Here is a 229534-nt window from a genome sequence, read left to right as displayed (position 1 = left end):
GGCAGGGGCCGGCCACGCCCAGCAAGCTAGCCCCGCGTAGGCAACAGCACCACCTCGTAGCCCTGTAAGAGAAACATCGGGTCGAGGTAGGCATCTCCCCGTTTTGCGCCAAGGTGCAGGCAAGTCCCGATCGCGCAGTGGTCCATCCCTTCAACCAGATGCCCGATAGGCTCACCCCGCGCCACGCGATCGCCCTTCGAGACTGAGGCGTTGATGGGTTGGTAGGTGCTGTTGATGCCGCCTTCGTGGGCAATGGACAGAATGCCGATGCCCGCAATCGAGCCGCTAAAGGCGACCACACCCTCGTCCACTGCATAGAGCTGGTCCCCATCGACTCCAGACAAGTCGACTCCGCGGTGGCCAGGCAGCCAACGTTGAGCCGGCGGATCGAACGCCTCTCTCACCGCCACCTCCCGCCCCTGTGGCCATTCCCAGATCGGCTCCGACTCAACAAAGGGCGGCAGCACAAGCGCCACCACAGCAATCAACATCGGCAGCCTCTTTACTAGACCCGTTGCCATCGAAGCCCCTCCCTACGAACCCGCCGACTCGCTTCAAGTTGGCCTAGCGCTGACAACGCCTCCAGCGCGCTGAGCCCCGCGACGCGGGTGACTTCTTCAACGTCCATTCCGCGCCGGCCAGGTGGCCTCAGACATTCCCACACCCTCAACTCAAGCCCTTCTAAGCCGTCATGCGAGCGATGGGGACCGCTTTGAGCGGTGCCATGTCCTCGCCTAACGCGCCACACAGATCACGCACCTCGGCTGCGTCGGTGACCAGCACGGCCCGACCTGCTCGAATCTCTTCATGGCAGCCAGCGGAGACCATCGAGGTCACCGGCCCCGGTAGCGCCCCCACCGGCCTATTCAGGGCGACCGCTTCCGACACCGTGCTCCTGGCTCCAGAGCGCAGACCCGCTTCCACCATCACCGTGCCACCGCTGGCCGCGGCAATCAGGCGGTTCCTGGCCAAGAATCGAGTCCGCAGAGGCGCTGCACCCGGTGGGACTTCGCTGAGGACCGCGCCGCTCTCGGCGATTTGAGCCAGCAATTGCTATGCCGGGCCGGATAGGCCCGATCAACACCGCAGGCCAACAACGCGAGCGTGCAGCCACCCGCGGCGAGCGCTCCACGGTGGGCGGCGGCGTCGATCCCGTAGGCCGCACCGGAGACGATGCTGAAACCCTGGTCGCACAATTCACCAGCCAGGGTGGACGCCTCTCGGTCTCCATAGTGAGTGCTGGCGCGAGCGCCCACTATCGAGATCGATCGATGACAGGCAACGGCTGGGGACTGCTCACCTCGAGACCACAGCGCCCAGGGTGGGTGCTCTAACTCATCAAGTCGGGATGGCCATCCCGGCTGGCCGGGTAACAGAATGACGGCACCCACTTTGGCGGCCATTTCTAACTCGCGGTCGACGTCCACATGGGCCAACCGGGCAGCAAATCTTGCTCCGATGTCGACTTCGACGTCGCGTTCCTTGCCGCCTCCGCGCGAGATGCTGGTCTGCACGCGCTCCAGAGCTTCAGGTAAACCCCATTGCTCGATGAGTCTGCGTGCCAGCTTGTCTTGTGGCTCGGCGATTCTTGCCCAGGTGATCCTGACCCGCAGATCGTCTACATCCGGGCCTCTTGTGGCTTCCGTCCCCGTCGCTGGCTCACTCATGCCGCTCGCACTCCCCCGTGATTTCGTAGGCTCAAAGCCACGCCCAGATCATCAGCCGTCGGGGTCTCGTGGCCTTGCAGATCGGCAACGGTCCAGGCGACCCGCAGGCATCGGTCATATCCGCGCAGCGTGAGATCACCGCGATCAAGCGCCCGATCGATGGTTGATCGCACCCTCGCGGGCAGTCGAAATCGGCCATCACGCAATTCGCGGCCCGGTGCCTGAGCATTCACTTGCCAGCCTTTGGCGCTCCACCGTGCCCTTGCTTTTCACGGGCTTGCAACACTCGTGCGCTGATGTCGGCAGACGTCTCGCCCGCCGGCGCCATCAGATCTACCCGAGCGACGGGCAGCACGTTCAGGCGCACATCCATGCGATCCAGTAGTGGCCCGGATAATTTGGCGAGATAGGCCCTGCGGGCGGCGGGTGTGCAAGTGCACTTTGCGCCCTTGCCGTAGCCGTGGCCACACGGACACGGGTTGGCTGCCAGCACCAGTTGAAAGCTAGCCGGCAGATGCACGTGGCGCTCTGCTCGCGCAATCACCACTCGGCCAGACTCCAGCGGTTGGCGCAGTCCGTCGAGGACATCTCGCCGGAACTCGGGGCCTCATCCAAGAAAAGAACACCTTGGTGGGCCCGGGACACCGCGCCTGGCCGCACCCGGCCCGATCCGCCACCGATCACTGCAGACATCGAGGCCCCATGATGCGGCGCCACGAACGGCGCCCGCTCGATCAGATCTTCGCTGCCCGGCAACTCACCCAGAACCGAATGAATGCTCGTGACTTCGATCGCTTGGTCATAAGGCAGGGGTGGGAGCACCGATGGCATCCGCTCTGCCAACATTGTCTTTCCTGCACCGGGTGGCCCGATGAGCAACATGTGATGACGCCCAGCAGCCGCGACCTCCAGGCCGAGCCTGGCTTCGGGCTGTCCCACGACGTCGGACATGTCAGGGTGCTCGATTGGGCCCCGTTTTGAGAGCGGGATACCCAACAATGGCGGCTCGTCGCCTTGCGCCAATCCCTCGTAGAAGGCCAACACGTCAGCCAAGTCCCGCACGGCAATGACCTGAACCCCAGTCACTAGAGCCGCCTCACGAGCGCTACCCAACGGGACCATCACATTGCTAACCCCCGCCTCAGAGAGAGCCAAAACCATCGGCAGCACCCCGGCGACGGGTCGAACCGTGCCGTCCAACCCCAATTCACCGATGTGTCCAAAATCCGCAGACTGCCGAGCAGTGATCTTTCGGTCAGCAGCAAGCAGAGCAACGGCCAGGGCCAAGTCAAAGCCGCTGCCGTTTTTGGGCACACTGGCTGGCGAGAGGTTGAGGGTCCACCTCTGCGCCGTCAGCGCGACCCCGGTGATCGAGGTGGCTGCCCGGACCCGGTCGGGGGCTTGAGCACAGGCTGCGTCCGCGAGCCCAGTGACGACGTAGGCGGGCAACCCCGAGTGACCGTAGGCTTCAACGCGCACCACAGCGCCTCGGACACCGTTGAGTCCAACCGCGAAGGTTGAGGCAAACCCCATCACGCCACCCCACGCAGGTGCTGCACCAACGGCTCTGCTCCAGGCCGGAGCATGATTCCGATGACGTCAACCCGGATCAAACTCGCCTGCACCTTGTGCTCGCGAGCGTAGGCCCACGCCAACCGGCGCAACCGCCCCAGCTTTGCCCTCGTGACAGCTTCGACCGGGGCACCAAAGCGAGCCGATCTTCTGGTCTTCACCTCGACAACGACCAGGGTCGAGCCATCGCGGGCTACTAGGTCGATCTCGCCCCATTGGCAGCGCCAGTTGCGCTCAATGATCTGCCAGCCCCACTCCGAGGCCAGATTTGCTGCGATCTCCTCGCCGTGGTCCCCCACTGCGCGAGCAAGTTTGTGCGACATTCCCGTGTTGGGCATCTCCCCCACCTCCAGCACTCACTCTCGCTGGTGAGCATGGAGCGCAGGGGCATAAGCCGGTCGAGGTGGACAACCTCAAGCTCACAGCAGGGGTGTGGAAATGACCACCGAGCTACTTTTCGTTTCGCTCGTCGAGTCTGCAGCTCGATTAAGACGGAACCTCAAGATCTGACTTGGAGATTTCTTCGACGTTGACGTCTTTAAAGGTGATGACTCGCACCTTCTTAACGAATCGGGCCGGCCGATACACATCCCACACCCAGGCGTCGGTCATCGTGACCTCAAACCACGTTTCGGATCCAGCGTTCCGGACCTGCACATCGACGTCGTTGGCCAAATAGAAGCGTCGCTCAGTCTCTACGACATGGCTAAAAGCCCGACGACATCGCGATATTCGCGATACAACTGCAATTCCATGTCGGACTCATAGCGCTCGAGATCTTCGGTGCTCATACCTGACGTCCCTTCTCGTGTGCGCCGGTGAGGTTCCAGCTCCGCCGGTGATGCTCGCAGGGCCATGCTCGCGCAAAGCCTCTTGGTGACCCGGCGCAGCGTACCCCTTGTTGAGGTCCCACTCGAAGGGCGGATACGACGTCGCTAGGTCAACCATCATGCTGTCTCGAGTCACCTTAGCCAGAACACTGGCTGCCGCTACGGACGAACACGACATATCTGCCTTGATCAGCGTCTGCACGGGTGGAGCCGGCGCAGACTGCGGGTCGGCAAAGCCAAAGAGGCCAACCTGCTCAGGCACCGTGAGCCAATCGTGATTGCCGTCGAGGATGATGATGTCGGGCACCAGATCCAGTTGCGCCAAGGCACGCTGACCAGCGATCCGAAGACCAGCCATGATCCCGTGGGCGTCAATCTCTTCTGGGTATGCGTGGCCCACCCCCCAACTCAAGGCCCACCGCTGCAGTTGGGGAACCATCCGCTCTCGCGCTGCTGCGCTGAGCAATTTGGAGTCTTTGACCCCCGCTGGAGCCGATTTGGTTGCGGTGTTGATCGCTACCACCCCCACGCTGACCGGCCCAGCCAATGCTCCCCGGCCCACTTCATCCATGCCCACGACCACGTCATACCCCTGACGTTGCAGTGTCCGTTCGTGGCGCAGGGAGGGCTTGCCGCTGGGGATCTTCTTAACGCGCGTCACGCTCATGGCGCGGGATTGGCTCAGCGTGTCCGGCGGCGAGAGCCAATCGAGGTGGTTGAGTGGCCAAACCAGCACGAAAGCCTGTCCCACAACGTTGTCCATCGGCACCGAGCCAACAGCCCCGGTGCCATCATCGTGCACTCGCGAGTCAGCGGAGTTGGAACGGTGGTCACCCATCACCCAGAGGCTGTCTTGTGGCACCGTGATGTCGAATTCGATGGTGCTCGGCGCATCGCCCGGATAAAGGTAAGCCTCATCCAGTGGCTGGTCGTTCACCGTAATGCGGCCACCAGCATCACAACAGACGACATGATCGCCGCTGACACCGATCACTCGCTTGATCAGGTGATTGCCCTCGCCCGTGGGCGCCAATCCGACAAACTCCATGACATCGACTGCACCGTTTAAGAACGGGCCACGGTCAACGGGGGTGATTGCGGGGAGCCACTCGTTGGGGTCTTCGAAAACGACAACATCACCGCGGTCGATGTCAGCAGGCCCGGCCTGAATCTTGCTGACCAACACCCGGTCCCCTACCTGCAAGGTGTTCTCCATCGATCCGGACGGGATCCAGAAGGCCTGCACCAGGAACGTCTTGATCAAGAACGACACGACCAAGGCGATGACCGCCACCATGGCGATTTCTTTGATCAGAGCACCAAAGCGCCCTAGAGACGACGATGCCGCCGCGCCGGAGTCTTGTCGACTCCTGCGCGACGGCATGTCAGGATCGAAACCAGTTGAGGATTCGTCCGTCACAAAGTGTCCTTAGGTTGCCTAGTAGTGATGCCTGCTAAATCTAGAAGCACCGTAAGCCAGGCACCTGAGGGGTTGCTGCGATTTACTTCGCGGCGCTCGGGGTTTCGCGCTTCTCGCGGATGCGAGCGGCCTTACCGCGCAGGTTACGGAGGTAGTACAGCTTGGCGCGACGAACGTCACCGCGGCTGACCAACTCGATCTTCTCGACCTGGGGGTGTGCACCGGGAAAGTACGCTCCACGCCGGTGCCGAAGGAGACCTTGCGGACCGTGTAGGTCTCGCCAACGCCACCACCGTGACGACGGATAACAACGCCCTGGAAAACCTGGACACGCTGACGGTTACCTTCAATAACCTTCACGTGCACCTTGATGTTGTCACCGGCGCGGAAGTCCGGGATGTCGTCGCGGAGGCTGGCTGCATCAACAGCGTCAAGCTTGTGCATGAGTGTCTCTTTCTCGCCAATGCCACAGGTCATCAACGCGGTTCAGGTGCACCATCGAGTGGTGCGAATGGAAGTCAAAGTTGCGCTGCAAACTGGTGCACTCACCCCCTGTGGCAGGGGCACACCTCTGCGTCAGCAGACGCAACTCTTGAGTTTGCCACATGAAGCACAACGGCCAAAATCGCCGATCAGCGGGAAATCCGCTTGGCTAAATGCTTCGTCGGCACGCCCAAGTGTTCGCTTGCCCCCGTCACACGGTAGCCAGCCTTGCGATACATGGTCAGGTTTCGCTTGGACTTCGCACCGGTGAAGAGGACAACTGACCTGGCCTCCTCTGGCGCCTGCGACTCAGCCAACTCCAAGAGCCAACGACCAATCCCTTGGCTCTGCAGGTCAGGAGCAACAATCAGGCGGCCAATCTCCCAGTCATGACCGCTCATGCGGGCGCGCACCGATCCGATCATCCGCCCCTGCGAACGTAGGACCCAGGTCGTCCATTCGGCCAGCGCCTCGCGAACTGACTCTGTCGTTTCGTTCAGGGCTGGCAGGCCAAACGAATTATGGTCCCGCCCTCTGCCACGTAGCAAGCGACCGTCAGCGTTAAGAGTTCACCTGCATCTGCCGGCAGCGCCGTCTGCACGTCGCTGCTCTCTATGCTCTGCGGGCGCAGGCTTTGAGTGGCAGACAATAGGTCGGGACGCCGTGCGGCCGTCCGCTCAAGTCGCTGCTCGTGACGCCAGGTGCGGATTGCTGCGTGATTGCCTGACAAGAGAATCTCTGGGACACCACGGTCTCGCCAGACTGCGGGTTTGGTGTAGACCGGATACTCCAACAAACCATCCTCGTGGGATTCTTCTACGAGGGATTCTTGATTGCCGATGACGCCTGGCACCAGCCGCACGATGGCTTCGACCATGGCCAGCACGGCTACCTCTCCCCGTTCAGCACATAGTCACCCAGCGACACGATTCGCACGTCATATCGCTGCGTAGCGAAGTCGTAGACACGCTCGTCGATGCCCTCATAGCGCCCACAGGCGAAGACCAGATTTGGTGCCTGAGCCAATTCTGCGGCCATCTTTGCGTGAACCGCTGCCCCGAGGGGCCCGGCACAATCAGAATCGGCCGCTCAAGGTCACCCTGATGATTGCCCGCAATGTCATCCGCCACGGCATCAAGGCCTTGGGCCCACGGCTCGGGCTTCATCACCATGCCGGCGCCGCCGCCATACGGAGTGTCGTCAACTCTGTTGTGCCGGTCGGTCGTCCAGTCGCGCAAGTTATGGGCGCGGACATCGAGCAGGCCACGTTCGCGGGATTTGCCGATGAGCGACAGGTCTAGCGGGACAAGGTATTCAGGGAAGATGCTGAGAACATCGATGCGCATTTACTGGTTGCTCTCGTTAAGTTCTAGCAGCCCGGCAGGTGGGTCGATGACCACGCGTCGGGCGTCAACGTCAATCTCAGGGACAAGCTCATCGACAAACGGGATCAGTGCGTTCGGCCCCTGGGTGCGGGTCACTTCAAGCAGGTCCTGAACCTCCCGGGTATGCAGGTCAGCCACCTCACCGACGACCTCACCGTTGGTGGTGACGACGGCAAAGCCCATGAGGTCCTCGGCGAACCAGGCGTCTTCCTCATCATCTAACTCTTCATGCGCACCCACCAGGGTGGTGTTGCGGAGCGACTCAGCAGCGTTTCGGTCCGCGACACCATCGAGCCTCAGCAGATACGTGCCCTGGTGAACCCGCACCCCAACGATCGTGAGCGGACCACGGCTAGCCGGGTCGGTCGCATACTCAGCACCGGGCACGAGTCTCGTCTCGGGGCTATCGGTGTGCACCTGGACGGTCACCTCGCCCTTGATTCCGTGCGGCTTTCCAATGCGCGCGATGACGAAATCTGCGTCCGCTGCGTTCTGATTCATGGTGATGTCACTCCTGTGACTGTTAATAGCAATGGCCCCCATAGTGTCGAGCACTACGGGGGCCAAAGCGATGCTATGAACTAGCGAAGCCGGTCTGTATCAACAATGTCGATGCGGACCTTTGAGTTGTCGGACAAGGCGCCTAGCACGGTGCGGAGTGCACCCGCAGTGCGACCCCGGCGGCCAATGACGCGTCCCAAGTCGTCCGGGTGAACCCGAACTTCGAGGACATCGCCATGCCTCACGGTCTTTTGCCGAACCACGACGTCTCCATCGTGATCAACAATGCCCTTCACCAAGTGTTCTAGCGCTTCTTCCAACATGCTCAGGCCTCGGTTGAAGCAGCCTCGTCGGCGGCCGGCTCGTCAGTCGAGGCAGCCTCGGCCTTGGGCTCTTCAGCCTTCTTGGCCTTCTTCTTCGTGGGAGCAGTCGTAGCGTCGGCGCCATCGGCGGCGGCTAGAGCGGCTTCGTAGAGAGCCTTGCGGTCTGGGCGGGGCTCCTTGCTTCAAGGAACCTGCCGGGTCGCCAACACCAGTGTGCTTGGCCCAGTCACCGGTCACCTCGAGGAGCGCGCGCACCTGCTCGGTCGGCTGTGCGCCAACTCCGAGCCAGTACTGAGCACGCTCAGTGTCGATGTCGATGAGCGAAGGCTCCTCGGTCGGATGGTACTTGCCGATCTCCTCGATGGCGCGACCATCCCGCTTTGCGCGAGAGTCCATCACGACAACACGGTAGAAAGGTGCACGGATCTTACCCATGCGCTTCAGACGAATCTTGACAGCCACGTTTGCGGTGTCTCCTCATTCTTGTTCTGGGGCGAACGCTAAGCCGTCCACGTGGGGAAACACGCGTGGGGCTAGCAATCTATGGACACGTCCTAGCCCGGTGAGAGGGGCCGGGCTGGATGAGTACCCCGCCATTGTGCCAGACAACGACCGAATCTCGTGAACCTGACCGAACTCTGCCTGCGTCACAGGGGCCGGATACAAAGAATGCCCGGCCACAGGGGCCGGGCATTCTCAGAGTTAAGACTGAATCAGAGCTTCAGTTCTTGCTCAATGCGGTTCAAGCGGAAGCGAGCCATCGCCAGGTTGGCGCGGGACTTGTCCAGAACCAGGTAAAGGAACATACCGCCCTCTTTACCGAAGGTACGGATGATGTGGTACTGGCTGCCGAGGATGATCAAGATGTCCTCGATCTCCTCATCGATGCCCAGGTCAGCCATCGTGCGCATCTTGGCGGAGACAACGTTGCTGTTACCGGCAGCGGCCACGTTGAGGTCCAACCCGTTCGGGTTGCCTGCGGTAGCCAGAGCCATGCCACTTTGACGGTCGACCAAAGCAATGCCCATGGCGCCCTCGATCTGCATTGCGTCGTTCAGTGCAGTTGTGTGGTCACTCACGGGAGGTGCTTCTTTCGTTTGGGGTTCGCCTTCGCCAACTTCGGGCGTTGGCGCTTCGTTCATTCCACTACCAAAAACAGAATTTCGACCTTGGGACATGCCAGTTGAAGAGCAGCTTCAATGGTGTCGCGAACGACTTGGTTTTGAAGCAATGGGCATCATCGCCCTGGACTCCTCGCTGCTGAATGTCCGCGGCGTGGCGTTTGTGTTGCCCTATACCGCGCAGCCAGGCCACCGCACCGGTGACCGCATCTACTCGAACGGGATGCTCGTCGCAGACTCTGATGACCAGTTAGTCCCGTCTTGGGCGTTCTTCTGCCGGGCTGTTGTTGACTCCGGCGACCTCCCGCTGACGGCCTCCCGCGAGGCCCTCCTCGAGTCCAACTCGAAGTCTTTTGTCAGCGAACGCCTGGGTGCTCGTCTGCTGAGCGAGCTCATCATGGTGCAAGGAATGGCCCCCGATGTGTACCAAGACATCATCCGGTTGCACTCCGCTGGCCTGAAGTCGCTCGCGGTTCAAGGCCCTGACATGCTCAGCCTGTTGCGGACGAGCCTGCCGTTGACGACCACCATGGGCAAGTTCACCCTGGATGACTTGATCCGCCAGGGCGATGACCTCGCTTACGTCAGCGATGCCGGTGCCTATGCCGCGCTTGAGGAAGTCGCAGTGCACGCCGACGCTTTGGTGATCGACGCTGGTGGTCCGCACGACCAAGCCCTGCTAGAGCGGATCAACAAAACCGAGCAACAGCGCTTCCGTGAAGTCGACGCTGATCACATCGTCCACTTGGCCAAGCCGGAGAACCACCCCGATTCCGCCGCTGCGGACCGCGTGGCGTGGCTGGGCGCTGAGGCACTCGCCGAGCACCGCATCAATGTCCAGGTAGCGCTCTTTGCCGGACACCCGACCGGCCATGTGGTGGTCCGCCGCCGAAGCGCGTGGCATGGACAATGCGTCGGCCACTCTGATCCTCAATGGCAATCACCCAGTGGTTGCCCGCCTGATGAAAGACGAGACGGCGCCGGTCGCGGAGACTGTTCACGCCTTGTATGTCGTGGGTCTGCTGATGGCCGGACACTCCGTGACGCAGGATCAGACTCGCATCCTGAGCTAGGCCGTCAGCACGCTGAGCCTGCGCGCCTTAGCGAATAGCGAATAGCAACCTAGCTCACCCGGTCACCGGGCGCCCACGCAGCACAATGCTGCTGGGTGCCCGCAGCACCTGAACATCCTGGGCTGGGTCAGAGTCATAGAGCACGAAATCTGCGCTAGCACCTTCGCTCAAGGCGTCGCGGCCTAGCCACTCGCGAGCACTCCAGCACGCCGTGTTGATCGCCTCCAGGGGCGCCATCCCGATCTTGACCATCTCGGCGACTTCGCTGCCAATGAGTCCGTGTGGCAGTTGGCCCCCTGCATCAGTGCCGGCAAAGATCGCAATTCCGGCGTCGCGCGCCGCAGCCATCGTTTCGTAGCGGCGCCGATAGAGATCGCGCATGTGCTCGGCGTAGGTAGGAAATTTCGATTCGCCCGCAGCGGCAAAGTCGGGAAAGTTCTCGATGTTCACGAGCGTCGGCACGATAGCGACGCCAGCTTTGCGAAAGAGTCGATTGTGTCGCTGCGCAAACCTGTGGCGTGCTCAATGCAGTCCGTGCCGGCGGCCACGAAGTCTCGCAGAGACTCCTCGCCAAAGCAGTGCGCTGTGACCCTGGCACCTTCGTCGTGTGCTGCGGCAATCGCCAGGGTAAGCACGTCGCGGGGCCAACAGGTGTTGAGATCACCCGTCTCGCGGTCAATCCAGTCCCCCACCAGCTTGACCCAGCCGTCGCCACGCTTGGCTTGGACTCGGACGTATTCGACGAGCAATTCTGGCTCGATCTCGTGCGCAAAATTGCGGATGTAGCGCTTGGTTCGAGCAATGTGCCGGCCAGCACGGATCAGCCGCGGCAGATCGACCTCATCGTTGATCCATGACGTGTCGACCGGGCTACCCGCATCGCGCAGCAGCAATGCTCCGGCATCGCGGTCTCGTTCTGCATGCTCTCGAGCACGCTCGTTGTCGACGCCGCCAGTCGCTTCTAGGCCAACGTGACAATGCGCATCCACCAGGCCGGGCAGGACAAAACCGTTGAGCCGGTGATCGACGGACGAGGGCCGATCAAAGGTCACCCGTCCATCAACCACCCACATGGCACCGACGACTTCCTCAGGGCTCACCTGATTTGCCCAGTGACCTCGATGGTGCCAGTGCTCATGTCGTCGCCCTTCGCCGGTGAAGCGTTGCCCTGTCTTACTTTGAGTCGTTCCCCAAGAACTTCTCGAAGCCCTTCGGCAACTGCAAGTCAGACATGTCATCACCTTGCGCGGCACCGGCCCCGAACGCATTGCCCAGTGCCTTTTGTGCGCCTTCTTCTTGGCGCTGGGCGGCTGCCTTCTCCTCGGCGGCCCGCTTGGCCGGGTTGCCGCTCTTGGACTTCTTGCGCTGAGGTTGTTGCTTGCCCTTGGCCTTGCCAGCGCCGCCTCCGGGCATACCTGGCATACCGGGCATCCCGCCGCCCTTGCGCATCTGCCGCATCATCTTTTGAGCTTGGCCGAACCGTTCCAACAACTGGTTGACGTCGGAGGGCGTCACACCGGAACCGCGTGCGATGCGGGCCCGCCGAGACCCGTTGATCTGCTTGGGGTGGGTGCGCTCAAACGGAGTCATGGACCTGACCATGGCTTCAACACGATCAAATTCGCGCTCATCCAAGGAGTCCAACTGCGCCCGCATCTGCTGCATACCGGGCATCATGCCCAGCATCTGCTTCAGTGAGCCCATCTTTTTGATGGCCTGCATTTGCTCCAGGAAGTCATCAAAGGTGAAGTCCTCCTCGGCCATGAACTTGCGGGCCATTTCCCGCTGCTGAGCTGCGTCAAACGCCTTTTCAGCCTGTTCAATCAGCGTAAGGACGTCACCCATGTCCAAGATGCGGCTTGCCATCCGGTCAGGGTGGAAAGTCTCAAGGTCCTTGTATCCCTCACCGGTCGAGGCAAAGAGGATGGGCTCACCCGTGACGGTGGCCACAGACAGGGCAGCACCACCGCGAGCATCACCATCAAGCTTGGTCAGCACCGAACCCGTGATTCCGACGCCATCGGCGAAGGCCTTGGCGGTCTCGACGGCCGCCTGCCCGATCATCGCGTCAATGACAAAGAGAACCTCGTCAGCCTGCGTTTCCAGGCGGATGTCATGGGCTTGGCGCATCAGGTCAACGTCGACGGCCAACCGACCGGCGGTGTCAATGATGACGACGTCGTGGCCCTTAGTGCGTGCGTTCTCCACACCGTCGACAGCAACATCGACCGGATCCCCGAAGGACTTGGTGCCCTCGCCGGAGTCCATTGCAGCATCGTGGCCGAAGACGTTTCCTCGCTCCGGCGCGAACACCGGAATGCCCGCCCGCTCACCGACGACTTGCAACTGGTTGACGGCGTTGGGCCGCTGCAGGTCAGCTGCCACCAAGATCGGGGTATGCCCCGCTTCCTCAGCCAGTGGCCCAGTTTGCCCGCGAAGGTCGTCTTACCTGAACCCTGCAAGCCGGCCAACATGATGACAGTTGGCGGTTGCTTGGCCAGGTTGAGGCGCCGAGTCTGGCCACCCAGGATCGACACGAGTTCTTCGTTGACGATCTTGACGACTTGCTGGCCCGGGTTAAGCGACTTGGAGACCTCGGCACCCAAGGCCCGCTCACGCACGGCCCCAGTGAAGGACTTCACGACCGGCAAGGCCACATCGGCGTCCAGCAAGGCCAGGCGAATGTCACGAATCGTGGCGTTGACGTCGGACTCAGTCAGGCTTCCCTTCCGCTTGAGGTTGCGGAAGGTATCTGTCAGGCGATCGGAGAGACTGTTAAACACCTCCCCAGGTTAACGAATAGTTCAGCCAACTATTGCGTCGACAAAGGCCTCAGGGTCAAATGGCGCCAAATCGTCAGGCCCTTCGCCCAATCCGATGAGCTTGACCGGCACTCCGAGACGGCGCTGGACGTTGACCACGATGCCGCCCTTAGCCGTGCCATCGAGCTTGGTGAGCACAATGCCGGTGATGTTGACGGCTTGCGCAAACACCTCAGCCTGACGCATCCCGTTTTGCCCGGTAGTCGCATCGAGCACCAGCAGCACTTCATCAATTTGGCTGCGCTTTTCAACGACACGCTTAATTTTGGACAGCTCGTCCATCAGACCGACCTTGTTGTGCAGCCGCCCGGCTGTGTCGAGCAACACGACGTCTGCCTCGTATTCGATGCCGGCAGCAACCGCGTCAAAGGCCACCGAAGCAGGATCCGCGCCATCGACATCTGATCGCACGGTGGGGACACCCACTCGCTCACCCCACGTCTGGAGTTGGTCGGCGGCGGCGGCTCGGAAGGTATCTGCCGCACCCAACAGCACATCCTTGTCTTCGGCAACCAAGACCCGGGCAAGTTTGCCCACTGTGGTCGTCTTTCCCGTGCCATTGACCCCCACGACCATAACCACGGCGGGTCGGTCACCAACGCGACTAGCCGCGATCGTGCGGTCCATCGATGGGTTGACCAGAGCCAAAGGTCTTCACGCAGCCACTGCCGGACTTCAGCGGCGTCCTTGCTGCCGTCAACCTGGACGCGCTTGCGCAGGAGGCCACCAACTCTTCGGTTGCTTCCACGCCTAAGTCAGCCTGCAAGAGGGTGTCTTCGACGTCTTCCCAGGCTTGCTCATCCAGGCCGCCTCGCGAAAGAAGGGCCAGCAGCGCATTGCCGATGGCGCTATTGGAACCGGCCAGGCGCGCTCTCAGCCGAGCGAGCCGCCCTCGGGCGCTCTCGGGCGTCTCAATCTGGGAGGTGGGCTCAGCTACTACTTCGGCTTCACCATCACCTGGCGTCGTGGTGACGCCGTCCGAGTCAAGATCCGCACTCCCCCGCTGCCCATCGGGTGAAAGGTCAGTGCCGGCCGCCTCGCCAAATTCACCCTCTAACTCGGCTTCTTCGGCTTCCCGACGACTTCGCAGGCGCGAACGAGTCAGGCCCACCACCACGGACAAAAGCACCAGCAAGAAGATGCTGGCAAAGATTATGTACTCCCAGTAGTTTTCCATCGCGCCTTATTGTTCCACTTCTTCGACTCGGTCAGTTCGTCGGCAAACAAAAAACAACGACCACCCGATCAAATCGGAGGCCGTTGTGATGTCTGCTGTCGTGCTAGTTGTCGTCGCTGCTCTCGCCGGAGGACTTGGGGCCCCGCTGCGACGCTCGCCCCACCTGTTGCTTGGTGCGCTGCGCAAATGCGTCGCCCCGGTCTCGCATGCCTTCGCCGCGGCGACGGGCCTCGGCAATCAGCCGCTCGCCCTCAGGCGTCCAGAACTGACGCTCTTCCTTGCGCGCCTCGACGGCGACATACCCCATGACGACAGCGCTGATGATCAGAACGAGCAGGATGCTGACGACAAGAAAAGGCATATCTCTAGAGTGCGCTCGCCCGCGCTACAGGACCAACTCATCCCTCGGCGTGTCCGCATAGAAACGCCGAGGGGTGAGGTGATTCACATGCTCAGCGGCCAGACAGCGAGTTGATGAGGCCGTTATCAAGCGGGTCACGCAGCGAGCGCTTGAGCTCGGCGAAGCCATTGAAGGTCGTCATCGTCTCGACTGCATCCCACAACTTCACAGCGTCTTCGTCGGAAGGCGTCGAGGAGATGACCGGGCCAAAGAAGGCCGGGCCGTTGGGGTCATCGCCGAAAGCCAGGATGGGCGTGCCAACGTTGCCGCCGGTGCGGCGCATGGCCTCGTCCGTGGACTCTTGCAACTCGGCGTCGTACTGGGTGTCTTCGGCTGCAGCAGCCAAGTCGGCGGGCAGGTTCACTGCCTCGAGGATCTCTGGCAATTGAGCCAGGATGGCCAGGTGGTGTGGGCCAATGGCGGCGTACAAGTCCTTGCCTTCAAGCGGGCCGTCGATCTCCGGCGCGGTCTCCCACAGACGGTTGCCCATCTCTTCGTACAACGCACCAATGACGTCAGCGCCATGCGCCTTCTTGGCGGCAGCGGCAACTCGCAACATCTTGTGGCCGACCTGGTGGCCAGTTGCGCTGTCCAAGTCATCCATTTCGTTGTTCAGCATGGCGAGGGAAATGAAGCGCCAGGTGGGCTTGATCTCGACCTGACGCGCAACCTGCCGGAACCACCTGGCGGTCTGCCAGCAAAAGGGCAGGCGGGGTCGAAGAAGAACTCAACGGTGCGGGGCTGTGTTTCGGTCATGTGCGGTTCAACCAGTTGACTCCGCGAGTTGTTCCGACTGTGGTTCAACATTGTGGTTTTCGCGCAGGCGCTGAGAAATGACGGTGGTCACCCCATCGCCCTGCATCGTCACGCCATACAGTGCATCGGCGATCTCCATCGTCCGCTTTTGGTGAGTGATAACAATCAACTGGCTTGAGTCGCGCAACTCTTCAAACAGTGTGATGAGCCTGCCCAAGTTGGTGTCATCGAGCGCCGCCTCGACCTCGTCCATGATGTAGAACGGGCTGGGCCTGGCCTTGAAGATCGCGACCAGCAGGGCCACCGCCGTCAACGAGCGCTCACCACCAGAGAGCAACGAAAGGCGCTTGATCTTTTTGCCCGGCGGTCGAGCCTCCACTTCAATGCCAGTCGTCAGCATATTGTCGGGATCGGTCAGGACTAGCCGACCCGCGCCGCCCGGGAAGAGTCGCGAGAAGACACCCTCAAACTGCTCGGCGGTGTCGGCGAAGGCCTCGGTAAGACTCGCTCCACTCGGTCATCAACCTCGCGCACGATCTCGAGAAGGTCCGCCTTGGACTGTCGCAGGTCTTCCACCTGGGCATTCAGGAAGTTGTAGCGCTCCTCCAGTGCCGTGAACTCCTCTAGCGCCAGCGGGTTGACCTTGCCCAGAGCGTTGAGCTGCCGTTCGGCTTTGCGCAGTCGCTTCTCCTGCTCTGCACGGACAAAGTGCTCTGGCTCCGCTTCACCCTCAGGGTCCTGCGGGCTGGGGATAGCCGGAATCGGCAGATGCGGGCCAAACTCGTCAATAAGTTGCTCGGCGTTCATCCCCCACTCGTCAACCGCCTTCTGCTGCAAACTCTCGATCCGTAGCCGCTGCTCAGCCCGGGCCACCTCATCCTGATGCACCGCGTCCGTGAGTTGCCGCAGCCGATCTTCAAGACCGCGCAGTCCCGCGCGTCGCTCGGTGAGCTCGTGATGGCGCTGAGCCTGTTCACCAGACAGTCCGTCGCGTCGGCGCACGGCTGCTTCAACCAACACCTCGGTCTGCTCAGCGACATACTTAGCACCTCGCGTCACGGCGATGGCTGCGGCGACAGACGCTTCCCGGCGTTGGCGCTTAGCTGCAGCGCGCTCTTGGCTGACCTGCTCATGTTTGGCGGCCGCCTCCAGCCCATCTGCCCGCCCAGAGATCGCACGCACTCGCTCTTCTTGGGTGCGCAGCGCCAATCTGGCTTCAGTTTCCTGAGTCCTCGCCAGCGCCGCTAGCTCAGCCAACTCATCCTTGCGGCTGGCATCCGACTCCTCATCTGGTGCGGGCTCTTCGGTGGCGTTCGCGAGCCGCTGCTCTAGCTCAGCCAGGGTCTGCAACTTGTCCTCCAACGCGGACTGCGCGACACCGACCGTGGCCTGGTTGCGATCCCGGTCGGCCGCCGCGTCTCGCATCGCTGAACCCCACTGGCCCAACTGTTCGGCAATGGCCGTCATTTTGGCATCGGAGTTGTGCAGTTGATCTAGGGCTCGGTCTTCGGACTCCGCCAAGTCACGCAACGTGTCAGTCGCCTTTGCAACTCAAAGCCAAGGCGTTCGACCTCCCCCGTGATGCGGTCCAACTCATCCTTGGCGGCGTCCAGGGAGGCTTGCACCTCGATCGTGCTGGGTGCCGTGCTGCTGCCACCACGTGCCCAGCCACGCCCATACACATCTCCCTGTGGGGTCACGACGCGAACGTGTGGTGAGTCCAGGTCATCCACCAAGCCCTGAGCCAAGGAGTCATCAGTTTGTAGCACCGTTTGAGCAAGCAGAGTCTCGAGCACAGGCGCGAGCTCCGGCTCCAGGGAGACGACATCTAGCGCCCACCGTGCCCCTCGGGAAGGCTGGGGCGCGGGTCGTTCGGACCCCCAAACCCTCCGGTATGCGGGTAGCACCGTCTGCGAACACGACGCCGGCTTGCCCGGCGTCAGCTGAACGTAGCCAACTCAGGGCACTCGCAGCGCCGCCTGCCTCCTTGACCAAGACAGCCTCAGCGGCCCAGTCCAGCGCCGCCGCCACCTGAGCTTCAAAGCCTGGCTCCACCTTGAGCGCCCTGGCCAACTTGCCCTTGACTGTGTCCAGACCTGATGTGGCCAAGGCTTCAGTGCCGTCTTTACGTTGCAGGTTGAGGGCCAATGCTTCACACCGCGACCTGAGTCCGGTCTGCTTATCTAGAGCCGCCCTACGCTGCCCTTTTAACTGCTCAACTGCAGCTTCAGCCGCTTCACGAGCCGCCTGCGCTTTCTCAAATGCTGCGTCGAGGCCCCCTTCGCCCTGCTCCACGTCCAGGATCGTTGCCTCAAGCGCGGCGAATTCGCGCTCTGCTTTGCTGGCACGTTCGCTCGCCGCGGCCACAGCTTGACCCAACCTGCCAACTTCAGCATCGCCAGCTTCGACCCGGCTGCGACTAGCCGCGACTTGACCGGCCAACTTTGCCAGCCCTCACGGCGATCGGCAGCAGCCCTGGCGAGTTGGGCCAACCGATTCTGCTCAGCTTGAAGGCTTTCTCCGCTTCGGCCCGCCTGAGTCCAGCGCCGCCAAGATCGCCCTGCAACCGCTCGATCCGTTGGTGAATCTCGGCCTCTTGATCACGCATGTTGGCTGCCTGGTCCCGCAACTCTTCTGGGTCGCGACCACGCTTGGTGTTGGATGCCTCTTCGTCCGCTTCGGCATTGTGCAGTCGCACTCGCTCTGCCGCGAGGTCAGCTGTTGAGCGCACCCGTTCCACCAGGGAAGACAGCGCATACCAGCGTTGTTGTGCGTCATCGAGATCTGGCGCGGCGGCAGCGTTGAGGTCTTCAAGCTCGCTGAGGCTGAGACGGCCGGCATCCAGTTGCTGGCGGGCCGCCGTCTGCTTCGTCAGCATCGCCTTTTCATCCGCCAACTCTGCGGCCAAAGCAGAGGTCATCTGCACAAGATCATCAGCAAGCAGGCGCAGCCGAGCATCGCGGACGGTCGCTTGAATCGAGCCAGCTCGCCGGGCGGTTTCTGCCTGCCTGCCCAGGGCCCCAATTGGCGTCGGATCTCGGTGGTCAGATCGGCCAGCCGCGTCAGGTTCGACTCCATTGCGTCGAGTTGCGCAGCGCCCGCTCTTTTCGTTTGCGGTGCTTGAGCACGCCAGAGGCTTCCTCGATGAAGCCGCGACGCTCCTCGGGGGTGGCGCGCAGCACCTGGTCTAGTTGTCCCTGCCCAACAATGACGTGCATCTCGCGCCCGATGCCAGAGTCAGCAAGCAACTCCTGCACGTCGAGCAGTCGGGCCGAGGTTCCGTTGATGGCGTAGTCCGAGCCACCACTACGGAACATGGTGCGGGTGATGGTGACTTCGAGTAGTCGATCGGCAATGCACCATCGGTGTTGTCGATGGTGAGCGACACTTCAGCTCGGCCCAGCGGAGGGCGTCCGGTCGTGCCAGCAAAAATGACATCTTCCATCTTGCCGCCACGCAGGCTCTTAGCCCCTGCTCCCCCATCACCCATGCGAGTGCGTCAACGACGTTCGACTTGCCAGATCCGTTGGGCCCGACGATGCAGGTGATGCCTGGTTCGAGTCGCATCGTCGTTGCCGAGGCGAACGACTTAAACCCCTTGAGGGTCAGACTCTTGACATACATCGGACGGTCGCTCCTGGGTGCTGGTCTCTTGGCGCAGGTTTTGCCACTTTACTCGCGGCTGCGCCACGACGAGCGGTTATCCACTGACGCAGAACTCATTGCCTTCCGGATCGGCCATCACGTGCCAGTGGTGTGGTCCCTGCGAACCACTCTCTAGGTATGTCGCGCCTCGGGCTAGCAGGGCATCTCGCGCCTGACCCAAAGGGACCTCGGGCATTCGAACGTCGATGTGGAGGCGGTTCTTAACATTCTTGGCCTCCGGCACATCCTGAAACAGGATCCGCTGTCGGCTGGGCCCATCCCCGAGGTCGCCAGGAGTGATGGCCGCAGCTCCTCGCCAGACAATCTGACCGCGATGCTCTTCGGTGTCTGAGTCAGAGGCGAAGCCCTCGTCGAGCATCCTTCGAATGAAGGCTTCATCCGTGGGCTCAACCACCCAGTTAAGAGTTTCAGCCCACCAATCAGCCAACTCATGAGCTGCCTGGGTGTCCACCACAATCTGAATGCTGCGCGCCACGATCTACCTCTCTCGAAAGCCGCTCAACTCCGGTCGAGCCGCATGCCACTGCCTCACGAGGCCAACCACCCGGCCCGGGCGACCCGCCGGCTCAGCGTCAGGTTCCAACATACTCAGCAAGACTTCGATCTGCTCTTCACCGCCCTGAGCGCACACCTCAACCCGGCCATCACGCAGGTTGCGGGCATAACCCACCAATCCCAACTCGAGTGCCCTGGCCCGAGTCCACCAGCGGAACCCCACACCTTGGACATTTCCCCGGACAAACGCCAGGGCCCGTGTCGATGACTGCTCGCTCATCGTGAGCCTCGGGGTGCTGGCTGGCACTTTGGGCAGAAGTGGCTGGACCTGTTCATAAACACCTCACGTTGGATCAGCGTGCCGCAGCGCGAGCACGGTTGCCCAGTTGCCCGTAGGCATCAAGGGAGCGGTCAAAATAGCCGCTCTGTCCGTTGATGTTGACGTAGAGGGCATCAAACTTGTCCCGCCGACGTCGAGGGCGGCGGTCATCACATCGGTGGCGTGCTCCAGCAATCGGGTCAGCGCTGGCTTGGTCAGCGAAGAGGCCGGACGTGCCCCATGAATCTTGGCTCGCCAAAGGGCCTCGTCAGCATAGATGTTGCCAATTCCGCTGACCACGTTTTGATCCAACAAGAGACGTTTGATCGCGGTGTCTTTGGTCTTGAGCACCCTGACAACAGCCGGCAGGTCAAAGGCTGCCTCAAGAGGATCGGCGGCGATATGCGTGACCGATGCCGGTATGCCGTGCGGGTGTTCACCCTGAGCGGCACCACCGCGATGATCTGGGACCAGGTCGGTCAAGGCGAGACCACCGAAAGTGCGCTGGTCGACAAACCGCAACTGCGGATCGCCATCGGTAAAGGTGAAGACGGCATGCGCATGCTTTTGCCGGGGCGCCTGGGCAGGATCAACCAGCAGTTGACCGCTCATCCCGAGGTGAACAACAAGCGCTTGCGGGTCCTCATCAGGCGTCTGCACGACCAGCCAGAGATACTTCCCCGCCGGTCAGCAGCCAATAGTTGCCCGCCAGCTAAGCGATCAGCCAGGTCCAGCGGCCCGGCTACGTGGCGCCGAGCCACCCGATCACCGCGGATATCAACATGGGCGATGGTCCGGCCAATCGCATGCTGCGCAGCGCCACGGCGGACGACTTCTACTTCAGGTAACTCCGGCACGACACCTGCTGGTCACAATCGGGGCCGACAGCGCCCAGGGTTGCGTCATCGGCTGCACCAGCCATGGCGGCCACTCGTTCCGACAGCACTTGGTAGGCAGCTTCCGCGGCCTGTTGCTCGGCGGCCTTCTTGGAGCGGCCAGTGCCGAGCCCGATGGCATCGGCGCCTAAGCAGGCCGAAGCGGTGAAGAGTTTGTCGTGGTCTGGCCCGTCGAACTCGACGTCATACGTGACCACGTCATTGCCCAACTCTGCGGCGATCTCTTGCAGGAGGTCTTCCAGTCCAGTGCAGCACCGAGAGAAGCGCTTTCGCGCATCAGCGGGTCGAGCAGGTGGTGGACCAACGCGTCTGCGGCGGGCATCCCCAATTCGAGATAGACGCACCCGATCACGGCTTCGGTGGTGTCAGCCAGAATGCTGTCCTTGTCCCGCCCGCCGGTGGCAAGTTCACCCTTGCCCAGAAGCACGTAGTCGCCGAGCCCAATCGTCCGAGCCACAGACGCCAGGGCACGGGTGTTGACCACCGCGGCGCGCAACTTCGCGAGTTGCCCTTCCGGGAGGTCTTCGTGCTTTCGATAGAGAGCGTCAGTCACCACAATGCCGAGCACCGAGTCGCCCAAAACTCCAGGCGCTCATTGTGCGGGATCCCGCCATTTTCGTACGCGTACGACCGGTGGGTCACGGCACGCCGAAGCAGCGCCTCGCCGCTCAACCCGCCAACAACTCCACGAAGATATTCGTTGAAGTCATCGAGCGGATGAGCGTCGGACGCTGCTGACGATGCAGGTGATGCGCTAGTCGAGGAGTTCACGACTGCGTATCGGATCTACTCAGTTCTGGTGCTCGGTGCGCTCGGCGACGTCGTAGTGACGCTCGCCGTAGTTGCCGCACGAGGGGCAGGCGCGGTGGGCCTGTGCCGGGGACTGGCACCAGGGGCACACGGTCAATGCGACCGGGGCTGCCTTCCAGTTCGCACGGCGGCTCCGGGTGTTGGAGCGAGACATCTTGCGCTTCGGGACGGCCACGTCAGGTCCTCTTCTCGTCGTCGGTGGGGGCTGTGTGGGTCAAATCTGCCAACACAGACCACCGTGGGTCTAAAACTTCATGGTAATGATCGGGGTCATCGCTCAAGTGAGCACCGCATTCGAGCACAAACCTGGGCAGTCCTCCCGGCACACGGGCTGGAACGGAAAAGTGGTGACCACCGCATCCGTTACCAACTCTTCCAGGTCCATCATGTCCTGGACGAGCTCGCGTTGTTCATCTTGCTCATCGTCTGCCCCCACCTCGCGGTGGTGTGCAGCCCGGTCCGGATAAGCGAACAGTTCCTGAAAGAAGACATCCACGTTGGTGGATATCGGATCCAGGCACCGCACGCATTCGCCGGTAGCGGTTGCTTTGACCGACCCCGTTGCCAGGACACCTTCGACAACCGATTCCATGCGCAAATCCAACTTGACCTGCTGGCCAGGTTGGATGCCCATGACGTCAGTGCCGATGAGGTCCTTGAGAGTGACGACATGCTGAGCCGTTTGCATCGTGCCCGGTCGTCGGACCAGTTCCCGGGTATCGAAGACCCAGGGGCCTTCTTCTTCCTGGTGCACCATGCTGAAACACTGCCTGTCGTTGTCTGTTGGGTCAGCCTCACGGGTTAAGGCAGGCCGACGTGCAAGATTACCTGCAGGAGTGGCTCTACTCCAACTCTGCTGTTCCGTGCGGGCTCGGCGATCTATTTCAGAGCGTCCCAGACAGCCCGGGGAACAAGGTGGGAGACGTCTCCCCCGTATGACGCCACTTCCGTCACCAACGAACTGGAGACGTGGTCCCACTCTGGGTCAGACGGCAAAAAGAAGGTCTCTACACCGGCTAGTTGCCGATTCATCCGAGCCATCGGGAGTTCGTATTCATAGTCAGCCGGCCCGCGAATGCCCTTAACGATTACCCCGGCTCCAAGGTCAGCGCAGACATCAACAAGCAAGACGTCCGAGAAGGTCTCTACACGAACTCCGCGATCGTCCTTGAGCGAATCCCGCATCAACGCAACTCGCTCCGCCACAGGAAAGCGACCGGCCTTGGCCGGGTTGTGCATGATCACGACAATCAGCTCATCAAAGTGCTGACGGGCTCTCTCGATGATGTCGACATGGCCGTTGGTCACTGGGTCAAACGATCCTGGCAAAACCGCGCGCCTCGTCATGGTGCGACCTCTCCGTCGGATTCTCGCTGCGCAAAATGCAATGTGGTCTCACCATAGGCGGGGCTCGCGACCGCTGCCCAGCCCTCTGGCCATTGGGGCGCCGGGCTGCGCGTTGATCGCTCCAAGACAAAGACACCGTCGGGTGCGAGCCAGCCGCCCGCCGCAATAGCAGCAATCACGTCAGCAACCTCAGCCTCGCTGAGCGGGTAGGGCGGGTCCGCCAAATTATGTCTGCCCCCGGCCGCTCCGGGTGGTCAAACCCACCCTCGGCTGGTCCCCGTTCAAGCACCCGCAGCACCTTTTCCGCGGCAACTTTGACCATCGGCAACTCCAAGTCGCGGGCGTTGCGCTGAATCACCTGGCTCGCCACACGATTACTCTCCACGCACAGCACGCGGGTCGCTCCTCGCGAGGCCAACTCCAGGCCAAAGGCCCCCGACCCGGCATACAAATCCAGCGCCCACGCCTCGTCAATTTCGGTCATCGCCGCAAGGCGAGAGAACAGCGCTTCGCGGGCTCGATCAGTCGTTGGCCTGGTGCCGTCGCCACGGGGCGTTGCTAAACGGCGCCCGCCAGCGGAGCCAGAAATGATCCGTGTCACCCCGACATGGTGGCAGATCTTGGCTTTCAGATCGCTCTAGCCACGCTCCAAGAATTCGGCACGCTCAGCGTCCAGTCGCGCCAAGTCCTGACGCAGCAGGGGTGTTTGTCCAGGTCAGGATCGTCATTCACCACTTGCCAGGCGTCTTCGTGCGCCTCAACAATCAGCGCTTCGTCCTTGACGAGTCGCAGGAAGCGAATCGCGCTCCGCCCGCCGCTCTGTGACGCGCCAAGCACGTCCCCCTCGCGGCGCTGCTCAACGTCGACCCGAGCTAACTCGAATCCATCGTTGGTAGCAGCGACCGCATCCAGCCGCTCTTGAGCGGGCCCATCAGGCTGCTGGCTGACGAGCAGGCACAACCCAGCCTTGCCGCCACGTCCGACGCGACCCCTCAGTTGGTGCAGTTGAGAGATACCAAAACGGTCGGCATCCAAGATCACCATCACGGTTGCATTGGGCACGTCCACGCCAACTTCGATCACCGTGGTTGAGACCAAGACATCAATGTCGCCGGCGGCAAATGACGTCATGACTGCTTCTTTGTCGGCTGGCACCATGCGCCCGTGCAAGGAGTCGATCCGCAGATTGCGAGTGGCTGGCAGCGCCTTCAGACTGCGGCTCACTTGATCGACCGAGTGCAGGGCGCGCTCTCGTCGGGACCTACGGCGATCGGCTCCCCGGGGCCGCCTGGCGCCTCCAAGTCAGGGTCATCTTCGCTGCCGATCCGGGGGCACACGACATACACCTGGTTGCCTTGGGCTGCTTCCTCGGCGACGCGCTCCCACATCCGGGCAATCCAGTGCGTCTTCTCGCCGCTGACGACATGGGAACTGATGGGTTTGCGCCCGCCGGGCAACTCCCGCAGCGTCGACACCTCCATGTCGCCGTACACCGTCATGGCCACGGTGCGTGGGATCGGCGTTGCCGTCATCACCAAAACGTGCGGCGCAGATGACGCCTTTTGGCGCAGTGCATCGCGTTGCTCAACGCCAAACCGGTGCTGCTCATCGACGACGACCAGGCCCAGGTCGGCAAACTGCACTTTGTCCTGGATGAGGGCGTGTGTGCCGATCACAATGCCTGCCTCTCCACTGGCAGCGAGCAGCATATTTTCCTTGCGGCCAGCAGTGTTTTGGCTGCCGGTGAGTAGCGCCACGCGGGTGCTGCCCACCGTGTCCGCAAAGAGTCCACCGTGAGCGAGCGAACCCAACATCGAGACGATAGAGCGGTGATGCTGCGCGGCAAGCACCTCCGTGGGAGCCAAAAGCGCGGCCTGCCCCCAGCATCAATCACCTGCAACATCGCCAACAGCGCCACGATCGTTTTGCCCGAGCCAACCTCACCTTGGAGCAGCCGATTCATCGGCAACTCCTTCGACAGATCCGCGCTGAGTTCCTCGCCGACCGCGCTCTGCCCTTGCGTCAACTCAAAGGGCAAAGACCCACGAAACGCCTCTGCCAAACCACCTTCGCGAGGCGGGCGGGCCACTGCTGGTTGTCGGTAACTCGCTTGCCTGCGGTGGGCCAATGTCGCCTGGATGGTGAAGGCCTCTTGGTACTTCAACCTCTTCAGACCTAAACGATGCTCGGTCGCAGTTTGTGGCTGATGCACCATTCGGTATGCCTGGGCGAGGGTGGGCAGTTTGCGTGCGTCCAGGACCTCGGGCGGCAACGGGTCTTGGAGGTCCTGGGCTGCATGCAGTGCCAGGTCCATCGAAGCCAGCACTTTGATCGCGCTCATACCCTTGACTCCCGGATAGACCGGGATGAGGCCATCGCGCAGGACCACGGAGGTGGATTGGGCGTCCCCAGCATTGCCGAGAACCTGATAGTCGGGGTGGGTCAGTTGCCGACGTCTCCCAAAGCTGCTGACGGTGCCCGAGCAGACCACGCGGCGCCCCGGAGTCAGCTGGCGTTCGTGCCCATACGGGCTAAAAAGGTGAGGTCGAGCTCGCCACCCTGTTCATCCTGAATCGTGGCGACAAACATGCTGCCTCGGCGTTGGCGCATGGGGCGGGTTTTGGCATTCATTACGGTGGCCACCACCACGACGTCCTCACCCTCATCCACCTCATCAAAATTCGATGGTCGGGTTGGATCAAGGTATGTCCGCGGCAAATAGTCCAACAGTTGGCCAACCGTAGAAATCTCTTTGGCCTTGGCCCAGGTAGCGGCAGAACGCCCCAAATGCTCCGCAGCCCCGAATCCCGAGTCAGGGCTGGATCTGGAGCGTCTGGGTCGTTGGGGACCGAATGCAGGTGTCGCGTCATTCCATCCCCACCAGCCACGCAAAGGTTGGCTGTCCCCCGGTAAGCCATTCAATCGAGACCTCCGAATGGGCCTTGCCCCACTTAGTCACTCGCGGTTCGGCTACGTCGAACTCAGCCGGCTGGCCAGCGATCACCGTCAAGATCTCCACGGGTCCGGCGTGCGCTGCTTCAGCGGCGCGCAGGACCTTCTTCAGCGCCTGCCCTGACCCTTGCTGACAGCGACGACCTCCCCGCTGACGAAGGCGAGCCATTGTCCGCGTTGCACCCGACCAGCCGGAGTTTCCCCATTTTCGCCGGCCTGAACGACCGAGCCGTAGGTGACCTCACCAGCAGCTTCAGCCATTCCCTCCAAGGCTGATTCAACGGGTGCTTGCGGATCCCACACCGCGAGCGCGGCCAAGCCCTGCACTGCGGCCCGGGTCGGCAAAACACGCACCGACAGCCCTTCGTTGCGGGCCGCCCGCGCTGCGGCCTGCGCCACCAGGATGGTGTCCGGGTCATTCGGCAGCACCAACACATCGGTGGCCCGCACGGCCCGGATCGCGCTGAGCAGTTGCCCAGTCGAGGCCCGCGCGCCCACGTGTGACTTGACGGTTTCAGCCCCTGCACGCGAAAACGCCGACTCAAGGCCTGCACCAGCCGCGCAGGCTACGACTCCGACGCTGGGCTGGGCGGCGGTCTCGATGGCTTCGTAGGTCTCGGCACCACCCGACGGAGTCAAGCACTGGTTGTCACGTTGGTGACCCTGCCAGCCAGGGCCCCCGCTTCTAACGCTTGCCGAGGGTCGTCCAGGTGAACGTGCACGCGCCATTGGGTGGGTCCACCGACCACGAGCACCGAGGCACCAACTCGCACCAGGTGCTGCCGCAGCCGATGGGCGCTTTCTGGGTCGGAGCCTTCGAGTAGATACATCACCTCGAACGCCCCATCACTGTGATCGCAGTGCGAGTCACCATCGACAGTGATGGCGACGTTCGCCTCTGGCGGTCGATGGGCAATTTCTTCGGTCCACCACGTCGGCACCCGCCGCGCATCTTGAGCAGATCTGCCGGCCAAGACGCCCTCAAGAGCCTCGATGACCAGCAACAACCCGGCACCGCCGGCATCCACGACGCCAGCCCTGGCCAGGTTAGGCAACTGCTCGGGAGTATGCGACAGAGCATCCGAGCCGGCCCGCAATGCGGCTTCGGCGATCTGGTGCAGGTCCTGACCTTCATCGGCAGCCGCCGGGATCCCTGTGCGGCCGCCCTCGCCACACTTAAGATCGTGCCTTCAACGGGGCGGGCCACTCCGGCCCAGGCCAAGTCGGCAGCGCGCTCAAACGAGGCGGCCAGCATTGGGGCATCCAATTCGGTCACGATGCTGCCAGAGGCCTCTTGACTAAGCACCACCTCCTCGGACATACCCGCCGCTAGTTGGCTCAGGATCACCCCGAGTTACCGCGGGCAGAGAGCAGCATGCCTCGGGCAAGCAACTCCAAGCCCTGGGCCAGCGTCAACGGCTCGCTCATCAGCGAGTCGTGACTACGGACATACTGAAGGGCGCCATCGAAGGTGAGGAAGAGATTGGTGCCGGTGTCGGCATCGGGCACCGGGAACACGTTCAACTCATTGATCCTGGCGCAAGCCTCATCGAGCAGGGCATGCGCGCTCAGGGCCCACCGGTGGGCGGCCGCGAGGTCGAGTTGAGTTTCTGACATGGTGCTAGGAGATTATCCGGCGCTGAGCATCATCGACAGGTGGACTTCCCGAACGGGGTTATCCACGTTGAGATCTACCAAGCAAATGCTTTGCCACGTGCCCAACAGCAACTGCCCGTCAACCACCGGGACGGTCATCGATGGCGCAATGATCGCTGGCATGACGTGCGAGCGGCCGTGCCCGTCCGACCCGTGACGGTGTAGCCATCGGTCGTCGCGAGGCAGCAACTCCTCCAGCGCGGCGAGCAGATCGTCATCGCTGCGGGCTCCCACCTCGAGAATGGCAACGCCAGCTGTCGCATGTGGGACGAAGATTTGGAGGAGGCCATCGCCGCGGGCATCGCCGGCGAACTGGGCACACTCACGGGTGAGGTCTTGCACAACCTCGGTTGACCCGGTGTGCACTCGTAGAGTCGTGGTCTGCATGCTCATATGGTGTCAGGGATGGTCAATTTGGGGGGTCACCACCTTCTCGGCTACGATCGACCGGTTCCCCGGATGCCGTTCGCGGCCTGGGGTTGCCCGAAAACAACAACTACTTCAGGAGACACCGTGGCTGCCACTTGCGACGTCTGCGGCAAGGGACCGAGCTTCGGTCACAGCATCTCGCACTCTCACCGCCGCACTAAGCGTCGTTGGAACCCGAACATCCAGCGCGTTCGCGCAATGGTCGGAAGCGGATCGACCCCGAAGCGCATCAACGCGTGCACTTCCTGCCTCAAGGCAGGCAAAGTTACTCGCTGACAACTTGCAACGAAAAGGCCGACGTCATCTGACGTCGGTCTTTTTGTGCCTCCGGCCCTGCCCACTACACAGTTGAGCCTTCAAAATGGTCCCAGCCCAGATTTTCTAGCGGCTTCCCGCCCAATACACCGCGGGTATGCGCTGGTCGCCATCGCTGACTTCCTGGACCGAGCGAACTGCACCGATCACCGTCCAGCCCGATGGCACGGTGGCTGCATTGGCAAAAGTGGCCAGGAGTTCATGCTCTTCGCCACCACCGAGCACATGGCTCAATGCCGCCTGGCTGCCTAACACGCCAGCGAAGCGCGAAGCCATCGCTTGGATTGCAGACTCCTCGAGGTCAATGTCCACCTGGCTTGCTTCGGCAATTCGCCGCGCGTCTCGCCCCAACCCATCCGAGACATCAAGCATGGACGTTGCCCCATGTTTGGCTGCCAGACTTCCCTGAGTGAAATCGACACTGGGCGCGCAGTGGAAGCCCACCCAGTCGGCTGCAGTAGCCCCTTCGGACTCTGGTGGCCACCACCCGGTGTCAGAACGCTGCAGGAGGTCCCAGCCGGCAGCCGAACGGCCTAGCGGCCCCGAGACTGCTAGGACATCTCCGGCTTGCGCCCCAGAGCGCAGAACAGTCCCGTGCTCGGTCAACACACCCAAAGCGGTCACGCTCACCACAACTTCGCCAAGCGACGATGACAGGTCTCCGCCTAAGACAGCCACTCCGGCCGCCTGGCACGCCTGCGAAAGCCCCTCGGTGAAGTCCATCGCCCACGAGACGCTGAGGTCAGCCGGGGCGATCAGAGTCACCAGAATCCCGGTGGGCACTCCACCCATCGCCGATATGTCGGCAAGGTTCTGGGTGACCACTTGACCCCTACGTCGTGGCCAGTCGACCACTGATCCAGCCAATCACGACCCCGAACCATTGCGTCGGTCGTGGCGATCACCGGCCCCGAGATGTCGTGGACCGCGGCGTCGTCTCCTGGCCCAACTTCGGCAGATGTTGCCTCGCGGCCCGGCCCTAGCCGCGCAAAACCTCGCGGAGGATCCCCGACTCCCCCAACTCGCCCAAGGTGACCACTTGTCCCCGCGCTTGAGCATCGTCCTGCTCTGGCATTCCTACTCCTCATCCGCGATAGCGTGATTGCCATCGTCCACTATGGGCGACGATGGACCGAAACGAACCAGGAGCCTGTCATGGTCGAGGCCTACATTTTGATTCAGACCGAAGTCGGCAAGTCATCTTCGGTGGCGAGGGCGATCTCCGGCGTTGATGGCGTGCTGAGCGCCCAGGATGTCACGGGCCCTACGATGTTATTGCTCACGTGCAGGCCCCCACGGTGGACGACCTAGGCCGACTGGTGATCGCCAAGATCCAGGATGTGCCCCACATGACAAGGACCACCACGTGCACCGTCGTTCACGACTCGGGGCGCTAACCTGCCTCGCTCTGGTGCTCACCGGCTGCACTAGCGCCATCAAGGTTGCTCCCTATGAGGGTGCTGACGATGGCAGTTGTGACTTTGTCGCCGATGCCTGGCCAGCCAGAGTCGCCGGTCAAGAACCCGTGGTCACTGCGGTGGAGTCCACCTCAGTGGCGGCCTGGGGCGAGCCAGCCATCATTGCCCGATGCGGAGGCCCATTCCCGGCCCGACCACCGATCAGTGCCTCGATATCGACGGCGTTGACTGGGTCGCGACGGAACTTGAGGACGGCGTGCAGTTCACGACCTACGGCCGTAGCCCTGCCCTAGAGGTGCTGGTGCCAGATGACTACGAGCCACAGGCACTACTTATGCCCGCCTTTACGGACGTGGCGATGATGGTCGACCAGGGCGATCGCCGCTGCAGTTAGCGGCTTAGCGCAAGCCCAGGGGCGCTCAAGAGCCAGGGTGATCAACTCATCGATCAGGTCTGGATAGGGCAGGCCACTCGCCGCCCACACTGCTGGATACATTGACCAAGGGGTAAAGCCGGGCATGGTGTTGATCTCGTTGATCAGCACCTCGCCGTCCTCGGTGTAAAAGCAGTCCACTCGGGCCAAGCCCTCACAGCCAGCCACGTCAAAGGCAATCGACGCAATTCGCTGCATTTCCTCGCGAGCCTTTTCAGGCAATTCGGTGGGGCACGCTAGCTCCACGTTGGCCGAGTCGAGATACTTTGCCTCAAAGTCATAGAACTCATGGCCCGAGACCACGTTGATCTCACCGATTTGGCTCACCCGAGGCGCAGCATTGCCGTGCGCCTGCAGCACGCCGCACTCGACCTCACGCCCGTCGATGCCGGCTTCGACGACAACCTTTGGTCGTGCTGGTGTGCAGCCTCGATCGCCGCCTGCAGCTCGCTTGCGTCGGCCACCCGCGAAATTCCGACCGACGAGCCAGCCCGGGCCGGCTTCACGAACACGGGGAACCCCAACTCGTTCACTCGCTCCATTGCCGCCGGAGCGTCCCGCTGCCACTGAGCCGCTGTGATGACTTCGAATGGCCCCATCGGCAGGCCAGCAGAGGCAAACAACACCTTCATCACGTGCTTGTCCATCATGGCCGCCGAGGCCAACACGCCACAGCCGACATACTTCACGTCGGCGACTTCAAGAAGCCCCTGGACTGTGCCGTCTTCGCCGAAGGGTCCATGCAGGAGCGGGAAGACGACATCAATTTCGCCCAGGCCTTCCCACTGGCCATCGCGGCGAATGCGCCAGTGCCGATCGGCACCACCCATTGGCACAAACACGTGAGCGCCAGTATCAGCGACCTGCGGCAACTGCCGTTCACGAATCTCTAGCGCACTGGGGTCGTCATCAACGAGCACCCATTGGCCCTGCGGCGTGATGCCAATAGGCACCACGTCATACCGGGTGCGGTCGATGGCCGTCAGCACGCTGGCCGCTGTCGCACAAGAGACCGAATGCTCCGTTGAGCGCCCACCAAAAATGAGGGCAACCCGCACCCGTGAGCCGGTCGAGGTGTTTTGATCCGAGTGACTAGTCATCAAGATTGAGCCTATCGGGAGATCAGGGGCAGACGCAGCACCCAGGGTCAGGCTTGCTCGTGTTTGCGCGCGCGGGCCATCAGCCCATCAGCCAGCGCTGAGGGGGCCATGCCTTCTTCGACGACCGCGGTCACTCCAGCGCAAATCGGCACTTCGACACCATGCCTCGTTGCCAAGTCCAGCACGGAGCGACACGACTTAACCCCTTCGGCCGTCTGGTGCTTGCGAGCGCTTAACTCGGCGAGACTGAGGCCTTGCCCGAGTCCCACACCAACGGTGTGGTTGCGCGATAGCGGCGACATGCACGTCGCAATCAGGTCGCCGACGCCCGCGAGGCCCATCAAGGTCGCTGGGTCTGCTCCCAGTGCCGCTCCGAGACGCGCTGTCTCAGCCAACCCTCGAGTGATGATGCTGGACTTCGTGTTGTCCCCGTAGCCAAGGCCCTCGGCCATGCCGACTGCAAGAGCGATCACGTTCTTCACCGCTCCCCGATTTCGGTGCCGATCACATCGGTTTGGGTGTACGGGCGAAAGTAGGGTGCTGCACTAATCGCGGCGATGGCTTCCGCGGCTTCAATGTCTGACGCAGCAACGACCGACGCAGCCGGTTGTTTGGCCGCAATCTCCTTGAACAGGTTCGGGCCCGAGACAACCACGATGCGGCTTTGATCCACGGCACCCGACTCTTGGATGACCTCACTCATCCGCATTCCGGTGCCCAGTTCAATGCCCTTCATCAGCGAGACAACCAGGGCACCTGATGGCAGGCAATCACCCCACGCTTCGAGGTTGCCACGCAGGGACTGGGAGGGCACAGCCAAGATCACTGCATCGGCTTCACTGGCCGCCTCGCGCGGGTCGCTGGTGGCCCGAATAGTGGGGGCAGCACCAAGTCAGGCAGGTAGTCCGGATTTCGATGCTGCTTGTTGATCCTGTCGGCCACTTCTGGTCGTCGGGCATAGATGGTGACCTCATGGCCTACATCCGCCACGATCGCCGCATAGGCAGTGCCCCATGAGCCAGCACCCATGACCGCAACTCGCTTAGTCATTAGATTCCGTCGCGTCATTGTTGGTGGAGTCCTGCGCGAACCGATCAAACGGCGCACTCGGCGGCTCTTCGGACCTAAACCGGGCTACTTGCGCGGTGACGCCAGCCATAATTCGCCCAGTTGCCGTAGAAATGGCGCTGCTGCGATGGGCTTGACCGGCCAGGTCACTGAGATCAACGGCCGGACCGGCCGAAACATGGATCACTGGACGCTTAAGGAGGTTGGTGGGCCGGCGGGCATAGGGAGCGAGCAATTCGTGGGCACCCCACTGCCCAATGGGTATGACGGGAGCTCCGGTCCGCAGGGCGAGGCGCCCCACTCCCGTGTGCGCCTTCATCGGCCACAGGTCGGGATCACGAGTGAGCGTGCCTTCAGGCATGATCACCACGCAATGACCGGTTCGGATCGCTTCTTCCGCAGCCGCGAGCGAGTTCGCAGCCTTGCGAGTGCCTCGATAGACCGGCACCTGCCCTAGGTGACTCAGCGCCTTACCTGCCACGGGGATCTCAAAGAGCGACGATTTTGCCAAGAACATCGGCGGACAGCCATGGTCCACCAGGAAGTGAGCCACCGTGAAGGGGTCAATCTCGGACACATGGTTGGCTGCCACGATGAAGCCGCCTGAAGCAGGCAAGTTTTCGCCTCCATGCCAATCGCGCCGGGTGATCCCCTGCAGGAGAGGGCGCACTCCCGCGACGACAAACTTGTAAGGCTTCGGGGCTGCTGTCCGGGCGGGCTGCTTCTTCACGCCTGCCATCTTGTCATCACAGGCGGCGAAACATCAGACTTTCTCGGGCCATAGGCCAGAATGATGCCGTGATGATGCCGATTCCCTGGTCGCTCGTGATCCCGGTCAAAGAGGCCGACGCCGCGAAGTCTCGACTTATCACGCCACTCTCGCTCGACAAGCCCGCTTTTGTCCGAGCAATGGCGATGGACGTGCTGAGCGTGGCACTCGAACTTGTCCCGGCTCCCCGCATATTTCTCGTCTCCAACGACAGCTATCTCACCAAGTTCGCTGACGAACATCGCATCCGCACGGTCGCGGACCCGCAGGCCGGCCTGAACGAAGCCATCATCGCCGGGTTGGCAAACGTGCCAGCAGGCCCAGTAGCCGTTCTCTTGGCAGATGTGCCGGCGCTTCGGCCGGAAGACTTAACGAAAGCCCTGGCCGCTGCGCGTCACCATTCGGCGTCTCTCTTGGCTGACGCCGAGGGCACCGGGACGGTGCTCCTCACGAGCCAGGACCCGATGATCAGCCCCAGCTTCGGGCCAGGTTCAGCGGCGAAGCATGCGACCTGGGCTACCCCACTGCAACTTGAGTTGCCCCACCTTCAGCGTGATGTCGATCGCGCCGAAGACTTGGTCCAAGCCCGAGCGCTTGAGTGGGGCCAAGAACTGCTGCCGCTTGGCCGGCCGCACTGTAGACCTGCCTGTCCTAGGGTGTGGCGTATGCAGGCAAGCGTGCACACCTACGAACCTCAGTCAGGCATGGGCTCGGTCATCTTGGACACCGGGAAGGTTCTCGCATGGACGCGGGATGCGTTACCGCAAGTGGCCTGCGGCATCTCCGTGTCGGACAGCGCGTTCAGATCACTGTGAACGTCGCCGACACCGAAGACCCGCAGGCCACTGTGGTAAGGTGTGGGTCAGCGGAATATCCGCTTGACTGTCTTAACCCCGATTTTGCGCTGGTGGAAGTTGCCCACCTGGCGCGCCACGCTGCCACCCTTGGCTTCGATGGCTAGACCATCGGCGCCAGCGGTGACGTGGGTGCTGACGCGTGCGCCCGCCAATCGGTCATCCGGCAGGGACTGCGGCTCGCACACAACCGTCTTGAAATACGTGCCTGGGCGGAAGCGGGGTGTGCATGTCCCCGCGATCGGCACGGCAGCCCCGGTGCGGGGGTTGCGGCCCGTGCGCGGTGCCCTATCGACCTTCTCGAAGGTACCGAAACCGGTGATGCCAACGGTCCCGCCGTTGGACACTTCGCGAATGATCGTGTCGAGAATCAACTCTAACGCGGCAGTTGCTTCAACCTTGCCACCGAGTTGGTCAGCAACGTGTTCAATGAGATCTGCTTTGTTCACGGAATAGCCTCCGATTATTCAAGCCCAAGCCAGCCACTTCTTGACTGGCATCCTATGAGCCACACCAACATTAACCCGATCTGAGCGATGTTCCCACCGGAACGAGGCCTCATCCACATGAACGTCATTTCATCTTCGGACAGACGCGAAATTGGCGGACAATATATCGCACGATCTTTTGCCCACCTATTGACTATCCATAGAGAAACTGCGCACAACCCGCTGCGCCCTGAAGCCCCCTAAAACGCAAAAGCGGCCTTCACTCACATGAGTGAAGGCCGCCAACTTGTAGCCCCGACGGGATTCGAACCCGCGCTACCGCCTTGAGAGGGCGACGTGCTAGGCCGCTACACAACGGGGCCAAGTGCGCTGACTGCTGAGCAGCCGAGGCAAAACACTACCTCACGTAGATGCTCTGCCTGAACCTCGCCGAAACGGCGAAATTCGTGCTGGGGTACCAGGACTCGAACCTAGAACAACTGAACCAGAATCAGCCGTGTTGCCAATTACACCATACCCCAAGGGGTTTCACACGGACCTTTTCAGATCCCTCCGAACCGAGAAGCAACGATACCTGGCCTCGACCCTCACCCCAAATCGGCCTCTGATGAGGCGTCCGACCTACAGCGACCTGGCCTTAGACTTCGGCGCGCAACCTACGCAACCGGGCCATCGTTGAGTCCTTGCCCAGGATCTCCATGGACTCAAAGAGCGGCGGCGAGATGCGTTGTCCGGAAACAGCAGTGCGCAGTGGCCCAAAAGCCAACCGAGGCTTCATTTCGAGGCCATCAACGATTGCTTCACGCAGGCCGGCTTCAATACGCTCCGCCGTCCACTCAACGCCACCGCCCAGTGGATCGCCCACCGTCCCAGAAATCTGCTCCAACGCCTGAATACCAGCGTCAAGCACCTGACCAGCCGACTCCTTCAACTGCTTGCGGGCGTCATCGGCAATCGGCAGTTCTTCATCGGCCACGAAGAACGGCGAGACCAGGTCGACAGCCTCGGCCAGCACTTGGACACGCGTCTGCACCAGTGGAGCCACCTGAGCCAACCGAGCCAGCTGGGCCATCGTGGTCGGCACCGGGATCGCCTCCGCGTCCTGCAGCACTGGAAGCAACTGGGAAGCGAAGTCCCCGGTGTCCATCAATCGAAGATGCTCGGCGTTGGTCGCCTCTGCCTTTTTGATCCCAGCGGGCTGGGTTTGGGTTGACAGACTCGACATCGAAAGCCGCAATAAGTTCGGCGGGGGTAAAAACATCTCGGTCGCCGCCAATCGACCAACCCAAAAGCGCCAAATAGTTAATCATTCCGTCGGCAACAAATCCGCGATCACGATGCAAGAACAAATTGGATTGCGGATCACGTTTGGAAAGTTTCTTTGACCCTTCGCCCAAAACGAGCGGGAGGTGACCGAACACCGGCACTCGCTCGGCTTCGCCGATCGCGATCAATGCCCGGTAGAGCGCGATCTGGCGAGGCGTTGAAGAGAGCAAGTCCTCGCCGCGGATCACGTGCGTGATGCCCATCGCAGCATCATCGGCTGGGTTGACCAACGTGTAGAGGGGCGCTCCGTTGCCTCGAACAATGACGAAGTCAGGCACCGAGCCAGCCTTGAAAGTGACTTCACCGCGGACCAAGTCCTGGAAGGTGATGTCCTCATCGGGCATCCGCAGCCGCAAAACCGGCTCCCGGCCTTCGCTGCGGAACTCATCGCGCTGCGACTGCGTCAGCTCGCGATCAAAGTTGTCGTAGCCCAGTTTCAGGTCCTTACCAGCCGCGCGGTGCCGCTCCTCAACCTCCTCGGGCGTGGAGAACGACTCATAGGCGTAGCCAGATTCGAGCAACTTCGCAGCCACTCGTCGGTGCTCTTCGTGCCGTTGGCTCTGACGATATGGCTCATGCGGGCCCCCGATGTCGGGACCCTCGTCATACTCCAACTCCAACCATTGCAGCGCCTCAATAATCTGCGCGTAGGAGTCTTCTGAGTCCCGAGCGGCGTCTGTGTCCTCAATGCGGAAGACAAACGTGCCGCCGTGGTGGCGTGCATAAGCCCAGTTGAAGAGGGCCGTGCGCGCCATGCCGACGTGCGGTGTCCCCGTCGGCGACGGGCAGAACCGGACTCGGATATCGCTGCCAGTGACGGCGGCGTTTTCGGTCGTGGAAACAGGAGCAGAGTGCGTCGTCATGATGCCTTCACACTACTGGGTCGATTCCTGCGTTCGTCACCTATCTCTGCATGAGCGCCATCGTGAGGGACTCTTGCAGCCAGGAGAGGAAGTCGTAATAGGCCATCTGCTGGGCCTTGGCCGGATCCATTTCGGCTTCACCCGACAGCGACGCCTCAAGCTGGGCCCGAAGTCGCTCGGAATCTTCATCGGTGCGCAGGTCTAGCCGCTCCCCCAAAATCAGCCGAATATCAGTGAGCGCGACCATGATTGCTTGGCCTGCCCGTCGTCCAGCTCCAGCTTTGAGCTGGGCGCCCCCTCCAGCACCTCAATCGCACGCTTGGCGTTTGCCGCCTTGCGGGTGCGCAGCGAGTGCTCTGTCAACCGCCGAAACTCACTGGCCTGTTCTGAGTCTGTGCGATGCGCCGGCGGCAACAACCGCAACAGTGCCGGATCGGAAGGCTCACTGGGGTCAGGGTCTGTTTCGCCCATACCTGCGACGAGATCCAGGAACGGGTCGCCGGTCTCGGCGCGCTCGGGCGCGACAAAGTCCCGCGTCAGTTTCAGCAGGTGCACGACGATGCCGAGTTCGTCTTGATCCAGGGTGCCGACGATGCGACCGCGTTTGCGCCGGAATGCTGTTGCCATCAGTCGTCCTTTTGAAAGGTCGCCCATAAGCCATACCCGTGCATGGCTTCAGTGTCGGCTTCCATCTTTTCGCGGGCCCCAATGGCAACCACGGCCCGGCCCTCTTGGTGGACGTCCATCATCAACTTGGTGGCTTTCGCCTCGCTGTAGCCAAAATGGTGCTGGAGCACCCACGTCACATAGGACATGAGGTTGACGGGGTCATTCCAGACCAGTGTTACCCAGGGGTGTCGGCAAGCGGGCGTTCAAGCAGGCCCACATCACCTTGCTCTTCGGGCGATTCGGCTGGCCGGTCAACGGCAGATGCGGCAACAAACACATACCCACTCTAAAGTGCTCAGGTATGACCAGCACCGCGTTGCTCACTGACCACTACGAACTTACGATGTTGCAGGCCTCTCTGGCCAGCGGCCACGCGCACCGCAAGTGCGTCTTTGAGAGTTTGCCCGAGGATTGCCCGGCGGTCGCCGCTACGGCGTGCTGGCCGGCACCGGACGCGTGCTGGAGGCCCTCAAAGACTTTCGCTTTGGCGATGACGAGTTGTCCTTCCTTTCGCGCACCAAGGTCGTCAACGGGGAAACGCTGGACTACCTGGCTAACTATCGATTCAGCGGCAACATCAGTGGGTATGCCGAGGGCGAGTGCTACTTCCCCGGCTCGCCGTTGATGGTCGTCGAGTCCACGTTTGCCGAAGGCGTCATCCTTGAGACCTTGGTGCTGTCGATCCTGAACTACGACTCTGCTGTCGCGACCGCGGCCTCGCGCATGACTGCCACAGCCGACGGTCGCCCTGTCTCGAAATGGGCTCGCGCCGGACCAACGAGCAATCGGCCGTTGCCGCCGCCCGCGCCGCTTACATCGCCGGCTTTGAGGCCACCTCAAACCTTGAGGCAGGCAGGAGCCACGGCGTGCCGACCGTTGGCACCGCTGCTCACTCCTTCACCTTGCTGCACGACACCGAAGAAGAAGCGTTCGCGTCACAGATCGCTTCCCTGGGTGCCAACACTGCCTTGCTGGTGGACACCTATGACGTCACCAACGCAGTGAAGATTGCCGTTGACCTCGCTGGCAGCGAAGTGGGAGGTGTGCGCCTCGACTCAGGCGACCTGGTCTCGCAGGCCCGTGAGGTGCGCGCTCAACTCGACTCTCTCGGCGCCAAAGACACCCGGATCGTGGTGACCTCTGACTTGGATGAGTATGCGATTGCTGGGCTGCAGGCAGCGCCCGTGGACGCCTATGGCGTGGGGACCAGGGTCGTCACCGGGTCCGGATCACCGGCCGCTGGCATGGTGTTCAAACTGGTGAGCCGCGAAAGCCAATCGGGCGAGATGGAGGGGTTGCCAAGGCCAGCAAGAACAAGGCCTCTGTCGGTGGGCGCAAATACGCGCTACGCCGCCGCAATGCCGTCGGTGTGGCGCAGGAAGAACTCATTGGCATTCAACGCGAACCCCAAGACGATGGGGATGACCGGCTATTGCTGACCGAGTTGGTCCGGGACGGCGAAGTTGTTGCCGCGACCGACGCCCAAACCGCGCGCGCCCATCACCAAAAATCCAGGGCCGAGTTGCCGACTCGCGCGCTGCGACTGTCTGCTGGCGACCCAGCAATCCCGACGACCTATCTCGACGACTGGTCCTGATCTAGGCTGGGGCCATGAGGCCGAGCCCTCGTCATCGTTGATGTCCAGAACGACTTTTGCGAAGGAGGGTCGCTGCCCGTGACCGGCGGCATTGCCGTAGCCGAAGCTATCTCGCACTATGTGCGGGACCACCACCAGGAGTACGCCTCGATTGCTGCGACGGCAGATTGGCATATCGACCCCGGGCAGCACTGGTCAAAAACACCTGACTTTGCGCAGTCCTGGCCGGTGCACTGCGAAGTGGGCACCGCGGGTGCTGACTTCCGCGTCGAGTTGGAGCCTGCCCTTCAGCGCGTCGACGCAGTCTTTCGCAAAGGTGAGCACACGGCGGCTTACAGCGGCTTCGAAGCCAGCGCCGAAACCCCTGACGGCACTTTCGGGCTAGCCGATTGGCTTCGCAATCGCGGCATCACTGATGTTGATGTTGTTGGCATCGCGACTGACTACTGCGTTCGAGCCACCGCCCTGGATGCTGCCACAGCGGGCTTTACGACTCGGGCTTTGCTACCACTGATGGCCGGGGTAGCCCCGGACTCGACTCAGGCAGCGGTCGCTGCGTTTAACGACGCCGGCGTCACTGTCGTGAACGAGGTTTGAGCTAAGTTCAGCTGCTGAAGACGACCTGCGTCCCGGCCGCCTTGTCATTGAGCGACTGGTTTTTGCCATCCCACAGTGGCCACAGACCATTGAGGAGGAGAAAGAGCAGGAAGGCGTAGCCAACGATCGGCACATTGCTCAGCAGACTCGCGCCGTGCCACGTTGCCGAGCGAATGGCTGCGGTGACCCACGACAGCGGTGCTTCGTCAGCCAACTTGTGAACCCTCAGGCCCATGGCAAGTTTGCCCAGTGTTGCCGACATGGTCTTTAGCAACACTGTCTCGTAGATGAAGCCCACGAGGCCCGTCGCGACGCCCAGCCAGAGCGAGAAGGCATCAATACCTTGACCCCACAAGACGAACATCATTGGCACACCGACCACCAGGCCGATCAGAAGCCCGTCGAGAATACGAGCGACCAGGCGGCGCCACCACGGTGCGGGACTACCCACCGGTGCCATATCTGCGGAGTTCCATTGCTGGGCATTGGGGTCATGTGACCCGCCGCCTTGTGCTGCTGCCGGGTACGTCTGCTGGTAAGACTGCTGACCGTACGACTGGCCATAATCCCCCTGCGCCTGCTGCTCTTGCTGGTAAGACTGCTGACCGTACGGCTGCTCGCTGCCCGTCGATTGCCACTCCTCACCCTGCTGATCCCCGACGGGGAAAACATCGGTCTCAGCAGTCTGCCATTGAGTTGGGGCAGTTTGCTCCGGCGGTGCCTTCGTGTGCGTATGCGGAGTCCACTGGGCACCGTCCCAATACCGCAGCTGATCGCTATCGCGTGGATCGTCGTACCATCCGGCAGGCTGTTGGCTCATGCGTTAACTCTGCCACGTCAACCGGCAAAGTCGTAGCTATTTTCGCCCGACAAACCACCGGCGCAGAGTTTCCACCCGCTCCAGGACTTGCTCAGTCGATGCTGTTGCCAATTCAGGGGCCGCCGCACGTGCGGCGCAATTCTGCGTGCACAATGGCGTGCGGCTGGTCGGTCTTTCGGGCATAGCCAGACACCAACTTGTTGAGTTCCTTACGGTGTTCAGCGAGCGCGCGGTGTGCTGCGACTCGCTCGGCCACCTCTTTGCCGCCGCCGTTGCGCTGCTGCTTTTTCTGGCGATCCCGCAGCAGGTGAGCAACTTGATCAGGCTCTAGCAGGCCAGGCAGGCCGAGGTAGTCCTGCTCATCATCGCTACCCGACAACGCACCCATGCCAAATTGCTGGGCATCAAAGAGCACGTGGTCAAACTCTGCCTCGGACTCAAGCGCCTCAAAGGTGCCCGATGAGTCAATCGCGGCCTCGCCCTCCTGAGCGGCCTTGATCAGACCTTCCTCCGGTGACCACAAATCATCTTCATCGCCATTGGCATTCTCAGCTCGGTCAAGCGCGTGATCACGCTCAATCTCAAGGTTGCCAGCGTGCTCCAAAATCAGCGGGACGCTGGGCAAAAAGATTGACGCAGTCTCCCCGCGTCGGCGAGCACGGACAAAGCGCCCAATCGCTTGGGCGAAGAACAATGGGGTCGACGTCGAGGTGGCATAGACACCCACACAGAGACGGGGGACGTCAACGCCTTCAGACACCATTCGCACCGCCACCATCCACCGAGAGGTGGAGTCGGCAAAATCTTCAATGCGCTTCGATGAGCCTTTGTCGTCGGAGAGCACAACGGTCACAGGTTCGCCACTGATGGCCTCAAGTTGCTTGGCATACGCCCGGGCATTGCGCTGATCCGTCGCAATCACCAGCCCGCCAGCATCAGGAACGTGGCGACGGACTTCGCTGAGCCGCTTGTCAGCCGACTGCAAGACGGAGGGCACCCACTCCCCCGCAGGGTCAAGGGCGGTTCGCCAAGCTTGCGCGGTGACGTCCTTGGTCAATGGCTCACCCAAGCGAGCGGCGACCTCGTCGCCAGCGCGAGTGCGCCACCGCATACTCCCGCTGTAGGCCATGAACAAGACCGGACGCACGACATGATCACGCAATGCCTCGGCATAGCCGTAGGTGTAGTCAGCGCTGGAGCGCAATATGCCGCGCTCATCCATTTCGTAGCGAACAAACGGGATAGCGGCCGTGTCCGAGCGGAAGGGCGTGCCAGTGAGCGCGAGTCGATGCACAGCCGGCTCAAAGGCTTCGCGCACCGCCTCACCCCAGGACAGCGCGTCGCCGCCGTGGTGCACCTCATCGAGGATCACCAAAGTTGGTTCGTTCTCGGCACGCGCTCGGTGCAGCAGTGGCTTGCTGGCCACCCCAGCGTAGGTGACGGCGATGCCCTGGAAGTCAGCCCCGTGCTTGCCCTGCGCGTTGGTGAACTTGGGGTCAATGCGGATGCCTACCTTGGCCGCTGCATCAGCCCACTGGGTGCGCAAGTGCTCCGTGGGCGCAACGACCGTGATGCGCTTGATGACACCGCGGTTTAACAACTCAGTAGCGATGAGCAGCGCGAAGGTAGTTTTACCTGCGCCTGGTGTGGCCACCGTGAGAAAGTCACGCGGCAACGACTCTAGATAGGTCTCAAGAGCTTTCGCCTGCCAGGCGCGGAGTTTGCGTGCAGTGCCCCAGGCCGCCTTGTCAGGGTATGCGGGGGAAAGGTGCGAAGCGGCTGTAGTGCTCATCGCATCCGAGGATAAGCCCGGTCCCTGAAGACCCGGGCAAAGAGGTCAGCGCTTGGCGCGCCGATCACTCCCCACCATCTTGCGGAGCCTTCAGACCCTGGTAGATCTCTTTGCAGGTCGGGCATACCGGGAACTTGTTGGGGTCGCGACCCGGGATCCAGGTTTTGCCGCACAAGGCAATCACTGGCTCGCCGGTGACTGCGCTCTCGGTGATCTTTTCTTTGCGGACGTAGTGGGCGAAGCGCTCGTGATCGCCCGGCTCACTCAGTTGGGGATCCACGCGAGTGTCTTCGCGTTCCAGCAGACCAGTCTGGGTCGAGGGTCCGCCCGGCTCAGTCGGAGCGTCCAAAGGCTGGCTCATCACGGGGGTGAATTTCTGACTCATCAGGCTCATACCTCTCACTGTAGAACGCTCAGTTGGCTTCTGGGGTGTCGGTGTAAGTGGTGACAAGGGACATGGAGTTGCGTTGGCGGGCTAAGACGTCGCGCCACAGTGCAGTGCTGTCACTGCGAAAAACATCGGCTGGCTCTAAGTCAACAACGAACCAGGCACCTTCAGCGATCTCATCCTCTAGTTGGCCATCGGACCATCCCGCATATCCAACAAAGAGGCGTATTGCTTCGGCTCCGCCAGCAACAATCTCCACTGGCGCGTCGAGGTCAACAAGGCATATTTGAGGCAAGGCGGGGTGCAGGCCGATCAGGTCGTCGTCATCGGTCGCCTCAGGCACCCAGGCAAGGCCCATTGCGGCGTCGGTGCCCACCGGACCGCCGTGGTAGAGCAGTGGCGGTTGGACCACGACTGAGTGCCAATGCGGCAAGACAGCGTCAACCTCGGCACCCGAAGGGTCATTGAGCACGACCCCTTGGCTGCCATCGCCGCTGTGCGCCAGGATCACCACGACGCAACGCTCAAAGTCGCCTCCAGTGATGGGGGTGGCCACCAGCAACTTGCCGATCAGCGGGTCATCCGCAGTCATCGCTGTCCCACCTTTACCCGCGCGCGAATCAGCGCTATCGCGGCGACGCCAAGCGCGACTCCCAGCAGATCGGCTACGGCATCCCAAACGTCCATCTGGCGCCCGCTCGTCAAAACTCGCTGGGCCGGTTCACTGATCACCGCATGCACTATCAGAACCACGATCATGGCGCGCGAACGGACCACGGCCGCGACAGCCGCTGGCAACGCAAACATCAGGAAGTGAACAACCTTGTCAGCGTGCGCAAACGGCGGCGGGCCAGTGCCGGTGGCGAGGTAGAGCAACTGCACCTGCAGAAGCAGCAATGCACCAAAGCAGACGTACCCAACAGCCGCGCGCTGCGAGCTATCCAGCAGGTGCCGCTGCGTCACCAGATGCTTCCTGAGTTGTCCGAGCGCGAGCAGCCTCTTCAACTGCTTTGGCCACGGCTTTGGTCGCCTTGGGGTTAAAGACGCTGGGGATGATGTAGGTCGGGTTGAGCTCGTCAGGGCCGACTACATCAGCCAGCGCCATTGCCGCAGCCAGCAACGTGTCGTCACTGACCATGTCGGTGCCCGCATCCAGCAGACCGCGGAAGACGCCGGGGAAGACCAAAACGTTGTTGATCTGGTTGGCGAAGTCGCTTCGACCGGTTGCAACGACGGTGGCGTGCTGCCCAGCCGCCGCGGGGTCCACCTCGGGCACCGGGTTGGCCATAGCGAAAACGATTGCGTCGTCATTCATTGTGGCGATGTGGTCGCCAGTCAGCAGGTTGCCAGCCGAGACGCCGATAAAGACATCGCTGCCCACGACGGCTTCAATGAGCGAGCCCTGGAACCCGTCCTGGTTGGTGTGACCAGCGACCCATGCCAACTGCGAATCTGGATCGGCCGCGATGTCCGCGCGTTCGGGATGCACGACGCCATGAACGTCGGAGACCACAAGGTTCGCCGCCCCAGCCTTGATCAGCAACCTGATGATGGCCGTACCTGCCGCGCCAGCCCCGGACATAACAATGCGAACATCTTTGAGTTCTTTGTGGACCACACGCAGGGCGTTTCGTAGGGCGGCCAACGCAACGATGGCCGTACCGTGCTGGTCGTCGTGGAAGACCGGAATATCTAGCTCTTCGCGGAGTCGCTCCTCGATGTAGAAGCAGCGTGGAGCAGAGATGTCCTCCAGGTTGATGCCAGCAAAACCGGGCGCGATTGCCTTAACGATCGCAACGATCTCATCGGCGTCCTTGGTATCTAGACAAATCGGAAAGGCGTCGACGTTGGCGAACCGCTTGAACAGCGCTGCCTTGCCCTCCATGACCGGCATCGCTGCCAGTGGCCCGATGTCACCCATACCGAGGACAGCTGTGCCATCCGTGACCACCGCGACAGTGTTGCGCTTAATCGTTAATCGGCGCGCGTCCTCTGGGTTGTCATAAATCGCCTGGCAGATCTTTGCCACACCTGGGGTGTAAACCAGCGACAGGTCATCGCGGTTGCGGATCGGGAGCTTGGACTCAACGCTGAGCTTTCCGCCAAGGTGCACCAGGAAAGTGCGGTCGCTGACCTTGTCGATCTCGACACCGTGGACGGTGCGCATTGCCTCGACAACCTCATCCGCGTGATCGCTGCCATAGGTCGCGATCGTCAGGTCGGCCTGGAGCCGCTCTGTGCCTGACTCAGTGATGTCTCTGCGGTAACCATGCCGGACGCTCGCTCAACGGCGCCGGAGATTTCGCTAACTGCCGTGACCCGCGCAGGCAAGCGCAAGCGGACAGTGATGGAGTTGGACACGGAAGGAACAGGGCTCATGCGCTTCATTGTGACCTATGCCGCCCCCAGGTGCCGGGAATCTCTGGGCGCGTTCGCCTGTTGGCCCCAATATGAGCACTGTTGAACTGACTACAGAGACCTTCGAGCAGACCCTCACCGACAACGACATTGTGTTGGTTGACTGGTGGGCAGAGTGGTGTGGCCCGTGCAAGCAGTTCGGACCCATCTTCGAGGAAGCCTCCAACGAGCACTCCGACATTGTCTTCGGCAAGGTTGACACCGAAGCGCAGGGCGAATTGGCCGGTAGCGCCAACATCACCTCGATCCCGACCGTTATGGCCTTCCGCGAGGGCATTCTCGTCTTCGCACAGCCAGGCGCACTCCCCGCGAACGCACTTGACTCGCTGATCTCGCAGGTTAAGGAGCTGGACATGGATGACGTCCGCGCCAAGATCGCAGAGCAGAGCGAAACCGCAGCGCAGGGCGCTGATTCGTGAGGCGTGACCTCACTTGGTTAGTGGCTCTCGGGGCAAGTCTGTGGGGAACCTCAGCGCTGCTCCGGGAGCCACTTTCGCGTGGGCTCTCTGCTCCCACCGTCGTCTTCTTTGAGCACCTGGCTTTGGTGCTCTTTGTCTCGCCGTTCCTGCCAGCAGCCCTGCGCGCCTGGGCTTCATCGTCCGCGCGGACTCGGGCCGCCACCGTCATCATCGGGGCAGGTTCTTCAGCACTCGCCACGACCCTCTTCACCGCAGCTTTCCAGTTTGGCGACCCGATCACGCCACAGGTGCTGCAAAAGTTGCAACCGCTGCTGGCTATCTTGTTGGCGGTTGTCATCCTCGGCGAGCGGCTGCGACCGAAGTTTGCGTTCTTCGCGATTCCAGCGCTGATTGGTGCTTGGCTGCTGACCTTCGCGGAGCCCTTCAACGTCGGCATCTCCGATGCTCAAGCGGCGCTGTTTGCTTTGGGAGCGGCTGCGCTGTGGGCAGCAGGGACTGTTTTGGGGCGACTCGTAGATCAAGAACTGGGCGCACGCAACACTCTGGTGCTGCGCTTTGCCTTTGGGCTGCCGGCAACGTTGCTGATCGTTTTGGTGACCGGGTCCGGTTGGACAATGCCGATCTCGTTGGCGCCAACGCTGATCGGCCTCGCCTTGATCCCGGGGTTGTTAGCTCTGACCTTCTACTACATCGGCTTGCGGCGCACCCCGGCCTCGCGGGCGACGTTTGCAGAGTTGTTCTTCCCGGTGACAGCAGCGATTGTTGGCGTCACTCTGCTGGATGCCTCAATGACACCGAGCCGCTGGATGGGCATGTTCATCGTGGTCGCCAGCGTGACGGCTTTGGCATGGCACGAGCAAAGAGTGACAAGCCTGCCGTCATTGCGCCAAAGGCGCCAACAGAGTTGAGCAACGCGTAGGCGTTCAAGAGCAGGCATGACTAAGGGCGGCGATCACCGAAATGATCGCCGCCCTTAGACGTTGCAGAACAATGGACTGAACAGTGTGATGTGGTCGAAATGGTGGAGGTGGCGGGAATCGAACCCGCGTCCGCTGCCGGGGAACTAGAGCTTCTCCGGGCGCAGTGCGCTATGGATTTTCTCGGCCCCAGAGCTCGCACGCACACGTCCTCTGACAGGCCCAGTTGAGTAAGAGTCCCGCGTCATCCCCCAACATGATGACGCAGCAAGTTTCCTAGCTGATGCCAGACACTGAGTCGGAAACTACCTCAGGCTGACAGACTTCAGGCTCGCTTAGGCAGCGAGGGCGAAGTCGGTGCGCTTGGAATCGGCACCTGTGGTTTTGCAAGGAACATTAACGAGTTGACCTTGCATTCTCGGCCCGCTTCCTCTAATTGGCCGCACAACGTCGAAACCGATCACCCCCATGAGGTGACCACATCACACTGTCCAGTTTTCAATGTTCCAGAGATGTAGTCTACCCGTGTTTCTTCAGATGGTTGGACATGGCCCGCTGGGCTTCCATCTGATCTTGACGCTCTCGCATCGTCTGTCGCTTATCGTGCAGTTTCTTACCCTTGCCCAAGGCGATCTCGACTTTGGCTCGGCCATCCACGAAGTACAGCGAGAGTGGCACGATCGTGTAGCCAGCCTGGCCAGCCTTCATGATCATTTTGTCGATCTGATCGCGGTGCATCAACAACTTGCGACGCCGCCGGGCGCTGTGGTTGGTCCAATTGCCCTGGGAGTACTCGGGGATATGAGCATTCTCGAGGTACAACTCGCCGCGGTAGTCCGTGACATAGCCATCGACCAGAGCAGCGCGTCCCATCCGCAAAGACTTAACTTCTGTCCCCGTCAGGACCAGGCCTGCTTCGACCGTGTCCTCAAGGTGGAACTCGTGGCGCGCCTTCTTGTTGTTGGCAACAAGCTTGCGACCCTTCTCCTTCACCATCTGCTCTTTCCCTCGCCGTGGCCTGCGGGCAGGCCCAATAGTGCAACGCGAACGCGACGCAACGTCCGAGTTTACAGCCAATTCATCGGGTTAACCGTGATGCCGTTTTCTCGCGTCTCGAAGTGCAGGTGGCACGCTGTTGAGCTGCCCGTCGTTCCGGCGTAGGCAACAACTTGCCCGCTGCTCACTGAGCCCGACTTCACCGCATACGACTGCAGGTGCAGGTATGTCGTGGTCAAGTTCACGCCGTTCACCACACCATGGTCAATGATGATCTTGTTGCCACCACCCGCGGTGAACGGGGTGTCGATGACGGTGCCGTCAGCGCCCGCATACACCGGAGTGCCGCAGTTGGAGGCGAAGTCGAGTGCCAGCGTGTAAGCGCTGGTCGCCGAAGATGGGGTGGGTCCGGTAGCCGTAGCTGCTGGTAACGGCAGCTGGGGTTGGCCGGGAGAGATACCCGCCGCTTGGGGCTGGCGCAGGTGCCGGTGCGGGTTCAGGGGCTGGCGCGGGAGCAGGGGCTGGCGCGGGAGCAGGGGCTGGCGCGGGAGCAGGGCTGGCGCCGGCGATGAAGACGACTGCTGCTGACGCTCTGCTTCGGCTTGGCGTTCTGCTTCAGCCTGACGCGCAGCCTCAGCCTGACGCGCAGCCTCGGCTTCGGCTGCGCGTTGCGCCTCGGCCTCAGCGATGCGCTTGGCCTCTTCGTCCGCGAGCCGTTGGACCTCAGCCTGCTCGGCAATGTCGAGGTCGTACTTCTCGGCCGCCAATTCAGCCAACTGCGCTTCCAGGTCGTCGTTCTCCTGTTGCGCTGCCTCCAAGTCCTTTGAGACCTTGGCCTTCTCCTCTTCAAGCTCGCTTGGTCTGCTTCCTGCTGAGCTTGCAAGTCTTCCAAGTCAGTCTTCGCCTCGTCGGCAGCCGTGACCGCGTCTTCCTTTCGGATGACGTTGGCCTCGGCTTCAGCCAGCAGGTCCGCGATATCGGCCCGGACGCCCGCAAGCCGATCTTGCTCGGCTACTTCGACTGCTTTCTGGTTGCTCAACTCTTGAATGCTCTGGTCTTGGACGCGCAGAACTGTTCGCGACATCTCGAGCTCTTGCACTGCGTCGCCATCGCCAGCCAAGACGTCAAGGGTCGCCTCTAGCTCGCCAACCCCACCATTCTTGTAGGACTCGCGGGCGATGGCTCCGACAGCGGCTTCTGTTTCTTCTTGCGCCTGCGCATTGTCATCAAGCGAGGTTTGAATCTTTTCTTCATTGGCGTAGGCAACATCCAACTCACCCTGAATGCGGTCTGCCTCCACTTCGGCAGCATCCAACTCATCCTGAGCTCCGGCCAGGGCTATTTCAGCCGCCGCAACATCGGCGTTGGTTTTCTCAAGCTTGGCGTTGGCCGCTTCTAGCTCAAGTGATGTGTCCTCCAGGTGCTCGCCCAGGTCTTCAATGGACCCCTCGACCTCAGACTTGTCGTTCTGAGTGCCTTGCTGCTCCTGTTGGACCCGCTCTTGCTGGTCTTGAATATCATCGAGCTCGTCTGCCAGTGCGGGCGTGCCCATAATCATTCCGGCACTCAGCGCAATGATCAGCGATGCCTTAATCCCCCGGTGACGGTGGGGTCGGGCCAGAGTGGTGCGGGAAAGAACATTCATCAGGGGCCTCACTAAACGCGAACGTAACGACGCAGGGCGAACCAGGAGGTGATGACCGCCAGCAAGACGGCCCCACCGACCAGGAAGGGGCTAAAAAGAAGAGTTCTGAGCTGCCGATCAAGCTGACCAAGCCACTCTGTCCGGCTAGGAGATCGGATAGGTAGCCGGTGATGCCGTACTCAACGACGCCATACAACAGGGCTAGAGCCAGCAGACTTCCAAGCAGAGTGGCCAGGACTGTCTCGATAATGAACGGCACGTACAGAGTGAAAGCGCTGGCGCCCACCATCCGCATGATGTTGGTTTCTCGGCGGCGTGACCAGGCTGTCAGCCTGATAGTGGTGCCGATCAGCAGCAGAGCACAGATCAGCATGGCCAGGGCCAGCGAAACCGCGCCGAAAGTCACGACATTGAGGAACGCTGCCAGACGCTGGACCAGGTCACGCTGGTCCACAACGTCGTCGACGCCGGGCGTGCCCTGGAAGGCACCGGCGATGACGTCGTACTTGCTGGGGTCGAACAATTGCACCCGGAAACTCTCCGGGATGGCCTCTTGCGGAATGGTGTCCAGGGCTGGGGAGTTGCGGAACTGCTCCCGGAATCGATCGTATGCCTCGCCATTTGACTCATAGAAGTAGTCCTCGACCAACGGGCTGAGGCTCTCTAGGTCACTCTCGATCTGGTCACGCTGCTCTTGCGTGGCAGCTCCCCCGACACAGGCAGCGACGTCGGTCGCGTTTGGAGTGCACAGGAAGATCGTGACCTGGACCCGGTCATACCAATAGCCCTTGGACAGCGACGCTTGCTGTTGCGCGAGCAAGCCGCCACCCATGAAAAACACCGAAACCATGGTGACGAGCACGACAGAGACAAACATTGCGGTGTTGCGGCGCAGACCGTTGGCCACCTCGCCGAAGAGGAACCCTAATCTCACGAGCCCTCCCCCACCTGTGTGTCGACATACTGGCCATCGGCTTGGTCTCGGATGATCACGCCATCGCTGAGTTGAACGACCCGCTTGCGGAAGGTGTCGACAATCGTGGTGTCGTGCGTGGCCATCACCACGGTGGTGCCAGAACGATTGATCCGGTCCAGAATGGCCACGATCTCTTGGCTAGTTTCTGGGTCCAGGTTTCCGGTGGGCTCATCGGCCAGCAGGATCGGTGGTTTGTTCACCATGGCTCTGGCAATCGCTACTCGCTGCTGCTCGCCACCAGAGAGTTCGTGCGGCAATCGCTTGCCTTTGCCTTCGAGTCCGACCAGTTCCAGCGTCTCGGGGACTAGCTGCTTGATCATGTGTGGCTTTGTCCCCAAGACCTGCAACACATAGGCGACGTTTTGATAGACGGTCTTGCCAGAAAGCAGACGGAAGTCTTGAAAGACCGTTCCCACTCCCCTGCGCAGCCGTGGCACGTGCCGTCGGGGCATCTTGTTGAGGTCATTGCCTGCAACCAGGACCCGCCCCTTGGTGACCGTACGCTCCAAAATAATTAGCCGAATCAAAGAGGACTTACCCGACCCAGAGGCTCCCACCACGAAGACGAACTCTCCGCGCTGGATGTCGACCGAGACGTCATCGAGCGCCCAAGGATCGCCCTTGGCGTACCGCACGCTGACATTTTCCAGAGTAATCATGAGCTATCGAAAACTGCCTGACAGATCGGGGGCATCGGTCGGCCCGCTCACCAGGCACAAGCCAGACGAGAGTGAACCACACACGATGTTACGTGTGGGACCTATGTGACTGCAGCAACCTCACGTGACCGGCGTTGCGGAAACGTGACCCCTGAAGGGTTGTTTTTGCTCGACCTACTCGGCGTCGCGCTCTTGTGAGCGCTTCCACCGAATGCCAGCTTCGATGAAACTGTCAATCTCGCCATCGAGAATGACCGACGCGTTGCCCGACTCCTGTGCCGTGCGCAGGTCCTTGACCATTTGGTATGGGTGCAAGACGTAGGACCGCATCTGGTCACCCCATGAGGCCTTGATGTCTCCAGCCATCTCCTTCTTGGTCGCGTGCTCCTCGGCCTTCTTCAACAACAAAAGCCGAGACTGCATGACACGAAGTGCTGCCGCGCGGTTCTGGATCTGGGACTTCTCATTTTGCATCGACACGACGGTGCCAGTGGGGATGTGCGTCATTCGGACGGCAGAGTCGGTGGTGTTGACCGACTGCCCGCCAGGGCCGGATGAGCGGAACACGTCGATCTTGAGGTCGTTGTCCGGAATTTCGATGCTGTCGGTGGTCTCGATCAGTGGGATGACCTCCACCGCAGCAAACGAGGTCTGACGGCGCCCCTGGTTATCGAATGGGCTGATCCGAACGAGGCGGTGAGTGCCCGCTTCAACGGACAACGTGCCGAACGCGTATGGAACCTTGACCTCAAACGTCGCGGACTTCAGCCCGGCCTCTTCGGCATACGAGGTGTCGAGCACGGTCGTGGGATAGTCGTGCCGCTCGGCCCAACGCAGGTACATCCGCAAGAGCATCTCGGCCCAGTCGGCCGCATCGACGCCACCGGCACCCGAACGAATCGTCACGACCGCTTCGCGCTCGTCGAACTCACCGTTCAACAGGGTGCGGACCTCCAGTTGATCCACGTCTTTACGCAGCGAAGCCAACTCAGTCTCGGCTTCAGCCAGGGCTGCGGGATCTGACTCTTCTGTGGCGAGCTCGACTAGGACTTCCAACTCGTCAATGCGGTCACCCATCCCGACAATGCGGTCGCGCTCGCTGTTTGCCCGGGAGAGTTGAGAGGTCACCTTTTGGGCGTGATCGACGTTGTCCCAAAGGTCGGGAGCGGACGCCTGCTCTTCGAGGTCAGCGATACTGGCCGCCAGACGATCCAGGTCGGTCACCTGGGAGACCGTCAGCATGGTCGCGCGCAGGTTCTTTAGTTCGGTCTCAAAGTCAACAGCCACGAGCCAACAGCCTACGCGCTCCCTATACCTGGCAGGTCCGCCTCAACTAGCTAGCGACGGCAGACTTGTCGGCAGAAACCGACGAACTCACCTGAGTCATCAACCACTCGACAGCAACTCCGGCCTTCCAACCTTGCGGATACTGACCCATGAGGTGACGGGCACCGTCGAGATCCTGCCCGAGAGTCACCAAGCGCGTCTCCGAGTAGCCGTCCTTGCGGGTCTGGCCCAGCCCGATGTTGGCCATCAAGCCATTGCACAAGCACTTGCGGCCCTCGGTGGCTGGCTTTTCGCCACCCTTCTTGAGGTACATGTCGATGGGCTCCGCGGGGCAGCGAAAGCCTACGTCGCCGTTTTCTTTCTCGTATGCGGTACGCAGGTAGGACAGGTCGCACAGCCGAGGACGCTCTTGATAGACCTCTTCCTCGCTGGCCGTGTCCTTGAGTGTCGCCACCTTGAAGGGGAAGCCAGTCGGGCTGGCACGCGGGTCGTTGCGGACTTTGATGTCGCCGTTATCGCGCAATTGCTCAAGCAACTGCTCACGCGTTTCTTCGGTGACGCCGCTGTCGTTGCTCAGCGCAAACAGAGTTCCGACCTGAACGCCAGCTGCCCCTGCCTCGAGCGCTTCGGCGACCTTTTCCGGCGTGCCGTAGGCACCGGCCACCCAGAAGGGCAGACCGATCTCAGCCATCTTGAGCAAGTTAGCCAAGTCGCGGGGGCCGTAGATGGGCTCGCCGTCATCGTCCAACTTCATCTTGCCGCGCGGTGGCGCGCTGTGGCCGCCTGCGCTGGGGCCCTCGACGATAAACCCATCAGGGCGAATCTCGGGGTCGCGGTAAAGGTAGTTTGCGAGCACCTCAGCCGACACGATCGCCAGGAACTGAGGACGCTTGATGGTCTCGGGGGTGTCGTCGCCAAGAATGTCGACGGGGTCTGCGCTGATATAGCGGGTGATTGACCCACCAGCCACGTCGGCCGTGATCTTGCCCTCGCGCTTAGCGGCGAAGTCGTTCAACAGGGCGGGGATTTCGCGCGGGATCCCAGCACCCATCAGCACGTAGTCCACACCCGCCAGTGCCGCACCCAGCAATGCCGTGGGGGTCGCAACCTGCAACTTTTCCAAGCAGTTGATGCCTACGACGCCGTCGTGGCCCTCTTGGCACACCACACTTCCGCGAAGTTGCCGACAACGGCTAACTCGGCGGCCGCGCGGGAGGTGTCCAAGGTCAACTTGGGCAATGGCCGGTAGGGCGCGTCCTCAGCCTTGCCGCCTTCAATAAAGAACTTATCCAGGATCCGAGCAGCCATTTCTGGCGAAGGGAACGCGGCAAGCGCCCGGCGCATGTGACCGCCTGGGTCGCCCTGCTGTAAGCGCCGCGCCAACACAGCATCCATCGCGGTTCCCGAGATCACACCCATTTGTCCGGCCATCGACACTTCACGTGCGAGTTGCCAGGACGAAACGGCTACGCCCATTCCACCTTGAATGATGATGGGCTGCGTGCTTGGGGCCACAGGAGCCTCCTTGGTACGTCAGGAAATCGATACCACGACACCGTAAGTTTCGCTTGCGTAACCTACGGTAACGTAACTAAGCCGTGATGTCGCTTCCCGGCGACGATTCACCGGCGGCGATTCACCGGCGGCGCAAGCGAATACCCTGCTCATCGATATCAAACTCGATCTGCGAAAGATTGGCAATGACTAAGTCTGCGGTGAGCTCTGCAGCGTCGTGAGTGGTGGCCAGACCAAGGGTCGCGCAGCCTGCGGCACGACCAGAGGCCAGACCGCTATGGGCGTCCTCGACGACCAAGCACTTTGATGGGTCCACGCCAAGCCCTTGAGCTCCCAAGACGTATGGCTGTGGGTCGGGCTTGCCGCGAGTGATGTCATCAGCGGTAATCATCACCGGTGGCTGCACTAGTCCGGCCGCGGCCACTCGCACGCCAGCCAATTCCGCTGTTGCTGAGGTGACGATTGCAGCGTGGCCAATTAGGGCTGACAGGCCCGCGCAGCGCCGGGCAGCGCCACCACACCTTCTGTGTCGGCAACCTCGAGCTCAACGATGCGCTGGAGCCCGGCGACAGGGTCAATATCGGGTGCCACGGCGGCAATGATTGCGGCAGCGGGCATGCCGTGATAATTCTCCAGCGAAAACTCCGGCACCTCATATTCGGTGGCCCACCGTCGCCAGGACCTTTCCACTGCTGCGGTTGAGTCAGTGAGCGTTCCGTCGTTGTCAAAAAGGACAGCGTGGAACGTGCGCCCTGCAGCGCACCGAGAGTGCCGTGTGTGTCGGTGTCTTCAGCGTGAGTCATAGCGCTATCGTCACCTACGCATTCGCGCTCTTGGCCATCGCCACTAGGTCACATGTAGACCGCCGCCACGCCGAAGGTTAGATTTACGCCTACGTGCTGTTAAACCTGATGACGTCCTTCACGCTGACCTTCGGCGTTTCCTGACAATTGTCGCGTTGTTGATGCGGGGAAACCAAAGACCAGGATTTCGAAAACAATGTCAGCTGAATTTCGCGATCGTTGGTTTCTACTCATCGAGATCTGAGCGGGCCCGGCTCTCCACCGTCACACTCACTCCAGAGCCAAATTGGTCCAATACTGAAGTGATAATCGGCAGGTGCGCGACCCCTTGCACCCGCACCACCGCCGTGCGTCCATCCGGTGAACCTGTCCCCGGCGCAACACCCCAGCTCGAGACTTGCGGCGGGAGCGGCACGCTCGAAAGATGCTCAGCAGCAGCCACCCGGACGGCAGAGTCGGTCAGCGGAACGCCGCTGCCTAACCCGCTCTCGTAGAGCTGCTCTTGGGCGATGGAGTCTGCGGCGTCCAAGGCTGCCGCATCCGCAGCATCGAGCAGGTGGATCCGACTCAATTGCACGGAGGTCACGGAGACAACCGACAAGATGAGGGTCAATGAGATGGCAGCCATGCCAAGGATCAGAACACCTATTTGCCCATCCTCCCGCCCGGCCCGCAGGAGGGCGAGGCGGGCATCGAGCCCCTGGCGCGTCACTTGCTCTCCTGGAAGAAATCAACGACTTCGGTATGTTCCGCGGCGAGACTAACCGTGGTGGGCACGATGCCCTCCATAAAGTCGGGAATCAGTGGCAACTCGACGGCAATCCGCGAGTTCGCCACCACCCGGCTGCCTGGCTGCAAACACTCGGCATCAGGACAAGACACATCGACCGAACCATCCTGGGCTTCAAATCCATGACTCATCAAGACGAGTTGGCCTCCCCCGGCTGCCCTACCTGGTGCTTGAGAAACATCAGGGGCAGTGACGTAGGCCCGGGCTGATTCTCGCGCCATCGCCGACGCCGCATAAGCACCGGCCTGGACCCGACCTAGAGTCCCGACGAGATAGAGCAGAGGCAGCATCACCAAGACCATCAGAACTGTCACCTCGATCAGCATTGAGCCACGATCCGGCTGCCCGATGAGTGATCTGCCCCGATTGGCCGTCATCCCTGATCCTCGGCGTAGGCCAAGCCAGTCACGGTCATCGTCCCGGAAAGCCTAAGGGTCCGAGCACTGGCAGAGGTAAGTCAACGGTCACTCGGCTGACAACGACACCGTTGATCACGGTCTCATCAGACGTGACCTCCGTGCCGTACCTCCCCGGCGCAGTTGACCTCAGCAAGGACTCGGTGCGGATCGCGCCTTCGAGCGGCGAGGTATCGGCACGGGCAGCGACCCGAGCGCCCTCGATGGCATGCGCTGTCGCCGTGTTGCGGATGTGCAATGAATACCCCACCTGCAGGACAGCAGCGAATATCAGCGACACCAACCCAGACAGCAGGACGAAGTCGGTGACTGCAGCGCCCGATTCTCGGCGTTGACACCACTTCGCCAACTCGCCCCAGCCGCACACCCTACGGGCCGGTCACACCAGAGATGGCTGTGCTGAAGAGATTGGCCAGCAATGGCTCCGCGATCAGCCAAAGCGCCGCTACTAGGCCGGCAGTCATGACCGTGATTAAGACCCATCCGGGGACGTCGCCCCGCTCGGGTTGGTTGAGCCAGTTGTTCAACTGGCTCGCCATGCGACCGCGGATGCGTCCCGTGACCCGGCGAACTCCGATAACTCGCTTCATCTTGTATCTCCTTCGTTGTTTCTGAACATTGCTAAGTCGTTGGCGAAGACCGCTAAACCGTGATCTGCAAGAGCGACAGACCGGGATAGACGGCAAAAAGCACGGTCACAGGCAAGACGAGGAAGACGACCGGCACCATCATGTAGATCTCACGCTTACCGCCTTCCTCAATCAAGGCTTGGCGAGCAGCTGCACGGGCATCGGCAGCCTGGGCTCGCAAGACCTCGCCCAGCGGTGTCCCGCGTTGCATCGCGACCACGAGCCCATCCACAAATCTGCTGAGCGCGGTGAGACCCGTGCGCTGGCCCATCCCTTCTAGGGCCTGGGGCAAAGGCATTCCCGTTCGAGCTTGACCGAGGGCAAGCTCAAGCTCGCCTGCCAACTCACCGGTCGAGAGGCGCGAAACTCGCTCCAACGCCTGCATGGTCCCCTCCCCAGCAGTCACTGCCAGCGCCAAGAGCTCCGCCATCGCTGGGAATTCCGCCATCAGACGCTTCTCGCGTCGGTTCGCCATCGAGGTCAGCACTGAGTCTCGGGCAATCACCCCGCCGAGGCCAGCACAGCAGACCAGGACGAACAGCGCCCAAGGAGATGCCCCGCGAAGCCACCACACGAGCGAGCCTCCTGCCGCCGCCAGCACCATGCCGGAAACACCCCATAGGACCTGCTGCAGCCGGAATCCGTCGACATCGTCGGTTAGCCCAGCCCTGGTGAGGCGCAGGCTGACAGAATCACGGCCGCCAAAAAGCCGATCGATCCAGCCGGCCGCACGGTGGCCGAGAGGACGGCCGATATCCGACCAGCGCAACGGGACTGTCGGGTCCTGAAGAAGCCGCGAGCGCCGCGGAGCACGATCGAGGTATGGCTCGATTCGCTGCACCAAGTCGGTGCCGCGAGTGGCCGGCAGCCCTCGCCAAACAAGCAGAATGCCCAGTGCAAATATTGCTCCCAGCAACGCGCCCAGCCAGACCGGATTCATACTCATCGCAAGACCCGCTCATCCTGCGGCAGCCGGCCAATACGGACCATGGCCCAGTAGGCCAGAGCAGACATTGCGCCACCTAGTGCCAGCACGACAATGCCTGTTGGCTCGCTGTAGGCAACGAGTGCGGTGCTTCGAGTGGCCATCAACAGCAACACAACCCACGGCGCCGCCATCGCCAGTCGAGCGGCGTTGACCGTCCAACTCTGCCGGGCTTCCATTTCGGCCCGCGAGTGCGCGTCCTCGCGAAGAAACGCGGAAAGAGTGCGCAAGACGCGGCCAAGGTCACTTCCACCAACATCTCGGGCGATTCGGAGCGCTTCAATCAACCGGTCCGCGACTGGATCGGACAAGAGGTCTTTAGCCGGTCAAGACTGTCAGAGAAGCGACCAGTAGCCCGGTAATCGGCCGCGAACGCGGCGAACGGTTCACGCAGATCCTCTGGGCCACGGTCGGCAAGTTGGACCAGAGCCTCAGGCAAAGCCAGACCTGCTCGCACGGCTGACGACACGTGATCGACAACGTCAGGCCACACTTCGCGTAGCGCTGTCCGCCGTTGGCGGGCTCGGCTACGCACCCAGCCGATCGGAGCCCATGCGCTCATCGCGGCAAAAGCCAAGGCGATGGCCAGCACACTCGTTAGGGTGTACCCGATCAGCAGGACGATCAGGAATGTCGCAAGGCAAAAGCCAAGAGTCCAGGGCCGGACAGCCCGCGGACACCGGCAAGTGCGATCTCGTCGCTCAGTCGGAGCATCCATGCGCGGGCCGCACTGTGCCTTCTCCGGGGCTCGCGCGGCCAGAAGGACCACCACACGCAGGCCAGTCCAATGCCAAGTGTGAGCCCCCAAAACGCCCCGCTCACGAGCCGTCCCCCAGCAATTCGGCCAAGTTGAAGCCAGCGTTTTCGAATCGTTCTGAGCGCGGTGGGAAACCATCAGCCCGGCGCAATTTGCCGTCCTGGCGGTGGAAGATATCGGCAACCTCAACAACGTCGCCTTCGACCCTGCCGGGTAACCCGACGATTTCTTGGACGCGGCGGTGACCATCGGCTTGCAACGCGACGTGCACGACCAGATCCAGCGACGAGGCCACCGTGGGGACAACAAAACTACTGCTGACGTTGGCACCGGCCAGCAGGGGCAAGGTGCACATCTTCGTCACAGCTTCACGGGCGCTATTGGCGTGGACCGTGCACATCCCAGGAAGGCCACTATTCAGCGCAATCAGCAGGTCCAGGCTCTCTGCTTGCCGGACTTCGCCCACCACGATCCGGCTGGGGCGCATGCGCAAGGCCTCTTTCACCAACCGCCGTAGCGGGATCTCCCCTGTGCCCTCAAGGCTGGGCTGACGGCATTGCAAGGCCGCGACGTCTCGTAGCGGAAGTTTCAGTTCAAAGACTTCCTCACGTGATGACGCGTTCTTGTTGAGGAATCGCAGCAGCGAGGCAGTTGAGCATGGTCGTCTTGCCTGCCTGAGTGCCCCCGGCGACCAAGATATTGAGTCCACTGGCAACTGCTGCGCTCAAGAATCTTGCAGCGCCCGGAGTCATCGACCCCAACCTGACTAAGTCCTCTAGGTCATCAGCGGCGACAACGAACTTGCGAATGTTGACGGCCCAGTGGCGCCGCGTCACATCCGGGATCGCGACATGCAATCTTGAACCATCGGGCAAGGCCGCATCGACAAAGGGCGAACTCAGATCAACCCGGCGCCCCGAAGACCTCAACATCCGCTCCACCAAATCCTGCACTTGGTGCTCGGTGAGCAAAGTTGGCGTTAACTCGGCACGACCATGCCGGGCTACGAAAACCCGGCTTGGTTCGTTAATCCAAATCTCTTCGATAGACGGATCATCAAAATAGGCCTGAAGTGGGCCATACCCTGACACCGAGTCGACGAGTAGGCGCTCAGTCTCGTTGGCGTCCGCGATGGGCGGCAGGCCTTCGATGAGGACACGCTCTTCATAGTCCGCCAGCACTTCGCGCACCAAAGACAAGACAGCTGCCGCATCCCGATGCGGGTCCAAACGCCGGCGTCGAATCAGTTCGCGCACGTCGTCTTCCAGCAAGAAACTAGCGCCTGTTGCCACCCGAATACCCCCTAGCCTTACGTATGAGGCGTGTGGTGGCCCCCTGCAGCCACCACACGCCTATGAAAAGAGAATCATGCTCCGGAAGCCAAAGTAAGCGATTTGGCGAAGTCTTTACTTTGCCAAAACCAAAACTTGTGGATAACTCGACAGTAACCACACCTGGGGATAACTAAATGCTGAAGCCGGTCTCTCTTGGCACTGTTGTCGGATGCAACTGCGCCTGGTGATGGTTCATCATTCCGACCGCTATGCCGTGGAGGTCACCTCCGAGGGTCCGGTCACCTTCAACGACTTAATGAACCACTTTCCCTTACCTGGCCACGCGATCCGCGCTGCTATCGAGCCTCGATACACCGAAAGACTCAAGCCCTCGTTGCCACCGACGTGGTTGGCCAATTTCCGTTGAGCCACGGAGCGACTCTGGCCATCTCAACCCTCCTTGGCCCGAGAGTCCAGAGGCTCCTTCCCGTACGCCGGCGCTAGTCACCGTCAGCACGGGGCCAGATGCCGGACAAGCCCGATCTCTGAAGCCTGGCCAATCCATCAGCATTGGACGCGACTCCGCCTGCGGTCTATCGCTACAGGACCCATCGTTGTCGCGTCGTCACGCCCTGGTCCGAGCCAGCCGCGGAGGCATCGAGGTCGACGATCTTGGGTCAACCAATGGGATCTACCTCAACGAGGTCCTTGTCGTGAGCGAAGCCGCCTGGAAGCCGGGCCAAGTCCTCAGGCTGGGCGCCAATCAACTTCAACTGGTCCCACAGCAACGACTGCCGCTGGCCACCATGGCTACCGGCACAGGGCACCTCGAGGTCGCCATTCCCCTGCGCCCGTCCCCACCGCCATCCCCCATCGAGCTCGAGGCTCCAGCACGTCCAACACCGCTCACCGCCCGGCCTATGCCAATCCTTAGTTGGGCCATTCCATTGGTTGTCGCGACCGGACTCGCGGCCGTGTTTCGGATGCCCATGTTGATGCTCTTCGGCCTTTGGCACCGGCGATGATGCTGGGCACATGGGCCTCCGAGCGCATTTCCGCTAAGAGGCAAAGCCGGACAGACATTGCGGAGCACCGCTCCCATTGCGCGTCTCTCGCGCACAAGTTACAGACAATGTCGCGGGTCACCGTCGAGCAGATGAACGCCGCCGACCCTCCGGTCGGGGAACTCTGCCTAGCCATCGAGACTGGACCACGTGAGGGCTTGTGGTCTGGTCAGGCGAGGCCGCTGACGCTACGGGTAGGACGCGGCAATCTCACCACCGGGGTCAACCTCGACGGTCTTCCCTGGAAAGGGACGGATGTCCCCATTTTGGTTCGCGGCCGCGTCGTTTGTGTCGTTGGCCCACCGGAGTTGGTGCGCCGCGTTGGGCGCGCCATGCTGCTGCAAAGTTGCTGCACTTCAGCCCGGCGCAGATGAGTATCGAGGTAGAGGGCGAACACCCCGCTTGGGACTGGGTGGCCTGGTGTCCACATCGCAACTCACGCGCGTCCGAGATCTCGCACGTCACCCTCGTTGACCGACTCGACCTTCGCACTAACCACCCTGGGTTCGTCCCGAATCCGCCGAGATGGTCGTCGTTCTTGCTCCTGAGCCGGATGCGATCTTCGGTGCTGATGAGGTAGTCACGGTGCAGGACTCACACCAAATCTGCGTGTCCACCCCGACCCATGTCGTCACTGGTGTGCCTGATGAATTGAGCTTGCCGCAGGCCCATCAGTGGGGACAGGCGCTGGCGTGCCTTCGTCTCTCGGAGGCGCCCTCGGGCGACAAAGGCCTCCCCGATCGCGTCGCGCTTGAAGACATCGTCCATCACGCGACAAGCGGGCCGGAAACGGCCGCTCGCTGGCAAGATCGCCAATCCAAGGCGTCCGCGCCGATTGGCAGCACGTCGGAGGGTGTCTGCACGCTCGACCTTGCCAAGGATGGTCCGCACGCTCTGGTCGCAGGCACGACGGGGTCAGGCAAGTCCGAACTGTTGCGCTCCTGGGCGCTATCGATGGCGTTGTCGCATAGCCCTGACGACCTGGTCATGGTCCTCGTGGACTACAAAGGGGATCAGCCTTTGGCGACTGCGCAGCCCTGCCGCACTGCGTCGGCCTGGTCACCGACCTTGATGAACATTTGGCCGAACGAGCGTTGACCTCACTCATGGCCGAGATCAAGCGGCGCGAAAGGCTCCTCGCCAACTACTCCGCACGTGATCTGGACGCCTACCTGTCAGCAGGGAAGGGGCCATCCATTCCGCGCCTTGTCATCATGATCGACGAGTTCCGCGTGCTCGCCGAGGAAGTGCCACAGTTTGTCGATGGGTTAGTGCGGCTCGCAGCCCTCGGTCGTTCATTGGGCTTGCACGTCATCCTGGCTACGCAGCGCCCAGCAGGTGTTGTCACAGCCGATATCCGCGCCAACATGAATCTGCGGATCGCGTTGCGGTTGCGCGATGCGACCGACTCGTACGACGTGATCGAGTCGCCCGAGGCGGCTGCACTTCCCGAAGGCACACCCGGTCGCGCCTTGATTCGAACAGGCGCGGAGGCGGCCAGGACTGTCCAGGTGGCACACAGCGGAAGCCGACGTCAGTCAGCGGAGGCCAAATCACGGACCGTTTTCTTGGACTCGTTGTGGCAGCGACCGGGCTGCAATGACGGGGTTGAGGCACGTGGAGCCACCGGACGAGGGCAATGATCTCGTCCATGCCTGCCAGGACGCCGCCAAGTTGCTGCATTGTGAAATGCCCCAGAGGCCATGGCTTGCGCCACTCCCGGACCTCATTTCGGTCGGGACGTTGCCTGAACGTGGAGAGACTGCAGACCTTCCGTGGGGACTGGTCGACATGCCGTGGGAGCAGTCGCAGGTGAGCGGGATGTGGAACCCGATTAGCCAGGGCCATCTGGGCATTGTCGGTGGGCCGCGCACCGGGCGCACGACCTGGGTCCGGACCATCTTGGGGCAAATGGCGATCGGGTCGAGGGCCTGGGGTGTTTATTGCTTTGACTACCCAGGCGGGCTCGCAAGCCTGGATGAGGCGATCCCGTGCGGAGCCCGCGTAACCGGCGGCGAGACGTTGCGTGGCAGCCGAGTCATCAAGCAACTCGAGAGCATGCTCGTGGGGCGACAGACACTTCTGGCTTCTTGTGGCGCCACCACACTTGCTGAGTGGGAGTCGCGGTCGCGAAACCAGTTGCCACTGGTCTTATGGATCATTGAGGGGTGGTCACAATTCGTCGAGGAGTATTCGTCCTATGACCGTGGGGCGGTGTACGCGGCAGCGCTGCGCGTCATCCGAGAGGGCGCTTCGCTCGGCATCGTCGTGATCGTGACCGGAGATCGATCGCTGCTCAGTGGCACGATTGCCGGGCTTCTCACCAGCACCTGGTCCCTCCGGCTCAGCGATCCGATGGATCTGCTGATGACCGGACTAACCCGGACCAAGTGCCAGCACGAATGCCACCCGGTCGGGCCATACAGATTTCTACTGGTTCGGTTGCTCAAGTAGCGGTACTGGGCGCTTCAGCGGACGGAGCTGATCAGGTCGCCGCGCTGAGGACACTGCTGAGCAAAGCCAACCCTGGCAACCCGGGTCGCTGATTCCATCCGTGATCCGGCTTCCTCACTTGGTCCACCCCTAGAACCTCGAATCGACCACCTCGTCGTAGGGGTCGGCAATGACGAAGGTGAAACCGTGGCCATACCATTGCCTCGCGAAGGCCTGAGAATAGCCGTAGCCGGGCCGCCGAGATCCGGACGCACCTCGACGCTGCGTGCACTCGAAGCTAGCGCACGTGCCAATGGCCTTGAGGTGGTCCGTATCTCTGGCTCAGCGCGTGACCAGTGGAGCCACTATGAGGACGTCATCGGGCAGCAAGGCGATGGCCTCGTTCTTGTCGATGACGCAGAGATGCTCCTGGACTCATCGCTGGAGGAGGCCACCCTGCGTTGGGCAGCGGACGGGAACATGCACCGCCATTTGGTGGTCGCCGCTGATGTCAGCGACACAGGCACGATTTATCGCGGTCTCATCCCGGCTGCGCTGCGGCAAAAATGTGGGGTCCTCCTGAACGCCGCAACTGCCCAGGAGGGCTCGCCGTGGGGAGTTGCCGCCCCGGTCGGTGACTTACGTTGCCCTGGCCGCGGGTCAATGATTTTGGGCGGAACCTGCACGCGCGTGCAGGTGTACGCAGCCTCTTAGTCCAGTGAACCCATGGCCAGGGTTGAAACCACGACAGTAAGGCCAGCCACGAGGACGCCACCAGCCACCAAGGCCGGAGCGAATTGGAACATCGCGATGCCAAGGGGGACGAGCAGGCCATTCGCTGCGATAGCGGGAGCTTGAGCCCGGGGTTGCGATGCCAAAGTCCGTAGGCGACGTAGCCAAACCCCACGATGAAGACGACAAACAGCACGATCGACATCAACACAATGATGGGGTCGCTCCCCTGCCCGGTCAGCAGCTCCCAGGCATAAAGAGCGCAAAGCCAGTCAGGGCGATCGTCTCGACACCGACGAGAGTGGCGGCGATGCGACCGGCCTGGAGGTTAAGCGGCGTTGGCTGGACAGGGCTAGTCATGGAATCCGAGGGTAGTCGCAGCGGGCCACGTCGCTATCACTACGCTGATGCCAGCACCTACCTACACCTCAGGAGTCTCGATGGATTGGTCAAACTTCGCCTTGGTCGCGCTGATGAGCGCGCTAGGCCTTATTTTCTTGCAATTCCTCACATGGGTCTGGTCGCAACGTGCGGGAAAACTCTCCGTGGCCGACTCGGTTTGGGGGGCTGGCTTTGTCGTCGTTGGCTTGATGTCTTTGCTCTTCGGCTCTGGCGATGGCCAGCGCAGGTTGCTTCTTTTCGTCCTCGTCGCGTTGTGGGGCCTGCGCCTCTCGTGGCACATCTATGTGCGCTCGCGGGACAAAGGTGAAGACCCGCGCTACGCCGAGCTTTATGGCGATATGGACCCCAAGGCCGCGGCCTTGCGCGTCTTCGGCTTTCAGGGGTTGTTGCAGTTCGGCGTCTCGCTTCCGCTGCAGGGCTCGGCTGCCGCTGGCGCAACCACTGGATTCGGGTGGGTGCTCTTAGTGCTTGGCATCATTGCCTATGCCATTGGCTTGACCTTTGAGGTCGTTGGTGATGCTCAGCTGAAGGCCTACATGAAGAAGAAGGACGCCAACAAGAGCAAGGTGATGGATGAGGGACTGTGGGCCTGGACCCGTCACCCCAACTACTTCGGTGACGCCTGCCTATGGTGGGGTTTCTTCCTGATCGCACTATCGGGCAGTTGGGCCTTGTGGTGGACCCTGGTGGGCCCGGCCATCATGACATTCCTGTTGCGAAATGGTTCCGGCGCAAAAACCTTGGAAAAGTCAATGAAAGAACGACCCGGCTATCGCGAGTACATGAAACGCACTGCCTACTTTTTCCTCGTCCTCCGAAGAAATAATCTTCAGGATCGCCAGGGTACGAGGGCTAGGAGTTTGCTAGTCCCCGCACTTGTGCGTCTGCGCCCGTCAGGACTGGGTCTCCGTGGCCCACGTAGGCGCTAGCGAAGGTCAGCTGCGCCATCGCTTCGACAGATTTCAGCGCTTCGTCATAGTCAGGCGTGAAGTCCGGGTTGGGCAAGGCCAGGGCGCCATCGTCGCTGATCAGGGCGTCACCCGCGAGCAATACGCTTCGCTCAGTGTCCAGCGCCGCAATATGTCCCGGGGTGTGGCCAGGCGTCGCGATAATCGTCAGGTTGGCCACCTTTTGTTGGTCATCCACCCCGATCACCTCACGACCGATGTCGATGGCAGCCAGATCGGGCTTACCGGCATAAAAGGCTGCCTCGGGGGCGGCTTGCGCGATGGCCGCCGCTGACCCCACGTGGTCACCGTGTGAATGCGTCAAGATGACGGTGCTGAGGCCGCCCCACCCCAAACCTGCTGAGGTCAGCATCGCCTCAATATCGCCTTCGTCGCCTTGATTCCCGGTATCGAGCAGAGTCGCTTCACCGCCGCGAACTAACAGGTATGCCGAGACGAAACCGAGATTGATGCGTTCCCAACTCGCTTCGGCCGCCTCAGACGTGGTTGCCGCAGCATCCGAGTCGGCCGTTGCCTGGGCCCCCTCGCTAACTTGTTCATCGCTAGAGCAAGCAGCAAGCAGCGCGAACAGGCTCGTGCCTGCTCCGATTTCGAGGACACGGCGGCGCGAGAAGGTCGTCATCACGCCAGTATGCGCGCGCTAGCTTAAATGCCGCAGGCTGGGGCGACGTTGGTCGGCGTGGCGGGCTTACCGATGGTGGGAATGCCCAAGCTGACCGCGGGTCGTCCCGCATCGGGCTGGTCCTGCAAGGCAGCCCAGGCGTCGCCACCACGCGTGCGGCGGACGCTAAACAGTCCACCCTCAACCCCAGAATCAGCGACGAGGTGGTGCGGCGCAGCATGGGTTATCTGCACTGAAACCATGTCACCAGGGCGTGGTCGCTCTGCATCTTCGGGGATGCTGAAGTGAATCAAACGGTTATCTTGCGAGCGACCCGACATCCGCCCACTCGCGGCGTCTTTGCGGCCTTCCACCGGAGCCACCAAGACCTCGACTTCTTGGCCCATGAGCGCCTGATTCTCCTCATGAGAGATTTCCTTTGCAAGGCTACGAGTCGCACAAATCGCTCTTGGACGATCTCCTTGGGCAACTGATCAGGCATCTCAGCGGCGGGAGTGCCAGGACGGATGGAGTATTGGAAAGTGTAGGCACTGGCGAACTTGCTGGCCCGGACGACATCCATGGTCCTCTGGAAGTCCTCTTCGGTCTCCCCGGGAATCCAACAATGATGTCGGTGGTCAACGCGGCGTGCGGGATCGCTTCGCGAACCTCTTCGATGATCCGCAAGAACTTGGCGCTTCGGTAAGAGCGCCGCATGTCTTCGAGCACCTTGTCAGAGCCGGATTGCAAAGGCATATGCAAGGTGGGCATGACGTTGGGCGTCTCAGCCATCGCATCAATAACGTCGCTGGTGAACGCGGCCGGGTGTGGGCTGGTGAACCGAACACGCTCTAGACCCTTGATCTCCCCGCAGGCACGCAGCAACTTGCCAAGGCCAAACGGTCACCGAACTCAACGCCGTAGGTGTTGACGTTCTGACCCAGCAGCGTGATCTCGACCACGCCATCAGCAACGAGGGCTTCGATCTCAGCCAAGATCTCGCCCGGCCTGCGATCGCGCTCTTTACCTCGCAGAGCTGGCACGATGCAGAACGTGCAGGTGTTGTTGCAGCCGACACTGATTGACACCCAGGCGCTGTAGGCGGAGTCGCGTCGAGTAGGCAACGTGGAGGGAAGGTATCGAGCGCCTCAAGGATCTCGACTTCGGCCTCTTTGTTGTGCCGAGCGCGATCCAACAACGCTGGCAGCGAGCCAATGTTGTGGGTGCCGAAAACAACATCAACCCAGGGCGCCTTTTCGACAATGGTCGCCCGGTCCTTCTGCGCTAAACAGCCACCCACGGCAATCTGCATGTCAGGGTTTGCCGCCTTGGCCGGGGCCAACTGTCCCAAGTTGCCGTACAACTTGTTACCGGCGTTTTCACGGACAGCGCAGGTGTTGAACACCACGACGTCTGCTGTCTCGGGACGCTCAGCCGATGGCACACTCCCGACATCGACATAGCCTGCCGTCTCAAGCAGCCCGGAAAGGCGCTCTGAGTCGTGGACATTCATCTGGCAGCCGTGAGTCCGCACGTCATAAGTCTTGTTGCGGGCGGTGGGGCTCTCGGCCTGGGGCTCAGTATTGGTGGCGGTGCTCATATCGCCTTCCAGGATAGACGCACAGATGAGGCCTTCTGAGCCATGCCGCCAATCAGAGGGACGCCCCAGGAGGCAAAGCATCAATTGCCTCGCGGATTACTTCATAGGAAAGACCCGCAGGATAGCCCTTGCGCGCCAAGAGACCAGCCAAGCGGCGTGTTTGCACAACCCTTTCCAGCCCGTGCATCGTGCGCAGCTTTTTGTCCACTAATGCTTGGGCTGTGGCGCGCTGGTCGTCTGGCTCCACCTCGCCCACCGCAAGGGAGATCAAGTCATCACTGACGCCCTTCTTGCGCAATTCGTGCCGCAGAGCCATGGGAGCGAGTCCGCGGCTATCAACCTGAGAGCGCACAAACATGTGAGCGAAGGCTTCATCATCGATCAGGCCAACCTCGGTCATGCGATCGAGCACACTCTTTGCGGCATCGTTGGGGATGTCTTTGTCCGCCAACTTGGTGGCCAGTTGGTGGCGGGTGCGTGGCCCCACCGCCAACTGGCGCAACACAATTTGGCGGGCTTGTTGCCCTGGCGACAATCCCTCGGACGCATTGCCCTGTCGCCCTCGGCCTGCACGGCGGTCCGACGATCCGGATGAGCTGGGCTCGTGACTCTCCGGTCTGGGTTGATCGGCGCGAGCGACTTGCTCTGCTTGCGCCAGAGCCTGCCGAGCAGCCTCAAGCCTGTCTGGGTTTGGATTCGACACGCTCTTCACCAACCTCAGAAGCTGACTGCAACCTCACCAGTGACCGGATCCACGCCCTCTGGGACGTCCTCGGCGCTACGTGGACCGATGCCTAGCTTTTCCTTGATACGGCGCTCAATCTCATCAGCAGTATCAGGGTTGTCGATGAGGAAGGCGCGAGCATTTTCTTTGCCTTGACCCAACTGGTCGCCCTCATAGGTGTACCAAGCGCCGGCCTTGCGGACGAACCCTTGCTCCACGCCCATGTCGATCAAGCCACCCTCGCGCGAAATCCCGTGGCCATACAAGATGTCGAACTCTGCCTGCTTGAACGGCGGCGACACCTTGTTTTTAACGATCTTGGCGCGCGTCCGGTTGCCGACTGCGTCAGTGCCATCCTTCAGCGTCTCGATACGACGCACGTCGATGCGAACCGAGGCGTAGAACTTCAAAGCCTCACCAGTGGTGGTCTCCGGGGACCCAAACATCACACCGATTTTTTCGCGGAGCTGGTTGATGAAGATGGCTGTGGTGCCGGTGCTGTTCATGGCACCCGTGATCTTGCGCAGCGCCTGTGACATGAGTCGTGCTTGCAGACCCACGTGGCTGTCGCCCATCTCGCCTTCAATCTCTGCCCGCGGCACCAGGGCCGCGACTGAGTCGATCACGATGATGTCGAGCGCTCCGGAGCGGATCAGCATGTCGGCGATCTCGAGGGCCTGCTCACCCGTGTCGGGCTGGCTCACCAGCAAGGCGTCAGTGTCGACGCCCAACTTCTTGGCGTACTCCGGGTCAAGCGCGTGCTCGGCGTCGATGAAGGCAGCGATCCCGCCAGCCTTTTGCGCATTGGCCACTGCGTGCAGGGCGACCGTGGTCTTACCGCTGCTCTCTGGGCCGTAGACCTCAACAACTCGACCACGAGGAAGCCCGCCAATCCCGAGCGCAATATCCAACGCGATGGACCCGGTGGGGATAACGGCGATCGGCGGACGAGTGTCATCGCCCAAGCGCATGACGGAGCCCTTGCCGTAGGACTTCTCGATCTGGGCCATCACCGTGTCGAGGGCCTTGAACTTGTCGTTGCCGGCCCCCAATCCTGCTGCGGGCTTGCCCGGGGACTTGGTCCTGCTTGCTGCTGCCATGTGCTGCTCCTTCGCCTCGTGGATGAGCGCGTCTACCTTCAACGGAACCGAAGGCGATCTTGCTCGCTCCGGACACGTCAGACGCTAGAACGCAGGTCTGACATACCCATGAAAACCACTCAAGATGTGGATAGCAGAGACGTCAGTTGCGGCCTGGGGACAACACTAGATCGAAAGTGTGTACGAACCTACTCGCCACGCGCGGCGCGTCTGTTTGTGTCGTTAGGCAGCGCATTTATGCGGAGCCCCACGCGCAGTCAGACCGCGGTCACACGCGAAATCACACCGCCGTCACACGCGCAGTCACAACGGAGTCAGACGGTATTCGTCATTCGTCTCGCTCCACTCAACGTCCACGCGGCCTTGCTCTTGCGCGGCCTTGCAGAACTGCAGAAAGGAGCCGTAGCCCAACTTCTTTTCGCTGAACCCGGGCTGGCGGCGTTGCAGCCGATTCTTTAGACCTGACATACCGGTGTCCCCCAACTCAGCAACCACATCCCCGAGCAGGGCAAATGCATCCGAATCACCGCCAGCCTCGGGCAGCAGGATTTCTGGGTCTCCTTGGCCGGGCCGGTCGCCAATTCGATCACGCCGCGGTTGGAAAGGTGCTCAAGTAGGTCGCCAAACGCGCGGAAGCCGTGGTCAGACTCGCTAAACGTAGGGTCCTTGCGCAGCAGTGTGCGCTTCAGGACGGAAGCGGTGACCGCTCCCCGGTCGATTGCTGCAGGCCCGAGACCGTTTGCACCACGAATACGGCTACGTCGACCTTGGTTGCCTCGGGCTCGGTGACTTCAGTTTCATTCGGGACGTCACGAGGCTCCGACTCCGGCTCGGATGCTGGCGCGGACTTGGGGTGCGCCCTGAGTCGATGCTGCAGACTTGGGTGCCTGCGATCGCCCGCGCTTGCTGTTTCGGCCCCTGTTTGGCGCTTCCACCGGCATCGGCTCAACACCCTCGAGGTTGTCGTAAAACAAGAACTCATCGCAGGCTGGGGGCAGCATCGCCGAGGTCGAGTCTCGGACCCCAAAGCCGATGACTCGCTTGTTGAGTTCACGCAATTTGTGCACAAGCGGCGTGAAGTCGCTGTCTCCGGTGCATACGACAAAAGTGGAGATGTAGTCCCGGACGAAAGCCAACTCAATGGCATCGACAGCCATTTTGATGTCAGCAGCATTCTTGCGAGAAGCCCCCATGCGCTGCGGCATCTCAATGAGCTCGACGTGCGAACGCGTCAGCATGCGGCGATCTTCGTCAAAATAGGACCAGTCCGCGTAGGCGCGACGCACCACCACCCGGCCACGCTCTGCCAACGCATCGCTGATCGGCTTGAGATCGAAGTTGACCCCTGGTGAGTCTCGGGCTCCGAGGGCCAGGTTCTCGTAGTCAATGAATAGGGCGATCCGGTCTTCGTGGTCCACACCTGGCAGCCTACGCGTCCAAAACAACGCCGGGGCGGCGACAACCTGTCTCCGAAACCTGTGCCTGACGACTTTCAACGGCATACTTGCCGCTACGTCAGGAATTCCCCCGTAGACTGGGCGAGCCTGGTCAACACCGTGGTTGAGTTGCAGGCTCTTTTCTCTGCCCTTCTCCCACAGGATCCCACCCTTATGGCACTGCTTGTCCAAAAGTTTGGCGGCTCTTCCGTCGCTGATGTCGAGGCGATGAAGCGCGTGGCCCGCCGCATCGTGGAAACGCGCAAAGCTGGCAACGACGTCGCCGTCGTTGTTTCGGCCATGGGCGATACGACCGATGACCTCTTGGATCTGGCCAAGGCCATTGGCCCCGGCCCTCCCCAGAGCGTGAGATGGACATGCTGCTCACCGCTGGCGAGCGGATCTCGATGGCTCTGCTGGCCATGGCCATCGAGGACCTCGGCGTACGCGCCCGTTCGTTCACCGGTGAACAGGCCGGTATGCGGACCGACAAGTCGCACGGTCGGGCGCGCCTCCTCGACGTCACGCCAGACCGCGTCAAGGCCGCACTGGCTCAGGGGTACGTCTCTATCGTTGCTGGGTTCCAGGAGTCTCCGAAGACGAGGACGTGACGACGCTGGGTCGTGGCGGGTCCGACACCACTGCAGTTGCGTTGGCTGCTGCCTTGGATGCGGACGTCTGCGAGATCTACACCGACGTGGATGGCCTTTACACCGCAGATCCACGCATCGTGCCTTCAGCGAGCCGAGTTACCCGCATCACCATCGAAGAAACACTGGAGATGGCCGCCCAAGGCGCCAAGATCCTCCACCTGCGGGCCGTCGAGTATGCCCGTCGATTTAACGTGCCACTGCACGTTCGCTCCTCATTTTCAGACCAAGAAGGCACCTGGATCTTGGTCGGTCGCCCCCTCACCTCGGATCAGGAAGAAACCATGGAAGAGCCCCTCATCTCCGGCATTGCCCACGACAAGTCACTGGGCAAGGTGACGGCCGTTGGCATTCCCGACCAACCCGGCGCTGCCCCAAGGTTGTTGGCGCCGTGGCCGCCCAGGGCGTCTCCATCGACATGATCGTGCAGAACGTCTCCACCTCCAGCGCATCAACCTCCGACATCTCATTCACTCTCCCGGAGAGCGAAGGGGCCGCCGCTGTCGCTGCCGTCCGTGAGTTGCAGCACGAGATGGGCTTCGCGGATGTCCTTTACACCAGCCACGTAGGCAAGTTGTCGCTCGTCGGCGCTGGCTTGCGGTCCAATCCGAATGTTGCCCACCGGTTGTTTGGCGCCCTGGCGGACGCTGGCATCAACATCGAAATGATCTCCACCAGCGAGATCCGCATTTCGGTCATCACCGACCAAACAGATTTAGCCGATGCAGTGCGCTCCGTGCACACCGCTTTTGCTCTCGATGCAGACACCGAAGCCGTGGTCTACGGCGGAACCGGAAGGTGACCGATATGAAGAACATGAACATCGCCGTTGTCGGCGCAACCGGCCAAGTGGGAGCCGTCGTTCGGCGCCTCCTGCTGGAGCGCAACGTGCCAGTTGCCTCGCTGCGTTTCTTTGCCTCGGCTCGCTCTGCAGGCAAAACCCTGCCCTGGGCGGGTATGTGGGATGGCCAGTTGCAGGATGCGCCCCGCGAGATCACGGTCGAGGATGTCGCCACCGCTGATCTGAGCGGTTTGGACGTCGCTATCTTTTCCGCTGGCGGCAGCACCTCCCTGGAGCACGCCCCGCGCTTTGTTGAGGCCGGCGCAGTTGTCATCGACAACTCTTCCGCCTGGCGGATGGACCCACAGGTCCCGTTGGTCGTCAGTGAGGTCAACCCCGAGGCCATGTCCAAGGCACTGGGCCGAGGCGGCAAGGGCATCGTCGCCAACCCCAACTGCACGACGATGGCTGCCATGCCGGTCTTGAAGGCATTACACGATGAGGCTGGCCTCCAGCGCTTGATCGTTTCGACCTACCAGGCTGTGTCCGGTTCAGGCTTGGCCGGGGTCGAGGAGTTGGCAAGCCAAGCAACAACGGCCATCAACAACGACGCGGCGGCCCTGACGCATCACGGCAGCGCAATAGACCTAGGCGAGCCTCAGGTTTACACCGAACCCATCGCTTTCAACGTGATCCCGGTCGCAGGCGACATTGTCGATGACGGCTCCGAGGAGACCAACGAGGAGCAGAAGCTGCGCAACGAGTCGCGCAAGATCCTGGGTCTCCCGCGCTTGGCCGTTGCCGGAACGTGCGTTCGGGTGCCGGTTTTCTCTGGGCACTCGCTGGCTATCCACGCTGAGTTTGCGGATGCCATAAGCCCAGACCGTGCGCGTGAGGTGCTGCGTGAGGCCCCCGGGGTTGCCCTGGAGTCGACTCCAACGCCGCTCAAGGCGGCCGGCCAAGACCCGGCATACGTCGGACGCATCCGCACCGACCAATCCGTTCCGGATGGTCGTGGGCTGGTGTTCTTCATTAGTAACGACAACTTGCGTAAGGGCGCAGCACCTAACGCAGTGCAGATCGTTGAGGTGCTGGGAGCCAGCGTGCCCGTGTAACCCACAACCACGAAATGAGCCCGGTCTCCCGTCACGGGAGACCGGGCTCATAGTTTCCTACCGGAACAGTGAAACTTTCTTCACAAAAGATGAAGGGTTCCGCCTGAGTAGGACAATCAGGAATCTCCGAACAGTGAGGTTTCTGACATGAACAACCTCGAGGGATCCGCGGCAAACGTACGCAACGAAGCCCGGCTTTTGAATTGCTCGACCGGCTGGGCATGTCCGGTAGAGACTTCAGCGTCAATGAGGCTTTTCCGCACGACCGGTATCGTCGCAGCGTCGAGATCCCGCCGCCCCCACCTTCCTCTACCAGCAACCGCGAGTCGTTCGGGATCGCTGTGGACCACGAACGCTGGTACGCCGCCCTGATCTCTAGCGACCTGGGGGTCTGGGACTGGAATATGGTCGACAGCTTTTGTTACATGAGTGACCAATACATCAAAATGCTCGGCTACAAACCGGAGGACTGGACGTCGAACGTTGTCGAGTGGACCGACCGCTTGCACCCAGACGACGTTGACCATACGACCAGGGCCCTGCAGGCTCACCTGGATGGATATGCGGATTTCTATGCCGCAGACATTCGCCTGTTAACCAGCGCCGGCACCTACAAGTGGGTCCACACTCGTGGCCGGATGGTCGAGTGGGACGAGAGGGGCCAGCCCACTCGGATGATCGGCACCCACACCGACATCGACCAACAAAAGCGAGCGGTGGAGCAGCTGCAGCAACAGGCCGTGCTGGTGGATAAGGCACATGACGCGATCTTTGTCGTTGACCTCAGCTGGATCGTGACCACATGGAACAAGAGCAGCGAACGTCTCTTCGGTTGGGATCGGAATCGGGCGATTGGGGCGAAACTCGACGCAGTGCTCGCGGCTGACCAACAAAAGCTGAGAGAAGGGTTTGAGCACACGCTCGTAGCAGGTGAATGGACTGGGGAGTTGGAGTTTTCGCGCTTGGGGGCGAAGACGCTGTTGGTGATTGCCGCTTGACTTTGGTGGCAGACAGCCAAGGCGAACCCAGCGCGATCATGGCCATCATCACCGACATCACTGAACGGAAGGAGATTGAACGGCAGTTCTTCCGCGCCCAACGCATGGAGAGCATTGGCACCATGGCCGGTGGCATCGCCCACGACCTCAACAACGTGCTCGCCCCCACCCTGCTCTACAGCGACATGCTGAAACAGGATCTGGCCGACGACCCCGCCAAGCTTGACCAAGTCGCTGGCATTGCAACGAGTGCTCAGCGGGCTGCTGACTTGGTGAGCCAACTGCTGAATTTTGCGAAAGGGACTCAAGGCAATCAACTGGTGCTGCGGCTCGATCGGCTCATCCTCGAGACGGTAAAAATTGCCAGCGAGACCTTCGATCCAGGCATCGAAATACGCACCGAGATCGCTGATGAAGTTTGCGTCGTTGAGGAGACCCAACACAACTGCATCAGGTCCTCCTCAATCTCTGCGTCAACGCTAGAGACGCCATGCCTGACGGCGGCACACTCACCATCAAGGCCCGCGAAGAGTTAGTCAGCGGAGCTCACCCGGCCCGGGCCCCAAAGCGAAGCAAGGACTATTTGCCTTGATCGAAGTAATTGACTCCGGCGTCGGCATTGAACCAGATGTCCTGCCGAGGATCTTTGACCCATTCTTCACTCAAAAACCCAGCGGCACCGGGATCGGACTGTCATCGGCCCAGACGATCGTGCATAGCCACGGTGGTTTCATCGATGTCCTGAGCGAGCCTGGGCAGGGCAGTCAGTTTCAGGTCTATCTACCAGCCAGCGCAAAAGCGGGTAGCGAGGTGATCGATCTGCTCGGCGCTACAGAATTTCGCGGGGACGGGCACCTCGTTCTCGTCGTTGATGATGAGCCCATCGTTCGTCACGTCCTGGCTCAAATGTTGACCGAGTGTGAATACGAGGTTCTGCTCGCGAGCGGGGGGATGAAGCCCTTGAGTTGTTCAACCAACACGATGAGGACATCAAGACCGTCCTGACGGACATGAAGATGCCTGGCATGAATGGCACCACATTGCTCCGCACCCTGCGGGCCACCAACCCGAACGTTCGGTTGGTAGCAACGAGTGGGGTCAACACAGCGGGATTGGCGCAGGAAGCCCTGGCAGCCGGGGCGACTGAGTTTGTTGCCAAGCCCTATACAACTCTGGACTTACTCAGGGCCTTGTCGAATTCCTGAGAAAGTGCTCACAAATAGGACTGCGTTCCGCGTGCACGCAACAATGGGGAACCGTCAAAAGTGAGGTCTGACATGGAATCTGCGAATGTGACCGAACCTGGCCCGGGCAACGAAGCCCGGCTTATCGCGATGTTCGCCAATCTCAAAGCCAGGGCTCAAGAAGTTGACCATGAAGGTGCCAGCCGCCCCCATTTCGACCTTGGCTCCCGGGACATTGCCGACCTACCTCGTACACCAGCAGCCACCCGGGAACGCGAAGCCGAGGCCCTGCTCCACAGTGACCGTTGGTACTTCGCCCTCGTGTCGAGTGATCTCGGGGTGTGGGACTGGAACCTCCTGGACGGTTATCACTACATGAGTGACCAGTACATCCACATGCTCGGTTTCGAGGTCGAAGAGTGGTCCGACAGCGTGACTGAGTGGTCCGACCGGATACACCCAGACGACGTGGTCGCTACCTCGCACGCTTTGCAGGCACACCTTGATGGTCAGAGCAGTATCTACAGCGCTGATTTCCGCATCCGCACCAAGTCTGGCCACTACAAGTGGGTCCAAACCCGGGGTCGCGCCGTGCGATGGGATCAGCAGGGCAGGCTTACCCGGATGATTGGCACTCATACCGACATTGACGAGCGCAAACGCGGAGAGGAACAACTCCAGCAGCAGGCCATGCTGGTTGAGAATGCTCACGATGCAATCTTTGTCGTGGACCTCAACCGCTTGGTTACGACCTGGAATGACAGCGCCGATCGGCTCTTTGGCTGGCCGAGGAGCGAAGCGATCGGCACTCCGCTTGAAGAAGTTGTGACCGCTGACCACGAGCGACTCTGCGATGGATTTGAACGCACACTGGCTGACGGCGAGTGGAGCGGCGAGTTGGAGTTCTCTCGGGTTGGAGGTGAGGCCGCGGTCGGCGACTGCCGTTTAAGCCTGATCGGTGACAGTCGAGGCAAACCTAACGCCATCATGGCGATCATCACCGACATCACTGAACGCAAGCGGATGGAGCGGCACTTCTTCCGAGCACAACGGATGGAGAGCATCGGGACGCTAGCAGGCGGGATTGCTCACGACCTCAACAATGTTTTGTCGCCGATCTTGTTGTATTGCGACATGCTCACCGAAGAGCATGCTGGCGATTCGGCCACCCTGGGTCAGCTTTCGGGGATTGAGTCGAGTGCCAAGCGGGCTGCGGACTTGGTCGGTCAACTCCTGGGCTTTGCCCGGGGCACCGAAGGCAACCGACTAGCCCTGCGCCTCGACCAGATTGTGCAGGAGACCGCCAAGATTGCTCGAGACCTTCCATCCCCACATCCAGGTCACCACCAACATTTCGGATGACTTATCGCTCGTCGAAGGCGACCCGACGCAACTCCATCAGGTGCTCGTCAATCTCTGTGTGAACGCACGGGACGCGATGTCTGAAGGTGGCATCCTCAATATCGCGGCACCTGACTCAGTCGTTGAGGGCATGCACCCGGACCGGGCTCCCGGCGCAAGCGAAGAACACTATTGCTTGGTTGAGATCACCGACACTGGTCATGGCATCGAGCCCGACATCTTGCCGCAGATTTTCGACCCATTTTTTACCCAGAAGCCAACAGGCACGGGCATTGGGCTTTCTTCAGCGCAGTCCATCGTGACGACCCACGGTGGATTCATCGACGTGCAGACCGAACCGGGTCAGGGCAGCACATTCAGGGTCTTCCTGCCCGCCCACGGCAAGGCTGGTGACGAAGTCATCGATGCCACTGGTGCCGTCGACTATCGCGGCAATGGCGAGAAAATCCTGGTTGTTGACGACGGGCAGATTGTCCGCAAAGCGTTGTCGCAAATGCTCGGAGAGTGTGGGTATGACGTGCTGCTAGCGGCCGATGGGCAAGAGGCCATCGATCTTTTTCACGAACAACGAGACGCTATCGCCATGGTCTTGACCGACATCAAGATGCCCGTCATGGATGGCCCCGAGCTCTTGCGCCAGCTCAAGAGCATCGACCCCTGTGTTCGCGTCGTGGCCACCAGTGGGGTTAACTCCCCGGACTCCAAAGACGCTGCTATGTCCGCCGGGGCAGCCGCCTTCATCCCCAAGCCCTACACAACGATTGAACTGCTGCGCACACTTTGGACAGGAGACACTCCCTCCCACCACGAGAGTTAGGACTACTTGGACTTGCCGAGATCTGCCAGGAAGCGCCGCTCATCGGGAATTTGCAGGTCATCGCACAGAGCTGTCCACACCCGACGCACCGGCACAGCAGCCTCAATCGCTTCGACCGCTGTCCGGTCTTGAAGGGCGTGAATGACATGGGTCATCGCAACTGAGCGGCCATAGGCTCCACCAAACTCTTGCTCCATCAGGGCCCAAAACTCACTCAATCGCATGCCGCACACGCTACCCCGCTCGGTTGCGCACAAATTCACTGCCGGCGACGAGCACTAGGCCCGGACATACAAAGAGTGCTCCTGTAGAACCCTGCCGAGGTGGTCTCTGCCCACGCGAGAGATGGCCCCCGCCTCCAGGGACCGAGCCGACAACGATCCGTGCTGAGTTTTGGCCCGGCGGATTGCCTGCATGCCGGCCTCGCTGAGCCCCGTCGTGAGGAATGAGCCGAAGGGCGACGTGCGGCCCTTGCGCCACAAGACGACGCTGCGTTGCGTGCCGATAGGGCTTGTGCTGCTGAATTGGGTCACCAAGACAATGTCCTGCACAGGGAAGCGCTTCAGCGCGAAGGTAAGCGGAGCGCGATAGCCCACGGCCCCGTCGTCACTCACCAGCACAGCTCTGTAGCGCAGGGCAAGAATGAACCACGCACCAAAGGCAAGCGCGAGTAGACAACCTGCCACCAGGTATGCGGCGCCTTGCCAATCGTCAGCCTGCAGCAGCGGTGGCAGCGCGCCCACCAGTACCAACGATGCGATTCCAATAACGAGCCAAGCGAAGGCTCGACCGACTCGCCCAGCGACGTCGCTGACTGGGTAGATGAGCTCGCCTGGCCGGGAGCCTCGTTGCGCCCACGCAGGTGGGCCTTCCTCGACCACCGGGATTGCATAGCGCTGCATTTGCCCCAGGACGTCACGGCTCGAGTCATCATTCAGCGCGATCACCGATATCCGGGTCCCCGCCAAGGGCCGGTTTCTCCTACCCAGTTGTCCACTGGGTGTTCGCCCCGAGTGTCGATCAGGTTTTTACGTGCCTGAGCACAGGTTCGTCGCTGCAACCAGCCCAAGGTCTCACCCTTCGCGAGGCTCGACCACAAAGTCAGGTGGGCACGGCTCGGCTGGTGCTGTCCACGCGATCTTTGGCAGTGGCACCCACCACGCTGGAAAGGTCAGTCCAGCGTCGAGGGTTGGGATGGGTCGGGCCAGCGTATAAGTCGCGATCCGGCTGCCCTCGATGATCACCCCTGCAGGGATCCACCACAATAGCCACGCAACCAGCGCCAGCAAGGCCAGCGCAAACGAGATCCAAAACCCTGGTGAGGTCAGCACGCCATTGGCAGTTGGCCCAGAGACCGGCACCAACAGGGCCAAGATCAATAGCCGTCGTCCCCAATACGACCAGAGGTCCGGCCTGGGATAGCGCCGCTGATCTGGAGCCGAGGTCATGGTCTGACCCTACCGAGCGTCAGCGGCGACTAGGACGTCCAGGCTCGCCACAGCGCCGCATACTCACCGTCGTGGGCCAACAACTCCTCGTGGCTGCCCAACTCAATGATCCGGCCATCATCAACGACAGCAATTCGGTCAGCGTCACGTGCCGTGTGCAAGCGGTGCGCGATCGCCACCACGGTGCGACCAGTGAGCAGCGCGTTGAGGGAGCCCTCGAGGTGTCGGGCAGTCCGTGGGTCGATGAGCGAGGTGGCCTCGTCCAACACCAGAGTATGCGGGTTGGCCAGGATGAGCCTGGCCAAGGCAATCTGTTGGGCCTGAGCCGGGGTGGGCACCAGGTGGCCTGGCCCAACCTGCGTCAACAACCCCTTGTCGACATCGCGCACCCACTGCTGGGCGCCCACAGTTTCAAGCGCAGTCATCACGGCGGCGTCATCGGCATCTTCACGCGCCAAAACCACGTTGTCGCGGATCGTGCCACGAAAGATGTGGTGCTCTTGAGTCACCAACGCAACCTGCGCCCGCAAATCGTTGAGCGGAATCGCGGTGAGATCGACTTCGCCAACAGTGGCTCGGCCTTGCGTCGGCGCGTGAATGCCCGCCAAGAGCCGACCCAATGTCGACTTGCCTGACCCCGAAGGCCCCACGATGGCCAACCGCTCCCCCGCCGCCAACTCGACGTCGATGCCGTGCAGAACGTTCACTCCAGGGCGGTAGGCATAGTGCAAGTCCTCGCCCTTGACTCGGTCATGCTCAGGGCGTTCATCACCGACCATGCGATCATCAGGCACTTCGGCGATACCCAACAGGCGGGTGCTCGAGGCCACTGCAACCTGCAGGTGATCGGCTGTCATGACGAGACGATCAAAGGGCAGGTAGAGCGTCTCGACATACAAGACGCCAGTGGTGACTTGGCCCAACGTGAGCCATCCCCCCGAGATCCCCCACGCCCCGATCGCCAAGGTAAACACCCTGGGCAGGCTGAAGGCCATATCCATCACGACGAACAGTTGGTTGCGCAGCGTCATCGTGTAGCGCTCGCACTGGCCAGAATGGGCGATATCACGCTCAATCGCGCGCAGCCTGACCCGGCGCATGCGCAGTGACTCAACGGTGCGCGAGCCCTCAACCGCTTCGGTCAGCGATGAATTGATGCGGCTATAGCTGGCGCCTTCAGCCAGGTATCCAGCAGGGGCATGCCTGAGGTAGTAACGAATCATCGGCCAAGCGAGGATGATCAGGATGACCACGGGCACGGTGAGTTGCCAACTATTGAACCCCATCGCCGCGATCGTCAGGATGGCGGTGATAGCGGCGATGAGCACCTCGGGAGTGCCCACCGAACCCCCCCTCACATCGAGCTGACATCTCTGGTGACTCGGGTGATCAAGTCACCAGTGCTCGCCGATTCCACACGGCCTAGCGGCAGTCGCAGAATGGTCCGAACGACATACTCACGGGCTTGGGCGAGCACCCCATGGCCCAGACTCGCCGCCGCCCACTTGGACAAGAACGTAAAGACGGTTTGGAACACGAGGGCTATCACCACCAGCCAAAACATTGTGGTGACGCTCCAGCCAAAGGGCACGCTACCGCCGGTAACCGAGTCGACAATGTCGCCCAGCAAGAGCGGGACCACCAGGCCGGCAATCGCCGCGACTGCATTGACTACCACCACGGCAATCAGCAAGCCGCGGTGCTGGGCCAACAACCCACGAATGTAGGCGAGCACAACAGAGGCCGACGCAACGGGGAGCCCACGTTCAGGGTTCATCGCCGTGGAGGCATACTTCTGTGCCCAGGCACGACGGATAGCGTTTCGCTGCCAGAGATGACGCCAACGTTCGGACAAGTTGCCTTCGGCGGGTTGCATAAGTTCAGGAGCGACATCCGGACCGTTGACGGTCTCTTCACGCCAGGTCTTCGCCGAATCGCCGAGCCAGTCACTATTCGACATGCGATTCCTCCCGCAAGACAACAGCGCGGTACTCCGGTGATGCCGCGACCAACTCGTCATGGCTGCCCTGGCCAACGACGCGGCCATCGCGCAGCAACACGACATCTTCTGCGTGGTGCAACAGCAGCGGAGACGTCGTCATGACGACGGTGGTTTGACCGGCTCTGCTGGCTGGGAGCCTGCTGGCAATCAAGGCCTCGGTATGCGCGTCAACGGCAGACGTCGGCTCGACCAGGATCAGGACGGGCGGGTTGCTGGCCAACGCCCGGGCCAACGCGAGTCGCTGTCGCTGGCCGCCCGACAGCCCCCGCCCACGCTCGTCCAAGATGCCAGCCCATCCGCCGGGAACGGCCTCGTAGACATCGTGGGCCCCGGCGGACTGCATCGCCTCTTCAGCTTGGGCTCGCGTGCAGACACCCTGCGGATCGATGGCCTCCTGCAGCGTGCCCGCAAACAAGAAGGGCTCCGTGTCGCCGACCAAATGTGATCGCGCAAGGTGTCGATTGGCACGTGTGACAGGTCAACGTCGCCGAGGGTCACTTCCGCTGGAGCGCCTGCAAACTCAAGTCGCGCTTGATGATCTCGGCCCGTTGTTGCTCGGCTTCTCTGCGTGCTTTCTTGGCAGCCGCGCCGCTCAGGTCATCAACCTTCATCGAGGGCGCGTCGGTGCCGCGTGGCAGATAGCGGCCAAGCCGATCCGCCAAGGCTGCGGTGGCGCTGGGGTCTGCGCTCACCACCATGGTCAGCACTCCGTCGCGAGCCCGCAAGCCGCTGCGTTCGTCGACGAGGTCGCCCTGCAGCGGCGGGGACTGCTCAATCTGTGGCCACGGGTTTGGTTGTCCGAGCACCCCCACTGACTTGCGTGCCGCCACCAATGACTTCGTGACCTTCTGAGCAAACTCAAAGAACGTGCGAATCGGCTGCACCAAAAGAGTGCGTAGCCCAGAAAGGCGATCAACTCGCCAATCTCAATGCGCTCGGCACGCAACTCTTCGACGCCTTGCACCATCAGCGCCACCAGAAAGAGGCCGGAGAGCAAAACGCCGATGGCATCGACCAAGCCCGCCCAGACGCCTGCCCGCACCCCAGCCACCCGAACCCGCTGAGATTGCCGGGCATAGTTGTCGCCGAAGGTGGTTTCTCCGCCGATCCTCGCAACACTCGCAGGCCCGCGACGATATCGGTGGCTTGCGACGTTAACTCCGAGTCACGAGACCGCTCTTTGCCTTGTGCCCTAGTGAGAGGTCGCATCAAGGGTGCTGTCGTGATCACGAGCAATGGGGTAACCAGCAACATAATCAGGCCGAGTCGCAGGGATGTGCTCAAAACAATGGCCGCGACGATGGCATAGGCAAAGAGGTTGCCGATCACTCGCGCCGTGATTTCCACAAAGGCGCCGAACTGGTTGCCATCGCTCTCGGCAACACTGAGCACTTCACCGGTGGGGGTGCGTCGCGGCAGCACATGGCCCAACTGCAGGCCTTTTCGCGCTACCAACAGGGCAGTGCCATAGAGCGCAACCAACCAGGCTCGCACCACAATCGTGTGGCCCATGGCTCCGGTGATTGCGGCCACCAAGGTGATCGCCAACAGCAGGCCAACCCAGCCCACCAGAGCAGTCGTTTCTCCGCCGGCAATGCCATCGTCGATCGCGTGCCCGACAATCCAGGGAGTCAGCGCAGAGGGCAGGATCCAGAGCATGCTGAAGGCCGAGGCCAACACGACCAAGCCCCACTGATCTCTCAGCACCCAGCGCAAATAGCGCCAAGCTGAGTGAGTGTCTGGTTCGTTGTCCCCGGAGCCTTCAAATGCCGTTACCCGCGGCGGAAAGTCCTTCATCTCACCAACAGACTAAACTCACTGTGACAAGAAATGTGTATGCGTTGTGCCCGGCGACTGCCTAACTACGGCAGAATGCCAGCAGGACGTGTCGCAGCGCGACGCTCGGTAAGACGTATTCGACAACGAAGGGCCTGGTGGCAAGCGTGAGCAACTCGGATAACCGTGAATTTGCCTGGTGGCAGAAGGCGCTTATCGCCTTGAAAATTTGGACGCCCCCGCACATCACCAACCATCACCATGCCAAGGAGATGGAGCGCCCGACGCCTCCCCGGTGACCGGCGCATACGGCAACGAAGTTGTCACCGAGCAGCGCCCCCGCCTCGTGCCGCAGCGCAAGGACCAGCAGAACTGAGCGATGTGCTCGGCCGCTTCACTGCGGCGACTCAGGCGTGGTTTGAGTCCTCGTTCGGACAAGCCACGCCCGCTCAGGCTGGCGCCTGGGAGTCGATCTCGGCTGGCAACCACACCCTGGTGGTTGCGCCTACCGGCTCAGGAAAGACCCTGGCCGCGTTTCTCTGGTCGTTAGACCGCCTGTGGGCCGATCCGCGCCCAGCCGACCAAGCACGGTGCCGCGTCATCTACGTCAGCCCTCTCAAAGCCCTGGCAGTCGATGTCGAACGCAACTTGCGCTCTCCCTTGGTCGGTATTCAGCACGCCGCACGTCGGGCCGGGCACGAGCTCCCCGGCGTATCGGTGGCTATGCGCTCCGGAGACACCCCGGCCGCCGAGCGACGCGCCTTTGCCAAGAACGGCGCCGATGTCCTCATCACCACCCCTGAGTCGCTCTTCCTGCTGCTGACTTCGGCGGCCCGTGAAGCACTCAGCGGCGTTGAAACGGTGATCGTGGATGAAGTTCACGCCGTTGCTGGCACCAAACGAGGTGCTCACTTAGCTGTCACTCTTGATCGCCTCGACGCCCTCCTCGACAAGCCGACCCAGCGCATCGGCCTATCGGCGACAGTTCGCCCGGTCGAAGAGGTGGCCCGCTATCTGACGGGTTCCAGCCCGGCCACCATCGTTTCGCCGCCGACGACGAAGTCCTGGGATCTACAGGTCCGGGTGCCGGTGCCTGACATGACGGATCCCGGTCTCGCCGCCCCCACTCAGCCTCTACCCAGCGCGGCTGCTCGCGACGAGTCCGCCGAAAACGAGGCTGCAGCCGCGCTTGACGGCCCAGTCCTGCCAGATCTGCCTGGCCTGCCGCCGATCGACGACTGGGCCCCCAGCAGCGACCCGATCGAGCGAGCCTCCATCTGGCCGCACGTCGAACGTGAAGTGGTGGACTTGGTCGACCAAGCATCATCCACGCTCGTTTTTGCCAACTCACGCCGGCTGGCCGAGCGGCTAACAAACCACATGAATGACTTGTGGGAGAGCGCACACCCCAGCAAGGCTCCCTCCGACGAGGGCAACAACAGTCCTGCCCAAGTCATGGGGGCTGCGGGTATCGCCACCGCCGCACCACCGGTCCTCGCTCGCGCCCACCATGGATCAGTCAGCAAAGAGCACCGCGCCGATATTGAAAACGCGCTAAAACTGGCTCCCTGCCAGCCGTGGTCGCCACCAGTTCGCTGGAATTGGGCATCGACATGGGCGCAGTAGACCTCGTTGTCCAGATCGAGTCACCACCGAGCGTGGCCAGTGGGTTGCAACGCGTGGGTCGAGCCGGCCACCAAGTCGGCGCCACCTCACGCGGAGTGTTCTTTCCCAAGCACCGGGGCGACCTGCTGCAAACCGCCGTTGTCGTTGAGCGGATGCGCAGTGGCGGGATCGAAGCCATGCGAGTGCCGACGAACCCGCTGGATGTGTTGGCTCAGCAGATGGTCGCGATGGTTGCCCTGGATGAGTGGGCGGTCGATGACATGTTCGACCTGTTCCGCCGCTCGGCAGGCTTTGCCTCCTCCCCCGCAGCATCTTCGAGGCGACCTTGGACATGCTGGCTGGCCGCTATCCCAGTGAGGACTTCGCGGACCTCAAACCGCGAATCACGTGGGACCGTTTGACCAACACCGTGTCAGCCCGGCGCGGGGCTCAACTCCTCGCCGTTACCTCCGGCGGCACCATCCCGGATCGTGGCTTGTATGCGGTGATGCTCGCTACCGGCGATGGACCCGGACGTCGTGTCGGTGAGCTCGATGAAGAAATGGTCTATGAGTCCCGGGTAGGAGACGTCTTCACCCTCGGCACCACCTCGTGGCGCATCGAAGACATCACTCACGACCAGGTCTTGGTCACTCCAGCACCGGGGCAGATTGGTCGGTTGCCGTTTGGAAGGGCGACTCGCTGGGCCGACCGGCTGAGTTGGGTCAGGCCCTGGGCGCCTTCGTGCGCACCACCGCCGCCGCACCTCGCGAGCAGGCCGAGCGTGACCTGCGTGCCAGTGGCCTCGACGAGTGGGCGAGTGCCAATGTGCTCGATTATCTCGAGGAGCAAAGGAAGCCACGACCTCCCTGCCGGACGACAACACCATTGTGGTTGAGCGTTTCCGGGACGAGATCGGTGACTGGCGCGTCGTCATACACACGCCGTTTGGCACGCCCGTGCACGCCCCCTGGGCGTTGTGCCTGTCGGCAAGACTGCGTGAGCGGTTCGGCACCGATGTGCAGGCCATGGCTGCCGACGACGGCATCGTGCTGCGCTTGCCCGATTTGAGTGACGACAGCGACTCGATGAAGTCGTTCGACGCTGATCTGGCCGCGGCCATCACTCTCGACGCCGACGAAGTCCACGCCCTGGTCACCGAGGAGGTCGGTGGCTCGGCCCTCTTGCCGCCCGCTTCCGTGAATGTGCGGCCAGAGCGCTGCTGCTGCCTCGCCGCAAACCCGGCAAGCGCCAGCCCTTGTGGCAACAACGGCAGCGCTCGGCACAACTCCTTGAAGTCGCCTCGCAATATCCCAGTTTTCCCATCGTGCTCGAGGCGGTCCGCGAGTGCTTACAGGACGTCTATGACGTTGATGCCCTGCGCGATTTGATGGCCTCGATTGAGAACCGCTCGGTGCGGATCGTCACGGTGGCCACCACGACCCCATCACCGATGGCCCGCTCGTTGCTGATGGGATATCTGGGCCAGTTCTTGTACGAGGGCGACTCGCCGATCGCCGAGCGCCGCGCCGCTGCACTGAGCCTGGACCCTGCCCTGCTGGCTGAGTTGCTGGGCCGCGGCGATGGGGCGGCACTGCGTGATCTGCTTGACCCCTCGGTGGTGGAGCGCACTTATCTGGAGTTGCAGCGACTCCTGCCGGAGCGGGCCTGCCGCGACGCCGACGACGTGGTTGATCTGTTGCGCACGTTAGGCCCGTTGGACACGAGTGAGATCGGCGAGCGCACCCAAGAGCCCGTCCGTGATCAGGCGGATGGCTGGCTAGCCGGGCTGCAAGACCAGCGACGCATCATCTTGGTGCGGATCGCCGGCCAGGACCGCTGGGCCGACGCGCAAGACGCAGCCAGACTGCGCGATGCCCTGGGAGTGCCGCTGCCACCGGGCGTGGCCAGCATCTTCACGGAGTCAGTTGCCGATCCGCTAGGCGACCTCGTCGTCCGCTACGCACGCACCCACCCCTTTCACTGCTTCCGAGGTTGCCGATCGCTACGGGTTAGGTGGGGCTGTCGTCCGCGATGTCGCGCGTCGATTGATCAGCGATGGCCGGCTCACCGAGGGTGCTCTGCGACCGCTTACGGCGGGTCAGGCCGATCAGGGCGCTACAGATTTGTGCGACCCAGACGTGTTGCGCAGCCTGCGCCGACGATCCTCGCCGCCCTTCGCCAAGAGGTCGAACCGGTTGATCACGCCACCTACGCTCGGTTCTTGCCTCAGTGGCAAGCGATTGGCGGTATGCGCGGCGTGGACGGCGCTCTGCGTGCCGTTGAGCAACTAGCCGGTGCACAGCTGCCAGCCAGCGCCATTGAATCGTTGATCTTGCCAGCACGCGTCACCAACTACGTGCCGGCAATGCTGGATGAGCTGATGAGCAGTGGCGAAGTCCTGTGGCAGGGCCACGGCTCTGCGCCCGGTGACGATGGGTGGGTGTCGCTGCATCTCGCCGAAACGGCACACCTGACCTTGGCTCCTCCCACAGTGACTGATGACGACCTTAGCCAGCGCGTGCTCGACGCCCTGCGAGTCGGTGGCGCGTACTTCTTCCGGGCCTTGAGCGACGCTGTCGGGCGCGCTTCTGGTGAAGGCGGTGGCATCGTTGACGACACGACACTGCTGGCCTCGATCTGGGATCTGGCCTGGGCCGGACATCTCACCGGCGACACTTTCGCCCCGCTGCGAGCGCTGCTGGCCGGTGGCCGCACCAGCCACAAGTCTCGCAAGACCGCACCGCGCAGCCATCGCTATAGTCGCCCCTCCATCGGCCTGGCAAGCAGCCGCCCTGGTCGGCCCGCCATGCCATCGCGCAGCGGACCGCCGAGCGCGGTGGGCCGATGGTCTTGCTGCCCCCATCGAAACTGACGACACGATCCGCGGGCTAGCCGGGGCCGAGCAACTCCTCGATCGCTATGGCGTTTTGACCCGCGGCAGTGTGGCTGCCGAAGGCATCGTCGGCGGGTATGCCGGGGTCTATCGGATCCTGGCCGCCGCTGAGGAAGCCGGCAAGGTCCGCCGCGGCTATTTCGTTGAGCATTGGGCGCCGCCCAATTCGGCAGTTCTGGGGCGGTAGATCGACTCCGAGCGGCTGGGACGCCACAACGAACGGCGGAGCCTCAGGCAGCTGTTTTGCTGGCTGCCACTGACCCCGCCAACCCGTTTGGTGCTTCTATTGGCTGGCCTGAAAACAGCAATGTCGAGGCCACGCATCGTCCTGGGCGCAAAGCGGGCGCGATGGTTTTGCTCTACGAGGGCGAACTAGCGCTCTATCTTGAGCGAGGCGGCAAAACGGTGCTGACTTGACGGACGACACGGCCGCCTTGGACTCCGCAGCCCAACAGATAGCTCGCGCCATCAGCTCGGGGAAGTTGTCCGGTCTCACGGTGGCCAAGATCGACGGCAGCACTGCATTGGGCGAAAGCGCCCTGTCTGCTGCGCTGCAACGGGCCGGATTCCATACCGCTCCGCAGGGCCTGCGCATGCGGCGCTAAGCGTCTTCCGTTCCGCGAGGCACGTCGACGTGGATGTGGTCCAGGTGCCGGAGCACATCGTTGGCTGGTGCTGGAGCGTCATAGTCACGCCAACCTCGACGCGAGCCGCGCACCCCCAATAACGGTCGTCGTAGATGACGTATTGCAGATCAAGCAGATCAGCATGGGCCACCAGCCATTGCGCCATCAGCCAGCCTTCGCGCTGGTTCTCATCGGTGATCGGCCGAAAGAAGATATCAACGGCGCGGCCCTCGTAGTGCGTGGACTCCGCCCCGTGGCCCGACGAAATACCGCCGGGGGCAAACCCGCCGATGCTCTGCTCGCCAAACGACTCGTTCACACCGTCCAATACCGCTTGGGCTCGCGGCGTGAGCCCAGTCTCGGTGAGGTCTTGCTGCTCGAGTCCTGATGCCTGGTTGACCTCGCAGGTCAGCACTGGCCCTGGTGCCTCGGCTGGTCCAGAGGCAATTCGATCCAGCATCTCGGTGCTCACTCCAGCCACCTCGGGCCAACTCTGGGCACCTGGATCTTCGACGACAACCGTCATCGCTGCACGGGCCTCTTTCAGGCTCAGCGGCTCTTCGACGCCAGCGGGCATTTCGACGGCACACTCATCGCTGATCGATTCAACCTGCTGACGAACGTCGCCAAGGTCTAACGCTGGGGTCCAGGGGTGCCGGTGAACGTCGCAACGACTGCCCCCACAACAACTGCCCCGACAAAGAGCCCTCCCCTGCTTCGAGGCTGTTCCGGGGTAGTCACGCTTAGTACGACGCTCAAACGGGGCTGAGTTGTTCCCGCCTGCGAGGGTGCTAACCGGGGCTACTACGGTGGAGGTATGACTCGCCCACCCCATCTTCGCCGTGCCTGAGGGCGATTCGGTGTGGCGGGCTGCCACCAAGCTGCATCAGGCCTTGGCGGGCAAGGTGTTGACTCGGTCAGATTTTCGAGTGCCCCGTTTTGCCACCGTCGACCTCGTCGGCCGTCAAACCCTCCAGGTCGTCCCGCACGGCAAACACCTCCTGCACCGCGTCGAAGGCGGCGTCACGATCCACAGCCACCTCAAGATGGAGGGGCGCTGGATGGTGCTCGCGCAAGAGTCGCTGCCTCCGGCTGCACGTCGCCACACCGTACGCGCACTGCTCAGCACGTCTACCCACCTAGCAATCGGCGACAGCCTCGGCATGCTGGATGTGTTGGCAACTCATCGCGAAACCGAAGTCGTGGGTCATGTGGGCCCGGATTTATTGGGCGTGGAGTTTGATCGGGACCAAGCCGTGGTCAACCTGGGCACTGACCCAGCCAGGGCTATCGCAGCGGCGATGTTGGACCAACGCAATGCTGCCGGCATGGGCACCATCTATGTCAGCGAGCCACTATTTGCCCACCACATCAACCCCAGTTGGCCAGTAGCCCGGGTCGCCGAGCAACTTCCCGACATCCTCGACACCGCTCGACGGATGTTAGTCATGGGTGCTCGAACGGGCAGAGAGCCCATGCAGGTGCACGGTCGGCGTGGCTTGCCGTGCTTGCAGTGCGGGCAGACCATTCGCTGGGCGCCTATTGGGTCACAGCCTGCACAGCGCCAGGTCTCCTACTGTCCGGGCTGCCAGGGTGGCTTGGCTGCCGGAGACGACGGAGCCCCAGTGAATCCATTGGGTCACCGGGGCTCGGCGTAGCGCAAGCGTCCATGCGACGCTTGCTGCGTCCTGGCTGCTAGAGCGAGGACGTCGCTAGGTTTTGGTTGCGCTTGAGCAGTCGTGGGTCGATTGGCTTAGCCAGCCCATCTGCCAGCATGGCAGTGACTGGATCCTGAGCGGCTTCAGCAAGCATCACCCGGTCGGCAACATCGCTGAGCATTTGGCCCAAAGGCAATTCCAGGGCCTTGCAGATTGAAGCAAGCAACTCCGAAGAGGCTTCCTTTTCACCGCGCTCGACCTCGGACAAGTAGCCCAAAGACACCGAGGCACTGGCAGAGACCTCACGCAGAGTCCGCCCTTGGCCGGTGCGCTTCTCGCGCAGAACATCGCCCAACTCACGTCGTAGCAACACCATCGCTGACCCTCCTCTTCTGTGACGTCCGTGGCACCTAGTGTCCAAGAGATCCCGAAGATCTCAAGAACTTGGACCTATACCGTACCCCGAGCGTCTGTGATGGGCCTGTGGGGATCCACTATCGCTCCCATCGCCAGCGCTAAGGCGGCGGTCACGGATTGAGAACGAATGGCAGATCGAGACCCTTGTATATGTAACACCGTGGAGTGGGTCACTTCTTCCCCCGATTGAGCAGACCTGTGGGCCACCGCTAGGCATACCGTCCCCACCGGCTTGCCCTCACTCGGCTCTGGGCCTGCCACCCCAGTGGTTGCAATTGCCCAATCGGCACCGGCCCTCGTTCGTGCTCCGGTTGCCATCGCTTCCGCGACCTGTTCAGAGACGGCTCCATATTGCGTCAGCAGCGCCCGATCAACGCCCAGCAGATCGGCTTTAACTCGTCTTGGTAAGCAACGATGCCAGCCTGGAACACCTGGCTGGCGCCTGCCACATCAACGATGGCTGAGGCCAGCAGGCCGCCAGTCAGAGACTCGGCGACCGCGATCGTGTGGCCACGTTCGCTTAGCGCGGCCACCAGGTCTTCGCCGGTTACTTCTTCGGACCCCAACGTGCCACCTGCATCACATAGTCAATACCCGTCACAACGGTCACGACAAGGGCTGCGTACATCACCGTCAAGCCAACACCATGGAGCAATCCGGTCAGCGGCAGAATCAGCAACAAGAGGCCCAAACCCTGCAGCGCCGTCTTGAGTTTGCCTCCTCGGCTAGCAGCCAAGACCTGACGACGGATCACCACAAACCGCATCACCGTGATGCCGATTTCGCGGATCAGGATCACGATCGTCACCCACCAGGCCAGCTCACCGAGATAGGACAGCCCGATGAGAGCGGCACCCATGAGTGCCTTGTCCGCAATGGGGTCGGCGATCTTGCCGAAGTCCGTGACGATGTTGCGACGACGGGCAATGTCGCCATCCAGCCAGTCGGTCGCCGTGGCCACCGCAAAGATGATGGCGGCAACCCAACGTAGCGTCGTGTTCTCGCCGCCCTGAGCCAAGAACGCCCATAGAAAAGCGGCACCATGACGATCCGCGACATGGTCAGGACATTCGGCAGATTCCAGATCTGGCTTGCCTGATGACTTCGGTTGGCCACAGCCATACCTCCGTTGAGTCGAAGAGCGTCAGTCGGTCTTCAGCGAGGCAATCAAGTCGACGCCCTCGCTGTCGGTCACGGTGGCGCTAACGATGTCCCCCACCGAGACAGGTTCCGCGAAGTCTTGCAGATCGAGCAGCGTGACACCATCAACGTCAGGGCCCTGTTGCTCTGCGCGGCCGACGATCTCGCCGGATTCTTCATCGATTTCTTCGATCAACACCGAGATGGTCGTGCCAATGCGCTCGGCTGCTCGCTGAGCGTTTAACTCTTCAGCCAACGAGGTCAACTCGGCCACTCGGGAAGCAATGGTGTCGGCATCGTGCTTCTCGCCATACCCTTCGGCCTCGGTGCCGTCCTCATCCGAATAGCCAAAGACACCCACGACGTCCAACCGAGCCTGCTCGATGAACAGCTTCACCTCGGCGAAGTCTGCTTCGGTCTCGCCGGGGAAGCCAACAATGATGTTGGTGCGGATGCCTGCCTCTGGGACGCGGGAGCGGACCTGCTCGATCAGGCTCAAGAAAGACTCGCGGTCACCGAATCGGCGCATCTTGCGCAGCAGGGGCCCAGAAGCGTGCTGGAAGGAAATGTCGTAGTACGGCAGCACTCCGGGGATGGATGCCATGGCGTCGAGCAGATCGGGCCGAATTTCGGCAGGTTGCAGATAAGACACCCGCACCCGTTCGATGCCTTCGAGCGCGCTGAGATCAGGCAACATCTGCTCCAACAACCGCAGGTCGCCCAAGTCCTTGCCATACGAGGTCGTGTTTTCACTGACCAGGAAGACTTCTTTGACACCGCGCTCGGCGAGCCAGGCGGCTTCGGTGATGATCTCGTGCGGCCGACGGGAGACGAAAGATCCGCGGAACATCGGGATGGCGCAGAACGAACAGCGCCGGTCGCAGCCAGAGGCAATCTTCAGCGGTGCCCAAGGGCGGCCATCCAGCCGAGCACGCATGACGGGTGGGCCCGAGGCCGGTGCAACGTCAGCCAACTCCGCGGCAGGCTGGGAGTGGCCGGGCAGCGAGACCGTGTTTGCTTTGCCTGCGCGCGCGGCTGGAGCGATGGGCAACAATGTGCGTCGATCGCGCGGCACATGCGCCTGCGGCTTCTCCCCGTCCAGGATGCGCTGCAAGTTATTCGACATGTCCGCGTAGGAGTCGAAGCCCAACACCGCGTCGGCTTCAGGCAGTTGATCTGCCAGCGTCTTGCCGTAGCGCTCTGCCAGGCAACCAACAGCCACAACGGCCTGCGTGCGCCCGGTCTCCTTCAAGTCGCCAGCCTCAAGCAGGGCATCGATGGAGTCTTTTTAGCCTGCTCGACGAATCCGCAGGTGTTGATGACCGCAACGTCGGCCTGCTCGGCGTCATCAACCAGAGTCCAGCCTTCAGCCGTCAGGCGCCCGGCAAGCTCTTCGAGTCAACTTCATTGCGGGTGCACCCAATGGTGACGAGGGCTACGCTTCGCTGGCCATTCATACCTCCAGGGTATGCGAACCAACCCACGCATCACGCCAAGGTTTACCTGCCCAAGCGTGGGCCCCTTAGCGACGGAACTTAATCAAGGTCAGGCCCAACAGTCGAGCAATCACGAGGGCAACGTAGTTCATCCCAGTCAGCATCTGAAGCATGATCACAGCCCGCGCGAAGTTAGCTCCGGCCTGGGGGGCAATGTCGCCCAAGCCGGTGCCCGTCAGCGTAGTTGTTGAGAGGAACAGCAACTCGAACCAACTAAGTTGAGAGTCGCCGCCAGCGACGCTGAAAGACCCTGGAAACACGATCTGAACCGCGCCGTAGGTATAGGCGTAGGCCCAAACCAGGACGGTGAAGGTCGCTCCGGTGGCAAACAACTCGTCGCGGCTTACCCAAGCATCCGCAAACATGTAGCGCAGCAGGGAGATGGCGGTATAGAAATAGAAGATGGCGTGAAAAATGTTGCTGATGAGCGTGATCCACACCGTGGGCGAATCGACCAGGGTGAGGTCCATTGGGTCTACCCAGATCGCTTCAGCGATCGTCAGCAACAAGACCGGAGCGCCCAAGGACCAGGCCACAATCCGCGTTGATGGGGTTCGGTTGACTGCTAATACCGCCAGAGCCAACACCAGCAGCCCAAAAGGAGATCACCGTGCGACCGGCGCCGCCACTCTCGGTGAAGGGGAACACCAAAATGCCGATGAGTTGGGCAACCAACAACACACCTGATGGGTGCTCGCGCACGATGTCCCACTGTCGCTGCACTTGGTGCGCCCGGCGGCGCCCGCATTCTCAAACATGCCTAGAGCCTAATCACGCTCGGCCGGTCAAACTCCACGCGTCCTGCGATTCCTCGTCATCGTCGCTGTCGCCGTAGTCGTGGGCGACAGGCGGCGCGCTGTCAGCAATGGGGTCACCGGTGGGCTCTGGGGCTGCCTGCTCCGGTGGTTCCTGACCCTGCAGTGCAGCCAAGGTTGCTTCGAGATCGTCCGGCTTGACCATCACGTCGCGTGCTTTGCTGCCCTCCGAGGGCCCCACAATATTGCGGGACTCCATCAGGTCCATCAAGCGCCCAGCCTTGGCAAAACCAACGCGCAACTTGCGCTGCAGCATCGAGGTCGAGCCAAACTGCGTGGTGATGACCTGCTCTGCAGCCTGCAACAACAAGTCCAGGTCATCACCGATGTCGTCTTCGACCTTTTTGCGCGGAGCGGCGACCGTGACGTCTTCGCGATAGCTCGGTGACAACTGGTCTGTGACGTGCGAGACCACATCGTTGATCTCTTGCTCAGAAACCCATGCGCCTTGCACACGCATCGTCTTGCTGGCGCCCATCGGCAAGAAGAGCGCATCGCCTTGCCCGATCAGTTTTTCAGCGCCTGGTTGGTCCAGCACCACTCGGCTATCCGTCACCGATGATGTGGCGAACGCCATCCGGCTGGGCACGTTGGCCTTGATCAAACCGGTCACCACGTCGACAGAGGGTCGCTGGGTCGCCAGCACCAGGTGAATCCCTGCAGCGCGGGCCAACTGGGTGATTCGCACGACCGACTCTTCAACGTCGCGCGGCGCGACCATCATCAGGTCAGCCAACTCATCAACAACAACGAGCAGATAGGGTATGGCCGCAGCACCCGCTCCGAACCAGCCGGCGGCGAGATGGTCCCCGCCCGAACGGCCTTATTGAAGTCGTCGACGTGCTTAAACCCGAAGGCAGAGAGATCGTCGTAGCGCTGGTCCATCTCCTTAACGGTCCACGCCAGAGCCTCAGCGGCCTTCTTTGGGTTCGTAATGATCGGCGTGATCAGGTGCGGGATGCCCTCATAGGCCGTCAGCTCAACCCGCTTGGGGTCAACCAAGATCATCCGGACCTCGTCCGGGGTGGACCGCATCAGGATCGAGGTGATCATCGAGTTAATGAAACTCGACTTACCCGAACCGGTCGCACCTGCCACCAGCAGGTGAGGCATCTTCGCAAGGTTGGCGATGACATACCCGCCTTCAACGTCCTTGCCGACACCCATCACCATGGGGTGAGTGTTGTTTCGGGAGGCCTGCGAACGCAGCACATCACCCAGCGAGACATTTTCGCGGTCGGTATTGGGGATCTCCACACCAACGGCGGACTTGCCCGGAATCGGCGACAAGATGCGAACGTCAGCCGAAGCCACCGAGTAGGCGATGTTCTTGGACAGCGCCGTAATGCGCTCAACCTTGACGCCGGGTCCAAGCTCGACCTCATAGCGCGTCACTGTCGGGCCGCGCATGAAGCCGGTGACCTGGGCGTCAATGCCGAAGTCATCAATCACCTGGGTGAGCGCGTTAACGACCTTGTCGTTCGCCTCGAGCGCGTCTTGTGCGGGCTGCCTGGCTTGAGGAGTTCGTTCTCGGGCAGGACGTACGTCACGTCGCCAGCCAGCATCAATTGCTCGACGCGCTGAGGAAGTGGCGAGTTCGGTGGCGCTTCAAGCACTTCGGGTTGCCCGGCCGGGACGGTCTTCGGCACGGGCCGGGTGCCAGGAACTGGCGGGATGGGGCCGGTAGCGTCTGGGTCGCCCACGGAAGCCTTGGACTTCGGCTTCTTTGCGCGCTGGCCCCAGCCGCACCCCTGCGGCAGTGGCCGCGGGCTTGCCCCTCAACGACTTGGACTCAGTGCGCTCAACTTCGGCGGCCTGGTCGAAAGCCGGGTTGCCCGTGCGCTCGACGCGGCGACGCTCCTTGCGCTGCGAGCGAGACATGCGAGAGCCGTCTTCGTTGTCGAAGCGACTGGAGTTAAACAGCGTCTCTTCGATTTCACGCAGACGGTCCGGGATGCGGTGGGCTGGCGTCGCCGTGATGACCAGCAGGCCAAAGATGGCCAGCAGGCTCAGCAGAATAAGCGTCCCCCACATCGTGATGGCCGCGGTGATCGGTGCTGCGATCATGAAGCCGAGGATGCCGCCCGCATCCTGGAGCGCCCCCATACCCAGGCTGTAATCGGGAGAGTCGAAGGCGAGGTGCGTCAACCCACACGCCGCGAGAATGAGCGCAGAACTGCCCACCATGAAGCGGTTGTTGGCAACCTGTTCTTGTGGCGCCTTGAGCATCCGCACGCCGAAGATGACAAACACGATGGGCATCACCAAGGCAACTCGCCCAAAGTGCCCGCCGAGACCGCATGGATCGCGGTGCCGACGACACCTGGCAGACCCCACCACTCTCGGATAGCAATCACGACCGCTAGCCCGATGAGCAAGAAGCCAAATCCGTCACGCCGGTGCTCGGGCTCTAAGTCTTGGGCGCTACTGCTCGCCTTGCGAACTGCTCCTCCGGTCACGGTGGCCATTCCCATCCAGGTTCCACGCGCTACTCGCCAGGGAAGCGGGCCGCGTGGGTCACGGGTCTTTTGTGCTGTGGTCTTTTTGGTGCTCTTGGAATTAGTGCTCTTGCGGGCACCGCTGCCACTTTGAGCGGTCGTTTTTTTGGCGGCCGGACGCGTGCTGCCAGCCTTAGCGCTGGAGCGCGGCCGGGACGTCGTCGCAGAATTGGCCATGTTGGCACGGTACGACATGCACGCCTAGTCACACAGGACCCACGCGGCACACTGTCCACAAAGTGGTGGACTAAGCGCGCCCAGACACCATCATTAGCAAGTCGATTGACCTCGCCCGCATTTGCGGCCCCTGCCCCACGTCGAGGTCAGCATCAGTGGCAACCAGCCTGCGACCCTGCGCTATTTCTTTGCCACCGCCCATCTTCACCGATGTTCCTCGTTGCAACTTCAAGGCAGTGACGACGTGATCAATCGGGTAGTCAGCCGCGATCCCCAAGGGGCGACGGATGTCTTCACCGTGCACGAACGCTTCGACCAAACGACTCGACAACGGAGCGGGCGGAGTCGCCGTGTAGTGAGCGACTCGTCGCCATTCCGCGAGCGTGTCTTGCGAGACCTCCCGGCGCTCGCGCTGCACGCCAATCTCGTTGTCGGCGTCGAAGTCGAAGCGCGCTTGCGCCATCCGCCAAGCGAAGCCCGACCGGGTGGTCTTGGCCGCGTCGATCAAATGCGCCAGCAGGTCATGCACGCTCCATCCCTCGCTGAGCGATGGCGTGTCCCATTGGGTCTGATCTAACCCCTCCAGGTCCTCTGCTAGAGCCAATCGCTCTCGATGAACGGCATCCCAGATGGCAGCCTTCTGTGACTTATTCATGTGCTCCCCCGTCGTTATCCGCGCGCAGGCCATAAACACCCGGGCTGATGCGCTCGAACCACCCGTAGTGGTTATCGGCCATCATCCTGGTGGCTAACTTCACCTGGTCGCCTTCGCGACATGGGCACCTTGGTTGGCCCATGCTCGAGCAAGTACACCCTGAGTCGATCTGCATCTTGGCGGTATGCCGTCACGGTGCCACCCCGACTGGCCGACCCGCCGAGATTGGGGTCACCCTCGCGCCGGGCAAACTCACGCAGGAGCAGTCGCTTTCGCTGGGCAGACTTTCGCGGTTTAAAGGGGCTGGATCAACCACAACCTGCACGTGCTCATCTCGCAGCCGGACAACGATCAGCCCAAGCCCTAAGCGCCGGCAGAGCTTTTGATTGGCCTTGAGGCTCGTGTGCCACCGCTGACCCGAACCGGTGGGGACGGCTAAATAAACCCAATCGCTGATCGCCTGGCGAGCAATGCCCTGGTGCACCAAGCTCAGCGAGAAATTTACTTTGAGCTCAACGACGACAGGCTCCTCGAGAGCCTCTGGATGCACCGCTACCAGATCTGCAGCGCCCACCTCGCCCTTGACGTCATACCCTGGCCCACCAACAGCGACTTCACCGGCCCATACAGGTCGCTCTCGGTCGGTCGCTGGCTGCTCACGCTCCTATCTTGGCAAACCAAGCCGCGACTATGCGTCAACCACCAGGTCTCCAGTCGGATAGGAGCAGCACGGCAAGAACTTGCCCGCCGCGATTTCGCGGGGCCGAATGCCGCCAGCATGCTGCATATCGACCTGCCCGCTGACGAGATCGCTCTTGCAGGTTCCGCACAGCCCCTGCCCACACGAACTGCGGATGACAACCCCGGCAGCCGTTGCGGCTTCGAGGACGGTTGTGCCAGGTGGGCAGGCAACGTCAATTCCGCTGCGCCGGAAATACAGGCTGGCTGTGCCGACTTCCCGATCAACCTCGGCTGGGCCATCAGGAACAGCGGTCAGCGGCACCGCAGGAACGTCCAGGGTGAAGCTCTCCTGATGTACATGACCTGGATCGACACCTAACTCAGCGAGCACGGCATGTGCCGCTTTCATGTAGGGCGGCGGTCCGCAGATGAAGACTTCCCGCGCGGCGACATCCGGCACACACGCTGCCAGAAGAAGCGCGGTGAGCCGACCGCGTGGGCCAGCCCAGCACTCTTCAGGGCTATCGGCCTCGCAGATGCTGGTGACGGCGAGCGCTAGCCCGGAGTTGGCCAATGTGGCCAACTCGCTCCGGCAATGATGTCCACGGGACTGCGCGCGCTATGCACAAAGGCCACATCGCAGTCTTCAGCTAAGTCCGCCAACGTCCTCGTCATGGAGAGCATGGGTGTAACACCGCTCCCCGCCGAGAGGAACAGATACTTCAAGGCTGGATAGTTGACCAGGAAAACTCACCCAGTGGACCTCGCACCAAGGCTTGTTGCCCCACGCCGAAACTGTCGTGCAGCCAATTGGAGACGACGCCGTTCGGCACTCGCTTGACCGTGATGGTGAGCAAGTGCGGCCGCGTGGGCGGTGACGAGATCGTGTAGCACCGTTCGTGCTGCTCACCGTCAATCTCGACCGTGAGCACCACATACTGGCCCGGTTCGAAGGTGAAGTTTTGCGGAGTGAGCGGCTCGAGCACAAAAGTTGAGACATCGGGCGTGAGGGCAATCACGGCCTTGCACAGCATCACTTGGTCGAAGGCGCCCTCGGCACCGGGCAACAACCTCAACTGTGGGGTGGCCGCCGCAACGCTGATGGCTCCATGTTGGCTATTGGTGATCGCGCTCATCAGATTGCTCCCGTGTCATGGGCTTCAAGCCGGCGTAGGTACCACCGCACGAAGGCCTCAACTTGGTATTCACTGCGCATGTACGGCCCCGGTTGGTATGCAGGACTGGAGACACCCCGTTGGGCGCGAGCGACAAACTCAGAATCTTGAGCGTTGGTTTCTCGCCAGACGTAGGTCAAGGTGTCGATGTCGTAGTCGACACCTTCGACGGCCTCCTCATGGACCAGCCAGGTGGTGCGCACCAGCGTGCGATCAGGACCAAGCGGGAACACCGCAAACGTCACGGCGTGATCAGACATGAAGTGGAACCAAGCGTTCGGTTGCAGGTGCATCGAAAGCCGCCCAAGACGCGGCATGTCCAGGTCTCCCATCAGGCGTTGGCACAGCAGCCTGCCGTTCAAGCTGAAGGACTCTCCGACCCCATCGAGGGCTTCTCGCTGAATGCGAAAAGCGGTCGCAGGCTCCACGAGTTCTTCGATGCGTTCAAAGCGCAGACCTCGTTGGCTACAGGCCAACTCGAGCTCGCTCTCAGCCAAGAGGTAGCGATCGTGCGCCGGGCGGAGCCGGGTCGGCACCTCGTCGTCAGCAAGACCATAAGTCAGAAAAAAGGTGCTCGATAACTCCGGGTGTCCTTCGCAGTGGTAGCACTCACGGTTGTTTTCCATCACGAGTTTCCAGTTGCCGGTCTCGATGATGTCCTGTTGGGCTGCCACTATGGTGCGGGCTAGTTGATGGCCTTGGAGGTAGGGCTCAATTCGCTCGGCCATGCTGTTGATGTCTGTGGGCGGGTCGCTAGCAAGGCAGAGATAGATGAGCCCGCCCACGACTTTGACTGCAACGTTTTTGAGGGCAAAGCAGGCCGGATCAAAGTCGTCCTCTGCGCCCGGGGCGTGCAGCAACTTCCCCCAGTGCTGTAGGTCCAGTAGTGGTAGCCACAGACCAAGTTGCCGACAACACCCTGCTCATCCGTCAAGATCTTGGCCCCTCGATGACGGCAGACGTTGTGGAACGCTTGCACCTGCTCGTCATCGTCACGCAGCACCAGAAGCGAGATTGGCCCAAAATCGAGCGTGATGTAGTCGCCTGCCTCCGCGCACATGCGCCTCGGTGGTGGCGAAGAACCAGTGCCGCCCGAAAATCACCTCAAGGTCATGGTCGAAAACCTGATTGCTGGTGTAGAAATCGCCCACGAGGGGTCCTCCCGGAGACCAATTCCTGGCCATGGCGGCCACAGATTCGCCCGCGAGTTGCCTACGGGTTTGATCTGCGCTCTGGGTCTGGATGGTCATGGTTTCCTCCTCATCGGTGGTCGCTAGCTGTTCTTCCCCGTGAGGTTGTGAACGCGGTCTGAGGGTGTTTGGCCGTCGATGCCGGTGTGGGGTCTGTGGTGATTGTAGTGATGGATCCAGTCTTGGTAGGTCGCTGCTCGGTCTTCGTCGCTCGCGTATGAGGCGGCGTAGGCCCACTCGGCAGCGAGGGTGCGGTTGAAGCGTTCGACTTTGCCGTTGGTCTGGGGCCGGTAGGGCCGAGTCCATCGGTGTTTGATCGTGCCGAGCGCAGCAGCGAAGTCGCGGGAGCGGTAGCAGGAGCCGTTGTCGGTCATCACGGCCGTCACCGTGATCCCCGCGGCTTGAAGAACGCGTTGGCGCGTTCCCAGAACGCGGAGGCGGTCTCTTTGCGTTCGTCGTCGAGGATCTCCGAATAGGCCAGCCGGGAGTGGTCGTCGACGGCGTGGTGGAGGAACGCGTAGCCGCGTCCCTTCTTCTTGTTGTTGCGGTTCCCGGCTTGCCGCCCCAACATGCGATGCCCGCCCCGTCGGGGATGCGGCCCTGCTTCTTGATATCCACGTGCACGAGCTGACCCGGCTCAGCGAGCTCGTAACGGATCGGCTTCGCCCTCCGCACCCGGACACCGCTCGACTGATCGATATGGGTCAGCAACGGCATCCGAAAGCGGGCGAGGACCCGTCCGACAGTTGATCGATGCAGCCGGAGATGAAACGCGATCCGGTGCGGTCCCCACCGGCGGTTGACCCGCAATCCGACGATTCGCCGTTCGACGCGCTGCGGGAGACGCGAGGGCGACGTCCGGGGTCGGGAGCTGCGATCGACCAAGGATGCCCCGACCCGATAGCGGTCGGCCCACCGTTTCGCCGTCGCCGGTGAACACTGAAACCGTTCCGCGGCCCGACGAAGGGACCAACCCCGATCAACGATCAGGACCGCGAGACGACGACGCCCTTCCGGCGTCAAGGAGCGTTAGCGTGAGTCACGAAGACCTCCGTGTTTGGACAGTGAGTGTGGTAACCCACATCCTGCACGGAGGTCTTCGCTATCTCAGACGTTCACAACCTGCCGGGGAAGAACAGCTAGATCGCCATGCAAAGGCGAAGGGCGTCGTAGATCGCGGCGTGGATATTGCGGCTCGCGACCGCATCACCAATCCGGAACAACTGGAACTTCCCGCGTCATTGGCGCGGATGCTCTGGGGGTCACCAGCGAGGAGAGCGCTTTGATTGACCTCGCCGAGGTTGACGGAGTCAGCGACCAACTCGAAATACAACTCGTCGTTGGGCAGCGTGCCGTGCTCGACCACGACAGTGTCAACCTCTCGATCCCACGTCTTGATCGTGTAGTCGCTGCCCAGGTGGGCGACCAGGCGCTTGCCCTCCCCTCGGGTCACGCCGACGAGTCGGGTCGCCAAGGTGGTGCGCACAGAATGCTCAGCAAAGGCAGTGAGATAGGCCGGGCTATTCATGCTGCCGACACCCGGTGCCAGCATGCGCTCCGGAGTTATCAACTCAACAGTGGCCTGGGGCGCCAGCAATTCGGCCGCACCCATGGCGCTCTCATTGCCGTTGTCGTCATAAATCAAGACCCGCCCTTTGGGATGCACCGTGCCGTCCATCACGTCCCAGGTGTCGTGCACCAGATTGGCCCCAGTCTGCAAAAAACTAGTGTTGGGAGTCCCCCGGAGGCAATGATCACCACGTCCGGGGACATCGCCCGGACTGAGTCGGCATCGGCATAGATGCCAAGGCGCAATTCAACGCCGAGCAGTCGACACTCACTGACCCGCCAGTCAACGATCCCGATGAGATCCCGACGACGGGGTGCTCTCGCGGCAAGCAGCACCTGCCCACCAGCACTGTCGCTAGCTTCCAGGATGGTGACTCGGTGTCCACGTTCGCCCAGCACTCGCCCGGCCTCTAACCCCGCTGGCCCAGCCCCGACAATCACAACCCGCTTGGACTGTGCCTCACTCGGCTTGACCAGGTGCGGCAAGCTTTGCTCCCGTCCCGTTGCTGGATTGTGGATGCACTTGGCATCGCCTGACTCATAAATCGCATCGAGGCAATAGTTGGCACCCACACAAGGCCGGATTCGATCTTCTTCCCCTCGTGCCACCTTGGCGACCAGGTAGGGGTCGGCTAGTTGCGCCCGGGTTAAACCCACCAGGTCCAGCAAACCTTCACGCACCGCATACCGCGCTGTGGCGACGTCGCCGATGCGCCCAGCATGCATCACCGGAATGCCGACGGCTCGCTTTATCTGGCCAGCGAAGTCGAGCGCCGGTGCGGACGGCGTGCCCATGGAAGGGATAACTTCGGCCAGTCGTGCGTCGCGGTCGATAGTGCCTTTGATGACTGACAAGAAGTCGACGCCAGCCCCGGTGAGGTGTTTGAGCGCCAGCAGGGTGTCTTCACGCTCAAGCCCTGGGTCGGTGTCTTCTTGCATACTCATCCGCAGACCGATCAGAAAGCCGGGATCGACCGCAGCGCGGATCGCCCGGATCACCCGCAACGGAAACTCCAGGCGCGCTTGCGGGTCACCACCGAACTCGTCATCACGCTGGTTGGTGGCCGGAGATAAGAAGCCGTCGAAGAGGTGGCCATACGAGTCCACCTCGATGCCGTCGAGCCCGCCAGCCTGGCAACGCTGTGCCGCTTCGGCGTATTGCGCCACGATTCGATCGATATCCCACACCTCGGCCTGTTTAGGGAACGAACGGTGGGCGGGTTCGCGCAGCGGCGAGGGGAAGACAACGGGCAGCCAGTCTGCGCTGAAGTTGCTGGTTCGTCGACCAAGGTGGGTGATCTGGCAGGTGACGGCTGCGCCAGCCTCATGAACATCGTCAGCTAGTCGCCGGAGCCATGGGACCACTTCGTCCTTGTAGAGCAAGATGTTGCCAAAAGCTGGAGGACTATCGGGAGCCACCACTGCTGACCCGCCGATCATGGTCAGACCAACCCCACCTCGAGCCTTCTCCCGGTGGTAGAGCCGATACCGATCCTTGGGCATACCGTCCACGGTGTATGCCGGTTCGTGCGAGGTGCTCACGATGCGGTTGCGCAGGGTGAGCGGGCCGAGGTCAAACGGCTGGAGAAGCGGGTCGGAAAGTGCGGCCATAGCTTCAGTGTCCAGGCCATGAAAGTAAAAGATAATCTCACGCATTTGCACCTTTTCGTGCGACTATTTTGCATGATCGACCCGCGACTTAAGAGCCTTCAACTGGTTGCTTGGCATGGCACGGTGACCGCCGCAGCAGCGACGCTGCATTACACGCCATCAACCATCTCGGCTCAGTTGCGTTCGCTAGCCCATGACGTTGGTGTCCCCCCATGCAGCGGCAGGGCCGGACCCTAGTGCTGACCCCCGCCGGAAGTCGCCTGATCGACCAAGCCGCGGAACTGTCGTACCGATGGGAGCAGATGCACGCCGAGCTGCTCGCAGCATCGCCGCGGGCACCCCGGACACTTCGCGTCTGCGGTTTCTCAACCGCGGTGGCCTCTTTGTTGCCCAGCCTTGCTCACCGGGTGATGGAAGCTCACCCGGGCAGCAGTGTGCGGATCATCGAAGCAGACCCGCAGGCGTGTTTCGAACTGTTACTGGCCGGCGGAGCCGATATCGCCGTCGTCGTCACGACCGCTGGCCTGCCCCGCGCAGACGATCCACGCTTTGAACAACGCTCGCTGCTCAGCGATCCACTTGACCTGCTCGTGCCCCAAGCTCACCCGCTGGCAGAACGCTCATCGGTGCGACTGGCCGAGACTGCTGCAGAGACCTGGATCATGGACCACCCCGGCTCGACAAACCACCAGTTGGTGCTCAGCGCGTGTCTGGCTGCCGGATTCACTCGAACGTCGGCCACGCCATCGTTGAGTGGGACGCAGGCGCCGCCATGGTTCATGAAGGTTTGGGCGTGGCGTTGGTCCCGCGCCTGGCTCGGTTGCCTGCGGGATACGACATCGTCCGAGTGCCACTGGCTGGAGATCCCAGCCCCTCGCGGCACATCCGCACCGGCATTCGAGCGGGATCTTCGCAAAGCCCGCTGGTCGCGACTGCCCTGAGCTGCCTGCCTTTGATGGCCGCGAGAACCCGTGGGCTGGCCAGACGGTTTCAACCAGGCCACGCAGAGATGTGGCCAGTTCGCTGATCGTGACCACTCGGCAGAGTCAATCAGCGCTCTTGCCGCAGACGACAACAGCAAGAGTTGCTTATCGTAATTAGCAATCTTTTTACTTGTCACCGTTTCGATCGCTGCCCTACCCTATAGAAGTGACCGACAGCAGTAAACGCGTGACCCTCATCGGGGATGTCGTTGGCTCACGCCACCATCCCGATCGCGTTGTGCTGCAACGAACTCTGGTTTCAGCTCTGCAAGCAGTCAATCAGTTGGAGCCGACGCACCACCCGCTCAAGATCACGGTAGGGGACGAATTTCAGGCGTCCTACGCTCGACGTGGGCAAGCCATGAACGCCATGTTGCAACTACGAGCACGCCTAAATCCCGACATCGATATTCGCTTTGGGGTCGGTCGGGGGGACGTAAAAGTGCTAAACGTGCGACTCGGAAGCCAGGACGGACCCGGATGGTGGGCGGCTCGTGAATCCATCGAGTGGGTCAAGGTGCAACAAAAGAAGACGGGTTGGCACTCGGCTCGGAGTCGCTACAAAGAGGCCAGCGGATGGGAAACGACAGAAGCCGCCGTCAACGCTGCCCTGTCCAGCCAGGACGTGATCCTTGCTGAGTGGGACCGTCGCACCTGGGAAATCATGCTTGGTCTGATCAACGGCGCCCCGCAGTCAGCAGTCGCTGACAAATTAGGCATCTCTCGACAAGCTGTGCAGCAACGGCGCAAATCGGCCAACCTCCCGCTTGTTGTCTCGGCACACGAATGGCTCGCCCAACTGAACTAGCCCGCGTAAGGTCTGCGGTGAGGACCGTTGACCGCAGGAGGGCACGCCGATGATCTTTGTAGGTGCGCTGCTCTGCGCCATTGCACTCGCCGACATCACCCGCTCACAGTTGCCTGGCAATGCCCCAAAAGGCGGCTCGCTGCGCTACTAGTCGGGTCGATCACGCTGATCACCATCGCCCTGATCGCAAATCTGCTCACCGGCGCTGACCTGCTGAGGTTGCTGCTGGCAGCCTTCACGGTGGCTGCTTGGGTCCTTACCTCAGATGAAACCATGGCCCCTCGGTTGCCCCCTGCGGCGCCACTTAGCGTGCTCACGATGGGCGCGGTTCTGATGCTGCTCCTCGGAGGCGCAGGCAACAACGGGTCAGGCGGTATCGAACAATGGCTCATGTTTGCTGGCTTGGCCGATCGGTTCTCGCCGGACCGTGTCGTGCTGCTCGTTGGCCTTCTCTTGCTGCAGACCTCCACTGCAAACGTGGTGGTCCGACTTGTCTTGACCCACGTTGGTGCCCTGAAATCCACGGATTCACCTCAGGCCTCCGACAAACTCCGTGGCGGTCGGCTGCTTGGACCCATGGAGCGTCTGATCATCCTGGGCCTGGGACTTGCTGGGGAGGTGACGGCTGCCAGCCTGGTGATCGCGGCCAAAGGATTGATTCGGTGGCCAGAGATACAAAGTTCACGATCAACTGCAGATAAACCCAGCGGGGCGTCTGACCCCGGGATCGATGAAGTCACTGAGTATTTCCTGGTCGGCAGCATGGTGAGTTGGATCTTCGCCCTCGCCTCACTGGCTATCGTGACACTCTCGGCTCCGCTGTAAGTCCCCTTGTGGCATGCTGCCGCCGTGGACACATTTGATGCCGCACGGCAGATTTGAACCGACGGCGCCCGCCCCACCCAGGAGCGCATCGAGGCGCTGCTGGGGCAGATGACACTGGCCGAGAAGGTCGCTCAACTGGGGAGCGTCTGGGAAGTCCAAAACGAGGCTGGCCCGGACGTTGCCCCCATGTCCGGTGAGCTCAACAGCGGCGCTCCTCATTCGCCGATCTGACTGCGCACGGGCTTGGGCACCTCACCCGCGTCTTTGGCAGCACGCCGATCACCGCCGGTGATGGGGCCCGGTTACTTAAGGCCAAACAAGACCAAGTTCGCCACGGTAACCGCCTTGGCATACCCGCGATTGCCCACGAAGAATGTCTCACTGGCTTCACCGCGTATGGGGCGACTGTCTATCCAACGGCCCTGGCCTGGGGCGCAACCTTCGACGAGGCACTCATCGAGTCAATGGCCAGCGCCATCGGTGCCGATATGGCCGCAGTCGGAATTCACCAGGGCCTCTCCCCCGTGCTTGACGTCGTCCGCGATCTGCGATGGGGCCGCGTCGAAGAGACGATGGGCGAAGATCCCTACCTTGTTTCGTTGTTGGGTTCGGCTTATGTGCGCGGGTTGCAGTCCGCCGGGATTGTCGCCACGCTCAAACACTTTGCTGGGTGTGCAGCGTCGCAAGGTGCGCGCAACCACGCGCCGGTCTCGATCGGTCGCCGTGAATTGGCCGACACGGTCTTGCCGCCCTTCGAGATGGCAGTTCGCGATGCCGGTGTGAAGTCGGTGATGAACAGTTACGCAGACCTCGACGGGATGCCGCCTGTCGTGGACCACGCGTTGCTCACCGGGCTATTGCGCGACTCCTGGGGTTTCGACGGCACGGTCGTCTCGGACTACTATGCCATTCTGTTTGCTCAGCAGATGCATGCTGTCGCGGCCGATCGGGCCGGCGCCGCGCGGCTCGCCCTGACTGCTGGCGTCGACGTTGAGTTGCCGCAGACCGACACTTTCTCGACTATCAGCGCACAGTTGAGCCGGGCGAGGTGATCTTCCGCGCCGGGCCAAGCAGCACGGACCTACCCTTGCAGACGAGCGTCCTGGTGACTGGCAAAACGAGAAAAATCCCCGGCGCACGCGTCATGCGCACACCGGGGACAGTTCTCGACTGATGAGCAACGTTTAAGCGTCGATCACAATCGGGATGATCATCGGGCGGCGACGCAGACGGCCACCGACAAACGATCCGACAGTCCGTCGGATAATCTGCTGCAACTGGTGAGAGTCCTTCACGCCGCTCTTGCGGGCCTCTTCCAGGGCCTGCTCCAACTTCGGGCGGACCTTGTTGAAGACGTCAACGTCTTCGGCAAAGCCGCGAGCCTGAATCTCTGGACCCGCGGCAATGGCACCGGTCTTGGTGTCGCGCACCACGATGATCGTGACGAAGCCTTCGTCACGCAGGATACGGCGATCCTTCAGCAGAGTTTCGGTGGTCCCGCCGACCGATGAGCCATCGACATAGATGTAGCCGCAGTCGACGGCGCCGGCGATGCTTGCCTGGCCATCCACCAGGTCAACAACGACGCCATCTTCAGCAAGGATGACGTTCTCCTTGGCGATGCCGGTCTGCTCTGCCAATTTGCCGTTGGCGACCAGGTGACGCCATTCGCCGTGCACCGGCATGACGTTTTGGGGCGAATGATGTTGTAGCAATACAGCAGTTCACCCGCACTGGCGTGGCCTGACACGTGCACGAGCGCGTTGCCCTTGTGCACCACATTGGCGCCCAGGTAGGTCAGGCCGTTGATGACGCGGTAGACAGCGTTTTCGTTGCCAGGGATCAGCGACGAGGCGAGCAGGACGGTGTCGTCTTCTCCCACCTCGATCTTGTGGTCGCCGTTGGCCATCCGGGACAGGGCGGCCATCGGCTCACCCTGTGAGCCGGTGCTGATCAAGACCTGCTGGTCCTCAGGCAACTGAGCCAACTGGCCCAAGTCCACCAGGATCCCCTTGGGGACCTTCAGATAGCCCAGGTCTTGGGCGATGCCCATGTTGCGCAGCATCGAACGGCCCACCATGGCGACCTTGCGGCCATTGGCCTCAGCGGCGTCTATGACCTGCTGAACGCGGTGAATGTGAAGAGAAGCAGGCCACGATGATGCGACGCTGTGCCTGGTGGAAAACCCGCTCAATGGCGGGAGCGATGTTGCGCTCGGGGGTGGTGAAACCGGGCACTTCGGCGTTGGTGGAGTCGACGAGGAAAAGATCGACGCCCTTTTCCGAAACGCGAGCGAACGAACGCAGGTCAGTGATCCGGCCATCGAGCGGAATCTGGTCCATCTTGAAGTCCCCGGTGTGCAGCAGCGTGCCACCGGAAGTGGTGATGTAGACCGCGAGCGCGTCCGGGATGGAGTGGTTCACCGCGATGAACTCACACTCGAACGGGCCGAGGTCTTCGACGTCGCCTTCCTTCACACCAAGGGTGAAGGGGCGGATCTTGTGCTCCTTCAACTTGGCTTCGATCAGCGCCAAGGTGAGTTGCGAACCAATGATCGGGATGTCGGCCTTGCGGCGCAGGAGGTAGGGACGGCGCCAATGTGGTCTTCGTGGCCGTGGGTGAGGATGATGGCGACCACGTCGTCCATCCGGTCCTCGATGTAGGAGAAGTCCGGCAGGATCAGGTCGACACCTGGGTGGTGCTCTTCGGGGAACAAGACGCCACAGTCAACAATGAGCAATTTGCCCTTGTGCTCGATGACGGTCATGTTGCGGCCGATTTCGCCTAGTCCACCCAACGCCACGACACGGACACCGCCGTCTACGAGGGGGCGGGCTCGGTTAGTTCGGGGTGGGGGTGACTCATATCGACACCATATCTACTCCACACAGTGAACGCCGACAGCACCGCCATTAGACCCGCTCCTCGAATGGCCGATTAAGGTGGACGTATGCGCCAATACCTCGACCTCTTGGAGCGTGTCCGCGACGAGGGCATCACGAAGGGTGACCGGACGGGCACGGGGACCAAGTCTGTCTTCGGGCATCAGATGCGGTTCGACCTGAGCCAAGGTTTGCCAGTGCTGACCACCAAAAAGTGCACCTGCGATCCGTGATTGGCGAGTTGCTGTGGTTTTTACGTGGCGACACCAACGTTGCGTGGTTGCACGAACGCAACATCACCATCTGGGATGAGTGGGCTGACGAGAATGGCGATCTCGGGCCGGTCTATGGGCACCAGTGGCGTTCGTGGCCAACGCCGAGCGGCGAAACGATCGATCAGTTGGCCCAGGTCATTGAGTCGCTCAAGACCAACCCCAACTCGCGCCGTCACATCGTCTCTGCGTGGAATGTCGCCGACGTCGGTCAGATGGCGCTGCCTCCGTGCCATGCGTTGTTCCAGTTTTATGTGGCTCCGGGAGCGGAGGGCGAGCGCGGCAAGTTGTCCTGCCAGTTGTATCAACGCAGTGCGGACATTTTCCTGGGCGTGCCGTTCAACATTGCTAGTTATGCACTGCTGACGCACATGGTTGCCCATGTCGTTGACCTTAATGTTGGCGACTTTGTGCACACACTGGGCGATGCCCACCTCTATCTCAACCATCTTGAGCAGGCTGACCTGCAGTTGACGAGGCAGCCCACAGCATTGCCGCGGGTCCGGCTTAATCCACAGATCCGCGACATCGATGCCTTTGATCTGGCCGACGTGGAGATCCTGGACTATGTCAGCGCGCCAGCGATCAAAGCCCCGATTTCGGTATGAGCGACATCGCCTCCGCCTCGAGCGACCCCGCGCAGTCGCTCACCTTCGTTGTCGCGATGGGCCGCAATCGCGTGATTGGCGACGGCGTCGGTATGCCGTGGCACCTGCCCGAAGACCTCGCTCACTTCAAGCGCACAACGCTGGGCGGGACCATGCTGATGGGCCGGACGACTTTCGACTCGATCGGCCGGGCACTGCCGGGTCGACGCTCCATCGTCATCACTCGCGATGAGTCATGGTCAGCGGATGGAGTCGAGGTGGCCCACTCCATCACCGTAGGTCTTGAACTAGCTGGCGCTGTCGAGGTCTTTGTGATCGGCGGAGGCAACATCTATGAGCAGATGCTCCCCCAGGCTGACCGGATCGTGCTCACTGAAATCGACCAAGAGCCAGCGGGCTCAGTGTTCTTCCCCGAGATCAACGCCGATGAGTGGCCCGAGGTCTCCCGCGATCAACGCGATGGCTTCGCCTTCGTCGAGCTACAGCGAAAACCACCAGCCAGCGGCCTACACGAGGCTGCGTGATTTTGCCTTGGCCGCTTTGGGGTAGATCAGTTCAAAGCGCTCCAACACGACGGGCATGGTTTCGCTGAAGCCTCTGTCGTGTTCAGCGCTGCTGCGGAAATACTCTTCGTGACGTCTGCGCCAGTCGGCGAGCGACCCGTCACCTTCGCCTTCGGCCCTCGCGTGCTCTTCATCGACCTGATCAAGGGCACCACATCAACCGCGCGGACGACGATCAGAGCCCTAGGGTGGTCATATCCGTCGACCAGAATATTCATCGTTCCCGGGGTTGGCAGCGGCTCACCCGCGGCTTCATAATCCCAGGCTGCGCTGCTCGTCAGCGTCTTTTGGCCGGCAACGACCAGTTCGGCCAGGTCGTCGTATTGACTCGGATCGTCGCCAAACTGCACCGGCGCTGGCTGCAATAGCTCCAACGGGACGGGTCCGCCATACACCGGCACCTTCTCAAGCCGGGCATGTCGGCGGGCGACCTGCCAGAAGGCGGTGATTTCGGCGTTATCCATTGGCTGGCTCCTGTGCGGCTTCACTGGCATCGGCGACGTGGAAAATTTCCTGATGGACGCAACCGGGGCCAGCGTCCGCCCGCCCAGCCACTTCGATTCCTGCTTCCACCACGGCAGATGGGCCGCTGAGATACCACTGCGTCGCGGTGCCGACTTCGACGCCGCTGCTGAGCAGCGCCTGTTCGATCACGGCAGCGCTCAGCCTGCCGGAAACTGGCGTGGTGGCCTCGGCGTTCGGGTGAGAAGCGACATGCCGGGAGAAGACATGAACAACACTCAGCCGATCAGCGTGGGCACGCTCGAGTTCGTGCCACTCATCGGCAAACATGACGTGCTCTGGGCTTCGATTGCCCAAGACCGCTAAAACGCTGGCGTCTTCTGGTGACTCCAATAACGAGCGCACGATCGAGATGATCGGCGTCACCCCGACCCTGCAGCGATCGCGACGTGCTGCCGCGCTTGCCCGGGCTCAATGGAGCAATCGAACTCTCCGCGAGGTGGCAACACCGGGATCTGATCACCGACAGTCACGTCGTCGACCAACCAGTTGCTCATCGCCCCACCAGACACCCGACTAGCAGCGATTCTGATCTGTCCGCTGCTCTTGGCTTGGCCCGGCGACAGGCACAGCGAGTAGTCACGCCTAACGTCAACCTCATCGATCAGATGCCGCAGCGTGACGTATTGCCCAGGCTTGAAGGCGAAGGTGTCGCTGAGGTCGGCCGGGACTTCAAGCCATACGGCCACTGAATCTGGCGTGAGCCTTTCGACTCGTGCCACCGACAAACGGTGGAAGGAGGGGCGGGCAGGGCGGGAACTCACCAACAAACTCACGGGGCCATTCTCGCACTGGTGCTGCGTGACACACTGGACGGGTGACTGATCTGCATTCCCACTCCCCGGCCCTCTGGCAGATGCCAGTGTCCGCACAGGACGTCCGACCGATGCTCCGGCGATCGGCATGGTGCAAGAGACCGTCTATACCGAAGCGTTCACGGGCATCCTCCCCGACGAGACGGTAGCTCAGTTCGACGCGGGTGAGTTTGGTTCGATCTGGCGCACCTCCATCAAGAACCCGCCGACGCCTGCCCATCGAGTGCTGGTTGCATGTGCTGGCGATCAAGTCGTGGGCTTCGCCGCCATTGGCCCTGCTACTGACGACGACGCCGCCGCCCCGGATAAGGCCGGTGAGATTTTGGCGCTCGCGGTGCACCCCGATGCGCGTCGGCAAGGTCACGGCTCACGATTGCTCAACGCCATCGCCGACACCCTGCGCGCACACGAGCACGAAACTGTGCTGGCTTGGGTGCTTGCGGACGACGAAGTCACCCGAGGATTCCTGCGCCTCGGTGGCCTCGACCCCGATGAGGCCTGGCGTGAACGGGCCGTCGATGCCTCCGGGGCGACTGTCCGCGAGGTGCGCGTCTGGGCTTCCTTGCCGGGATGAGTACGTGACCTCGGCGGCATCGCCGGCAGAACCGACCAATGGGCTGCTCGCCAGCCCAGCGCTGCGCCAAGGCGTGGCCGTGGGGATAGCCACGGGCTTGTACGGCATCAGTTGTGGTGCCCTGGCTGTGGCTGCGGGCTTGTCGGTGGAGCAAGCCATGGCCACCTCCCTGTTGCTCTTCAGCGGTGGGTCGCAGTTTGCCTTCTTTGGCGTCATTGCCGCTGGCGGTGCCCCCGTCGCTGCGGTGGCGACATCGACGCTGCTTGGGGTCCGCAATGCGTTCTATGGCCTGCAAATGGCCCGCCTACTGAATGTGCGGGGGCTGCGAAAGATGGCCGCGGCTCATCTGACGATTGATGAGTCCACAGCAGTCGCTGTCAGCCAACCTGACCTGAGGCAATCCACAATCGGCTTCTGGGCCACCGGGATCGCTGTCTTTGTCCTGTGGAATCTGATGACGCTGGTAGGAGCCTTACTCGGGGACGCGATGGGCGACCCGCGCACCTATGGGCTCGACGCTGCCGCGGCCGCAGCGTTCCTGGCTTTGCTGTGGCCCCGCCTTCGCGGCTTCGACCCGCTGGCGACCGCCGCCGGGGCTGTCGCGCTCACCCTCATCACCGCCCCTGCCCTACCCGCTGGCATCCCCATCCTCATTGCGGTTCTGGCCGCGGTGATCGTTGGCCTGCTCCCCCGACGGGCGGCAGCCTCATGATGTTGTGGGGTGCTGTGTTGGCAGCCTGCGTCTTGTCCTTCGGGCTAAAACTCAGTGGCTATGTGGTGCCGGAGCGCTACGTGCAACGACCCTGGATCCAGCGGATCATCCCGCTGCTACCCGTAGCGTTGCTCACCTCGCTTCTGGTCACTCAAGCGTTCTTGGGCGACGCGGGCCGTTTCGCAGTGGACGCGCGCGCCGTTGGTGTCTGCGTCGCGGTCCTAGCTCTCATGCTCCGCGCACCATTCCTCGTCGTTATCGTCGCGGCTGCCGCGACCGCCGCCCTGACTAGGACGATCTATGGCTACTGAGACCCTGTCCAAGAGCCGCATGTCTCGGCCACGCCTGGTCGGTCTGGATGTCGCCAGGGCGATTGCCTTGATTGGCATGTTTGCCGCCCACATCGGCCCCCGCTATGACGCCTCCGGCGATCTTTCCGCCACCTTCACCGTTGTCGCAGGTCGTTCCTCGGCGCTGTTCGCTGTCCTGGCTGGAGTATCCCTGGTGCTGATGTCGGCACGGCGCCTGCAACGCGATCCTGCCGCCGTCGGTGTTGTCCGGGCTCAGATCGCGAGCCGCGCGCTCTTAATTGCCGCACTTGGCGCCTTTATCGGGGCGCTCGGCTCAGGAGTTGCGGTCATTCTGGTGAATTACGGGGTGTTGTTCCTCCTCGCCATCCCGGTCATCACCTGGGGTTGGCGGCGGCTCCTTGCCCTATGGCTCGCCTGGCTATTGGTCAGCCCGACGGTGACCTGGCTGCTCGCTCCTCACCTGCCCGCTCCCACGGGGCGCGTCACCTCCATCTTGTCGCTGAGGACCCCCTAGAGTCGGCGAGCGAGCTCCTACTCACCGGGTACTACCCCGTCTTCACCTGGGGCACCTACCTGTTTTTTGGTATGGCGCTAGCTCGGCTGGGTCTGCACCGCAAAGTCGTCAGAACGTCACTGCTGGCCATCGGTCTGGTCACCGCACTCGTCACGCTGTGGTTTTCGCAGGTGTATACCGGGCTGAGCACCACACGCGAGCGGCTCACAGCAGACGTGGGCATGACACCGCAGATGTGGCCTGTGCTGGACGCCCAATTGCAGCGGGGTTGGTCGGGCAACCCGATGATGGAGTCCTGGGCATGGATGCCCGTATGGGCACCACACACCAGCACCATGATGGACTTGCTGCACACCTGCGCCACCGCAGCGGCCGTGATCGGGCTCGCCCTCGTCCTCACCGCGGCGATCCCACGGGCCCTTGCTCCCGGTTGGCGCATAGCGTGGGGTGCCGGGACGATGACCCTCACTCTCTATGTTGGCCACGTCGTCGTGTTGGCGGCTCCTGCCTGGGTGCCTGGCAATCACTCATTTGCCGCGCACACTCTAGGAGCTCTCTTAATCGGTGCCATCTTTGCCGCTGCGTGTCGCCGTGGCCCGCTCGAGGCGCTCTTAAACGCGGCCGTGAACGCCCCGGCTAAGACGCACCAACGGGACTGAACACAGGGCTCGGCGCTCATCGCACAGCGCGCAAGGGCTGACACCACGTGGTGTCAGCCCCTTGCGCGCTACTTAACTAGTCTGCTTCAGCCCTCGTCAGAGTTGCCCTCAGCAGGCTTGTCGCCATTGCCACCGCGACCACGGCCGCCGCGACGGCGACGCTGACGACGTGGGCGGTCGCCCTGGCTGTCGTCGTCGCCGTTGGACTCGTTGTCGCTGGAGTCGTTGTCGCTGGAGTCGTTGTCGTCGTCACCATCGGCGTCTGCCTCAGGTGCAGCTGCCTCCTTGGCCTCGGCGGGTGCGGCTTCCTCTGCGGGAGCAGCGGCCGGTGCCTCATCCGATTCGGCAACAACGGCGCCCAGCGAGAGCTTGCCGCGTGGGTCAATCTCCTTGAGCTCAACCTGGACCTTCTGGCCGATTGACAGCACGTCTTCGACAGCGTCGATGCGCTTGCCGCCGACAAGCTTGCGGATCTCAGAGATGTGCAGCAGGCCGTCCTTGCCGGGCAGCAAGGAGATGAAGGCACCAAGGTGGTGGTCTTCACGACCGTGCCCAGGAAGCGCTCGCCGACCTCAGGCATCTGCGGGTTGGCAATCGCGTTGACCGCGTTGCGTGCCGCTTCGGCCGAAGGACCGTCGGTTGCGCCGATGTAGACGGTGCCGTCGTCTTCGATGGCAATGTCTGCGCCGGTGTCTTCCTGGATCTGCTTGATCATCTTGCCCTTCGGGCCAATGACCTCACCGATCTTGTCGACGGGGACCTTGACGGCGATAACGCGAGGAGCGAAGGGGCTCATCTCGTCGGGCTCGTCAATGGCCTCGTTCATGACATCCAGGATGTGCATGCGAGCGTCGCGGGCCTGCGTCAAGGCTCCACCGAGCACCGAGGCGGGGATCCCGTCGAGCTTGGTGTCGAGCTGGATGGCCGTGACGAACTCACGGGTGCCAGCAACCTTGAAGTCCATGTCACCGAAGGCGTCTTCGGCGCCGAGGATGTCGGTCAGTGCGGCATACTGCGTCTCGCCGTCGACCTCATCGGTGACCAAGCCCATCGCGATGCCGGCAACGGAGCGCGCAGCGGCACACCAGCGTTGTAGAGCGACATGGTCGATGCGCAAACCGAGCCCATGGACGTCGAGCCGTTGGAGCTCAATGCCTCAGAGACCTGACGGATCGCGTAGGGGAACTCTTCACGCGAGGGCAGCACGGGCATCAGGGCGCGCTCAGCAAGTGCGCCGTGGCCGATTTCGCGACGCTTGGGCTGCCGACACGACCGGTCTCACCGGTGCTGTAGGGCGGAAGTTGTAGTTGTGCATGTAGCGCTTGCGGGTCACCGGCGAAAGGGTGTCCAGCTGCTGCTCCATCCGCAACATGTTCAGGGTGGTGACACCCATGATCTGGGTCTCGCCGCGCTCGAAGATGGCCGAACCGTGCGTGCGCGGGATGACCTCGACCTCTGCGGACAGGGCACGGATGTCTGCCAAGCCACGGCCGTCGATGCGGACCTTGTCGCGCAGGATGCGCTGACGGATCTGCGCCTTCTGCACGGAGCGGTAAGCAGCCGACAGTTCCTTCTCGCGGCCTTCAAATGTTGCACCTTCGCCAGCGAGGGACTCGACCATGTTGGCTTTAATCTCGTCGATGCGCGCTTCACGCTCCGACTTGCCAGCGATCTGCAGGGCAGCGCCCAAGTCAGCGGCAACAACGGACTCAACGGCAGCCAGTGCGTCGTCCTGGTAGTCGAGGAAGCGGGGAAGTCCTGCACTTCCTTGGCCGAATGGCTAGCGAGCTCGCTCTGAGCGGCGCACAGTGCTGCAATGAAGGTCTTGGATGCTTCCAAGCCCTCGGCAACAACGTCTTCGGTCGGAGCCTGCTTGCCCTGGTTCTTGACCAGGTCCCAGGTGGCTTCGGTGGACTCGGCCTCAACCATCATGATGGCGACATCGTCCTTGACCACACGGCCAGCGACGACCATGTCGAAAGTGGAACGCTCAGCGTCGCTGAAGTTGGGGAAGGCAACCCACTGACCATCGATCAGCGAGATGCGGACGGCACCGATCGGGCCGCTGAAAGGCAGACCCGAAATTTGAGTGGAAGCCGAAGCAGCGTTGATAGCAACAACGTCGTACTGGTGGTCGGGGTTGAGCGACAGCACCGTGATGACGACCTGGACCTCGTTGCGCAGACCCGAAACAAAGCTCGGACGCAGTGGCCGGTCGATCAAACGACAGGTCAAGATGGCGTCGGTCGAGGGCGACCCTCGCGACGGAAGAAACTACCGGGGATCTTGCCCGCGGCGTACATGCGCTCTTCGACATCCACCGTCAACGGGAAGAAGTCAAAGTGATCCTTGGGGTGCTTGCCCGCCGCAGTGGTGGACAGCAACATGGTGTCGTCATCCAGGTATGCAGTGACTGCACCGTGGGCCTGCTTGGCCAGACGCCCGGTCTCAAACCGGACAGTACGGGTGCCGAACGAGCCATTGTCGATCGTGGCTTCGGCAAATTGATCTCTGGACCCTCCATCGGGTCCTCCTTTTCTCTCATGCTCAGCACGGGGCATCGTCGTTGTGCCCGGCTGTTCTTCACCCTCAACGCTTAGCGTTGAGGCCTACCGCGCCCAGGAAGGGCCCGATAGACCGCTGAGCGACCCCCGGATGTGTTATCCGGGAGTCGCTTAGCCCTGCGAAGTATTCAGCGGCGCAGACCGAGGCGCTTGATCAGCGAACGGTAACGCTCAATGTCGGTCTCCTGCAGGTAACGCAGGAGACGCTTGCGACGACCGACCAGGAGCAGCAGACCACGACGGCTGTGGTGGTCGTGCTTGTGCTCACGCGAGTGCTCGGTCAAGTCGCGGATGCGCTGGGTCAACAGGGCGACCTGGACCTCAGGCGAACCGGTGTCGCCCTCGGTGGTGGCGTATTCCTCGACGATTTTCTTCTTCACGGCGATGTCTAACCCCATGGGCGACTCCTTTGATCTCGTTGCGCGGCGCGCCTGGGCATGTTCTCCAGGGCACTACAAATCCGCGGCCGATCTAACGGCAGCCCCTAATCTAACAGCGCGCCCGCCCACGCCCCTAATCAGCGTGGGAGGCTGGGCACCATGACCCTTGATAATTTTAACGAAGACTGGCAAACAGCACTCTGCGTGGCTGCCCATCCCGATGACCTTGAATACGGACTGGCAGCCGGGGTCGCGCGCTGGACGCGCCAGGGCAAAAGATCACCTACCTCTTGGTCACCAGCGGCGAGGCGGGCATCGACAGCATGCACCCGGCTGAGGCTGGTCCGTTACGGGAGCAAGAGGAACGCGACGGCGCGGCACTCGTCGGTGTCAACGACATCACCTTCCTGGGTATGCCGGATGGCTCCTAGAGCATGGCCTGCCACTTCGTCGGGCAATCGCGGCGGAAATTCGCCGCACCCGCCCCGATGCGGTCCTTACCTTGACTCACCGAGAGACCTTCCCCGGCGGTGGGTTAAACCAAGCCGATCACCGCGCAGTCGGGTTGGCCACGCTGGACGCTTGCGCCGACGCAGGCAACCGCTGGCTCTTCACCGAGTTGATGGACGAAGGGCTGGACCCTTGGCCTGGTGTTCGCCTGCTGGCCTTTGCTGGCTCCACCGAAGCCAACCGCATTGTCGATGTCAGCGAGAGCTTTGATGACGGTGTCGCCTCATTGGAAGCCCATGCTCAATACCTGCAAGCCCTTGGACCGGGCTACCCCACCCCGCGCAACCTCTTAAGCGGGATGCTCGGGTCAGCCGATGACGTTGAACTGGGCGATTACACGCTTCAGCTCGAAGCCTTTGACCGCTAGGTGCGGCGCTGGCAATTCGCACACCAAAACAGATTGCGCCCAGCAACCACCTTTGTCTTGATGATTGAGCCGCAGCGGCTGCAGGCCTTGCCCGTCTGCTTATAGGCATAGGGCTTGGGCCGCGGCGCGTTCACCCGCGCCGAGTCCCCCGACCCCAGGCCCAAAGCCGCCACTTTTGCTTCAACGGCGACTAACTGCTTTTCGTTGGTGATGATGCGTCCGGTCGCCACACCGACGGGCATCATCCGCACCAAGTCATCCCAGATGGCATCCCAGGTCTTGCGCTTGATGCGCTTGCCAGCGAAGAGCGGATTCACCTGGTGCCGGTGCAGCACTTCGCTGCGATAAACATTGCCGATGCCAGCAACGACCGACTGGTCCATCAGCAACTCGGCGATGCTGCGATTGGCCCGATGGATCTTGGCCCACGCGACATCTGGATCAGCTTCCGCGCGCAGCGGGTCTGGGCCTAATTTGGCGATGACGGCTGCTACTTCGTCAGGCGTGGCCGTGGCGCAGACCATCGGGCCGCGCAGATCAGCGACGGCGTCTGAGGTGGCCAGTCGCAGGCGTACCTGGCCAACCGGCTCGGGCAGCAAATCCCCCAGCAACGGATTGACACTGAACTTGCCGATCAGCCCGAGGTGGACATGGATGGACTTCTCGTCAGCAAACTCGATAAACAATTGCTTGCCCCATGCTCGGGCCGCCACAAACTCAGTTTGGTCGACCGTCGCGGCCCCCTCGCCAAAACGCCCCTGCGGGCTGGTGACCTCGGGCTCTTCACCCGAGAAAGCAATATTGAGATCGCCCGCGAGGCGGTGAATGGTGTGGCCTTCTGGCATGTGAGAAGTATCCCGCACGCCCATGAGCCGTTTCGTGCCAGGGGTGCTTGTTGGCAACGCACCCATCCGGCACGAAACTGCGCATGGCGACCTAGCCGGTGTTGCGCAGACCTGCCGCGACACCGTTCACCGTGATTAGCAGAGCACGCTGAAGTTCCTGCACGTCATCGCCCACATCGCCAGAGCGCAATCGACGCAACAACTCAACTTGCAGATACGAAATCGGATCCAGGTACTGGTCGCGCACAGCGAGGAACGCTGTAGGACAGGCTGTTCCGCCAAAATCGGCGATCCCGTTAACTCCTGCAATTCGGCGACGGTGATCTCAAACTCGGCCTTGATCGCTTCAAAGATGTGACGCAAATCGTCCGGCACCAGGGACTCGACGTAGTGCGCAGTGATGTCCAAGTCGGTCTTGGCAACCGTCATCTCCACGTTGGAGATCACCGTCGCGAAGAACTGCCATTCCTTCAACATGGTCTTCAGCGTCTCGCCATGGCCGGCTTCGCGGGCCGCCCGCAGGCCCGAGCCCACGCCATACCACCCCGGAATGATCTGACGGGTTTGCGTCCAACCGAAGACCCACGGGATGGCCCGCAGCCCGTCCAGACCCTTGCCCTGGTCGGGCCGTTTGCTCGGCCGCGAGCCAATGTTGAGAGCGCCCAGCTGGTCAACCGGGGTCGCTGCAACAAAGTACGCAGGCAGGTCTTCGTTTTGGATGAGCTTGTTGTAGGCCTCAAACGCCGAGTCTGAGGCGAGGTCCATCACCGAGTTCCACTCAACGAGCTGCTCTTGAGTAGAACGTGCACCACGGTGCAAGGCCGTCGCGCGCAGCACGGCCGCCATCGACAGCTCAAGGTTTTCACTCGCGAGCGCTGGCAACGAGTATTTATCCGAGATAACTTCTCCCTGTTCGGTGAACTTGATCTCGCCCTCCAGCACGCCGGGAGGCTGCGCCAGAATCGCTTCGTAGGTGGGTCCACCGCCACGACCCACTGAGCCACCACGGCCATGGAACAGCCGCAGACTCACGCCGTGCTTGGAGGCAACATCGCGCAAAGCACGCTGCGCCTGGTGGATCCCCCACTGGCTGGTCAACACCCCAGCCTGCTTGTTGGAGTCGGAGTAGCCGAGCATGACTTCCTGCACGTCACCGCGCAGACGCACCAACTCACGGTATGCCGGGTCGCTCAGCATGCTGTCTACCAGGGCAGCCGAGCCACGCAGCTCGTCGATGGTCTCGAGCAATGGGGCGAAGCCGATGTGGGCAAACGCACCTTCACCGTTAGCGTCGCCCTGCAGGTCGAGCAGTCCAGCCTCGCGGGCCAGCACAGCTGCGGCAAGCACGTCATCCGGCCCCTGAGTCATCGAGATGATGTAGGTCTCGATGACTTCGGGCCCATAGGCCTCCACCGCATGCCTAATCTCGTCAAAGACGGCCAGCGTCTGGGGTCGCTCAGCAGCGGGCGTGAGCAGCGGGCGCCGTGATGCCATCTCAGCAGCCAACACGTCAAAGCGGTTGGTGGCATCCAGATCTGCATACGGAGCCGAGGTACCGCTCACGGCGTCAATCATCGGGGCCAGCGCCTCGTGGTGCCTTTCGGCGTGCTCACGAATGTCCAGTGTTGCCAAATGCAGACCGGTGCCGGCCAGTGTTTGCATGGCACGCGAGAGTCGGCCCTGAGCAACCAGGTCTCCCCCGTTGTGGGTCAACGACTCGGACACCACCATGAGGTCATGTGCCAACTCGGCAGCGGCGGCGTAGTCGCGGCCTGGCTCATGCACCGTGCCTGCTTGGACACGCTTGCGGGTGTTGCGCAGTTGGCCTTAACGCAGGTGAGTTTGAGTCGGTAGGGCTCGGAGACGTTCAACTCCTTCACCCGTGGGTCAAGGCCGGGCAGGTTAATCAGGTCTGCCTCAAGAGAGTCGACCAGCGCCTCGTCGACGTCCACGATCACGGTCGACGACGAGATCTGCGAAATTAGCTTGTCGACCAGCGAAAGGGCAACCTTGATCGCGTGATCGTTGTGCAAGCGCAGCACCTCTGCGGTGACGGCGGGAGTGACGAACGGGTTGCCGTCGCGGTCACCTCCGATCCAGGAGCCAAAACGCAACGGTGGTTTGGTGACATCGGTCTCGACACCATGCTCAGCCAGCAGGTCGGAGAGGTCGCCGAGCATGTCAGGCAAGGTCGTGGTCAGAACTTCGTCCAGGTAGTACATCGCGTTCCGGGCTTCATCCATGGGGGTCGGCCGAGTCCTACGCAACTCATCGGTCTGCCAGATGAGGTCAATCAACTCACCGAGGTTGCGGTCTTGGCGACGACGAGCCTGCGTGCCTGCCTGCGTGTCCTGAGCCAACTCATCGGAGAGGTGGCGGATTTTGGTCAAAATCGATCGGCGACTCGCCTCAGTCGGGTGGGCGGTGAAGACCGGGCGGATGTCTAGCTGCGCGATGGACTCGGCGAGCAGCTCTGGGCCCCTTGAGCGACGATGTCGTTCACGGTGCTGGTGAGCCAACCTTCGGACTCTTCGCGCATGTTGAGAGTCCGCACGCGGTGCACCTGCTCAGCGGCGTTGGCCAGATGGAAGAAGGCGGCAAATGCGCGCACGAGGTCACGTGCCTGCTCCAGCGGCAGGTCCGCCAGCAGTGTCCGAACATCCTCGGCAGCCTGGTGATCGCCGGCCTTGCTGTCCTTGGTGGAGAGGCGAACAGCCTCAACCTGGTCAAGGAGTTCCTGGCCGTGGTGGCGCACCAGGGACTGGCCCAACAGGGTAGAAACCCGTCGGACGTCGGCGCGCAGTTCTGGACTGATGGGGTCATGGGTCACGAGTCAAACCCTACCTACATCAACGTGTCGCGCAGGTTACGTGGCGTCAATTGCCGACAAAAGTGCGGGCCCGCGCACTCGGCCCGGACCCGCATACCTGCCAATTACGTGGCAGAAGGATGTCGTGGTGCTACGCAGCGTGCTCCGGGAACCAGATGCTGATCTCACGCGCTGCAGACTCGGGCGAGTCCGAGCCGTGGACGATGTTTTGCTGCACCTTCAGGCCCCAGTCGCGGCCCAGGTCGCCGCGAATGGTGCCCGGCGCCGCAGCGGTCGGGTCGGTTGCACCAGCCAACGAACGGAAGGCTGGGATGCAGGCGTCCCCTTCGATAATGACCGCAGTCAGCGGGCCAGATGACATGAAGTCAACCAGTGGCTGATAGAAGGGCTTGCCCTCATGCTCGGCGTAGTGCGCGGCCAACTGCTCCTGCGTTGCCTCAACAATGCTCAGAGCAACGAGCCGATAGCCCTTGCCTCGATGCGCCGCAGGACTTCGCCAGTCAGACCGCGACGGTAGCCGTCGGGCTTGACCAGGACGAGGGAGCGCTGGGGGGTCTGGTTTGTTTCAGTCACGGGGACAGCCTAACGAGCGGAGAGGACACCAGCGCCCAAGAGGCCAAAGAGAACCAGGGCGAGACCGATGCGATAGATGACAAATGGCGTGAAGGTGTGAGTGGAGATGTACTTGAGGAACCAAGCGATGACAGCCAAAGCCACCATGAAGGCGATCGCAGTGGACAGCAAGATCGGCCCCCACGCTGGGATCACCGGGTCTTCGGAGATCTTGAGCACCTGGAAGAGTCCCGAGCCGAGCACAGCAGGGATAGCCAACAGGAACGAGTAGCGAGCCGCTGCTTCACGTGTGTAGCCCATGAACAGACCGGCCGCGATGGTGCCACCACTTCGCGAAACACCCGGTATGAGGGCCATCGCCTGAGCGAAACCGTAGATGATGCCGTGTTTCCAGGTCAGGTCTTTGAGCTCTCGAGTGGTCTTTGCCGCCTTGTCAGCGGCATAGATCACCAGGGCAAAGACGAGCAACATGGTGGCCGTTAGCCACAGGTTGCGCAGGCTGCCTTCAATGAAGTCCTGATACATGAAACCCAGGACGCCAATGGGGATGGAGCCGACGATGACGAGCCACCCCATCCGCACATCCGGGTCACTTTGCGGGATCTTGCCGACCAGGGCTTGAGCCCAGCGTCCGATGATGCGAGTGATGTCTTTCCAAAAAACACCAGCACGGCGGCTTCGGTGCCCAGTTGGCTAATCGCGGTGAAGGCCGCGCCAGGGTCTTCGCCGCCAACGAGTTGACCCACGATCGATAGGTGCGCGCTGCTGCTGATCGGCAGGAACTCAGTGAGGCCTTGGACAAGGCCCAAAATCACTGCTTGTAGATAGTCCACGAAAGTTAGTTCCCGTTCTCTTCTTCGCTAGCAGCCTGGGCTGCCCACTCCACTCGAATTCGATCAATGCGGTGGCCCTGCACCACGCTGAGCCACCATAGCCCCCCGAAGATCACACCGACCCACACCATGGCAGGCAAGATCAGCGCGCTGGCAAAGGTCGCCAACTGGATCAACCAGCCGACCATCAGGCCGTAGGGCTTGCGCAGTAGTCCTGATGCCAACACGCAGGCAACAGCAAACCCGATACCGCCCCACAGGTAGACCTGCGCCAAGCCGTTGGGATCACCGTCAGCGATCGCAAACTGTCGAGCGGTCAACCCGCCGAGGAAAATCGCAATACCTTGGCCAATCAGCGATGCTGCAGCGATCCGCCGAGTCATCTTGTCCGGATGCCGATCAAAGAGGACCTTAGGGGCGAAGGGGCGCGAAGGCATCGACACCGGGACCTGCCCAGGGTCTTGGCTTGGTTGGTTGCTCCGTCCGGAGCCTGGTCTGCGGCTGCCATCAGGTAGCGCTCTGCCCCAGCAGCATCCGCACCTCGGCCGCAGTGACGACGCTGCCAGTGGCCAGCACCGCACCTGACATGCCTCCGTCGTCGGCCATCCCGGCAGCCAGGTCAAGCGCATCAGGCAGGTCGCGTATGACGCTGATCCGGTCTTCACCGAAATAGCCGAGCGCGATTTCGCCTAGACGTTGGGGTGAGACGGCTCGGGGTGAGGTTGTCCGAGTGAGCACGATGTGATCGAGCACTGGCTCCAAGAGCGCAATCATCGACTCTGCATCCTTTTCTGCCAGCACACCGATCACACCGACCAACCGGCCAAACATAAAGGACTCGCGCACAGCCTCAACCAGGGCTTCGACTCCTGCCGGGTTGTGTGCAGCATCGACCAGCACGGTCGGGCTACGACGCACGATTTCGAGACGTCCGGGCGAACTGAAGTTGGCGAAGGCCGAGCGAATGACCTCATCGGTCAGACGCTGCTCGCCACCACCGACAAACGCCTCAACCGCAGCCACCGCAATGGCGGCATTGTGCGCCTGGTGAGCGCCATAGAGCGGCATAAAGAGGTCGGTGTAGTCGCCAGCAAGCCCTCGCAACGAGAGCACCTGGCCGCCAACGGCCACTTCGCGCTCAAGCACGCCAAAGGCAACGCCCTCAGCCTGTAGCGATGCATCCTTTTCCTCGGTTTCGGCAGCGATGATCTCCATCACTTCGTGCGTCTGCACACCGGTGACCACCACAGCGTCGGGCTTGATGATGCCGACCTTTTCGGTCGCAATCGACTCCACGGTGTTGCCAAGCAGCCGGGTGTGGTCGATGGAGATTGGCGTCAAAACGCTCACCAAGCCGTCGGCCACGTTGGTGGCATCCCAGACTCCCCCAGACCAACCTCGACGACTGCGACATCGACGGGGGTGTCCGCAAAGGCTGCGTAAGCAACGCATACCAGGATCTCGAAGTAGGTCAGTTTAGGGCCACCATCGGCCACCGACTTTTCGTCCACGATCCGCACAAAGGGCAAGACGTCGTCGTAGGCGGCAAGGAATCGTTCGTGCGTGATCGACTCACCACCAATGGCGATGCGCTCGCGCAGATCGTGCAGATGAGGGCTGGTGAAACGACCGGTATTCAGGCCCATCTCAGCCAACATGGTCTCGATCATTCGAGCCGTCGACGTCTTGCCGTTCGTCCCAGTGATGTGGATGACGCCAAAGGTCTGTTGGGGGCTACCCATCAGATCCATCACCTCAGCGACGCGGTCCAGCGTCGGCTCAGGATTGTTCTCCGGCGTGCGCGCCAGGATCACTTCGGTGACCAAGGCCATCCGCAGTTTGAGGTCTTCTGCTGTTCCGCTCAGCGAGGGCACCACCGAGATAAGTAGGTCAACGGATCGATTGCCGTCGAGTGTTGCTGAAGAGCTAAAGCGCCCTTCCTTGGCCGGCGGCAGGGTGCACCGGCGCCAGCAGCGCCGAACTGCACAGTCAGGGTTTCCTTCATCACCAAGCCCTGGTGCTCATTCGCGGCTTGCCACACTCGTCGTCGCCGACCACGGTCAGGCTGATGCGGTCGCTGACGTTCAACTCAGCATCACGACGTGCTTGTTGCACCGCACGGATGAGGTCTCGGGCCAGGCCTTCTCGAGCCAGGTCATCCGTGACTTCGGTGTCCAACACGATGAAGCCACCACCCGGCAAGACCGCCGTTGCGCTACTGCCAGCGGCACCTTCGCCCGCCACCGTCTCCAGGGTGTATTCGCCCTCGACCAGAGCCAAGCCACCACTGGTCACAGTGCCGTCATCGGCCACCGACCAATCGCCGGACTTGCTGCCCTTGATGGCTTGCTGCACCTCGCGGCCAAGCCTCGGACCGGCGGCCCTCGCGTTAACCGTCAGGCGCTGCTCAACGCCGAAGTCCTGAGCGGAGGCGTCGTTGACGTCAACAACGCGGACATCGCGAACGTTGACTTCGTCCCGCAGCACGTCGGCCACCGACGTCAGACCAGCCGGGTTATCCACCGCAACCGTCAGCGAGGCCAACGGCAACCGCACCCGCAGGCCATCAGCCTTGCGCAGCGCCAATGTGGTCGAGCACACCGAGCGGACAGCATCCATCGCTGCCACCAACTCGGGGTCATTCGGCAGGTCGTCCGCGTCGGGCCAGTCGGCGAGGTGCACCGATTCGCCACCGGTCAACCCACGCCATACCTGCTCGGTGACGAGCGGGAGCAGCGGCGAAGCGACCCGGCACAGCGTCTCCAAAGCGGTGTACAGGGTGTCAAAGGCTTCGCTCGAAACGTCGCCGTTGGTGCCCCAGAAGCGCTCGCGTGACCGGCGGATGTACCAGTTCGTGAGTCCGTCGACATAGCCGCGCACGACATCGCAGGCACCGGAGATGTCATAAACATCCATCTTGGCCTGGACATCGGTGACCAGGTTGTGAGTCTTGGCCAACAGATAGCGGTCAAGTCGATGGGTCGACGCCGTCGACCACTTAGCCGTGTAGTTGGCAGCGCCGGCATACAAGCCGAAGAAGTACCAGGCGTTCCACAGCGGCATCACGACTTGGCGGACGCCTTCACGGATGCCTTGTTCGGTGACAACGAGGTTGCCGCCTCGCACCACCGGCGATGACATCAAGAACCAACGCATTGCGTCGGCGCCATCGCGGTCGAAGACCTCGTAGACATCCGGGTAGTTGCGCAGCGATTTAGACATCTTCTGACCATCGCTGCCCAGCACGATGCCGTGCACCAGGCAGGTCGAGAAGGCCGGCCGGTCAAAGAGCGCCGTCGACAGCACGTGCAGCGTGTAGAACCAGCCGCGAGTCTGCCCGATGTATTCGACGATGAAGTCAGCCGGGAAGTGGTTTTCAAACCAGTCGGCGTTTTCGAACGGGTAGTGCACCTGCGCATAGCTCATCGACCCAGAGTCAAACCAGACATCCAGGACGTCTTCAACGCGACGCATGGTCGACTTGCCTGTGGGGTCATCGGGGTTGGGCCGGGTCAGTTCGTCGACGAACGGACGGTGCAGGTCGGGCTCGCCCTGGTGGTTGCGCGGCAGGTCACCAAAGTCGGCTTCCAGCTCGGCAAAGAGCCATAGACATCAGTGCGTGGGTAGGCCGGGTCATCGGATCGCCACACCGGGATCGGGCTGCCCCAAAAACGGTTGCGCGAGATCGACCAGTCGCGGGCATTTTCTAGCCACTTGCCGAACTGACCATCCTTGACGTGCCCGGGCACCCAGGTGATGTCCTGGTTGAGCTCGACCATCCGGTCCTTGATCTTGGTGACCGCGACGAACCAACTCGACACCGCCTTGTAGATCAGCGGGCGGCGGCAACGCCAGCAGTGCGGGTATGGTGGTCATACGTTTCGCGGCGCAGCAAGACGGTGCCAGCACTCACCGAACCCGCGTCGCCCTCACCCTTGGTTGCGGCCTTGAGGTGCTCAATGACATGCGGGTTAGCGTCGAAGACCAGCTGGCCGAGGTATTCGTTGACCGGCGCGGTGAAGGCGCCATCGGGGCCAACGGGCATGACGGCTTCGATGCCCTCACGGTCGGTGACTTCCTTGTCCTCTTCGCCGAAGGCGCCAGCGCTGTGCACCAGGCCGGTGCCGTCGGTGGTCGTGACGAAGTCAGCTTCGACCACTCGGTGAGCGTTCTCGTGGCCTTGGTAGTAGGAAAACGGCGGGGTATAGCTCCGGCCCATCAGGTCAGAACCCTTGAGCCGTTCCACCACGACCGGCTCCTCCCCCAGCTCGCGGCTGTAGGCACCAAGCCGTGCTTCGGCGATGACGTATCGCTCAGTCGTGCCGGTGAAGTCACTCTCGACCACGACATAGTCGATATCGTTGTCCACCATGATCGCCAAGTTGGCGGGCAGGGTCCACGGCGTGGTGGTCCAGACGAGAGCCAACTCGCCGGTCTCCAGGCGCAGGCCCACGGTGACAGCTGGGTCCTGACGGATCTGATAAACGTCGTCGTCCATCCGCAACTCGTGGTTGGACAACGGCGTTTGGTCATTCCAGCAATACGGCAGGACGCGGTAACCCTCATAGGCCAAGCCCTTGTCGTACAACTCCTTGAATGCCCAGATGACCGATTCCATGTACTCCGGGTTCAGCGTCTTGTAGTCGCCCTCGAAGTCGACCCAACGAGCCTGCCTCGTGACATAGGCTTCCCAGTCATCGGTGTAGGCCAAGACGGACTCACGGCACTTGGCATTGAAGGCGTCGATCCCCAACTCGACAATTTCGTCCTTGGTTTTGATCTCCAACTGGCGCATCGCTTCGAGCTCGGCCGGCAGACCGTGGGTGTCCCAGCCAAAACGGCGCTCAACACGTGAGCCGCGCATGCTTTGGTAGCGAGGGACGATGTCTTTGATGTAGCCAGTCAGCAAGTGGCCGTAGTGCGGCAGGCCGTTGGCGAAGGGTGGGCCGTCATAGAAGACATACTCGTTGTCGCCGTTGTCACCGCCGTCGCGTTGATCAACGCTCTTGAAGAAGGTGCGGTGCTGCTCCCAGTAGTCCAGCACGCTGCGCTCGATCGCGGGCAACTGAGGCGAAGAGGTAAGGCCGAGGCCTGAGGTGTCTGCCTGCGGGTATGTCATCAGTGCTCTCCTGCGTGGTGACGTCATCTACACATCGGTCCACGAGGACGGCAATAGGCCGCGGTACCACCTCGCTTGTTGCTGCTTGCGCACCAACCACTCATTCACGGCGATAACGGGCCTACCCGTCCAGATCTACTGAGATGCCAGGGCATCCGTTCTGCTGGAAGCTCGCCGCTGATAACGGCTCAATTGCTGCTCTATCTATTATAGCGATCTCTCGCGGGTGGACAGACCACCAGCAGTCCAGATGCCACGGTCGGGACATGGCACGAACCTGAGACATGCCAAAGGGGCCAAGAGCAAATGCTCTCGGCCCCTTTAGGCATCCCGCGGGTGCGGGTCTAACTGATCAGATCAGATCTTGTCTGCTGCGATGTCCTTGTCCGAGTCGTCCAGACCCAGCTGGTACAGGCGGCCGCTTGCGCGGTCTGCCAGGTACTCGTTCATCTCGCGCTTGATTGTCGGGAGCATGAAGTACACACCCAGCAAGTTGATGAAGCCACAGATGAACAGGAAGGCGTCAGCCAAGTCGATGACGGTGCCGAAGGCCAGTGCACAACCGGCAACGGTCATGGTCAAGAAGACAATGCGGTAGACCGTGTTGCTGGTCTTGGACTCACCGAAGAGGTAGTTCCAAGCCTTGTTGCCGTAGTACGACCAGGTGATCAAGGTCGAGATGGCGAACAGCGAAACTGCGATGGCCAGCAGGATTGGGAACCAGGAGATAGCCGACTCGAATGCGTCGGAAGTAACTGCAACGCCGCCGCCGTACTCGGGTGCGTCGGTGCCAGCCTCGTTAGCGGCGAACACTGCTTCGCGCGTCTCGTTGTAGAAGGTGGTGTTGGCGATGATGATCGTCAGGGCGGTCATCGTGCAGATAACGACGGTGTCGATGAAGGGCTCGAAGAGTGCAACGAAGCCTTCCGAAACCGGACGACGGGTCTTCACAGCGGAGTGAGCAATCGGAGCCGAGCCGAGGCCAGCCTCGTTCGAGAAGGCTGCACGCTGCATACCAACGATGATCACACCGATGACACCACCGGTAACGCCCTCAGCGGTGAATGCACCGGAGAAGATTGCGCCGACTGCGGCGGGGATTTCGCCAGCGTTGCCCAAGATGACAACCAAGCAAGCCAGGACGTAGATACCGCCCATGAAGGGAACCAGGGTGCCGGTGACCTTACCGATGGACTTGATGCCACCGATGATGACCAAACCGATGATTGCTGCGAGCACGAGGCCGAAGACGATCGAGGCGCCGTCGCTAGCAATGAAGCTGTCTTCGCCACCGGTGACGGTCTTCATCTGCGAGTAGGTCTGGTTGGCCTGGAACATGTTTCCGCCAGCAACACCGAAGAACAGGATGGCAACGGCGAAGCTACCGGTCAGTGCGACGGCAACAGGCTTCGACAACTTGGCGAAGGCAACGGGGAGGTACTTGAAGGGGCCACCGGAAACGGTGCCGTCTTCGTAGACCGTGCGGTACTTCACGCCGAGGGTGCACTCAGCGAACTTAGTGGCCATACCAATGAGGCCAGCCAGGATCATCCAGAAGGTAGCGCCGGGGCCACCGAGGACGACGGCTGCACCCACACCAGCGATGTTTCCCAGACCGACCGTGCCGGAAACTGCGGAGGTCAACGCCTGGAAGTGGGGGATCTCGCCCGGGTCATCCGGCGAGGAGAACTTGCCACGGACAACCTCAGTCGCAACCTTGAGGCCGCGGAACTGAATGAAGCCAAAGTAGACGGTGAAGATCAAGCCTGCGCCGAGGAGCCAGACGACCACGAACGGCATAGGCAGGAAGCCAAGGTCAGAGAAGACGATGCCAGACACAAAGTCAGTGAAGGGGGTCACGAAGCCGTCAATACTGCCGGCAACCCTATCCAGGGCGGTTTCTTCGTCCTGCATAGGCAGGAACACGGGATGCGTAATCATGTTGGTCAGAACATCCCAGATCGCGCCACATATCAAGCACCTTTATCCCTTAGTGACCAAACCGTGACATTTGTCGGGAACAAAAATGCAAGATCGAACGTAAGCGACATTTTCGATTACAAATTCCCCCTCTCCCCGCCGCTTCCCAGACGACTCTATATGTCTGGGATAATCCCTCTATGACTAAGAGTGCCTCATCTTCAGCAAACTTGCGACCCATCGCCCTACCCGATCGCCCCAGTGTGGACGGCCTGGAGGCAAACTGGTCTGCGGTATGGGCTGAGCAAGGCACGTACGAGTTCGATCGTGAGCGTGCCTTGGCTGCTCCGCGCGAGCAGGTCTACAGCATTGACACACCCCCGCCGACAGCGAGTGGTTCGCTGCACGTGGGCCACGTGTTCTCCTACACCCACACTGATTGCCTGGCCCGCTACAAGCGAATGACCGGGCACTCAGTGTTTTATCCAATGGGCTGGGACGACAACGGGTTGCCAACTGAGCGCCGCGTCCAAAACTTCTACGGGGTTCGCGGAGATTCCTCACTGCCCTACCAGGATGACTTCGTGCCGCCGATGCGTGGCAGTGAAGACGGCTCGGGCAAAGCTCCGAAGATGCGCGATCAGCAACCGATTGCCCGCGCCAACTTCATTGAATTGTGCAACGAGCTCACGGTCCTGGACGAGGTCAAGTTCGAAGAGCTATGGCGCAAACTCGGCCTATCGGTTGACTGGTCGCTGACCTACCGCACAATTGATGACCGATCGCGGGCAGTCTCCCAGCAAGCCTTCTTGCGCAACCTGGCCCGCGGCGAGGCTTACCAGTCGCAGGCTCCGGGCTTGTGGGACGTGACGTTCCAGACTGCTGTCGCCCAAGCCGAGCTGGAAGCGCGCGACTATCCCGGCGCATACCACCGCATTGGCTTTAACCGCCCTGACGGCGGTGAGCCCGTGATGATCGAAACCACTCGCCCCGAGTTGATCCCGGCTTGCGTCGCTCTGGTGGCACATCCTGACGATGAGCGCTACCAAGACCTCTTCGGCACGACCGTCACCTCGCCGCTGTTTGGCATCGAGATCCCGGTGTATGCGCACTCGTTGGCTGAGAAGGACAAGGGCGCTGGCATCGCGATGTGCTGCACCTTCGGTGACTTGACCGACGTCACCTGGTGGCGCGAGTTGAGCCTGCCGACGCGACCCGTCATCTCCCGCGCCGGCCGCGTCATCCGCGAGACACCGGAGTGGATCGTGGGGTCAGCTGGTGAGGAGCTGTATGCCGAGGGCTTGGCTGGCAAGACCACCTTCAGCGCGCGTGAGGCCATTGTTGAAGCGTTGCGCGAGTCGGGCGACTTGGACGGCGAGCCTAAGAAGACGCAGCGCAAGGCCAACTTCTTTGAGAAGGGCGACAAGCCGCTCGAGATCGTCACCACTCGTCAGTGGTATATCCGCAATGGCGGCAAGGACACCGACCTACGCGCTGCCCTGGTTGAGCGCGGCGAAGAGGTCGAGTTCCACCCTCGTTTATGCGTGCGCGCTACAAAAACTGGGTTGAGGGCCTCAACGGCGACTGGTTGATCAGTCGTCAGCGCTTCTTCGGGGTCCCGATCCCGGTTTGGTATGGCCTGGACGCCGATGGCGAGATCGACCACGAAAAGATCCTGGTCCCGGATGAGGCATCGCTGCCGGTGGACCCGACCAGCCAGGCGCCAGCAGGCTACACCGAGGACCAGCGCAACCAGCCAGGCGGCTTCACCGGTGACCCCGATGTGATGGACACCTGGGCCACCTCGTCGCTATCGCCGCAGATCGCCACCGGTTGGCCGGTCGCGGAGCATGGCGACGGCACGATGGGCAATGACCGCGACCTGTTTAATGCAACGTTCCCCATGGACCTGCGCCCGCAAGGCCAAGACATCATCCGCACCTGGCTCTTTGCCACGGCCGTGCGCTCGCACCATGAGCACGGAGTTGCGCCGTGGAAGCACGCCAACATCAGCGGCTGGATCTTGGACCCGGACCGCAAAAAGATGTCCAAGTCGAAGGGCAACGCCCAGACACCTGAGGGCATGCTCGACAACCATGGCTCCGACGGTGTCCGCTATTGGGCCGCTTCGGGCCGCCTCGGCACCGACGCAGCATTCGACGAGGGCCAGATGAAGGTTGGCCGACGTCTGGCCATCAAGGCCCTTAACGCCAGCAAGTTTGCTCTCTCGATGGGGGCTGACGCTGATGGCAACCTGCCTGACCCGGCGCCGCTGGATGAACTAGTTGGCCGCATCCAGGCTCCGCTGGACCGCGCCGTCATCGCACGAGTGAGCGAAGTCGTCGAGGCTGCGACCAAGGCCTACGGGAACTCCGACCACACCAAGGCTCTCGAGGTCGCCGAAACGGCCTTCTGGACCTTCACCGACGACTACGTCGAACTGGTTAAGGAGCGGGCGTACGGATCGGTTGAGGGCCTATCGGAGGCAGACATCCAGTCAGCCCGGGCGACCTTGCTGGTTGCTCTCGACGTCTACATGCGTCTGCTGGCACCGGTGCTGGTCTTTGCCACCGAAGAGGTTTGGTCCTGGTGGCACACCGACTCCGTACACACTCAGCCTTGGCCCACAACTGCTGAGCTTGCTCCGGCAGCCGCTGGCGGGCAGAGCCGGATGCTTGACGTCGTCGGCCGCGCCCTGGCGGGTCTGCGTAAGGCAAAGTCCGAGGCCAAGGTCAAGATGCGCACCGAGATCACCGAAGCCACTGTCAGCGCTCCTGCCTCAGACCTTGATCTGGTGCAGCAGGCTGAGGTTGACCTCAAGGCGGCCGGAAAAGTCACTGGCGCTGTGACCTTCACTGCCAGCGATGAGTTCTCGGTGAGCGATGTCGCGTTGGTGCCGCCAGCCGAGGTCTAAACCAGCGCAGGACCAACTAGCCGATACGCAAAATGGCCCCGATTCAGCTGATCTGAATCGGGGCCATACTCATGTCTCAATTCTTAGGCGGATTCCTTGCGCTCGTCGCGTGAGTCAGCCTCAACGCCGCGGCGGACGATAGTCGGGTTGACGTTGTCCATGACAACCTCACGGGTGATCACGACCTTGGCGATGTCGTCTTCGCTGGGCACATCAAACATGACCGGCAGCAAGACCTCTTCCAAAATGGCGCGCAGGCCACGCGCACCGGTGTTGCGCAGCAGCGCCTGCTCTGCGATTGCAGCCAGAGCGTCGTCGCTGAACTGCAACTCCACGCCATCAATCTCGAACATCCGCTTGTATTGCTTGACGAGCGCATTGCGCGGCTCAGTGAGGATGTTGATGAGCGCATCGCTGTCCAGCGGCGAAACGCTAGCGATGACCGGAAGACGACCAATGAACTCGGGGATCAAGCCAAACTTCATCAGGTCCTCGGGCAAGACGTCCGCATAGCGGTCCATCGGTGCCTTGGCCTCTTGCAGGGTGGCGCCGAAGCCCAAGCCCTGCTTGCCCGCGCGGGCTTCCACCATCTTCTCTAGACCAGCGAAAGCGCCACCGACGATGAAGAGGACATTGCCGGTGTCGATCTGGATGAACTCCTGATGCGGGTGCTTACGTCCACCCTGTGGTGGCACCGAAGCCGTCGTGCCTTCAAGGATCTTCAACAGTGCCTGCTGCACGCCCTCGCCCGAAACATCCCGAGTGATCGAAGGGTTTTCGCTCTTGCGGGCAATCTTGTCGATCTCGTCGATGTAGATAATGCCGCTCTCGGCCTTCTTCACATCGAAGTCGGCCGCCTGGATCAACTTCAGCAGGATGTTCTCGACGTCTTCGCCGACATACCCGGCCTCAGTCAACGCCGTGGCATCAGCGATGGCGAACGGCACGTTCAGCATTCGCGCAAGAGTCTGAGCCAGGTAGGTCTTGCCACACCCCGTCGGGCCAATCAGCAAGATGTTGGACTTGGCGATCTCGACACCGTCGTCGCCCTGGCGCCCCTCACGCGCCTGCACACGCTTGTAGTGGTTGTAGACCGCAACAGCGAGCGAGCGCTTTGCGGAGTCTTGGCCAACGACATACTGCTGCAGGAATTCGTTAATCTCGCGAGGCTTGGGCAACTGCCCCAACCCGAGGTCCGAAGACTCAGCTAGCTCTTCCTCGATGATCTCGTTACACAGATCGATACATTCATCGCAGATGTAGACCATCGGTCCAGCAATGAGCTTTTTGACCTGCTTCTGGCTCTTTCCGCAGAAAGAACACTTCAGCAAATCGCTGCTCTCACCCATGCGTGCCACGCCACGATCCCTTCATCGAACGATGCGCGCGAATAGCCCCGCGCGCTTGAAGCCTGAGACGACGCTACATCGCCGAAGCCTTCTATTACAGGTTAAGCGCATCCACGGCGAGTGTGCGCCGATGCACCTACATGCGAACTGCTGGAACAGAACAGGTCGCAGAGCGAGATTCACTCTGCGACCTGTCTATGTCATGCGATCAGGCAGTTATTCACTCTTCGAGCGATGCCTTGCGCGACTGCAGCACCTGGTCGATCAAGCCATACTCCTTGGCCTGGTCGGCGGTCAGGATCTTGTCGCGCTCGATGTCCTTCTGGACAGCCTCGACGCTCTTGCCCGAGTGCTTGGCCCAGGTCTCCTCGAGCCAGGTACGCATCCGAAGAACCTCGTTGGCCTGGATCTCGATGTCGCTGGCCTGGCCATAGTCGCCGCCAGCCAACGCGGGCTGGTGGATCATCACACGGGCGTTCGGCAGCGCGTAACGCTTGCCCGGAGCGCCAGCAGCCAGCAGCACAGCGGCAGCCGAAGCAGCCTGGCCAATCACGAACGTCTGCACGTCGGGACGGATGTACTGCATGGTGTCGTAGATCGCCGTCAACGCGGTGAAGGAGCCACCTGGAGAGTTGATGTACATCAGGATGTCCCGGTCGGGGTCCTGGCTCTCCAGCACGATCAGCTGAGCGATGATGTCGTCTGCGGAAGCGTCGTCAACCTGGACACCCAGGAAGATGATGCGGTCTTCGAACAACTTGGTGTAGGGGTCCTGACGCTTGGTTCCATAAGCGGTGCGCTCTTCGAACTGCGGCAAGATGTAGCGGCTGCTAGGACCGGCCGGAGCCATGCCCTGCGCGCTCGCATAGGGGTTAGGAACGTGAGTCATGCGTTTCTCCACCTCTCTTCTTTTGGTCTCAGACCTGGGCGCCGGCGTCGACCGAGCGCTGGTTGACGTGGTCGACGAAGCCATACTCCATGGCCTCTGAAGCGGTGAACCAACGGTCTCGGTCGGAGTCAGATTCGATCTGCTCCTGGGTCTGGCCCGTGTGCTCAGCAATGAGCTCGGCCATCTGACGCTTGATGTGCAGCATCTGCTCGGCCTGGATCTTGATGTCGCTAGCCGTTCCACCGATGCCACCAGAAGGCTGGTGCATCATCACGCGAGCGTGCGGAGTGGCGTAACGCTTGCCCTTGGCTCCGGCCGACAGCAGGAACTGGCCCATGGATGCGGCCAGACCCATGGCCACAGTGGCCACGTCGTTCGGAATCCACTGCATGGTGTCGAAGATCGCCATACCAGCGGTCACCGACCCACCTGGGGAGTTGATGTAAAGGAAGATGTCAGCCTCGGGGTCCTCGGCAGACAAGAGCAGCAACTGGGCGCAGATCGCGTTGGCGTTGTCGTCGCGAACGTCCGAGCCCAAGAAGATGATGCGCTCCTTGAGTAGGCGGTTATAGATCTGGTCGTCCAGTCCGCCCATGGCGCGGTCGCCGGCTGACACGATCTCGGTGTTACTCATTCGTGCTCCCTTGCTTTCAAAGGTCGGGGTGCGCCGCCTAGACGGCGCCTCGTTAATGACACTAACGCTCGGTATGCCCGGTGCAGTCCCGAGATTGCCTCTTGTTCGCCCTGAGCGCACAACCGCCCGCCAGCGAGTGCTGACGGGCGGTTGTATTAGTGCTAATTCTCAGTGGTTCAGGCGTCCTTGGCCGGGGCCTCTTCGGAGGTCTCAACCTCGTCAGCAGCCTCGTCGGCCTCTTCGCCTTCTTCCAACTCGTTCAAGTCAACGACGTTGCCGTCGGTGTCCGTCACGGTGGCCTGCTCCAACACGTTGGCCAGCGCCTTGCGGCGGCCAACCTCAGTCACCATGGCTGGAACCTGGCCCTGCTGGTCGATCTGCTGGGCGAACTCGTTCGGGTTCATGCCGTACTGCTGAGCGGTCATCATGATGTATTCGATGAGCTCACCCTGGTCGACGTTGACGTCATTCTTTTCGACGAGAGCGTCGAGCAGGAACTGGGTCTTCATGGCACGGCGGGTCGAGGTGTCGACCTCAGCGCGGTGCTCATCGTCGTCCGAGCGGCTTTCCTTTTCGAGGTGGTTGTTGACCTCTTCTTCGACCAGGTTTTCTGGCAGGTCGATCTCGGTCATCTCGAGCATGGCGTCGAGCACCTTGTCGCGAGCCTGAATGCCCTGCTCGAACTTGACGCCCTGCTCAGCCTGCTTGACCAAGTCGGCCTGCAGTTCTTCCAGCGTGTCGAACTCGGAAGCCAACTGAGCAAACTCGTCGTCCAACTCGGGCAGCTCGCGCTCCTTGACGGACTGGAGCGTCACGACAACGTCGGCGTCCTGTCCGGCGCGGTCGCCACCAGCCAACGCGCTGACGAATTCAATGGTCTCGCCGGACTTGTGTCCGATGAGGGCCTCGTCCAGACCTTCCAGCATGTTGCCGGAGCCGATCTCGTAGGAGACGCCGGTGACCGAGTCGATCTCTTCGCCGTCGATGGTGGCGGACAGGTCGATGGAGGTGAAGTCGCCGTCGACGGCTGCGCGCTCGACGCCAACCAAGGTGCCAAGCGGGCACGCAGGCTGTCCATGCGGGTGGTGACGTCTTCGTCCTTGACTGCGACCGGGTCAACCTCGACCTCAAGGCCATCAAAGGCAGGAAGGTCGAACTTCGGCATGACGTCGACCTCGGCCTCGAACTTGAGGTCCTGGCCATCGTCCAGCGGCAACTCGGTGAAGTTCACCTCGGGCTGGCCGAGCGGCTTCAGCTCGTTCTCCTGCATGGCGTTCGTGTACAGCGTGGGCAGTGCTTCGTTCACTGCTTCCTGCACCACGGCGCCGCGGCCGAAACGCTGGTCAATGATTCGCGAAGGAACCTTGCCCTTGCGGAATCCTGGGATGTTGACCGAGTCAGCGATCTTCTTGTAGGCCGCGTCCATCTCGGACTTGAGGTCCGCTGAGGGCACCTCCACGGTCAACTTGACCCGGGTGGGGCTGAGGTTCTCGATGGCACTCTTCACTGCGTGGCACTCCAAGTCAGATTGGGTTGCGGCCGGGTGGCCGTCTGGTAATTCCTTCTAGGCATGCTAATCGGTCGGGGTAGACGGATTCGAACCGACGGCCTTCCGCTCCCAAAGCGGACGCGCTACCAAGCTGCGCCATACCCCGTGCAAACACGATCCCGATTTGGCAGAACGTGTGGTGCAGCGGCTACAGTAACGCCTCGGAGCCACATCAAGCACATCGGCTCCTTGCGGGTGTAGCTCAATGGTAGAGCCCCAGTCTTCCAAACTGGCCACGCGAGTTCGATTCTCGTCACCCGCTCCACTGCCTGAACGGCCCCCATACGACGATGTCCGTAGGGGGCTTTTCTTATGCCATAGGGGAGAAACGCTGGGCGAGAAGGAATCTCGACACACGGCGTCTCTTATGATTAGTTATTGGCAGAAAGCGATGAGAAATCGTCGATCCCCAGATAATAAGGAGAACCACATGGGTTTCATGGACAAGGCCAAGGACGCCTTCAACAACAACAAGGACAAGGCCACCGACGCCGTCAACGACCACGGCGACAAGATCGACTCCGGCCTGGACAAGGCTGCCAACTTCGCCGACGACAAGACTGGCGGCAAGTACTCCGACCAGATCAACTCCGGTGCAGACAAGGCCCGTGACGGCCTCGAGAACTTGGACGGCCAGCAGGACGGCGACTTGGGCGGGCAGGACAACAACGCAGGCAAGTAAGCCACGTCCCCTCTAGACCACGAGGCCCCCGGAGCATTGACTCTCGGGGGCCTCGTGTTTTTTGCCGTCTTGCTATGCAGGCAGGTCAGGCAGGGTGCCATCGCTCACATAGGCGTCCATCATGTCGATGCGTCGCTGGTGACGCTCCTCGCCAGTGAACTCGGTCGCCAAGAAAGTCGAAACAATCTCATGGGCTTCCTCGATGGTGTTCATCCGAGCGCCAATCGAGACAATCTGAGCGTTGTTGTGCAACCGCGACAGCTCAGCCAATTCGGCGTTATAGGCCAATGCCGCCCGAATGCCCGCAACCTTGTTGGCGGCAATTTGCTCGCCGTTGCCTGAACCACCCAACACAACCCCGAGTGAGCCAGGGTCCCCAGCCACTCCTTCCGCGGCACGCAGCACGAAAACCGGGTAGTCATCCACCGCGTCGTACTCGGCCGGCCCGTGGTCAATGACTTCGTGACCCTGCTCAGCCATCCAGGCAACAAGGTCTCGCTGCAACTCAAAAGCAGCGTGGTCTCCGCCAATGTGTACGCGCATTTTTAGGCTCCTTCGTGGATTCAGCACTGCAAGTGGCACCATCGTGGCATCACATCCTTCACCTATCTTGAGGCCACGTAATGCCCGGCACCAATTTGTCCCGCGCTGAAGCCCAAGAACGTGCGGCTCTGATCGACGTCGTTTCCTACGACGTCGACCTAGACCTCACCGCTGGCTCCGAAACATTCGGCACGCGCACCACGGTGGTTTTCACCGCAGCCGAAGTTGGCACCGCCACCTTTATCGACCTGATTGCTGACTCGATCAGCAGCATTGATCTCAATGGCACCGCCCTCGACCCAGCCACCGCATACCGCGATAGCCGGATTGAAATGTCCGACTTGCAGGCAGAGAACACACTGACGATCGACGCCGTCGGCAACTACATGAACACCGGCGAGGGGTTGCACCGCTTCGTTGACCCGGCAGATGGTGAGGTTTATCTCTACACCCAGTTTGAGGTCCCCGACAGTCGTCGGATGTTCGCCGTTTTCGAGCAGCCTGACCTCAAAGCCACCTTCACCTTCCATGTGACTGCACCTGCACACTGGCAGGTGATCAGCAACGAGCCAACGCCGGAGGCCATCGCAGCCCCGAACGCAGCCAACGCTGATGGCATCGAAGTTGCCCGCTGGGAGTTCCCCGCGACCCCGCGCATTTCCTCGTACATCACCGCACTGATCGCCGGTCCGTATGACGTGGTCCGCGATGAGGTCACCTCCACTGCCGGCACGGTCCCGTTGGGTGTCTTCTGCCGCAAGAGCCTGCGTCCGCACCTGGACCCAGAGAACATCATGAACATCACCAAGGCCGGCTTCGCCTTCTTTGAGGCCGAGTTTGCCCACGCCTATCCGTTCACTAAGTACGACCAGATCTTCACCCCCGAATACAACATGGGCGCGATGGAGAACGCTGGCGCGGTCACCATTGTCGAGGACTACGTCTTCCGCTCTAAGGTCACCGATGCGATCGTTGAGCGCCGCGCGCTAACGATCCTGCACGAGTTGGCCCACATGTGGTTCGGCGACTTGGTCACGATGAAGTGGTGGGACGATCTGTGGTTGAACGAGTCATTCGCCGAGTGGGCTTCCACCACCGCCCAGGCTGAAGCCACCGAGTGGGAACAGGCCTGGACGACCTTCGCTACCTCGGAAAAGGCCTGGGCCTACCGACAGGACCAGCTGTCCTCAACTCACCCGGTCGCAGCCGACATGGTGGACTTGGCCGCCGTTGAGGTGAACTTTGACGGCATCACGTATGCCAAGGGGCCTCTGTCCTAAAGCAGCTTGTCGCTTATGTCGGCCGCGAGCCCTTCCGCGATGGTCTTCGGGCCTATTTCGCCAAGCATGCGTGGGGCAACACCACCCTGGCTGAACTGCTGGTTGAGCTAGAAGCGACATCGGGTCGTGACTTGAAGCCATGGTCGAAACTGTGGCTGGAGACAGCCGGAGTTAACACCCTCTCGCCCAAGGTGGAGACCGACGCAGCAGGCGTCATCACCTCTGCTTCGATTGAGCAGACTGCGCCGGAGGACTTCCCGACACTGCGCCCCCACCGCCTCGCTGTGGGTTGCTACATGATGGCCGAGGGCAACTGGAGCGCACGGAGCGCCTTGAGTTGGACATCGACGGCGCCAGCACGCCAGTTGACGGCCTCGTCGGCTTGCAGATGCCTGACTTGCTGCTGGTCAACGATGATGACCTCGCCTACGGCAAGATCCGCCTTGACGACCGCTCGCTAAAGACGGCTCTGGCCGATCCTCGCGCGCTCACCGAGTCACTCCCCGCGCCTTGGTGCTGGGCGCCGCTTGGGACATGACGCGTGACGCCCAGATGGCTGCTAGCGACTATGTTAGCCTGGTTGTCAGGGCTCTACCTGGCGAATCGGACTCGACGCTGTTGCGCGTTCTGTTGGGTCAGGTGAGCACGGCCGCCTCGGTCTACACCGACCCGGCCAACCGAGCATCAGTTTTGGCCGAATTGGTCACCGGCTTGCGCGAGGCTGCCTGGTCTGCCGAGCCCGGGAGCGACGCTCAGTTGCAACTGGTGACTGCCTGGGCCTCATTGGCTTCAAGCGCCGATGACGTGCAGCGGCTCAAGGGCCTGCTGAGCGGCGAGACGCCACTCGAAGGCCTGGAGACCGATCAGGACATGCGCTGGGCGCTGTTGACCGCTCTGGTGGCCGCTGGAGCCGCCAGTGAGGACGATGTCGCTGCAGAGCGCGAGCGAGACAACACCGCTACCGGCCGCGAAAAGCTGCGCGCGCCCTGGCGGCCCGCCCGAGTGCAGCAGCCAAGGAAGAGACCTGGGTTGCCGCGGTCGAGGAGAAGGGCCTGCCGAACGCGGTCACTGCTTCCATGGCCCTGGGCTTTGGCCGAGTGCATGACAAGGAGTTGCTGCGCCCGTTCGTTGATCGCTACTTCGCCATCATTGGCGAGGTGTGGGAGAGCCGGACGCTGCATATCGCTGAGGGTCTCGCCGTCGGGTTCTTCCCGCTGGCCCTGGCTGACCAGTCTGTGTTGGATGCAACGCAGGGATGGCTGGACACCAACCCTCAGGCTCCCAGTGGTCTGCGCCGCACGGTCGCCGAAAACCGCGACACCTTGGTGCGCGCCTTGGCTGCTCAGGCTGCGGACGCACCGACTGGCTAACTAGCACAAGCGCATAGCGAAGGCCCTCATCACTCCACCTGGACTGATGAGGGCCTTCGTCATACCTGCTTGGGTATGCGGGGTGCTGGCTTAGGAGCGGCGCGAGACCGTTCGTGCCAACCGTCGCGCCGACCGATAGCTAAACAGCTCATCCAGCAAGACTGGCCGACCATGCGGACCAGCGAGCGGGACGCGCCAGTTCGGGTACTCCTCATCGGTCCCTGGCTGGTTGATGATGCGCCGGTCTTGGGCCAAGTCCGAAACGCTGACACCAAGCAGTCGAGCAGGAGACCAGGTCAAGTAGCGGTGTAGCGCCTCCACCTGTTCGGCGATCCCGGCACCATCGCGCAGCAAGCCACGGTCACGCAGTTGCTGCAGCACTTCTTCGCGGGCGGCTTCGTCTTCGGCGCGCTCTTCCTCAATCGGGCGGGTCAGCAAATTGAGGCTGGACCGCAGGTCAAGGTGCACCCCGGTGAGGTAGCCCGCCGTTGGCGGCAGGTCGTGGGTTGTCACGGTTGCAAGACACAACTCGCGATAGCGCTCCGGCGCGATCGGGCCGTCCTGATCCCGCTCGAACCACAGAATCGAGGTGCCAAAGATGCCCCGGTCACGCAAGTAGTCGCGAACCCATGGCTCGACCGTGCCTAGGTCTTCTCCAACGATGACGGCTCCGGCCCGCTGAGCCTCCAGCATCAGGATGCCGATCATCGCGTCGTGGTCGTAGCGGACATAGGTGCCGTCCTTGGCCTGGAGCCCTTCAGGGATCCACCAGAGGCGAAAGAGTCCAATGACGTGGTCTACCCGCAAGCCACCGGCGTCACGCAGCACGTTGTGCAGCATTTCGCGATAGGGGCCATAGGCCGATTCGGCCAACTTGTCGGGGCGCCACGGCGGCTGGGACCAGTCTTGCCCCAGTTGGTTGTACTGATCGCTGGGTGCGCCCACCGTGACGCCTCGCGCGAGCGCATCGCCCAAGCTCCAAGCATCAGCACCGTTGGGGTGAACGCCGACGGCCAGGTCGTGCATGACCCCGATCTCCATACCGGTGTCGAGCAGGTCCTTTGCACGGTGCTGAGCTGTTCGCCCAAAATCCATTGCATCCACAGGTGGAACTCAATCTCGCGGTCGTGCTTTTCACGGAAGGAGTCCACGGCATGCGAGCGCGGGTCCTGCAGGTCGGTTGGCCACCCGTGCCAGTCGGGCCCGTGAGTGGTGAAGATGACGGCCCAGGTGGCGTAGTCGATCAGGCTCTGGCCTTCGCGCTCAACGTAGGCGTGGAAGGCCCGCTCGCGCCGCAGGGAGCGGGGCTGCTTGAAGACCAACCGGAGAGCTGCCTCCTTGGCGATCCAGCACGCGTCGCGCTCAAGGAAATCAAGCTCAAGGAAGCGCTTGGCGTCGTCAGAGTGCCACTCGACCAACTGCCGCTCCGCAGCGGACAGGTAGCCAACTTCGGGCACGTCTTCGACCCGAATGTAGAGCGGGCTGACGAATCGGCGTGATGTCGGCAAGTAGGGCGAGGGCTCAAGCGGGGTCTCTGGCTCAGCCGCATGCAGCGGGTTGACCAGGACGAAGTCAGCACCCAGGCCGGCAGCCCAGGCTCCGGCATCACCGAGATCGGCGAGGTCGCCGATGCCCCAAGAGTTGGCCGAGCGCATCGCATACAACTGGGTCATCAAGCCCCAACGCTGAGTGCCCTCTTGGCTCAGCGCTGGATGCAGATCTGGTTGCGCGGATAGATCACCACGGTCATTGAGGAGGCCTCGCCACCCTCAGTGGGCCGCGCGACAATCTTGTGCCACCCAAGTGGCAGGTCTTCCGGGATTGTCAGCAAGACCTTGACCTTGGTCTGCCCATCGATCTCACGGGTCTCGTGATCGCCTTCGACGATGCGCAGGGCGCGCTCCTCCCCCGACTCCAAGATGATGCGTGCGCTCACGGTGACGCCCTCGTTGAGGTGCACCGGCACAATTGACCGCTCCCCCAACGGCATCGTCTTGACCGGCGGCAACACCCGATGCCAAGGCTTTTCACTGAGCGCTGCCAAGGCTTCGCTCACTGATTCTTCGGTCGATGCGTCCACGTCCAGCGCAGAGAGCACCGCCCGGATGGCGTCCGCAGAGACCTGGGTGTGATTGCCCTGCCAGTCCCAAAATTCGGTGGCAACGCTGTAAGCATGGGCCAATTCAGCCAGGCTCGCGGGGAGGGAATCAGTCACGAAGAAGCCTTTCGATGAATGTTAATACCGTGCTGCTGGGCCTCAGTCTGTCACTTACCGACCAACTCTTTTGCCAGAATGGGCGGCATGCCGTTTAACACTATGGACGAGTTCTTGGTCTGGTTGCTCGACGCACCGCTGCGGATTCTGATCATCATCTTCGGGGCGATCATCTTGCGTTGGCTGGTTCACCGGTCAATCGGTCAGATTGAGAAGTCAGCCGTCTCCCGAGCCGAAAAGCGCCCTGGACGCCTCGACCGCCTCATGAAGGTCGACCCCAATGACCTCGAGCGCCGGCGCCAGCGCGCGCTCACCCTGGGGTCATTGCTGCGCAGTCTCAGCACCTTTGGGATCGGCTTGGTCGCTGTCCTGATGGTGATGTCTGAGTTTGGCCTTCCGCTCGGCCCACTCCTGGCTTCTGCGGGTGTGGGCGGTGTGGCGCTTGGCTTTGGTGCACAGTCACTGGTGAAGGACTTCCTCTCCGGCGTTTTCATGATCATTGAGGACCAGTACGGCGTCGGCGATGTGATCGACACAGGAGAGGCCACCGGCACTGTCGAAGAAGTGGGCCTGCGCATCACTCGGCTTCGGGACGCCACCGGGGTGGTGTGGTTCATCCGCAACGGAGAGATCCTGCGGATCGGCAACAAGAGCGAAGGCTGGGCAGCGGCGCTCATCGACATCCCCGTCAGTTATGAAGAAGAGCCTGCCGAGGTTATCGACATTCTGGAGAAGGTCGTCGACGCGGTCTATGGCGATGAGGCTTGGCACCACAAGTTCGTTGAGCGCCCCGATGTGGTTGGAGTTGAATCTGTCTCCGGGGGCGTGATGACAGTCCGCATTGTGGCCAAGTGCTACCCCGGTGAGCAGTGGGCCATTCCACGCGTCATGCGTCAGCGAGCCAAAGATCAACTTGATGCGGCCGGCGTGAAGGGCCCGCAGATCAACCCATTCGGCGCCCAAACAACCCAGTGATGCGAGACTGACTCAGTGAGTGAACAGACCCCCGAAACACCTCAGACGTACTACGAACGCGTGGGCGGGCACGAAACCTTCGCCAAGTTGGTGCGCGAGTTTTACCGAGGCGTTGCTGGCGACCCTCCGCTGCGAGAGATGTACCCAGAAGCAGATTTGGCTCCGGCCGAGCAAAGGTTCTTGATGTTCCTTGAGCAGTACTGGGGCGGGCCAAAGACCTACAGCGAACAGCGGGGGCACCCGCGCCTGCGCATGCGCCACGGGCCCTTCGTGGTGACCCCGAAGCAACGCGATCGCTGGATGTTCCACATGTCCAATGCCATCGACTCCATTGATCTGGATCCGATGGATGAAGAGCTCATGCGGTCCTACATGACCAATGCCGCCAACTTCATGATCAACTCCCCCGATCTGGACTAGAGATAAACCCGCCCGGTATGCGCGCGTCGCCCTGGGCTAAGCCGCGTACCGTGCTCGATTGGCACTGACAGTCACGTCAGGCAGGATTGGCCTTGTGACTATCGACTCGAATCCGATTGCCCGCGACTCGTCCTTGCATTGGTGGCGCGATGCCGTCATCTATCAGGTCTATCCCCGCTCTTGGGCGGATGGCAACGGCGATGGCGTCGGTGATCTGCCAGGCATTACCGCACGCCTGCCCTACCTGCGCGATCTCGGCGTCGATGCGATCTGGATCAGCCCGTTCTACGTTTCGCCGATGGCTGATGCCGGCTACGACGTCGCTAACTACAAGGACATCGACCCGGTCTTTGGCAACCTTGCCGACGCCGACGCGTTGATCGCCAGCGCGAAAGATCTCGGCCTGCGCGTTCTTATTGACCTGGTGCCCAACCACACGTCTGACGAACACGAGTGGTTCCAGGCTGCGCTGGCCGCTGGCCCCGGCTCTCGGGAGCGCGATCGCTACCTCTTCCGCGATGGGCAAGGCACTGACGGCAACGAGCCGCCCAACAATTGGGATTCCGTCTTTGGTGGCGGCGGTTGGGAGCGAATCACCGAGGCTGACGGCACCCCCGGCCAGTGGTACTTGCACATTTTCGACGTCAAGCAGCCCGACCTGAACTGGGAGAACCCAGAAGTCCGCGAAATGTTTCGCGGTGTGCTGCGGTTTTGGCTAGACCGGGGAGTCGATGGCTTCCGCGTGGACGTGGCTCACGGCCTGGTGAAGGCTCCCGGCCTGCCCGATGTCGGGGCGTCAACAAGCTTCAACTATGAGGGCCGCCCCGTCCCCACCAACTCCCACCCGATGTGGGATCAGGACGGCGTTCACGAGATCTACCAGGACTGGCGTCGGGTGCTCGATGAATACAACACGGACGGTGACCCGGCAACAGATCGCATCCTCTGCGCCGAGGCCTGGGTTGAGCCGATGGACCGGTTGGGCCGCTACGTACGCAGCGACGAGATGCACCAGTCGTTCAACTTCCCTTACCTGGACGCCCCGTGGCGCGCCGCTGATCTGCACGAAGTCATCACAGACTCGTTGCGCATTTTGGTGACGTGGGGGCTCCTGCATCTTGGGTTCTGTCTAACCACGACGTGATTCGGCACGCCTCCCGACTGGGCTACCCAGTCGGAGAAGAGCGACCGATTGGCATTGGCGCCGACGATGCGCAGCCCAACGCGATGGTTGGTCTGCGCCGAGCTCGTGCCGCCACCGCGCTGATGCTGGCCTTGCCTGGCTCTGCCTACATCTATCAGGGTGAAGAGCTTGGCCTGCCCGAGCACACCGCTGTCCCCGACGATGTTCGTCAGGACCCGATGTGGGAGCGCTCCGGACATACCTCGCGAGGACGCGATGGCTGCCGTATCCCGATGCCCTGGGTCGGCGGAGAGCCCGCGTATGGCTTCGGCACCGCTGCGGGCACCGACACCTGGTTGCCGATGCCAGAGATTTACGGCGCTTTGGCCGTGGACCGCCAAGAAGGCGTCGCGGACTCAACATTGGAGATGTATCGGACCTTTTTGCGCCTTCGCCGCGAGCACCAGTTGGGCTCCGCGCACCTGACCTGGTCGAGGGGTATGGCGACGACGCTCTGGCCCTACGCCTAAGCCACCAGGACATGGCCGGTGATGTCGTCGTGCTCACGAACTTTGCCGCGGAGGCCCTCGAGTTGCCGGCCGGAGCAACAGTGCTGGCAAGCAGTCATCGGCTGCCGGGCACTGCGCTCCCCAGGACACCACGGCGTGGATTACGACCTGAGCAGTTAAGCCCAGGGTGCGCTGGTCGATGGCTCATCGCCGTCGGCCAGCGCATCTAGCTCACGAGGCAAGTCACGCATGGAGCGAAGCGGGCTGAAGAGCACAGGGATCGAGGCCGCCGCAAATAGAACAACCCCAACCCACAAGGTCGGGACCACACCGAAGATCGTGCCGAATACTCCACCGGTCAGCGCGCCTATGGGGATTGGCCCCCAGACTAAGAACCGAATCGAAGCGTTCATCCGGCCCAGCAGTCGTGGCGGGCAGAGCCGCTGACGAAAGCTCACCTGCACGACGTTGTAGACGACGACAGCCCAGGCGAAGAGCGCCGAGCCAACCATGAGCGTGGCAACAACTGGTGTCAGCCCCAGACTTGCCAGTGGAGTCGCCGCGGCGGCGAAACCCACGGCCAGCGCAGTCAGCGGGATCGATCGCCCCTCACCAATCCACTTGGAGAGCGGGGCAGCACTGACGGCGCCCAACAGACCGCCAACCGCCCCGACGGCCAAAATAAGACCGAAGGTGGACGGTGAAAGCCCAAGGGTCCTCAGGATAAAGATGGCGAAGGCTGCATCCCAAAACCGTTAGCGAAGTTGCTGATGCCAGTGCAGGTGGTGATGCGCACCAACAACGGGTGTTTGAACACAAACTGAAGACCCTCGCCGATCTCTCGCTTCAGACTACGGTCAGGCTTGGCCTCCTGCTTGACCTCGACGGTCTTCATCTGCGACACGAAGAGGCTCGAAGCGGCCATGCAGATCGAGGTGACGATCAGCGTTAATGGCCCGCCGATCACACCCACAAGGGCGCCGCCTGCTGCAGGACCGGCCACCCCAGCCACCTGGTTTGTGGCTGAAAACTTGCCGTTGGCATCACTGATTTTGTCGCCATCAACCACGAATGGCAGGAACGACTGGTTGGCGACCTCGAAAAAGACGGTGACGATGCCGACCACAAAGCTGATGGCGTAGATGTGCCACATGGCCAGCATGTCGAGCCACCACAGCATGGGGATGCCTAGCAGCAAGACCGACCGGATGAGATCGCCGAAGACGATGACCGGTCGCTTAATCCATCGGTCAATCCACGCGCCAGCGAGCAGGCTAAAGAGCAGGAAGCCGATCATCTCGGTGGCGTTGAGCAGACCCATCTGAAAAGTCGAGGCACCCAGATCGTTGATAGCGATGATTGGGATCGCGATCCCAATCAAATGGATCCCCAGAACGCTGACCGTGTCTCCAGCCCACAACAACCGGAAGTCACGGTGGCGCAAAGGAGGTCGACGCAAGCATCCAGTAAGACTATGGCGCGGTCCCGTGGCCTCGGCCTGGGCGCGCCGAAACGCAGGGCCGTGACCCTAGCGGGTCAGGACGTGCCCTCGTGGCGTGCTCAGCCGGCGCCAGGGGCCATTGCTATGCACAGTCGCTGCCTGCCCTGGAGTCAAAAAGCCCAGGGAGTATGCGGCGAAGGCGGCGGCTGCGGGTGTGCCCTGCGATCCAGTCATGGCCACGCCCCACACTCGCTGACGCAATGCAGCGACAGCGGCGGCACCGGCCACATCGGGAGTGCCGTGCGCTACGGCAGTGATCCCTTGGGTTGCCACCTCCTTGAGGAGTGCAGAGTCGATCTCTTCGACCGGCTGCCAACCACTACGCGGCGGGGTCAGCGCGGTCCACGCCGCGGGGACCTCTTGCGGGGGCACATCGACGGTGGCTGAGACGGAGCCGACGCTGCTGCGTCGGGCGAAGCGATCCGCTAAACCGGCCAAGGGCACCGTGGTCTCAAGCGAGTGTTCACCCATCAACGGCATCACCCGCAGCCCCAAGGTGAGGCCTTGATTAGTTAAACCTTGGCCGGGCAGGACTCGCACCCAGGAAGCCAGCACTTCGCCCATCGCTTGCAGGCGGATGGCGCCGTCTGCATCGACATGCTTCGCGCGTCCGACAAAGGTGCCGAAGTCTTGCACGGACTCCAGGTCGCTGAAGGTCAGGTCACGATTCACGAGGTCCTTTTCGCTGCACGACGCGCACCGGAGCGGCTGCGCAACGCGGCGGGCTCCCCCATCCGGGCCCTGAGGGCTTCACGCTCGGGCGTGCCCAGCCGCCGGGGGTGCCCTCGTTGAGGTTGTAGGCCACGAGGGTCACTTCAGCCAACGCGTAGGTGACGTCATTGTCTGGCTGCTGCACGGCATACCCGAGATCGAACGAGGCTCCACTGATGCGGCTACACCAGACCCTGATTCGGGCTGGCTGATAGTTAAAGTTCAACGGCGCGAGGTAATCGATCTCTTGACGCGCGACCAACAGGCCATCGTCGATCAGGTTGCGATCGTGGCTGAACCAGTCACGCAGGGCATAGACCCGGGCCTCTTCGAGCAACCTGACAAATTGCACATTGTTGACGTGGCGGTATGCATCCATGTCAGACCAACGGATCGAAATGTCCACAAAATAATCACCAAACGACATACGCCCATCCTGTCAGTCGGTCAGCGGTGTTACGCACCACGCTGGGTAGGGTGGTGCGGTGACTCTCGATAATCCCATTGATGACCTGCTCGACGTCCTTGACCTCAAACGGGAAGGCTCGACCACCATTCGAGTGACTTCCCCAGACGGCAACACCCAGGACCTCGGGGATTCTGAAGGTGACGTGTTTGTGGGGCGCAGTCAGCCGCAGCCGATTGGTCGGGTTTTCGGGGGCCAAGTCCTGGCTCAATCGGTCATCGCGGCAGGCCGCACCGTTGCAAACGAAGGTGCGGGCGATGGCAGTCGGCGCATCCACTCGCTGCATGGCTACTTTTTGCGCCCCGGCGATGACCAACGACCGATTAACTTCCTGGTGGAGCGGATGCGCGACGGAGCATCCTTCTCCGCCCGTCGAGTGCACGCCGTTCAAGACGGTCGGCTATTGCTGTCAATGATCACCTCGTTCCAAGACCAGGCCGAGGGCCTTGAGCACCAAACCGAGATGCCGACCGTGCCCGGCCCTGACAGCCTGAAATCGGACGCTGAGGTCTTGGCCGGCATCGACCACCCCGCAGCCAAGCACGTCGTGCAGCGCCGAGCGATCGAGATCAAGCACGTTGAGGGGTCGCTCTATTTGGAGCCCTCTGACAAGGTCGCGGAGCAGCATGTCTGGTTCCGGGTGCCTCGCGACATCGGTAACGACCCTTGTTGCATGCTGCCGTGCTCGCATATTCATCGGACTACAGCCTGCTCGAGCCAATCTTGCGCAAGCACGGCCTGGTGTGGGGAGACCCCCGGCTGCGGCCAGCCAGCCTCGACCACGCGATGTGGTTCCACCGTGAGCCCCGTGCCGACGACTGGATCCTCTATCGCCAGGCCTCACCGTCGGCACAGAACGGCCGCGGACTTGGGCATGGTCTGATGTTTAGTCAAGACGGCACCCTCATGGCGTCAGTTGCCCAAGAGGGCATGGTCCGGGTCAAGGAGTAGGTCCAGCTTCCGAGCCGCTCGTGTCGAGCCCGCTGCCGCGTCGCTAGGCGGATGCAGCGGTCGATGCCTCGGCTAGCGTCATCAACTGGCGCTGCGCCACGAACTCTCGTGGTTCGCCATTGATCGGATCGATGAAGGCGAGCCGGTGCGCCAAGAGTTGCAGGGGCCGGGTGAAGTCATCGCCAGGCCCGGCCTGGGTGCCATAAAGCGGGTCACCCACGATGGGCGCGCCCTCGCCAGCGAGGTGGGCCCGCAGCTGATGAGTCTTGCCCGTGCTCGGCATCAATCGATACTGCGCCAACCCATCAGCGACGCCGACGACGTCAACATCGGTGACAGCGTTCGGCTCACCTGCGACGATCCGGGTGCGATGATCGCCGCGGACCCGCTCTAATCGATTTTCGATCCGCAACGGCATCAGCCGATCCATCAGCGGCGCGGTCGCCTGATACTCCTTGGCCACCTGCTGGCGGGCGAAAAGCTCTTGGTATGCGCGGCGCGCCTGTGGCCGCAAGGTCAGGAGGAGGACACCTGAAGTCAGCCGATCTAGCCGGTGAGCAGGAGCGATGTCTTCAAGACCATATTTGCGCCGCAACTGCACCACGGCCGTCTGGACGACATGAGAGCCGCGCGGCATCGTGGCCATAAAAGGTGGCTTGTCGACCACGACGATGTTGTCATCGCGATAGAGGATGTGGATCTCGCCCGGCACTTCGATTTCATCAGGCACGTCTCGATAGAGGAAAACCAACCCGCCTGGCAGGTATGCGGTTTCCCGATCAACGACAGAGCCGTCGGCTAACAACACTTCTCGATCAGCCAACCGGCGCGCCACCACCTGGGGATCGCCGGTGACTGATTCAAGAAAGGCGACCACAGTTGGCTCGGTCCGACCTGGGGGCATACGCACCCTGGCCGGACCGAGTCCATCACGCGTCGGCAGCGGCGGTGGTCGCTTGGGTCGCCGTGCCATCTGTGCTGGTAGTGCTTAGTCGCGGGTCAAGCGCCGGTGGGTCACACGGTGCGGACGCGCTGCTTCGGCACCCAACCGCTCAACCTTGCTTTCCTCATACGCCGCGAAGTTGCCCTCAAACCAATACCAGTTATCGGGGTCTTCATCCGTGCCTTCATAGGCCAGGATGTGCGTTGCGACGCGGTCCAGGAACCACCGGTCGTGGCTGATGACCACAGCGCAGCCCGGAAACTCCAGCAGAGCATTTTCCAGCGAGCCCAAGGTCTCAACATCGAGGTCGTTAGTCGGCTCATCGAGGAGCAGCAAGTTGCCGCCCTGCTTGAGCGTCAGAGCCAGGTTTAGTCGGTTGCGCTCACCACCGGAGAGGATGCCCGCCTTCTTTTGCTGGTCTGGGCCCTTGAAGCCAAACTGCGAGACATAAGCACGCGAGGGGATCTCAACCTTGCCGACCTGGATGAAGTCGTTGCCATCAGAGACAACCTCCCAGAGCGACTTGTCAGGGTCGATGCCGCCACGGTTCTGGTCGACGTAGGAGATGTTGACCGTGTCGCCAACCTTGACCATGCCGTCATCAGGCTCTTCGAAGCCGACGATGGTCTTAAAGAGGGTCGTCTTACCGACACCGTTGGGACCAATCACGCCGACAATGCCGTTACGCGGAAGCGTGAACGACAGATCGTCGATGAGAACACGGTCGCCAAAGCCCTTCTTGAGGTCCTTGACCTCAATGACCTGGTTACCCAGGCGCGGACCAACGGGGATGGTGATCTCTTCGAAGTCCAGCTTGCGAGTCTTTTCTGCCTCGGCAGCCATCTCTTCGTAGCGACTCAGTCGCGCCTTGTTCTTGGTCTGCTTGGCCTTGGCGTTAGAACGAACCCACTCGAGCTCCTTCTCTAGGCGCTTAGCCAGTTTGGCGTCCTTCTTGCCCTGGACCGCCAACCGCTCGCGCTTCTTCTCCAGGTAGGTGGAGTAGTTGCCCTCATACGGGTAGAGACGACCACGGTCGACTTCAGCAATCCACTGAGCGACGTTGTCCAGGAAGTACCGGTCGTGAGTCACGGCGAGAACAGCGCCGGGGTATGCGGCAAGGTGCTGCTCGAGCCACTGCACACTTTCAGCGTCAAGGTGGTTAGTCGGCTCGTCCAGCAGCAGCAGATCTGGCTTGCTGAGCAGCAACTTGCACAACGCCACGCGGCGACGCTCACCACCGGAGAGGTTGGTGACAGGCAGATCGCCTGGGGGCATTGCAGAGCGTCCATCGCCTGCTCCAACTGGGAATCCAAGTCCCAGGCGTCTTCGGCGTCGATCGCTTCTTGCAGTTTGCCCATCTCGGTCAACAGCGCATCAAAGTCAGCGTCGGGCTCGGCCATCAACTCAGAGATCTTGTTGAAGCGGTCGATCTTTGCCTTGATCTCACCGACGCCCTCTTGGACGTTGCCCAACACAGTCTTTTCTTCGTTCAGAGGCGGCTCCTGCAGGAGGATGCCCACCGAATAGCCAGGCGTTAGACGGGCTTCACCGTTAGACGGCGTGTCCAATCCGGCCATGATTTTGAGGATGGTCGACTTACCAGCACCGTTCGGCCCCACCACGCCGATCTTGGCGCCTGGGTAGAAAGACATGGTCACGTCGTCGAGGATTACCTTGTCACCGTGCGCCTTACGCGCGCGGCTCATGGTGTAAATGAACTCAGCCATGCCCTAAGGCTAGCCGCCGGTGACGCACTCAAGAGAATCGTCACCGGCGGCTGCGAGCCACCGGGCCCAGGGCAGCCCCCGCGGGCTGTGTCATGGATCCTGCTCAATGCTCTGCGGGTGCTCAACTGCGGCGTCGTGTGTCTCTTGGTCATCGCCGGATTCGCTGCCGTCACCGCCGTTGACCTCCGTGTCGAGCCGGTCGCGGCCGACCGAAGCCGAGCGACGCCGCTTGTTGAACTCGCTCGTCCCGAAGGTGAGATCGGGCCCGATATTGGTGGCGTCGATCTGCACGGTCGTGCCTTTGCGTTCGCCGTTCTCCCAGTCGTGGACGCGTAGCCGCCCATGGACGACAACCGGGTCGCCTTTCGCAATCGAGTCGAGCACGTTTTGCCCCAAGGCTCGGAAGGCAATCACCTCATAGAAGTTCGTGCCCATGGGGACGATGTCGCCCTTTGCATCTCGCTTTACGCGGTTTTGCGCCACTCCGAACACTGTGAATGGCGTGCCCGTCTCCCTGCCTGCTCTGGCCTGCGGCTCCCTGTGACGTTGCCCGTGACCGTGATGAAACTGTCGTTCATGTTGTGCCACCCTGTGATCATCCTGCCCCTCGGTGAGGCTGGTGCAATCACCCTCCTGCAAGGGCACGGACACAAACATCCCGCCCCGTCATTCGTGGAGAACCTACGAAGACGAAGCGGGATGTGGATAGACACCTATGAAACGGCGGATTCCAGTTGCTGGCGAGTCTGCCGGTGGCGGTCCAGGACCGTCGTGACGGGCACTCGAATGTGCTGTTTGGCCACCTTGCCGACGGACTCATCCATCCGCTTCTCGACTAATGCACGCCTGCGTTTGGCTCCGGCGCCAGCCATCGCTCTCGCGATCATCGCGAGCAGCAGACCAGCCAGAATGCCTCCCACGAACAACACCGCCGGTATCGGCAACGGACCCCAGGTCGGCACCCCAATGTCCATTTGCAGCCATCCGATGACACCGATGGCAGCAAGCCAGACGAAACCAACAACCGTCGCAACGGCTAAGACAAACTGCAGGAAGCGGAACAGCGACCACCAGAACGGGTTGCCAGCGCGCAGCGAGGTCCCAAAAACGGCCTGGTCAAGCCCATCAGCAAGGCTCGAATCATCCGGGCTTGCAGCCCTAGACACAGCGTCGGCCCACAGCGGAGGCAAGCCCTCGCTAGCCCGATCCGCGACTCGTCGGCTGGCCAACTGCACGGCCGATCTAGCGGCCGGTGTGGGCGGTGGCAGCGAAGAACGCCCCAACACGGCGCGGACATCGGATGGGCTGATACCCGAACTACCAGCGCGGTCATCGCCCAAACGCAGGCGTTTGAGTGGGTCCGGGCGCAGCGCCGACAACCAACGGCTGAACGGCCAACCGGTGTTGAGCTTGCTCTGAATCAGGTATTCCTTTGCACCGCGTCCAGGACGACGGGCACACCGGCGGCCTGTTTGAGCGCGGTCAACAAGTCATCGGAGACCACATCGGAGCTGGCGATTTCGGTCTCCCCGACCATGCTCAGCATGCTCGTTGCGCTCGTGCGCAGGTCACCCACCAGTCGGTTCTCCGCGGCGTTGCGCTCTGCGACCACAGAGCCAATGGCTTGCCGGACATCTGAGACGCCCAGCCCCATCCGGGCAGAGGTGCCATAGATAGTGAAATCTCCGGCGCCATCCGCAGCGACCAGTGCCTTCAAGTCATCCTTGATCCCTTCGACACCGCCCTCTTCGGAGACTCGATCGATCTGGTTAAGCACGACCATCATGACGGTCTCGTGCTCTTTGAGTGCCGAAAGGTAGTCCTCGTGCAACCGGGCATCCGCATACTTTTGCGGATCGGTGACCCACACGAAGACGTCGGAGCGCTCCAAGACCCGATCAGCCTCGACTCGGTTGGCGAGTTCGCGAGAATCGAAGTCGGGGAGGTCGATCAAGACGAGGCCGTCCAGATCGCTCTGGTCGCCGTCGGCCGAAAGGTGATGGCGCTGATTGACGCCGAGCCAGTTCAGCAGGTCTGTCGCGTCCTCGTCGCCCCAAATCGCCGCCGTCGCGCGTGATGTGGTGGGTCGGCGAGCACTGATATCGGCGACGGTGTGACCAACCAACTGGTTAAACAAGGTGGACTTGCCCGACCCTGTAGCACCGGCCAGGCTCACCACGGTGCGCCCGCCCTTGAGCGCCCACCGCTCGCGGACCTTTGCCACGACCCGTTGGCCAGCGATGGCGGCATCGGAGATTAGCTCCGCGCCACCGGTCTCAATCGCCTCTTGGAGTTGATCGGCTCGCCAGGTCAGCGACTCCGATCGGGATCCCGTGCTGCGCCGGGGGCTCATCGCGCTCCTTCAACATCCACTGCTGCCGAACGCACAGCGTCAACTGCTGCCCGGGTCAGTGGAACTTCGTCAATCACTTCGTCAAAACGCTGGCGCTCGGCCAGCAACAACTCTTCGGTCCGGCTCAACAGGGCCTTACGCGCCTTCTTGGACATCTCGCGCACGGCCTGATCACCAAACACTGCTTCTAGTAGGCGTTGGGCAAGCACGGCTGATCCACCCGCGATCGCCACCTCACCACCAACCAAGGCCCCACCTGTTGCGCTAAACACCAGCAACATCAACATGACCGCCAGGCCATTGACCCCGAAGGCCAAATAGCGCGCCGTCGTGCGCCTCTTGCCTGCTTCGGTGCGAATCATCTCGAGAATTTCGCCTTGCCAGTCCCGGATCATTCGCTCGGTGCGCTCTTCCAAGTCTGGCGCAGCGCGTTGCAACTCCGGGTGTGCCTCAACCAAAGCAGGGCCACCAGGGTGGTCTTCCAGGACCGGGCAGCCGTGCTGCTCGCGACCTGAGTATGCGAGGTCACCAGGGCGGCCACACCACTTGAAGCGCCTCCCCCAGTGGCTCAGCGCTGATCTGCTTGCCAGTAATGAAGGAGGTCAGGCGATCACGAACCCGTGCAATGCCGACCTCGATCTGGCGCAAAAACTCACCGGTGCCGACCAACTCTTGCCACCGGGCCAAGACTTCACCGCGCAGCAGCGAGCCATCGGCAACGCCAGCCTCAATCCCCTTCTGCGCGTCTTGGTAGGCAGAACGGGCCAACGAGTGAAGGTGCTCTTGGGCCTCAACCTGGCGGTCGGCAGCGGCAGTGACATCCGCCGTGCGGTCTGAGAGGGAGGCCAGCGCTCCGGCTAGGGTCCGGCGGATCACCACCGATCGGGCTCGCGAGTCACCTGCTAGCGAATGCAGCCAGCCCGTTAACCGCGCCGTGTGCTTGGCGGCGATCATCTTGTCGGCGTCGAGGTCGACCTCGGGGATCGTGAAGATCGGCGATTTGTCCAAGCCTTGCTCACGCAACATCTGAGACAGGTGCAGTCGCACCTCCTCCATCGCCTCCGGCGGCACGCGGTCAAGAACAACGGCCACTGCCGTGCCACGCTCGAGGCTTGCCTCAACAAGTCCCACGGCACCGCGTCCGCATACCGAGCAGCGGTCGTGACAAAGAGCCAAAGATCGGCGGCCGACAACAATTGCCGAGAAAGACTGCGATTAGTTTGGACGACTGAATCAATATCGGGGGCATCGAGTAATGCCAAGCCCGCCGGCAATGTCTCTGATTCGACCAATCGCACCGAATTGGGATCGTCGACATCAATCGCGTCACCGGTGGCCCGGGCAAGCTCAGGCAGGATCCGCGCGTCGGTGAACCACGCGACGTCGTCGGGGTGGTGCACCAGCACAGACGCGCGGGTCGTCGGCCGCAGCACGCCGGTGCGAGTGACGACCTCGCCAATGACGCTGTTGACCAGTGTCGATTTGCCGGCTCCGGTAGACCCGCCAACGACGCAGAGCAGCGGCGCGTCGAGCGAACGCAGCCTGGGCAAAACATAGTCGTCAAACTGCTGCAGCAGCGCCGACCGGGATTGCCGGGCTTGGTCCACTTCTGGCAGGTCAAGCGGGAGACGGACAGCCCCCATCGCTACCCGCAGTCGCTCGACCGCAGGCAGCAGCTCAGAATTGGTCTCAATCTCCGTCACAGGGCTAAGCGTGCCCTGTCCGCGCCCGGTATCCAAAGCGAACCGCCGTCGTGAGGGCAACCACTCTGACTAGGCAAAGAGGCCCTGACCAACCCATTCGTCTTGGGCGGCACCCGGTGGGACCGCAAAGAGAGCCGATCCGGTGTGTTGCAGGTACTCCATCAGACCGTCTTGGGCTGACATGCGCGTTTGCATCGGGATGTACTGAACTTCTGGGTCTCGGACAAAGGCGACAAAGAATAGCCCTGCGTCTAACCGGCCCAATTCGTTGCTGCCATCCGTGAAGTTATAACCCCGACGCAACATTTGAACGCCATCGTTCTGACTCGGATGCGCTAGTCGCACATGCGAATTGGTAGCCATCAGAAATTCACCGTCGCCGCCCTTGGCCTCGAAGTCTGGCTCAGTGAACTCAGTGCCGCCAGAAAGGGCGCGCCTTCATTGCGGTCACGGCCAGTGATGAGCTCCTGCTCGGCCAGCGAGGTCCGGTCCCATGTTTCGATGGACATAGAGATGCGCCGGGCCACGAGATAGCTGCCGTCCACCATCCACTCAGCCTCAGCGTCATCACCGGCGGCAACCCACACGCTCTCGTTCACCACATCTGTCTCTTCAGATTTGATGTTGGCGGTGCCGTCCTTGAAGCCAAACAGGTTTCGCGGCGTGGTCTGAGCCGTCGACGTCGACGAGGTGCGGCCAAAACCGAGTTGTGACCACCTCAACGAAGCACGACCAAAAGCGATGCGGATAAGTTGCGGATTGCGTGCACTGCCACTTGGGATCATCTGCACACGCCTGTATGCAGAGGTCACCGTCGCTGCGGTTCTCCTGCAGAGCATCGGCCGGGAAGTGCGGCAACCTGTTGAGCACAGCAGGCTGCCGCTCGGCCAGGCCAAACCGATCCTCGCCAGACTCATCAACAAAGAGAGACGGGCCAAACCCAAAGGTCAGCGTGAGCCCAGAGGCGGGCAGCCCGATGGCTTCGCCGGTGTCGGCGGGTGGAGCCTCATAAGGCAACGGTCCGCCGACGCTCTCCCCTGCTGTCATCGCCGCGGCCGCCTGAGTCCACTCTTGAAGCAACTCGATCAGAGCGTCGCGGTCGCTCGTGGCGACATCAAATGCGGCAAAGTGCATCCGGTCTTGGGCGGGGGTCGTGATGCCGGCTTGGTGCTGGCCATAAAGTCATACTGATCGGCACCGGATCCAGCGCCAACGGCCTGGTCATCGTCGGACTGGCCCACCGCATACCCGCTGGCGACCCCAACGCCGACGCCTGCTGCGCCGACGCCGAGGGCACCAACTAAACCTCTCCTGCTAACCCCTTTGTCACTGCAGGACAGCCGCCGTGACCTGGGATAGCGGCTCAGAGAGTGCATTCACGGCGTCGGAAAGCTCCTTGACCTCTTCCGTGGAGAGCTCGGTGTAGAGCACGAACCCTTCACCGTCGCGGTGCTGGTCCAAGAGTGCCTGCAACTCGTCGAAGCGCTCAGCGACCTCGGCGTCCAGTGCTGGGTCCTTGGTCTCCAAGATGGGGCTCAGGCCCTGCCATGCAACACGTGCGCCATCAACGTTGGCCTGGAAGTCCCACAGGTCGGTGTGCGACCAGATCTCTTCCTCCCCGGTGACCTTGCCGGTCGCGACCTCGTCCAACAGGCCCTTTGCCCCGTTGCCGATCTGGTCTGCGGTGAAGGTCATGTCACGCGTGCGGTCGTACAGCTCTTGGGTGTCCGAGTTCAGCTTTTCCGCGAGCGCCTCACGACCAGCCTGGTCAAGCGCCTCGTAGTCACCGTCCTCCGGTGGCCACAGGTCCTTCTCGATAGCGTGCCAGCCGGTCCACTCTTGGCCCGGCTCAAGGTCTGCTTCGCGCAGGTCCATGGAGGGTCTAGGGTCACCGAAGGACTCGGCAACCGTTTCGATGCGCTCCCAGTGCAGGCGCGCTTCCGGGTAAAGCTCGCGCGCCGCGTCATCGTCACCAGCAACGTACAAAGCAGTGAACTCTTCGGTGTCGGCGAGCAACTGTTCTGTCTGATCGCGAACGTAGGCGCCGTACTGCTCGTCAGCTTGGGCCACCAATTCGGCGGAGTCTCCGCTGGCCGCCATCTCTGCACCGGAGTCGGTCACGGTGAACGCAGCCTGGATGCCGTCGCCCACCATGCCCGGCTTGCAGGCCGTGAAGTAGTCACCGGCGGGAGCCTGCACGACGAGGTCACGCGACAAGCCCGGCCCGATGTTTTCGACTTCACCGATGATGCGCAGTTGGTCTTCCCCGAGCAGATAGAACTCAGTGACCTGTGAGCCGTCGTTGGTGACGTTGAAGGTCAGCGTCCCCGAGCCCGTCTCGGCGGCTGAGAGTTCGCAGGCATCGTCGGTGGCTGAGACGGCGATCGCGCCAGAGTCGCCGGTCGAAGCACCATCACTCGTGGTTTCGGAGTTATCCGTGCACGCTGTCAGCGTCAGCGCGAGGATCGCTGAGCTAGCAAAGAGGACGCGTTTCATCGCGGGCCTTTCAAGATGAGGATGAAGGTTATTCAGACTGCGACGGTGTCGCGCTGTGGTGCGGTGGCTGTCGTCGCAGGCGCAGACGGCAAGCGCGTTCGTTTCAGGAAAAGCACCAGCACTGGGATCAGGTATGCGAAGTAGGCGATAACTTCAAGCACCGTCATGGCTGGGGCAATGTTGAAGATGCCCTTGAGTAAAGTCGCCGTGATCGAGGTCGGAGCCAGCGTGTCGGAGACGTCGAAAGCCAAGTTGTGCAGGCCCGGCAGGATGCCTGCTTCTTGTAGGTCGTGCACCGCGTAGGCCAGCACACCAGCAGCAACGAAAACCAACAAAACACCGCTGACCCGGAAAAACTTGCGCAGGTCAATGCGAATGGCGCCGCGGTAAAAGAGGTAGCCCATGACCACCGCGGTGAGGATGCCCAGCAGCGCGGCGATCAGCGGGGCCGCGGTTGAGCCATCGGCAGTCCCAGCTGCGGCCCGCGAGGCAGCCCAGATAAAGAGCGCTGTTTCGAGGCCTTCGCGACCAACGGCAAGTGCGGCAACTAAGACAACCGCGCCGTGGCCCGATGTTGCCGCGTGGTCGACAGAGTCCCGCAAGGTGGTGCTCATCGTGCGAGCGGATTTGGCCATCCAAAAGATCATCCAGGTGACGAAGACCACGGCAACGATGGACAGCGAGCCGCCAATGGCTTCTTGGGCGGTGAAGGTTAAACCCTTGGTCCAAACGTCAGGATCGCGCCAAAAGCAAAGAGACAACGACGGCCAGGCTAACGCCGGCCGTCACCGACGGCAGCAGGTGCCTCCGGTCAGATTTGACCAAGTAAGCCACCAGGATCGAAACGACAAGAGCCGCTTCGAGGCCTTCACGGAGGCCAATCAGGTAGTTCGCGAGCACCAGAAGCACCTTCAACTCGGCGATGGCAAGGTTAGGCTGTCCTTGCCCGGACGCTTTAAAGGTACACGAGGCTTGCGTTAATCCAAATAGCCCCCGCGATCCGCCGCTTCTGCCTGCCCATGACCTGTCCCGGCTGCGGCAGCGACAACTCGCGAGTGCCCCCGGCAGGACTCGAACCTGCAACCTACGGATTAGAAGGCCGTTGCTCTATCCATTGAGCTACGGGGGCCGAGAAAGAGTCTAAGCCCGACTACCATCGGCGTCATGGAAGACCCATTGGCACAGTTGCGCTCGGAGATCGACGAAGTGGATCAGGCGATGCTTGACCTGTTGGGTCGACGCCTCGAACTCGTGAGCCAAGTTGGCGAAGTCAAGGGGAAACATGGCCTGCCGATCTATGCGCCCGATCGCGAACAGGCCATGATCAACGCGCGCCGTGCCCAGGCCACAGCCAAGGGCATCCCACCCGACCTGATCGAAGACGTGCTGCGCCGCTGCATGCGGGAGGCCTACGTCCACGAAAAGAACATGGGCTTCACCCAACAGGCCCCCGATTTGGGCCCGGTTGTCATCGTTGGTGGCGCCGGTCGGATGGGCGCAATGTTTGGCCGGATGCTGACGCTGTCTGGCTATGTCGTGCGCATCTTGGACCGCGATGACTGGGACCGTGCCGCAGACATCGTTGAGGGCGCCGGGCTGGTGCTGGTGAGCGTGCCGATCCACCAAACCGCAGACATCATCAAGGCGCTTCCCCGCTGCCGGCCGACTGTCTATTGGCTGACCTCACCTCCACGAAGGCTGGCCCAGTCGCCGCCATGCTGGAAGCTCACCCCGGCCCGGTCCTGGGTTTGCACCCGATGTTTGGCCCCGACCTAGAGTCGTTTGCCAAGCAGGTTGTGGCTGCCAGCGTCGGCCGCAACCCCGAGTCCAGTCAATGGCTGCTCGAGCAGATTCGCCTTTGGGGTGCTCGGGTGCACGAGGTCAGCGCCAAGGACCACGACGCCGAGATGGGCCTGATCCAGGCGCTGCGCCACTTCTCAACCTTCGCCTATGGCTCACACCTGGCCTCCGAGGACCGCAGCCTCAGCGAATTGCTAGCCCTTTCCTCCCCATTTACCGCCTGGAGCTCATCATGGTGGGGCGTCTCTTTGCGCAGAGCCCTGAGTTGTACTTCGACATCATCACGGCCTCCACCGACAACTTGGAGCTCATCGAGCGCTACCACCAACGCTTCGGCGAGGCCATCGCCCTGCTCAAGGCTGGAGAGTCCGAGGCGTTTATTGAGCGATTCAGCGAGATTGGCGAATGGTTCGGCTCGTATGCCGGGCGCTTCCTTGATGAGTCACGCTCGCTCCTGGCCCACGCCGACTCCACCCGCTGACTCGACGCGCTGGCTTCAGAGGGCGGGAGCAGCAGTCGCGGCGCTATTGGCGCCCTGCACGAAGGCCTTGCGGTGAGCCACCAGCGAGCGCAGCAGCACCCGTTCACGTTCGCGCCAGTGTGGGTCTCGGTCGCCCCGATGCAGGTGTTCAGCGGCTATCGCCAACTCTGCGGATTCGTCTTGGAAGGCCCGCATAGCGCGCGCCCCGGCCTGCCCGTACTGTTTTTTGGCCCAAATCCGTGCCTGACGTCGTTGGTTCGGCGAAATCAACATGGAGACCTCGGACGGGGTAAACCACCCGTTCATCCCGTATTCGGTCAGCCGCTCTCGCATCGTCCGCGACTCAAGGGAGCGGGCGAAGATGACAACAGCCAAGAAGCCCAAGAACAGCGGGACCTGGATGACCAAGTAGAGGACAAACCAGATGTCTAAGGCAGCACTGGCGTTCCAGACACTGTGAATGGTGACCGCAGCCGCATACCCAAGGATCGGGACGGGGAAGTAGATCCTGCGGCGCCGATGAGCCAAGAGGCCAAAAGCGATCCCTAGGCAGACGGTGAACATTGGGTGGGCAAATGGAGTGGCAAGGCAGCGAACCACGAAGGTCCCGACGAGGCCAGCCTGACCCAACTGTTGGTAGTTACTACCCAGATAGAGGATGTCCTCGACGTAGGCAAAGCCGATCGCAATCACCCCGGCATACGCAATGCCGTCAACCACACCGTTGAACTCACGCTTGGCAAAAATGAAGATCAGCAGCAGACCAAGACCTTTGAAGAACTCCTCAACAAGTGGGGCCTCAAAGACCAGCAAGAAGTAGTCAGGTTCCACGCCCATGTTCAACAGCATGTTTCGCACGGCGCCACCGACCACGAGGCTGCCAGCCGTTGAAATCAGGGCACCCCAAAGAAAGGCAAACCACATAATCCTTGCTGGCTCCGCTTCGAGGCGGTCAACCCAGAGAAAGACCGGCAGGACGATGCCGATGGCCACAGTAGAAATCACCAGGCCAAGCAGAGTGCCCTGGATACCGATGCTCACGGTGAACGACCACGAGAGGAGGAATGCAGACATCGCAAAAGCGGTGACGAGGACAGCCAGCACCATGATGTGGCGCAGCCCCGGGCGTCCGGTCACGTTTGGCTCCACGGGCGAAGCCACAGCCTGACTCACTGCGCAACCCAAATCGACATGGAGCCACCCTAACGATTCCCAGCCGTTGAACAGGCCAGTAGTCTGTTGCGGTGACTTCTCAAGCATCTGTACGCGGGGCCCAGGACTGCATGGTCTGGATTGACTGTGAAATGACCGGCCTCGACACCATCAACGACGCGCTGATCGAGGTGGCCGCGCTCGTCACCGATTCAGACCTCAACATCCTGGGTGATGGTGTGGACCTGGTGATCCGCCCTCCCGAGGAGGCGCTGGAGCAGATGACTGACTTTGTCCGCGCCATGCACGTGGAGAGCGGTTTGCTCGACGTCCTGGAGCAGGGCACCACGCTGGAAGACGCTCAAGCCCAGGTATTGGCCTACATCAAGGAATGGGCACCTGAAGGCGGCAAGGCTCCCCTGGCAGGCAACACCGTCAGCACGGACCGGGTGTTCCTCGCCCGTGACATGCCCGAGCTAGAGCGCCACTTGCACTATCGGATCGTCGACGTGTCCTCAATCAAGGAACTGTCGCGCCGTTGGTTCCCCCGCGCGTACTTCTCCTCGCCCAACAAGACCGGTGGGCACCGCGCCTTGGGTGACATCCAAGACAGCATCAACGAACTTCGCTATTACCGCGAGGCTGTCTTCCAGGAGCAGCCCGGGCTAGAGACTGCAGCCTTGCGCGAAATTTCAGCCAAGATCACGGACTGCTAGACCGCCGCGCCCCGATTCTTCGTATGAGAAAACCCCGCCTGGCTTGAGCCGGACGGGGTTTTTTCTTTGGGTGAACGACGGGACTTGAACCCGCGACATCCGCCACCACAAGGCGGCGCTCTACCAACTGAGCTACGCCCACCATGATGCTCAGAATCTTGAAAAGATCTCCGAGGCAACGCGGATCATCGTACAACTTTTGTGGCCCGACTAAAAACCAGGCCGCTCGGCACTGCTAGTCGCTCTTGCCACTCCTGCGTTCAGCGGCCGCGTTGATCCGGATTTTGCGCATTTCGCGGACCTGCGCAGCCTCCTTGGCTTCCTTCTTTCCACGCCACTCGCGTCCCGCAGTGGCAACTGCACGCGTTCTTCAGCGGCAACACCCGCCTGCAACTCGCGGCTGCGCTCCAACTCGACGTCGAGTTCGGCGCCCAAGATCAGCACGATGTTGGTGATCCACAACCAGAGCAATAGCACGATGGCGCCAGCGAAGGCTCTGTAGGTGCCGCCGTACGAGGCGAAGTCGCTGGAGACGTAGGCACCGAAGCCCAAGGTCGCGATAGCCCAGACGATGATGGCGAAGGCCGAGCCTATGCTGACGATGCGAAACTTGGGTCGCACGTTTGGTGTGCCCCAATAGAGCAAAGCCACCAAGACCATCACCAGCAGGACGACGACGGGCCACTTGGCCAGACCCCAAATCTGCACGGCACTGTCGCCCAGGCCCACGACCGAGCCAATCGCTTCAGCGAGCGAACCACTCAGCACCAGCGCGCCAGCAATCAAGATCACGACGAACATCAAGATCAACGTCAGCAGGAAGGTCCACGGGCGTAGTTTCCAAATCGGCCGGCCTTCCTTGACGTCGTAGACCCGGTTCATCGTCCGAGAGAAGCCGTTGACAAAGTTAGAGGCCGAATACAACGCACCGAGCAGACCAATGGCGAAGGCCAGGCCCGCTCCCGGAGTCTCTTGAAGGTTGGACACGAAGGTCTCAACCGGCCCAAGGACACTGTCGGTTGCTCCCATCTCTTTAGCCACATCAAGCAGAGCTTGGGTGGTCTCACGGCCGTTGCCGAAGATGCCGAGCAGCGAGGTGAACGCCAGAATCGCTGGGAACAGCGACAGCGTTGCGTAGTAGGTCAGCGACGCCGATAGATCTGTCCCGCCGTGGGCGACAAAGTTTGCACTGCTCGCTTAAACGAGTTCAGCAGGTTCGGCTTGGCTGTCTCTGGTCGTTGCTCTTTGGTCCGCGAAGTCACTGGCCCAGTGTGCCGCACAACGGCGCTGGTCGAAGACCCGGCACCCCGACACTGCGACATTTGAACGATGCTGAAATGAGAAAAGGCCCAATCCTCAAAGGGACCAGGCCTTTTCAATGAGTGCGCCAACAGGGACTCGAACCCCGAACCCGCTGATTAAGAGTCAGCTGCTCTGCCAATTGAGCTATTGGCGCAACAGAGGAAGACATTAGCACCCGCCGAGGGCTGCGCAAAAACGAGCGCCCAACCGTGCCCGAGGCGAGCAAATGAGAGAGGATGTCGAGCATGCGAGCCCTCGTAAAGACAGCGGCGCAAGCCGGTCTTGAATTGATTGATGTCCCCGAACCCACCCCGGGCCTGGCGAAGTGAAGATCCGCGTTCTGCGGGCCGGCCTGTGTGGCACTGACCTGCACATTGAAGGTTGGGATGCGTGGACAGCGTCCATGTTGAAACCGCCGTTGACCATTGGCCATGAGTTCTACGGCGAGATCGTCGAACTCGGCGATGGTGTCCCCTTCGGCGAGGGCAAGTATGACTTTGCCGTCGGCCAGCGGGTCTCTGCCGAGGGCCACGTGATTTGTGGCGTATGTCGCAACTGTCGGGCCGGCCGTCAACACATGTGCGTTCAAACCTCGAATCTTGGCGTGAATCGCGATGGTGCGTTTGCCGATTACGTGTGCGTCCCGCATACCAACGTCTGGACCCAGCCCGACGACATTGACCCAGAGTTGGGCGCGGTCTTCGACCCGCTCGGCAACGCCGTGCACACGGCCCTCAGCTTTCCGATGGCTGGCGACGATGTGCTGATCACCGGCGCGGGCCCGATTGGCGTGATGGCCGTCGCAATCGCTCGTCACATCGGCGCCCGTTACATCGTGGCCACCGATGTGTCCGACTATCGCCTCAGCCTGGCGACAGCGGCCGGTGCTGACCGGGTCGTCAACGTCTCCCGCGAGCGCATCGCGGACGTGCAAGAGGACTTGGGCATGGCCGAGGGCTTCGACGTGGCCCTCGAAATGTCCGGCAACCCGGCCGCGATGACCGAGCTCATCGACAACTGCACGCACGGCGCCAAGATCGCGATGCTTGGCCTGCCCAAGGAGCCGTTCGCCATCGACTGGGGCCCGGTCATCACACACATGCTGACGATTAAGGGCATCTATGGCCGCGAAATGTATGACACGTGGTATCGGATGACGTTCATGATGCAGACCTCCCCAGAGCTGCGCGAACGCATCCGCGCCGTGATCACCCACCGATTCCCCGCCGACCAATGGCAAGAAGCATTCGCCACTGCCCGCTCTGGCGAGTGCGGCAAAGTCATTCTGGACTGGAGCCAAGGAGCCCCTCATGTATGCCTTCAAGGACGACCTCAACACCGAGTTGACCTCGATCAAGGACGCCGGTCTCTACAAGGTGGAGCGCGAGCTCACCACCCCACAGTCCGCGCATGTCGGCACCACCACCGCTGACGCGTTGAACTTCTGCGCCAACAACTACCTCGGTTTGGCCGACCACCCCGAGGTCGTCAAAGTCGCCCAAGACGCAGTCAAAGAATGGGGCTTTGGTATGGCCTCAGTCCGGTTTATCTGCGGCACCCAGACCCAACACCGCGAGTTAGAACGGGCCTTGGCCGACTTCAGCGGCACCGAAGAAGCCATCCTGTTCTCCAGCTGTTTTGACGCCAACGGCGGAGTCTTTGAGGTGCTCTTCAGCGCAGAGGACGCAATCATCAGCGATGCGCTCAACCACGCCTCCATCATCGACGGCATCCGACTGTCTAAGGCCAAGCGCTTCCGCTACGCCAACCGCGATATGGCTGATCTGCGCAAGCAACCTGAAGCAGCCGATGATGCCGGTGCCCGCCGCAAGGTGATCGTCACCGACGGGGTCTTCTCGATGGATGGCTACTACGCCCCGCTCGAAGAGATCTGCGACTTGGCCGACGAGTTCGGCGCGATGGTCTTGGTCGATGACTCCACGCCGTTGGATTTGTTGGCGACAACGGACGCGGCACCCACGAGCACTGCGGCGTCATTGACCGCGTCGACATCGTCACCGGCACCCTTGGCAAGGCCCTCGGTGGCGCCAGCGGTGGCTATGTGGCTGCGCACGCCGAGATCGTGGACCTGTTGCGTCAGCGTGCCCGTCCCTACCTCTTCTCCAACGCTGTGGCCCTTCGGTGGTCGCTGGCTCGCTGAAGGCGCTCGAGATCGCCCGAGAGGCATCCGAGCCCCGTGAGCAACTGAAGCGCAACACGGAGATGTTCCGCCGCCTGATGGGCGAAGCAGGCTTCGACATGTTGGAAGGCAGCCACCCGATCGCGCCGGTGATGTTCCCGGGTGAAGACGGCGCTCGGCACGCGACCGCAGTGGCCGACGCCATGTTGGAGCGCGGCGTCTACGTGATTCCGTTCAGCTTCCCCGTGGTCCCGCGTGGTCAGGCGCGCATCCGCGTGCAACTGTCTGCCGCGCATACCGAAGCAGATGTGCAGGCCTGCGTGGACGCGTTCATCGCCTCACGGGATGCCGTCATGACCTCCTAAAATCTTCCTATGAGCGGCTTGGGCCATTCATAGGAAACACATAGCCCCGATTGGCTAGATAGTTCCAACGCACCAAACACCAATCGGGAGTCATCGTGGGAACTACGTATCTGATCGCCATCGACCTAGTCGCCGTCAGCATCCTGACGTTCGGCCTGTACTTCCCCAGGCACCGCCGGCGGGACTTGGTCGTGGCCTTCCTCGGGGTCAACGTCGGAGTCCTGGCGGTGGCCACCATGCTGGGCAGTAGCGACATCGGCGCCGGTCTGGGCCTGGGCCTCTTCGGAGTGCTGTCCATCATCCGACTGCGCAGCGACGAGATCGCCCAACACGAGGTCGCCTACTACTTCGCCGCGCTGGCCCTGGGCCTCATCGCGGGCTTGAGCACGACGCCGACAATCCTGGGCACCTCGCTGATGGCCCTGGTGCTCTTGGCTCTCTTTGCCGGTGATCACCCCCGGCTCTTCGGCAGCTATCGCCAACAGTTGATCCAACTAGACGTCGCCATCACTGACGAAAAGGCTCTCGAAGCCCACCTGGCGCAGATGCTGCACGCCGACATTCGCAAGGCCAGCGTCAAGAACCTCAACCTGGTCAACGACACCACGCTGGTCGAGGTGCGCTACCAAGTCACGAGCAACGCACCTGCAGCGAGCCTGCCCACCACCTTGGTGGCCCGCCGATGACCACAATCACCCGCCCCGAGTCCGCGATGGCATCCTTCACCCCCATCAGTTTGGAAGACCTGGTCGCTCGCGCCAGCCTCCTGACCCGCGTAGACCGCAAGTACGTCCTCACGCTCGACACCCTGACCACCCTGCTCGACGATCTGGCAGACCAGAGCGACGCTGCAGTCCTGACGATGAATGGCCAGCAGGACTTCGGCTACGAATCGGTCTACTTCGACACCCCCGACCTGGCGAGCTACCGAGGCGCGGCCCACAGCCGCCGACGCCGCTTCAAAGTGCGCACCCGCACTTACCTGGACACTCAGGATGCCTACCTTGAGGTCAAAACTCGCGGCAGCCGCAGCGCGACCGTTAAAGAACGCATCCCGTATGCGGTGGCAGACCGCGAGCGCCTGACCACCGAGGGCATCGCCTACGCCAATCAGGCCCTAGCCGAGGCGGGCATCCGCCACGTTGACCCGGCCACGATGAAGCCAGTCATGTCGACTCATTACACCCGCAAGACGCTCTTTATCCCGAGCAGCCAAAGCCGGGCCACGATCGACACCAACCTGGTGTGGACCTCTGGGAGCCGCGAAATGCGCCGTCCCGAAATGGCCATCGTCGAGACCAAGTCGGGCCAACGCGCCGGCGAAGTTGACCGGCTGCTCTGGAGCCACGGTCACCGCCCAGCACAAATCTCCAAATACGCGACAGGCATGGCCGCGCTCAACCCAGACCTGACCGCCAACAAGTGGCACCGCGTGCTGACGCGCGACTTCTAACCAGCCCCCTCCCTCTCCCTCATAGCCCAACTTCGAAAGGCTCCATCATGAAGACCAACCGCCTCGCCGCCCTCCTGACCAGCTCGGCCCTCACCGCCACCCTGGCTCTGTCTGGCTGCTCGATCGGCGCATCAGCCACCGATGCCGCCTCAACCAGCGAAAGCGCAGCTGCAACCGCGACGGCCACCTCTGGATCGACGACCGCTGAAGAAGTGCTGGCAGCCAACCAAGAACTCCACAAGATCGACGACGCCCTTGACTACACCGAGGCCGACGTCATCGACATCACCTTGGACGGCGACACCATCACCACAAGCAACGACGACGGCATCACGATCGACGGATCCACCGTCACGATCACGGCGGCCGGCACCTACCGCCTCAGCGGAGAACTTACCGACGGCCAAGTCAACGTCAACTCAACCGAAGAGGGCACGGTGCGCTTGGTCCTCGCGGACGCTGACCTGACCAGCACGACCACCTCGCCGCTGGTGATCACCGAGGCCGACAACGCCACGGTGGTGCTCGCTGATGGCAGCCCCAACAGCCTGACCGACACCTCCAGCTATGCGGAGGACGACGAAGCGGGCGCGGCTCTCGACAGCTCAGCTGACCTAACCATCGCTGGCACCGGCTCTCTGAGCGTCAACGGCAACGGTAACGACGGCATCAACTCCTCAGATGGCCTGGTGATCTTGGACGGTGACATCACCATCAACGCGGCCGACGACGGCATCCGCGGCAAGGACTACTTGGTAGTGCAGGGTGGAAACATCGGCATCACTGCCGGTGGCGATGGCCTCAAGGCTGACAACGAAGAAGAGGCCGAGCGCGGGTTTATCGCACTCTCAGGCGGCAGCGTCTCGATCGCCGCGGCTGGCGATGGAGTTCAGGCCTACACCGATGCCATCATCAACGGCGCCGAGGTGGACATCACCGCTGGCGGCGGTTCCGCTGAGGCCATCGCAGACGCCTCCACCAAGGGCATCAAGAGTGGGGCGCTCACCCTGATCGAGTCAGGAACGGTCACGGTTGACGCCTCTGACGACGCGATTCACAGCGACCTCGAGGTGCAGATCACCGGCGGGGACACCACCGGCGCAACTGGCGATGACGGGGTGCACGCGGATGAGGCCATCTTGGTCACTGGCGGCAACGTGGTGATCAGCACTTCCTACGAGGCCATGGAGAGCGCCTATGTGACCATCGCGGGCGGCGAGGTCGACCTCACCGGCACGGATGACGGCATCAACGCCTCCGTCGGCAGCGCCACCGAGGACAGTTCAGCCCAAAACACTGCAGCGGCTGAGGGTGGCGCGCCTGCCGATGGTGGCCCTGCAGGCGCCGCACAGGGCACAGACACTGATGCAACTGCTGGAGGTATGCCGCCAGCCCGGGGCCAGGGTGGGGATGCCGGGGCGCTCCGGTTGATGTTGTCGAGGATGCTGCCATCACCATCAGCGGAGGCACCTTGACCGTGAACTCCGATGGCGACGGCTGGACTCCAACGGCACCATGTCGATCAGCGGTGGCGCCACCACGGTCTATGGCCCGACCACCAACTGGCAGGGCGCCCTTGACTCCAACGGCACCTTCACCATCTCCGGCGGCGACTTGCTGGCTGTCGGTAGCGCGGGAATGGTGATCAACCCCGAGGTTGACTCGCAGCAGGGCTGGTTCTCGCTCAACCTTGTTGACGTCATTCCGACGGACACCGAGATCGAGTTGCAAGAAAGCAATGGCTCGACGCTCAACACCTTCTCGACGATCAAGGACACCCAGAACGTCACTTTCTCCTCAGCAGACGTCAGTGCGGGTGAGACCTACACGGTGGTGATCGACGGTGAGAGCTTCGACGTGACCGCTGGCGAAACTCCAGAGGCAACGGCAGCCGACGGCCCCGGCTCGGTGCAGCAGCCCTGAGCGATTAGCTCGGCTATAACCACCTGATCTGCGGAAGGCTCGAAAGAGCCCTCCGCAGATCAGAGCCATCAACAGCAACGCAGCCGGGTAGCCCCAGGTCCAGGACAGCCCCGGCATGTAGGTGAAGTTCATCCCGAAAATGCCGGCAACCAAGGTCGGGACTGCGGCGATGGCGACCCAGGCACTGATCTTGCGCATGGCCTCGTTTTGCTCGACCCCCACTTGGGCCAGGTGCGCGTTGAGCACATCAGTTAGCAGCGCGTCATAGGAGTCCACGTGGTCAACCACCTGAATCAGGTGATCGGCGACATCCCGAAAACGCAAAGACATGTCCTCAGACATATCTGCTTCGGCCTTTTGACCCAACACTTCGATGTAACTCAGCAAGGGTGCCGCTGCCCGCTTGAACTCCAGGACTTCGCGCTTCAGCAGATAGATCGTCGAGGAACGGGCTGGTTTACCGCTGCCAAAGACAGCGGCCTCAATATCCGTGAGGTCTTGCAACACCTCACGGTCGATAGCCCGATAAGTATCAACAATCGCGTCAAGGACCGCGTGAAAGACCACCACTGGCCCCGACTCCCCCGTCAGCGTGTGTTGCTCCTCTGGTCGCTTGCGCACTCCCTCCAGGGGCGCCGCCTCGCCACGCCGGACCGTCACCACAAAGTGCTGGCCGATGAACATCATGATCTCGCCAGTCTCAATGTCCGAGGTGGCCTCGACATACCTGAGCGTCTTGAGCACCGCAAAGAACGTGTCGTCGTAGTGCTCAATCTTCACTCGCTGATGGCCATTGATGGCATCTTCGACAGCGAGGGGTGCAACCCCAACTGCGCGCGGACACGCTCAAACTCCGCGTCAGTGGGGTCTTTCATACCAATCCAGACGAAGCCGTTGCCGCTATCAGCGTGCGCCGCGGCCAACGCCAACGGCAGGTCGTCGCACGGTATGCGACGACCTTCGCGATAGACGGCTTGATCGACAATCATGAATCGGCAGTCTCGCTCCCGGCGGTTCTTAGCTCAGTCGCCCTGGTAGAACAGGCGGCGCGCGAGGCCCAGGACGATTGCTGTCCCTGCGAGTCCCGCCAGACCATAGGCGACCAGATCCATCCGGAACTCGCCGTTCTCGTCTTTGGTCTTGGCGTCGACCTTGCCTTGCAACGATGCGAGGCCACGGCGCCTGAGTTCGCCCGGGCTAACTCGGAACGTCAACTCATCAACGGTGCGGGCCAGTCGCTCCCGAGTTGCGGCCAGGTCAGCCTCGATTTCCTTCTCGGAACGTGGCTTCTGCTTGTTGGCCATTTTCTGGCTTCCTTCCGGTGGTGAAACGAGGTCTGGTTGGAGATGAGTGCAGTCGACTGAGACGATAACGCAGTTAGCCACACACTGACTCTTTGGAGGTCTGCATGTCACGTCTGGAACCAGGGCAAAAGGCGCCCGAATGGACCCTGAAGGATTCCACGGGCCAGCAAGTTTCGCTAAGCGACTTTGAAGACCGCAAGGTCATCATCTATTTCTACCCCGCCGCGATGACTCCCGGGTGCACGACACAGGCAAATGACTTCCGCGATAACTACGACGTCTTCACCAAGAAGGGCTATGCCGTCCTGGGCATCTCCCCTGATGACACGACGAAGTTGGCTCGCTTCGTCGAGCGCGAAGAGATCAACTTTCCCGTGCTCTCCGACCCGGAGAAGTCAGTCTTGGTGGCTTACGGCGCTTATGGCGAAAAGAACCTTTACGGCAAGACCATCACCGGAGTCATTCGCTCCACGGTTGTTATTGATGGCAATGGCGTCGTGACTCTGGCCAAGTACAACGTGCGCGCTACTGGTCACGTCGCATCGCTGGCCAAGCAACTTAATATCGAGCTGGACTAGCGAGCGGCCGGGAACCTCGACTCGAGGCGCCCTCACTCGCTAGGAGTCGACCCGGTGTCGGGTTCGACGGCTGATCTTGTAGCCCGCCTTGCGGCGTCGGTACTCCTGCTGCACGTCGCGTTCGGCTTGATCCGGCGGGCGGCGGAACCGGCGCACGCTGTAAAACACCAAGACAATGGCAAAAATCGCAGACGCGATGATGCTGTAGCCGGTGCCCGCGCCGCCGACGAGCCACAGTGACTCAGGGGCAGGCCACCAGCCCGGCACGGGCGGCTTAAGCACAAAGAGCCAGCCGACTGACCCCACAACCAGGGCACTGAGGACACTGACCGCCACCCGTGGCCAGGTCTTTACGCCTTCACGAGCGCCCGCATACGCACGCACTTTGATGGGGACGAGTTGGCGCTCAGCCCAGTCGTATTGCTGCGAGAGCACAACAAGCCCCGCCACGATAGTGAGCAAGCCGGGCCCGGGCAGCACTAAAGCAGCAATCCCCACCAGGACGAGGGTCCACCCCAGGACCTCTAAACCTGTCCGCCGGACCACTCCGACCAAGGCAGTGCGTTTGCTCACATCTTCAGCATGTCACGAAGTGCTGCAAAGTTGCTGGGCGGGGATGATCTACCATCGGTACTCGAGCGCTCGTGGTGGAATTGGCAGACACGCAGGATTTAGGTTCCTGTGCCTTCGGGTGTGCGGGTTCAAGTCCCGCCGAGCGCACACAGCAGACCTTAAACTCGGGTATGCGCTGGCACCGATGAGTTGGTCCCTTCGCTATTGCCGAGGTGGTCGGAGGGGCTGGCGAGTTCTGGTCTGCGAGCAGCCCGCATACCGTTAAAGATCACAGCGACTTCAGCAGCCTCGTGCACCAAGACCACCCGGCCAACCCCAGGACGCCAAAGAGCGCAAGCGGAAAAGCACCACGATGATCGCCAGAGCCAGCGCAATGTTGATCGTCAGAATCCGTCGCCCGCGTCGGGCGTGAGCCAGGGCTTCGGGGATCAAGCGCAGGTCATGACCAGTAAAGGCGATATCTGCGGATTCGACGGCCGCGGCAGCACCGCTTGCCTCGATAGCGATACCGACAGTGGCGGTGGCCAGCGCGGGGCGTCGTTAATCCCATCACCCACCATGGCGACCGGCCCCGCCATCTTGAGCTCAGCGATCACCGCCGCTTTGTCTGCGGGCAACTGCTCCGCCCGCACATCGTCGATGCCCGCCGCGTGGGCCAACGCATGCGCCGTCCTGGCATTGTCGCCGGTCAGCATCAAGGTGGCGATCCCCGCTCGGCTTAAGAGCCGCAATAGCCTCCGCTGCTTCAGGCCGCAGGTCGTCGCGCACCCCGACCAATCCAGCGACCTCGCTGTTGCCTCCACGACCACCACAGTCATCCCTGCGGAAGCCATCGCTCGAGCTTCACCAATGAGGTGGCCGGGCTCAATCCACCGGATGCTGCCCACGCGGACCAGATGCTCACCCACCTGCCCGCGCATACCAAAACCTGCTTCCTCGGTGATGTCGCGGGCCGCTGGCAGATGATCGGCTGCGGCGCAGATGGCCGCTGCGAGGGGATGTCTGCTGGAGCTCTCAATCGCCGCAGCCAACGCCAACAACTCTTGCTCGGAAAACGCCCGCTCGTGACCACCTGAGCGACTTGAGGGTCATTGCGAGTCAGGGTTCCTGTTTTGTCGAACGCAACGGTCTCAATGGTGCCGAACTGCTCAAAGGCGGCTCCCGACTTGATCACGATGCCAAGTTTGGACGCTGACCCAATGCCGCTAATCACTGTCACCGGCACGGCGATCGCCAGCGCGCAGGAGACGCTGCAACGAGCACCACCAACGCACGCTCTGTCCACGTCGCCGGGTCCCCCACGATGATGCCAAAGAGGGCGACTGCAGTCCCAGCAATGAGGACAATCGGGACCAAGGGGCGCGCGATGCGGTCGGCGAGCCTAGCGCGCTCGCCCTTCTTGGCGTGGGCCTGCTCAACGAGAGCCACGATCTGCGTCAGCGAGTTGTTGTGGCCATCGGCTCGCGCTTGCACCAGCAGCGTGCCCGACCCGTTGACGGCACCCGCTGGCACCTCTGACCCAACGCCCACATCAACCGGAATGGACTCTCCCGTGACCGATGAGGCGTCCAAGCAGATCGGCCTTCCAGGACGACGCCATCCGTGGCAAGCCGTTCGCCTGCGCCCACGCGCAGGACATCCAACTGACGGATGTCTGCCACTGCGACGACCGAGTCGCGACCGTTTTTCACCACCCGGGCTGTCTGCGGGATCAGCGACAACAGAGCTCGCAGACCTTCTTGGCCCGGTCCATGGCTCGATCCTCCAGAGCTTCGGCCAGAGAAAAGAGAGGCCAGTGCGGCAGCCTCGCCAACATGGCCCAGCAAGACAGCGCCAACTGCGGCCAGAGTCATCAGGAAACCGACGCCCACTTTGCCGCGGATCAGGAGTTTGAGCGCCATGGGGACAAAGGTTGCTGCGCCGACCAGCAGCGCGATCGTGTGAGCGGCTAGCGCCACGCTGTCGAGACCGCCCCAGCCAAGAAGCCACCCAGCGACTAAGAAAATCCCAGAAATAGCAGAGGGCAACAGCGCAGAGTCTCGCCACCAGAGCGGACGGGCAGGCGCAACCTCACTAGCGGGCGAATCATCGGCAACGGAGCCACAGCATTCGTCGCTCACTGCAGAACCCCTGTCCCGTCACAGCAGCCCGGCACAGCGCATTCGGATTGGACACACCCAGCGCCCTGATCGACGGCCAGGGTCGCGTTAAGCAAGGCCACCAGCGCAGCAGCGATATGCGGGTCGGCAATCTCGTAGCGAGTCTGCCGGCCTTCAGGCTCAGCAACGACGATTCCGCACCCACGCAGGCACGCCAAGTGATTGGACACATTCGTCCGGGACAGCTCTAACGCCCGCGCCAATTGAGCGGGATACCCCGGCTCTTGCAACAGCGAAAGCAAGATTCGCGAGCGGGTTGGGTCGGCCATGGCGCGGCCTAACCGATTCATGGCGTCAAGGCGAGAGGAAATGGTCAGCACATACTGACCATACACTCACGGCTGACCTATCAAGGTTGACCCGCTAGCTCAGGAGATGCCCAGCCCCATCCCCCGCCAAGAAGTGCGAATCGCATTAATGTGCCCTGTTCGCATGGCTGAACACGCGATCCGAGCGCAAAAGAGCGAATCGCGCTTTACGACGGCGCCAGCAAAAGCGCCTCATTAGTTAGCTTTGGCGGCAACGACCCCAGCCGTGTCGATCCCCGGGCGCAGAACCTTCCAACTGCGACCCCATGAGCGCACTTCGGCTTGCACGGCATCGGCTACATCGCTGCGCACGAGGGCCAGCACCGTGGGGCCCGCTCCCGAGATCACTGCTGCGTGGCCAAGTCCGCGCAACGCGTCGACGGCGGCCATTGAGGCCGGATAAGCAGCTCGCCGCGGCTCCTGGTGCAGCCAGTCACAGGTCGCGTCCCAGAGCAGGTCCGGATCCTGCGTCATGGCGTGCACCAAGAGAGCAGACCGCCCGGCCTGCCGCACTGCGTCGCCATGATTAACCAACGGCGCCAGCGCAGCCCTAGCCGTGCTCGTGGACAGCCGGTCCCCGGAGGGCACCAACACCACTGGCTCAATCTGCGGGTGCACCTGGAGTTGCGCGGTCCGCACGACATCCGCTGAGGGCTGCCAGCTCACGGTCATCCCGCCATAAACGCTGGCGGAAGAGTTATCCGGGTGGCCCTCCCACAGGCCAGCATGGGTGTTGATCAGCGAGCGTTCGGCCTCGGTGAGCTCACCGTCACCAGCTAGCGCAAAGCCCAAGCTCAGACCGCCGACGATGGCCGTCGCTGACGAACCCATGCCCGCTGACATGGGAATCACGTTGTAGCAATCCAGTCGCAAGCCAAGGCCATGCGTCGCCAACTCCGGGAGCCAGCCGACACCGCTGAGCGCCAGGCCCTGTTTGAGGGTTCGTGCAACTAAGTGCGACTCATCGCGACGCAGCCCCTGAGCGCCTTCACCGTGCAACTCAACCTGCAGCCCAGGCGTTGCTGTGACGGAGACCGAGTATTCGTCACGGACCGCTAAAGCCAACCCAATGCTGTCGAAGCCAGGGCCAAGGTTGGCCGAACTCGCCGGCGCCCCCACCGCCACGGAACGGCCAACACGCCACTCACTGACCGGGTCAGTTGTTGTCATGGGCCGAGTGTTGGGCGTTTCACTCATCAAGCCCGAGTGCCTGCGCCGCGCTGACCGCGTCGATGGACACCTTGGTGGGCTCCACATCTGCGCCATCAGCAGTCTTCAAAGCCCACTGAGGGTCTTTGAGCCCGTGGCCGGTCACCGTGCAGACAATGGTCGCCCCGGCGGGCACCTGGCCTGCCTGGGCCATCTTCAACAAACCAGCAACCGAAGCGGCTGAGGCTGGTTCGACGAAGATGCCCTCACGCGAGGAAAGCAGCCGGTGCGCGTGCAAGATTTCGGTGTCGGTCACGGCGTCGATGACTCCGCCAGACTCATCACGAGCATCAAGGGCTTGCTGCCAGGAGGCAGGGTTGCCGATCCGAATAGCAGTCGCGATGGTCTCAGGGTCATCAACCGGGTGCCCCTTGACGATGGGCGAGGCACCTTCGGCCTGGAAGCCCCACATCTTTGGTCGGTGCCTCGCCGGGCCAGGCATTGCCGAGTCGGTGGTGTATTCGGTGTAGCCCTTCCAATACGCGGTGATGTTGCCAGCGTTACCGACCGGGAGACAGTGAATGTCGGGGGCATCGCCCAATTCGTCGACGATCTCAAACGAGGCCGTCTTTTGGCCTTCAATGCGTGCCGGGTTCACCGAGTTCACCAGTTCAACTGGGTAGGACTCGGCCAATTGCAGGGCCAGCGTTAGGCAATCGTCAAAGTTGCCAGCAACCTGCAGCAAGGTCGCCCCGCCAGCGATCGCCTGCGATAGCTTGCCCATCGCGATCTTGCCCTCCGGGACCAAGACGCCACACTTCATACCCGCCTTGGTGGCGTATGCCGCGGCGCTGGCACTGGTGTTGCCGGTGCTCGCGCAGATCACCGCCTTAGCGCCCTTGCGGGCCGCGTCAGACATGGCCGTCGTCATCCCGCGGTCCTTGAAGGAGCCAGTGGGGTTCAAGCCTTCGTACTTGATGTGCACGTTGGCACCAACAAGTTCCGAGAGGTGCTCAGCTGGGATGAGCGGAGTGCCGCCTTCGCGCAGGGTGATCACGTGCGAGGTCAGAGTCGATGGCAAGCGATCGGCGTATTCGCGGATCACGCCGCGCCACTGGTGAGCCATGAGATTCCTTCGGTACAGGGTGAAACGAACGGATGAACTTAGGGCGTTGCGGGCAAGAGTCTGGACACATCGTCGGCCAGCGCCCGGAATGCAGCTCCCCGGTGGGAGATCGCATGCTTCTCAGGAGAAGAATACTCGGCGAGCGAGCGGCCATCAGGCATCAGCAACAGGGTCGTAGCCAAAGCCGCCGTCGCCGCGGGGGGCCGGAGCAATGTGCCGCGGGCCTGCCCTCACGGACAACCTCCGTGCCGTCGGGCAAGACCAAAGCCGCCGCGCAAACGAACCGCGCAGCCCGGTGTTCATCAGGCACATCGGCAAGTTGGGCGAGCAACAAAGCGTTGTTGTTGGCGTCGTCACCATGCGTGCCTGACCAGCGAGCGCTAAAGATCCCCGGCTGCCGCCAAGCACATCCACTGCCAGACCAGAGTCATCAGCAAGCGCGGGCAGGCCCGTCGCTTGGGCTGTGGCTCGCGCCTTGAGCAGCGCGTTCTGCGCAAACGTGACTCCGGACTCGACAACGTCAGCAAGCTCAAACTCGCCCACGCCCACAAGTTCGCGGCAGGTGCTAGCCAAAACGTCGCTCAGGATATCGGCCAACTCACCGACCTTGTGCTCGTTGCGGGTGGCCAGAATGATTCGACGGTCCGTCACAGGTTGGCTCCTGCAGCGTGAGCATCACTGCCACCCATGTCATCTGCGCCGAACGATGCAGCCTGTCGGGCGATGAGCTCAGCACACCCGGCCTGACCAAGGTCAAGAAGTTGGTCCAGCAGTGCGCGGTCAAACGGGACACCTTCAGCGGTGCCTTGCACCTCAACAAACCGTCCGTCGCCGGTCATCACGACGTTCATGTCGGTTTCGGCGGTTGAGTCTTCGGGATAGTCGAGGTCCAACACTGGCTGACCCTTAACCACACCGACGCTGATGGCCGCTACTTCGCCGGTGATCGGCTGCGCTTTGGCGTCGATCCACCCGCGCTCACGAGCAGTCTCAACCGCATCGACCAAGGCCACGTATGCGCCGGTGATGGCGGCTGTGCGAGTGCCGCCATCGGCCTGCAACACGTCGCAGTCCAGTGCAGAGTGTTTTCGCCAAGCGCCGACAGGTCTACGACGGCGCGCAGGCTTCGACCGATCAGCCGCGAGATCTCGTGGGTGCGGCCACCGATTTTGCCCTTAACTGACTCACGACCGCTGCGGGTGTTCGTGGCCCGCGGAAGCATCGCATACTCGGCGGTGGTCCAGCCCTTGCCACTCCCCCGGCGCCACGGCGGGACACCTTGCGTGAAGGAAGCCGCGCACAACACCCGTGTCTTGCCAAACTCAATTAACACGCTGCCTTCGGCGTGATCGAGCCAGTTGCGGGTGATGCGGACCTCGCGCAACTCGTCTGCGGCGCGACCGTCATGGCGGGGTTGGGGCGCTGAAGTCATGCCCCAGCCCAGGTGTTAGCGCAAGAGCCAGGAGACGCTGACGTTGACGCTGTGCCAACCTGTTGCACCGCTGGGGGCTGGTGGCGCAGTTTCGAGGTTTGCGTCTCACCGTCGGCGTTGGTGGCTCGCACCGTGATGGTGTGATCACCCGACGTGGCCTCCCACGGCAGGGTCCACTGACGCCATGAGTCGATGCTGGGCTCAGAAGCGAGATCGGCTTCTTGCCACTCGCCATCGTCGACCTTAACCTCGACCTTGTCGATACCGGTGTGCTGATCCCACGCGACACCCGCGATCGGGGTCGTGCCCGCGGCGACGTTGGCGCCACTGCGCGGCACGTCAATGCGCGAAGCCGTCTTGATTGGCCCCAGCGCCGTCCACCCGCGCGGGGTCCAATAGCCCTCGTCATCGGCAAAGGTGGTGACCTTCATGTCAACAACCCACTTAGTAGCCGACACATAGCCATAAAGGCCGGGCACAACCATCCGCACCGGGAAGCCGTGCTGCGCGGGCAACGGCTCGCCATTCATCCACACCGCGAGGAGTGAATTGCGGTCATCGGTGAGGGCCTCAATCGGGGTGCCTGCGGTCCAGCCGTCAATGCTGGTCGACAGCACCATGTCGGCTCCGTCTTGCACGCCCGCACGAGCCAACAGCTCGCGGATTGGCCAACCAGTGAACACCGCGTTGCCGATCAACTCGCCGCCGACCGTGTTGGAGACACAGGTCAACGTGGTCAACGATTGGATCATCTCTTGGTCAAGCAACTCGTCAAAGGAGATCTCTACTTCGTTTTCGACCATCCCGTGCACCCGCAGCGTCCACGTTGCCGGATCGACCTGTGGCACCGAGAGCGCGGTGTCGATGCGGTAAAAGTTGTCGTTCGGGCTGATGTAGGAGGCTAATCCGTCAATGCCCAGGTCGGCATCTGCGGGGACGGTGACCGGGTTAGCAGCTGTGGGGCCACCGATAGCTTCGCGGGCGACTCGCACCGCTTGCTGGGCCTGATCTTGCATGCGGCCCCACACCAGTGCGGCACCACCCACGATGCTGAGGCCAGCGCCAGCCGCGACAACACCACGGCGGCTTGGGGCTTGAGGGTCATAGGCCGCGACCCGAGCATTCTCTGAGGCTCGCCCCATCGCCGCCAGCACCATCAGGCCAACAAGTGTCCCCACGATGGTGGGCACCATGTCGAGGGCTACCGAGCCTGGCCGGGTGAGCACAGCGGCGCTGCCAATGGCTCCAACAATCGCGAACAAGATCAAACCGAGGGTGCGGAACCGCGAGGCAATCTCGCCCAAAACGGCGCAAGCCACCAGGAGCGTCAGGCCCATCCCGACAAAGAGGGCAATCTTGTCGTTAGTGCCAAACGTCTCGATCGCAAAGTCCTTAAGCCACGACGGCGTGCGGTCGACGAATGCGCCTCCCACCGCGAGCAACGGCGAGGGCGTGCCCGCTGTGCCTTGTGTGCGAGTCAGGAGGACGGCGCCAATTTCTGCGACGCCGAGAGTCATTGCACCGGCGGCGATACCACCAAGGGGTGCTGCTAGTCGTGAAGCCATGCTCCTAGTCTCCCATCGACTACCTCAACGAGTCCTAACGAAACTATGACGGGCTGTCGATCAGATAGACGTGGTTAGGCTCGGCAACCTCAACCTCACCTGGCCACACTTCGGCCGCTTCGGCGCGGCATACGTCAGGATTGGTCCAGGGCGGAATGTGGGTGAGCATCAGCCTTTGCACCCTCCCGCTGCCACCGCCGCCTGCGCCGCGCGCCGGCCGCTCAAATGCACGCCAGATGCCGATTCACGCCCCTCAACAAACGCACTATCGGCCAACACGAGGTCGGCGTCAGCCATCAGCGGTGACAACTCAGGGCAGGTGTCCGTGTCGCCGGTGTAGGCCACTGTGGCCCCGGCACAACTCACCCGGTAGCCAAATGCCGTGACTGGGTGATTGACCAGGATGGGCAGCAGGCTGAAGGGACCAACCCTGAACTCCTGTCGACAGGACACCGCACGAACATCGAAGGCGTCCTCGACCGGCTTCGCCGAATCCACCCCTGCGCCCGCGCCAGCCGCTCTGCTGTGCCGCTTGGACCGTAAACGGGCAACCGCCCCGAGGGTTGCATGACGGGGTGATGCGTCCACATGACGTGCAGACCGGTCAGATCAAGGCAGTGGTCGGGATGCAAGTGCGAAAGAACGGCAGCATCCAGGGTCAGCGGGTCCATGTGGCGCTGCAACCCGCCGAGTGCTCCGCTACCGAGATCTAGGACGATCTGCCAGCACCGTCCGTCCTGCTCCGCCCGGAGCAGATAACAACTGGCCGGACTGTCTGGGCCAGCGACCGAGCCGGAGCACCCGATGACAGTAAGTTCCATTACTCCCCGGCCGCCCGACATACGCCCGACCGACGTGTTCCACCTCGGGCCCAAGAACCGCCGCGCCAACGGAGTGAAACCGTGTGGATCACCGGTGGTTAAGAACTGATGGGTCGGTGCGGGCAAGTCCATTGAACGCAGATCATCGGCGTCCGTCAGCACCCGAAATAGCTCGGCCGCCGTAGCAGCCGCCGAACTCACGAGGTTGACCTGATCGCCCAACACGTAAGACAAGGCTTGCGTCAGCAGAGGGTAGTGCGTGCAGCCCAAGATCAGCGCATCAATGCCGGCGTCCTGCAGCGGAGACAAATACTCGCGGGCCGCTGCAATGACTTCCGGCCCACTGGTGATGCCGGCTTCGACAAACTCGACAAATCGAGGGCACGGCTGACTAAACACCTGCACGTAAGGTGGCGCCGCCGCGAAGGCGTCAATGTAGGCGCGTGACTGGTGCGTCGCCACGGTCGAGATAACGCCGACGCGGCCGGTGTGCGTCACTGCCATGGCCCGCCGGACGGCCGGTCGTATCACTTCGATGACCAGGGCGTCGTAGCGCTCGCGGGCATCTGCCAGCATCGCGGCCGACGCTGAGTTGCAGGCGATGACCAGCGCTTTGACTCCGTGCTCGACCAGCCGATCGAGGCACTCCAGCGAATACCGACGGACCTCAGCAATGGGCCGCGGTCCATATGGCGCGCGAGCGGTGTCGCCCATATAGAGGACGGCCTCATGCGGCAGTTGATCCAGCACTTCGCGGGCCACGGTGAGCCCGCCGAAGCCGGAGTCAAAGATGCCGATCGGGTTGTCAGTCACAGTCGATGAGCATAGTGGCGGACGCCGACAGTCGTTCTCAGCTCAACTCAGTCGTCTGAGGCGTTCACAAAGGGTTGCTGAAGGAGCCGATTCCCTCGACTTCGATCTCAACTCGAGACCCGGAGGCAACTGCCCCAACGCCTGCAGGCGTCCCCGTGAGGATGACGTCGCCAGGCAGCAGGGTGAAGGCCGCAGAGACATACTCAATCAACTCGCCGATGCCGAAGATCAAGTCAGCGGTTGAGCCGTCTTGGCGGATCTCGCCGTCCACCCGTGAGATCACGCGCAGGTCTGAAACATCCAGGTCAGTCTCGATCCAGGGGCCGAGCGGGTTAAACGTGTCCATCCCCTTGGCACGAGCCCACTGGCCGTCGCCGCGCTGCAGATCACGAGCGGTGACGTCGTTTGCAGCGGTGTAGCCAAAGATGACCGAAGCTGCTTCTTCTGCCTTGACGTCCTTGCACAGGCGGCCAATCACCACTGCGAGCTCTGCCTCATACGAAACTTCAGTGGTGAAGTTAGGCATGATCACTGGGTCATCCGGGCCGGCGATTGACGTGTTCGGCATCAGGAACACCAGTGGCTCCTCGGGAGCCTCGCCAGCCATCTCAGCGATGTGATCCGCGAAGTTCTTGCCGATACCGATCACCTTGGAGCGGGGAATGACCGGTGCCAACAACCGAACTTCGTCGACCAGGTGAGTCGCTCCGGTGAGCTCAATTTTGGTGTAGAGCGGATCTCCGGTGATCTCAGCGATCTTGGCGCCCGCGCCATCGACAAGTCCGAACATGGGGTCTTCGCCCGTGGTGAATCGACAAATACGCATGCTCCTAACCCTACGCCGGACCTGCCCCGCGTCGGGCCGGACGTGGTTCAGTCCGCTGAGCGACATCACGCACAATGGATAGCGTGATTGTCCTGCAACCTGACGAGTGGCTACCCCGTGCTGCCGCTCATCGAGCGTGTCGAATCCCTGACCGCGGGGCGGCGCGAGCGCAAGAGCCGGGGCGAGAAGCACCCGGTCGACGACTTTCTGTTTGAGTATTACCGGCACCGCCCGAGTGGTCTGGCACGCTGGCATCCCGGCGTCGGCGTTGGATTAGTCGATGCTCCTGAGCACGAGCAGTGGCGGGGATATGCCACGACCGATGGCGTGACTTCACTCCACGTGCCTGACTTTGTGGAACGGCGCGGTGCCACCGTCGACTTCGTTCGCGCGCTGCTGGCCTCAACGCTTGAGCGCACCGCGGCGTTCAGTTGCTTCGGCTTGCACGAATGGGCGATGGTCTACGGCCTGGACGAGTCGGCGGTACGCCACGAAGACTGGCCTTTGCGCCTCGGCAGCGCTGGCACCGATGCCGTCGTCGAAGCCCATCAGATCTCATGCTCGCACTACGACGCCTACCGGTTCTTCACTCCCCAGCCGAATCGCTCAACCAACTCAGGCCTGCCCGTGACACGATGCCAGCGTTTGAGCAGTCCGGCTGCCTGCACGCCGGGATGGACATCTATAAGTGGTGCTTCAAGCTTGCCCCGTTGGTCCCCAGTGATCTGACCTTGGACGCCTTCAAACTGGCCCGCCGCATCCGGGAAATGGATATGCGAGCCGCACCGTATGACCTGAGCTCGCTTGGGTACGAACCGGTCCGGATCGAAACCCCGGAAGGCAAGGCCGAGTATGTCGCAGCACAACGCGTCTTCACCCGCGAGGGGAACCTGCTGCGCCAGCGACTACTCGCAGTGCTAAGGGCACCTGCACTCGCTCATTCGCTAGTGGGCTGATCAGCCTCGCTCGTCTCATCGGCTGCGTCGCTTGACGCCACGGATTCGTTGGCGAGTGGCGCCAACGCCGGGACCTTTTCAAACGGCGCGTCAGGCAGTTCAGCCTGGGCACCAGGCACCGGCTCGAGGGTGAAAAATTCCTGATTGAGAGTGGCCTCGACCATCCGGACTGGATAAACGTTTCCAACGCTCACACCCGTGGCCAAGGAGTCTGCACGGCCGCCAGATATTCCGTGCAGATCTCATCGCCACACCAATCCGACGGCTCGGGCTGCACGACCTCAATCGGATTGCCATCCTGGTCAAACAGCTGCAAGTTCGAGACTGGGACGCCCTGTGCGTCGTAGCCAAAGATATTGGAAATCGGCTCACCGTCCTGTGCCAACCCCGGGAAACCAAGATATTGATCCTGCTCGTAGTAATAATCGTCACGATCCACGCTCAGTAGCGCCGGGATGGCCAGGACCACGAGCACGTTCCCTACCACGATCATTGGCTTCAGGCCTGGGAAATGCCACCGCTCCCGGCCCCATTGGACGCTCACGATCAAGAGGGCCAGGAAGAAGATTGCCCGGACAGCCTCGTTACCACTCGGCCCGAGCAAAAGGCCCACGACCCCAGCGTAAACGGCCCACGCGCGGATCACCCACCAAGCGGGGCGGAGCGCGCTCACGAACCCACCAAGGCCATCAATGACCGGGTTGGCCCGGAGCCCGGCGAAGCCCCGACGGAGATCTTCGAACAAGCTGCTGGACTTGCTCCCTGCGAAGCCAGGCAACCCAGCGGCCGACCGCAACTCCGACGCATACCCAGCCGGGTCTGAAATGTCTGCGGTCGCGCCATCTTCTGCGGCGGCAATCAGGTCGCCTTCAAGCCTTCGGTGAGCTCATTCACCACGTCTTCAGGCAGGTCGGTAGGGACTCCCGAACTTGGCTGGCAAAGGCTGCAATCTGCGCGGGTTCGGTCTGGGTGTTCATGCCGCTTCCTCCTTCAATAGGTCTGTCATGGTTTGGGCAAATGACGCCCAGGTGACGCGTTGGTCAGCTAACATCGACCGCCCGGCATCCGTGATTCCGTAGTATTTGCGGTGGGGGCCCTCATCAGAGGGCACCACGTATGACGTCAGCGCGCCGGTCGCGTACAACCGACGGAGAGTTCCGTAGACCGAGGCCTCACCCACGCCTTCCAGCCCGCCAGCCCGAAGCCGCCGAACCACGTCGTAGCCATAGCCGTCCTCGGCTTGCACTACCGCCAAGACAGCCACATCGAGAACTCCTTTGAGGAGTTGCGTCGCATCCATGCGCTGAACAGTACTACGCAATGCGCATTACCGACTATAGTCTGCGGAAGCGTGTCTTGGCGGGCTTTTCTTAAACCAATGCTTCAGTGGACACGACGGTCGCGAACTCGCCATGCAGATTCGTCGCGGTGATCCGCGCCAATTCATCGGCGGTCACGTTGTCACCTTCGGGCGTCGCCCGATCAAAAGTATGCGTGGCGTCGAGAACGAAACTGACGTCATACCCCAAATTGCCGCCAACCCTGGCGGTGGTCTCGCAGCAGTGGTTCGTCGTGATCCCACAAATCACTACCTGGGTGAGTCCACGCGAGCCGAGCCACTCATCCAAGTTTGGCTCTCCGTGAAAGCTGCTGTTGACCGACTTGGTCACCAAGACATCGCCGACCCCGTCGAGGAAGGGCAGCAACTGATGACCTTTGCTGTTCGGATGCAGCGGCGATTGTTGCGCCGACCCCAAAAGTCGAGATCGGCGAAGCCGCGCTGGACGTCGACGACGACCAGCGCGGGAGCCTCAGACAAGCTGGTGCAGCCAGCCGTGGGTGTCTTCCTTGCGTCCGTACTGAATGTCGAGGAGTGCCTGACGCAGCGCCAAAGCCACGTCGCCACCCGTTTCTTGGTTGCCCATCGTTATCTGACCTTCGCGCCAGACGAGTTTGCCAACTGGTGTGATGACGGCGGCGGTGCCACAGGCAAAGACTTCGGTGATGTCGCCGTTGGACACGCCCTCTCGCCACTCTTCTAGCGAGAACTTGCGCTCAATCACTTCGTGGCCAGCGTCCCGAGCCAATGAGATCACCGAGTCGCGGGTGACGCCCTCAAGAATGGTGCCGCTCAACTCAGGTGTGACGATGCTGCCGTCCCGATAGACGAAGAAAAGGTTCATGCCACCGAGTTCTTCAACCCACTTGTTTTCGATGGCATCGAGGAAGACCACCTGGTCGCAACCGTTGCGCTGGCCTTCAGCCATCGGGTTCAACGACGCGGCATAGTTGCCGCCGCATTTCGCTGCACCCGTGCCGCCTGGGGCTGCACGTGTGTAGTCCTCCGAGAGCCAAATGCTGACCGGCTTCAGTCCGCTGGCGAAGTAGGGGCCAGCGGGCGAGGCAATCACCATGTAGGCAGCGCTCTTGCTGGGGCGCACGCCGAGACCGACCTCCGTAGCGATCATGAAGGGGCGCAGGTAGAGGCTCGCTTCGCCACCATCAGCCACTGGGACCCACTTGATCGAGTGTGACCAACTCGGTGATGCCGCCCAAGAAGACCTCGTTGGGGACCCCGGGCAGCGCCAGGCGGGCAGCACTGCGGCGGAACCGGTCTGCGTTTTGCTCGGGGCGGAAGGTCCAGATGCTGCCGTCTTCGTGGCGGTAGGCCTTCATACCCTCAAAGATTTCTTGCCCATAGTGGAAAACCGAGCAGGCCGGATCCATTTGGATGGGACCGTAGGCGGTGATTTCGCCATCGTGCCAACCCTGCTCGGCATCCCAGTCGATGCGAGCCATGTGATCGGTGAACACTGCGCCAAAGGCAGGCTTGGCATGAACCTCAGCGATGCGCTCGCTCGTGGCCCGGTTCTCACTGGGGTTAATCGAGAACTTGCTCGTGTCTTGCACGGTCCAACTCCTTGATGGCGCCATTCTGAATCTCAATCGCGATCGCCGTCGCGGTCGAGTCCTGAGGATCTCCTGATCACGGTATCGCTTGCCGCGACGGCAAGCGGGCTATCACAAGCGGGCGGTGTGCACGTGTGTCAGTGTCGCCGTGCCAGCAACGATGGCCTGCCAAGGGCGGTCAATGTCCATTGCCGCGAGGGTCGAGGTGGCAAACCCACGGTTGAAGCGGTCGACGGCCTTCTGATCGGAGGCATCAGGGTCAACGACCTGCGGGATGAGATCGGGAATGCCTGGCGAGTGCCCGATCAGCAACACCGTGTGAGTGTCATCGGCTACGTCACTGAGCACATCGTGCAATCGCTCAGGGCTTGCGTCATAAATACGTGGCTCGTCGACAACATCGATCTCTGCGACCTTCACGTCTAGCGAAGCAAGCCCCTCGCTAATCGCCTCCCACGTCTGCTGGGCGCGCACTGCGGTCGAGACCAAGACCACCTGTGGCTGCAAGTCGTGCTCAATGAGCCACGCTGCTGCCGCCCGAGCATCTGTCTTGCCACGCGGCATCAGCGCACGGTCAAAGTCGGTGTGGCCATGCGAGGGCACGGGCTCAGCTTTTGCGTGGCGCATCAGCACCAACTTGCGGTGATCCATCACTTCTCCTGCTCAGGGGGTCAAACTCCAACAGCCACGGTATGCGGTAGCTCGCCATATTGCCCAAAGGCGGTCAGTTGTGATCGCACGAAACGCAACATCCGAGGCGCCAGCGCTGGCGTATCGCTGCCAACGTGTGGGCTGATCAGCACCCCAGGCGCACTCCAGAGGGAATGCCCCTCTGGCAACGGCTCAGGTGCTGTGACATCGGCAGCCAGGCGCAGCCGGCCCGCTTGCAACTGCGGTAGAAGCGCTTCGGTGTCCACTAGCCCACCGCGCCCAACGTTCACGATCAAGGCGCCATCTGGCAGGGCTGCCATCAGGTCAGCGTCCACAAGGTGCCGGGTCGCCTTGGTCAGCGGGACTGCGAGCGCCAACACATCGGCATCGGCAACCAACCCGCGCAAATCTGAGACACCATGCACCTGATCGACGAGGTCATCACCGGCCCGTGGCCTCGACGCAACGGCAACAACGTCTGCTTCGGCTGCTTTCAGCCGAGCCGCCAATGCTCGGCCAATCCCGCCATACCCAACAATGACGACGCGGGCGTCGGCCACTGAACGGTATTGATTGGGGGCCAGCCACTGCCCGCAGTCACCAGCTCGCACAAACTCCGGAATCCCGCGCTGCGAGGCGAGCATCAGCGTTAACGCCAGCTCAGCGGTGGCAGTGTCATGCACGCCCACCGCATTCGACAGGGTCACGCCTGCTGGGATGTACTTCACCGCACTGTCATGTCCAGCAGAGCCGATCTGCACAGCCTTCAGGGCGGGCAACTCATCGAGTCGCTTGATCCAGGGTGCACGGTGGCTTGGAATCATCACTAACTCGATATCGTCCCGAGGCGGGGATTCCTGCATGTCCCAGGTGAGGATCTCTACTCCATCGATGGGCCCGACAGCGTCGGCAAGGTCAGAGGGCAGACTCACAAAGCGCATGGGCACAACTTACCGGCCGCCGTTGCGCACCTGCGTGGCCCCCGAAGCGACCCTGAGTACGATGGCTGCGTGGCCGAAAAAGACACCCACCCACAAGCCGCTGAGGCACAAGGCGACACCTGCGGATGTGCGCCCAGCAGTGCCGGGTTTGGGCCAGGCGAGGCTCCTCCCGCCCCCTCGGGAGGACGGCGGGAGACTGGCGTCGGCGGACACCTGATCGAGCAAGCGGTCATCCCCGGCGGCACATTCACGATGGGTGACTCCTCGGGCGCCCAGAATTTCGGCGACGGCGAATCCCCTTGCACCAGGTGCACGTGGACGGCTTCTCGATCGACACGACCACGGTCACCAACGCCGCCTTCGCCGCGTTCGTGGAGGCCACCGGCTATCGCACTGAAGCCGAAGTTTTTGGCTTTTCCGCGGTCTTCCACCTCGCCTTCGACGCCGACCCAAGCGATGTTGTCGGTCAGCCGCCGCAGACCCCGTGGTGGCTTGGCGTGCTGGGCTCTGACTGGCGTCACCCGGGTGGGAAGAAGTCTTCGATCGTCGGGCTTGAGGATCACCCGGTGGTGCACGTGAGCTGGAATGATGCCCGGGCCTACTACGAATGGGCCGGGCGCCGGCTACCCAGCGAAGCGGAGTGGGAGTATGCGTCGCGCGGCGGGCTCGATAGCGCTAAGTATCCGTGGGGCGAGGAAGAGCCAGCCGCTCATTCGGAATGGCCCATCAACATTTGGCAAGGCAGCTTCCTCGCAGCAACACGCTGGAAGACGGCTACCTGAGCACTGCACCAGCCAAGAGCTATCCAGCCAACGGCTATGGCCTCTGGCAGACAGTCGGCAATGTCTGGGAGTGGTGCTCCGACTGGTATGACCCCACTTACTATCGGTCCTCGCCAGCAGAGAACCCGCAAGGACCGACATCAGGGCAGGCACGAGTCATGCGCGGCGGCAGTTTCCTCTGCCACATCTCGTACTGCAATCGCTACCGCAACTCAGCCCGCAGCCAAAACACCCCTGATTCGTCCATGGCCAACGCTGGATTTCGCACAGTCGCCCTCGCCTGAGCGCTTGAGCTCAAGCCACCGGCACCCCAAAGATTGAAGTGCTGAACGAAGCACCATTCAGATCGAGGTACATGTCGCGCTCGGTGATCGACAGCGTCATCACGTTCCTTCGCTCAACCGCAGTGACCACCTGATCGATAAAGGTCGGGTCGAAATAGTGCAGCACGATGTCTGATGCCTGGTGAATCCTCTCACCCGCCCACGCCGCTCGGACTTTGGTGGGATCTCGATGGGTGTAAATCGTGGTGCGCTCCGCCAGTTTGCTGGCGTGGTGCAACCGGGCCGCATCCGGTGCGCCGATTTCGATCCAGACTGTGAGCTTGCCGGTCAGGTCGCGCACCAGCACCGCGGGCTCATCCGCCAGGGATATCCCTTCACTAAAGACAATGCCCTCTTCAAACTCGAGGCAGTATGCGAGCAGCCGCGTCACCATATAGGCGGCGGTCTCCGAAGGGTGCCGGGCGACGCGCAGCTTCAAGTCCTCGTAAATGCCCCGATCGACGTCAGCCAGTTGCACCGCGAAGGTGTGAATTGTCGCTCCGAGTGCCATACCGCGGGAGCCTACGTGCTAAATCGACGCGGCACTGCCTGTCCTACGACAGCGCGTCCCCAAGTTGCCTCGACCAATCATCAGCAAGACAGCTCCGGCCAAGACCCACACCACACTGGCGGAACTGGGGTTTACCCCCAACGCGAGAAAAACGAATCCGATCAGGGCAAACGCAAGACTCTCGTTTCGACGGTTATCCATCGCCCACCCAAACCCTCTCCAGGCCTGCCAGCCTTCCAGACACCATACTCAGCCCTACCCGAGCGCGTAACCCTTTGACCAGCCAGATCCTGAGCCTCGTGACAATCGCCGACCCAACGGCGACCATATGTTCATGACCAGCGAACTCGGCCCCACCAAGCGCACTCAAATCAATCGCGGCAAGCCCCACGCGCAGAGCGACCGAGCGATCTTGGCGCAGGTGTTGGGCGAGGGCTTGATTGCCCACGTCGGTTATCAGGCCGTCTCCCACCCAGTCGTCTTGCCTATGGCCTATGCCTTTGATCTCGCCGGCCCGGACGCGGACGGCACGCTGTATCTGCACGGTTCAGTGGCGGCCATGATGTTGCGCGATCCGAATGAGCGCCAACTGTGCGCGACCATCACCCTGCTTGATGGGCTGGTCGCCGCTCGCTCAGGGTTTGAGCACTCAATGAACTACCGGACCGCGGTGATCATCGGTGCCGCTCGCCTAGTCACTAGGCGAGAGCGAGCGCCTGCTCGCTCTTGACCTGATCGTCGATCAGATGATCCCCGGGCGCGCAACGACGTTGCGGCCAGCCACCCGCAAAGAGCTCAGCGCCACCGCCGTCATCGCACTTCCGCTGCACGAAGCCTCCGTCAAAACGAGTGCCGGCGGGCCCAGCGAAGACGAGCCCGCAGACATCGCAGCAGGGACCTGGGGAGGGCACATTCCGTTGCGGCTTCGGGCGGATGCAGTTGTTACCGACGCAACCAATGACGCAGAGGTGCCCACGCACGTTGTCGAGCGTGTGGCGCATTTGTCCTGATCAGAGGCCTGCCACAGCAGAATCACAGCGGATTGAAACACAGTTACCGTTCCGTTACCTAATCGTGACAATTGCGTGACCTTGTGCTTACAGTAGTGCCATCTTCCCCACCGGAAGATGCCAATTCAGGAGCCCAATCCTGTCCCCTGAAACCCCTGGCCACTACGCAAGCAACGACAGGAGCGGGGGACCGAATTCCGGAGTGCATGTCACTTCTTGGGGTTAAGTCCAGCGCAGAGGATTGAGCTGGACCGGGTGTGCCTTTCACCCGAATCCGACACCTAACCTCGCAGGCTGAAGAAAAGGACACCTCATGACCGTTATGACCAAGCCCGGCCGTCACCGCGCACCTCGTGGCGCTCGCAGCCCTCAGCTTGTCCGCGCCGGTGCAACAGCCGCAGCAGTGGCAGGCATCGCAGCAGCCGGAGTCGCACCCGCCTCAGCCAACGCTGGCGCCGGTGGTGGCGGCGACGCTACTGGCTCCTACAGCAACTCCTCCTACGACAACTCCGGGTATGACTCGGGCCGCCAGGGCGCTCCCGACCGCGGCGAGTACCGCAACGACGGCGGCAGCAACAACAACGCCACCGCAACGGCTACCACGAGCACCGCAGACTCCGGCTACGCAGCCACCGCGGCTAGCGCAACCACGAGCACGGCGACCGACGCGTCTTCCTCCTCGATCATTGGCGTTGCTGCCCAGTACACCGGCATCCCCTACGTCTGGGGCGGCGAGACCACCGCTGGATTCGACTGCTCGGGCTACACCCAGCACGTCTACACTCAGGCTGGCATCAGCATCCCGCGTACGGCCGCTGCCCAGCAGGCTGCCGCAACTCCCGTTTCAGAGCCGGCCGTCGGCGACCTCGTCTTTGGGGCTCCCCGCCTGGCACGTTGGCATCTACGCCGGTGACGGCATGATGTACGACTCGGCAACCCCGGGCACGACGACCGCCAAGCGCGCCGTATTCTCCGGTGTCACCGGATACGGTTCGATCGGCTGATCGCAGGCATCACGCAAAGTGGCTCCACCCAGACGGGTGGAGCCACTTTGTCATCTCCTGCGATTGCGTCCCCACATGAGACGAACCGCGCTGGGATCAGCTGGGCAGCAACCGGGCCAAAATCAGCTCGCGCGCCTTGGCAGCGTCAGCTTGGCCCTTCATTTCCTTCATGACCTGACCAATCAGCGCGCCAGCGGCCTGCACCTTGCCGCCACGGACCTTGTCAGCCATATCAGTGTTGGCGGCAATCACCTTGTCGACGGCGGCCTCGAGGGCTCCGTCGTCTTGGACTAGCTCAAGGCCGCGCGCATCTGCCACCGCCGTCGGGCCACCTTCGCCGTTCAGGACGCCCTCCATGACTTGGCGAGCCATGGCATCGTTAAGGCGGCCATCCCGGACCAACCCATCGAGCTCAGCGATATCTGCCGGAGTCACGCCCATGTCGGTGATCGCAACGTCGGCCTTGTTCGCGCGCCGGGCGATTTCGCCACCCCACCACTTGCGGGCTGCACCAGCCGAAGCGCCAGCGGCGATGGTCTCCTCGATCACTTCGATCGCGCCAGCGTTAATCACGTCGCGCATCTCCAGGTCTGAGTAGCCCCAGTCGGCCTGCAGCCGCTTGCGACGCTCAGCAGGAGGCTCGGGCAAGGTTGCCCGCAGTTCTTCGACCCACGCCGCATCAGGAGCCACCGGGACCAAGTCAGGCTCGGGGAAGTAGCGGTAGTCATCGGCATCAGACTTAGGGCGGCCCGCAGTGGTCACGCCGGTGTCTTCGTGCCAGTGACGAGTTTCCTGAGTAATTGACCCGCCAGCATCCAACACCGCCGCGTGACGCGTCATCTCATACCGCACGGCACGCTCAACCGAACGCAGTGAGTTCACGTTCTTGGTCTCGGTGCGGGTGCCCAGCGGCACGGCCAATTGCTCCGCGCTGGTGGCGTCCTCCCCAGCCTTGGGCCGCAGCGACACGTTAGCGTCGCAACGCATCGAGCCCTGCTCCATCCGGACATCTGAGACGCCAAGTGCCTTCAACAGGTCACGCAGCACGCTGACGTAAGCGCGGGCAATCTCCGGTGCTCGCTCCCCGCACCAGTCAGTGGCTTGGTGACAATCTCGATCAGCGGGATGCCTGCTCGGTTGTAGTCAACGAGTGAGTAGTCGGCACCTTGGATACGTCCGGTAGATCCACCGACGTGCAGTGACTTGCCGGTGTCTTCTTCCATGTGCGCGCGTTCAATCTCCACGCGAAAGGTCGTGCCGTCATCCAGGTCGACATCCAGATAGCCCTCAAAGGCGATGGGCTCGTCATACTGGCTCGTCTGGAAGTTCTTGGGCATGTCCGGATAGAAGTAGTTCTTCCGAGCAAACCGGCACCACGAGGCGATCTCGCAGTTCAGTGCGAGGCCAATGCGGATCGCAGACTCGACGCCCATCGCGTTGACGACCGGCAATGCGCCGGGCAGGCCGAGGCAGATCGGGCAGACCTGGGTGTTGGGGTCGGCACCAAACTCGGCGGCACACCCACAAAACATTTTCGTTTTGGTGTTGAGCTCGACGTGGACCTCAAGACCCATCACCGGGTCAAACTTGGCCAACGTCTCATCGATGGACAGCACCGAATCAGCGGTATGCGTCTGTGCGCTCATGCGCCGGCCTCCTGCTTGTCAAAGGGCTGGGCGAGGGAAAGGTGGGCGGCCTGATCCAGCATGGGCCCACCCCATTGCTCGGTCAGCGCCGCTTCCAGGGCTGCGCCCACGGCATACAGGCGCTGGTCTTGGGTGGCTGGAGCCAGGAACTGCAGGCCGACCGGAAGGTTGTCCTCTGCGACACCAACGGGGATCGACATGCCAGGCACACCAGCCAGGTTGGCCGGAATCGTGGCGAGGTCACCGAGGTACATCGCCAGTGGGTCATCCAGCTTTTCGCCCAGTTTGAATGCTGTCGTTGGCGTCGTGGGGCTGATCAGCACATCAACCTGCTCAAACGCTGCCTCAAAGTCGCGGGCGATCAGGGTGCGGACCTTTGCGCCTGGCCGTAGTAGGCGTCGTAGTAACCACTGGACAGCGCGTAGGTGCCCAAGATGATCCGACGTTTGACCTCGTCACCGAAGCCTGCGGCACGGCTCGCGGCCATAACCTGCTCAGCGCTGGGGCTGTCGACGCCATCGGGCCCGACCCGCAGGCCATAGCGCATCGCGTCATAACGAGCCAGGTTTGAGGAGGCCTCGCTCGGCAGAACCAAGTAATAGGCAGCCATCGCTGAGGTGAAGTGCGGGCAGGAAACCTCCACGATCTCGGCACCCAACTCGACGAGCTTGGCCCGGGCCTCTTCGAAGCGAGCCAGAACTCCAGGCTGGAAGCCCTCACCCGAGATTTCCTTGACGACACCAATCTTCATGCCGGTGAGATCCCGGGTGCTTGACGCTTCGACAACAGCGGGCACCGGGCCGTCAATGGATGTGGAGTCCATCTCGTCATGCCCGCCGAGCACCTCGTGCAGCAATGCCGTGTCTCAGACCGAGCGGGCACAAGGGCCGATCTGGTCAAGCGAAGACGCCAGCGCGATCACGCCATACCGCGACACGCCACCGTAGGTTGGCTTGGTGCCAACGGTGCCGGTGACGGCGGCAGGCTGACGGATCGAGCCGCCCGTGTCGGAGCCGATGGCTAGCGGAGCCAGGTAGGCACCGACTGCCGCGGAACTGCCGCCACCAGAGCCACCGGGAATCCGGTCAAGGTCCCACGGGTTGCGGGTTGGGCCAAAGGCTGAGTGCTCAGTAGATGAGCCCATCGCAAACTCGTCCATGTTGGTCTTGCCCAGGATGGGCATTTTGGCCGACTTAAGTTTGGTGACGATCGTCGCGTCGTAGGGCGGCATCCACCCTTCGAGCATCTTTGAGCCAGCCGTTGTCGGCATGCCGATAGTGCAGGCGATGTCCTTCACGGCTACGGGCACACCGGCCAATCGCGGCAGGTCCTGTCCACCGGCGCGGGCTTCGTCAACTTCGCGCGCTGTCGCCAGTGCCCCCTCGTCATCGACGTAGAGGTAGGCATTCAGGGCTGGGTTGAGGTCAGCGATGCGGTCCAGGTGGGCCTGCGTTAACTCCACTGAAGTGAAGTCACCCGCGGCCAGTCCGTCTGCCATCTGGGCAGCGCTGAGGAGGCAAAGTTCGGTCTTGGTCATTGACGTCTCAGTCCTCATCCAGGATGCGGGGAACAGCAAAACGGTCTTCTTCGGAGGCGGGCGCACCAGAGAGCGCTTCCTCAGCGCTCAGGCACTCACGCACCTCATCGGGGCGGGTCACGTTGGTCAGCGGGAGCGGGTGCGACATCGGTGGGACGTCGGCAGCCGCTACCTCGCTGATCTGACCAACCCACTCAACGATTTGGTCGAGTTGGCCAGCCATCGTGTCCAACTCGTCATCGTTGAGATGAATGCGGGCGAGCGTGGCTACGTGCGCGACATCGTCGCGGGACAGTCCAGACATGCGCCCTAGTGTATGCGCCGTCTCAGGCGTTCAGTTTGTCCAGGACAACCTTGGGGTTGGGGTTGGTGACGGGGATGCCGTCCATGACGACGGTAGGCACAACCTCGTTGCCGTCATTGACGCTGCGAACGAATGCCGCTGCTTCCTTGTCTTCCCAAATGTTGATCCACTTGGCCTGGTCTGCTTGCTTACCCAAGGTTGAGCGCAGACGTGAGCAAAACCCGCAGCCGGGACGCCAGTAGACAACGACGGACTGATCAGACATTTGTTGAGCCTCTCGGTGAGTTGTACTGCTGATTCCGCCCAGCCGAGGTGCGATCCACCAGGCCAGGCCCACACCTGCAACGCCGATGGCCACCGCAATAATCCAATCACCGTTGACGGCTGTGGCGAAGGCGGAATACCCAAAGCAAACCAGGACGAATAGCCACGTGTACTTGGCGACGAACTTACTCATGCCAGCTGCCCACCTTTAACCTTGAGGACATCTGCGGTCACTTGTAACTGACCGCGGTGCTGGGCTAATTCCTCCAAGACGTGGATCAGCGCTCCACCCTGGGTGCACCCTTCAGGAATGTTGTCGGTGTCTGGGCGTTCTTGACCTACGCAGGGCCCAGCGACCTTGTGACCAGCCCAGAAATCAATGACACCGAGGCAGTGATTCACGATGACATAGGGCGTGTTGGTCTGATTGAGCTGCAAACGTTCATTGGCGATGGTGTCGCCAAGATCGACCACAGTGCGCAACATCCCGTCCAAGGCCTTGTCGACAAAATGAAGGTAGTCTTCAGCGGAGATCACGTGGTGCCCTCCAGTTGCGGGCCATCATTGATGAGTTGCTTAAAGCCAGCTTCGTCCAAGATCGTCAGACCCAACTCTTCAGCTTTGGCTGCCTTGCTGCCCGCGTTGGCTCCGATCACCACGTAATCGGTCTTCTTGGACACCGACGATGCTGCTTTTCCGCCGCGGGAGATAATTGCTTCCTTGGATTCGTCACGGCTGAAGTCATCGAGAGATCCGGTGACCACGATGGTCAGGCCCTCCAGCGTGCGCGGCACCGACTCGTCACGCTCATCGGCCATCCGAACGCCGTCTTGCGCCCAGGCGGACACGATTGCCTGGTGCCACTCCAGAGTGAACCAGGAGGTGACTGACTCTGCAATCACCTGTCCCACTCCGTCAGTGGCCGCAAGCGCCTCAAGGTCGGCCGATCGGATCGCCTCAATAGAGCCAAACTCGGTCGCTAAGGCGCGCGCCGCAGTCGGTCCAACGTGCCGGATGGAGAGCGCAACAATGACCCGCCATAACGGCTGGCTCTTCGCCTCTTGCAGGTTAGCGACCAATTTTTTGCCGTTCGCGGACAACACACGCCCGTCAACAACGGCGTCTGCTGAATCGGACTTCTTTGCCGCCCGGGTATAGATCGGCACCTGAGCGATTTCGGGTAGCCCCAGGCCGAAGAGGCCAGACTCATCCGTCAAGACACCGGCATCAAGAAGCGCGGTCACGCCCTCCCAGCCGAGCGCCTCAATATCGAAGGCCCCACGGCCAGCCAAGGCAAAGAGCCGCTCGCGCAACTGTGCCGGGCAGGTTTGAGCGTTGGGGCACCGGATGTCCTTGTCACCCTCCTTCTCTGGCCGCAACTCCGTTTGGCAGTAAGGACAGTGGGTAGGCATCACGAACTCGGTCTCTGTGCCATCGCGCAGTTCGGCGACTGGGCCCACGATTTCCGGGATCACATCGCCAGCCTTGCGCAGCACAACGGTGTCGCCAATCAGCACTCCCTTGCGGGTCACTTCAAACCCGTTGTGCAGGGTTGCTGTAGCAACCGTCGAGCCAGCGACTACTACTGGCTCCATGACCCCGTACGGCGTCACTCGTCCGGTTCGCCCGACGCCAACCTCAATGTCCAACAACGTGGTGTTGACCTCTTCAGGTGGGTACTTGTAGGCGATGGCCCAACGCGGGGCGCGCGAGGTGGAGCCCAAGGTCCGCTGAACGGACACTTCGTCGACCTTAATGACGGCCCCATCCAACTCGTGATCAAGGCTGTGGCGGTGCGCGCCGAAGTAGTCGATAAACTCCTGAACCTCGCGCAGGCTGTCGACAACTTGGTGTGCTGCGAGGTCGGCAGCCCCCATGCCTGCAGAACCTCATACGCTTGCGATTGACGGGTCAGGTCAAATCCGGTGCGCGCACCGATGCCATGCACGAGCATCCGCAGTTTGCGTGTTGCAGTGACGCGCGGATCCTTTTGCCGCAGCGAGCCAGCGGCCGTGTTGCGGGGGTTGGCGAAGGGCGGCTTGCCCGCCTCGACGAGCGAGGCGTTCAACTCTTCGAAGGCGGCCACCGGGAAGTAGATTTCACCGCGAATTTCTACCTGTGCGGGGACGCGCACTTCACTCTCGCTGAGTCGGTGTGGGATCCCCTCAATCGTGCGCACGTTGTGGGTGACGTCTTCACCGGTGCGGCCATCACCTCGGGTCACTGCTCGGACCAGGCGGCCCTCTTCATACAAGAGGTTAATCGCCAGGCCATCGATCTTTGGCTCGCAGAGGTAGTGGACTTCGGCGCCGCCGGCTTCGCGGGCCACTCGCTCTGCCCACTCCCGCATTTCGTCGGCGTCGAAGGCGTTGTCCAGGCTGAGCATCCGCTCCAGGTGATCGACCGCGGTGAACTCCGTAGAAAAGGTGCCACCGACCTTTTGAGTAGGGCTATCGGGGCTGCGCAGACCAGGGTGGGTCTCCTCCAATGCCTGCAACCGAGCAAATAGCTCATCGAATTGAGCATCGCTGACTGATGACGCATTGCGGACGTAGTAGGCAAACTGGTGTGTCTGGACCTGCTCCGCTAGATCCGCCCACTCATGCCGAGCTTGCTGCGGGATGGCTCCCTGAGCTAATTCGGGCGCGCCTGCCTCAACGTCGCCCTGCTTTGCCTTGATTGCTCCCTCATCTGCGCTCACGCTCGCATTCTTGCCTATGACTCTGACACTGCCCATTGGCGACCTCTAGAAGCAATCGTGTTAACGCTGACTCGTTTCCAACAAAGCGGTAGCAACCTCGATTGAGCGCCGGGTGGCTTCTCTGGCTTGCGCTTCGCTGACGCCAGCGAGCCCGCAGGCTGGCGTCACAGTCACCCGCTGCAGGTCCTTGGTGGTTAGCCCAATTTCTCGCCAACGGCTGGCCAAGGCATCGTGAGCCTGGGAGTAGTGCGAAGGAAGATGTGAGGGCTGAAACACGCCAGCATAAAAGTTTGTCCCCGCTTCGAAGGCTTCGGCTACAGCATCCCACCCAGCCAAACCCAAGCTAGCGGTATCAAGCGCTAGCGCCGAGGCGCCTGAGTCACGCAGCACACCGATGGGCGACTCGCTCGCACAACTATGAATGACCGTGCTGACGGCACCCTCGCGCTCTGCTTGCTTCACCAGGCCAGCCAAGACATGGGCCGCGGCTGCCGCATCGGGCGCGGGGATAACGCTGTAGCCCGATTCGGTACGCACTCTGCCGCGCACCACTGCGGCCAGGCTGGGCTCATCAATTTGGAGCACCAGGCTTGCTCCTGGAATGAGGCGCTTGACTCGCCTGAGGTGTTCCGCGACACCCTCAGCCAACGACTCGCCCAAGTCCCGAGACGCTCCAATGTCACTTAAGACCTTGTCGCCTAGCGGCAACCAGACATTCGCCGCCAGGGTCCACGGCCCAACGACCTGCAACTTCAGTTCACCGCGGTATCCGTCGTAGGCCTCGGCCAACTCATCAAGGTCCTGCCGCCAGAAAGAGGAGGCCCGCTCGGCGTCCCTTCCCGGGTGATCCACCATTCGCCACCCCTGCGGCTGAACGTCGACCGGCAAATCCACCAGTATGTTGCTCGTCCGGCCAATCATGTCGGCCCCCGGCCCTCTGGAGGGCAACTCCGGAAGGTATGGCAGTGCGCTCAGCCCGTCATGTGCGGCATCGAGGAACAGGTCTCGGACCATCCGGATCGTGTTGCGCGAATCTACTCCGGGCCAAGAACCAATCCCACTGACAGCAACCATGGTCCTAGTGTGCAGGTTGCCGCATCGATGCCCAATTGAGACCCCGGCCCCTACTCGTCTGGGCATCGGTATCGCTAACGTTGAGGAGTCTGTGTTGACCGTGCATTGAAAAGGTGTTGCATGAAGCGCTTTGGAGTCTTGGCCATTTGCCTATCGTGGGGACTGGCGGGGTGCGTGGGAGGAGCCCCCGCAGCCGAGCAGCCCACGGATGTTCCCGCTGCTGCGCAGCCATCGAGCGATGAGCCCACCTCCGAGGCGCCTACCTCGGAGGAACCCACCGAGGAGCCAACGGAGGAACCGTCGAGCGAGGAGCCAACTTCTGCCGAGCCTGCGGGGGCACCAGCGATCGCGGTCACATCATGGTGAGCGCAGGGGACACTTTCGAAATCACCGGCGAGAGCGGCTCTGTCGTTGCCGAAGTCACCCTGACCGCCATCGAAACAGATCGGTCGTGCAACAGCGACTTTGATGACCCGCCCGAGAACGAACAGTTTCTCTTTTTGGACTTCGACGTGAAAACACTGACCTCGCTCGCGGACGAAGAGTTCTTCAACGACTACAGCATCAACCCCTACGACCTCATCGTGCTGGACAACGACGGCGTGCGGGCTAAAGACTCCATTGGCAGCAGCTACTTCTGCCTAGACATTAACGACTACTTGCCGACGGCTCTTGGCCCTGGAGAGAGCTCCTCAGGGACCGTTGTGCTGGACGTCCCGTACGAGTCGGGAATTGTTGTCTACGAGCCCTTCTTCGGCAACTCTAGTGAGAGCTTTGAGTTTGAGTTCTAGCACTTGATGCAAAAAGGGGCCATGTGGGCCCGGCAGTAGATGAGGATTGAGTTGTACTGGCCAAAGTTCTCGGTTGGGAGCAGGTAGGACTGCTCGCCACGTGCTCGGGGCATGATGCCAATCCGCACGCGCTGGGGTGGACTCTCTGCTCGGTCTCGGCTGCCGATGTCGGCGATGTTCTGACTGGTCACATAGACCTCTAGGTCAGGGCCATCGCCAGTCTGGAAATCGCTCTCCAAATTGAGCACGAGACCTTCACCGTCAACGGCAATGTTCCAGCCGCCACGGACTGGGTAAGTCTTAATGACCCAACTGTTGCCTGATTGTTCGTGTGCCTACAGATCCATGGGAGTTTCTTGCAGATGCGGTGAGTGCGAAGTTTCTACCCGCACAATAGAAGACATGAGCGAGCGAGGTCCTACTCCACCTATCCCACCCCAGTTGCGCCCCTTCGTCGAAGAGGCGACGGGCATGCTGATTCAGATCCCGCGCCGAGAAGCAAAACGGGCCATCGCCCTCGACTGGATCACGGCTCACCTGCCAGCGGGTGCCACGCTTAACGAAAAGCGAATGAATGAGGCACTGGCGGCCGTTCACGACGACACTGCCGCCGTGCGGCGCTACCTCGTCGACTCAGGTCGTATCACCCGACCGGAGCCAGGTGTTTATTCGATACCGAACGGCTGAAACGTCGAGCGCCCAAGCCTGAGGGCAAGGTTTAGGTGAGCACCAAGACAACCCTGCCGCTGCCGCCATTGGTGGCTGGGGCACCTCCACTGCCTGCGTCAGCAAAGTCCGGATTTCCTAAGGTGCCAATGCTGGTTGCGCCACCGCCACCACCACCGGTGCGGTTCAACATATTCGCAGGCGAGGCTGACGCGTTCCCGCCAGCTCCGCCATCTTGGCCAGACCCAGCCGCGCCCAGTGGGCCTTCGCTGTCATTTTCAGATTGCGGAACCCCGCTGCAAGATTCGACCACGGCGTCTCGGCCCAGATGCGTCCTGGATCCGTTGCCCTTCAAACCCTTGGCCCCAACATCTCCGGCACGCCCGCCGAAGCCACCTTTCAACTGGCCAACCCTGGCTTAGTTCCCTTGCCAGGATTGCCACTAAAGATTCCCCCGCCACCGCCACCACCGGCCAATTCGTACGCGACCTCACACCCCGCGGGGATTTCAACATTCTGACCCTGAGTTGGAGAAAGGAACTCGAAACGGTTCCTTGGCTGCTTGGTCGGTGCCCGGGTCGCTTATGTGCACATTTCCCCTGATTGCAGCGGCTCAGACCACTACAACGATGCCACGATCACACCAGCTCAGCGACTTGTACGAAACGGTCTTCGCCCTTGCGGGCAGGGGCGTTTCCTTTTGATCCGATCGGTCGACGAAATAGTGGCCGACCCGATGACCCTGGTGTCGTCGTACAGCACGACCGACTGCCCGGGTGCGACACCACGGATCGACTCGCTCAGGTGGACGTGTAGGTCCTCGCCCTGCGCCCAAGCCTTCGCACGGTATTGCTCTCCATGTGCACGCACTTGGGCCAGCACATCGACCTCACCCTCGGGCGCAGGGCCGCACCAGCGAGCGTGGTCACCAACGATGACATTTACACCAAGCAACTCGGCGGTGCCAATGGTGACCGTGTTGGTTTTAGTGTCGGTGCCCACGACATATCGCTTTGAGCCATCATCGGCAGGGACCTTGAGCCCTAATCCACGCCGCTGACCGACGGTGTAGCCGTAGGCACCCTGGTGCTCGCCCCAGACCTTGCCTTCGGTGTCGACGATGTCACCGGCCTGCTCGCCAAGCCTCTTGGCTAGCCATGCCCGGGTGTCGCCATCGGGGATAAAGCAAATGTCGTGGCTGTCGGGCTTTTGGCGACTGAAAATCCCCGCCCGGCAGCCTCTTTGCGGATCTCTGGCTTCGTGGTGTCACCAAGCGGGAAGAAACTTTTCGCCAGTTGATCCGAGTCAAGCACACCCAGCACATACGACTGATCCTTCGCGTCGTCGACGGCGCGGTGCAATTCGCGGCGCACGCCACCATCAGCCTGCCCATCCGGGACCTCGACGATCTGCGCGTAGTGGCCGGTGGCGACGGCGTCGAATCCCAGAGCAAGAGCCTTGTCCAAGAGCGCAGCAAACTTAATCTTCTCGTTGCAGCGCAAGCACGGGTTCGGTGTGCGGCCAGCCTCATATTCGGCGATGAAGTCTTCCATCACGTCCTGCTTAAAGCGCTCGGCCATATCCCAGACATAAAGGGAATGCCCAATTTGTCGGCGACGCGCCGGGCGTCGCCTGCGTCCTCGATGGTGCAGCATCCGCGAGCGCTTTCGCGCAGGGTGGCCGCCGACTGGGAGAGGGCCAGGTGGACGCCGACGACCTCGTGACCCATCTCGAGCATGCGGGACGCAGCAACAGCTGAGTCCACTCCACCACTCATTGCTGCCACGACTCGCATTGACCTACTCCTCAATCTCAAAACTAGTTGCGCCCGGTCGACACCTGATGGGCGCGACGGGCTCGTTCGGTGGCCGCAGGCAAGCAGCCAACAGTGCCTCAACGTCAGACATGGTCGAGGTATGCCCCAGGGTCAGCCGCAGAGCTCCGCGAGCATCCGCTTCGGGCACGCCCATGGCCAACAACACGTGGCTGGGTTGTGGCACCCCGGCCTGGCATGCCGAGCCGGTTGAGCACTCGACTCCTGCAGCGTCCAGCAGATACAAAAGCGAATCGCCCTCACAGCCGGGCACTCTCAGGTGAGCGTTGCCAGCAAGGCGGCGGGTAAAGTCCCCGGGATGCCAATAACCACTGACTTCTATCGTGCTGTCCTGGCGTTGGGCGCCGACGATCAAAGCGTCGCGTAACTGCGCCAGTTCTTGAGCGTGAGCCTCTTGTCGTTGGGTGACATGCCGCACGGCCGCCGCCAGACCAGCGATCCCGGGGACGTCAAGGGTGCCTGAGCGAATCTGTCGCTCCTGGCCGCCACCATGTGGAGGGGAACCGGTGATTGATCTCGTGCGGCAATCAGCAGGCCAATCCCCAGCGGGCCGCCGATCTTGTGCCCTGTCATCGTGACCAAGTCAGGGCGCACCTGTGTGAGGCCCAAGTCCACCTGCCCAAGGGCCTGAACAGCATCGGTATGAAAGGGGATGCCAGCCTCACGAGCGATCGACGCCAATTCAGCGACTGGCTGGATGGTGCCGACTTCGTTATTGGCCCACATCACCGAGATCAGCGCGACCTCGGCTGCTCGGCCCTCCAGGGCTGCCTGCAGTTCCGAGGGCTGAATCACTCCCTCTGGGTCCGGCTCCAGCCACGTGATGTCGGCTTGTCCAGAAGTCACGAGGTATTCGACTGCATCAAGGACTGCGTGGTGCTCGATGCTGCTGACCAGCAGGCGGCGACGACGCGGGTCAGACTGCAGGGCCTTCCACAGCGTGCCTTTGATAGCAGCGTTGTCGGACTCTGTCCCGCCACTGGTGAAGATAACTTCGGAGGGTCGGATGCCGAGGTCATCAGCGATGGACTCGCGAGACTCTTCGACGACACGGCGAGCCGAGCGCCCAGCCGTGTGCAGCGAACTGGCGTTGCCCACGCGCATCATCTGCGCAGACATGACCTCAATCACCTCAGGCAGGACCGGAGATGTTGCGGCGTGATCTAGATAGGAGCGGGACACGTGTCCATCATCCCATCCGTGGGCAACTGCCAGTTGCGTTGCTTAACTCTCGTTGATCTTGGCGGTCGCCGCAGGCAGCACGGTGAACAGGTCACCGACAACGCCGAAGTCAACCATTTCAAAGATCGGCGCTTCTTCGTCCTTGTTGATCGCGACGATCGCCTTGGACGTCTGCATGCCAGCGCGGTGCTGGATGGCACCGGAAATGCCAGCAGCAACATACAACTGCGGTGAAACCGAAACACCGGTTTGTCCAACCTGGCTTGAGTGCGGATACCACCCAGCGTCAACAGCAGCACGCGAAGCGCCCACCGCTGCGCCGAGGGCATCGGCAAAGCCTTCGACTGGGCCAAAGTCTCCACCTGTGCCACGTCCGCCCGAAACCACGATGGCGGCTTCGGTCAACGACGGTCGACCGCTAGCTGCCTTGGGTTCCGTGCTCACGATGCTGGAAGCCTTCGCCGCGTCGGAAATGCTGACCTCGACCGTTTCTTCGGTCGGAGTGGCCGCAGACTCTTGCGGGGCGATGGAGTTGGGCTTGACCGTGATGATGGGCGCGCCCTTCACGATCTTGGCGGTCACTGTGTAGTTGCCAGCAAACACGGACTGCTTGCTTGAATGCCGCCGTCAACGGCGTCGACATCAATCGCGTCGGTGATGACACCAGCCGAGATCTTGATCGCCAACCGACCAGCGATTTCCTTGCCGGTGGTCGTGGAAGGCAGCAACACGGCAGCGGGGCTCACCTTTTCGCACAGACTGGCCAGCACTTCAGCCGTCGGTGCGACGAGGTAATCCGTGACGTCGCTGGAGTCGACGACATAAATCTTGGTGGCGCCATAAGCGGCGAGCGTCTCACGGGCGGCGTCCAAGCCAGCCCCGACAAACACCGCAGCAGGCTCACCAAGGCGGGCTGCGGCGGTCAACATTTCACTGGTCGTCTTACGGACGGCTCCATCAACGTGGTCGACCAAAACGAGAACTTCAGACATCAACATGCTCCTTTGCGCGAGATGGTCGATCAGATGAATTTGCCGGCGGCCAAGTAGTCGGCCAACTCGGCGCCGCCGTTGCCCTCGTCAGTGACGATGGTGCCCTGGCTGCGCGGGGGACGCTGCTCGACATTGACGACGGTGCTCCAGGCGGCATCCAAACCAACCTGGCTGGCCTCGACCTCGATGTCAGCCAAGGACCAGGTGTCGACCGGCTTCTTCTTCGCGGCCATGATGCCCTTGAAAGACGGGTAGCGCGGCTCGTTGATCTGGTCAGTCACGCTGACCACGGCTGGCAGGGAAGCCTTGATCGTCTCGGCAGCAGCGTCGCCGTCGCGGCGGATCGTGACGCTGCCATCGGCCACGGTCACCTCCGACGCGAAGGTCACCTGCGGCAGGCCCAGGCGCTCGGCGAGCATGGCCGGAACCACGCTCATACCGCCATCTGTGGAGCCCAGGCCGGTCAGGACCAGGTCTACGTCGCCAATCTTGCGGATGGCCGATGAAAGAATCAGCGAAGTAGCCACTGAGTCAGACCCAGCAATAGCGTCGTCAAGGATGTGAACACCCTTATGAGCGCCCATCTGCAGGGACTTCTTGATGGCCGTTGCGGCGTCGTCTGGGCCCATGGTCAGGACCGTGACTTCACCGTCGTTAGCGTCGGCGATGACCAGCGCTTCTTCGACGGCGTATTCATCCAACTCAGACAGCAAGCCATCAACAGAGGCTCGGTCAGTCGTGTTGTCTGCGGTAAAACTGCGATCAGCCTGGGCATCAGGCACGTACTTGACACAAACGACGATGTTCACGTCTGTCTCTCCTCAACAGTTGGGGGCTCACCGCAACGACGCGGGAGCATCTCATGATGCCATCTTGACACCTCACGTCACGTCAGGCGTTACTTAGCGCCCTTCAAACTCAGCTTTCCCGGGTCCATCCTGCACAAACGAGGTCATCCCGATCTCGCGGTCGCGGGTCGCGAAGACGCCAGCAAACTGCATGGCCTCAATCGCCAAACCAGCATCGAGGTTCGTCTCAATGCCCCGATCGATAGCTTCCTTGGCTGCCCGCAGAGCGTAGGCCGGACCATGGACATAGCGAGCCATCCGCTTCTGCGCCGCGGCATACACCTCGCCTGTCTCGACGACCTCGTCGACCAGGCCAATCTCCAGGGCTTCTTGCGCGTCGATCATCCGACCGCTGAAAATCAGGTCTTTGGCTTTGACGTGCCCACCAGTCGGGGCAGTCGCTGAGAGCCACCAGCACCCGGAATGACACCGAGCAAAACTTCGGGCTGGCCCCAGCGAGCTTCCTTCGAAGTCACCCGGAAGTCGCAGCAGAGCGCGAGCTCACAGCCAGCGCCGAGCGCATACCCGCTCACGGCCGCGATGGTCGGCTTAGGGATCTTGGCCACCGCTGCGAAGCACTCTTGGATGATTGGCGCGCGGTCCACCATGTCGGTGTACGTCATCCGCGCCATTTCCTTGATGTCCGCGCCAGCGGCAAGGCTGTTTCCCCGCCGTAGAGCACCACGGCAGCGACCTCGTCATCCGCCGACACTTGACGTGCGGCGGCTCCGATCTGGTCTTGCACAGCAATGCTGAGTGGGTTCATCTTGGGACGGTCGATGCGGATCGTTGCGACGCCCGCCTCCACCTCAACGTGGACGTACTGTTCGCTCATTCGCCATCCTCCTTGGGCTCCTCGGCCGTCACCGCAGTGGGACGGTGCGCAGCATCCGAAAGCCAAGGGGCGGGAGCGTCTTCGCCCTCGGCGACCTCGCGGGTCTTGGCAATGACGTTCTTGTGCCACAACTGCACGGCTTGCAGCACAAGGCCGGTGGCAATCTGCAGCTTCGCCTTGGGGTTTTCGCGCTTAGCAATGATCTGCTCGACCGAAACGACTAGGTTGCCTCCGGCAATGCCGGCCTTCACCAGATTCATCCCGAGAGAGACGTCGTTGCAGGCATTGAGACGAACAGTGATGTCCTCCGGCACCTCAGAGCTGATCGCCCACTGACCAAAGGTGCGCATAATGTCGACCTGGCCACCGGTCATCGAGCGAACGAAGAACTTCTGCTGCTGCGCGGTGAACGCAACATCACCAGCTTTGTCGATATTGGGCTGGTACTCAAGGTCCTGAAGAGCGTCCAGGACCCGACCGCGCAAGGGTGCTCCTCGGGCGGGGGCGGGAAGTTTGGCAGTGATGTGGGATCCGTCATGTGCTCAAGGTACCGAGTCATCGGCCAAGACACATAAGGTGCCGCTCATGACGTTTGACTTCCCCGCACGCCGCTCCAGCGACACGCCACCCCCGCTGGGTGTAACCCTGACCCCTGGCGGCGCCACATTTTCGCTCTTGGCCAAGCACGCCGACAGCGTCGAACTCTGCCTCTACGATGCCGACGGCATCGAGACTCGGGTGCCGCTCACTAGGCGTGCCTATGGCATTTGGTGGGAAGAGGTCCCGCGTGTGGTTGCTGGGCAGCGGTATGGCTACCGCGTTTCGGGACCGTGGGATCCCCGCGCCGGACACCGCCATAACCCCAACAAGCTCGTGATGGACCCGTATGCCGACGCACTGGTGGGCGAGGTCGCCTGGGGCCCCGAGGTGCACGGTCACGTCGTGAACGACGACTGGCACGGTGATAGTGATCTGGCTGATTTGCGCGATAGCGCCGAGTTCATGCCGCGCAGTGTCGTCGTTGATCACAGTTTTGACTGGGGGATGACCCGCCGCAGCGTCGCGCTTGGGGCGAAACGGTTCTCTACGAAGCACATGTTCGCGGGCTCACTGAACACTTGCCAGGGATCCCCGAGGAAATTCGCGGCACCTACGCGGCCCTGGGCCACCCGGCACTCATCGATCACTTGCTTGACTTGGGCGTCACGGCACTCGAGTTGCTGCCGGTTCACGCCTTTACTTCAGAGCCACACCTGGTGCGCAATGACTTGGAGAACTACTGGGGCTACAACACGTTGGGGTTCTTCGCCCCACACCCAGTGTTCGCGCACGCTTCCAACCCGGGTGACGCCATCTCCGAGCTCAAGAGCGCGATCAAGGAGTTGCACGAGGCCGACATCGAGATCGTTCTGGACGTCGTCTACAACCACACGAGCGAGCAGTCCAGCGGCGGTGGCGCCACGTTGTCTTGGCGAGGCATTGACAACGCGACCTATTACCGCTTGGACGAGAGCGGCACTGACATTGATGTGACCGGCTGTGGCAACACAGTCGACACCCGAGAGCCGATGGTTGTGGGCATGATCTTGGACTCGCTGCGTCACTGGGTGACCAAGTTCCACATCGACGGCTTCCGCTTTGACCTGGCTCCAGCCTTGGCTCGCGGGAAGGATCACGGCTTTGACCCGGACCACCCGATCATCGTGGCGATGCGCACTGACCCGATCCTGTCGCATACCAAGTTGATTGCTGAGCCGTGGGACATCGGGATGCACGGTTGGCGTACTGGCCAGTTCCCACCCCGTTTGCTGAGTGGAATGACCGCTTCCGCGACGCCGCACGCACCTTCTGGCTGCCTGATCTCGCCCGAGCCGTCAATAACGAGGCGGGCCATGGGATTCGCGAGTTGGCGACCCGGATGGCCGGCAGCGTCGACAGCTTTGGGCACCTGGACCGTGGACCGATCGCCTCCATCAACTTTGTCACCGCCCACGATGGCTTCACCATGGCCGACTTGGTGGCCTACAACCACAAGCACAATGAGGCCAACAAAGAAGGCAACCGCGATGGCAGTGACAACAACCGCTCGTGGAACCACGGTGTCGAGGGCCCGACCGACCAGGCGAATATCTTGCGCGCTCGGCGCCGCTCGATCCGCAACCTGTTGGCCACGATCGCCACGTCTATCGGTGTCCCCATGTTCACGGCTGGCGATGAGTTTGGCCGCAGCCAGGGTGGCAACAACAACGCCTACTGCCAGAACAACGAGATCGCCTGGGTGGATTGGGATCTGCAGGACTGGCAGACCGAACTCCTCGAAGACACCCAGGCTCTGCTGAAGTTGCGCAGCGAACTTCCGGCTCACCACCAGCAAGTACCCCACCTTTGAGCCCGTCGAAGGCCGGGTGCAGTTGCGCTGGCACGACGAAGGCGGTCACGTGATGACCGAGGGCAACTGGCGCGACTCGGGCCGTCGCTTTGCCCAGGCGTTGTTCAACACCAGCCATGACCCACAGATCGAAAGTGACGCGGTCTTACTGGTGGTCAACGGCGGCACCTCGGCAGTTGACCCCGTCATGCCCGAGGTCGAGGGCTACGGCTCCTGGCAGGTCCGCTGGAGCAGCAGCACATCCCAGACACCCGGCAACCCGGCCAGCTTCAGCATTTTGAGCGCGACCAAGGTGGCTCAATGACTGATCGGCAAGCCCGCTGGGCAGTCAGCGCGCTGTTTTTTCCAACGGCGCTATTGCTGCCAACCTCATCCCGCGACTGCCTGAGGTTAAAGGTGACCTCGGCCTGTCGAATACCGGCTTCGGGCTGGCTGTGGCCTCCACGCCGATTGGCGCTTTGAGCGCTGGGCTTCTGGCCGGAGTCCTCATCCGCCGGTTCGGTTCGGCCAAGGTCGCGGTGATCGGCATGATCGGCTCTGGCTTCGCGGTCATCTTGGCTGGTGCCGCACCGATATGGGCTGTCTTTGCGCTCGGCCTGTTCTTGGCCGGGGCCCTCGATGCCGTTGTCGATGTCGCGCAGAACTCACACGGTTTGCGGGTTCAGCGCCGGATGGGTCGTTCGATTCTCAACTCGTTCCATGCGCTGTGGAGCATCGGGGCTGTCACCGGCGGCTTGATGGGTGCTGCCGCCGCTGGCTTGGGGCTGCCACTCGTCGTGCATCTGGCGATCTCTGGCGTGCTGTTTGCTTGCCTGAATGCTGTTGCTTATCGGTATTTGTTGCCCGGGCCAGAGCCACAAGACGCACCCGTCGAGGCCCCCGCTACGTCTGCTGACGCAGTAGGTGCCGGCAAGCGGGCTGCGGCTCGCTATGGCACCCTCGGCGCCCTGCTGGCCCTCGGGTTCATCGTGGTCGCCCAATCGGTCGTCGAAGACGCTGGCAATAACTGGGCCACGCTCTACATGGGGTCGTCTCTGGGTGCCTCGGCCAGTATTGCTGCCTTCGGCTTCATCTCGCTAGTGGGTATGCAGTTCATCGGTCGGATCACCGGCGACTCCTTGGTTGACCGCTTCGGCCAACGCAATATGGCCCGGTTTGGCGGCACGCTGGTCGCCGTTGGCATGGGCTTGGCTCTGGTCTGGCCCAGCATCCCCGGATCCATCATTGGCTTCGGCGCCGCGGGCTTTGGCATTGCCACCCTGGTCCCCGCAGCGATGGAAACGGCGGACCGCTTGCCCGGCCTCAAGGCTGGGACCGGCCTCACTGTGGTGAGTTGGCTGCTGCGCGTGGGTTTCTTGCTGTCGCCGCCAGTCGTCGGCGCCTTGGCCGACGCCACCAGTTTGCGGTTTGGCTTGATCGTGATCCCGTTGGCTGGCCTCGGCATTGTGCTCGCTGCTGGCGTCCTGCCTAACCGGTCTAGCCGAGCGGCTCACTAGTCGGTTAGCCAAGCCCAGACATGACGAAGGGCGCTCACCGGGATTCCGGTGAGCGCCCTTCGATGTCTTAATACTCGTGCGGCTACGCCTGAGCGACCAGGCCCAACTCAGCGGGGTTCACCAACGAGGGGTGAGCGGGCAAGACTCGCACGGTCCAACCCAAAGCGCCGGTGCGCGTCAACTCCACCTGAGCGGTGAAATGGTGGCGGCCACCTTCATACGACTCCACATGCGCAAGGTCGACAAACTCGACATCCGTGAGGTTGTCACTGGTCCGAGCCCGTCCCCAGGCCAATTGCACCTTGACCTGATCAGGGCCAAATCACCGAGGGCGACATAGGCGTGAATCCCCACAACGTCGCCGATCTGCGGGGTGTCGGGCACGTTGTCAGCGTCGATGTGATCGACAGTGACACGGTCCCACCCTTGGCGCACATGGCCGACAAAGGCAGCCAGATCACGTGAGCCAGCAAAGCTATCGGCCGCCGCTGACCAGCCACTACGAGCAGCAGGAACGTACAGCGTCTCGGTGTATTCAGCCACCATCCGGTCAGCGAGCACCTTGGGGCCTAGCGTGCTGAGCGTGTGGCGCAACATCTGCAACCAACGAGTCGGCAAACCATCCGCGTCACGCTCGTAGAAGGCCGGGACCACCGAGTTTTCGAGCAGATCGTACAGTGCGGCCGACTCGATGTCGTCGCGGCGCTCGGGGTCAACGACCCCGTCAGCCGTCGGAATGGCCCAACCGTTCTCGCCGTCGAACCACTCGTCCCACCAACCGTCCAGGACTGACAGGTTGAGGGCGCCATTGAGCGCTGCTTTCATGCCCGAGGTGCCGCATGCTTCAAAGGACGCAGCGGGTTGTTCAGCCAGACGTCACAACCCGGGTAGAGACGCTGCGCCATCGCAATGTCGTAGTTGGGCAAGAAGACAATCTTGCTGCGCACCTCCGGATCATCGGTGAAGCGCACCATCTGCTGGATCAGGGCCTTGCCCGTGTCGTCCGCCGGGTGGGACTTGCCCGCGATGACCAGTTGCACCGGGCGATCCGGATTGCAGAGAATCTTCTTCAACCGCGCCGGATCCCGCAGCATCAGTGTGAGGCGTTTGTAGGTCGCGCCACGACGGGCAAACCCGATAGTCAAGGTGTCGGGGTCGAGGACGTCGTCGATCCAACCCAACTCCGCCAGCGACGACCCACGGTCCTGCATCGACTTAGTCAAACGCTGGCGTGCGTCCGCCACTAAATCCGCACGCATCTCGCGTTTGGTTGACCACAGCGCGTCGCCGGGCACCTGCGCCACCTCACGCCAGATGTCAGCGCCGGACGCTTCAGCGTTGCCGCCAGTGCGACCAGGCAAGTCGAAAACCCGCTGGTCAACCCACGTTGAAGCGTGCACCCCGTTGGTCAGCGAACCAATCGGCACCTCATCCTGCTCAAAGCCCGGCCACAAACCGTTAAACATGCCTCGGCTGACGTCACCGTGCAGCACTGAGACACCATTGACGCGCTGGGCCAACCGCATTCCCATGACCGCCATATTGAACACGCCCCGCGCACCCCCAGCGTAGGTTTCGGCACCCAAAGCCAACAGTGACTCCACCGGGACTCCTGGCAAGGCAGCGCCGCCGCCGAAGTGAGAGGCAATCGCATCCGCCGCGAACCGGTCAATACCCGCCGGGACGGGGTATGCGTGGTGAACACAGTGCCTGCCCGCACGGTCTGCAGAGCCTCATCAAAGGACAAGCCCGAGCCCGTGCTCAACTCGCTAATCCGCTCAATACCGAGGAAGCCAGCGTGGCCCTCGTTGGAGTGATACACATCTGGGGTCGGTGCACCGGTGATTAGTGACCAGGCACGCAGTGCGCGGACACCACCGATGCCGAGCAACATCTCCTGCTCAAGGCGCTGATCACCGCCGCCACCATAGAGCCGGTGGGTCAACTCACGGCGAGCGCTGTCATTGGTTTCTACATCCGAGTCCAACAACAGGAGCGGCACGCGGCCAACCTGCGCCCGCCATACGTGCGCCTGTAACCTGCCCCCGGCCGGCATCGCCAACTCAATCAATACTGGAGTGCCGTCGGCTTCGCGCAGCAAAGAAAGTGGCAGGTCATCGGGGTCGAGGATCGGGTAGGACTCCTGCTGCCAACCCTCTGAGTTGAGGCCCTGACGGAAATACCCCGACTTGTAGAACAAGCCAACGCCAACAATCGGCACCCCGAGGTCGGACGCGCTCTTGAGGTGGTCACCGGCCAAGATGCCCAGTCCGCCAGAGTATTGCGGCAACGCAGCGGCGATGCCGAACTCCAGGCGAGAAGTAGCCAATCGCGCTCGGCCAACCTTGCGACGATGCCTGCGACTGGTACTGATACCAGCGCGGTTCACTGAGGTAGGCGTCTAGTTCGGCCTTTGCGGCATCGACGCGAGCAACGAATGCCTCGTCGGCAGCTAGGCCCTGAAGTTTTTGTGGGCTCAAGCGGCTCAGCATGGCGACGGGGTCTGCCTGCACCTCCTCCCAGGCCTGCTGGTCGATCCCCGCGAACAGGTCCCGAGTGGCGTCATGCCAGGACCAGCGCAGGTTCATCGCCAAATCGGAAAGGGGGCCAAGGTTGGGGGAGCACGGTTCGAACGTGCAGCCGACGTATTGCCTTCACCTGCAAGAGACTAGGGGTTCAAACCGTGACCACACCAAACCACGCGAATCGTGGCAATTGAGGACCGTTTACGGGTAGCGTCGGGGATGTGACTGAGCCACGACGCAACCCACCCGATCCCATCGACCGCAGCGTCCTCGACTTAGTTGGCCAACGGCCGATTGGGCGCATCCCGGTTGTCAACGTATCCCCCGCTGTGGATGGCGGTGCTAGGCCGACAAAGTCTGTTGTCAACGAGCAGTTTGTGGTCAAGGCCACGGTCTTCCGCGAGGGCCACGACGCAGTCAATGCCTCCGTGGTGCTGACCGATCCAGACGGCACCGAAACCATCGTGCCGATGACCGAGTTGAACCCCGGGTTGAGCTTGTGGGGTGCCCAGGTACACGCCGACGCTGAGGGCTTTGGCACTACCGGGTCGAAGGCTGGTCCGATGTGTACGCCACCTGGCATCACGACGCCACGTTGAAGGTCGAGGCCGGTGTCGACGTTGAGGTGATGCTGGAAGAAGGCGCTCGCGTGATTGAGCGGGCCGTCGCGGAGTTGGACTGGGACGGGGGACAGACCCGCGCCCTCAAGGACGCCATTGCCGGGCTGCGAGATGACAGCCGACCCGTGCCAGCGCGTCTCGCGGCAGGTGCTGGGCAGGAGATGCATCGCCTGCTGACCAACAACCCGCTTCGCGACATGATCAGCCCCACCCAGAACTTCGCCTGGTGGGTGGAGCGGTCGCTAGCCCTCACCGGCGCTTGGTATGAGATGTTCCCCCGCTCCGAGGGCGCCGTTCAGGACCCCGATACCGGGGTGTGGACCACCGGCACGTTTGAGACCGCCGCCAAGCGGTTACCTGCCATCGCCGACATGGGCTTTGACGTTGTCTACCTGACGCCGATCCACCCGATCGGCCGAACGAACCGCAAGGGACCAAACAACACACTGGAAGCAGGAGAGCTCGACCCCGGCTCGCCCTATGCCATCGGCTCAGAAGACGGCGGGCACGACGCGCTGCACCCAGACCTCGGTGACTTTGACGACTTCGACGCGTTCGTCAGTGCCACTGAAGACCTGGGCATGGTGGTCGCGATGGATATCGCGCTGCAGGCCTCCCCGGACCACCCGTGGGCCAAGGATCACCCCGAGTTCTTTGTGACTCGGGCTGACGGCACCATCGCCTACGCAGAGAACCCGCCCAAGAAGTACCAGGACATCTACCCGCTGAACTTTGACACCGACCCTGCAGGTTCGTATGCCGCCATGCGCGACGTGATGCAGGTGTGGATCGACCACGGCGTCACGGTCTTTCGCGTCGACAACCCGCACACCAAGCCTGTTGAGTTTTGGCAGTGGCTGATTGCTGACGTGGCGGTTGACCACCCCGAGGTCATTTGGCTGGCCGAGGCCTTCACCAAGCCCGCGATGATGCACACGTTGGCCAAGGCCGGATTCCAGCAGTCCTACACCTACTACGCCTGGCGCAACCAAGCGTGGGAGCTGCGCGAATATGTCGAGGAGTTGGCTGGTGAGTCGGCCAACTACATGCGTCCCTCCTTCTGGCCGACGACGCACGACATCTTGACGCCATACATGCAATACGGCGGGCCCACGGCCTTCAAATTGCGGGCTGCACTGGCTGCCACTTGGTCCCGACTTACGGCATTTACGCGGGCTATGAGCACTGTGAGCACGTTGCTCGTCCGGGGGCCGAGGAGCAGGTCGACAACGAGAAGTACGAATACAAGAACCGTCGCTGGGGTCTTGATGGCCCGCACGGCGGCACCGGCGAAGCAGAAGGCCGCCCCAACTTGGCGCCCTACCTGCGCTCGATCAACCAGATTCGTCGTCGCCATCCCGCCTTGCACTGGTTGCGCAACATCACCTTCCACACCGCTGATGACGAGAACTTCTTGGTCTACTCCAAGCGTGGCGGTGGTGCCGGCGATGGCTCCGAGAACGACACCGTTTTGGTGATCGCCAACTTGGACCCGCACTCAACCCGGGAGACGACGGTGCACCTTGACATGGCCGCGCTTGGCCTGAACTGGGATGACGGCTTCATCGCTCAGGACCTGATCAGCGGTGACCAGTGGCACTGGGGCCAGAACAACTACGTCCGTTTGGGCACCGACGCCGAGCCCGTACACATGATCGCAGTGCGGCGGTTCTAGTGGTTGGTCTGAACCTCTACCAGCCAGGGCTGAAACACGATCCGGATTGGTTCCGCAAGGCAGTTTTCTACGAAGTGCTGGTGCGCGGGTTTGACGACTCCACCGGCAGTGGCTCTGGGGACTTCAGCGGACTCGTCCGACGCCTCGACTACCTGCAGTGGCTGGGTGTCGACTGCCTCTGGATTCCGCCGTTTTATGCCTCACCGCTTCGGGACGGCGGCTACGACATTGCCGACTACACAGCCGTGCTGCCCGAGTTTGGGACGCTGCCAGATTTTCAAGAGTTGATCTCGCAAGCCCATGCCCGTGGGATCCGGATTGTTACCGACCTGGTGATGAACCACACCTCTGACCAGCACCCGTGGTTTCAGGCGTCTCGCTCAGAACCAGATGGTCCCTACGGCGACTTTTACGTCTGGTCTCAGACGGATGACAAGTATGCGGACGCGCGGATCATTTTTGTCGACACCGAGGTCTCCAACTGGACCTTCGACTCGGTGCGTCGTGAGTTCTTCTGGCACCGCTTCTTCAGCCACCAGCCGGACCTCAACTTTGAGAACGAGGCTGTTCAGGAAGCGATGTTTGACGTCGTCCGCTTTTGGATGGACATGGGCATCGATGGATTCCGCCTCGACGCGGTGCCGTATCTGTTCGAAGAAGAGGGCACGAACTGCGAAAACCTCAAGCCCACGCATACCTTCTTGGCCAAGTTGCGCGCCATGGTCGACAAGGAGTATCCGGGCCGAGTCTTGTTGGCCGAAGCCAACCAGCTCCCCGCGGAGGTCGTTGACTATTTCGGCACTGAAGAGGAGCCGGAGTGCCACATGTGCTTCCACTTCCCAGTGATGCCGCGCCTCTACTACGCCTTGCGCGAGGAAAAGGCCGAGCCGATCATCACCGTGATGAACGAGACGCCTGCCATCCCATCCGGCACTCAATGGGGCACCTTCTTGCGCAACCATGACGAGTTGACCCTTGAAATGGTCTCGGGTGAAGAACGCTCGGCGATGTATGGCTGGTACTCCCCGACCCACGGATGCGCGCCAATGTCGGCATCCGCCGGCGCCTTGCTCCACTGCTGGATAACTCCCGCAGCGAGTTGGAATTAATCAACGCACTGCTGTTTTCATTGCCGGGCTCGCCATGCTTGTACTACGGCGACGAAATCGGCATGGGCGACAACATCTGGCTTGAAGACCGCGACTCGGTGCGGACCCCGATGCAGTGGACCCCCGACCGCAACGCTGGCTTCTCGACCGCTGACCCGGGCAAGTTGTATCAACCGGTGGTGTCTTCGCTGGTTTACAACTACACGGCTGTCAACGTCGAGGCACAAGCTGCGTCGGGCTCATCGTTGCTGCACTGGATGCGTGGAATGTTGCAGGTCAGAGCTGCACATGAAGTCTTTGGTGTCGGTGACTTTGTTATTTGCGAGGCCGACAACCCTACTGTCTTGGCCTTCGTGCGGGTGCTCCCCCGCGGAGATGAGTCCGAACGGGAAGGCCTCAGCGCCGTCTTGTGCGTCAACAATCTGTCCTCTCGACCACAAGCCGCCACCATCACCGTGCCGGATCACCTTCGCGGCGCTCTGGCTCAAGACCTGTTCGGCGGCGTAGGCTTCCCCGACATCGACGACGATGGAAACGTTGTCATCACTTTGGGGTCACGAGACTTCTATTGGTTGGGGCTCACACCTGATGAGGGGGTATCCGATGAGCGATGAAATGAACGCCGTGATGGCCGCCCTGGAAGACTGGATACCCAGTCGACGTTGGTATGCGGGCAAAGGCAGCGCAGCAAAGTTGCGACACCTAGGGTCGGTCACCTGGCCTAACCCTGGCGGGAACACAGACGCTGGCCCACTAGCGCTGATCCGGACCCATTTCGTGGTTGATGAGAGCGCGGCCGTGCCGGTCACCTACCAAGTGCCGCTCTCTTATCGGCACGAGGCTGCACCGGATCTGCACACCGCGCTGGTGGGTGAGTTTGATGGCTTTGCCGCCTACGACGCCTGCCACGACTCTGCCTTCGTGCAAGCGATGCTGGACACGATGCATACCGGTGATGTGATTGGTTCCGACACCAAGACGGGCATGTCTGGAAACCCGGTAGACACGGGGGCCGCCCGACCGATCGTCGCTCGCTCTGCGGTGCTGACCGGCGAACAGTCGAACACCTCCATCATTATCGAAACCGACAACTCCGATGCGCCGCTCATCATCAAGGTTTTCCGCGTCTTGCATGAGGGTGAAAACCCAGACGTGACGGTGCAAAGCGCCTTAGCGAGCGCTGGCTCGACTCTGGTCCCCGGCCCGTAGGTTCGCTCGGTGGTCAGTGGCCCGCCGCTGATGGCGGACCGTTCTTGCGTGGCCACCTTGCCTTTGCGCAAGAATTTTGCCTGGCGTCACAGATGCCTGGCGGACTGCCCTGGTCTCAGCACGGGATGAGAGCGACTTCTCCGATCGGGCCTACGCCCTAGGGGTCGCAACGGCTTCGGTCCACGCGACCCTGGCCACTGCGATGGGCGCTGGCCCTATCACCGAACAACAGCGCACAGAGTTGGTTCGCCAGTGGCATGACCGCTTGGGTGACGCTATTGAGGCAGTCCCTGAGTTGGCAGGGCAAGAATCCAGGATTCGCGACGTCTTTGCCGAGGCCGCCAACCAGCCTTGGCCCCAAACCCAACGTATTCACGGCGACTACCACCTTGGTCAGGTTCTCGACGTGCCCGAACGTGGATGGGTGCTGCTCGATTTTGAAGGCGAGCCACTTCGTTCCCTAGCCCAACGCACCGCCCCCGATCTGCCCGCTCGCGATGTCGCAGGCATGCTGCGCAGCTTTGACTATGCGACCGGATCGATCAACCTGGACCACGATCTTGACCGCCAAACGTGGGCTGCGAAGTCACGAGGGCTTTCCTTGCCGGATATGCCCAAGAGACAGGACATGATCCCGAGCGAGACAAGGCGCTGCTAGAGGCCCTGGAACTCGATAAAGCCTTGTACGAAGTTGTTTACGAAAAGCGCAATCGGCCCTCGTGGGTCGCGATCCCACTGCTTGCCATCACGCGACTCCTTGAGCGTCGCGATGCTGCACAGACCCAACCTGCAAAGGAAGAGACCACGGTGACTGATCGCCAGACTCCGACCGCACGCCCCCTATCGACCAGCGAGGTGGAGTCACTGCTGCGCGGTCGGCACGGCAACCCACACAACCTCCTCGGCGCCCACCCCCACGACGGGGGCGTCACGGTCCGCGTTTACCGCCCGCTCGCACGCACCGTCGCACTACAACTCGCCGACGGTGAGCGAGTGCCCTTGAGCATGAGACCCATGGCGTATGGACAGCAGTTGTTGCCAGTCCTGAGGTCACGGATTACCGCATTGTGACGTCTTGGGATGACGGCCACGAGCACACTCAGGACGACCCTACCGGTTCTTGCCGACGGTTGGCGAAATCGACCAGCACCTCATCAACGAAGGACGCCATGAGCAGTTGTGGACCGTCTTGGGGGCTCACGTTCGCCGTTACGACGGCCCGATGGGTGAAGTTGTCGGCACGTCATTCGCCGTCTGGGCCCCGCACGCCCAGGGCGTTTCGGTCGTTGGTGACTTCAACAGCTGGGACAACTCGGTGCACCCGATGCGCGCGTTGGCCTCTTCGGGCATTTGGGAGCTCTTCATCCCCGGCGTCGGCGCGGGCACCCGCTACAAGTTCGACATCACCGCCCCGGATGGGAACCGCACCACGAAGGCAGACCCGTTGGCTCGCGCGGCCGAACAGCCGCCGGCATCGGCTTCCATCGTCACCGAAGCCCACCACGAGTGGAATGACGCCGAGTGGATTACCAAGCGGGATAACACCGCGGTCGTTAAGGCTCCGATGAGCATCTACGAGGTGCACCTGGCCTCTTGGCGACAGGGCTTGTCCTACAGCGAGTTGGCCGACCAACTGGTTGACTATGTCTCTCATCTTGGCTTCACTCACGTCGAGTTCATGCCGGTGATGCAGCACCCGTATGGCCCCTCGTGGGGCTACCACGTGACCGGCTACTACGCCGCTGACTCACGGATGGGCTCCCCGAAGAGCTCAAGTTCCTCATCGACCGTATGCACCAAGCTGGCATTGGCGTCATCCTGGACTGGGTCCCTGGCCACTTCGCCACCGACCCGTGGGCGCTGGCCAAGTTCGATGGCACCGCGCTGTACGAGCACCCGGACCCGCGCAAGGGTTGGCACAACGAGTGGGGCTCCTACATCTTCGATTTCGGTCGTCCGCAGGTGCGCAACTTCTTGGTCGCTAACGCACTCTTCTGGTTGCAGGAGTTCCATGCTGATGGGCTGCGTGTTGATGGTGTGGCCTCCATGCTGTACCTCGACTACTCCCGCGAGGAAGGCCAGTGGCTGCCCAACAAATACGGCGGCAACGAAAACCTTGACGTCGTGGAGTTGCTCCAAGAAACCAACGCCACCGCATACCGTCGCCACCCTGGCGTCACGATCATTGCCGAGGAATCGACCTCGTGGCCTGGCGTGACCCGCCCGACCGAAAACGATGGCTTGGGCTTTGGCTTCAAGTGGAATATGGGCTGGATGCACGACTCGCTGGACTACGTCGCGAACGAACCCATCCACCGTCAGTACCACCACCATGATGACGTTCTCGATGGTTTATGCCTTCTCTGAAAACTTCGTGTTGCCGATCAGCCACGACGAGGTCGTGCACGGCAAGGGCTCCATGCTGCGCAAGATGCCCGGTGATCGTTGGCAGCAGTTGGCCAACCTACGGGCATACCTTGCCTTCATGTGGTCCCACCCCGGCAAGCAATTGATCTTCATGGGCACCGAGTTTGCTCAGGAGTCTGAGTGGGCCGATGGCCGCAGCCTGGATTGGTGGCTGTTGAACCAGCCAAGCCACCTGGGTGTCGCCAACATGGTGCGCGACCTCAACTCCGTCTATAAGGACATGCCTGCCTTGTGGGAGTTGGACACCGACCCGGCTGGCTTCACCTGGCTCGACGCCGATGACGCATCAGGCAACACGTATTCGTTTGCCCGCTACGGTGCTCCGAACGAGGACGGCGAACGCCCGGTGTTGGTCGCTGTTGCCAACTTTGGTGGCTCCCCTCGTGAAACCCGCCTAGCCCTGCCTCAGGGCGGTACGTGGCGCGAAGTGATGAACACGGACGCCGAGACCTACGGCGGATCAGGCGTGGGCAACATGGGCAGCATTGAGGCCACGGATCAGCCACACCATGGTCAGCGCTACTCCGCAGACGTTGTGCTACCGCCGCTCGGCGTCATGTGGTTTGCGCCAGATTCCGCCCAGCAGTAATCCCGACCATCCATTGATTCATAGGAGAACTGATGGCACTTCACGAGCATGCCGGACAGGTAGCCCGACCGGAAGACCTCATTGATGTCGCCCACCTGGTGACGGCGTACTACACAAAGTCGCCAGACCCGGAGAACGTCAATCAGCAAGTGGCGTTTGGCACCTCGGGGCACCGTGGTAGTTCGCTGGATGCGGCCTTCAACGAAGACCACATTCTGGCGACCACGCAGGCCATTTGCGACTACCGCGCCGAGCAGGGCATTGAGGGTCCGCTCTTTATCGGTCGCGACACCCATGCGCTCTCCGAGCCCTCGTGGGCTAGCGCCCTCGAGGTGCTAGTGGGCAACAAGGTCACCGTCATGGTGGACATGCACGATCGCTACACCCCGACCCCCGCGGTGTCTCGAGCCATCATTGAAGCCAACGCGGGGTGACCGGCGCTGGTCGGGCTGACGGCATCGTGGTCACTCCTTCGCACAACCCGCCGCGCGATGGTGGGTTCAAGTACAACCCGCCACACGGTGGCCCGGCCGACACGGATGCGACCGGCTGGATTGCTGACCGAGCCAACGAATACCTGCGGGCCAAGCTTTCCGGAGTTCAGCGCGTGCCACTGCATGAGGCACGCGAGAAGGTCCAGTCCTTCGACTTCATGGCCGACTATGTGGCTGCACTGCCGAAGGTGATCAACATCGAGGCGATCCGCAAAGCTGGAATTCGCATCGGTGCCGATCCGTTGGGCGGAGCTTCAGTCGACTACTGGCAAGCCATCGCGGACGCGCATCAGTTGGACCTGACCGTTGTGAACCCACTAGTCGACGCCACCTGGCGCTTCATGACCCTGGACGGCGACGGCAAGATCCGGATGGATTGCTCGTCGCCGCACGCTATGGCGTCCTTGATTAAAGCCAAGGACGACTACGACATCAGCACTGGCAACGACGCCGACGCCGACCGGCACGGCATCGTCACGCCCGATGGTGGGCTGATGAACCCCAACCACTTCCTCGCTGTGGCCATCGACTACCTGTTCGGTGGCAACCGCCCGCAGTGGCCAGAGCAGACCGCGATCGGCAAGACGTTGGTGTCTTCGGGCATGATCAACCGCGTCGCGGAAGGGCTCGGGCGAACGCTGCTTGAGGTCCCCGTCGGCTTTGAGTGGTTCGTGCCTGGCCTGATTGATGGCTCGATTGGCTTTGGTGGCGAGGAGTCCGCTGGTGCCTCGTTCCTCTGCCACGATGGCTCAACGTGGAGCACTGACAAGGATGGCCTGATCCTCGCTTTGCTGGCCGCCGAGATCCAAGCAGTGACAGGCCAAAGCCCCAGCCAGCAGTATGCGGAGTTGACCGAGAAGTTCGGTGACCCGGCCTACGCGCGTATTGATGCGCCAGCCAACCGTGAAGCGAAGGCTAAGCTCAAGCAACTTTCGGCTTCGTCCATCACGGCCACCGAGGTCGCTGGTGAGCCGATCACGGCCATTTTGACTGAGGCGCCCGGCAACGGCGCCGCGATCGGCGGCCTCAAGGTCGAAACCGAGAATGCTTGGTTTGCGGCACGTCCCTCGGGCACAGAGGACGTGTACAAGATCTACGCAGAGTCCTTCAAGGGTGCAGAGCACTTAGCCCAGGTGCAGCAGGACGCCCAGAAGGTCGTCGACGCAGCACTGAGCTAACTCAGCGCCTGGACTAACAGCGAAGCGGCCCCCGAACTCATCAGAGTTTGGGGGCCGCTTCGTCTACCTATGTGCCTATTCATCTGGCATGTGTACCAAAGTTTTGGTCGCCTACCGGATGAAAAGGCGCCTTAGAAGAGGGCGTTAGTGAGAGCGCGGCGAGCCAGGTTGACCCGTGGATCGCTGGTGCCGATGACCTCAAACATGGAGAGCAGGTGCTCGCGAGCGGTCGTCCGCTCGTCGCCGGCGGTGATGCGCACGGTGTCGATCATCCGGTTGAAAGCATCTTCCACGTGGCCACCCACGAGATCGAGATCGGCGGCCTTCATCTGTGCTTGCACATCGCTCGGGTTGGCAGCCGCTGCTGCGCGCGTCGCGGTGAGATCAAGGTCTGCCGTGCGGGCCAACAGTTTGACCTGGTTGAGGCCAAGCTTTGCTTCCTCATCGGCCGGGTTAGCAGCCAAGGCCGATTCGTATGCCGACTCCGCTGCGGGATAGTCCGCACGCTCAATGGCGTCATATGCCTGCTGGTGCATGGCGGGCAGTTCTTCCTCGTCTTCCTCGGGCTCGTCGCTCGCTTCACCGACATTCACCCGGCCCTCAACACCGTTAGCAACGGCGGCTTCAAGGAACTTGTCGAACAACTGCCCCAGGGCGGCTTCCTCTTGCACACCGAGGTAGAACGGCATTGGCTGGCCTTGCAGCAACCCCATCACCACCGGCAGTGCATCAACCTGACCAAAGGTCTGCTGCAACGCCGGAGTCAGAGCCTGCAGAATGCCCGGGTTCGCTTCAAGATTGATGCCGACGACGGCGAACCGACCCTGGTACTGCTTGGACATCTTGGCCAACAATTGCGCGTGGGCCAACGACTCAGGAAGTTGCTCGCTCCACAGCACCAAAACGGTCGGCACCGTCTTGGAGTTGGTCACGACGGCTTCAAAGGTCGCGTCGGTGCCCTCTGCTAGCGGGACGTCGGCCGCATTCGTTCCGGCGGCCGGCGCTGCGGGAGCCTTCTTGCCTAGCCCGGAAAGATCGACGGCGCCTCGAAGGGCTGCTGCACTAAACGGTTGCTGACTCATTTCCCCATTGTCTCCTGAGTTGACGTGAGACCCGAATCAGGGGCGACTCACTCGCCGGATGCGCCGATAATCTGCTCGCGTGCGGCGATCATTTCGGGAGCGCCTTCAGTGGCAGGCAGCGTCACGGCGACGAAGACATAGGTCTCGAGGTTGGCCGACTCGTTGATCGAGTTATCGCCAACGAAAGTCGTGAAGGTGTCCGGCGGAGTTAACTCCATACCGTCTTCAACAGTGAACGTGCTCTGCCGATCCAAGATCGCAAACGAGATTCCCGAGCCATCTTCGAAGTACAGGGTGACCGTATTGCCGGGGATGACCGCGTTTGTTTCCACGAAATCAGCCTGAACCTCGACGGCCCTCTGCTGCGCCGATGCATTCGATCGGACCTCGGGCGCAAAGCCGTAGCTCTTGACGCCAGAAACATCCTTGCGTGGGTAGTCGAGGGAGTCTGCGAGGTGGTTCAGCGCCGTGCCAGGAGTCAGCGCGAAGTCGCCACCGCCCTCACGGACGACCGGGGTTCCAGCAGTACGCCGGTCAAGGTGCCCAGTTCAGTGCCGGGACGCATGGGGGCTTCCCAGATCACCTTGTAGTCATCCATCCCGTCTTGGCTCACCAAAGGTGCAACTCCGGGATCCCAGAGACCTGAATCGTCTGAGCGAGAATCACGCCGGGTTCTTCGCCATCGTCCTGGCTGATCGCCAGAACGGTTGGCGCGACTGGGTTGGCGATCAAGTCGATGCTGGCAGGTTCACCCTCCACCTTTTCCAACTTGTCCGCTGCCTTGGCCGCTTCCAGGGCGGGGCCTGCATAGCCCGCCTCCATGTCGGACACGGCAGACTCGCCGTCCGACTGGGTGGACTTCGCGACCGCCGTCAACACTTCAGTGGCAATGACCTCGGCTTCGCCAATGGACAAGGCGCCCTGCGTGGACTCCTCGGTTGGCTCAGCGGTTACAGCAGCCTCATCGGGACTCGCTGTGGCAGCCCCTGCGTCGGTCGTAGCCGCGCCAGCGTCGCCCGTTGAGGTCGCCTGGTCCGCATCGGTGTCGTCGCCGCCACTGCAGGCGGACAACAACAGGGCAGAGCTCAGGCACAGGGCAACAAGGGAGCGAGTCGACTTCATAACATTATGATAAACGGCCCGACCTAAGCCCCGGAAATCCGGAGACGGTGAATCTGCGCACACCAGCGCCCTTCGAGGTGCAAACGGGCACTAGAAGCGTGGCGGCTCGATGTGCTTGCCCCACTCGTTGCGCAGGACCTGACAGATCTCACCCAATGTTGCTTCGGCTCGCACGGAGTCCAACATTGCCGGGATCATATTTTCGTCGGTCTTGGACACCGCCACCATGTGGTCCAACGCTGCTTGCACGCGGCTAGCGTCGCGTTGCGCCTTGCGGTCGCCGAGCACCTTGACCTGATCGCGCTCGACCTCGTGGCTCACCCGCAGGATCTCAAGCTCGTTGGCGACTGACTCGGTGTGGCAGTTGACGCCGACGACCTTCTTTCCCGACGCTCGAGGGCTTGCTGATACTGATAGGCCGACTCGGCAATCTCGGACTGGAACCAGCCGTCTTCGATGCCGCGAAGGATGCCAGAAGTCATCGGGCCAATGGCGTGCTCGATGTTTCCATCGGCGTCGGGCTCACGGCCCTGCACACCCATCGCCCGGATGGTGTCGAAGATCTCTTCGGCTTGGGCTTCGATCTTGTCGGTCAACTCCTCAATGAACCAGGAGCCGCCAAGGGGTCTGCCACGTTGGCGACCCCGGTCTCTTCCATCAACACCTGCTGGGTGCGCAACGCGACCTCAGCGGACTGTTCACTCGGCAGCGCCAAGGTCTCATCCAACGCGTTGGTATGTAGGGAGTTGGTCCCGCCCAAGACTGCGGCGAGCGCTTCAACCGCCGTCCGCACCACGTTGTTGAGCGGCTGCTGTGCCGTCAATGACACTCCAGCGGTTTGGGTGTGGAAGCGCAGCCACTGCGCCTTCTCCGACGTTGCGCCATATTCGTCGCGCAACCACCGCGCCCAAATGCGGCGAGCGGCACGGAACTTGGCGATCTCTTCAAAGAAGTCGAGGTGAGAGTCGAAGAAGAAGGACAGCCCAGGAGCAAAGACGTTGACGTCGAGCCCGCGCGACAGGCCCAACTCGACATACCCAAAACCGTCGGCCAGGGTGAACGCCAACTCTTGACCAGCCGTGGCTCCCGCCTCACGAATGTGATAGCCCGAAACCGACAGCGGCTTGTAAGCCGGGATGTCCCGGGAGGTGTACTCCATCAGGTCACCGATCAGCCGCAGGTGCGGCTCCGGCGGGAAGATCCATTCTTTCTGGGCGATGTACTCCTTGAAAATGTCCGTCTGCAACGTGCCATTCAGTTTGCCGAGGTCAACACCTTGGCGCTCGGCTGCAACCAGATACATGCAGAAAACCGGGACAGCTGGCCCGCTAATAGTCATGGACGTCGTGACATCGGACAGGTCAATGTCAGAAAACAAGATGTCCATGTCGCTGGCCGAGTCAATGGCCACACCACAGTGCCCAACTTCACCCAGCGACTCTTCTTCGTCAGAGTCGCGCCCCATCAGGGTCGGCATGTCAAAGGCAACTGAGAGACCACCACCGCCACGGGCCAAGATCATCTTGTAGCGCTCGTTGGTCTGTTGCGCGTTGCCGAACCCAGCAAACTGGCGAATCGTCCAGGTCCGACCCCGATAGCCGGTTGGGTACAGCCCGCGAGTGAAGGGGAACGCACCCGGCCACCCAATGCGTGGCATCCGCTCGTCGACGGCTTCGACCCGTGGCGAGGGGCCGTAGGCTGGCTCAAGCTCGGTGCCAGACAGGGTGGTGAAGTCGGCGTCACGGACGCGTCCGGAGGCTTTGGCGGCGTCAAAACGCGCTTGCCAAGCCGCTCGCCCAGAGCGGGCTCCGGAGGTCTTCGAATCAGAAGGATCAACAGCACTGTTGCTCATGACCTCACCGTACCTGCCTCTTGCGCAACAACCGTTCTAGGGCCTCATACCCGGCATACAGTGCCAACAAAACCAGCGTCACATGGAGCAAAACGGCCAATGCCAAACCCACAATGGTGCCCGCCGCCCATTGCTTTCCCCAGGACGAAGCCAAGACCGGTGGTATCAACACCGCGAACAGCCCGCCCAGCGCCAACTCTTGCCACAGCGGGCGGTCCCCCATCCAGGGCAAGACCGACCACACATCGAAGAGGTCCCCCGTCGCCAATGCCCCGAGCACCGCAATCACCCCGATGAGCATCCACAGAACGATCTTCCGGGCTATCGAAGGGCTCTTGCGCATCGTGCCCACGGTGACCGCCGACCACATCAGCCAGGCCCGCACAGTGCCCGTGCCTAACTCAATCATCGACTCGCGGAAGATCAGGTCTGCTTTGATCCTGTCGACCCTCGGCCCTAGGTAGGCATCGTCTAACAGGGCGTCGTGCAGGACAGCCGCTGGCAAGAAGGTGCCGCTGACGGGGACGAGCCAGGTGAAAACCGTGGGCACCGAGGCTAAATCAGTCGTGAATGTGGCGAGGTCGGCCGGGACAGTAAAACAGTCGTCAAAGCGGTCGCTGTGATAGCTGATTTGCCGCAGGACTGAGAAGTCACGCCCATCAACACTGCGCAATTCAAGGCGTAGCGGCCCGCCAGTCTGGGTGTCGGTGAAGTCCCCCATGTCGAGTTAGCGGGTGTCCCGCTCCCCTCTCTCAGATGGGCCTCGACCCGGTCAACCTTGGAAGTAAGTTGCCCAGTGAAGCCAGGACGGAGGTCGGCTTTCAGCACCAACCCAACCCGATCACTATGGGCAGCCATCGCGTCGCAGGCGTCCTTGATCACCTGCATGCACTCATCCCATTCACCTTCAATGGTGGTGAACATGGAGGTGGTCTCATTCGGCAAGCCCGACTCGCGGACAACGCGAACAACGTCGGCCACTGCGGCACTCACCGATCCAGATTCGTCGGCAGCACCGGAACCGGAGGGAGCAATAGAAAAGGCAAATAACATATCCCCACGCTATCGACCCAGGGCGGCGTTGTCGGTGTTGCGCTGTGCCCAATTCGGAGAGCACGACGTCGGCTGCGGCGTAAGGATCGAGTTCACCCCGCGCGACTTGCTTGGCCAACGCTGACAACGAAGCACCACTGGCCAGGTCACCCATCTGCTGTCGCAACTGAGCAAGCGCGATGGCCTCAACTTCTCGTCCAGCCCTAGCGGCCCGGCGCCTGGCCAGCCCGCCCGATTCTTGGCTCCAGGCAAAGTGCTTATCGAGCGCCTCCAGGGCATCTTCAACACCCTCGGAGCGAGCAGAGATGGTCTTGACCACCGGCGGTCGCCAATCACCGGCTTCAAAGCGGTCGCCCAAACTGATCATGTGTCGGATCTCGCGCACCGTCACGTCTGCCCCGTCACGATCAGCCTTGTTCACAAAGAACACATCGCCAACCTCGAGAATCCCCGCCTTGGCCGCCTGTATCCCGTCGCCCATTCCGGGCGCGAGCAACACAACGGTGGTGTCAGCCATACCTGCTACATCTATTTCTGACTGCCCAACACCAACGGTCTCCACCAAGATCACGTCGAATCCGGCTGCATCAAGGACGCGCAGCGCTTGCGGAGTTGCCCATGACAAACCGCCAAGATGCCCTCGACTAGCCATCGACCGGATATAGACCATCGGATCGAGTGCGTGATCGCCCATCCGGATTCGGTCGCCGAGAAGCGCACCCCGGAGAACGGCGAAGAGGGTCAACAGCCAGCACCGCAACCCGAAGGCCGCGCGCGCGGAAGGCTGAGACAAGCATGGTCGTCGTGGTCGACTTGCCCACGCCCGGGCTGCCAGTGAGCCCGATCATCCAAGCATTGCCGGTATGCGGGGCCAGCGCAGCCATCGCCTCACGCAATGCGTCGTCAACGTTCTCCACGAGGGAGATCAGCCGCGCTACCGCCCGAGGCGAGCCATCGCGCGCAGAACGAACGAGTTTGTCGACACTAGGCCGACCCCGCGTCCCCACGGATTAGCCCTGGGTTGGCACGGTGAGGAGCAAGGCGTCGCCTTGACCGCCGCCACCACACAACGCCGCTGCTCCAGTCCCGCCGCCACGTCGCTTCAGTTCGTGCGCGAGGTGCAAGACGAGGCGAGCACCCGACATACCAATGGGGTGGCCAAGCGCAATTGCTCCGCCGTCCACATTGACCTTGTCGGGGTCGACGCCCAACTGCTGCGTTGAGGCCAAGCCAACGGCAGCAAAGCTTCATTGATCTCGATCAGATCTAGGGCCGCAGCCTCGATACCGGCCCGCTCACAGGCTGCCGCGATCGCGTTGGCCGGTTGGCTCTGCAGTGATGAGTCAGGGCCAGCGACGACCCCATGGGCACCGATCTCAGCGAGCCAAGTCAGCCCTAATTCCTCGGCCTTGGCCTTGCTCATCACGACAACAGCAGCGCCACCGTCAGAGATCTGCGATGCCGAACCAGCCGTGATGGTGCCATCAGGACGGAATGCCGGACGCAGCTTGGCCAACGACTCCGTGGTCGTCTCGGGACGGATGCCTTCGTCTTGCGACATGACGATCGGGTCGCCCTTGCGCACCGGAATCTCAACCGGGGTGATCTCCTCAGCAAAGCGGCCCTCTTCGCGGGCGGCTGCGGCCAACTGGTGGCTCCGCGCGGCGTAGGCGTCCTGCTCGGCGCGAGTGAAACTGATCCCGGCGGCGTCCTCGTCGTTGGCCTCTTCGGTCAGACCTCCCATGGCCTGGTGAGTGAATACGTCATAGAGACCGTCGTGAGCCATGTGATCGCGCATCGTGACGTCGCCAAACTTAAACCCAGAGCGAGACTTCTCCAGCAAGTGCGGGGCATTTGTCATGGACTCCATGCCACCAGCAACGATCACGTCGAACTCGCCGGCACGAATCAACTGGTCAGCCAGGGCGATAGCGTCCAAACCCGAAAGACAAACCTTGTTAATGCTCAGGGCCGGGACGTTCATGCCGAGTCCACCCTTGACGGCCGCCTGGCGAGCCGGGATTTGCCCCGCGCCGGCGGTGAGAACCTGCCCCATGATCACGTAGTCGACCTGCTCAGCGGTGATGCCCGCGCGCTCGACGGCGGCCTTGATGGCAAATCCACCCAAGTCAGCGCCAGAAAAATCCTTCAGAGATCCAAGCATCCGGCCCATGGGGGTGCGGGCTCCTGCGACAAGAACCGTGCTGTTGTGGTGCGTCATGAAATCT

At 61.9% G+C, this 229534-nt stretch carries 208 protein-coding genes, 8 tRNA genes, 1 other RNA gene, 74 pseudogenes and 1 riboswitch; of the genes and pseudogenes, 81 read left to right on the top strand and 210 right to left on the bottom strand.

The genetic code is table 11. The features are described 5' to 3' along the window. Positions 1–26: 26 nt before the first annotated feature. The 14 genes and pseudogenes from L0A91_RS01975 to L0A91_RS01910 form a co-directional block, all read right to left on the bottom strand. Positions 27–491: a M23 family metallopeptidase gene (locus L0A91_RS01975; protein ID WP_235245590.1), complete on the bottom strand. Its 465-nt coding sequence runs from the start codon at positions 489–491 to the stop codon at positions 27–29. A 190-nt stretch (positions 492–681) separates the two neighbouring features. Then, positions 682–1403: pseudogene (gene dprA, locus L0A91_RS01970) on the bottom strand (DNA-processing protein DprA). Positions 1404–1663: 260 nt separating this feature from the next. Continuing rightward, positions 1664–1900, bottom strand: a complete 237-nt coding sequence (locus tag L0A91_RS18060) for a hypothetical protein (RefSeq protein ID WP_311197944.1) — start codon at positions 1898–1900, stop codon at positions 1664–1666. Beyond that, positions 1897–3200, bottom strand: a pseudogene (locus L0A91_RS01965) (YifB family Mg chelatase-like AAA ATPase). The gene L0A91_RS18060 and the pseudogene L0A91_RS01965 overlap by 4 nt, the downstream one beginning before the upstream one ends. Continuing rightward, a complete protein-coding gene (locus tag L0A91_RS01960) occupies positions 3200–3577 on the bottom strand; it encodes a YraN family protein (protein ID WP_235245589.1) in 378 nt (125 codons plus the stop codon). The pseudogene L0A91_RS01965 and the gene L0A91_RS01960 overlap by 1 nt, the downstream one beginning before the upstream one ends. A gap of 148 nt (positions 3578–3725) precedes the next feature. Continuing rightward, positions 3726–4030: pseudogene (locus L0A91_RS01955) on the bottom strand (DUF2469 domain-containing protein). After that, positions 4002–5489, bottom strand: a complete 1488-nt coding sequence (locus L0A91_RS18055; RefSeq protein ID WP_311197943.1) for a ribonuclease HII — start codon at positions 5487–5489, stop codon at positions 4002–4004. The pseudogene L0A91_RS01955 and the gene L0A91_RS18055 overlap by 29 nt, the downstream one beginning before the upstream one ends. 82 nt (positions 5490–5571) lie before the next feature. Further along, a pseudogene (rplS, locus tag L0A91_RS01940) lies at positions 5572–5966 on the bottom strand (50S ribosomal protein L19). 155 nt (positions 5967–6121) lie between these two features. Then, positions 6122–6397 carry an N-acetyltransferase gene (locus L0A91_RS01935; RefSeq protein WP_235245588.1) on the bottom strand — a complete coding sequence of 92 codons (276 nt, stop codon included), beginning with the start codon at positions 6395–6397 and terminating at the stop codon, positions 6122–6124. Between the two features lie 71 nt (positions 6398–6468). Continuing rightward, a pseudogene (trmD, locus tag L0A91_RS01930) lies at positions 6469–7318 on the bottom strand (tRNA (guanosine(37)-N1)-methyltransferase TrmD). Then, complete coding sequence (gene rimM / locus L0A91_RS01925; RefSeq protein WP_235245586.1) at positions 7319–7858, bottom strand: ribosome maturation factor RimM; 540 nt, start codon at positions 7856–7858, stop codon at positions 7319–7321. It lies immediately after the preceding pseudogene. An 80-nt stretch (positions 7859–7938) separates the two neighbouring features. Continuing rightward, positions 7939–8181, bottom strand: a complete 243-nt coding sequence (locus L0A91_RS01920) for an RNA-binding protein (protein WP_220120889.1) — start codon at positions 8179–8181, stop codon at positions 7939–7941. 2 nt (positions 8182–8183) lie between these two features. Next, positions 8184–8643, bottom strand: a pseudogene (gene rpsP, locus L0A91_RS01915) (30S ribosomal protein S16). 251 nt (positions 8644–8894) lie between these two features. Then, positions 8895–9260, bottom strand: coding sequence for a hypothetical protein (locus L0A91_RS01910; protein WP_235245584.1), 366 nt, complete (start codon positions 9258–9260; stop codon positions 8895–8897). Between the two features lie 151 nt (positions 9261–9411). On the opposite strand from L0A91_RS01910, the gene L0A91_RS01905 reads away from it, so the two are divergent. After that, positions 9412–10413 (top strand): hypothetical protein, encoded by a 1002-nt coding sequence (locus L0A91_RS01905; protein WP_235245583.1) that lies wholly within the window; start codon positions 9412–9414, stop codon positions 10411–10413. 16 nt (positions 10414–10429) lie between these two features. Here L0A91_RS01905 and L0A91_RS18050 read toward each other — a convergent pair whose 3' ends face one another. From L0A91_RS18050 to L0A91_RS01800, 24 genes and pseudogenes are all read right to left on the bottom strand, one after another. After that, positions 10430–10837, bottom strand: a complete 408-nt coding sequence (locus L0A91_RS18050) for an amidohydrolase family protein (RefSeq protein ID WP_311197942.1) — start codon at positions 10835–10837, stop codon at positions 10430–10432. Next, on the bottom strand, positions 10822–11475 hold the full coding sequence (locus L0A91_RS18045; RefSeq protein ID WP_311197941.1) for a hypothetical protein: 654 nt from the start codon (positions 11473–11475) through the stop codon (positions 10822–10824). The genes L0A91_RS18050 and L0A91_RS18045 overlap by 16 nt, the downstream gene beginning before the upstream one ends. A gap of 73 nt (positions 11476–11548) precedes the next feature. Next, positions 11549–13158 (bottom strand): annotated as a pseudogene (gene ffh / locus L0A91_RS01895) (signal recognition particle protein). A 21-nt stretch (positions 13159–13179) separates the two neighbouring features. Continuing rightward, positions 13180–14374: pseudogene (ftsY, locus tag L0A91_RS01890) on the bottom strand (signal recognition particle-docking protein FtsY). 103 nt (positions 14375–14477) lie between these two features. Further along, positions 14478–14735, bottom strand: a complete 258-nt coding sequence (locus L0A91_RS01885; protein WP_235245582.1) for a hypothetical protein — start codon at positions 14733–14735, stop codon at positions 14478–14480. A 91-nt stretch (positions 14736–14826) separates the two neighbouring features. Further along, positions 14827–15426, bottom strand: a complete 600-nt coding sequence (locus tag L0A91_RS01880; RefSeq protein ID WP_397333837.1) for a disulfide bond formation protein DsbA — start codon at positions 15424–15426, stop codon at positions 14827–14829. Positions 15427–15537: 111 nt separating this feature from the next. Further along, positions 15538–19154: pseudogene (gene smc, locus L0A91_RS19435) on the bottom strand (chromosome segregation protein SMC). A 76-nt stretch (positions 19155–19230) separates the two neighbouring features. Next, entirely contained in the window at positions 19231–19671 is a 441-nt protein-coding gene (locus L0A91_RS01870; RefSeq protein WP_235245580.1) for a VOC family protein, read from the bottom strand. A 3-nt stretch (positions 19672–19674) separates the two neighbouring features. After that, positions 19675–19971, bottom strand: a complete 297-nt coding sequence (locus L0A91_RS01865; protein WP_235245578.1) for an acylphosphatase — start codon at positions 19969–19971, stop codon at positions 19675–19677. Further along, positions 19968–20867: pseudogene (gene mutM, locus L0A91_RS01860) on the bottom strand (bifunctional DNA-formamidopyrimidine glycosylase/DNA-(apurinic or apyrimidinic site) lyase). Before mutM ends, L0A91_RS01865 begins: the two are co-directional and overlap by 4 nt. Continuing rightward, positions 20846–21578, bottom strand: a pseudogene (gene rnc / locus L0A91_RS01855) (ribonuclease III). The pseudogenes mutM and rnc overlap by 22 nt, the downstream one beginning before the upstream one ends. A gap of 118 nt (positions 21579–21696) precedes the next feature. After that, a complete protein-coding gene (gene rpmF / locus L0A91_RS01850) occupies positions 21697–21891 on the bottom strand; it encodes a 50S ribosomal protein L32 (RefSeq protein ID WP_235245577.1) in 195 nt (64 codons plus the stop codon). Positions 21892–21993: 102 nt separating this feature from the next. Then, positions 21994–22473, bottom strand: coding sequence for a YceD family protein (locus L0A91_RS01845; RefSeq protein ID WP_311197934.1), 480 nt, complete (start codon positions 22471–22473; stop codon positions 21994–21996). 122 nt (positions 22474–22595) lie between these two features. Continuing rightward, complete coding sequence (gene coaD, locus L0A91_RS01840; RefSeq protein WP_235245576.1) at positions 22596–23063, bottom strand: pantetheine-phosphate adenylyltransferase; 468 nt, start codon at positions 23061–23063, stop codon at positions 22596–22598. Further along, positions 23060–23242 carry a hypothetical protein gene (locus L0A91_RS18005; protein WP_311197932.1) on the bottom strand — a complete coding sequence of 61 codons (183 nt, stop codon included), beginning with the start codon at positions 23240–23242 and terminating at the stop codon, positions 23060–23062. The genes coaD and L0A91_RS18005 overlap by 4 nt, the downstream gene beginning before the upstream one ends. Further along, positions 23239–23664: an RsmD family RNA methyltransferase gene (locus L0A91_RS01835; RefSeq protein WP_311197930.1), complete on the bottom strand. Its 426-nt coding sequence runs from the start codon at positions 23662–23664 to the stop codon at positions 23239–23241. Before L0A91_RS01835 ends, L0A91_RS18005 begins: the two co-directional genes overlap by 4 nt. 26 nt (positions 23665–23690) lie before the next feature. Then, positions 23691–24287, bottom strand: a complete 597-nt coding sequence (locus L0A91_RS01830) for a helicase-related protein (protein WP_235245575.1) — start codon at positions 24285–24287, stop codon at positions 23691–23693. Then, on the bottom strand, positions 24284–24913 hold the full coding sequence (locus tag L0A91_RS01825; protein ID WP_235246495.1) for a DEAD/DEAH box helicase: 630 nt from the start codon (positions 24911–24913) through the stop codon (positions 24284–24286). The genes L0A91_RS01830 and L0A91_RS01825 overlap by 4 nt, the downstream gene beginning before the upstream one ends. Before the next feature lie 655 nt (positions 24914–25568). Next, complete coding sequence (locus L0A91_RS01820; protein ID WP_235245574.1) at positions 25569–25850, bottom strand: hypothetical protein; 282 nt, start codon at positions 25848–25850, stop codon at positions 25569–25571. A 79-nt stretch (positions 25851–25929) separates the two neighbouring features. Continuing rightward, positions 25930–26082: a hypothetical protein gene (locus tag L0A91_RS01815; RefSeq protein WP_235245573.1), complete on the bottom strand. Its 153-nt coding sequence runs from the start codon at positions 26080–26082 to the stop codon at positions 25930–25932. A 41-nt stretch (positions 26083–26123) separates the two neighbouring features. Beyond that, entirely contained in the window at positions 26124–26654 is a 531-nt protein-coding gene (locus tag L0A91_RS17115) for a hypothetical protein (RefSeq protein ID WP_260115265.1), read from the bottom strand. Further along, positions 26651–27112 carry a hypothetical protein gene (locus L0A91_RS17110; RefSeq protein WP_260115264.1) on the bottom strand — a complete coding sequence of 154 codons (462 nt, stop codon included), beginning with the start codon at positions 27110–27112 and terminating at the stop codon, positions 26651–26653. Before L0A91_RS17110 ends, L0A91_RS17115 begins: the two co-directional genes overlap by 4 nt. A 247-nt stretch (positions 27113–27359) precedes the next feature. Further along, the gene (locus tag L0A91_RS01805) at positions 27360–27632 is read right to left on the bottom strand and encodes a DAK2 domain-containing protein (protein WP_235245572.1); all 273 of its coding nucleotides are present in this window, start codon (positions 27630–27632) and stop codon (positions 27360–27362) included. Positions 27633–27644: 12 nt separating this feature from the next. Continuing rightward, on the bottom strand, positions 27645–28058 hold the full coding sequence (locus tag L0A91_RS01800; protein ID WP_235245571.1) for a secondary thiamine-phosphate synthase enzyme YjbQ: 414 nt from the start codon (positions 28056–28058) through the stop codon (positions 27645–27647). Positions 28059–28184: 126 nt separating this feature from the next. On the opposite strand from L0A91_RS01800, the gene rpmB reads away from it, so the two are divergent. Then, positions 28185–28376, top strand: coding sequence for a 50S ribosomal protein L28 (gene rpmB, locus L0A91_RS01795; protein WP_220120909.1), 192 nt, complete (start codon positions 28185–28187; stop codon positions 28374–28376). 105 nt (positions 28377–28481) lie between these two features. Here the strand turns inward: rpmB and L0A91_RS01790 are convergent, their stop codons facing one another. Beyond that, a complete protein-coding gene (locus tag L0A91_RS01790) occupies positions 28482–29240 on the bottom strand; it encodes a thiamine-monophosphate kinase (RefSeq protein ID WP_235245570.1) in 759 nt (252 codons plus the stop codon). 330 nt (positions 29241–29570) lie between these two features. Here L0A91_RS01790 and L0A91_RS01785 point away from each other — a divergent pair. Continuing rightward, a pseudogene (locus tag L0A91_RS01785) lies at positions 29571–29812 on the top strand (Lrp/AsnC ligand binding domain-containing protein). After that, positions 29782–30126 (top strand): hypothetical protein, encoded by a 345-nt coding sequence (locus L0A91_RS01780; RefSeq protein ID WP_235245569.1) that lies wholly within the window; start codon positions 29782–29784, stop codon positions 30124–30126. Before L0A91_RS01785 ends, L0A91_RS01780 begins: the two are co-directional and overlap by 31 nt. Before the next feature lie 122 nt (positions 30127–30248). Here the strand turns inward: L0A91_RS01780 and L0A91_RS01775 are convergent. From L0A91_RS01775 to L0A91_RS01765, 3 genes and pseudogenes are all read right to left on the bottom strand, one after another. Continuing rightward, a pseudogene (locus tag L0A91_RS01775) lies at positions 30249–31366 on the bottom strand (D-alanine--D-alanine ligase family protein); the annotation flags it as partial. Between the two features lie 47 nt (positions 31367–31413). Further along, positions 31414–32416, bottom strand: a pseudogene (locus L0A91_RS01770) (NAD(P)H-dependent glycerol-3-phosphate dehydrogenase). After that, positions 32409–33173 (bottom strand): 1-acyl-sn-glycerol-3-phosphate acyltransferase, encoded by a 765-nt coding sequence (locus tag L0A91_RS01765; protein ID WP_235245568.1) that lies wholly within the window; start codon positions 33171–33173, stop codon positions 32409–32411. Before L0A91_RS01765 ends, L0A91_RS01770 begins: the two are co-directional and overlap by 8 nt. Before the next feature lie 62 nt (positions 33174–33235). On the opposite strand from L0A91_RS01765, the gene cofC reads away from it, so the two are divergent. Next, complete coding sequence (cofC, locus tag L0A91_RS01760) at positions 33236–34018, top strand: 2-phospho-L-lactate guanylyltransferase (protein WP_235245567.1); 783 nt, start codon at positions 33236–33238, stop codon at positions 34016–34018. Between the two features lie 47 nt (positions 34019–34065). Here cofC and L0A91_RS01755 read toward each other — a convergent pair whose 3' ends face one another. From L0A91_RS01755 to clpS, 6 genes and pseudogenes are all read right to left on the bottom strand, one after another. After that, on the bottom strand, positions 34066–34506 hold the full coding sequence (locus tag L0A91_RS01755) for an HU family DNA-binding protein (protein WP_235245566.1): 441 nt from the start codon (positions 34504–34506) through the stop codon (positions 34066–34068). A gap of 289 nt (positions 34507–34795) precedes the next feature. Next, positions 34796–34868, bottom strand: a tRNA-Glu gene (locus tag L0A91_RS01750). A gap of 87 nt (positions 34869–34955) precedes the next feature. Then, positions 34956–35027: transfer RNA gene (locus L0A91_RS01745), tRNA-Gln, on the bottom strand. Between the two features lie 116 nt (positions 35028–35143). Then, positions 35144–36695, bottom strand: a pseudogene (gene gltX, locus L0A91_RS01740) (glutamate--tRNA ligase). 40 nt (positions 36696–36735) lie between these two features. Continuing rightward, positions 36736–37322 (bottom strand): annotated as a pseudogene (locus L0A91_RS01735) (DUF2017 domain-containing protein). Continuing rightward, positions 37322–37549 (bottom strand): annotated as a pseudogene (gene clpS / locus L0A91_RS01730) (ATP-dependent Clp protease adapter ClpS); the annotation flags it as partial. The pseudogenes clpS and L0A91_RS01735, both read right to left, overlap by 1 nt. Positions 37550–37665: 116 nt before the next feature. Here clpS and L0A91_RS01725 point away from each other — a divergent pair. Together L0A91_RS01725 and L0A91_RS01720 are read left to right on the top strand one after the other, a co-directional pair. Beyond that, positions 37666–38961 (top strand): annotated as a pseudogene (locus L0A91_RS01725) (nicotinate phosphoribosyltransferase). Between the two features lie 78 nt (positions 38962–39039). After that, the gene (locus L0A91_RS01720) at positions 39040–39558 is read left to right on the top strand and encodes an isochorismatase family protein (protein ID WP_311197929.1); all 519 of its coding nucleotides are present in this window, start codon (positions 39040–39042) and stop codon (positions 39556–39558) included. Positions 39559–39565: 7 nt separating this feature from the next. Here L0A91_RS01720 and L0A91_RS01715 read toward each other — a convergent pair whose 3' ends face one another. The 6 genes and pseudogenes from L0A91_RS01715 to L0A91_RS01690 all read right to left on the bottom strand — a co-directional run bounded on the left by L0A91_RS01715 (position 39566) and on the right by L0A91_RS01690 (position 44937). Further along, positions 39566–40378 carry an RDD family protein gene (locus tag L0A91_RS01715; protein ID WP_235245565.1) on the bottom strand — a complete coding sequence of 271 codons (813 nt, stop codon included), beginning with the start codon at positions 40376–40378 and terminating at the stop codon, positions 39566–39568. A gap of 36 nt (positions 40379–40414) precedes the next feature. Further along, positions 40415–42170: pseudogene (locus L0A91_RS01710) on the bottom strand (DEAD/DEAH box helicase). 64 nt (positions 42171–42234) lie between these two features. Continuing rightward, a complete protein-coding gene (locus tag L0A91_RS01705; RefSeq protein WP_235245564.1) occupies positions 42235–42531 on the bottom strand; it encodes a DUF3039 domain-containing protein in 297 nt (98 codons plus the stop codon). Between the two features lie 52 nt (positions 42532–42583). Continuing rightward, positions 42584–43150, bottom strand: a complete 567-nt coding sequence (locus L0A91_RS01700; protein WP_235245563.1) for a YqgE/AlgH family protein — start codon at positions 43148–43150, stop codon at positions 42584–42586. Continuing rightward, positions 43147–43521 (bottom strand): VanZ family protein, encoded by a 375-nt coding sequence (locus tag L0A91_RS01695; RefSeq protein WP_235245562.1) that lies wholly within the window; start codon positions 43519–43521, stop codon positions 43147–43149. Before L0A91_RS01695 ends, L0A91_RS01700 begins: the two co-directional genes overlap by 4 nt. Continuing rightward, positions 43496–44937, bottom strand: a pseudogene (locus tag L0A91_RS01690) (NAD-dependent malic enzyme). The gene L0A91_RS01695 and the pseudogene L0A91_RS01690 overlap by 26 nt, the downstream one beginning before the upstream one ends. A gap of 71 nt (positions 44938–45008) precedes the next feature. Here L0A91_RS01690 and trxA point away from each other — a divergent pair. Together trxA and L0A91_RS01680 are read left to right on the top strand one after the other, a co-directional pair. Then, positions 45009–45395, top strand: a complete 387-nt coding sequence (trxA, locus tag L0A91_RS01685) for a thioredoxin (protein ID WP_235245561.1) — start codon at positions 45009–45011, stop codon at positions 45393–45395. A 20-nt stretch (positions 45396–45415) separates the two neighbouring features. Continuing rightward, complete coding sequence (locus L0A91_RS01680) at positions 45416–46303, top strand: DMT family transporter (protein WP_235245560.1); 888 nt, start codon at positions 45416–45418, stop codon at positions 46301–46303. A 111-nt stretch (positions 46304–46414) separates the two neighbouring features. Here L0A91_RS01680 and ssrA read toward each other — a convergent pair. The 18 genes and pseudogenes from ssrA to L0A91_RS01590 all read right to left on the bottom strand — a co-directional run bounded on the left by ssrA (position 46415) and on the right by L0A91_RS01590 (position 59062). After that, positions 46415–46780: a transfer-messenger RNA gene (ssrA, locus tag L0A91_RS01675) on the bottom strand. A gap of 51 nt (positions 46781–46831) precedes the next feature. After that, positions 46832–47308 (bottom strand): SsrA-binding protein SmpB, encoded by a 477-nt coding sequence (gene smpB, locus L0A91_RS01670; protein WP_235245559.1) that lies wholly within the window; start codon positions 47306–47308, stop codon positions 46832–46834. A 71-nt stretch (positions 47309–47379) separates the two neighbouring features. Further along, complete coding sequence (locus L0A91_RS01665; RefSeq protein ID WP_235245558.1) at positions 47380–47646, bottom strand: M23 family metallopeptidase; 267 nt, start codon at positions 47644–47646, stop codon at positions 47380–47382. A 158-nt stretch (positions 47647–47804) separates the two neighbouring features. Beyond that, positions 47805–48953, bottom strand: coding sequence for a hypothetical protein (locus L0A91_RS01660; RefSeq protein ID WP_235245557.1), 1149 nt, complete (start codon positions 48951–48953; stop codon positions 47805–47807). Next, complete coding sequence (gene ftsX / locus L0A91_RS01655; RefSeq protein WP_235245556.1) at positions 48898–49887, bottom strand: permease-like cell division protein FtsX; 990 nt, start codon at positions 49885–49887, stop codon at positions 48898–48900. The genes L0A91_RS01660 and ftsX overlap by 56 nt, the downstream gene beginning before the upstream one ends. Further along, the gene (ftsE, locus tag L0A91_RS01650) at positions 49884–50588 is read right to left on the bottom strand and encodes a cell division ATP-binding protein FtsE (RefSeq protein ID WP_235245555.1); all 705 of its coding nucleotides are present in this window, start codon (positions 50586–50588) and stop codon (positions 49884–49886) included. Before ftsE ends, ftsX begins: the two co-directional genes overlap by 4 nt. Before the next feature lie 174 nt (positions 50589–50762). Then, positions 50763–51875 (bottom strand): peptide chain release factor 2, encoded by a 1113-nt coding sequence (gene prfB, locus L0A91_RS01645; RefSeq protein WP_235245554.1) that lies wholly within the window; start codon positions 51873–51875, stop codon positions 50763–50765. Between the two features lie 46 nt (positions 51876–51921). Continuing rightward, on the bottom strand, positions 51922–53040 hold the full coding sequence (locus L0A91_RS01640; RefSeq protein WP_235245553.1) for a nitronate monooxygenase: 1119 nt from the start codon (positions 53038–53040) through the stop codon (positions 51922–51924). Next, entirely contained in the window at positions 53010–53390 is a 381-nt protein-coding gene (locus L0A91_RS01635) for a hypothetical protein (RefSeq protein ID WP_235245552.1), read from the bottom strand. Before L0A91_RS01635 ends, L0A91_RS01640 begins: the two co-directional genes overlap by 31 nt. 121 nt (positions 53391–53511) lie before the next feature. Continuing rightward, entirely contained in the window at positions 53512–53820 is a 309-nt protein-coding gene (locus L0A91_RS01630; protein WP_397333836.1) for an HAD-IA family hydrolase, read from the bottom strand. 47 nt (positions 53821–53867) lie between these two features. Further along, on the bottom strand, positions 53868–54080 hold the full coding sequence (locus L0A91_RS01625) for a hypothetical protein (RefSeq protein WP_235245550.1): 213 nt from the start codon (positions 54078–54080) through the stop codon (positions 53868–53870). Between the two features lie 339 nt (positions 54081–54419). After that, positions 54420–54905 (bottom strand): pilus assembly protein TadG-related protein, encoded by a 486-nt coding sequence (locus tag L0A91_RS01620; RefSeq protein ID WP_235245549.1) that lies wholly within the window; start codon positions 54903–54905, stop codon positions 54420–54422. Continuing rightward, positions 54902–55360, bottom strand: coding sequence for a pilus assembly protein (locus L0A91_RS01615; RefSeq protein ID WP_235245548.1), 459 nt, complete (start codon positions 55358–55360; stop codon positions 54902–54904). Before L0A91_RS01615 ends, L0A91_RS01620 begins: the two co-directional genes overlap by 4 nt. Before the next feature lie 34 nt (positions 55361–55394). Then, on the bottom strand, positions 55395–55748 hold the full coding sequence (locus tag L0A91_RS01610) for a TadE/TadG family type IV pilus assembly protein (RefSeq protein ID WP_235245547.1): 354 nt from the start codon (positions 55746–55748) through the stop codon (positions 55395–55397). Between the two features lie 19 nt (positions 55749–55767). Then, the gene (locus L0A91_RS01605; RefSeq protein ID WP_235246697.1) at positions 55768–55989 is read right to left on the bottom strand and encodes a hypothetical protein; all 222 of its coding nucleotides are present in this window, start codon (positions 55987–55989) and stop codon (positions 55768–55770) included. A 52-nt stretch (positions 55990–56041) separates the two neighbouring features. Next, on the bottom strand, positions 56042–56974 hold the full coding sequence (locus L0A91_RS01600) for a type II secretion system F family protein (protein WP_311197928.1): 933 nt from the start codon (positions 56972–56974) through the stop codon (positions 56042–56044). Further along, positions 56971–57835, bottom strand: a pseudogene (locus L0A91_RS01595) (type II secretion system F family protein). The gene L0A91_RS01600 and the pseudogene L0A91_RS01595 overlap by 4 nt, the downstream one beginning before the upstream one ends. Next, a pseudogene (locus L0A91_RS01590) lies at positions 57832–59062 on the bottom strand (CpaF family protein). The pseudogenes L0A91_RS01595 and L0A91_RS01590 overlap by 4 nt, the downstream one beginning before the upstream one ends. A gap of 317 nt (positions 59063–59379) precedes the next feature. Between L0A91_RS01590 and L0A91_RS01585 the strand changes: the two are divergent. From L0A91_RS01585 to L0A91_RS01560, 6 genes are all read left to right on the top strand, one after another. Next, positions 59380–60069, top strand: a complete 690-nt coding sequence (locus tag L0A91_RS01585) for an FHA domain-containing protein (RefSeq protein WP_311198124.1) — start codon at positions 59380–59382, stop codon at positions 60067–60069. A gap of 107 nt (positions 60070–60176) precedes the next feature. Beyond that, positions 60177–60482 (top strand): hypothetical protein, encoded by a 306-nt coding sequence (locus L0A91_RS01580; RefSeq protein WP_235245546.1) that lies wholly within the window; start codon positions 60177–60179, stop codon positions 60480–60482. 151 nt (positions 60483–60633) lie between these two features. Next, positions 60634–61206: an FtsK/SpoIIIE domain-containing protein gene (locus L0A91_RS01575; RefSeq protein WP_235245545.1), complete on the top strand. Its 573-nt coding sequence runs from the start codon at positions 60634–60636 to the stop codon at positions 61204–61206. After that, entirely contained in the window at positions 61188–61751 is a 564-nt protein-coding gene (locus L0A91_RS01570; protein ID WP_397333768.1) for a hypothetical protein, read from the top strand. Before L0A91_RS01575 ends, L0A91_RS01570 begins: the two co-directional genes overlap by 19 nt. A 100-nt stretch (positions 61752–61851) precedes the next feature. Further along, a complete protein-coding gene (locus L0A91_RS01565) occupies positions 61852–62562 on the top strand; it encodes a hypothetical protein (protein ID WP_235245544.1) in 711 nt (236 codons plus the stop codon). 186 nt (positions 62563–62748) lie between these two features. After that, a complete protein-coding gene (locus tag L0A91_RS01560; protein WP_235245543.1) occupies positions 62749–63255 on the top strand; it encodes a hypothetical protein in 507 nt (168 codons plus the stop codon). Here the strand turns inward: L0A91_RS01560 and L0A91_RS01555 are convergent. Beyond that, positions 63252–63419, bottom strand: coding sequence for a hypothetical protein (locus tag L0A91_RS01555; RefSeq protein WP_235245542.1), 168 nt, complete (start codon positions 63417–63419; stop codon positions 63252–63254). The two genes, L0A91_RS01560 and L0A91_RS01555, sit on opposite strands and share 4 nt — an antisense overlap. Positions 63420–63510: 91 nt before the next feature. Continuing rightward, positions 63511–63633, bottom strand: coding sequence for a hypothetical protein (locus L0A91_RS17105; protein ID WP_260115263.1), 123 nt, complete (start codon positions 63631–63633; stop codon positions 63511–63513). 47 nt (positions 63634–63680) lie between these two features. Here L0A91_RS17105 and L0A91_RS01550 point away from each other — a divergent pair, with 47 nt between their 5' ends. Further along, complete coding sequence (locus tag L0A91_RS01550; protein WP_235245541.1) at positions 63681–64604, top strand: DUF1295 domain-containing protein; 924 nt, start codon at positions 63681–63683, stop codon at positions 64602–64604. Here the strand turns inward: L0A91_RS01550 and L0A91_RS01545 are convergent. The 6 genes and pseudogenes from L0A91_RS01545 to L0A91_RS01520 all read right to left on the bottom strand — a co-directional run bounded on the left by L0A91_RS01545 (position 64528) and on the right by L0A91_RS01520 (position 70086). Then, entirely contained in the window at positions 64528–65265 is a 738-nt protein-coding gene (locus tag L0A91_RS01545; RefSeq protein ID WP_235245540.1) for an MBL fold metallo-hydrolase, read from the bottom strand. The two genes, L0A91_RS01550 and L0A91_RS01545, sit on opposite strands and share 77 nt — an antisense overlap. 23 nt (positions 65266–65288) lie before the next feature. Further along, positions 65289–66844 (bottom strand): annotated as a pseudogene (miaB, locus tag L0A91_RS01540) (tRNA (N6-isopentenyl adenosine(37)-C2)-methylthiotransferase MiaB). Between the two features lie 52 nt (positions 66845–66896). Continuing rightward, a complete protein-coding gene (locus L0A91_RS01535) occupies positions 66897–67349 on the bottom strand; it encodes a regulatory protein RecX (protein WP_235245539.1) in 453 nt (150 codons plus the stop codon). A 212-nt stretch (positions 67350–67561) separates the two neighbouring features. Continuing rightward, the gene (recA, locus tag L0A91_RS01530) at positions 67562–68668 is read right to left on the bottom strand and encodes a recombinase RecA (RefSeq protein ID WP_397333767.1); all 1107 of its coding nucleotides are present in this window, start codon (positions 68666–68668) and stop codon (positions 67562–67564) included. Positions 68669–68971: 303 nt separating this feature from the next. After that, positions 68972–69163: a hypothetical protein gene (locus L0A91_RS01525; RefSeq protein ID WP_235245538.1), complete on the bottom strand. Its 192-nt coding sequence runs from the start codon at positions 69161–69163 to the stop codon at positions 68972–68974. A gap of 314 nt (positions 69164–69477) precedes the next feature. Further along, positions 69478–70086, bottom strand: a complete 609-nt coding sequence (locus L0A91_RS01520; protein WP_235245537.1) for an NYN domain-containing protein — start codon at positions 70084–70086, stop codon at positions 69478–69480. Between the two features lie 192 nt (positions 70087–70278). Between L0A91_RS01520 and L0A91_RS01515 the strand changes: the two are divergent. The 9 genes and pseudogenes from L0A91_RS01515 to L0A91_RS01480 all read left to right on the top strand — a co-directional run bounded on the left by L0A91_RS01515 (position 70279) and on the right by L0A91_RS01480 (position 77011). Next, positions 70279–71556 (top strand): annotated as a pseudogene (locus L0A91_RS01515) (aspartate kinase). Between the two features lie 5 nt (positions 71557–71561). Continuing rightward, positions 71562–72650 carry an aspartate-semialdehyde dehydrogenase gene (locus L0A91_RS01510; protein ID WP_235245536.1) on the top strand — a complete coding sequence of 363 codons (1089 nt, stop codon included), beginning with the start codon at positions 71562–71564 and terminating at the stop codon, positions 72648–72650. A 203-nt stretch (positions 72651–72853) separates the two neighbouring features. Continuing rightward, positions 72854–73648 (top strand): PAS domain-containing protein, encoded by a 795-nt coding sequence (locus L0A91_RS01505; RefSeq protein ID WP_235245535.1) that lies wholly within the window; start codon positions 72854–72856, stop codon positions 73646–73648. Continuing rightward, positions 73585–73899, top strand: a pseudogene (locus L0A91_RS19430) (hypothetical protein); the annotation flags it as partial. The gene L0A91_RS01505 and the pseudogene L0A91_RS19430, both read left to right, overlap by 64 nt. A gap of 194 nt (positions 73900–74093) precedes the next feature. Beyond that, positions 74094–74240, top strand: coding sequence for a histidine phosphotransferase family protein (locus tag L0A91_RS19425; protein ID WP_397333835.1), 147 nt, complete (start codon positions 74094–74096; stop codon positions 74238–74240). Further along, on the top strand, positions 74237–74653 hold the full coding sequence (locus tag L0A91_RS01495) for an ATP-binding protein (RefSeq protein ID WP_235245534.1): 417 nt from the start codon (positions 74237–74239) through the stop codon (positions 74651–74653). Before L0A91_RS19425 ends, L0A91_RS01495 begins: the two co-directional genes overlap by 4 nt. Next, on the top strand, positions 74614–74853 hold the full coding sequence (locus tag L0A91_RS01490; protein ID WP_235245533.1) for a response regulator transcription factor: 240 nt from the start codon (positions 74614–74616) through the stop codon (positions 74851–74853). The genes L0A91_RS01495 and L0A91_RS01490 overlap by 40 nt, the downstream gene beginning before the upstream one ends. Positions 74854–74925: 72 nt before the next feature. Continuing rightward, positions 74926–76194: a PAS domain-containing sensor histidine kinase gene (locus L0A91_RS01485; RefSeq protein WP_235245532.1), complete on the top strand. Its 1269-nt coding sequence runs from the start codon at positions 74926–74928 to the stop codon at positions 76192–76194. Then, positions 76142–77011: a response regulator gene (locus L0A91_RS01480; RefSeq protein WP_235245531.1), complete on the top strand. Its 870-nt coding sequence runs from the start codon at positions 76142–76144 to the stop codon at positions 77009–77011. The genes L0A91_RS01485 and L0A91_RS01480 overlap by 53 nt, the downstream gene beginning before the upstream one ends. 2 nt (positions 77012–77013) lie before the next feature. On the opposite strand, the gene L0A91_RS01475 is transcribed toward L0A91_RS01480, so the two are convergent. The 8 genes from L0A91_RS01475 to L0A91_RS01445 all read right to left on the bottom strand — a co-directional run bounded on the left by L0A91_RS01475 (position 77014) and on the right by L0A91_RS01445 (position 82258). Further along, positions 77014–77235 carry a DUF3046 domain-containing protein gene (locus tag L0A91_RS01475; RefSeq protein ID WP_235245530.1) on the bottom strand — a complete coding sequence of 74 codons (222 nt, stop codon included), beginning with the start codon at positions 77233–77235 and terminating at the stop codon, positions 77014–77016. 54 nt (positions 77236–77289) lie between these two features. Next, complete coding sequence (locus L0A91_RS01470; RefSeq protein WP_235245529.1) at positions 77290–77958, bottom strand: hypothetical protein; 669 nt, start codon at positions 77956–77958, stop codon at positions 77290–77292. Between the two features lie 126 nt (positions 77959–78084). Further along, positions 78085–78459, bottom strand: a complete 375-nt coding sequence (locus L0A91_RS01465) for a hypothetical protein (protein WP_235245528.1) — start codon at positions 78457–78459, stop codon at positions 78085–78087. 29 nt (positions 78460–78488) lie between these two features. Next, the gene (locus L0A91_RS01460; protein ID WP_311197927.1) at positions 78489–79802 is read right to left on the bottom strand and encodes an ABC transporter ATP-binding protein; all 1314 of its coding nucleotides are present in this window, start codon (positions 79800–79802) and stop codon (positions 78489–78491) included. A gap of 11 nt (positions 79803–79813) precedes the next feature. After that, positions 79814–80419, bottom strand: a complete 606-nt coding sequence (locus L0A91_RS18000) for an ABC transporter transmembrane domain-containing protein (RefSeq protein ID WP_311197926.1) — start codon at positions 80417–80419, stop codon at positions 79814–79816. After that, the gene (locus L0A91_RS01455) at positions 80409–80900 is read right to left on the bottom strand and encodes an ATP-binding cassette domain-containing protein (RefSeq protein ID WP_235245527.1); all 492 of its coding nucleotides are present in this window, start codon (positions 80898–80900) and stop codon (positions 80409–80411) included. Before L0A91_RS01455 ends, L0A91_RS18000 begins: the two co-directional genes overlap by 11 nt. Before the next feature lie 55 nt (positions 80901–80955). Beyond that, positions 80956–81345 (bottom strand): hypothetical protein, encoded by a 390-nt coding sequence (locus tag L0A91_RS01450; RefSeq protein WP_235245526.1) that lies wholly within the window; start codon positions 81343–81345, stop codon positions 80956–80958. Positions 81346–81427: 82 nt separating this feature from the next. Further along, a complete protein-coding gene (locus tag L0A91_RS01445; RefSeq protein WP_235245525.1) occupies positions 81428–82258 on the bottom strand; it encodes an ABC transporter transmembrane domain-containing protein in 831 nt (276 codons plus the stop codon). A gap of 178 nt (positions 82259–82436) precedes the next feature. Between L0A91_RS01445 and L0A91_RS01440 the strand changes: the two genes are divergently transcribed. Then, on the top strand, positions 82437–82613 hold the full coding sequence (locus tag L0A91_RS01440) for a hypothetical protein (RefSeq protein WP_235246696.1): 177 nt from the start codon (positions 82437–82439) through the stop codon (positions 82611–82613). Continuing rightward, positions 82610–87343: pseudogene (locus L0A91_RS01435) on the top strand (DEAD/DEAH box helicase). The gene L0A91_RS01440 and the pseudogene L0A91_RS01435 overlap by 4 nt, the downstream one beginning before the upstream one ends. Here L0A91_RS01435 and L0A91_RS01430 read toward each other — a convergent pair. Next, positions 87231–88199, bottom strand: coding sequence for a hypothetical protein (locus tag L0A91_RS01430; protein ID WP_235245524.1), 969 nt, complete (start codon positions 88197–88199; stop codon positions 87231–87233). The pseudogene L0A91_RS01435 and the gene L0A91_RS01430 overlap by 113 nt on opposite strands. A 7-nt stretch (positions 88200–88206) precedes the next feature. Here L0A91_RS01430 and L0A91_RS01425 point away from each other — a divergent pair, with 7 nt between their 5' ends. Continuing rightward, positions 88207–89022, top strand: a complete 816-nt coding sequence (locus L0A91_RS01425; protein ID WP_235245523.1) for a DNA-formamidopyrimidine glycosylase family protein — start codon at positions 88207–88209, stop codon at positions 89020–89022. A gap of 37 nt (positions 89023–89059) precedes the next feature. Here L0A91_RS01425 and L0A91_RS01420 read toward each other — a convergent pair whose 3' ends face one another. From L0A91_RS01420 to L0A91_RS01330, 20 genes and pseudogenes are all read right to left on the bottom strand, one after another. Next, entirely contained in the window at positions 89060–89398 is a 339-nt protein-coding gene (locus L0A91_RS01420; RefSeq protein ID WP_220120956.1) for a helix-turn-helix domain-containing protein, read from the bottom strand. 74 nt (positions 89399–89472) lie between these two features. After that, positions 89473–89972 (bottom strand): annotated as a pseudogene (locus L0A91_RS01415) (CinA family protein). A 14-nt stretch (positions 89973–89986) separates the two neighbouring features. Next, positions 89987–90561 (bottom strand): annotated as a pseudogene (pgsA, locus tag L0A91_RS01410) (CDP-diacylglycerol--glycerol-3-phosphate 3-phosphatidyltransferase). Between the two features lie 22 nt (positions 90562–90583). Then, a pseudogene (gene rimO / locus L0A91_RS01405) lies at positions 90584–92036 on the bottom strand (30S ribosomal protein S12 methylthiotransferase RimO). Positions 92037–92101: 65 nt separating this feature from the next. Next, positions 92102–92611 carry an ion channel gene (locus tag L0A91_RS01400; RefSeq protein WP_235245522.1) on the bottom strand — a complete coding sequence of 170 codons (510 nt, stop codon included), beginning with the start codon at positions 92609–92611 and terminating at the stop codon, positions 92102–92104. After that, positions 92565–92798 carry a hypothetical protein gene (locus L0A91_RS01395; protein WP_235245521.1) on the bottom strand — a complete coding sequence of 78 codons (234 nt, stop codon included), beginning with the start codon at positions 92796–92798 and terminating at the stop codon, positions 92565–92567. The genes L0A91_RS01400 and L0A91_RS01395 overlap by 47 nt, the downstream gene beginning before the upstream one ends. 48 nt (positions 92799–92846) lie before the next feature. Continuing rightward, a pseudogene (locus L0A91_RS01390) lies at positions 92847–95565 on the bottom strand (DNA translocase FtsK 4TM domain-containing protein). A 70-nt stretch (positions 95566–95635) separates the two neighbouring features. Then, positions 95636–96220: a maleylpyruvate isomerase family mycothiol-dependent enzyme gene (locus L0A91_RS01385; RefSeq protein WP_235245520.1), complete on the bottom strand. Its 585-nt coding sequence runs from the start codon at positions 96218–96220 to the stop codon at positions 95636–95638. Beyond that, positions 96213–96323, bottom strand: a complete 111-nt coding sequence (locus L0A91_RS17100) for a DUF2161 domain-containing phosphodiesterase (protein WP_260115262.1) — start codon at positions 96321–96323, stop codon at positions 96213–96215. The genes L0A91_RS01385 and L0A91_RS17100 overlap by 8 nt, the downstream gene beginning before the upstream one ends. Continuing rightward, positions 96292–96480, bottom strand: coding sequence for a DUF2161 family putative PD-(D/E)XK-type phosphodiesterase (locus L0A91_RS19420; protein WP_397333834.1), 189 nt, complete (start codon positions 96478–96480; stop codon positions 96292–96294). The genes L0A91_RS17100 and L0A91_RS19420 overlap by 32 nt, the downstream gene beginning before the upstream one ends. Then, on the bottom strand, positions 96411–96794 hold the full coding sequence (locus L0A91_RS01375) for a hypothetical protein (protein WP_235245519.1): 384 nt from the start codon (positions 96792–96794) through the stop codon (positions 96411–96413). Before L0A91_RS01375 ends, L0A91_RS19420 begins: the two co-directional genes overlap by 70 nt. A 114-nt stretch (positions 96795–96908) precedes the next feature. Beyond that, positions 96909–97484: a 2Fe-2S iron-sulfur cluster-binding protein gene (locus L0A91_RS01370; RefSeq protein ID WP_235245518.1), complete on the bottom strand. Its 576-nt coding sequence runs from the start codon at positions 97482–97484 to the stop codon at positions 96909–96911. Then, positions 97457–97576, bottom strand: coding sequence for a hypothetical protein (locus L0A91_RS01365; RefSeq protein WP_235246677.1), 120 nt, complete (start codon positions 97574–97576; stop codon positions 97457–97459). Before L0A91_RS01365 ends, L0A91_RS01370 begins: the two co-directional genes overlap by 28 nt. 47 nt (positions 97577–97623) lie before the next feature. Next, entirely contained in the window at positions 97624–98037 is a 414-nt protein-coding gene (locus L0A91_RS01360) for an FAD-binding oxidoreductase (protein WP_235245517.1), read from the bottom strand. Beyond that, on the bottom strand, positions 98037–98936 hold the full coding sequence (locus L0A91_RS01355) for an SRPBCC family protein (RefSeq protein WP_235245516.1): 900 nt from the start codon (positions 98934–98936) through the stop codon (positions 98037–98039). The genes L0A91_RS01360 and L0A91_RS01355 overlap by 1 nt, the downstream gene beginning before the upstream one ends. Positions 98937–98971: 35 nt before the next feature. Continuing rightward, positions 98972–99136, bottom strand: a pseudogene (locus tag L0A91_RS01350) (Rieske 2Fe-2S domain-containing protein); the annotation flags it as partial. Further along, entirely contained in the window at positions 99069–99326 is a 258-nt protein-coding gene (locus L0A91_RS01345; RefSeq protein ID WP_235245515.1) for a hypothetical protein, read from the bottom strand. The pseudogene L0A91_RS01350 and the gene L0A91_RS01345, both read right to left, overlap by 68 nt. A gap of 23 nt (positions 99327–99349) precedes the next feature. After that, positions 99350–100309 (bottom strand): annotated as a pseudogene (locus L0A91_RS01340) (IS481 family transposase). Positions 100310–100368: 59 nt separating this feature from the next. Next, positions 100369–100965: a hypothetical protein gene (locus tag L0A91_RS01335; RefSeq protein ID WP_235245514.1), complete on the bottom strand. Its 597-nt coding sequence runs from the start codon at positions 100963–100965 to the stop codon at positions 100369–100371. Continuing rightward, positions 100944–102446, bottom strand: coding sequence for an NAD(P)-binding protein (locus L0A91_RS01330; protein WP_235245513.1), 1503 nt, complete (start codon positions 102444–102446; stop codon positions 100944–100946). Before L0A91_RS01330 ends, L0A91_RS01335 begins: the two co-directional genes overlap by 22 nt. An 18-nt stretch (positions 102447–102464) precedes the next feature. On the opposite strand from L0A91_RS01330, the gene L0A91_RS01325 reads away from it, so the two are divergent. The 6 genes and pseudogenes from L0A91_RS01325 (at position 102465) to L0A91_RS01300 (ending at position 106114) form a co-directional block, all read left to right on the top strand. Beyond that, positions 102465–102683: a LysR family transcriptional regulator gene (locus tag L0A91_RS01325; RefSeq protein WP_311197925.1), complete on the top strand. Its 219-nt coding sequence runs from the start codon at positions 102465–102467 to the stop codon at positions 102681–102683. Continuing rightward, positions 102659–103473, top strand: a pseudogene (locus L0A91_RS19415) (LysR substrate-binding domain-containing protein). The gene L0A91_RS01325 and the pseudogene L0A91_RS19415 overlap by 25 nt, the downstream one beginning before the upstream one ends. 122 nt (positions 103474–103595) lie before the next feature. Then, a complete protein-coding gene (locus L0A91_RS01310) occupies positions 103596–104237 on the top strand; it encodes a SatD family protein (RefSeq protein ID WP_235245510.1) in 642 nt (213 codons plus the stop codon). 318 nt (positions 104238–104555) lie between these two features. After that, complete coding sequence (locus L0A91_RS01305) at positions 104556–105062, top strand: hypothetical protein (RefSeq protein ID WP_235245509.1); 507 nt, start codon at positions 104556–104558, stop codon at positions 105060–105062. Positions 105063–105170: 108 nt separating this feature from the next. Then, complete coding sequence (locus tag L0A91_RS17995) at positions 105171–105293, top strand: hypothetical protein (RefSeq protein WP_311197924.1); 123 nt, start codon at positions 105171–105173, stop codon at positions 105291–105293. Next, entirely contained in the window at positions 105290–106114 is an 825-nt protein-coding gene (locus tag L0A91_RS01300) for a glycoside hydrolase family 3 N-terminal domain-containing protein (protein ID WP_311198121.1), read from the top strand. Before L0A91_RS17995 ends, L0A91_RS01300 begins: the two co-directional genes overlap by 4 nt. 132 nt (positions 106115–106246) lie before the next feature. Here L0A91_RS01300 and L0A91_RS01295 read toward each other — a convergent pair. After that, positions 106247–107927: pseudogene (locus tag L0A91_RS01295) on the bottom strand (ribonuclease J). An 85-nt stretch (positions 107928–108012) separates the two neighbouring features. Here L0A91_RS01295 and L0A91_RS01290 point away from each other — a divergent pair. After that, a pseudogene (locus tag L0A91_RS01290) lies at positions 108013–108824 on the top strand (thymidylate synthase). Then, complete coding sequence (locus L0A91_RS01285; protein ID WP_235245508.1) at positions 108821–109348, top strand: dihydrofolate reductase; 528 nt, start codon at positions 108821–108823, stop codon at positions 109346–109348. The pseudogene L0A91_RS01290 and the gene L0A91_RS01285 overlap by 4 nt, the downstream one beginning before the upstream one ends. On the opposite strand, the pseudogene L0A91_RS19410 reads toward L0A91_RS01285, so the two are convergent. The 3 genes and pseudogenes from L0A91_RS19410 to L0A91_RS01270 all read right to left on the bottom strand — a co-directional run bounded on the left by L0A91_RS19410 (position 109331) and on the right by L0A91_RS01270 (position 110673). Continuing rightward, positions 109331–109851, bottom strand: a pseudogene (locus tag L0A91_RS19410) (ASCH domain-containing protein). The gene L0A91_RS01285 and the pseudogene L0A91_RS19410 overlap by 18 nt on opposite strands. Beyond that, entirely contained in the window at positions 109844–110275 is a 432-nt protein-coding gene (locus tag L0A91_RS01275) for a hypothetical protein (RefSeq protein ID WP_235245507.1), read from the bottom strand. Before L0A91_RS01275 ends, L0A91_RS19410 begins: the two are co-directional and overlap by 8 nt. Next, complete coding sequence (locus L0A91_RS01270; RefSeq protein WP_235245506.1) at positions 110272–110673, bottom strand: FAD-binding oxidoreductase; 402 nt, start codon at positions 110671–110673, stop codon at positions 110272–110274. Before L0A91_RS01270 ends, L0A91_RS01275 begins: the two co-directional genes overlap by 4 nt. Positions 110674–110812: 139 nt before the next feature. Here L0A91_RS01270 and L0A91_RS01265 point away from each other — a divergent pair, with 139 nt between their 5' ends. The 5 genes from L0A91_RS01265 to L0A91_RS01245 are packed head-to-tail and all read left to right on the top strand — an operon-like array spanning position 110813 to position 113494. Then, positions 110813–111298, top strand: a complete 486-nt coding sequence (locus L0A91_RS01265; protein ID WP_235245505.1) for a GNAT family N-acetyltransferase — start codon at positions 110813–110815, stop codon at positions 111296–111298. A gap of 4 nt (positions 111299–111302) precedes the next feature. Then, positions 111303–112010: an AzlC family ABC transporter permease gene (locus L0A91_RS01260; protein WP_235245504.1), complete on the top strand. Its 708-nt coding sequence runs from the start codon at positions 111303–111305 to the stop codon at positions 112008–112010. After that, positions 112007–112321: an AzlD domain-containing protein gene (locus L0A91_RS01255; RefSeq protein ID WP_235245503.1), complete on the top strand. Its 315-nt coding sequence runs from the start codon at positions 112007–112009 to the stop codon at positions 112319–112321. Before L0A91_RS01260 ends, L0A91_RS01255 begins: the two co-directional genes overlap by 4 nt. Further along, positions 112311–112835, top strand: coding sequence for a heparan-alpha-glucosaminide N-acetyltransferase domain-containing protein (locus tag L0A91_RS01250; protein ID WP_235245502.1), 525 nt, complete (start codon positions 112311–112313; stop codon positions 112833–112835). Before L0A91_RS01255 ends, L0A91_RS01250 begins: the two co-directional genes overlap by 11 nt. Continuing rightward, positions 112727–113494 (top strand): hypothetical protein, encoded by a 768-nt coding sequence (locus L0A91_RS01245; RefSeq protein WP_235245501.1) that lies wholly within the window; start codon positions 112727–112729, stop codon positions 113492–113494. The genes L0A91_RS01250 and L0A91_RS01245 overlap by 109 nt, the downstream gene beginning before the upstream one ends. 86 nt (positions 113495–113580) lie before the next feature. On the opposite strand, the pseudogene L0A91_RS01240 reads toward L0A91_RS01245, so the two are convergent. Both L0A91_RS01240 and rpsO read right to left on the bottom strand, forming a co-directional pair. Continuing rightward, positions 113581–116018, bottom strand: a pseudogene (locus L0A91_RS01240) (polyribonucleotide nucleotidyltransferase). Between the two features lie 168 nt (positions 116019–116186). Beyond that, positions 116187–116456, bottom strand: a complete 270-nt coding sequence (gene rpsO, locus L0A91_RS01235) for a 30S ribosomal protein S15 (protein WP_220120981.1) — start codon at positions 116454–116456, stop codon at positions 116187–116189. A 272-nt stretch (positions 116457–116728) separates the two neighbouring features. Between rpsO and L0A91_RS01230 the strand changes: the two genes are divergently transcribed. Next, a complete protein-coding gene (locus L0A91_RS01230) occupies positions 116729–116869 on the top strand; it encodes a PIG-L family deacetylase (RefSeq protein WP_235245500.1) in 141 nt (46 codons plus the stop codon). A 71-nt stretch (positions 116870–116940) separates the two neighbouring features. Next, on the top strand, positions 116941–117315 hold the full coding sequence (locus tag L0A91_RS01225) for a hypothetical protein (RefSeq protein WP_235245499.1): 375 nt from the start codon (positions 116941–116943) through the stop codon (positions 117313–117315). On the opposite strand, the gene L0A91_RS01220 is transcribed toward L0A91_RS01225, so the two are convergent. The 9 genes and pseudogenes from L0A91_RS01220 to L0A91_RS01185 form a co-directional block, all read right to left on the bottom strand. Then, the gene (locus L0A91_RS01220; protein WP_235245498.1) at positions 117312–118160 is read right to left on the bottom strand and encodes an Fpg/Nei family DNA glycosylase; all 849 of its coding nucleotides are present in this window, start codon (positions 118158–118160) and stop codon (positions 117312–117314) included. The two genes, L0A91_RS01225 and L0A91_RS01220, sit on opposite strands and share 4 nt — an antisense overlap. 91 nt (positions 118161–118251) lie before the next feature. Further along, positions 118252–120915 (bottom strand): annotated as a pseudogene (gene ppc, locus L0A91_RS01215) (phosphoenolpyruvate carboxylase). A gap of 205 nt (positions 120916–121120) precedes the next feature. Next, positions 121121–121563, bottom strand: a pseudogene (ndk, locus tag L0A91_RS01210) (nucleoside-diphosphate kinase). Between the two features lie 9 nt (positions 121564–121572). Next, positions 121573–122396: pseudogene (locus L0A91_RS01205) on the bottom strand (undecaprenyl-diphosphate phosphatase). 5 nt (positions 122397–122401) lie between these two features. After that, positions 122402–122833: a DUF4233 domain-containing protein gene (locus L0A91_RS01200; RefSeq protein WP_235245497.1), complete on the bottom strand. Its 432-nt coding sequence runs from the start codon at positions 122831–122833 to the stop codon at positions 122402–122404. Between the two features lie 70 nt (positions 122834–122903). Beyond that, on the bottom strand, positions 122904–123761 hold the full coding sequence (locus tag L0A91_RS17990) for a glutamate ligase domain-containing protein (RefSeq protein ID WP_311197923.1): 858 nt from the start codon (positions 123759–123761) through the stop codon (positions 122904–122906). Next, positions 123743–124273, bottom strand: coding sequence for a Mur ligase family protein (locus L0A91_RS17985; RefSeq protein WP_311197922.1), 531 nt, complete (start codon positions 124271–124273; stop codon positions 123743–123745). Before L0A91_RS17985 ends, L0A91_RS17990 begins: the two co-directional genes overlap by 19 nt. Then, a pseudogene (ileS, locus tag L0A91_RS01190) lies at positions 124258–127515 on the bottom strand (isoleucine--tRNA ligase). Before ileS ends, L0A91_RS17985 begins: the two are co-directional and overlap by 16 nt. Positions 127516–127872: 357 nt before the next feature. Then, positions 127873–129456, bottom strand: coding sequence for a sodium:alanine symporter family protein (locus tag L0A91_RS01185; RefSeq protein ID WP_235245496.1), 1584 nt, complete (start codon positions 129454–129456; stop codon positions 127873–127875). Between the two features lie 179 nt (positions 129457–129635). Here L0A91_RS01185 and valS point away from each other — a divergent pair. After that, positions 129636–132349: pseudogene (gene valS, locus L0A91_RS17980) on the top strand (valine--tRNA ligase). 83 nt (positions 132350–132432) lie between these two features. On the opposite strand, the gene clpX reads toward valS, so the two are convergent. The 6 genes and pseudogenes from clpX to L0A91_RS01150 all read right to left on the bottom strand — a co-directional run bounded on the left by clpX (position 132433) and on the right by L0A91_RS01150 (position 136876). Continuing rightward, a complete protein-coding gene (clpX, locus tag L0A91_RS01170; protein ID WP_311197921.1) occupies positions 132433–133707 on the bottom strand; it encodes an ATP-dependent Clp protease ATP-binding subunit ClpX in 1275 nt (424 codons plus the stop codon). A 211-nt stretch (positions 133708–133918) separates the two neighbouring features. Then, on the bottom strand, positions 133919–134587 hold the full coding sequence (locus tag L0A91_RS01165; protein ID WP_311197920.1) for an ATP-dependent Clp protease proteolytic subunit: 669 nt from the start codon (positions 134585–134587) through the stop codon (positions 133919–133921). Between the two features lie 28 nt (positions 134588–134615). Then, complete coding sequence (locus L0A91_RS01160) at positions 134616–135221, bottom strand: ATP-dependent Clp protease proteolytic subunit (protein WP_235245493.1); 606 nt, start codon at positions 135219–135221, stop codon at positions 134616–134618. A 176-nt stretch (positions 135222–135397) separates the two neighbouring features. Beyond that, positions 135398–136270, bottom strand: a complete 873-nt coding sequence (tig, locus tag L0A91_RS01155) for a trigger factor (protein ID WP_311197919.1) — start codon at positions 136268–136270, stop codon at positions 135398–135400. Positions 136271–136350: 80 nt separating this feature from the next. Then, positions 136351–136674, bottom strand: a pseudogene (locus L0A91_RS17975) (trigger factor); the annotation flags it as partial. A gap of 128 nt (positions 136675–136802) precedes the next feature. Continuing rightward, positions 136803–136876, bottom strand: a tRNA-Pro gene (locus L0A91_RS01150). A gap of 85 nt (positions 136877–136961) precedes the next feature. On the opposite strand from L0A91_RS01150, the gene L0A91_RS01145 reads away from it, so the two are divergent. Both L0A91_RS01145 and L0A91_RS01140 read left to right on the top strand, forming a co-directional pair. Further along, positions 136962–137035, top strand: a tRNA-Gly gene (locus L0A91_RS01145). A gap of 165 nt (positions 137036–137200) precedes the next feature. Beyond that, the gene (locus L0A91_RS01140) at positions 137201–137452 is read left to right on the top strand and encodes an antitoxin (RefSeq protein ID WP_235245492.1); all 252 of its coding nucleotides are present in this window, start codon (positions 137201–137203) and stop codon (positions 137450–137452) included. Between the two features lie 72 nt (positions 137453–137524). Here L0A91_RS01140 and L0A91_RS01135 read toward each other — a convergent pair whose 3' ends face one another. After that, positions 137525–137995 carry a ribose-5-phosphate isomerase gene (locus L0A91_RS01135; RefSeq protein ID WP_235245491.1) on the bottom strand — a complete coding sequence of 157 codons (471 nt, stop codon included), beginning with the start codon at positions 137993–137995 and terminating at the stop codon, positions 137525–137527. Between the two features lie 80 nt (positions 137996–138075). On the opposite strand from L0A91_RS01135, the pseudogene pepN reads away from it, so the two are divergent. Then, positions 138076–140645 (top strand): annotated as a pseudogene (pepN, locus tag L0A91_RS01130) (aminopeptidase N). A gap of 90 nt (positions 140646–140735) precedes the next feature. Here pepN and malQ read toward each other — a convergent pair. Together malQ and L0A91_RS17970 are read right to left on the bottom strand one after the other, a co-directional pair. Beyond that, positions 140736–142300 (bottom strand): annotated as a pseudogene (malQ, locus tag L0A91_RS01125) (4-alpha-glucanotransferase). Positions 142301–142347: 47 nt separating this feature from the next. Continuing rightward, positions 142348–142860 carry a hypothetical protein gene (locus L0A91_RS17970; protein ID WP_311197918.1) on the bottom strand — a complete coding sequence of 171 codons (513 nt, stop codon included), beginning with the start codon at positions 142858–142860 and terminating at the stop codon, positions 142348–142350. A gap of 87 nt (positions 142861–142947) precedes the next feature. Here L0A91_RS17970 and L0A91_RS01120 point away from each other — a divergent pair, with 87 nt between their 5' ends. The 4 genes from L0A91_RS01120 (at position 142948) to L0A91_RS19400 (ending at position 145908) form a co-directional block, all read left to right on the top strand. Next, the gene (locus L0A91_RS01120) at positions 142948–143835 is read left to right on the top strand and encodes a mechanosensitive ion channel domain-containing protein (protein ID WP_235245490.1); all 888 of its coding nucleotides are present in this window, start codon (positions 142948–142950) and stop codon (positions 143833–143835) included. A 15-nt stretch (positions 143836–143850) separates the two neighbouring features. Beyond that, complete coding sequence (locus L0A91_RS01115; RefSeq protein WP_235245489.1) at positions 143851–144255, top strand: globin; 405 nt, start codon at positions 143851–143853, stop codon at positions 144253–144255. A 94-nt stretch (positions 144256–144349) separates the two neighbouring features. Then, positions 144350–145399: an alpha-amylase family glycosyl hydrolase gene (locus tag L0A91_RS19405; RefSeq protein ID WP_397333762.1), complete on the top strand. Its 1050-nt coding sequence runs from the start codon at positions 144350–144352 to the stop codon at positions 145397–145399. Next, complete coding sequence (locus L0A91_RS19400) at positions 145396–145908, top strand: hypothetical protein (protein ID WP_397333761.1); 513 nt, start codon at positions 145396–145398, stop codon at positions 145906–145908. The genes L0A91_RS19405 and L0A91_RS19400 overlap by 4 nt, the downstream gene beginning before the upstream one ends. Positions 145909–146063: 155 nt before the next feature. Here L0A91_RS19400 and L0A91_RS01105 read toward each other — a convergent pair whose 3' ends face one another. From L0A91_RS01105 to L0A91_RS01090, 4 genes are all read right to left on the bottom strand, one after another. Beyond that, a complete protein-coding gene (locus L0A91_RS01105; protein WP_235245488.1) occupies positions 146064–146567 on the bottom strand; it encodes a hypothetical protein in 504 nt (167 codons plus the stop codon). 38 nt (positions 146568–146605) lie between these two features. Continuing rightward, positions 146606–147331: an MFS transporter gene (locus L0A91_RS01100; RefSeq protein WP_235245487.1), complete on the bottom strand. Its 726-nt coding sequence runs from the start codon at positions 147329–147331 to the stop codon at positions 146606–146608. Between the two features lie 84 nt (positions 147332–147415). Next, positions 147416–148060, bottom strand: a complete 645-nt coding sequence (locus L0A91_RS01095; protein ID WP_235245486.1) for a hypothetical protein — start codon at positions 148058–148060, stop codon at positions 147416–147418. Beyond that, a complete protein-coding gene (locus L0A91_RS01090) occupies positions 148050–148526 on the bottom strand; it encodes a thioesterase family protein (RefSeq protein WP_235245485.1) in 477 nt (158 codons plus the stop codon). Before L0A91_RS01090 ends, L0A91_RS01095 begins: the two co-directional genes overlap by 11 nt. Positions 148527–148584: 58 nt before the next feature. On the opposite strand from L0A91_RS01090, the pseudogene L0A91_RS19395 reads away from it, so the two are divergent. Beyond that, positions 148585–148935, top strand: a pseudogene (locus tag L0A91_RS19395) (acyl-CoA thioesterase); the annotation flags it as partial. A 311-nt stretch (positions 148936–149246) separates the two neighbouring features. Beyond that, on the top strand, positions 149247–149516 hold the full coding sequence (locus L0A91_RS17960) for an acyl-CoA thioesterase domain-containing protein (RefSeq protein WP_311197917.1): 270 nt from the start codon (positions 149247–149249) through the stop codon (positions 149514–149516). Between the two features lie 43 nt (positions 149517–149559). On the opposite strand, the gene L0A91_RS01080 is transcribed toward L0A91_RS17960, so the two are convergent. The 13 genes and pseudogenes from L0A91_RS01080 to L0A91_RS01025 all read right to left on the bottom strand — a co-directional run bounded on the left by L0A91_RS01080 (position 149560) and on the right by L0A91_RS01025 (position 159867). Next, positions 149560–150393: a pseudouridine synthase gene (locus L0A91_RS01080; protein ID WP_235245484.1), complete on the bottom strand. Its 834-nt coding sequence runs from the start codon at positions 150391–150393 to the stop codon at positions 149560–149562. Between the two features lie 111 nt (positions 150394–150504). Next, positions 150505–152186 (bottom strand): annotated as a pseudogene (gene ettA, locus L0A91_RS01075) (energy-dependent translational throttle protein EttA). Between the two features lie 90 nt (positions 152187–152276). Then, positions 152277–152843: a single-stranded DNA-binding protein gene (locus tag L0A91_RS01070; RefSeq protein WP_235245483.1), complete on the bottom strand. Its 567-nt coding sequence runs from the start codon at positions 152841–152843 to the stop codon at positions 152277–152279. Positions 152844–152899: 56 nt separating this feature from the next. Beyond that, positions 152900–153565, bottom strand: a complete 666-nt coding sequence (locus L0A91_RS01065) for a hypothetical protein (protein ID WP_235245482.1) — start codon at positions 153563–153565, stop codon at positions 152900–152902. Positions 153566–153606: 41 nt separating this feature from the next. Further along, positions 153607–154539, bottom strand: coding sequence for a GTPase (locus L0A91_RS01060; protein WP_235245481.1), 933 nt, complete (start codon positions 154537–154539; stop codon positions 153607–153609). Continuing rightward, on the bottom strand, positions 154536–154997 hold the full coding sequence (locus L0A91_RS01055) for a hypothetical protein (RefSeq protein WP_235245480.1): 462 nt from the start codon (positions 154995–154997) through the stop codon (positions 154536–154538). Before L0A91_RS01055 ends, L0A91_RS01060 begins: the two co-directional genes overlap by 4 nt. 67 nt (positions 154998–155064) lie before the next feature. Next, a complete protein-coding gene (locus L0A91_RS01050) occupies positions 155065–155565 on the bottom strand; it encodes a hypothetical protein (RefSeq protein ID WP_235245479.1) in 501 nt (166 codons plus the stop codon). Beyond that, on the bottom strand, positions 155490–156242 hold the full coding sequence (locus tag L0A91_RS01045; RefSeq protein WP_235245478.1) for a dynamin family protein: 753 nt from the start codon (positions 156240–156242) through the stop codon (positions 155490–155492). Before L0A91_RS01045 ends, L0A91_RS01050 begins: the two co-directional genes overlap by 76 nt. Positions 156243–156311: 69 nt before the next feature. Beyond that, a pseudogene (gene efeB, locus L0A91_RS01040) lies at positions 156312–157618 on the bottom strand (iron uptake transporter deferrochelatase/peroxidase subunit). Further along, positions 157569–158738: an iron uptake system protein EfeO gene (gene efeO / locus L0A91_RS01035; protein WP_235245477.1), complete on the bottom strand. Its 1170-nt coding sequence runs from the start codon at positions 158736–158738 to the stop codon at positions 157569–157571. The pseudogene efeB and the gene efeO overlap by 50 nt, the downstream one beginning before the upstream one ends. Positions 158739–158770: 32 nt before the next feature. Continuing rightward, entirely contained in the window at positions 158771–159499 is a 729-nt protein-coding gene (gene efeU, locus L0A91_RS01030) for an iron uptake transporter permease EfeU (RefSeq protein WP_311197916.1), read from the bottom strand. Continuing rightward, entirely contained in the window at positions 159471–159638 is a 168-nt protein-coding gene (locus tag L0A91_RS17955; RefSeq protein ID WP_311197915.1) for an FTR1 family protein, read from the bottom strand. Before L0A91_RS17955 ends, efeU begins: the two co-directional genes overlap by 29 nt. 156 nt (positions 159639–159794) lie before the next feature. Next, a tRNA-Arg gene (locus L0A91_RS01025) sits at positions 159795–159867 on the bottom strand. Positions 159868–159902: 35 nt separating this feature from the next. On the opposite strand from L0A91_RS01025, the gene tyrA reads away from it, so the two are divergent. Then, positions 159903–160514: a chorismate mutase gene (gene tyrA, locus L0A91_RS01020; RefSeq protein ID WP_235245476.1), complete on the top strand. Its 612-nt coding sequence runs from the start codon at positions 159903–159905 to the stop codon at positions 160512–160514. Here tyrA and L0A91_RS01015 read toward each other — a convergent pair. Then, positions 160511–160672 (bottom strand): hypothetical protein, encoded by a 162-nt coding sequence (locus L0A91_RS01015; protein ID WP_235245475.1) that lies wholly within the window; start codon positions 160670–160672, stop codon positions 160511–160513. The genes tyrA and L0A91_RS01015 overlap by 4 nt on opposite strands. Positions 160673–160770: 98 nt before the next feature. On the opposite strand from L0A91_RS01015, the gene L0A91_RS01010 reads away from it, so the two are divergent. Beyond that, positions 160771–161019, top strand: coding sequence for a hypothetical protein (locus L0A91_RS01010; RefSeq protein WP_235245474.1), 249 nt, complete (start codon positions 160771–160773; stop codon positions 161017–161019). Positions 161020–161034: 15 nt separating this feature from the next. Here the strand turns inward: L0A91_RS01010 and L0A91_RS01005 are convergent, their stop codons facing one another. Beyond that, positions 161035–162156, bottom strand: coding sequence for a PrsW family intramembrane metalloprotease (locus L0A91_RS01005; RefSeq protein ID WP_235245473.1), 1122 nt, complete (start codon positions 162154–162156; stop codon positions 161035–161037). 146 nt (positions 162157–162302) lie between these two features. Here L0A91_RS01005 and orn point away from each other — a divergent pair, with 146 nt between their 5' ends. Continuing rightward, on the top strand, positions 162303–162887 hold the full coding sequence (gene orn / locus L0A91_RS01000) for an oligoribonuclease (RefSeq protein WP_235246674.1): 585 nt from the start codon (positions 162303–162305) through the stop codon (positions 162885–162887). Positions 162888–162956: 69 nt separating this feature from the next. Here orn and L0A91_RS00995 read toward each other — a convergent pair. The 3 genes and pseudogenes from L0A91_RS00995 to L0A91_RS00985 form a co-directional block, all read right to left on the bottom strand. Further along, positions 162957–163029, bottom strand: a tRNA-His gene (locus L0A91_RS00995). A 68-nt stretch (positions 163030–163097) separates the two neighbouring features. Beyond that, a pseudogene (locus L0A91_RS00990) lies at positions 163098–164060 on the bottom strand (YihY/virulence factor BrkB family protein); the annotation flags it as partial. A 210-nt stretch (positions 164061–164270) separates the two neighbouring features. After that, positions 164271–164343 (bottom strand) — tRNA-Lys (locus L0A91_RS00985). Between the two features lie 91 nt (positions 164344–164434). Here L0A91_RS00985 and tdh point away from each other — a divergent pair. From tdh to L0A91_RS00960, 5 genes and pseudogenes are all read left to right on the top strand, one after another. Then, positions 164435–165486: pseudogene (tdh, locus tag L0A91_RS00980) on the top strand (L-threonine 3-dehydrogenase); the annotation flags it as partial. Positions 165487–165499: 13 nt separating this feature from the next. Then, a pseudogene (locus L0A91_RS00975) lies at positions 165500–166694 on the top strand (glycine C-acetyltransferase). 95 nt (positions 166695–166789) lie between these two features. Beyond that, the gene (locus tag L0A91_RS00970) at positions 166790–167380 is read left to right on the top strand and encodes a DUF4956 domain-containing protein (protein WP_235245472.1); all 591 of its coding nucleotides are present in this window, start codon (positions 166790–166792) and stop codon (positions 167378–167380) included. Beyond that, positions 167377–168147 carry a polyphosphate polymerase domain-containing protein gene (locus tag L0A91_RS00965; RefSeq protein ID WP_235245471.1) on the top strand — a complete coding sequence of 257 codons (771 nt, stop codon included), beginning with the start codon at positions 167377–167379 and terminating at the stop codon, positions 168145–168147. The genes L0A91_RS00970 and L0A91_RS00965 overlap by 4 nt, the downstream gene beginning before the upstream one ends. Positions 168148–168194: 47 nt before the next feature. Beyond that, positions 168195–169622, top strand: a complete 1428-nt coding sequence (locus L0A91_RS00960; protein ID WP_235245470.1) for a carbohydrate-binding domain-containing protein — start codon at positions 168195–168197, stop codon at positions 169620–169622. 322 nt (positions 169623–169944) lie between these two features. Here L0A91_RS00960 and L0A91_RS00950 read toward each other — a convergent pair whose 3' ends face one another. Genes L0A91_RS00950 through L0A91_RS00945 form a run of 3 tightly spaced genes read right to left on the bottom strand, consistent with a single transcriptional unit; the run spans position 169945 to position 171374 of the window. Beyond that, positions 169945–170850: a magnesium and cobalt transport protein CorA gene (locus L0A91_RS00950; protein WP_311197914.1), complete on the bottom strand. Its 906-nt coding sequence runs from the start codon at positions 170848–170850 to the stop codon at positions 169945–169947. Then, entirely contained in the window at positions 170847–171059 is a 213-nt protein-coding gene (locus tag L0A91_RS17950; RefSeq protein ID WP_311197913.1) for a hypothetical protein, read from the bottom strand. The genes L0A91_RS00950 and L0A91_RS17950 overlap by 4 nt, the downstream gene beginning before the upstream one ends. 33 nt (positions 171060–171092) lie before the next feature. Further along, a complete protein-coding gene (locus tag L0A91_RS00945; RefSeq protein ID WP_235245466.1) occupies positions 171093–171374 on the bottom strand; it encodes a DUF3618 domain-containing protein in 282 nt (93 codons plus the stop codon). 104 nt (positions 171375–171478) lie between these two features. Between L0A91_RS00945 and bcp the strand changes: the two genes are divergently transcribed. Beyond that, the gene (bcp, locus tag L0A91_RS00940) at positions 171479–171952 is read left to right on the top strand and encodes a thioredoxin-dependent thiol peroxidase (RefSeq protein ID WP_235245465.1); all 474 of its coding nucleotides are present in this window, start codon (positions 171479–171481) and stop codon (positions 171950–171952) included. Between the two features lie 39 nt (positions 171953–171991). Here bcp and L0A91_RS00935 read toward each other — a convergent pair whose 3' ends face one another. After that, entirely contained in the window at positions 171992–172525 is a 534-nt protein-coding gene (locus L0A91_RS00935) for a PGPGW domain-containing protein (RefSeq protein WP_235245464.1), read from the bottom strand. 65 nt (positions 172526–172590) lie between these two features. Here L0A91_RS00935 and L0A91_RS00930 point away from each other — a divergent pair. Then, a tRNA-Leu gene (locus L0A91_RS00930) sits at positions 172591–172672 on the top strand. Between the two features lie 11 nt (positions 172673–172683). Here L0A91_RS00930 and L0A91_RS00925 read toward each other — a convergent pair. The 15 genes and pseudogenes from L0A91_RS00925 to L0A91_RS00865 all read right to left on the bottom strand — a co-directional run bounded on the left by L0A91_RS00925 (position 172684) and on the right by L0A91_RS00865 (position 182724). Further along, positions 172684–172830 (bottom strand): hypothetical protein, encoded by a 147-nt coding sequence (locus L0A91_RS00925; protein ID WP_235245463.1) that lies wholly within the window; start codon positions 172828–172830, stop codon positions 172684–172686. Positions 172831–172953: 123 nt separating this feature from the next. Then, a complete protein-coding gene (locus L0A91_RS00920) occupies positions 172954–173556 on the bottom strand; it encodes an HAD family hydrolase (protein WP_235245462.1) in 603 nt (200 codons plus the stop codon). Positions 173557–173740: 184 nt separating this feature from the next. Next, complete coding sequence (locus L0A91_RS00915) at positions 173741–174037, bottom strand: hypothetical protein (protein ID WP_235245461.1); 297 nt, start codon at positions 174035–174037, stop codon at positions 173741–173743. Further along, complete coding sequence (locus L0A91_RS00910; protein WP_235245460.1) at positions 173962–174645, bottom strand: hypothetical protein; 684 nt, start codon at positions 174643–174645, stop codon at positions 173962–173964. Before L0A91_RS00910 ends, L0A91_RS00915 begins: the two co-directional genes overlap by 76 nt. Further along, positions 174642–175004 (bottom strand): helix-turn-helix transcriptional regulator, encoded by a 363-nt coding sequence (locus L0A91_RS00905; RefSeq protein ID WP_235245459.1) that lies wholly within the window; start codon positions 175002–175004, stop codon positions 174642–174644. The genes L0A91_RS00910 and L0A91_RS00905 overlap by 4 nt, the downstream gene beginning before the upstream one ends. 183 nt (positions 175005–175187) lie before the next feature. After that, complete coding sequence (locus L0A91_RS00900; protein ID WP_235245458.1) at positions 175188–176189, bottom strand: homoserine kinase; 1002 nt, start codon at positions 176187–176189, stop codon at positions 175188–175190. Beyond that, positions 176182–177267 carry a threonine synthase gene (gene thrC, locus L0A91_RS00895; RefSeq protein ID WP_235245457.1) on the bottom strand — a complete coding sequence of 362 codons (1086 nt, stop codon included), beginning with the start codon at positions 177265–177267 and terminating at the stop codon, positions 176182–176184. Before thrC ends, L0A91_RS00900 begins: the two co-directional genes overlap by 8 nt. Before the next feature lie 131 nt (positions 177268–177398). Further along, positions 177399–177918 (bottom strand): annotated as a pseudogene (locus tag L0A91_RS00890) (non-canonical purine NTP pyrophosphatase); the annotation flags it as partial. Continuing rightward, positions 177915–178699, bottom strand: a pseudogene (rph, locus tag L0A91_RS00885) (ribonuclease PH). The pseudogenes rph and L0A91_RS00890, both read right to left, overlap by 4 nt. Then, complete coding sequence (locus L0A91_RS00880; RefSeq protein WP_311197912.1) at positions 178696–180264, bottom strand: molybdopterin-dependent oxidoreductase; 1569 nt, start codon at positions 180262–180264, stop codon at positions 178696–178698. Before L0A91_RS00880 ends, rph begins: the two are co-directional and overlap by 4 nt. Positions 180265–180307: 43 nt before the next feature. Beyond that, positions 180308–180433 carry a hypothetical protein gene (locus L0A91_RS17945; protein ID WP_311197911.1) on the bottom strand — a complete coding sequence of 42 codons (126 nt, stop codon included), beginning with the start codon at positions 180431–180433 and terminating at the stop codon, positions 180308–180310. Further along, positions 180433–180717 carry an MBL fold metallo-hydrolase gene (locus L0A91_RS17940; RefSeq protein ID WP_311197910.1) on the bottom strand — a complete coding sequence of 95 codons (285 nt, stop codon included), beginning with the start codon at positions 180715–180717 and terminating at the stop codon, positions 180433–180435. The genes L0A91_RS17945 and L0A91_RS17940 overlap by 1 nt, the downstream gene beginning before the upstream one ends. Beyond that, positions 180627–181085, bottom strand: a complete 459-nt coding sequence (locus L0A91_RS17935; RefSeq protein WP_311198120.1) for an MBL fold metallo-hydrolase — start codon at positions 181083–181085, stop codon at positions 180627–180629. Before L0A91_RS17935 ends, L0A91_RS17940 begins: the two co-directional genes overlap by 91 nt. 45 nt (positions 181086–181130) lie before the next feature. Continuing rightward, a pseudogene (murI, locus tag L0A91_RS00870) lies at positions 181131–181898 on the bottom strand (glutamate racemase); the annotation flags it as partial. A gap of 64 nt (positions 181899–181962) precedes the next feature. Continuing rightward, on the bottom strand, positions 181963–182724 hold the full coding sequence (locus L0A91_RS00865; RefSeq protein WP_235245456.1) for a fumarylacetoacetate hydrolase family protein: 762 nt from the start codon (positions 182722–182724) through the stop codon (positions 181963–181965). A gap of 117 nt (positions 182725–182841) precedes the next feature. Here L0A91_RS00865 and L0A91_RS00860 point away from each other — a divergent pair, with 117 nt between their 5' ends. Together L0A91_RS00860 and L0A91_RS17930 are read left to right on the top strand one after the other, a co-directional pair. Next, positions 182842–183453 carry a hypothetical protein gene (locus tag L0A91_RS00860; RefSeq protein ID WP_311197909.1) on the top strand — a complete coding sequence of 204 codons (612 nt, stop codon included), beginning with the start codon at positions 182842–182844 and terminating at the stop codon, positions 183451–183453. Then, positions 183435–183680, top strand: a complete 246-nt coding sequence (locus L0A91_RS17930; protein ID WP_311197908.1) for a hypothetical protein — start codon at positions 183435–183437, stop codon at positions 183678–183680. The genes L0A91_RS00860 and L0A91_RS17930 overlap by 19 nt, the downstream gene beginning before the upstream one ends. Here L0A91_RS17930 and L0A91_RS00855 read toward each other — a convergent pair. From L0A91_RS00855 to L0A91_RS00825, 7 genes and pseudogenes are all read right to left on the bottom strand, one after another. Next, a complete protein-coding gene (locus L0A91_RS00855) occupies positions 183662–183844 on the bottom strand; it encodes a hypothetical protein (protein WP_235245455.1) in 183 nt (60 codons plus the stop codon). The two genes, L0A91_RS17930 and L0A91_RS00855, sit on opposite strands and share 19 nt — an antisense overlap. 26 nt (positions 183845–183870) lie before the next feature. Further along, on the bottom strand, positions 183871–184425 hold the full coding sequence (locus tag L0A91_RS00850; RefSeq protein ID WP_235245454.1) for a hypothetical protein: 555 nt from the start codon (positions 184423–184425) through the stop codon (positions 183871–183873). Positions 184426–184653: 228 nt separating this feature from the next. After that, positions 184654–184980, bottom strand: a complete 327-nt coding sequence (locus L0A91_RS00845; RefSeq protein WP_235245453.1) for a PadR family transcriptional regulator — start codon at positions 184978–184980, stop codon at positions 184654–184656. Between the two features lie 70 nt (positions 184981–185050). Continuing rightward, on the bottom strand, positions 185051–185386 hold the full coding sequence (locus tag L0A91_RS00840) for an isochorismatase family protein (RefSeq protein ID WP_235245451.1): 336 nt from the start codon (positions 185384–185386) through the stop codon (positions 185051–185053). A 105-nt stretch (positions 185387–185491) separates the two neighbouring features. Further along, positions 185492–186614, bottom strand: a pseudogene (locus L0A91_RS00835) (branched-chain amino acid aminotransferase). 87 nt (positions 186615–186701) lie between these two features. After that, entirely contained in the window at positions 186702–187241 is a 540-nt protein-coding gene (locus L0A91_RS00830) for a histidine phosphatase family protein (RefSeq protein ID WP_235245450.1), read from the bottom strand. 20 nt (positions 187242–187261) lie between these two features. Continuing rightward, the gene (locus tag L0A91_RS00825; protein ID WP_235245449.1) at positions 187262–188182 is read right to left on the bottom strand and encodes an NAD(P)-dependent oxidoreductase; all 921 of its coding nucleotides are present in this window, start codon (positions 188180–188182) and stop codon (positions 187262–187264) included. 308 nt (positions 188183–188490) lie between these two features. On the opposite strand from L0A91_RS00825, the pseudogene L0A91_RS00820 reads away from it, so the two are divergent. Further along, positions 188491–189248, top strand: a pseudogene (locus tag L0A91_RS00820) (formylglycine-generating enzyme family protein). 10 nt (positions 189249–189258) lie between these two features. Here the strand turns inward: L0A91_RS00820 and L0A91_RS00815 are convergent. Then, on the bottom strand, positions 189259–189798 hold the full coding sequence (locus L0A91_RS00815; RefSeq protein WP_235245448.1) for a YaeQ family protein: 540 nt from the start codon (positions 189796–189798) through the stop codon (positions 189259–189261). 334 nt (positions 189799–190132) lie between these two features. Here L0A91_RS00815 and L0A91_RS00810 point away from each other — a divergent pair, with 334 nt between their 5' ends. The 3 genes from L0A91_RS00810 (at position 190133) to L0A91_RS00800 (ending at position 191721) form a co-directional block, all read left to right on the top strand. Then, complete coding sequence (locus tag L0A91_RS00810; RefSeq protein ID WP_235245447.1) at positions 190133–190528, top strand: pyridoxamine 5'-phosphate oxidase family protein; 396 nt, start codon at positions 190133–190135, stop codon at positions 190526–190528. A gap of 16 nt (positions 190529–190544) precedes the next feature. Continuing rightward, positions 190545–190808 carry a hypothetical protein gene (locus L0A91_RS00805; protein WP_235245446.1) on the top strand — a complete coding sequence of 88 codons (264 nt, stop codon included), beginning with the start codon at positions 190545–190547 and terminating at the stop codon, positions 190806–190808. Between the two features lie 120 nt (positions 190809–190928). Next, positions 190929–191118: riboswitch (cyclic di-AMP (ydaO/yuaA leader) on the top strand. Positions 191119–191121: 3 nt separating this feature from the next. Then, positions 191122–191721: a C40 family peptidase gene (locus tag L0A91_RS00800; protein WP_235245445.1), complete on the top strand. Its 600-nt coding sequence runs from the start codon at positions 191122–191124 to the stop codon at positions 191719–191721. A gap of 187 nt (positions 191722–191908) precedes the next feature. On the opposite strand, the pseudogene gatB reads toward L0A91_RS00800, so the two are convergent. The 7 genes and pseudogenes from gatB to L0A91_RS00765 form a co-directional block, all read right to left on the bottom strand. Next, positions 191909–193458, bottom strand: a pseudogene (gatB, locus tag L0A91_RS00795) (Asp-tRNA(Asn)/Glu-tRNA(Gln) amidotransferase subunit GatB). Next, positions 193455–194995 (bottom strand): annotated as a pseudogene (gene gatA, locus L0A91_RS00790) (Asp-tRNA(Asn)/Glu-tRNA(Gln) amidotransferase subunit GatA). Before gatA ends, gatB begins: the two co-directional pseudogenes overlap by 4 nt. Before the next feature lie 7 nt (positions 194996–195002). Then, on the bottom strand, positions 195003–195299 hold the full coding sequence (gatC, locus tag L0A91_RS00785) for an Asp-tRNA(Asn)/Glu-tRNA(Gln) amidotransferase subunit GatC (RefSeq protein WP_220121087.1): 297 nt from the start codon (positions 195297–195299) through the stop codon (positions 195003–195005). Between the two features lie 22 nt (positions 195300–195321). Further along, entirely contained in the window at positions 195322–195756 is a 435-nt protein-coding gene (locus L0A91_RS00780) for a glutaredoxin domain-containing protein (RefSeq protein WP_235245444.1), read from the bottom strand. After that, positions 195753–196100, bottom strand: a complete 348-nt coding sequence (locus L0A91_RS00775; RefSeq protein ID WP_235245442.1) for a hypothetical protein — start codon at positions 196098–196100, stop codon at positions 195753–195755. Before L0A91_RS00775 ends, L0A91_RS00780 begins: the two co-directional genes overlap by 4 nt. Continuing rightward, positions 196097–198300, bottom strand: a pseudogene (gene ligA / locus L0A91_RS00770) (NAD-dependent DNA ligase LigA). Before ligA ends, L0A91_RS00775 begins: the two are co-directional and overlap by 4 nt. 24 nt (positions 198301–198324) lie before the next feature. Then, entirely contained in the window at positions 198325–199338 is a 1014-nt protein-coding gene (locus L0A91_RS00765; protein ID WP_235245441.1) for a methionine synthase, read from the bottom strand. Between the two features lie 120 nt (positions 199339–199458). On the opposite strand from L0A91_RS00765, the gene L0A91_RS00760 reads away from it, so the two are divergent. Together L0A91_RS00760 and L0A91_RS00755 are read left to right on the top strand one after the other, a co-directional pair. Beyond that, the gene (locus tag L0A91_RS00760) at positions 199459–199704 is read left to right on the top strand and encodes a hypothetical protein (RefSeq protein ID WP_235245440.1); all 246 of its coding nucleotides are present in this window, start codon (positions 199459–199461) and stop codon (positions 199702–199704) included. Then, positions 199698–200129: a hypothetical protein gene (locus tag L0A91_RS00755; RefSeq protein ID WP_235245439.1), complete on the top strand. Its 432-nt coding sequence runs from the start codon at positions 199698–199700 to the stop codon at positions 200127–200129. Before L0A91_RS00760 ends, L0A91_RS00755 begins: the two co-directional genes overlap by 7 nt. Here L0A91_RS00755 and L0A91_RS00750 read toward each other — a convergent pair. Then, a complete protein-coding gene (locus L0A91_RS00750; protein ID WP_235245438.1) occupies positions 200126–200377 on the bottom strand; it encodes a DM13 domain-containing protein in 252 nt (83 codons plus the stop codon). The genes L0A91_RS00755 and L0A91_RS00750 overlap by 4 nt on opposite strands. A 154-nt stretch (positions 200378–200531) precedes the next feature. Here L0A91_RS00750 and L0A91_RS00745 point away from each other — a divergent pair, with 154 nt between their 5' ends. Beyond that, positions 200532–200816 carry a DUF2087 domain-containing protein gene (locus L0A91_RS00745; protein WP_220121092.1) on the top strand — a complete coding sequence of 95 codons (285 nt, stop codon included), beginning with the start codon at positions 200532–200534 and terminating at the stop codon, positions 200814–200816. Between the two features lie 31 nt (positions 200817–200847). Here the strand turns inward: L0A91_RS00745 and L0A91_RS00740 are convergent, their stop codons facing one another. The 10 genes and pseudogenes from L0A91_RS00740 to L0A91_RS00710 form a co-directional block, all read right to left on the bottom strand. After that, positions 200848–201198, bottom strand: a complete 351-nt coding sequence (locus tag L0A91_RS00740) for a hypothetical protein (protein ID WP_235245437.1) — start codon at positions 201196–201198, stop codon at positions 200848–200850. Positions 201199–201443: 245 nt separating this feature from the next. Next, entirely contained in the window at positions 201444–201797 is a 354-nt protein-coding gene (locus L0A91_RS17925; protein ID WP_311197907.1) for an aminomethyltransferase beta-barrel domain-containing protein, read from the bottom strand. 21 nt (positions 201798–201818) lie between these two features. Continuing rightward, positions 201819–201917 (bottom strand): annotated as a pseudogene (locus L0A91_RS17920) (tRNA methyl transferase PRC-barrel domain-containing protein); the annotation flags it as partial. 29 nt (positions 201918–201946) lie between these two features. Next, a pseudogene (locus L0A91_RS17915) lies at positions 201947–202572 on the bottom strand (hypothetical protein). Positions 202573–202594: 22 nt separating this feature from the next. Further along, the gene (locus L0A91_RS17910) at positions 202595–203059 is read right to left on the bottom strand and encodes an aminotransferase class V-fold PLP-dependent enzyme (protein ID WP_311198181.1); all 465 of its coding nucleotides are present in this window, start codon (positions 203057–203059) and stop codon (positions 202595–202597) included. Next, positions 202981–203811: an aminotransferase class V-fold PLP-dependent enzyme gene (locus L0A91_RS00730; RefSeq protein ID WP_311197906.1), complete on the bottom strand. Its 831-nt coding sequence runs from the start codon at positions 203809–203811 to the stop codon at positions 202981–202983. The genes L0A91_RS17910 and L0A91_RS00730 overlap by 79 nt, the downstream gene beginning before the upstream one ends. Positions 203812–203853: 42 nt before the next feature. Beyond that, a pseudogene (locus L0A91_RS00725) lies at positions 203854–204803 on the bottom strand (electron transfer flavoprotein subunit alpha/FixB family protein). 29 nt (positions 204804–204832) lie between these two features. Further along, on the bottom strand, positions 204833–205612 hold the full coding sequence (locus L0A91_RS00720) for an electron transfer flavoprotein subunit beta/FixA family protein (RefSeq protein ID WP_235245436.1): 780 nt from the start codon (positions 205610–205612) through the stop codon (positions 204833–204835). A gap of 93 nt (positions 205613–205705) precedes the next feature. Next, positions 205706–206486 (bottom strand): annotated as a pseudogene (locus tag L0A91_RS00715) (enoyl-CoA hydratase/isomerase family protein). After that, positions 206483–206971 carry a hypothetical protein gene (locus L0A91_RS00710; RefSeq protein WP_235245435.1) on the bottom strand — a complete coding sequence of 163 codons (489 nt, stop codon included), beginning with the start codon at positions 206969–206971 and terminating at the stop codon, positions 206483–206485. The pseudogene L0A91_RS00715 and the gene L0A91_RS00710 overlap by 4 nt, the downstream one beginning before the upstream one ends. Before the next feature lie 37 nt (positions 206972–207008). Here L0A91_RS00710 and L0A91_RS00705 point away from each other — a divergent pair. From L0A91_RS00705 to L0A91_RS00685, 5 genes and pseudogenes are all read left to right on the top strand, one after another. Further along, a pseudogene (locus L0A91_RS00705) lies at positions 207009–207317 on the top strand (hypothetical protein); the annotation flags it as partial. Between the two features lie 287 nt (positions 207318–207604). Next, a pseudogene (locus tag L0A91_RS00700) lies at positions 207605–207922 on the top strand (alpha-amylase family glycosyl hydrolase); the annotation flags it as partial. A 341-nt stretch (positions 207923–208263) separates the two neighbouring features. Further along, a complete protein-coding gene (locus tag L0A91_RS00695; RefSeq protein ID WP_235246695.1) occupies positions 208264–208875 on the top strand; it encodes a hypothetical protein in 612 nt (203 codons plus the stop codon). 16 nt (positions 208876–208891) lie between these two features. Continuing rightward, positions 208892–209179 carry a hypothetical protein gene (locus tag L0A91_RS00690; protein WP_235245434.1) on the top strand — a complete coding sequence of 96 codons (288 nt, stop codon included), beginning with the start codon at positions 208892–208894 and terminating at the stop codon, positions 209177–209179. Positions 209180–209195: 16 nt separating this feature from the next. Beyond that, the gene (locus L0A91_RS00685; RefSeq protein WP_235246672.1) at positions 209196–210371 is read left to right on the top strand and encodes an MFS transporter; all 1176 of its coding nucleotides are present in this window, start codon (positions 209196–209198) and stop codon (positions 210369–210371) included. 82 nt (positions 210372–210453) lie between these two features. On the opposite strand, the pseudogene glgP reads toward L0A91_RS00685, so the two are convergent. Next, positions 210454–213029, bottom strand: a pseudogene (gene glgP / locus L0A91_RS00680) (alpha-glucan family phosphorylase). A gap of 121 nt (positions 213030–213150) precedes the next feature. Here glgP and L0A91_RS00675 point away from each other — a divergent pair. The 4 pseudogenes from L0A91_RS00675 to pgm all read left to right on the top strand — a co-directional run bounded on the left by L0A91_RS00675 (position 213151) and on the right by pgm (position 222197). Next, positions 213151–215191, top strand: a pseudogene (locus tag L0A91_RS00675) (maltotransferase domain-containing protein). Continuing rightward, positions 215191–216914 (top strand): annotated as a pseudogene (gene treS, locus L0A91_RS00670) (maltose alpha-D-glucosyltransferase). The pseudogenes L0A91_RS00675 and treS overlap by 1 nt, the downstream one beginning before the upstream one ends. Further along, positions 216904–220525, top strand: a pseudogene (gene glgB / locus L0A91_RS00665) (1,4-alpha-glucan branching protein GlgB). The pseudogenes treS and glgB overlap by 11 nt, the downstream one beginning before the upstream one ends. Before the next feature lie 32 nt (positions 220526–220557). Further along, positions 220558–222197, top strand: a pseudogene (gene pgm, locus L0A91_RS00660) (phosphoglucomutase (alpha-D-glucose-1,6-bisphosphate-dependent)). A 131-nt stretch (positions 222198–222328) separates the two neighbouring features. On the opposite strand, the gene L0A91_RS00655 reads toward pgm, so the two are convergent. From L0A91_RS00655 to L0A91_RS00620, 9 genes and pseudogenes are all read right to left on the bottom strand, one after another. Continuing rightward, the gene (locus L0A91_RS00655) at positions 222329–223279 is read right to left on the bottom strand and encodes a co-chaperone YbbN (RefSeq protein ID WP_235245433.1); all 951 of its coding nucleotides are present in this window, start codon (positions 223277–223279) and stop codon (positions 222329–222331) included. A 47-nt stretch (positions 223280–223326) separates the two neighbouring features. Next, a complete protein-coding gene (locus L0A91_RS00650) occupies positions 223327–223611 on the bottom strand; it encodes a hypothetical protein (protein ID WP_235245432.1) in 285 nt (94 codons plus the stop codon). Positions 223612–223757: 146 nt separating this feature from the next. Further along, a complete protein-coding gene (locus L0A91_RS17085) occupies positions 223758–223892 on the bottom strand; it encodes a hypothetical protein (RefSeq protein ID WP_260115260.1) in 135 nt (44 codons plus the stop codon). Further along, positions 223889–224401, bottom strand: coding sequence for a hypothetical protein (locus L0A91_RS00645; protein ID WP_235245431.1), 513 nt, complete (start codon positions 224399–224401; stop codon positions 223889–223891). Before L0A91_RS00645 ends, L0A91_RS17085 begins: the two co-directional genes overlap by 4 nt. Positions 224402–224491: 90 nt before the next feature. Further along, positions 224492–226253 (bottom strand): annotated as a pseudogene (locus tag L0A91_RS00640) (methylmalonyl-CoA mutase). Between the two features lie 4 nt (positions 226254–226257). Then, positions 226258–226974 (bottom strand): DUF1353 domain-containing protein, encoded by a 717-nt coding sequence (locus tag L0A91_RS00635; protein WP_235245430.1) that lies wholly within the window; start codon positions 226972–226974, stop codon positions 226258–226260. A gap of 26 nt (positions 226975–227000) precedes the next feature. Then, a pseudogene (locus L0A91_RS00630) lies at positions 227001–227306 on the bottom strand (MTH1187 family thiamine-binding protein); the annotation flags it as partial. 49 nt (positions 227307–227355) lie between these two features. Next, positions 227356–228190 (bottom strand): annotated as a pseudogene (meaB, locus tag L0A91_RS00625) (methylmalonyl Co-A mutase-associated GTPase MeaB); the annotation flags it as partial. Between the two features lie 126 nt (positions 228191–228316). Then, positions 228317–229527 (bottom strand): annotated as a pseudogene (locus tag L0A91_RS00620) (acetyl-CoA C-acetyltransferase). Positions 229528–229534 lie beyond the last annotated feature (7 nt).

This window comes from Ornithinimicrobium sp. INDO-MA30-4 (genome assembly GCF_021535045.1).
Lineage (GTDB): Bacteria > Actinomycetota > Actinomycetes > Actinomycetales > Dermatophilaceae > Ornithinicoccus.
This window is presented reverse-complemented; position numbering and strand designations above follow the sequence as displayed.

Excerpts from the sequence above, each read along its gene's own strand:
- L0A91_RS01135 (WP_235245491.1), bottom strand. The coding sequence starts at position 137,995 with ATGCGCGTACACATTGGCGGAGACCACGCTGCTTTTGAGTTGCAGCGA.
- L0A91_RS01960 (WP_235245589.1), bottom strand. The coding sequence starts at position 3,577 with ATGCCCAACACGGGAATGTCGCACAAACTTGCTCGCGCAGTGGGGGAC.
- L0A91_RS01385 (WP_235245520.1), bottom strand. The coding sequence starts at position 96,220 with ATGAATAAGTCACAGAAGGCTGCCATCTGGGATGCCGTTCATCGAGAG.
- tyrA (WP_235245476.1), top strand. The coding sequence starts at position 159,903 with ATGGAAGACCCATTGGCACAGTTGCGCTCGGAGATCGACGAAGTGGAT.
- rimM (WP_235245586.1), bottom strand. The coding sequence starts at position 7,858 with ATGAATCAGAACGCAGCGGACGCAGATTTCGTCATCGCGCGCATTGGA.
- L0A91_RS00960 (WP_235245470.1), top strand. The coding sequence starts at position 168,195 with ATGAAGACCAACCGCCTCGCCGCCCTCCTGACCAGCTCGGCCCTCACC.
- L0A91_RS01365 (WP_235246677.1), bottom strand. The coding sequence starts at position 97,576 with ATGACGAGGACGTTGGCGGACTTAGCTGAAGACTGCGATGTGGCCTTT.
- L0A91_RS00655 (WP_235245433.1), bottom strand. The coding sequence starts at position 223,279 with ATGAGTCAGCAACCGTTTAGTGCAGCAGCCCTTCGAGGCGCCGTCGAT.
- L0A91_RS17945 (WP_311197911.1), bottom strand. The coding sequence starts at position 180,433 with ATGCTCACCCACATTCCGCCCTGGACCAATCCTGACGTATGCCGCGCC.
- L0A91_RS01510 (WP_235245536.1), top strand. The coding sequence starts at position 71,562 with ATGAAGAACATGAACATCGCCGTTGTCGGCGCAACCGGCCAAGTGGGA.
- coaD (WP_235245576.1), bottom strand. The coding sequence starts at position 23,063 with ATGACGAGGCGCGCGGTTTTGCCAGGATCGTTTGACCCAGTGACCAAC.
- L0A91_RS01420 (WP_220120956.1), bottom strand. The coding sequence starts at position 89,398 with ATGGTGTTGCTACGACGTGAGTTGGGCGATGTTCTGCGCGAGAAGCGC.
- L0A91_RS01010 (WP_235245474.1), top strand. The coding sequence starts at position 160,771 with ATGGTGGGGCGTCTCTTTGCGCAGAGCCCTGAGTTGTACTTCGACATC.
- L0A91_RS00800 (WP_235245445.1), top strand. The coding sequence starts at position 191,122 with ATGACCGTTATGACCAAGCCCGGCCGTCACCGCGCACCTCGTGGCGCT.
- gatC (WP_220121087.1), bottom strand. The coding sequence starts at position 195,299 with ATGTCTGGACTGTCCCGCGACGATGTCGCGCACGTAGCCACGCTCGCC.
- L0A91_RS01140 (WP_235245492.1), top strand. The coding sequence starts at position 137,201 with ATGGGTTTCATGGACAAGGCCAAGGACGCCTTCAACAACAACAAGGAC.
- L0A91_RS00845 (WP_235245453.1), bottom strand. The coding sequence starts at position 184,980 with ATGGATGCGACGCAACTCCTCAAAGGAGTTCTCGATGTGGCTGTCTTG.
- L0A91_RS17995 (WP_311197924.1), top strand. The coding sequence starts at position 105,171 with ATGACACTGGCCGAGAAGGTCGCTCAACTGGGGAGCGTCTGGGAAGTC.
- recA (WP_397333767.1), bottom strand. The coding sequence starts at position 68,668 with ATGGCAGCAGCAAGCAGGACCAAGTCCCCGGGCAAGCCCGCAGCAGGA.
- L0A91_RS01305 (WP_235245509.1), top strand. The coding sequence starts at position 104,556 with ATGGGCGCGGTTCTGATGCTGCTCCTCGGAGGCGCAGGCAACAACGGG.
- L0A91_RS01905 (WP_235245583.1), top strand. The coding sequence starts at position 9,412 with ATGGGCATCATCGCCCTGGACTCCTCGCTGCTGAATGTCCGCGGCGTG.
- rpsO (WP_220120981.1), bottom strand. The coding sequence starts at position 116,456 with ATGGGGTTAGACATCGCCGTGAAGAAGAAAATCGTCGAGGAATACGCC.
- L0A91_RS01070 (WP_235245483.1), bottom strand. The coding sequence starts at position 152,843 with ATGTTTGTGTCCGTGCCCTTGCAGGAGGGTGATTGCACCAGCCTCACC.
- L0A91_RS00880 (WP_311197912.1), bottom strand. The coding sequence starts at position 180,264 with ATGGCTTCACGACTAGCAGCACCCCTTGGTGGTATCGCCGCCGGTGCA.
- orn (WP_235246674.1), top strand. The coding sequence starts at position 162,303 with ATGGTCTGGATTGACTGTGAAATGACCGGCCTCGACACCATCAACGAC.
- L0A91_RS01465 (WP_235245528.1), bottom strand. The coding sequence starts at position 78,459 with ATGACCTCGGCTCCAGATCAGCGGCGCTATCCCAGGCCGGACCTCTGG.
- L0A91_RS01600 (WP_311197928.1), bottom strand. The coding sequence starts at position 56,974 with ATGAGTATGAATCCGGTCTGGCTGGGCGCGTTGCTGGGAGCAATATTT.
- L0A91_RS01550 (WP_235245541.1), top strand. The coding sequence starts at position 63,681 with ATGCCAGCACCTACCTACACCTCAGGAGTCTCGATGGATTGGTCAAAC.
- L0A91_RS01975 (WP_235245590.1), bottom strand. The coding sequence starts at position 491 with ATGTTGATTGCTGTGGTGGCGCTTGTGCTGCCGCCCTTTGTTGAGTCG.
- L0A91_RS00645 (WP_235245431.1), bottom strand. The coding sequence starts at position 224,401 with ATGAAGTCGACTCGCTCCCTTGTTGCCCTGTGCCTGAGCTCTGCCCTG.
- L0A91_RS01245 (WP_235245501.1), top strand. The coding sequence starts at position 112,727 with ATGGCTCGCCTGGCTATTGGTCAGCCCGACGGTGACCTGGCTGCTCGC.
- ftsE (WP_235245555.1), bottom strand. The coding sequence starts at position 50,588 with ATGATTACTCTGGAAAATGTCAGCGTGCGGTACGCCAAGGGCGATCCT.
- L0A91_RS00745 (WP_220121092.1), top strand. The coding sequence starts at position 200,532 with ATGAGCGAGCGAGGTCCTACTCCACCTATCCCACCCCAGTTGCGCCCC.
- L0A91_RS01580 (WP_235245546.1), top strand. The coding sequence starts at position 60,177 with ATGTCGCGGGTCACCGTCGAGCAGATGAACGCCGCCGACCCTCCGGTC.
- L0A91_RS01865 (WP_235245578.1), bottom strand. The coding sequence starts at position 19,971 with ATGAGCGAGCAGTCATCGACACGGGCCCTGGCGTTTGTCCGGGGAAAT.
- L0A91_RS01330 (WP_235245513.1), bottom strand. The coding sequence starts at position 102,446 with ATGGCCGCACTTTCCGACCCGCTTCTCCAGCCGTTTGACCTCGGCCCG.
- smpB (WP_235245559.1), bottom strand. The coding sequence starts at position 47,308 with ATGGTGAAGGAGAAGGGTCGCAAGCTTGTTGCCAACAACAAGAAGGCG.
- L0A91_RS01920 (WP_220120889.1), bottom strand. The coding sequence starts at position 8,181 with ATGTTGGAAGAAGCGCTAGAACACTTGGTGAAGGGCATTGTTGATCAC.
- L0A91_RS01800 (WP_235245571.1), bottom strand. The coding sequence starts at position 28,058 with ATGCAGACCACGACTCTACGAGTGCACACCGGGTCAACCGAGGTTGTG.
- L0A91_RS01345 (WP_235245515.1), bottom strand. The coding sequence starts at position 99,326 with ATGACCATCCAGACCCAGAGCGCAGATCAAACCCGTAGGCAACTCGCG.
- L0A91_RS01185 (WP_235245496.1), bottom strand. The coding sequence starts at position 129,456 with ATGATTACGCATCCCGTGTTCCTGCCTATGCAGGACGAAGAAACCGCC.
- L0A91_RS01160 (WP_235245493.1), bottom strand. The coding sequence starts at position 135,221 with ATGAGTAACACCGAGATCGTGTCAGCCGGCGACCGCGCCATGGGCGGA.
- L0A91_RS01765 (WP_235245568.1), bottom strand. The coding sequence starts at position 33,173 with ATGGCAGGCGTGAAGAAGCAGCCCGCCCGGACAGCAGCCCCGAAGCCT.
- L0A91_RS00830 (WP_235245450.1), bottom strand. The coding sequence starts at position 187,241 with ATGGATCACCGCAAGTTGGTGCTGATGCGCCACGCAAAAGCTGAGCCC.
- thrC (WP_235245457.1), bottom strand. The coding sequence starts at position 177,267 with ATGGCTCACCAGTGGCGCGGCGTGATCCGCGAATACGCCGATCGCTTG.
- L0A91_RS01805 (WP_235245572.1), bottom strand. The coding sequence starts at position 27,632 with ATGTCAGAAACTCAACTCGACCTCGCGGCCGCCCACCGGTGGGCCCTG.
- L0A91_RS01285 (WP_235245508.1), top strand. The coding sequence starts at position 108,821 with ATGAGCGACATCGCCTCCGCCTCGAGCGACCCCGCGCAGTCGCTCACC.
- L0A91_RS00825 (WP_235245449.1), bottom strand. The coding sequence starts at position 188,182 with ATGCGCTTTGTGAGTCTGCCCTCTGACCTTGCCGACGCTGTCGGGCCC.
- cofC (WP_235245567.1), top strand. The coding sequence starts at position 33,236 with ATGATGCCGATTCCCTGGTCGCTCGTGATCCCGGTCAAAGAGGCCGAC.
- L0A91_RS01120 (WP_235245490.1), top strand. The coding sequence starts at position 142,948 with ATGCCGTTTAACACTATGGACGAGTTCTTGGTCTGGTTGCTCGACGCA.
- L0A91_RS01200 (WP_235245497.1), bottom strand. The coding sequence starts at position 122,833 with ATGCCTTCGCGCCCCTTCGCCCCTAAGGTCCTCTTTGATCGGCATCCG.
- L0A91_RS01265 (WP_235245505.1), top strand. The coding sequence starts at position 110,813 with ATGGTGCAAGAGACCGTCTATACCGAAGCGTTCACGGGCATCCTCCCC.
- L0A91_RS17935 (WP_311198120.1), bottom strand. The coding sequence starts at position 181,085 with ATGGAACTTACTGTCATCGGGTGCTCCGGCTCGGTCGCTGGCCCAGAC.
- L0A91_RS00780 (WP_235245444.1), bottom strand. The coding sequence starts at position 195,756 with ATGAGTAAGTTCGTCGCCAAGTACACGTGGCTATTCGTCCTGGTTTGC.
- efeO (WP_235245477.1), bottom strand. The coding sequence starts at position 158,738 with ATGAAACGCGTCCTCTTTGCTAGCTCAGCGATCCTCGCGCTGACGCTG.
- L0A91_RS00755 (WP_235245439.1), top strand. The coding sequence starts at position 199,698 with ATGGTGAGCGCAGGGGACACTTTCGAAATCACCGGCGAGAGCGGCTCT.
- L0A91_RS17105 (WP_260115263.1), bottom strand. The coding sequence starts at position 63,633 with ATGACTAGCCCTGTCCAGCCAACGCCGCTTAACCTCCAGGCCGGTCGC.
- L0A91_RS01445 (WP_235245525.1), bottom strand. The coding sequence starts at position 82,258 with ATGAAGGACTTTCCGCCGCGGGTAACGGCATTTGAAGGCTCCGGGGAC.
- L0A91_RS01250 (WP_235245502.1), top strand. The coding sequence starts at position 112,311 with ATGGCTACTGAGACCCTGTCCAAGAGCCGCATGTCTCGGCCACGCCTG.
- L0A91_RS01165 (WP_311197920.1), bottom strand. The coding sequence starts at position 134,587 with ATGACTCACGTTCCTAACCCCTATGCGAGCGCGCAGGGCATGGCTCCG.
- L0A91_RS01545 (WP_235245540.1), bottom strand. The coding sequence starts at position 65,265 with ATGACGACCTTCTCGCGCCGCCGTGTCCTCGAAATCGGAGCAGGCACG.
- L0A91_RS00855 (WP_235245455.1), bottom strand. The coding sequence starts at position 183,844 with ATGGTCGAGGCCACTCTCAATCAGGAATTTTTCACCCTCGAGCCGGTG.
- L0A91_RS01360 (WP_235245517.1), bottom strand. The coding sequence starts at position 98,037 with ATGAGCGCGATCACCAATAGCCAACATGGAGCCATCAGCGTTGCGGCG.
- L0A91_RS01060 (WP_235245481.1), bottom strand. The coding sequence starts at position 154,539 with ATGAGCCCCCGGCGCAGCACGGGATCCCGATCGGAGTCGCTGACCTGG.
- L0A91_RS01255 (WP_235245503.1), top strand. The coding sequence starts at position 112,007 with ATGATGTTGTGGGGTGCTGTGTTGGCAGCCTGCGTCTTGTCCTTCGGG.
- L0A91_RS01050 (WP_235245479.1), bottom strand. The coding sequence starts at position 155,565 with ATGTTGCGTGAGCAAGGCTTGGACAAATCGCCGATCTTCACGATCCCC.
- L0A91_RS01475 (WP_235245530.1), bottom strand. The coding sequence starts at position 77,235 with ATGCGATTGAGTGAGTTTTGGGCCCTGATGGAGCAAGAGTTTGGTGGA.
- L0A91_RS00805 (WP_235245446.1), top strand. The coding sequence starts at position 190,545 with ATGATCCCCGGGCGCGCAACGACGTTGCGGCCAGCCACCCGCAAAGAG.
- trxA (WP_235245561.1), top strand. The coding sequence starts at position 45,009 with ATGAGCACTGTTGAACTGACTACAGAGACCTTCGAGCAGACCCTCACC.
- L0A91_RS00945 (WP_235245466.1), bottom strand. The coding sequence starts at position 171,374 with ATGGCCAACAAGCAGAAGCCACGTTCCGAGAAGGAAATCGAGGCTGAC.
- L0A91_RS01845 (WP_311197934.1), bottom strand. The coding sequence starts at position 22,473 with ATGGTGCACCAGGAAGAAGAAGGCCCCTGGGTCTTCGATACCCGGGAA.
- L0A91_RS01485 (WP_235245532.1), top strand. The coding sequence starts at position 74,926 with ATGGAATCTGCGAATGTGACCGAACCTGGCCCGGGCAACGAAGCCCGG.
- L0A91_RS01705 (WP_235245564.1), bottom strand. The coding sequence starts at position 42,531 with ATGAGCCAGCCTTTGGACGCTCCGACTGAGCCGGGCGGACCCTCGACC.
- L0A91_RS00815 (WP_235245448.1), bottom strand. The coding sequence starts at position 189,798 with ATGGCACTCGGAGCGACAATTCACACCTTCGCGGTGCAACTGGCTGAC.
- L0A91_RS00760 (WP_235245440.1), top strand. The coding sequence starts at position 199,459 with ATGAAGCGCTTTGGAGTCTTGGCCATTTGCCTATCGTGGGGACTGGCG.
- L0A91_RS00810 (WP_235245447.1), top strand. The coding sequence starts at position 190,133 with ATGACCAGCGAACTCGGCCCCACCAAGCGCACTCAAATCAATCGCGGC.
- L0A91_RS01220 (WP_235245498.1), bottom strand. The coding sequence starts at position 118,160 with ATGCCAGAAGGCCACACCATTCACCGCCTCGCGGGCGATCTCAATATT.
- L0A91_RS01605 (WP_235246697.1), bottom strand. The coding sequence starts at position 55,989 with ATGAAGCGAGTTATCGGAGTTCGCCGGGTCACGGGACGCATCCGCGGT.
- L0A91_RS01090 (WP_235245485.1), bottom strand. The coding sequence starts at position 148,526 with ATGTCGTTTGGTGATTATTTTGTGGACATTTCGATCCGTTGGTCTGAC.
- L0A91_RS01715 (WP_235245565.1), bottom strand. The coding sequence starts at position 40,378 with ATGAGCCAACAGCCTGCCGGATGGTACGACGATCCACGCGATAGCGAT.
- L0A91_RS01575 (WP_235245545.1), top strand. The coding sequence starts at position 60,634 with ATGGTCGTCGTTCTTGCTCCTGAGCCGGATGCGATCTTCGGTGCTGAT.
- L0A91_RS00900 (WP_235245458.1), bottom strand. The coding sequence starts at position 176,189 with ATGAGTGAAACGCCCAACACTCGGCCCATGACAACAACTGACCCGGTC.
- L0A91_RS01430 (WP_235245524.1), bottom strand. The coding sequence starts at position 88,199 with ATGGGGTGGGCGAGTCATACCTCCACCGTAGTAGCCCCGGTTAGCACC.
- L0A91_RS00635 (WP_235245430.1), bottom strand. The coding sequence starts at position 226,974 with ATGGGGGACTTCACCGACACCCAGACTGGCGGGCCGCTACGCCTTGAA.
- L0A91_RS01700 (WP_235245563.1), bottom strand. The coding sequence starts at position 43,150 with ATGACTGCGGATGACCCGCTGATCGGCAAGTTGCTGGTGGCCACCCCC.
- L0A91_RS01615 (WP_235245548.1), bottom strand. The coding sequence starts at position 55,360 with ATGACGGCCAATCGGGGCAGATCACTCATCGGGCAGCCGGATCGTGGC.
- L0A91_RS00965 (WP_235245471.1), top strand. The coding sequence starts at position 167,377 with ATGACCACAATCACCCGCCCCGAGTCCGCGATGGCATCCTTCACCCCC.
- L0A91_RS01935 (WP_235245588.1), bottom strand. The coding sequence starts at position 6,397 with ATGATCGGATCGGTGCGCGCCCGCATGAGCGGTCATGACTGGGAGATT.
- L0A91_RS00765 (WP_235245441.1), bottom strand. The coding sequence starts at position 199,338 with ATGGTTGCTGTCAGTGGGATTGGTTCTTGGCCCGGAGTAGATTCGCGC.
- L0A91_RS17950 (WP_311197913.1), bottom strand. The coding sequence starts at position 171,059 with ATGATTGTCGATCAAGCCGTCTATCGCGAAGGTCGTCGCATACCGTGC.
- L0A91_RS01325 (WP_311197925.1), top strand. The coding sequence starts at position 102,465 with ATGAAAGTAAAAGATAATCTCACGCATTTGCACCTTTTCGTGCGACTA.
- L0A91_RS00865 (WP_235245456.1), bottom strand. The coding sequence starts at position 182,724 with ATGCGTATTTGTCGATTCACCACGGGCGAAGACCCCATGTTCGGACTT.
- bcp (WP_235245465.1), top strand. The coding sequence starts at position 171,479 with ATGTCACGTCTGGAACCAGGGCAAAAGGCGCCCGAATGGACCCTGAAG.
- L0A91_RS18000 (WP_311197926.1), bottom strand. The coding sequence starts at position 80,419 with ATGTCGAATAGTGACTGGCTCGGCGATTCGGCGAAGACCTGGCGTGAA.
- L0A91_RS01885 (WP_235245582.1), bottom strand. The coding sequence starts at position 14,735 with ATGCCTTTTCTTGTCGTCAGCATCCTGCTCGTTCTGATCATCAGCGCT.
- L0A91_RS01660 (WP_235245557.1), bottom strand. The coding sequence starts at position 48,953 with ATGAATGTTCTTTCCCGCACCACTCTGGCCCGACCCCACCGTCACCGG.